Here is a 217292-nt window from a genome sequence, read left to right as displayed (position 1 = left end):
TTAAGCGTCAACTTTTTTACGACGTCTTTTAGGTTGGCTCTCTAGGATTTCTTCAATCTGAGAGTTCATTTCTTCGAAGGTGATTATTTGCTCAATAGCACCTCCTTCTGGTAGAGGTTCACCTACGTCATACCTAAACGTACTTAAACGAGAACAAATTTTACCGTTAGTGGAAGCTAAATACTGTCTGTTAGCATTTAATTCTGATTGATGATCAAACAACAACACATAGTTTTTCTGGTTAATAGTAATTTCCATAATGAGAGTTTTATTTAATATATGGGTGTGAAAAGATGATGTAAACTGTTTTTGAACGAAGTCATCTTAATACTTCAGAATTACAAATTAACGGTATTTTTCGCTCTATCATAACATTTGATGTTAATAAATTCATTGTAAACCAGTTAGTTAGGTGTTTTTGTTTGAATAAATTTAAAATGATTAAATAATTATATTTAATCATTAGAAAAAACTATTTTCGCACATTGCTTTCAATAAGCACTATTTTTTCGAATTCAAGTTAAAAATGAAATAAATGACAGAATTACCTTATCAATCTATACCACCTCTACCAGAAGAGATAAACAGTACCAATATCATTAGCAGAATGATCGATGGATTAGGCTTTAGATATTATTGGGCTACTGAAGGTTTAAGAACTGAAGATATTGATTTTCGTCCAGAAAAAGATAGTAGAAACACCTTAGAGTTATTAGGTCATATCTATGACTTGGCTTTTGCTGCCAATAAAGTATTAGGTGGAAACGCTACAAAAAAAGACCTTTCTTCTTATACCGAATTAAGAAAAGAGACCTTGATACTTTATAAAGACTTAAGCGATCGTTTAAGAGAAATGCCCGACGAAGATCTCGAAAATTATAATTATATGGGATCGGCGCAGAGCTTTCCTTTTTGGTACTTACTTAACGGACAAATTGCTGATGCATTGACGCATGTTGGTCAGATTGTAAGCTGGAGACGTATCTCAGGTAATCCTCAACCTAAAGGAGTGAATGTCTTTTTAGGAAGAAAAAGTTAATTGACTTGTAGGGACGTTGCACTACCTCGTCCGTGATATTCGGTGAGTGCAATGTCCCTATAAGTCAAAAATACTTACTCCTTATTTAGGTATCGACGGAGAAAATGAGACAATAGCGTGAGTCACCTTTCCCCATACTTTTACTGTTTCTTTGGAGAATTGCCTGGGCGTTACCCAGAAGCCTTCGTGCCCCATTCTTAGTACTCTAAATTCATTTTTATACCATCCAATAAAGAAGTCGTGAGGACTTAGGTGGGCTCCTTTAGATACCACAATAAAATCTCCCTGAAAAAAACGCCATTCCTGTATCGTTTTTTCCATTTTACAAAAGAATGTATTGTAACCTCTGTCTATAATATCGTCAGCAGAAATATCACTTTTAGCGTATTCTTGTGCAGGACTTGGAAAACCACTAGCATTAAAATACTCTTCTGTAAAACCTTTTTTTACTCCTCTGTCTACATCAAATTGTTCGAACCCCTCATCTGAGGAAATATCAAAGTTATTCATTTTTTAAGATCTAAATACTACATATTATGCCTTCAAGTAATATGGACCTTCGGGGAAAAGAATAGAAAATAATGCACTATACCTTATTGCATTATTTTTATATATGACAAATATATAAACAATTGATAAAATAATAAACAATTTAATGTTAATATTTAGATCGTGTAATTTTTTTCAGAAGATGAGGTAGAAGGAACGTTATCAGCTTCTACTACAGATGCTTGAGATTTATTTTTATGATTCTTGATATGCACCTTATATTCTTTTTTGAATGTTCGCCATTCTTTACCGTTCATCACATACTTTTTATCGACCCCTTTGTCCCTTTTTAAAGCCTGAACTGTAGGGAGAGGGGCAACAATCAAGAAATAAGGGTTTAATAAACAAAGTGACCAAGCCGAAGCAGCGAATAGACTAGACATACGTGCATTTCTATAGCGTTTTGTATGTGCATAATGAAGGGCGTCCTTCGGGATATCAGAAGTATATGTATCAACACCGTATACTTTTTGTACTCGTTCTAAAGCATAAACAGTCTGTACTTTTACACTATCAAAATCTTGAATTTCCAATTTCTTTTTTACCTCCCGAATAGGTAGCGTTGTCGTATCTCCATTTTTATGATAAAAGGTAACATTATCCAAAGAGTTAGGAGCTTTAATTGAAGATGCAACTGCTTGAACAACAATAACTAATTGTGCTTGAGAAGTAGAAGCATAAATAAATAGCAAGGAGAACAGTAAAAGTATTTTTTTCATAATTGATAAAAAGCAGATTGATTCATATTCTTATTTCAATTAGATGAAAACATCACTCTATTTATTCATAACGAATGTTACTGACTGTTTAACTATTCTCTTATTGTCTGTTTATGGTATATAATCGAGGAAATATATTAAATAATAAAGACGATAGGTGTTTATCATATGCAATTTTATGTGGGAGAAAGGAAGTTTTTGAAGTAAAAATGAAAAAACTCTTTCATTTAGAATACGAGGTAGAGAAGCCACTTTTTTATATTAAATAAAAAACCCCTTCATTTAATATAAATGAAGGGGAGTCAATGTTTTATAGATACTTAATATCTATGATTCTTTACCCAATACAAATATACACAAAAAGACTTTGTTAATATGTCAATAAAATTTAACAAAGTGATCTGTAATAATATAACAATGTGCGACTTAGAGATATTGATTGATATTTAACAGTTATTAATAATATGCAGATTTGAAGTCAAGCAAAAAGGTTGCTATTTGGATGAATAATTACGCTGTAACGATGAAAAAATTTCTTTACTTAATAACTCTATTAATGATCTTCAGCAGTTGTGGATACAAAACCACCTATGTAGATTATCATAAGCCCAAAACTGTAAAATGGTTGAAATCGGGTAAGATCAAATATGCTAATACAAAACAAACAAAAAAGGGCAGAGAAAGAGTAGCCTTAGAAAATCAGAAAAGAAAGGAGCAGGAAATATTGACTAAAATGAAGGAAAACAATATCCCTAGGCAACCTATCATTATTCAGATTAAAGGTACTGGTATGGTAGATTACTTTACGGGGAACAGTTTTCAGATTGCGGAATACAAAGGACGATTAAAGTTAGAAAATAGAAGGTATGTCATTTACCCTGAAATAGAAGTAGACTTTCAACCTTTAAAATCAGCTCATCCTGCAGTGTATGCAGATTTATCTACAGCAGATCAGGAAACTTGGACAAAACTTATAATTGATGCAGGCTTTAGATTAACTAAAATTTCTCATAAAGAGTTAGAATTCAAACTACCTAACACGGATATAAGTGGTAGTACGAAGTAGTGGTAGTGAAGGCTAAAAATAAGATGAAATTAACTAAGTGAAAAAGTATTGAACCAAGTAGATTATATATAGTTGACAATTGTAAATTTTTTAATCTTAGGATTTAACTTTTGATGTACTGTAAATCAGTGAAACAAACGAAATAGCTAAAAAATTAAATTAAATAAGAATCGATTGGCGATTTTAGGGAAAAGAAAACATCATCAAAAACTTTTGGTTATTTTATGTAGTGTGTCTGTCATCAAAAGGCAGCAAGACCTATAAAACCTGAAAACTACTTGTTATCTTTGATCAAAAGTAAATACTCTAATCTGTGGACTGCCGAACGTATGATGAAAGCCTCAGAAAATCTAAATCAAATAATGCAAAAGACATGGTATTGTGTGGGTAGTAGCGATAGAAAGCAAACTAATACAGAAGTGTTTTGGGAAAGTAACGATTGGGTAGAAGGTAAAAGCTATAAATTTAAGAATCATACAGTCACTAAAACCGTAGGAAAAGGAAAACCACAAATTACGAGTGCTTGGAAAGGGTATCATCATCAGGAAAAATATTTTGCGATACGTCCGGCAACAAAATTTTTAGATTTAGTTCAAGTCGATCTACCATTTAAAATAATCACCCAATGGATGAGTTTTCCTAATCAAGAAATGGATCAACTCTTTTGGACATATACTAGTAATTTATTGGGAAATGAGGTCGTTTTTGTTTTTGCCTTAACACCTCATGTGTCTGATAAAGAATTGAATAGGGAATTTAAGCGTCTTAGAGAAGAACATAATGTACAAGACACAATGTATAAGATACCTTGGGATAAAAAATATAAATTGGGGAGTACTGGAGAGATGTTTATTAATGCATATTAAAAATTCAGAGGAGTAAATCCTTCTTTTTATAAAAAAACGATGTATTATTGTAATACAATTAATAGATGCGATTTACACTATCATAACTTTAAGACTTTAAATGCTTTTACTCCAAGGTCTAAACCCAATACAAGAGAATAACCCTATGCATTGGGTAATCATTCTATTGTTAATCATCTTAATGGTGGTTTTTAAAGTTTGGATAAACAAACGCCGAAAACAAGAGGTGGAGATTGTTAAAGAAAGTACAAATAGTAACGATCTCATAGAGTTTCAAGCTCTATCAGAAATTGAAAAGGTATCTTTTATCATCAATAAAGATGTAGATTCTATTCCAAGTGATAAACTAGAACCTATAAAAAAAGAAATCAGCAAATATGCTATTTATTGGGATAATCTTAATCAGATGCAAGAAACCCAAGATAAATACGGTCGATTGGCTCCTGCATTGGTGAATGAACACAAAGAAAAAGCTAAATTACAGATGGAATCAATAAAATTGAATCTCCAAAACCTATTAAAAACTATAACATAACAAAACAACTATAACTATGAGACAAATTTCTTTTAAACGACTTCAATTAGAGGATCTTTCGGTAGTGAAAGACATCTATAATTATTATGTAAATCATTCAACAGCCACTTTTCATACTGAAGATTTAAAAGAAGAGGATTTACAGACTTTCTTACCCATCGATAATGATCGATACCCTTCTTATTTAATTTGGGAAAATGATGTAGTGGTCGGTTACATGTACCTCAACTTTTTTAAACCGAGGGCAGCCTATGATAGAACCTCTGAATTAACCGTGTATTTAAAAAAAGAGGCATGGGGAAAAGGAATTGGTCAGTATGCCCTAGAATTCTTAGAAAACAAGGCAAAAGAAGGTGGAATAATTAAAGTGTTGATGGCCGTAATTACCGGCAATAACATAGGAAGCATTCGATTATTTGAAAAGCAAGGCTACGAAAAATCAGCACACTTAAAACAAGTAGGAGAAAAGTTTGGGAAAATCCTTGATGTGGTGATCTATCAAAAAAACATCTAAAAAAATATACTTTTGGTAGAATTATATCTAAATTAAGGGACTGTTACTTAAAAGATTGATTCTTAAAATTGAATATTGACCCAAATATGTTAAATAATAAACTATTAGGCTTCTTATTCATCTGCTTGATGGTATTTGAGGTAAAAGCACAAACGGTTGAATATAGCGGGCAAATCATAGAAAAAGGGAAGAAAGTAAATGGACAACGCGATTTTTATTTTGCTATAGGTAGTATTTGGTCTGAGGAGCATAAAGATGTAAATATTGATGATGGAAAATTTCATATCAACTTAGGGGAAGAAAATCCACTTTATGAACATTTTTTTGATGCAAATAATGAAGCAAAACTTTATGTTTCTGTGAATGGTATTGCATTGGAGTTGATCACTATAAAACTACCAAAAGCAAAAAGTATAAAGAAGACCTACAAACGTCCTTTATTGGCCAATTCGACAGATAATCGCTTGCAGATGTTTTCAGAAGATGGTTTACAAAAAGTTGACTTAAAGGTGAATGCGAATAACCATGGTCAATTGTATTTGTACGATAGTTTAGGAAAAAGAAAAGCATGGTTAGCACCTTTTGGTGTGGAAGGAAAAACCGGTGGTCTATTATCTCTTTACGGCGATCATGGCGGATGGGTAGGTACCGGTTTTAAAGTTTGGGAAGAAAAAAGCTTACCCTTCTTTCATCTAGAAGGCTATAAAATGAAAAATACTCCACTTGTGGCTATGGAGACTTATGAATATCAGGAAGAGAGTAATCCAGTAGAGTTTGGTGTAGGTCATTTCTTAAACAGCGACAACATTCAAAATTCAAGAATTGAAGCTTATGGTTTCTGGCATACCTCAAAGAATGGTACTGTGGCAGGGATTAACACTAAAGATTGGGACAATAATTTTCCTCAAATCCATTTAAATGCTACAGACTACTTTGATAATAGTCAGTTATTTACAGCAGAGATTATTACGCACAAAGATGTAGAAATGGGAAATCTATACATGAAAAATGGTACAGAAGAAAAGACTGTAGTTATCAACCCTCAGAATTTCTACATTAACGATACAGAAAACGGATACAATACCTTTATTAATAGTTCATCGTTTAAAGTGGGTAAAAACGATTATGGTAAGTTGGGGGAATTAAATATTGTAAAAGGAAATAATGGAGGTGAGTTCGCACAATTGATATTAAGATCAGAAAGTGGGGGAGAACTAAAGCTAGACCATTATTCTGACTTTTCATTGATAGATTCAGATATTCGATACAAAAGAGATATTCAACCCTTGTCCTCATCATTAGAAAAAGTAATGCAGTTAAATGGGGTATCTTATCATTATAGAGTAAACGATTTTCCTAAAAAATCCTTTAGTTCAGAGAGACAAATAGGCGTCATTGCACAAGAGGTAGAAAAAGTATATCCCGAGCTAGTTGTGGAAGATAATAAAGGTATGAAGTCTGTGCATTATGCTCAAACTGTAGCTGTGCTGATTGAAGCAATCAAAGAGCTAAATCAAAAAGTAGAAGCATTAGAAAAACAAAATGAGACACTTAAAGCAGAACTGAAGCAAAGCATGGAAAATAAGGAAGAATTAGAAACACTGAAATTACAACTTCAGGTAATTCAGAAATTAATTACGGATACTAAATGATATTGATTTTGTAAAAAATCATAGGGTATAAATAATGAAAAGGCATAGGTAAATCAATTATCTATGCCTTTTTTGGCTTAACAATACCTAAACAATTAACAAATGACATCAATATAGGACTAGACATGGGGTGCCGATTTATAATTTTTGTAAAATAAATTTCTCGACATTTTAGTTTTTTTTGACAAAAATGAAAAGGACTGTTTGTTTTGTCTATTTTTAGACTAAACAAAAAATAAAGGTTCTCTATATAGTCTTAATGGTAGATTTTAAGCTTTGTTGTCTAGTGGTATACTATGTTTAAATTTCATTCTGTCAGACAAACAGCTTACTTATAAGTGTCTAAAATACGTACAATACAGTTTTTGTCTAGTTAACGACATTGATTACAATAAGGCTAGTACTCAAATTTACCCCTGTAGATAAGCCGCTTAGGGTGTGTACACTTTTTTGTAAGTGATTGCGAACCCCACATGCCCCAAGCGGTTATTTACAACACAAATAACTAAAATGTACTGCCGGCAATAGTTTAGTTATTTGAAAATATATTCTGATAAGGATGTATATCGTTTTTGTTCTGGCTTACGCATAGGTCAGATTTTTATTAACAAGCTGAGTGTATATAACTCAAGCTAACATATTAAGAGATAGTTACAGCTAGCTATCAGTGAACTATTATTTAAAAACAAGTTGTATTGGGCAATCGATACAAACGAATCATTGTCTATACTTAACATGAAATGAATTTTACAATGAACTATTTTACCAAGTGTAAGAAGCATCTCGCTGTGCTTGCCTTGCTTTCATGTACCTATGGAGTGCAAGCACAAGATGTAGATGTGGATGTAAACTTGAACATTGTTCACTCTGTGGATGGTGTTTCCGACTTCGGACGTGAACGTCACATGATTATTCACTCAACGCCAACAGATGCAGATTGGATTGGGGAAGAAGACAAAAGAGAGTATTTGATAAACGACTTAGATGTATACTTCGGCCGTGACAACGGTTCTGCAACATGGAAGTTTAACAATACGCCTCAAGATCCTAACAGACCAAACAAGCCAGATTTAGACTGGATGGTAGGCGAAGCAGATCGCTTAAAGAGATTATACGACAAAGAGTACCTTGCACATCAATGGGAATACAAAGGCCCAATGATTATGGGTACAAACCCTCACTCAACATATCCTACATTAAGCTGGCACGACGACGGTATTACGTGGACAGGTTGGCAACCAAAAGATGTGGAGACTTCTGCAGAGTGGGTAGTACAATACTTAGATAACTACTTTAAAGACAATCCTGGACAATCGGGTGAGCCAATGCCAACTTACTGGGAAGTAGTGAACGAAATTGATATGGTAATGATGACAGGTCATATGTGTTGGACCAACCTAGATGACGTGTGGAAGTACCATAACTTAGTGGCTCAAAAAGTAAAAGAAAAATTAGGAGCGAGAGCACCAAAAATCGGTGGTTTAACATGGGGTATGCACGATTTCCATATGTTGGACTGGACTAGCCGATACCCTGCATCGTTAGCTGAGTCTTGGGGAGTTCCTGCTGAAGCAGTTGCTGACCAATATGCTCAATACAGACAAAACGATTGGTATCAATGGGACGTAATGTGGCAAGGGTTTATTGACCACTGTGGTGATAACATGGACTACTATGCGGTACACATTTACGATTGGCCTTCGTGGGAGACTCCATCAAGCCATATCCGTAGAGGTGGTCACACAGAAGCCATGTTGGATATCTTAGAATGGTACGATTACCATAAATTTGGAGAAAGAAAAGACATCGTGATGTCCGAATATGGCGCCGTTTCTGGTCACTACATCCATAACATGCCAGATGCAGATCCACACAGAAGAGACTGGGAAAACTTAAAGCCGTTCAACTCTATGTTGATGCAATTCTTAGAACGTCCTTCTCACATTATTTTATCGATGCCGTTTACACCTACAAAAGCACACTGGGGTGACCACGTGAATGCTAATGGTGATATCACTTCGCGTTATCCATATAAAATGCTAGACGATATTGATGGTGATGGCGACTATGAGTGGACAGGTTTTGTTCGTTTCTTCGAATTATGGAGTGATGTAAAAGGTACTCGTGTAGATACAAAAACACACAACAAAGATGTACAGGTAGATGCTTATGTGGATGGTAATAAAGTATACTTGATTCTGAATAACTTGAATCAAACACAAACGGCAGTAAACCTTAACTTCTTCGAGGATTACGCTAACAGAGTAACTGCAGTTAACACTAAGCAATTATACCTTGATTTAGGCCAAGGAGCATTTGGAGTTCCTCATATCGCTAGAGAAACTTTAGGAACAGCACCAGGAAAAGTAGTGTTGGAAGCAGATGCGACAATGGTATTAGAATATGTATTCGAAAGTGCTTTGGTATTAGATCAGACCAACAAAGAATACAAGTTTATGGGTGAAAAGTTAGGTACAGGATCAACTCCAACGGGAGGTGATAAAATTCACACAACTGTAGGTGATGGTACTTTAACAGCCAATGTAAATAACGTAACAGTTCCATCAGGAGCATTTGAAGCACAAATCAGAATCTCGGGAGATTTCTTCTCTTCTCACGTAGGTGTACCTGTAATCACGATCAACGGAAATACGGTGGATTATGATGGTAACGTTAGAGGCGATACAGAAAACGAAGGCCATAACAAATGGTTCGGTGTTTTAGAAATTCCTTTCCCTGCAGAGTACTTACAAGCAAATAATGTCATTACTTGTAAAGCAGGTAATGTAGTAGAATATGCAACAGTTCAGATTCAAGTATGGGATTACTCAAAAGCGCCAGGTAGAGGTGCTGCTGATGCCATTGCTTTAGAAGGTGTATCTATTGAAGGTACTCAAGAATTGATGTATGGAAAGACGTTAGGTTTAACAGCTAACTTCTCTCCAGCAAATGCAACGAACAAAAACTTAACTTGGACATCAAGTGATAACGGAATAATTAAAGTAAACGAATTGGGTGTTGTTGAAGCAGTGGCAACGAATGGATCGGCAACGATTACTGCTACTTCAGAAGATGGTAGCCATGTAGCGACACACACTATTTCAGCCATTCCTTATGCAGATACACCAGTATCAAGTATTTCAATTGCAGAAGGCGGTACACTGGATGTGGATTTCTATGTTACTACTCCACTTACTTTAAATGTGCTACCTGCGGATGCAACAAACAGCCAAGCAGTTTGGTCAAGTTCTAACGAGGAAGCAGTTACTGTTGATCCTCAAACAGGTAAAGTCAACGGTATTGCGATCGGAGAGTCTGCAGTGATTACAGCAACAATTAATGATAATGGCACAGTTTATACTGCTTCGACTACTGTAAACGTAGGAATTGTCGGTGAGGAAACAATCTATTGCGAGTCACTTCCTCAAGAGGTAACGGGTAATACAAACTATACATTTGATGTAAACGTGAACCTATTAGGTGCAAGAGATGTAGTGGTTGAGCTATTGAACGGAAGTACTGTTTTAGGTACAGGAACGACATCTGCAGATGTAAAAGGTAAGGAAACAGTATCGGTAGATGTAAACCTAGCATCTGTTCCTGCTGTAGGTCAATATACTTTAAGAGCAACTGCTGTTTCAGGTGGTCAGGTGATTACTCAATGTACTTCTTCTTTAACTATGTTGGATCAAATCAGACCATCTAGTATCTCAATCATCGATTGGTTAAGAGAAGTAGAAATCGGTCAGACACTTCCAGTGACAGCAGAAGTTTTACCATCAAATGCTTATAACAAAAACGTATTATGGACTTCTTCTAATCAAGGAGTAGCAAGTGTAAACGGTGAGGGTACAGTAACAGGTCTTGGACTTGGTTCATCAGTAATTAGAGCGACTACTCAAGATGGAGGTTTAGCGGCAGAAGTAACTGTTCAAGTGAAATCACAAGTGGTTGTTCAACCTACTTCGATTACAATTCCTTCTGATGTAACAGTATTCCCTAACGGACAATTACAAATCAACCCAGTATTTGATCCAGTATGGACAACGGAGACAGATATCAATTGGTCATCAAGTAACTCTTTAGTTTCTGTAGATAACAATGGTTTAATAACTGCGGGTGGTACAGAAGGTACATTTACATTGACAGCAACATCAGCTTCTAACTCTAGCGTAGTCGCAACAAGTGCAGGTAATGTAGGAACAATATTGACAATTGAAGCAGAAGCCTTCTCAAACATGGGTGGACCAACTGGAGAAATTGCGATTTATGAATTAGCATCCGCTTCAAAAGGAAAAGCCATTAATAATGTACAAGCAGGTGATTATGTAGAGTACGAAGTATTTGTACCAAAAGCAGGAGAGTACAAAGCAACTTTCTTTGCAGGAACAGGATTAGAAGACGGAGTGATTGAGATGTACGTGAATGGTGAAAGCAAAGGGTCTAAACAAGTTCCTATGAATGATTGGGACTCATTTAGTGCAGTTCAGTTAACTCAAAATGTAGCATTACCGGCAGGGAATGTAACAATTGGTGTGGTGGCTGCAGGTAGCTCACAATGGAACTGGAATTTGGATTATTATCAGTTAGCTTTCCAAGGAGAGATTACTTGTGATGATTTGACAGGTGTTTCTATTTCAGCATCAAATACATCTATTGCTCAAGGAGAATCAACAACATTTGCAGGTCAATTGTTACCAGTATCTGCTTGTTCTACGCCAATTACTTGGTCATCGAGTAATACGAATGTGGCCACTGTAGATAACAATGGTAAGGTAACAGGTGTAGGTATTGGTAATGCAACAATCTATGCTTATGCAGGTAATTTTACCACTTCACAAGAAATTGAAGTAAGAGCAGTAAATGTAACTGGAATAACAGTAGATCCTACTTCAGTAACATTGACAGCAGGAGCAGAGGCACAATTAAACGCAACTGTTTTACCAGTAAATGCATCGAATAAATCGGTAGTTTGGTCTACATCAGATGCTTCGGTAGCAACGGTTTCAAGCAATGGTTTAGTAACAGCGGTTTCTGAAGGTACAGCTGTAGTTACAGCCACTACGGTAGAAGGAACATTCTTCGCTTCATCAACGATTACTGTAAACAGTCAAGTAGATGATTCAGTTCAAGGAGTTTCTTTATCTCCAGCAACGGTAACATTGGATAAGAATCAAACGGCACAATTAACGGCAGATGTTATCCCATCGAATGCAGCCAACAAGAATGTAACGTTTGCATCAAATAATCCGACGGTAGCTACTGTATCTACTAACGGTTTAGTGACAGCATTAACATCAGGTAATGCAATCATTACAGTAACTACTCAAGAAGGTGGATTTACAGCGACATCATCAATCACAGTTCGTGATAACGGAAACGGTGGTGGAGGAAATGGTGGTGACACTGATCCTTTAACAATAGAAGCTGAAGATTTCATCACCACAGGAGGTACTTATGATGATGGTAATGTTCCATTTGGTGTGAACAGAGTGGCTGGAATCGGTATTAACTGGGTGAACTCAGGCGATTTTGTAGAATACACTGTAACAGGTAACGGTACATTTGATGTTGATTACTACATCTCTACTCCAGAAAACAATGCGGCGATCGAAATTTTCGTAGATAACGTTTCTGCGGGAACAGACAATGTGCCAAATAATGGTCAGTGGGATGACTACCAAGTATTAAGATCGGCACATCAAGTAGTGCTAAGTGGAACACATACCATTAAATTACAAGCGGTTGGATCGAATACATGGCAATGGAACTTAGACAAAGTAGTCTTAACTCCTCAAGAAGTAGAGGTTCCAGTAGCTGTAACAGGTGTGACATTGAACACAAATGCGGTTACTTTAGATGAAGGATTGACGGATCAATTAACAGCTACTGTACTTCCGGTAGATGCTGCAGATAAATCTGTAGTTTGGACATCATTAGATGCATCAGTTGCGATGGTAGATAACGGTTTGATTACTGCGGTTTCAGAAGGTGTAACTACTGTTAGAGTCACTACAAATGATGGAGGTTTCCAAGCTGAAGCAACAGTAACAGTCACTAAAGAAGAAACAGGTGGTGGATTTGCTCAATTGATTATTGAAGCAGAAGATTTCACATCAACAACAGGTTCGTACAATGATGGTTTTGTTCCATTCGGTGTCAACAAAGTGGATGGCTTAGGTATCAACTGGGTCAACTCAGGTGATGAAGCTGAATACACTATTGATGTAGAGACTGCTGGTGAATATAGTATTGAATACTTGATCTCTACTCCAGAAAATAATGCCCAAATTCAGGTGCAAGTTGATGGCGTTGTAGTAACTACTGACAATGTACCAAATAACGGACAATGGGATGCATATACTTCATTAAATGCTTCAGGAACTGTTAGCTTAACAACAGGAACACATACAGTGAAGTTCGTAGCAACAGGTAGCAATACTTGGCAATGGAACTTGGATAAAGTGATCCTAACAACAGGTTCATCTCAAAGAACTATTGCTGCTGAAGTAGCAGGATCTCAGGCGAAAATGAATATCTATCCTAATCCTTCTTCGGAAGTAATTAACTTAGGTGGATTATCAAATGGTACTTACGTTGTGGGATTATACAATGTAAACGGCCAAGAGATTTATAACACGAAGATTGACTTCAGATACACACATCAATTTAATGTAAGTACATTACCAGCAGGTATCTACTTAATTAGAGTGGTTGGTGAAGGAGTTGATCTGAAACAAAGAATTTCAGTTCGTAAATAAGCTGCTCTCTTTTTATAAATTAGGACGGGTTCTCAGAAATGGGAACCCGTTTTTTTCTTTTTTGCTTACTTATTGAGTATGCCCCCCCATTGACGATCACAACTATATTCTAAAGTCATTGTTAATGAAATGATTTTATCTATTTATCAAAAAATGAATAGGGTATTTTAGATAAACGATTTTTTTAAATTCTTTAAGATCATACTATTCATTTCCCCAAAACAATAATTTAGTATCTTTACCACATGAAGAAATTTCCAATTGGCATATCAGATTTTAAGAGGGTTATTCAAGATGACTTCTATTATGTTGATAAATCACTGTTTATTGAAGATATTATTAATAGTAGTGCTACATCAATATTGGTTCCAAGGCCACGTAGGTTTGGAAAAACATTAAATATGTCAATGCTTCATACCTTTTTAGATATTAAGAATTCCGAAGAAAATGCTTTACTCTTTGATAATTTAAAAATCAAAAAATCAGAAGCATGGAAGGCACAAGGTCAATACCCTGTAATCTTTCTATCATTAAAAGATATAAAGGAAAACACTTTCGAAGGTGCTATCTATAAAATATATAAATTATGTATCTCTTGGTTAAGGGATAATGAAGAATTATTAACGTCAGAAAAGTTAAGTGCATTTGAAAAATCGGATTTGAATGACTTCGTGAAAAGTGACTGGAAGGTTGAAGATTTAGGTGATTTTCTTAAAAATATATCCCGATTATTATTCAAATTATATGATAAAAAAGTCGTCATCTTAATAGATGAATATGATTCATGCATAATTAAGTCATGGGAATCGGGTTATTATAATGATATGATTTCTTTTATGCGAGGATTTTTATCAGGTGGTTTTAAAGACAACAACTATCTATATAAAGGTGTAATCACTGGTATTTTGAGAGTGGCTAAGGAAAGTATATTCTCTGGCTTGAATAATTTAGTGGTGAGTACAGTCTTAGAAAACCAAAGTGCTGATAAATTTGGATTAACGGAAGAAGAAGTTCAAAAGTTATTAGAAGATTGTTCTATCAGTACATCATTTAATGAAGTAAAGAAATGGTATAATGGTTATAAAATTGGGAAATATTCCGAAATGTATAACCCTTGGTCTATTATCAATTTTGCTGATAAACATGATGAAGGTTTTAAACCTTATTGGGTAAATACCTCAGCCAATGAATTGATCGTAGAATTACTAACCAATGCTAATGCTGATTTAGAAAAGAAACTCACAGGCTTTATTGATGGTCAGGTAATGGATTGTGAAATTGAAGAAACTATTATCTTTCAAGACCTAGAAAAAGGGAAAGCTGAAACAGTTTTAGGATTACTACTTTTTAATGGATATCTAACATCTACCTATAAAAAAACGGATGGTAGAAAAGTTATTTATGGATTAAAAGTACCCAACGAAGAGGTGCAAACAGTTTATGAAAGATTACTAGAAAGATTATTGTCAAAATCAACTGTGGTCAGTGAAAGCACAATACTAACTGCTTTACTTGAACAGAACGCATTGGATTTTGAAACGGCATTATCAGAGTATTTCCTTTCCTCCTTTAGTTTCCATGATGTACAACACAGTGGGTCTCTTCCAGAAAAAGTATATCATGCATTTATTTTAGGCCTTATGGCTCATCTATCTTCAAAATTTATTGTAAAATCGAATCCTGAAACGGGTCTAGGTAGAGCAAATTTAATGATTTACCCAAAAGATCACAAAGACCAAAGAGGATGGATTCTTGAATTTAAGAAACTTAGACCAAGTTCTCCTTCCTTGCCGGAATTAGCAAAAGAGGCTCTAAAACAAATACACGATTCAAAATATATAACCACTTTAAAAGAAAACAACAAAACAGAAATTATGTTAGTAGGTGTTGCCTTTGACGGTAAAGAGGTGAGTTGTGTAACAGAGTTTTTATGATGTTTAAATTTCTAGAAAAAAAATTAAAATATACTTTCCATTGGTACATTCATTCCATCCTCAACAATATAAATACCTACCTCATATGATTTATAAAATCCATATGAGGTATTTTTTTTACCCAAAATCCCACTATTAATTTTTTCTCAAATTTGAATCATTATCTAGTTCCTTGTTTAGTGATTAACTCATTGACTTCTATCTATTTGATATCCATTCGGCTATAGTAGGCCACTTTTATCTTCCATTGTACAGATCAAATTAAATTAAAGATGAGTGCCACTTTATAAGATTTAGTTATAGTCTAGTCTAAAATCTTCATGCCTAGAGAAAACATTCGAAAATTGGGAATGTACAAGATACACTTATAAAGTCTTGTACACATTCCAATTATACTTAACTATGAAATGAATGTTTTACTAAATGATTTGAAATGCATGAATAACCAAGGATAGAACAGTGTTCTATCGCACCAGCTTAATTATCCAAGGGGGAATCATTCCCTTCCAAACTTTAGACGTCGCTCATAGCAACAAATCAAACTGAGCGATTTTTTGAAATGTTAATTTATTACTTTTAAAATGAACTATTTTACAATGTTCCGCAGAAGATTTTATCTCATTCTTCTGTTGGTTTCTTGTGTGTACGCAACCAATGCACAAGACGTCAATGTAGACGTAAACTTAAACATCAAACACTCCGTAAATGGAGCCTCTGAATTTAACAGAGAAAATTACATGACACTTCACGCGACCGCTTTCGAAACAGATTGGGACGGTGAAGAAGACAAGTTGGATTACCTGTTGAATGACCTTGATACCTATTTTGGTCGTGATAACGGCTCTGCTACTTGGAAGTTCTCAGCAACAGAAGAAGATCCTAATCGTCCAAATTGGCCCTCAGTGGATCATATGGTAGAATTGGGTACTTGGTTAAGAGGTGAGTACGATAAGGATTTCAACTCTCATCAATTCGAAGCAAGATCGAAAGAAATGATTATGGGTACGAACCCTCACCCAACTTATCCAACGCTAAGCTGGAACGGTGATGGTAATACTTGGACAGGTTGGCAACCTTATGATGTGGATGTATCAGCAGAGTGGGTAGTAAACTATTTAGATTACTTTTTCCGTAAAGCGGATGGTTCTCCAGGTGAGCCACTTCCTTACTATTGGGAGGTAATAAACGAGCCGGATATGCCGATGATGACAGGTCATATGACATGTACATCACAAGAAAAAATCTGGGAATACCATAACCTAGTCGCTTTAGGTATTAGAGAGCGTTTTGGGGTAAATAACCCTAACCGTCCTAAAGTAGGAGGTATGACGTGGGGACTTCATGATTTCCATTTAGCAGATGGTATTTCTCGTTATGACGAAAACTATTTGGATCAATACTTAGATGGAGAAGGTTTAATTACTTACCACAACATGATGGATTCAGAAGCCAACAATTACAGAACAACTCCTTGGTATCAATGGGATGTGATGTGGCAGGGTTTTATGGATACTTGTGGTGAGAACATGGACTTCTATTCTATTCACATTTACGACTGGCCAGGTTGGGATTTAAATGGTGATGATAAGCCTTCGGCAACTAGAGCAGGTGGACATACAGAAGCGATGTTGGATATCTTGGAATGGTATGATTTATACAAAACAGGTACAAGAAAAGAAATGATTGTATCTGAATTTGGTGCTGTAAACGGTGGTTATAACACTCAAAATACACCAGGTAGATTTGATTCGAAAAGAATTGACTGGGAGTGTTTAAAGCCTTTCAACTCTATGTTCATGCAATTCTTAGAGCGTCCGGATTACATTACGAAATCGATGCCATTTACACCTACGAAAGCCATTTGGGGTGATACACCAGATCAAAACTTACGTTATCCATATGCGATGATGCAGCCGGATGCAAATGGTGTTTGGCAATGGTCGGAGTACATCAAATTCTTTGAGCTGTGGAGTAATGTAAAGGGAACAAGAATCGAGACAAAAGCTTCGAACCCAGATGTTCAAGTAAATGCTTACGCTGATGGAAATAAGTTGTATCTAATTTTGAACAACTTAGAGGACAACGAAAAGACAATCAACTTAGCGATGTATGATGATTTCGCTAACCCAGTACAGAATGTCATGATCAAGAACTTATATCTTGATATGAACAAAGGGACAGCAGGTCAACCTGCATTGGATGTGATTAATGTGAAAACGGCTCCAGGTTCAGTTAAATTATTGAACGATGCAACAATGGTATTAGAATACACTTTTGCCAACCCAGTAAACTTGAGCGAGACATTAAACGAAACGAAGTTTATGGGTGATAAAATCGGCGACGGTTTCCATCCTTTCGGTAGCGAATTGATTCATAAAAACAGTACATCATTAACGACTCAAGTAAACAATGTAGTCGTTCCTAGTGGTGCTTACGAAGCAACATTAAGAGTTTCTGGAGCGTTCTTCAAGGCGCATTTAAGCTCTGTAAAAGTGACGATTAATGGTGTTGAAATTCAGCACGATGGCAACTGGAGAGGTGCAATGGAAGATTTAAGAAACCAATGGTTAGGTGTACTTGAATTGGATATCCCTGCAGGTCTTTTACAAGCAAATAATACAATTGAGTGTCAATCAAATGCTCCAGTGGATTGGGCAACTACTCAAATCCAAGTATTTGATTTCTCAAAAGAGCCAGGTCGTAGTGGTGTAAATACAGTAGCATTAACTTCAGTTTCATTAAGCGGTGACCAAGAATTAATGCAAGGTAAAGAAACATCTTTAGCTACTACTTTTGCTCCAGAGAATGCAACGAATAAAGCGTTAACGTGGTTATCAAGTAATCCTTCTGTAGCAACAGTAGATGAATTTGGTGTAATTACAGCAGTAGCAACATCAGGTTCAACAACAATTACAGCAACTAGTGCAGACGGTAGTGTATCAGCATCACATACAATCAATGCTATTCCATTCTCTGCTACTCCTGTAGCATCGGTAACTATTAACGAAGGAGCTTCTGTAGATGCAGAGTTTTATGTATATACTCCTTTAACAGTAACGATTACTCCTGAAGATGCAACAGATCAGGAAGTAGTTTGGTCAAGTTCAAATCCTGATGCCGTAGCAGTAAACGCTTCTACTGGTAAAATTCAAGGTTTAGTGATTGGTGAGTCTGCGGTGATTACAGCAACTGTAGGTGGAAAATCGACTTCGACGACTGTAAATGTAGGTATTGTTGGTGATGAAGAAATCTACTGTGATGCTTTACCTTCAGAGGTAACAGGAAATACAAACTATACTTTTGATGTATCTGTGAACTTATTAGGTTCTAGAGAAGTGAAAGTGGAATTATTATCAGGTGCTACGGTATTAGGTAGTGGTTCGACTGTAGCAGACGTGAAAGGTAAAGAGTTCATTTCTGTGGATTTAGCATTATCGAATGTACCATCAATTGGTAATTATACTTTAAGAGTAACAGCTTTAAACGGTGGTCAGACAGTCGCTCAATGTACGAGGACTTTATCTATTTTGGATAGAATCAGACCATCAAGCATCACTTTAGTGGATTGGTTAAGAGAAGTTGAAGTAGGACAAACATTACCTATCGCTGCTGAAGTATTACCTGCTGATGCATATGATAAAACAGTACTTTGGACTTCGTCTAATCCTGCAGTTGCCTCTGTTTCAGCGGATGGTACAATTACAGGTGCAGCTTTAGGTTCTACAGTTATTAGAGGTACTTTACAAGATGGCGGTTTGTATCAAGAAGTAACGGTACAAGTGAAAAACCAAGTGGTAGTTCAACCAACTTCTATCCAAATTCCTTCTGATATTACCGTTTTCCCTGGAGGGAACTTCCAAGTCACTCCTATTTTTGTTCCTGAATGGACAACAGAGAAAAATATCAATTGGTCTATTGATGGTTCAATTGCAAGTGTAGATGCTAATGGAGTGATTACAGCTACAACAACTCAAGGTACAGTAACTTTAACAGCGACTTCATCGACTAGTCCGGCTGTTTCTACGACAAGTGCTGTAACTATAGGTACAACTTTAACGGTTGAAGCAGAATCGTTCTCTGCAATGGGTGGTGCAGTTGGTGAAATCGGAATTTATGATTTAGCCTCAGCTTCTAAAGGTCAGGCCATCAATAATGTTCAAGCAGGTGATTTTGTAGAGTTCGAAGTATTTGTACCTCAAGCAGGACAGTATAGAGCTACTTTCTTTGCTGGTACAGGTTTGGAAGACGGTGTTATTGAGATGTATGTAAACGGATCAAGTCAAGGTTCGAAACAAGTACCAATGAACGATTGGGATGCGTTTGCGGCGGTAACACTTGATCAAGATGTTACACTTCCTCAAGGAACAGTAACTATTGGTTTAGTGGCATCGGGTACATCAGATTGGCAGTGGAACATGGATTACTTCCAATTGGCTTATCAAGGAGGTGATTGTGGTGCTGTTACTGGTATTACGATCAACGCTTCTTCTACAACTATTACTATTGGAAATACATCAACTTTAGGTGCTAATTTACAGACGGTAGGTGGGGCTATTCCATGTGACAATTCTGTAGTATGGACTTCTTCTAATACAAATGTTGCTACTGTAAATAATAGCGGACAAGTAACAGGTGTTGCTGCTGGGAATGTAACAATTACAGCAACTGCAAGTGGTTTTACAGCAACTCAAAACTTAACAGTTCAAGAAGTATTAGTAACGGGTGTGGTAGTTTCTCCATCAGATGTACAACTAAATGTAGGTGGTAGCCAACAGTTAACTGCTACGGTTGCTCCTGCGAATGCAACAAATAAATCTGTTGTTTGGAGTTCTTCTAATCCTTCAGTGGCTACTGTATCAAGTACAGGACTTGTTTCCGCTGTAACTAATGGTTCTGCGGTGATTTCTGCAACAACAGTTTCAGGTACTTTTGTTGCATCTTCGGATGTTACTGTAAGTACTGTCATTAATGATGTAACAGGTGTGTCGCTAAACACAACTTCTCTAAATCTAGTAGAAGGTAACTCAACTCAGTTAGTAGAAACTGTACTTCCTGCAAATGCATCGAATAAATCAGTGACATGGTCAACTTCAAATGCTTTAGTCGCAACAGTAGCAAACGGATTTGTTACAGGTGTATCTGAAGGTATGGCTACGATTACGGTTGCTACAGTAGATGGAAATTACCAAGCAACAGCAACAGTAAATGTTACTAAAGCAGGTGAGGGGAATCCATTGGTGATTGAAGCAGAAGACTTTGTAGCTACTGGAGGTAATTACAACGACGGTTTTGTTCCTTTTGGCGCAAATAAAGTAGATGGATTAGGCATTAACTATGTCAATTCAGGTGATTATGTTGAATATACAGTCACAGGAAATGGTGTTTATGGGGTAGATTATTATATCTCTACTCCAATGACAAATGCGGCTATCGAAATTCAATTAGATGGTCAGTCAATAGGATCTGATAATGTGCCTAACAATGGAGAATGGGATAACTATACTTTATTAACTTCTGCACATCAGTTGACATTATCGGGAACTCACACTATTCGTTTGGTGGCTTCAGGATCGAATGCTTGGCAATGGAACTTGGATAAGATTGTGCTGAATCCAGTTTCAGGTGGAGGAGATGTTAATGTAACAGGAGTTACGCTATCAGCTACTTCTTTAACATTAGATCCATCTCAAACAGCTTCTCTTGTGGCAAGTGTTCTTCCAGCAAATGCTACTAATCAGTCAGTAACTTGGTCTTCGGATAATACATCAGTGGCTACGGTAGATGATAACGGTTTAGTTTCAGCTGTAAGTGCAGGTACTGCTACAATTACAGTGTCTACTGTGGATGGAAATTATCAAGCATCAGCTTCTGTAACTGTAAATGGAGGAAGTGCCACTTTAGTGATCGAAGCAGAAGATTTTGTATCAACAGGTGGTACGTATAACGATGGTTTTGTTCCGTTCGGTGTAAATAAAGTAAATGATTTAGGAATTAACTGGGTGAACTCAGGTGATTATGCTGAATATACTGTAAATATAGCAACGGCAGGAGTGTATGATATTAATTATATGATCTCTACTCCAACAGATAACGCTCAAATTCAAGTACTTGTTGATGGTAATGTAGTCACTACTGATAATGTACCAAATAACGGTCAGTGGGATGCATATACTTCATTAATGGCATCAAATACTGTGAATCTATCTGTAGGAACGCATACCGTTCGTTTTGTTGCTTCAGGTTCGAATGCATGGCAATGGAACTTAGATAAAGTGATCTTATCAACAGGTTCTTCTTCTTCAAGACAAATTGGTCAAGAGTTAGTTGGTTCTAAGATGAATATCTATCCTAACCCATCTTCTGAGGTGATCAACCTAGGTGGTATTGCTAATGGAACGTATATGGTTGCATTGTATAATGTAAATGGTCAAGAAATCTATAATACGAAGATTGACTTTAGATATTCTCATCAATTCAATGTAAGTAAGTTGCCGGCAGGTATCTACTTAATTAGAATTGTGGGTGAAGGTGTTGATTTAAAACAAAGAATTTCGGTGAAAAAATAAGCTGATATTTTGTAACACTCTAGCGGGTCTTTGGAAACAGAGACCCGTTTTTTTATTGCCTCCAAACTACCCTAAACTATAGCCTTTTTCGGGTGTGAATTTTAATGTCTATTGTGGATAATCTGTAAAAAATGAGGATAAATTTCTAATAAGAACCCAACTTTTACTGTAAATATTTTAATTCCTAAGAACACCTTAAAGTACAGTAGCTGTTAGAAGAACCAATTTATGATGTTCAAATCATATAGTCTAAAATGACTCTAATAAGAGCTTTTTTAATAGGAAAGTCTAGTAGTTAAATATCAACTTGTCAGCTTGTTTAGATTTTTTGCCTAGTAAAAATCAGCTTAAAAATAGCTATACAGTTTTTGTCTAGTTGGATTTATTGAGTCGTTAAGTATTATTTAGAAAATTGAATACGTATTAAATACACTTGTAGTTTTCAAAAATGAAACGTTTTCGAAACCCCAAAACTACAAGTGTTATTTAATGACATAAAATAAGGCGACCGAAATAGATGTATAATACTTAAAACATTACTGAATGAATAGATAAACTAGAAACAGTTCGTAATAGAATTACAAACGAAAAAACAGTGATAGTAAGTACTATTGCTCCAACTATGAAACTTCTCGTCCAACTTTATTTTTCTACTTTATATCAGCAACTATTGGAGAGAACTTTTGAAATGTTAATTATTACTTTTTAATATAAGATGAACTATTTTACTAAGCTAAGCAGAAGGGTTTTTACACTTTTACTGCTTCTGACTTGTGGAGTAATAACTCAAGCACAAGACGTTAACGTGGATGTTAACGTAAACTTTAAACACTCAGTGAATGGCGCTTCCGAATTTAACAGAGAAGATTATATGACCATTCACGGCACTGCTTTCGAAACAGATTGGGATGGAGAGGAAGATAAGTTAGACTATTTATTAAACGACCTTGATACTTATTTTGGTCGCGATAATGGATCGGCTACTTGGAAATTCTCTGCCACAGAAGAAGACCCAAATCGACCTAATTGGCCTTCAATTGATCATATGAAATCATTGGGCGGTTGGTTAAAAGGTGAGTATGAAAAAGACTTTAATACACACCAATACGAAAAGAGATCAAAAGAAATGATCTTAGGTACCAACCCTCACCCTACCTATCCAACTTTAAGCTGGAATGGAGATGGTACTACTTGGACAGGTTGGCAACCTTATGATGTAGATGTTTCTGCAGAGTGGGTAGTGAATTACCTTGATTACTTCTTCCGTAAAGCAGATGGCGAGCCAGGTGAACCTCTTCCTTACTATTGGGAAGTGATTAACGAGCCGGACATGCCGATGATGACAGGTCATATGACTTGTACTTCTCAAGAAAAAATTTGGGAATACCATAATTTAGTTGCTTTAGGTATTAGAGAACGTTTTGGAGCGAATAATCCAAACCGTCCTAAAGTAGGTGGTATGACTTGGGGTCTTCATGACTTTCACTTAAGAGATGGTATTTCTCGTTATGACGAAAACTATCTTGATCAATGGTTAGAAGGAGACGGTTACGATATCTATCATAACATGATGGATTCTGAAGCGAATAATTATAGAGATGAACCATGGTACCAATGGGATATCATGTGGCAAGGATTTATCGATACTTGTGGTGAAAACATGGACTTTTATTCCATCCATATTTATGATTGGCCGGGTTGGGCAATCAATAATAATGATGCACCATCAGCAACAAGAGCAGGTGGCCATACTGAAGCTATGTTAGATATTTTAGAATGGTACGACCTTTACAAAACAGGTACTAGAAAAGAAATGATCGTTTCTGAATTTGGTGCTGTAAATGGTACCTATAACGATAACAACAGGCCAGGAGTGTATGATCAAAAGAGAATTGATTGGGAATGTTTAAAACCTTTCAACTCTATGTTTATGCAGTTCTTGGAGCGTCCAGATTACATTACGAAATCAATGCCTTTTACACCTGTAAAAGCAGTTTGGGGGGATATTCCAGATCAAAATTTACGTTATCCTTATGCCATGATGCACCCTGATGCGAATGGTAACTGGGAATGGTCAGAGTATATCAAATTCTTCGAATTATGGTCGAACGTTAAAGGGACAAGAGTGGAGACAAAAGCTTCGAACCCAGACGTTCAAGTAAATGCTTATGCCAACGGTAATACACTGTATGTGATCCTAAATAACCTTGAGGATAATGAGAAAAACATCAACCTTTCTATGTATGAAGAGTTTGGTAACCCTATCCAAAAAGTAATGATCAAGAACTTATATCTTGATATGAACAAAGGTACTGCAGGTCAGCCAGCATTAGATGAAATTGAATTGAATACAGCTCCAGGTTCAGTAAAATTATTGAACGATGCGACAATGATTCTGGAATATACTTTTGCTAATCCTGTCAATTTGAGCGAAACTCTTGAAGAGCGTAAGTTTATGGGCGAAAAAATTGGTTCTGGTACTCACCCATTTGGATCGGAATTAATTCACATGACAGGTACTACCATGTCTACGCAAGTAAACAATGTAGTTGTACCGTCTGAAAACTATGAAGCTACACTAAGAATTGCAGGTGCTTTCTTTAAAGTACATATGAGTTCTATTGAGGTGACACTAAATGGTACTGTATTACCATTTGATGGCAATTGGAGAGGTACTGATACCGACAATAGAAACCAAACTTTGGCAGTATTGGAACTGGAAATTCCTGCAGGAGTACTTCAAGCAAACAATACTATTGAATGTAGATCAAATGCACCTTCGGATTGGGCGACTGCTCAAATTCAAGTATTCGATTTCTCTAAAGCACCGGGTCGTAGTGCAGAAAGTACTGTTGCTCTTACTGGTTTATCAGTAGATGGATCTTCTGAATTAATGCAAGGTAGATCGGAATCTTTAGTAGCTTCTTTTGTTCCAGAAGACGCAACAAATAAAGCTTTAACATGGTCATCAAGTAATACTTCTGTAGCTACAGTAGACGAATTTGGTGTAGTTACTGCGGTAGCATCATCAGGTACTGCAATAATTACAGCAACTGCTGCAGATGGAGGAATTACAGCAACTCATTCAATTACAGCAATTGCATTTGCAAACACTCTTGTTGCTTCAGTAACGTTTGAAGAAGGGGCAACTTTAGATGTTGATTTTTATGTAACTACCCCTTTAAATGTAACTATCTTACCAGAAGATGCTACAGACCAAGAAATTGTATGGACAAGTTCTAATCCTGAGGTTGTTTCAGTAGATCCGAACACAGGTAAGATTCAAGGTTTAGTGATTGGAGGTGCCGCAACAATTACTGCAACAGTTGATGGTCAATCGGCTTCAATTGATGTAAACGTTGGTATTGTAGGTGATGAGGTGATCTACTGTGATGCCCTACCGCAAGAGGTGACAGGTAACACTACTTACAATTTTGATGTATTCGTCAACCTACTAGGTACAAGAGAAGTAAAAGTTGAAATCTTAGATGGATCGACTGTATTGGGTAGCGGTTCAACTGAAGCAGAAGTATTAGGTAAAGAGCAATTAATGGTGGAAGTGACCTTAGCTGAAGTTCCAGCCATTGGTGAATATACTATTAAAGTAACAGCTTTAGAGGGTGCGTCTGTAATTACAGAATGTTCTTCTACGATCTCCATTTTAGATAGAATTCGTCCTGAAAGTATCAGCATCTTAGATTGGTTGAGAGAAGTAGCTGTAGGTGAAACAGTTCCAGTAACTGCTGAAGTAATGCCTGCAGACGCATATGATACATCTGTAAACTGGACATCTTCAAACGAAGCGATAGCTACAGTAGATGCAAACGGTGTGGTAACGGGAGTGTCAGTGGGTTCTTCTGTAATTAGAGGTACTCTAAACGATGGCGGTTTATTCGAAGAGGTAACTATTGAAGTAAAAAGTGCTGTCGTTGTTGAGCCAACAGCGATCATCATTCCTGAAGAGATTACGATCTTCCCGAACGGATCATTCCAAGTAGAGCCTATCTTCGTTCCAGAATGGACAACAGAAAAATCATTACAATGGTCATTTGATGATAACATTGCATCGGTGGATCCAAATGGTAAGATTACAGCTACTGCCAATCAAGGTACTTTGAACTTAACAGTTACTTCAGCATCTAGCCCTCAAATTTCAGCAATGAGTGTGGTAACAGTTGGAACTACTTTAAGAATTGAAGCAGAAACATTTACTGCTATGGGTGGTGCTGTAGGCGATATCGGAATTTACGATAACGCAGGTGCTTCAAAAGGAAAAGCTATCAATAACGTTCAGCAAGGTGATTTTGTTGAATATGAAGTATATATTCCTCAAGGAGGTGATTATGAAATCACTTTTGCAGCTGGTACTGAAGTAGAAGATGGCGTTGTAGAAATGTTCGTTAATGCAGCAAGCGTAGGTAGCAAAAAAGTACCTACAGGTGCATGGGATAATTTTGTTCCTGTAAAGTTAGATCAAGCGGTTACTTTACCTCAGGGTGTAGTAAAAATTGGTTTAATGGGTAACGGTACATCTCCATGGCAATGGAACTTGGATTACTTCGACATGGCATTTACTGGTGAGATTCCTGATTGTAGTGGAACAATTACAGGTGTTGAAATTGTTGCTGCCGAATCGGAAGTAATGGAAGGTAGAACGATACAGCTATCTGATAATCAATTGCCAGCAACTGCTTGTAAGGAAGTGGCATCGTGGTCATCAAGTAATTCTAGTGTAGCCACTGTAGATTCTAATGGTAAAGTAACAGGTGTAAGTTTGGGTACGGCAACGATTACTGTTCAAACAGGATCTCAATCAGCAACTATCGAAATTACAGTGATCGAGAGAGTACCAATCTATGTAACAGGGGTTAATTTAACAACAACTGCTATTGCATTGGATATTCATCAGATGAAAGGATTGGAAGCGAATGTGGTTCCAGCAAATGCAGATAACTTAAATGTTACTTGGTCGTCTGATAATGAGGGTGTGGCTACAGTAGATGCAAACGGAGTAGTTACAGGTGTGGCAGAAGGTACTGCAACAATTACTGTTACTACTGTAGATCAAAGTAAGACGGCAACAGCTACAGTTACGGTATCAGGAAATGAATATGTGCCTGCTACTGAAATTGTCATCGAAGCAGAAACTATGGAAAATACAGGTGGAGAAGTTGATGATAGTGTATGGGGTGGACCTGGAAATGGTTTCGGAGTTAATAATGATGTTGGCATCAATTGGGGTAATAACGGAGACTGGGCAGAATATACTGTAGAAGGTAATGGTGAGTATGAAATCACGTATTACATCTCAACTCCAAACGATGCAGGAATTGCTATAGAATTTGTTCTTGATGGTAATTCCGTAGGTGAAGACGCTGTGCCAGTTACTGGCGGATGGGAAAATTACCAACCGTTAAAATCTGCTCATACTGTGACTTTATCAGGTACGCATACAGTAAGATTAGTAGCTTCAGGTACTGAAGCTTGGCAATGGAACTTGGATAAGTTTGTGCTTACTCCAATTGAAAACACTACTCCTGAAGTAATCAATGTAACAGGCGTATCGTTAAACTCGAATTCTGCAGATTTAACGGTGGGTGAAACATTACAACTACCTGCTGATGTTGCTCCAGCAAATGCATCAGATAAGACAGTGTCTTGGATGACGGATAATGCAAATGTCGCTACAGTAAATGCGAACGGTTTGGTGTCTGCTGTAGGAAGCGGTGTGGCTACAATTACGGTAACGACTAATGATGGATCGTTTACAGCAACTGCTCAAATCAATGTAGCAGATGATGTTACTTGTGTAGCACCATCAGCAATAACAATTGATACAAAACCAACAACAATGGATAAAGGAAACTGTGTGCAGTTAACGGCAACAGTTGGTCCTGAGAATCATTGTACAGTTGGTGTGGTTTGGAAAACTTCAGACGCATCTATTGTAACAGTAGATACTTATGGTAACCTTTGTGGTGTAGCAGAAGGTACTGTAACAATTACTGCAGAAACTGCTGAAGGTGGATTATCAGATAGCTTCGAGGTAATGGTGAATGTTCCAGCAACGGGAATTACTATCGAAAATGGTAACGTAACCTTAAAAGTAGGTGAAACGCTTCAATTATCAGCAGTAACAACTCCTGTTGACGCTTCAGTTCTAAACTTAGTTTGGACTTCATCAGACGAAAATGTAATCACTATTGATGCTGCAGGTGAACTAACTGCTGTAGCAGAAGGTGTAGCAACAATTACCGTAACATCTGAAGTAGGTAACTTAACCGCATCTGTTGAAGTAACCGTTGAAGCTGAAAACTCAGAAGAACCTACAAGTATCGATGAGGTGACAGTTGCTCCAACGGTATATCCAATGCCTGCATCAGATGTGGTGTATATCAAAGGTTTAGCAAATGGAAACTACAGCATCACTTTATATACTTTGGAAGGCAAGCAAATGCTTTCGTCTTCTGAAGCAGTTAATGGAGTATATGAATTAGGAGTATCGGGTGTTCCATCAGGTGTTTATTTCTTAAATATCAAAGGAAATTCGGTTGATCATAAAATCAAGATTGTTGTTAAATAATCCGCTGTGATATAACATCAATTAAAAGTTGATATTCTATAAGGCTGTCTCTGTACATGGAGGCAGCCTTCTTTTTTATACCACTCAAAATGAATGATTTATTATTGTATTGTAAATACTTGTTTAAACAATTTGATTATTTGGGAGTTTTCCAATGGTAAGCAAAACATAACACCATGAATATTAACTCTACAATAACTACTACCGAAAAGCAACAATTCCTAGATCAGATTAAAGTTCTTGAAGAACGGAATGCCGCCCAGCAACAAATGATGGAGATGACGGTGAACTATCTGAACGATGCCAATAAAGAACTTGAAAAGAAGAAGCAGGAAGTGGAACAAGTGAACGAGAAAATGTATCAAAGTATCCGCTATGCGAAAAGTATTCAATCAAAAATGCTTTTACCAGACCATCAAATAAAAGATATCTTTGATTCACACTTCATCTTTTATCAGCCAAAAGATATTGTAAGTGGTGATTTTTATTGGTTTTATGAGAGCACTACCTACAAATATTTTGCTGTAATTGATTGTACAGGACATGGTGTTCCGGGTGCATTTATGACAGTAATTATCAATTCGATATTAAATGATATTGTTAGAGAATTTACTGGCTTGTTGCCTAATCAAATACTTATAAATCTTGATGAACGATTATTTGATTATCTAAATAAAGACAGTTCTACAAAAAAGAATGCGGATGGATTGGATATATCCCTTTGCTCAATCAATATGAAGTCTGGTAAGCTGCATTATTGTTCTACTCATCAGAAAATCTATCATTATAAAAATGTAAAGCAGGAGGTGATAGAGTTAAGAGGGGAGAACTATTCTATTGGTCAAAAAACCACAAGGGTATTTAAACTGACCTCTTCGGAATTAGATTATAAACAGAATGATATGATTTACTTGAGTTCTGATGGGTATTTAGATCAGTTTGGAGGCAAGGAAAATCAGAAGTTCAAACGGAAAAACTTCAAAGCATTATTGAGCAAAATAGCTGCTTTCCCTATAGATAACCAATCAAAGGTACTGGAAAAAGTATTAGAAAAATGGAAAGGCGGACGACAACAAATAGATGATATCTTTGTGATGGGAATCCAACTTTAACATCAAACACTCAACCATATGTTACTTACAGAAACAACTACTGATAAGCACACAGAAGTGCTTTATAAAGATGATTATACCAAAGTGACTTACCTTCCTAAGAAGAAAGTCCTTATCTGCGAAGCATTAATTGATTATATCCCGATTGATGATTTCAAAAAGGTGTTTCAATTCATCACAAGGGCTTATCCTAAATTGAAAGTGAAGAAATTTATCTTCGATAAGCAATCATTACGAATTTTTCATCAGCCTTCTATGGAGTGGTACTTTGTGAATTGGAAAACTTATATGTACAAAAAATTTGATTTGAGACATCATGTGAAGATTCTTCCACAGAATCTACCATGGTTTGAAAATACGGTAAAGGCAGGGAGAAAAATGATTGAAGAAAAGTATCCCAACCTTCATTTTAATAAACTAAAAATTGAATATAAATCGAGCCTTGAGGAGGCGATTGAAGCTTAAAAGTAGGAAGACGAGGAGTTCTCTAAAGAAATTGAGAAAGTCTCGTCTTTTTTTCTGAAGTGTAAAAGAATAAGTGATGTATTATGACAAAAAAAGGTGGTAAATGTGCATTCAATTGATGATTTAACTATTAATCTTTAGATTGATATTACATCATTCAAATTAAGCAAACATATATTTCACAAAACACTTTTTTGATTACACTTTTAGCGAAATAAAATGAAATACATATTATTATTACTTTCCTTTTTATGCTTAATTGGAAACTTAAATGCACAAACAAATTCAACTAAACCCAATATCATTTTAATATTATCTGACGATGCAGGGTATGCTGATTTCGGATTTCAAGGCAGCAAAGTGATGAAAACACCAGCTTTGGATAAATTAGCTTCTCAGAGTATTGTTTGTCCACAAGCCTATGTGGCAGGGGCTGTTTGTGGTCCCTCTAGAGCCGCTTTACTGACAGGTAAATACCAACAAAGATTTGGTTTCGAAGAGAATAATGTACCGGGTTACATGCAAAATTATCAGTTAGCTGATGACGAAATGGGGTTGCCTTTGGATCAGAAAACGATAGGTAATTATATGCAGGAAATTGGATATAAAACTGGCATTATCGGGAAGTGGCATATGGGGAATACAGATCAATTCCATCCTTTTAAAAGAGGGTTCGATTTTTTCTATGGCTTTAGAGGAGGTGCTAGAAGTTACTGGCCTTTTGATGATAATCACCCAAATCATCGAAAGGAAGATCGAATGGAAAGAGGGTTTAAACATTTTGAAGAACCGGAAGGCTATCTTACAGATGTGTTTGCAGAGGAAACTATTCAGTTTATAAATGCACATCAAAAAGAACCTTTCTTCTTGTTCTTATCATTTAATGCAGTGCATACGCCAATGCATGCAAAAGAGGAAGATTTGAATGAATTTCCTGAATTGGAAGGTAAACGTAAACAATTAGCTGCCATGACATTCACCATGGATAAGGCTTGCCAAAGTATTTTTGATCATTTAAAAAAGAGTGGTTTAGATAAAAATACCATCATCATTTATACCAACGATAATGGAGGCCCCACCGATGCTAATGCTTCTGATAATTCACCTTTAAGCGGAACAAAAGCAAATCATTATGAAGGAGGGATTAGAGTACCTTTTGTTTTTCATATGCCTAACCATAAGAAATTTCCTAGGGAGTATCTTCCCTCAGTGAGTACTTTAGATCTTTTACCGACATGTTACGCTTTAGGAGGTGGGGAAGTCGAAAATTTAGAAGGGATAGATGGTGTGAATCTTTTGCCTTATTTCAAAGGAGATAAATCTGAGGTTCCACATCAAACACTCTATTGGAAAAAGGAAAATAGAGGAGCGATTAGAGATGGGAACTGGAAGTTTTTACGTTTTCCCGATCGTCCAGCTGAATTGTATGATTTATCATCTGACCTATCAGAAGTAAATAACTTAGCGGATAAATATCCTGAAAAAATTAAGGAGTACTATAAAATGCTTTTTGATTGGGAATTGACATTGGCTCGACCTCGCTGGCAATTACAAAGAAAGTACGAAGGGGCGGCGATGGAACGAATCGATAAATACAAAAGGCAAAATCAAAATAATAAGGAGAATTAAAAAACTAGCAAGATTAAAGAGCAAAGGTCTTGATAAATTAACTTATCAAGACCTTTGTTTATTGAATAAGCACTATCCTATTAAACAAATAAACTCTTCAAGGTTATCTTGTCTAGATAAACCAAGTTTCTTTCTTAATCTATATCGAGTAGTATGTACTGATTCTGTGGATATTCCCAATAATTTCGACATCCCTTTACTATCAAAGTTTAATTTGATTAAAGCACAAATTTTTTGATCACCCTGAGTAAGGTTAGGGAAACGTTGATTTAGTTCTTGATAGAAGTTCTTATTTACTTCTACAAAACGTGCTTCGAACTCCTTCCAGTTGTTATTGGTATTTAAGTTGATTTTCTTAGCCAATTTACCTAATTGATTGGCATCAGGCTTTTTCTTCTGTTCCATCAGTTCCTTTTTAATTTCAGCTAAAGTTTCCTCATGCTGAATAATCTGAAGAACCGAAGAAGTAAGTTCTTTATTTTTGATCTCTAAAACCTCTTGAATCTTTTCTTCTTCTAGCCTTTGCGTCTCAATAAAGATCATTTGTTTAGCTTTAAACTTATTCCTTAAATTTCGATAGACGAAAAACACGACTAATACCAATCCACCAATAGTTACGTAGAAAATAATATTTCTAAGGTAGTTGATCTTACTTTCTTGTTGTAAACGTTCTAATTCTTGTTTTTGAAGTAACTCCTTTTGTTGTTGTTGCTTCTTTCTAAATTGATCCTTAATCTCAAGGAATTTCTTGTTGCTTATTTGTCGGCTACCATATTGTTTCTCGTTTAAGTCTTTTGAGATTTTCAGCATTTTGTAGGCTTCCTTTAGCTTATTATTTTTTTGAAGTACATAGGAATAAGCTTCATAAATCAGAGGTATTCTATCAGAGTGAGATTTGTGTTTGATACCAGCAAAAATGGCACTCTCATAATATTTTTCGCTCTTTTTATAATCATTAAGTTGCTTGTATACATTACCCAAGAAATAATGATAAATCACTAGATAACTATGTTGTTTGGTAGTGAAAAAAGTATCTAAAGGTAATAATACCTTTAACGCTTCCTCATATTCTTCTTCACCATAAAGAATGTAACCATATTCTGCATTAATAAAGTTATTGTTATCATCTACTAACTCTGGAGTGGTTTGCTTAACATGTTTACAACTATCTAAATAGTTTCTAGCCATGTCGTATTCACCTTCTTTTCGAGCAGTTGTGGCTATGGCAAAGTAATTATCAATTAGAATAAATCGAGGTAAGTCTTTATTAGCTTTAAGAATAGTAACCGCTTTATTAAAGTAATCGTACGATAATTCGGTTCTTTCATAAAAACTATATAGCCAACCGAGACCATTATATATGTTTACTCGAGAGAGGTCATCATTGTATTCATCTGCAATACCTAAAGCTTCCCAATAACCATCGTAAGCATTTCCAAATTCTCCATTATGTGCATATAAATAAGCCAAACCTGTTAAAGATTTAATCCATTGAAGACTGTCTTTACTTTTAATGGCTTCGGAAATGGAATACTGATAAAGTGAAGTTGCACTATCTGGAAAAACAAACTTAATTTTTTCAGCTTCTTTATAGAGTTGCTGCGTACTTTTTACATTATTGTTTGATGATTTTTTTGAAATTAATTCACTTTTCTCAGAAGAAATTTGATTTTCATAGGGGGTATTTTTTGAAAAAAGTGGATTTTCTAAAAAAAATAAACAAGAAATAAAGAGAAAGATATGTCTAGTCATAATTCATTAAAATTCAATTTTTGTAAAAGTTAAGTCTCAGTAAAACAGACAGATAGGATTTCATTGTTCAGTATATATTAGTTGTCTTTTCTACACTTGATCGGTCTGTTCAGTAATAATCTAGTCAAATATATGTGATTTAAATTTAAATTTCACACATTTGTTAAGGGTTTCGCGAACACTTATTGTTCAAATTAAAGTTGTCCGCTGATTTAAAGAATTATACTTTGAAATGAAATGGTTAGCAGACTACTCTTTTTTAATCTAAACTTATTATGAGTATGAGTAAAGCTTATGATTTTTTTAAAATTATTCTGACTCTAGCTATGCTCTCAATCGTCCCGGTTGAATTGTATGCGCAGGATGTTTTATTAAAAGGGCGAGTGACAGACGCCGATTCGAATGAGCCATTACCTGGGGTAAACGTTATTATTCAAAATACGACCCAAGGTACCACAACTAACTTTGACGGGGAATTTACCCTTGCCGTAGCTAGTGGAGAATCTATTGTAGTTTCTTACATTGGTTACACAGAGCAAATTATCCCAATTACAACGCAAACGAAACTTGATATCAAATTAAACGTTGACGTTGAAGCTTTAGATGAAGTAGTTGTAATTGGTTACGGTACACAAAAGAAGAAAGAAATAACAGGTGCTGTTGGATCTGTAAAGTCTGAGGATATCTTGAAAGTACCTACTTCAGATCTTGGCGAATCGTTACAAGGTCAAATTGCTGGTGTAGATGTACAAGCAAGTTCTGGTCGTCCAGGTGATGAAGCAAATATCCAAATTCGTGGTATTGTTTCTGCAAAATCATCAGGAGCTCCACTTTACATTGTAGATGGTATTCCTTTCCAAGGAAATCCAAACATCGCTCCAGAACAAATTAAGAGTATTGATGTCCTAAAAGATGGTGCTGCCGCTTCTATTTATGGTACAAGAGCAGCAGGTGGTGTAATCTTAATCACTACAAAAAGAGGTGAAGAAGGTAAATTAGCAGTTGATTTCTCTGCATATGCAGGTATTCAAAACATTACTTCGAATACACCACTAAATAACCACCAAGAGCAATTATATGTTGATCACAACAGATTTGAAGCAGAAGGTGGTATGCAAAACCTATACTTATTCAATCCTAATGCGGGTTATATCAACTCAAATTATGTGAATGATGTACAAAACAACAATGCAGCAATGCAATCGTACAACTTGGGAGTATCAGGTGGTTCTAAGAATTTGAAATTCAACGTTAATACAAACTACTTTAACCAAGATGGTGTATTGATCAATTCTGGTTTTGAGCGTTTCACAACTCGTATGAATGGTGAATATACACAAGGTAAATTCAAAGCTTTCGCTTCTGTAGCGATTACGGATGAGAAAAAACAACAAGAACCATGGGGTCTATATGAACTAGCAATTGCTCAAAAACCATGGGTACCTAGTTTAGATCAGAACGTTCCAGTAGGAGGTAACGGTATTGTAGTTGAAACAGAACAAGTAGAACAGTTTGGTTATTTAGCTACTCAGTTAGCAAAAGAGAATGAAACAGAAGTAATGTCTACAAACTTGGCAATGGCTTTAGAATATGAAATCATTAAAGGATTAACATATAAAGCAAGCTTTGGTAGAAATACATACTCTTCAGAAAATAGATTCTTTGAACCTCAATTCTTAATTTATAGAGAAGATGGTTCTTTAGCTGCAGGTGCTTCTCAAATTAATTCTAGATTATCTTACAATTATTATGAGAGTAACTCAACAACTTTTGAGAACATCTTATCTTATAATAAAACGTTTGGTAAGCATACACTAGGTTTAACAGCTGTATACTCTTTTGAAGAATACAATACTGAAACAAAATCGGTACTAACAGAGAATCTTTTAGATAATCAAACTCAAGTATTGAGTGCTGGTTCAATTGCCTTCTTACCACAGCAGTACATTTCTAAAAACTCTTTAGTTGGTAAGATGTTTAGAGCTCAATACAACTACGATGATAGATATCTTGTATCGTTATCAGTAAGAAACGATGGATCGTCTAACTTCTCAAAAGATAATAGATACGGTACATTCTATGGAGCTTCAGTGGGTTGGAATGTTAGTGAAGAAGAATTCTATAAGAACTCAGTTTTAAATGATGTGATGACAGGTTTCAAACTACGTGGTAGTTTTGGTGAAGTAGGTAACCAAAATATTGAGCCTTACTCATTCATGCCAAGAATTGAAACAGGTGCTGATTATGTGTATGGAACAGGAAATGGCGAAAGCTTAGGTTCAGGTGCAATTTTTAGAAGATATGTAAACCCAGATTTAAAATGGGAAACAACAATCTCAAGAAACTTAGGTGTTGACTTAGCATTCTTTAATGATCGTTTAACAATCTCATATGATTATTATAACAACATCAAAAGAGATATGTTATTGGATCAGACGATTCCTCCATCATTCGGTACTTCAGTAACTGAGCCAGCAGGCGGAAGTGCTACTCCTTATACATCAATTTTGGTGAATGCGGGTAATATGGTGAACAAAGGACACGAAATCGCTTTAGCTTACAAACATATCCACGAGAATGGTTTACAGTGGGGTGTTAATTACACATTCTCTCGTAATGTAAACGAAGTAACTGATTTGAATGGTATTGAAGGTTTTGCCTTTAGAGGTGGTATTCCAGTTACTACTAGAGCTGGTTTCCAAGATCATACAACATTCTTGAAAGAAGGTTACCCAGCAGGATCATTCTTCTTGTTAGAAAGCCAAGGTGTAATCAAAACAGAAGAGCAACTAAAAGCTTACAACGAAAGTATGCCAGGTGTTGAAGCTGAAATGGGTGATATGATGTATCGTGATGTGAATGGAGATGGTGTGATTGATGACAACGATAGATTGTATGCTGGTTCAGGTCAAGCAAAATTCAACATGGGTATGGGTATCAATGCGAATTACAAAGGTTTCGATCTATTTGTTCAGTTGTACTACTCACATGGTGCTAAAGTATATAATGGAGCACGTTTATACTCTTATGGTATGGGTAGACATAAGGACATGCAATATGCTTGGACTCCAGCAAACCCAGATTCAGATATTGCAGCAGCAAGATCAAATTCTGAACATCAAAACACAAGATCAAGCTCAGACTTTTTCCTAGAAGATGGTAGTTATTTACGTATTCGTAACATCACTTTAGGTTATACTTTACCAAGAGAATGGTTTAACAATAAAGTCAATTCTTTAAGATTCTATGTAACAGCTCAAAACCCATTCACAATTACAGGTTATTCTGGTTATGACCCAGAAGTTGGTGGAGATGGTCTTTACATGAGAGGTGTAGATACGGGTAGTTACCCTATTACAAGAAGATTCTTAGGTGGAGTGAAATTTAACTTTTAGTTAAAAAATTAAATTAGGAAGAAATGAAATTATTAAAATATAGTTTGATCACGTTTTTAACTTCTTTATTACTCTTAGGTTGTAATGAAGATAAGTTTCTAACATTGACAAACCCGAATGCTTTGACTCCAGAAACATTCTGGAAGAATTCAAGTCACTTTGATTATGCTTTAAACACTGTTTATGCAGGTTTACAGTTTAATACAATATCTGGATATAAGATTTCTAGCGAAATGGCAATGTCAGACTTATCAAAAAGTGACACTTGGTATGGTAGTTATACAATCTATAAACTATTTAATTATACGAATAGTGATCCTTTAGTTCAAAATAGATGGGCTGAATTGTATATTGGTATCAATAGAGCGAATCAGGTAATTACATATATCGAGAATGATGATGTTGAAATGTCTGATGAAGAAAAGCTAGAAGTAGCTGCTCAAGCAAGAACTCTTAGAGCATTTTATTATTTTGATCTAGTAAATAACTACGATGGAGCAGTAATTAATACAAAGTATTATGCTAATTCTGATAGTTTAAATAGAAAATTAAATACTAGAGCAGAGGTAATTTCTGAAGTAGTTATTCCAGATTTGGAGTTTGCTGCTGAGCACCTTCCAACGGAATGGCCAGAAAACCAATTGGGTAAAGTGACTTGGGGTGCAGCTACATCATTATTAGGTAAAGTGTATTTATACGACCAAAAATGGGCAGAAGCTGCAGCAGAGTTTAAGAAAGTTATTGATAGTAACAAGTATAGCTTAAATCCTGATTTCGGAGCTAATTTTAATGAGTTAGATGAATTTAATTCTGAGTCTATTTTTGAAGTAAATTACTCAACTTCTGTAAAACCTCCTTCGAGTAATAGAGATTGGGTAGATAATATTGCAGGTGGTAATGTAACACCTTCTGAAGCAAGTAGCTTAGAGCATTCATTTACTCACATTCTTACTGCAGGTGGATATAATGTTGTAACCTCTTCACATTATTTACATGAATTGTTATTAAGTGATGAAGTTGACCCTACAAGTCCTGTTAATGCGGCTGGTCAATCTCATTCTCAACGTCTTCAAAATTCAGTTTTAGTACCTCATTTTTATGGTCTTTATTTCACAAGACCATGGATAGACTCTTCTGGCGAGCAATATAAGTGGGGTGGTGGACACTCTGGTTATATTAAGAAATTTACTAGATGGAATGGTACTTTAGAAAATATTGAGAATAACGGTCAAACTTCACCAATCAACTTTAGATTAATCCGTTATGCTGATGTTCTATTAATGTATGCTGAAGCAATTAACGAATTAGGTCAATTCAATAATGCTATCACATATATCGATATGGTTCGTGAGAGAGCCGGTGTGTATACATTATCTCATTATATCTCGAATGATGCAGAAGGCAAATTCCCTCAATTAAATATCAGTGAAGAAGTAACGGGACAACCACAACCACGTGTTACTCCATCTCAAGAAACTATCAGAGAGCACATCAGATATGTTGAAAGACCAACTGAGCTTTCTTTCGAAGGACATAGATGGAAAGATTTAAGAAGATGGGATATTATAGGAGAAGCTCTTAATAGAAGAGCCGTTGATGAACAATGGAGATTGGATAATGAACAAACTATTGTAGGTCAACCTCCATTATATATTAACGGTTATGTCATCCAAAACTTTGTAGAGCAGTCAGCGAAGTATAATAAGAGTGTTCACAAGTACTATCCATTACCTGCTAATGAAGTACAAACAAACCCAGATTTACTGTAATCTATCCTAACAAAAGAAGAAATGAAAAGATTTAATTATATAATTGGTTTACTAACTCTTCTTGCAATCTACGGATGTAAGAAAGATTGGGAAGCTCCGGGTGCTGAACCAAATCACCAAGTAATATATACTTCAGAATACCAATTTGGTAATCAGGTACAAGTTGGTGGTTCTATCACATTCACAGATGCTTCAAAAGGTATTGTGAATAGAACTTGGACCCTTCCAGAGGGTGCAGTAATAGAAGGTACAACAGATCAAACATCATCTTCGGCAGATTTGATTCATATTCAGTTTGATGAAGCTGGTGAGAAAGAGGTATTGTTATCTCAAGAATTTGCAGGAGCTGCTTACGTGAATTCTGTTCAGAAATCGGCTAACTTAGATACTGCAATTGTTATTACAGTATTGGATTCTGTAGCTTTATCATTAAAAGCACATTATTATTTTGCAGATGGTAGTACTGGAGATGAATTAGACTTGTCTCAAGTGAATGAAGTTCAGGCAGGTAGAATGGTGAAATATACAATCACTCCTATCGGATCGCCTACAAGACTGGCATTTACATTTGATGGAGGTGATCCTGAATCTGTTATCTACGATGAGCAACAAATAATTGCAGGTGAAGCGACTGAGACAATTGTTCAGTATAAAAAACTAGGTGATTATTCTGTTAGCGTAACAGGTAGTCGTTCAAGACCAGAAGGTAGTGATGCTTTGTTATTTGAAAATGCTATTCGAGTAATCACATCAAATGACCCTGTTGAGCTAACGAATGTTTACACTGAAGGAGATTTAATTGCTCTTGATTTTAGTAGAGAAATTGATGCTAAATCTTTAGATGTATCAACTTTTAATGTTCACATTAAAAACAATGCACTTGATAGCGATGTAGCTATAGCTAGAGCTTATTTAGATCCAAACTCTTTAAATAAAGTTTTATTGGAGCTAAGTAGCGAAAAAGTTTATTATAACGATACAGCTAAAGTTTCTTATACTCCAGGTGTTTTACAATCAACTGATGGTAAAGCGGTTGATCAATTCACTGACCAATTAATATCAATCGGTGGATTAGTAAATATCTTAGAAGCTTCAACTTTTGATCAAGGTATTGAAAATTCGTTTGACACTAACTTCATTCCAGCAGGATGGGGAGGAGCTTTTGATAATTATACATCAGAAGTTACATCTGAGAAAGCTTATTCAGGAGCCAATAGTTTAAAAATTCACATGGCAGATGAAAATGCTAGTATGGCTATGTTACATGTTGATGGTTCTGGAGCGGGACATGAAGTTCCAACAGTAGCAGGAAAAACTTACTTAATTACTGCAATGCTTTATTTAGATAATTATGCTGGATGGGCAGGTTTTGAGGTTGATTTTAATGGAACTTGGACCAATAGAGTTGAATTGGATGCTAATCCTGATAAACAAAATGTTTGGATGGAAGTTAGCTTCGGTTACTATACTTGTTCGGGTAACGACTCTAAAGTGCCAACGCTAAGAGCATTTAACTCTTACGGTGGAGGTGCTCCATTAACATACTATGTTGATGACTTTAGTGTAATAGAAGTTGAATTAAGACCATAAGCTGAATCTATATAAAAGACTATCGTAATCCTTCGGGGTTACGGTAGTCCCTTAAATATTACTCTCTGATTTAAACTAATCAGGTACAAACTTCAAAAGGCACGGTAGTGTGTGATATATACCTCAACAACTATCCATTTAAAGAAGGGAGAACTTTTTAAAAATCAAGAAAGACAAGTGAAAGAAGAAATGAGAAATTTTTGCTTTATATTATTATCAGTTGTACTCCTTTGGGGATGTCAGTCGACACCCTCTGATGTGGAACGTACATCCGATTTCAATTTTGATTGGCAGTTCGCTCTCCTAGACATCAATCAAAAAGAATCGAAATTAACAGATGTGACTAATGAGCAGTGGAAAAATGTAAGATTACCTCACGATTGGGTGATTGGAAATGATTACGACTCCGCTAATGCTGAATTTGCTCCTGCCACAGGATACATTTATGGTGGAGGTATCGGCTGGTACAAAAAGACATTTAAATTAGACCTTACAGAAAATCAAAATGCATTTATCTTATTCGATGGTGTATATAATAAATCTGAGGTCTACTTAAACGGAAATAAATTAGGGTTCCATCCTTATGGTTACTCACCGTTTTTCTACGACTTAACTCCTTATTTGAAAAAGAACAAAGAAAATACTCTTGCAGTTAAAGTGGACCATAGCAATTATGCTGATAGTAGATGGTACACTGGGGCAGGTATCTATAGAAATGTAGAGTTAGTAGTGACAGATAAACTTCATATACCAATTTGGGGATCATTTATTACTACTCCAGAAGTATCTGAAGAAAAGGCAACAGTTAGTATTGTAACAGATATTAATAATGGTTATTCAATAGATAAAAACGTAACAATTAAAACAGAACTTTACTCTAAAAATGGAAAATTAGTAGCGGAAGTTTCTGAAAAGAAATTGGTAAAAGCAGGTGAAACAACTTCAGTTTCTCAAGAAGCGATTATCGAAAGACCTGAGCTTTGGGGTGTGGACAACCCTAATCTCTATGTAGCTAAAACTAAACTTATAGTTGATAATGGACAGATCGATGAACTAACAAACAACTTTGGTGTAAGAAGCATTGAATTTAATGCAGACTCCGGATTTTTCTTGAACGGACAAAACATGAAAATTAAAGGAGTCTGCTTGCACCATGACGGTGGTCTTGTTGGTACGGCTGTTCCTAAAGATGTGTGGAGAAGAAGGTTACAAGTATTAAAAGATGGAGGTTGTAATGCGATTAGAATTGCACATAACCCTGGTTCAAACGAATTCCTAGATCTTTGTGATGAAATGGGTTTTCTTGTTCAAGATGAATTCTTTGATGAGTGGGATTACCCTAAGGACAAGAGATGGAATCAAAAAGAGCAATCTCAAAATCAAGAAACTGAAGGTTATGCTAATTACTTCCAAGAGTATGCTGAAAAAGATCTTAAAGCGGTGATGTTATCACATAGAAATCACCCTTCGATTTTCCAGTGGAGTATTGGTAACGAAATTGAGTGGACTTACCCTAGAATTTCACAAGCTACAGGCTTTTTTAATAACATGAATTGGAATGGTAATTATTTCTGGTCGAAGTCTCCTTATTCGAAAGAGAAAATCCAAAGCGAGTTACAACGTATTCCAACTCTAAAGTATGATATCGGTACCACAGCTGCGAAATTGGCTAAGTGGACGAAAGAAATGGATATTACCCGCCCTGTTACAGCAAACTGTATTTTACCCTCCGCCTCACATGAAACTGACTATGGTAAATCGTTAGACATTGTGGGATACAGCTACAGAAGAGTACTTTACGACTATGGTCACAAAAACTACCCTGATAAAGTAATTATGGGTACGGAAAACCTTGCTCAATATCATGAGTGGAAGGCAATTATGGATCGACCGTTTATTGCAGGTACTTTCTTCTGGACTGGTATTAACTATCTTGGAGAAATCAGAGCACCTTGGCCGAATAAAGGTAATGATGCCGGAATGGTTGATTTTGCAGGTTTCCCTAAACCGTCTTATCAAATGATTAAAACGTTATGGACGGATAAACCTCATACATATATAGCTACACAGACTTTGGCTAAATCAATTAATAAAATTGATAAAAAGACAGGGAAATTAGTAGCAAAAGATTCTAAAGCGTGGGAAACTGCTCTTTGGGAATGGCACGACGTAAACAATCACTGGAATTATACTGAAGGTGAAATGATTAGTGTTGAGCTTTACTCTAACTGTGATGAAATCGAACTTTTCTTAAACGAAAAAAGCTTAGGTAAGAGAACTTTAGCAGAATACCAAGACCACATTTATAAGTGGGCGGTACCATTCGAAAAAGGGGAATTATCTGCTATTGGTAAGAAAGATGGCATCACAACAGAAACAAAACTGATTACTGCAGGTAAACCTGTTGCAGTAAAATTAGAAATTGACAGAAACGAACTTTCAAACAATCAATACGACGTTGCTCATGTTGTTGCCCAGTTGGTCGACGCACAAGGTAACCCTGTCAGAAATGTTGAAAGAGTAATCAACTTCGAAATTCCAGAATATTTAAGAGACTTAGGGGTGGATAATGGTTCAAATACCAATATTCAAAATCATACGCTAAGAAAAATAGAAACGGATAAAGGTCGTGCATTACTTGTTTTACAATCTACTGAACAATCGGGTAAAGTAGAGGTAAAAGCAACAGTAGATGGGTTATCATCAGATAGAGTTTTACTATCTATCGGTGAAGACAAAAACAAAAAAGACGACATAGTAGCAGAATTGAACTAAACAATATAAATACAAAAGAGATGAAAGCAGCATTCTATGAATCAAAAGGAAAAATCAGTGTAGGAGAAGGTAAAATTATCGCTCCTGGAAAAGGTGAAGTACGTTTGGATGTAGCTTACTGTGGAGTGTGTGGTACAGATGTACACATTTTCCATGGTGTGATGGACCAAAGAGTTAGCCCTCCACAAACTGTAGGACATGAGGCTTCTGCTGTTGTTGCAGAAGTTGGTGAAGGTGTAACCAATGTAAAAGTAGGCGATAAGGTAGCTGTTCGTCCTTTACATTTTGGCGAGGAACACCCATTTGATAAAGGACATAAGCATGTTGGTAAGAACTTAAAATTTATTGGTATCGACTCTAGCGGAGCATTCCAAAATTCATGGACAGTTCCTGCGTATACATTGCATAAATTACCAGAGCAATTAAGCTTAATGCATGGTGCGTTTATCGAGCCATTAGCAGTAGCTTGTCACGATGTAAAAATTGGTCGTGTTCAAGAAGGCGAAAATTGTTTAGTTATCGGTGGTGGTCCAATCGGAACATTAATCGGTTATGTATTGAAAGAAAAAGGGGCAAATGTTTTCATTTCTGAAGTAAATGAAACGCGTTTGAAAATGTTGAATGAGCTGGGTTTTGCCACAATTAATCCTGCCAAAGAAAACTTAAACGAAAGAATCTCTGAGTTAACGAACGAAAAAATGATTGACTGTGCATTTGAGGTGTCAGGTTCTGCGCCAGGTGTACAAACAATGACAGAGGTAGTCAACGTTAGAGGTAGAATCGTGATGGTAGCCATTCACGGTGGAGAGCAAAAGAAAGTGGATTTATTCAAATTCTTCTGGTCAGAAATCGAACTTCTTGGCGCTCGTTTATACGAAGAGGATGATTACGAAGAAGCGATTAGAATTGCGGATTCTGGATTTGTTCCTTTCGAGCAATTAATCACTAAAGTGGATGATTTAGACAACATCCAAGCTGTATTTGATGAGATCGATCAAAATCCAGAAGGGATGAAGTATCTAATCAAATGTAACGACAACTAAAAAACTGTTTGATAGTCGATAGGCGATAATCGGATATACTATCAAATAACTGATATAAACATTAAAGATTATAGGTTGATAGGATTGATGGTAAGGGATATAGAAATCGCGAACCCCTCCTAAATCATCAATCCTTTTCAATCCAACAAACAACAGAACAAAATGAGTATCCTAAATAATTTCCAATTAGAAGGTAAAGTAGCTTTAGTTACTGGATGTAAAAGAGGTATTGGTAAAGCTATGGCGATCGGTCTAGCAGAAGCGGGAGCTGACGTGATTGGTGTTTCAGCTTCATTAGAGTTAGAAGGAAGTGAGGTGGAGAAAGAAGTGAAAGCAAGAGGTAAAAACTTCTCTGCTTACCAATGTGATTTTTCTGATCGTAAGTCGTTATATAACTTCATTATGACAGTAAAAGCAAACCATCCTCAAATTGATATTTTGGTGAACAATGCAGGTACAATTCTTCGTACTCCAGCAGCAGAACACCCAGATGAAATGTGGGATAAAGTAATTGAGGTGAACCAAAACGCTCAATTTATTTTGACTCGTGAGATTGGTAAAGAAATGGTAGCAAGAGGATCAGGTAAAGTGATTTTCACCGCTTCATTACTTACTTTCCAAGGTGGTATTACAGTTCCAGGTTATGCAGCATCTAAAGGTGCAGTTGGCCAATTAGTAATGGCATTTGCTAACGAGTGGGCAGGTAAAGGTGTAAACGTAAATGCAATTGCACCAGGTTATATCTCTACTGATAACACTGAGGCGTTAAGAAATGACCCTGAAAGATCACAATCTATTCTAGCAAGAATTCCTGCAGGAAGATGGGGTAACCCAGAAGATTTCGCAGGTCCAGTTGTGTTCTTAGCTTCTCCAGCTGCAGCTTATATGCACGGTAGCATCATGCTGGTAGACGGCGGATGGATGGGTAGATAATCTGAATATATATAATTTGAATGATGGAAAAGGGGGCTGTCCGATATCAATTTCATCAAATTACAGTCCTCCTTTTTTCAGTTAAATATGAACCATATTCTAGAGCATGTTTAAGACATTTTGATGTTTTAAACATGTTCTAACCTTAAAACGAAATAACTATGTCAGAAACATTAGCAGCAGCAGAAGTAAAAAACTATGATCTGTTTATCGATGGTAAGTGGATTAAAGCTACATCAGGAGAAACTGAAAACGTATTAAGTCCAATTAACGAGGACGTAGTAGGTGTTGTGCAGATGGGTGCAGAACACGAAGCAGAATTAGCATTACAAGCAGCAGAAAGAGCACAAAAAGAATGGAAGAAATTACCATCTATAGAACGTGCGAACTTAATGCGTAAGTTTGCAGCAGAAATTAGAGCAAACAAACCATATTTATCAAATTTATTATCACGTGAGCAAGGTAAACTGATTTCAGTGGCCGAAATGGAAGTAGAAGTAACCGCTACTTTTATCGAATATGCTTGCGATGGTGCAAGAAGTATAGAAGGTGATATTATGCCTTCAAGCAATCCAAAAGAACAAATTTGGATTCAAAAAATCCCAAGAGGAGTTATTGTTGCCATTACAGCATGGAACTTCCCATTGGCTTTAGCAGGTAGAAAGATTGGTCCAGCTTTAGTAGCAGGTAATGCTATTGTAGTAAAACCAACTCAAGAAACACCATTAGCTACTCTAGAACTTGGTTTTATTGCAGAGAAAGTAGGTATCCCTGCTGGTCTTATCAATATTGTAACAGGTAAAGGTAGAGTATTGGGTAACGCATTAGTGGCTAACCCGATTACTAAAATGGTAACGATGACAGGTTCAACTCCTGCGGGTCAGCAAATCTTTAAAACAGCTTCAGAACATTTGGCTCACGTTCAATTGGAATTGGGTGGTAAAGCACCAGCCATTGTCTTCCCTGATGCTGATATAGATTTAGCAGTAGATGCTTGTTTCAACTCACGTTTTGATAACTGTGGTCAGGTATGTACTTGTAACGAAAGAATGTATGTTCACGAAGCTATTTACGATGTATTCATGGAGCGTTTCATGGAAAAAGTAAAAGCAATAAAAGTAGGTAACCCATTAGACAGATCGGTCACTATGGGACCTAAAGTGAATGCTTCTGAAGTTAAAAATATGGAACACTTAGTAGCTAAATCTATCGAAGAAGGTGCTACAATTGCTACAGGTGGTAAAAAACCTGAAGGTGCTGAGTTCCAAAAAGGATTCTGGTTCGAGCCAACCATCATTACTGATGTAACTCAAGACATGACGATCGTTCATGAAGAGTCATTCGGACCAATTCTGCCAGTATTGAAATTCAAAGAATACGATGAAGTAGTTGAAAACGCAAACGATTGTGAGTTTGGTTTAGCTGCAATGGTATTCACAAGAGATATCAACACAATCATGAGCCTAAACGACGATCTTGAATTTGGAGAGATCTACGTAAACAGAGGTCATGGTGAGCAACACCAAGGTTTCCACAATGGTTACAAACTAAGTGGTACAGGTGGAGAAGACGGTAAATACGGCTTCGAGCAATACATGGAGAAGAAAACATTCTACGTGAAATACTAAAATTATGTAGCAGGTAGTAAGTAGTAGGTAGCAATTCAAACCTACTACCTGCTACCTGCTACCTACTACCTAAAAAAAGATGAGTACAGCAATTAAAGATATAAAAACAAGGTTATTCGAGGTGCCACTACCAGAGGTATTGTCAGATGCTAAGCATGGTGATCATTACCATTTTGAGTTAGTGACGACGACGATTACGTTGGAAAATGGCGTTGAAGGTACAGGTTATACTTACACAGGTGGTAAGGGCGGCAAGTCGATCAAAGCCATGTTGGATTATGATATTGCACCTGCAATTCTTGGTCAAGACGGAGCAGATATCGAAAAAGTATATGATTTTATGGAGTGGCATATCCACTACGTAGGTCGTGGAGGTATCTCTTCATTTGCAATGTCAGCAGTAGATATTGCCCTTTGGGATATCAAATGTAAAATGGCTGATCAACCACTATGGAAAATGGCAGGTGGACAAGGTAACACATGTAAGGCATATTGTGGAGGTATCGATTTGATGTTCCCAATTGAAAAGCTTCTAAACAATATGCAATCGTATATGGATAGAGGTTTCAATGCGGTGAAAATCAAAATTGGTCGTGAGAACCTTGATGAAGACATCCAAAGAATCAAAGCAGTAAGAGAATATATTGGAGACGATATCACATTTATGGTCGATGCCAATTATTCAATGTCTATCGAGAAAGCAATAGAATGTGCTGAAAGATTTAAACCTTATAATATTACTTGGTTTGAAGAACCAATCATTCCAGATAATTACAAAGGTTATGCGGAAATAACAGAGAAAACTGGGGTACCGTTGGCTATGGGTGAAAACCTACATACTATTCATGAATTTGAATATGCCATGGAGCAATCTAAATTATCATTTGTTCAGCCAGATGCATCAAATTGCGGGGGTGTAACAGGGTGGTTAAGAGCAGCGAAATTGGCAAAAGAAAATAATATACCTGTTTGTTCTCATGGTATGCAAGAACTTCATGTAAGTCTTGTATCATCACAGGAAAATTCAGGTTGGTTAGAAGTACATAGTTTCCCTATTGATGAGTATACGACTAGACCTCTAGTAGTAGAAAATTATAGAGCTGTAGCTTCTGATGAACCAGGTACAGGTGTAGTCTTTGATTGGGAAAAATTAGCTCCTTTTGAAGTGAAACCACAAGAATTTGCATAATAAAAAGTTCATTCAATGAGCTTTAAAAAATATAAAATGTGATATGCACATGTACGGACGTTGCACTGCAACGTCCCTACGCATATACATTATCTAAAAGAAATGAATTAAATACTACCAACATTACACATCATGATCAAACAACAATTATTTGGGGTACATGAGGGACACGAAGTACACCAATACGAATTATCAAATCGAAATGGAATGAGTGTCAAAATTATGACACTTGGTGCAACGATCACCTCATTAAAAGTTCCTAATAAACAGGATGGCTTAACCCAAGTAGCTTGTGGTTTTGATCAATTAGATGGATATTTTTCGGATGCCTATAAAGCGAATGCTCCCTATTTTGGATGTACTGTTGGTCGTTTTGCTTCAAGAATAAAAGATGGAAAATTTGCAGTAGATGGAGTAGAATACACGTTGGCAACCAATGATGGTCCAAATCATTTACATGGAGGCATTAAAGGTTTAGACAAGCAAATTTGGACTTGTGTCAACGAATTATCAAGTGAAGTTGCCGATAGTATTACTTTCCAAAAAACAAGTGAACATATGGAAGAAGGCTTCCCTGGAAATGTAACTATCGAAGTGACTTTTACTTTATCACAAAACAACAATTTAGAGATTTCTTATCATGCGACGACCGATAAGAAAACACCTATATCTTTAACCAACCACACCTATTTTAATCTATCAGGATTTAAAGAAACGGTGGGCGGACATACAGCTAAAATTTTAGCAGATAGCTTCTTAAAAGCAGATCCAACAAATGTTCCAGTGGGAGAGATTGAAAATGTAGGAGGAACAGTATTGGACTTAAAAGAAGGAAAGAAACTAGCAGAGGTTTTTGAGGAATTAGAAACAGGCTGTGAACACTATTTCTTATTTGACGAAAAAGATACTTTACGTAATGTGGCTTCATTTAATAATGACGACACAGGTATTACTTTAGAGATTTCAACTACCGAACCAGGTATGTTATTTTATACAGGGTATTTCACTTCTAACGAACTACAAAGAGAAAGCGGTGACCAATTTGGAAGATATAAAGCATTCTGTTGTGAGACACATAGATATCCAAATGGTCCTAACATCGATGGAGCTCCTAAACCTTTCACAACGCCAGAGGAGCCTTACACATCAACAACAGTCTATTCATTTAAATAACAAAACATTATAAGTCATGATTGAAGGAGTTTTATGGTCGATTTTTGCAGGACTGATGCTCGGTCTTTATGCATTACCAGAAAAGTTTACGAAAGAATTTGAATTCGAAAATACGTGGGGTTTATTCTTCGCCATCAACACATTTATTATTCCTAACATTGCCGTTTATTTCTTAGTAGATAACTTCGGCGATATTCTAGCTGCAGTACCTACCAATGTAATGATCGGTATGGCTGTTGCCTCTTTCCTATGGGGTATTGGTGTAATGATGTGGGGTAAAGCCATTAACTACATTGGTTTATCACTTGGTTTTTCTTTGTTTATTGGTACCATTATTTTAATTGGTTCTCTTATTCCATTTATGATTGATGGTATACCTGAATTTCAAGTATTCGCTACGATCATGTTAGGTATCCTGATTGTATTATTCGGGGTAATGAGTAACGGTAGAGCAGGTCTTTTAAAGCAAAAAGAAGATGATAAAGGCGAGGAAGTGAAAAGTGATAACATGATCACGGGTATTTCTATTGCTGTAGTGGGTGGATTATTAGCAACAGGTTTTAACTACGCGAACTCAGTAGGTGCAGGTGTGATTCACGAGGCAAGTGTTGCAGCAGGCAACCCTGAGTGGGTAAGTGCAATTATTGTAATGTATATCATTTATGTTTTTGGTGGTATTTCTATCGCTTCTTATTTCTCTTACCAATTAACAAAGAAGAAATTATGGGGCAATTTTGTCACTCCACAATTCCCAAGAAATACAGTTTTAGCTACTGTAATGGGTATTTTTAACTTCTCTGCTTCAGCATTATTTGGTTTTGCAGCCTTTACTTTAGGTTCAACAGGAGGTACTGTAGGATATGCTATTTTCAATACGGTATCTGTTGGGGTTGCCATTGTAGGAGGTATCATTACAAAAGAATGGATTACCGCTCCAAAGAAAGCGAAAACATCACTTTATTTGGGGTTAGCATGTATGATCGTAGGGATTACAGTGATTGCTTTTGGCAATAGCTTAGGTACAGTTTAGACAAATGGTTTGAAGGGACGTTACAATGGAACGTCCCTACTAATCATCAAAATAAATATCGGTTACACTTTTAAGTAAGTGTATCCAACATCAATCATTCAAATAAAGGTGATGCTTCACCACATTTTTTTATCATGAAAGCGATTAAATTTTTAGCAGGATCAGTATTGATCGGTGCAAGTATTCTTTCTTCTTGCACAAAGCCTACAGCACCACAAGCTGAGGTGAAAGACTACACACATGTATCACAGGAGAAATTAGATTTCTTAGGTATTACAGATGTAAATCATTTAAGTGCAGCTTCTAAAAGAGCATTGGATTGGCCTGATTCGTTAACGAACGAATGGTTCGGTGAATTTTCAGTACATGATTTAAAAGGAGACTTGGCATACGAAGAAGGCGTGGTAAGACGTGATCCTTCTGCTTTGCTTCATGTCGATGGAAAATATTATGTGTATTACTCTAAGTCTGTTGGTAAAACTGACGGTTTTGGTGGTGATATCGAAAATGATAAAGTATTCCCTTGGGACCGTTGTGATATATGGTACGCAACATCAGAAGATGGTTGGACTTGGAAAGAAGAAGGTCCAGCAGTACTAAGAGGAGAAAAAGGTAAGTTTGATGACCGTTCTGTTTTCACTCCAGAAATTATGGAGCACGAAGGAAAGTACTACTTATGTTATCAAACAATCAAATCGCCATATGATGTAAGAACAAAGAATCAAGTGGGTTTGGCATGGTCTGAATCTCCAAATGGTCCATTTAAAAAGTTAGAAGAGCCTATCTTAAGCCCTGCTAACAATGGTGTTTGGAAAGGGACAACTCAAGACCGTTTCTTAGTAGAGAAGAAAGGTGATTTCGATTCTCATAAAGTACACGATCCATGTATCATTCCTTTCAAAGGTAAATTCTATTTGTACTACAAAGGGGAGCAAATGGGTGAGGCAATTACATTTGGTGGACGTCAGATTCGTCATGGTGTTGCTATTGCAGACAATCCACTTGGACCTTATGTGAAGTCGCCTTACAACCCAATCTCAAACTCTGGTCACGAGATTTGTGTATGGAAACATAAAGATGGTATCATGTCTCTAATTACAACTGATGGTCCTGAAAAAGGTACTGTTCAGTTTGCTGCAGATGGTATTAACTTTAATATTATGGCGTCTATTCCTGGTGCACCTCATGCAATGGGTCTTAACAGAGAATTAAACAATAACGAAGGTTTTGGCATCTTTGGATGGGGTCTTACTCACAAGTATGTGAATTATGATTACCAACATATCCGTCGTTTTGCAGGAAAGCGTAAAACATCGCATAAAGCGAAAAACGAACAAACTGCTAAACAAGCAAAAGCAACGAGATAAGCAATTGTTCTAATTGATGTATATATGATGCACAGCTCGAGAAATTGAGCTGTGCATTTTTTTTAATAACTGAATTCTTCTTTTTCAATCCACTTTTTATATTCACTCGGAGTCATTTCTACGATGTCTTTAAATGCTCGATTAAAAGTAGTTTTGGAATTAAAACCAGAGGCTTTTGCTAATACTTCGAGTTTCATCGATCGGCCTTCTTCCGTGAGTAATATTCGTTTTGCCTCGACTATTCGATAATGACTAATCATCTCATTGAAGTTCATTTTTAAGCCTTCATTGATCACAAACGACACTCTTGAACGGTTCAACATCACTTCTTGAGCCAAGGAAGTGAGTGTGATTTCATTACTTAAAAACGGTTTTTCATTTTCAATATATCGAATAATTTTATCCAAATCCTCTTTTAGTTTTCCCTCAGTAACTCTCTCTTTTTCTTGTAGTATAATTTCTTCTTTATTGATAAATACTTCAATTTTATTGGAAATTACCCAATGGAAAATAAGGTAAATAGTAGCTGAAAAAGAAAGGTAATAGACAGGGAATCCAATATTTGATAGTGGTAAATCATACGATTTAGCCAAAACACCGTAGGCCCCAAAATTATGTACAAACAAATACAATAAGGCGATAGAAGTATATACCCCTGTTCTCGTTTTCCACCATTTTAAATGAAGTGCATTTTTGTTTAGATGTTTTGATGCAAAGTAAATGAGGTAAACGATCCCAATTGTGGCATTGAAATAGTCTTGAAACAGATTTACTTTCTTTATGTATGGAGTATTTTCGATTAATTCACCCGTGAACAATAAAGAAAAGTCCCAATAGATAATGGGAAGGGTAACAAGAAAGAAAACGCTCGGAACGATAAAATGTAAAAACACATTCTTCTTTAGTTTGAACATTTTATTGACTCCCGTTTCCAAGAATAAATAAAAGGTAGGGTATATAAATGTGGTTATGCTTGAACCTAAAGAAGCAAATATCAAATATTGTTCATCAGGCAGAATCTTGCGTAAAGCAAACATCAAGCTTACAAAACACCAAATAAGCAATGTTGTAATCAATAATTTTCCTTGAACTGATAGACCTTTTTGAAATGATAAATATACAGACAGAAATAATCCGTTGGTAGCTCCGATCAAGGTTAGTAGTGGTAGTATCTCTTTCATTAAATTTAGTAATGTAACGTTGTTGCAAAATTGAACAATCAGTTTGTACTTTCCAATAAATCACTTATTTAATTATGATTTTTTATGTGATACTACCCTTATGTGTGTAGCTAACTATTTGATATTCTTTTTGAGCTCTTTAATAAAGTTTTCCTGATCTTGAATTATATTTTCAATTGATTGACCGGATTCCATTTCATTATTTTGATAGTTTTCTATCATTTTTAAAGTCACTACAACTTGCAACACTTTATGTAAATCTTCTATCGTGTTACTATTTTTAATTACAGAGTTTTTGATTTTTTCTTGTTCAGAAACACTATGGGAGTACTTTTTTTTGGATTCCTCTACCAATTGCATTACTTCCATTCGTATAGTTGAATCTAAAATAGTATGTATAAAGTCATGAGCCTCAGCGTAATAATAATTATTACTATTATTAAATTTATTATATTTTTTTAGGTTATTTTCTTGAGCTTCCCTCATTAACAAATAATCATTTTCAATTTTCCGAAGGTTTTTATCTTTTTCAAGAGCTTCACTGTACAATTGGTAAAATAGATTTCCTCTGCCTCTAGCTCTTGCTTTATATTGTTCAATAATATTCTTTTCTTGAAATACTTCTGGTGTTTCTTGTGTTGTAGTTCCTTTCTTTGATGAATTATTATTTTTTGATTCTCTTGAATTACATCCTAAAATGAGCAGAAGAATGCTTATAACAATTAGTTTTTGCATGATATATAAATATTGAAGTGTTAGTAGAATAGTTATACTGAAATACAAATTACATATTTTTTATTATTCTATCAATGCCTCAATACTACGAGCTATTAAATAAAGTTTATCTTCAATGCTCACTCTAGAATTGTTTAGCTTTTCTATTATTGATTTGTCTTTGATATGCATAATGAATTCTCTTAAATCTGAAAGTGTATATGATCATCATGCCTCACTGCTCGACAACCGTGATATCTTATCTTCTTATTTGATAAACGAAGTCTATTTTTCAAATGTGGTTCTATGAATATCTTTTTGACTTCCTTTTGTTCAATTAAAGCTAAGAGTAATTTTCTAGTGCCTATTTCCGAAAATTTAAGATCAAGATTAATTTGACCTAAAGTTAAATATTTAGGATAGTCGTATTGAAAATAGGCTGCACTTAGACATTTCTGAGGTTGATTTATTTCTCCTTCAATAACATCTTCGAAAACACCATAACCACTTATGGATTTTGAACAATCAGTGATTTGTCCATCTAAAGTTTGATAAACAAGTGATATATCCAATTTATTTCCATCATTATGACTTAAATGAGGAAGCAAGGGAAAACCATTGATAAAAGGAAAATTTGCATCTAAATACTTTATTTTGATATCAGTTTGGGATAAATTATCCGATAAGCCTGCCAAGGTCTTATTCATTTCAGGTGTTACATAGTTTCTATTTAATAGCACCGTCATATAGTTTGTGGGTGATATTTTTTCAGTATTAATTATTCTTTCCCTTCCCAATAAATGAGCTAAAAAAGGAATAAAGCTGAATGATAAAATGAGATAAAGACCAAAAAATAACAGGTTCTTTTTTATGGTTGATTTTAATCGAAGTTTATCCGCTAATACTATTGATATCAAAAGTACAACACCCCCTACTTGAGTGAGTATAGTTAGAATTATTACGATAAATAAAATGAAGATGAAGTTTAGTTTTTTGTTCATGGAATAAAATAATTTCTTGCCAAAATGAATAGTTGCTTTTGATGTAGTTAATTCATGTAATTCAAACTCTATATAACTCTTATCAAATTATCTGTAAAGTAGATTTCCTTTTTTATCAATAACATCAAAAAAACGGTGTTCGCTCCGACAGATAAGATCATTAATTTTTACAAAAGTTGGTAATGAAATATTTTTTAAAACCAATTGAGAGTTATCGATTGGATTGACCACTTTAACGTCAAACCAGGTTCTTGTTAATTCAGAATAATTATCTTCTAATTTAGTTAATGATATTACTTTATAAGTTCTCATGATTTAAACATTACTTGTGAAAAGTTCCAAAAACCTTCAATGTTAACTGTACCTTTTTGTTCTTGTTTACTAGTTAATACTGTTCTGTTATTTGAATTTTCAATTCTATATTCAATGATTTCTATACTTTCAGATTTGTGTTCTAGGATAGAAATAGTTTTTTCATTTATTCGTTTCCAATTAAAACTTCCATCAAGATTATAAGATGATTCCTCGTCAACATTTGCCCAACTTTTAAAATGACCAGACCCATCTTTTCGAAACTTTATCCAAGAACCCATAATTATGCTAAATCCACTTCCATCTTCTGTATTCCATTCTCCAATAAGTTCATCTCTCTTGAATAGTTTATTTATCAATTGTAGCATAATTTTAAATTTAATCAAGAATTTTAATCTGAATGTCGGAATCAGGTTTATAAATTGAGTTTATGAAACATCCACTACTAAATTTTGTGTCACTTAAAATTACTTCTTCTAGTAAATTTAAATTATTATTTAGTTGTAAATCATTTGTTTGTAACTTTTGATAAGTTTCCCAAGTAGAAGAACGTTTTAAAATGATACCGAAATTTGGAACCCAAAAATAAGATATACAACCATCAATGATTAATGGATTTTTTGAGTATTTAAATACTTCATAATTATTACCATTAATAATATATTTTTTTGAGTCTTCAAAGACAAAATAATAGTTATCTTTCTCAAGTCCATTTGTAAAATATTTGGGTTGATAATCTTGTGATTGCTTCAAGTAAATTTTGACAGTGTCATTATTATTTTCTTGGTTATATATGTAAGTTAATGTTTCAATACTATCCTTTTTAGCATTAAAAAATTCGACTTTAGTTGTATCTGTATTTACTAAAAATGAATTTTCAATATCATAATTAACATAAAAATATTCAACAGAGAAATTTTGTTTAATATCTGTCCGTTGACAACCAAATATGAAAAGAATAAATATCAATGAGTTTCTCATGTTTTAATATTTGTGTTGGTCAGATTTTGCGTAAATGTTATTAATTATTTCAATTTCACCTCAACCACAATTTAAATTTTTCATTTCCTATTCCCGTCTCTTGATACCTTTTTAGCACATCAATTATTCTTTCTTTTACTTCTTTCACAGGTAAGTCTTTCATTTGATAAAAAATAATTATAGACTTAGAAGGGAATTCACAATACCTTTTATCGATAGCATTATTATAGAAATCCTTGATCAATAAGCTATTTAAACTATCCATCTTATATGTTCCAATTTTATACTTAGAAATAGAATCATTTTTGACAATAATAGCGTTTCTTGATTTCACATCAACATCATCCCAAGGACATGGATTGATCAGGTTTACTTCGTAGTTAATGCTATCAGAATGTAATAATAATTGTATCTCATAACTGTTGCCTTCACATAGGATTTTATTTATTGTTTCAATTAAAGTATAATAATTATTGGTCGAATCGATATCTATTACTTGAAGATTATTTGTGTAGTTTGTACCAAACTCAATAGTTGTATTTTGTGATTGTTGGTTGCAGGAGAGGAACATAAAAGCGAGTAGTATTATGTAGTTTTTCATTTCTAATTTCTTTAATCAGTTCAGTTATTATAAACTTACGAATATCTTTTGAGCTTTGTAAGCTAGTTTCTTATGCCATGTTTCCATATTCAACTCTATTCAAAATATTTCTTACTTCTTGAATACCCGTAACGGTATCAAATAAAGTTATAGGTTTCATCCCTCCTAAAGAATAATTTGCTTTTTTGAGCCATCTATTAAACTTTGCTTCTTCATTGTTGAAAACCTCTATTCCAAAATCCAGTAACTCGGTTAATAAAAGTACCACTTCACTGTCCCGACCATTTAATAATCCATTTTCTCTTTTCCTTTTATTATAAGTAATTTGAGATAGTTCGAAGATAGAAAGAACTTCTTTAATGGAAAGTTCAGTTCGGGTGCTTAATAATTCGATTGCTTCATAAGGCAGGCGATCTCTTATAAGTGCTACTCTCTCAATTTTATTTGACCAAGAATATTCCTTATCTCGAATTCGAATTGTCCATAAAACTTTTTTGTTTCTTATAGCCCTTGCACGTTTGATACTCTTTTTTATATCAAATTTTTCTTTTTTGATATCTATTCCCATAGAAGCAATTTTTCAACAATATAGTTTAATTTGAATTATCATCTGCTCAATTTATGTAATTGATATTATTCAACAAAACCAAAAAACAATCTCCCCAACTCACCTTCCACTTGACATCAAAAGTTAAAAACACCACACCCCCAACAATTTTTCACTTCTTAAATACCTCCTTAAAACGATTCATTACTATTTTATTATCAAATAGTTAGACGATTTGATACGCGGACCAAATAATCTGATACACGATTCATACGAAATAAGACAACAATGTTACCAATTGTTTAGTTAAAATTTTTCACAACCCATATCATTGCCGTATCAAAGGTGTGAAAACCTTGATGTTTACCAATTCAAAATCAAATATTAATCGATCTTTCTGACACATGAACAAATTCAATTTTTTCATTGTGTTCTTGTTGATTACTACTTTTTCTTATTCCACTACCTACGCACAAGAAGTAGTGGTAAAAGGTATAGTCAAAGATGCGACTTCTAACGAACTCCTTCCTGGTGTGAGTATTTGGATAGAAGGGACAACTACAGGAACAACTACCAACTTCGAAGGGCAGTTTACCATTATGGTAAATGGACCTGAAGATCAACTTCACTTTTCTTTCATTGGAATGGAAGACAAATTGGTTACAGTCGGTAATCAGACCAATATTGAAGTAGTACTGAATAGCGATTCTGAACAACTCGACGAAGTGCTTGTTGTGGCTTACGGAACTTCAGACAAAAAAGCATTTACAGGTGCTGCGGAAACAATTGCCGGAGAATCTCTAGCCACAAGACCTGTTTCTTCCGCTGCAAGTGCTTTACAAGGAGCAACATCAGGCGTGCAAGTAACTTCAAGTTCTGGACAGCCAGGATCGGGACCAACAGTGCGTATTCGTGGTGTCGGTTCGATGAGTGCAAGTTCTTCTCCCCTTTATGTTATTGATGGTGTACCCTACGATGGTATTGGAACGTTAAACCCCAACGATATCGAATCGATGACGGTTTTAAAAGATGCGGTTTCTGCCTCACTTTATGGTTCTAGAGCGGCCAACGGTGTAATTATCGTCACAACAAAAGGAGGAAAGCAAAAAGAACATTCTAGACTGACGGTTGATGCACAAGTTGGGGTGACCTCACTAATGAATAATGGAGTGAAACTGATGAACTCGGCCGATTATTACCAACAAACTTGGAATGGCTTATTCAATAATCAGTTTTACTTACACGGAAAAACACAAAACGAATCGGCAGCTTATGCACACGAAAATGTAGAAGCTATTTCTGGTTGGAACCCTTATAATATGGATCAACCATTTGATTATAATGGCAATGTTGCTGCAGGTGCTAAAATCATTCAAGATACCGATTGGAGAAATGCTTTGTACCAAACGGGAAGAGTAGAAAATTACAACATCGGTTTCTCTCATTCTACAGAGAAAACCAACTACTTCCTTTCTTTAGGGTATTTCGATCAGTTAGGTCATGTTAAAGGAACGGATTTCAACCGTATTTCTGGTCGTATCAATTTGGATCATCAAATTAACTCTTGGCTGAAAGTTGGAACAAACAACACACTAAGTTTCTATAATCAGAATGCACAACCAAATGGTACGGCAGGTGCCAACCCGGTACGTGCTGTAGAGATCATCAATCCAACAACTCCTATCTACACTGAAGATGGAGATTACAACTGGTACAATACAGCGGTTTTAGATTTCAATCCTATCGGATTAATCGAAAAAGACATTTACAATACAAAAGGAAATAATATCTCCTCAAGCCTATACTTATTGTTTGACTTTAACAAACACCTAAACTTCAAAACCACTGGTTCGATGAACTATAATTCGTCTAATTCGGTGGTTTATTACAACCCTGAGCATGGTAATGGTTCTGGAGTAAACGGCAGGGGATCAAAATCTCACGATCAAAGCATGGCCTTAAACTGGTCAAATGTTCTGACTTGGGATAATACGTATGGAAAGCATCATATTACGTTAATGGGTGGACAAGAAACCTACTACGTTAAAGCCGATGGTTTATATGCGGAGTCTACAGATTTTGGTATTGGAGGCAATCCTCATTTGGGTATTGGCGCCAAGCCAGAACAAGCTACTTCTTATACAAGCAACCGTAGTTTGTTATCGTTCTTCTCTCAATTCTCTTACGACTTTGCTTCTAAGTATTACTTAAACGCTTCAGTTCGTTCAGATGGAAGTTCTCGTTTTGGCGAAAACAATAAATTCGGTGTTTTCCCATCGTTGGGTGCTTCTTGGAGAGTCGGACAAGAAAATTTCTTGAGCAATGCATCTTGGATCAACGAGTTGAAACTAAGAGGTAGTTACGGTCTTACAGGTAATGATAAAATAGGTGATGGCAATTATCTAGCACTTTATTCATTAGGGAGCAACTACGGTGATCGCCCAGGTATGACGCCAGTTCAATTGGCAAATCCTAACTTACAATGGGAGAAAATGACGTTGGCAAATATTGGTGTAGACTTTTCGATATTCAATAGAATTCAACTTTCTGGGGAGTACTTCATCAAAGACTCTGATGGACTTCTATATGCCCAACCAATTTCTTACTCAAAAGGATTTGGATCTGTTTTGACAAACATCGGACATATGGTCAATAAAGGAGTTGAAATCACTCTTCATACTGAAAACATCGTGAAGAAGAACTTCTCTTGGACGACAGATTTCAACTTAACGAACATCGAATCGGAGATTAAAAACATTGGTGCAGACCAACTGATAAGTGGTAATTATTTATTGAAAGAAGGATTAAGCTGGTACAGTTTCTACTTGAGAGAATGGGCAGGGGTAAATCCGGATACAGGCGAACCAATGTGGTTTGTGAATGTGAACAACACCCACGATGAACAAGCAGAAATGCCAGAAACAGCATTTGATGATCCTCATGGATCGGGTCGTAAAGTAACAAGCGAATACGAAGATGCTTACAGAACAGTAAACGGTTCGGCACTACCAACTTTATACGGTGGTTTAAGCAACACTTTCAAGTATAAAAACTTCGATTTCTCTTTCCTATTGTACTACAGCTTAGGCGGTAAAATCTACAACTACGATTACGCAAAAAACATGCATGATGGTGCCAATCCTGGCTATAACCTAGCAGACGAAGCAAAGAATTCTTGGACTCCTGATAACAAATATACAGACATTCCAAGATACATTGTCAACAATGAAGACAACGGTCATTTGGCCTCCACTCGTTTCCTAGAGAAAGGCAATTACCTACGTCTTAAGAATGTGAATTTGGGGTACAATCTTCCTCAATCAGCTTGTCAGAAAATCCATATTTCTAGCTTAAGAGTGTACTTCTCTGGGGAGAACTTATGGACACTTTCTAACTACAAAGGATTCGATCCAGAACAAGCATTATCAGGTTCTACCAACGACAATATTCCAGGTGTAGCAACGTATTCAGTAGGCTTCAATTTTGGACTATAAAACAGCATCATTCATGAAAAAATATATTATAAATTCACTTGTCGGTATGATGTTGACAGTTACATCATGTTCCGATTTTCTAGAGTACCAACCTTCTACGCAAGTATCTCCTGATGTCGCTTTCGAATCGGTAGAAAATGCTCAAGCCACGTTGGTAGGTGCCTACGATCAGCTAAGTTCTCCTTACTTCGATGGTTTGTATGTACAGATCATGAGCGATGTGATGGGAGAAGACTTAATGATCAATTCTGATAACAACTGGGGATGGTTTGTTACTGTATATCAAATGAATGTTTTATCGACTTACCAATGGACATCGAATCCTTGGGCAGTGGGATATAAAGTGATCTACGATTGTAACATGATCATCGCTAATGCACCTAATATTAACGTTGGAGATACAGCAGCAATTGAGACTTTAGTAGCACAAGCCAAAGCCTTAAGAGCGTATTGTTACCTGAACCTGATTCAGATGTATGCTAAGAACTATACAACTGACCCCAACGGAATGGGCGTCATCTTAGCCACAGCCCCGGCAGAGGCAGAAGACGAAGATTTAGGTCGTGCTACTACTCAAGAAGTATACAATCAAATCGTCGAAGATTTATTGTATGCCGAATCAAACATGGGTGTGAGTGAGTACAAAGGAATGTTGGATCAAAAAGGTGCACAGGCATTATTGGCGAGAACTTACAGCATCCTTAATCAATGGGATAAAGCCAAAGAATATGCAGAAAAGGCAATGAAAGATATGCCTTTGATGACAGTGGAGGAAATGTGGGGTGGATTCATGTTATTCAGCAACAACCCGGAGGCGATCTTCTACTTGGATTATACCCGTACGGATAACAACATATACCTTTCATTGCCTTCGTTTTATTGGCCTCAATACGGTTATTCATCCATTAGAGCCGATGAAAACTTCATCAATAAGTTTGATGATGGTGATATCAGAAAGAGTTATTTCGATTTCTATGAGCCCATTGATGCAGACAATTACTTGGTCGTAAAATTTGGTCACAATGAAGCTTTAGGTAACGCACACATGATCAAAATCAGAGCTTCAGAAATGCATTTGATATTGGCAGAGGCAGAAGCAGAATTAGGCAACGACACCGCTGCACAAGATGCAGTGTATACAATTATGCAACGTGCCAACGGAGGTGCAGCTAAACCAACAGAAACTGGTGAAGAACTGATCAAAGTGATTTTAGAAGAACGCCGTAGAGAACTGTTTGGAGAAGGATTTAGATGGTTCGATATCAAAAGGCGACAAGAAACTTTTGTGAGAGAAGGACAGCATTGGTCGAAATGGAATATCAGTCCATCGGATGCAGATTACTACCGTTTCACTTTCCCAATTCCACAAGGAGAAATTGATGCCAACACCAAGATTTCTGACGAACATCAAAACAACGGATACTAATGGTAAAATTAATATATACGGTCATGTTTGCTATATGCTGCATGATTGCCTTTACACATTGCAGCAGAGACGAAAGCATCCCCTCACTTTCGCCTAATGCTGGGATAGATCAACTTGAATTGGTAACTGAGGGCTATCTGACCACTATTGCTGCGAATACATTAGAGGACGGTCAGACAGGGACTTGGAAGGTAGTAAGAGGAGAAGGTGGCATCATTGATGACATCCATCTTTCAGAGACTATCTTCCGAGGCGAACCTGGACAGTTGTACACTCTGGAATGGGAGGTACGAGAAGGTGATATGTATTCTACCGATTGGATGGACATCAGTTTCCAACCCATGGAGGTGAATATCTACAATGTATTGCCCGATACGGTGAAAGATAGTTTTACTATTCATTTCGAAGCCGATTCAGCTTTATACGGTGCACAAGGAACATGGTCTTTAGTGGGAGAAGATTCTACTTCGGGCAGTTTCTCTGATGTACATCATCATATAGCCTCTTTTACTGGATTGCCTGAACGTTCTTACACGGTACAGTGGACACATCAGTATGGAGGAACTCAAGTGAGTAAACAATTGGAAATCACTTTCGATACATTGTATGCTTCTGCTGGAGAGGATCAATTGGGTATCGTTACGAGAGAAGCCCCATACTTTTTTACTTTAGAAGGTCATCTTCAAGAAGGAGCCACAGGGGAGTGGACAATCTTGGAAGGAAATGGAGGAAACGTGGTGACGAATCACTTACCCAATTCTTTGTTCCAAGGAGAGAGAAACGAACTGTATACATTAGAATGGAAAGTGATGTATGATAATGAGGTGAAACGCGATACCGTCAAATTATCGTTTGGCGGCTTGCACCACACTTGGACAGATCCTCGTGATAACAAAGAATACAAAACGGTTCAAATAGGTGATGTTGAATGGATGGCTCAGAATTACGATTTGGATGAGTATGTGGGCATTGCTGCTTGGTATTATGGTCAGGCTGCCGAAGCAGAAAACCATACGGGTCATGTAGTATCTTCTGATGAAGACCGCAGAATTCATGGCAAATTATACTCTTACACAGCATCAGAATTACTAGCTCCAGAAGGCTGGCGTTTACCGACTTACGAAGAGTGGTGGGATTTAGTCGAGCAATTCGATGGACAAAACTTTGCGGGTGATCACCTAAGAGCGGGAGGAAAGAGTGGTATCGAATTAACGTATTCAGGTTACTTCGAAATGCCTAGCTACCGTAATCAACCTCAGTTTGGCGATATGGAAATGATGGGACGTTATTGGGTGAAGCTTCCAGAAGATCAGACGATTGAAAACAGCTTCCCTCAGGCCTTCCAAATTAATGAAGGGTCTCTAGTAGGTATTGGAATATTTATTCCGCATTACGCTTTATCTGTACGATACATTAGAGACGTTCAAAACTAATCGAAATCCCAATGAAAAAGATATATAATTTAATTATTCTTTCCCTTTTCCTATGTATAGGAAGTACTGCTTTTGGTCAGACGCCAGAAGTAGTACCGGGGAAGATTAGAGTAAAGTTCTCCCCAAGTATGGTGAGGAACTTTAGAACCATCGATACCCCCGATCAGGATACAAGAGTGGATCTTACGGGAGTTACTCAAATCGATGCATTCAATACCTCTCAGCAAATTGATGGGTTCAAAAGAGTTTTCCCTTTCTCTCTAAAAAATGAGGCGAAACATAGGGCACACGGATTACACCTTTGGTACGAAATCTCCTTCGACGAGGTCCGTTCTCCTGCGCATATGGTAGAAAGTTATCAAATTTTGGATGGGGTGGAGATTGCTAAGCCGGTGTACAAAAAATCGTATATCGAGCCAGCAGAATTCATACCTTATACCCCAAGTTCTAACCAAAGAGTTCAGAATTCATATCCATTTGATGATCCTTTCTTGAAAGATCAATGGCATTACGAGAACTACGGTGATATTATCGGAGAAGCTGATGCAGACATCGATTTATTTAAAGCTTGGGAAAAAACAACTGGATCAAGCGATGTGATTGTTGCCATTATTGATGGCGGTATGGACGTGGCTCACGACGATTTGAAAGATGCTATGTGGGTCAACGAAGCAGAGGCCAATGGCGAACCCGGAGTAGATGATGATCAAAACGGTTATGTAGACGATATTAACGGATACAACTTTGTGGCGGGTGGTAATGTATCGGCAACAGATCACGGTTCTCATGTTGGTGGAACAGTAGCAGCGACCAACAACAATGGTATTGGTGTTGGTGGTGTAGCTGGCGGAGATGGTACCGAAGGTTCTGGAGCGAGATTAATGTCTTGTCAGATTTTCTTGCAATCGGGTTCCTCAACAGGTGTAGCCAATGCATTTGTCTATGCAGCCGATAATGGAGCGGTCATCGCTCAAAACTCTTGGTCTTATACTTCTACTGGTTACTACGAGCAAGAAGTGTTGGATGCGATCGATTACTTTATCGAAGAAGCTGGTCAATACGAAGGCTCTCCAATGAAAGGAGGTATTGTATTTTTCTCTGCTGGTAACACGGGGTACAATCAAGAAATCTGGCCGGGCATGTACGAAAAAGTATATACAGTGGCCGCTTCAGATGCTTCCAACAACCCTACAGAATATACCACTCACGGTACACATGTTGACATTTTAGCACCGGGTGGATCACTTTTTAATGTGCAATATGAAGGTGTTTTAAGTACTGTACCAGGGAATCAATATGCATTTATGCAAGGTACTTCTATGGCTTGTCCTCACGTTTCTGGTGTGGCCGCCTTGGTACTTTCAGAATTCGGAGGTGAAGATTTTACTCCAGAAGATTTAAAGCAAAGAATCATCGATTTCTCTCAACCTTTTGATGATGACATGCACGAATATTGGAACGGTTTGGTAGGTCGAGGAATGTTGAATGCCGTAAATGCATTATCCGTTAACTCCGATCAGAAGCCGGAAACTCCGGTGATCAAAGCAGAGAACGTTTACCACGATTCTTTCGATGTTACATGGAAAGTTCCTTACGATGCCGACGATGAGCAACCGAATGCTTTTTACGTTTGGTTTAGTCAGCTAGAACTTACAGAAGACAACTACGAATCAATTTCTCCTTATGTTTTCGAAAGTAGTGTTAATGCCGGAGAGACGTTCCGTTTAACGATTGGCAATACAAGAGAGAAGCAAGATTTCTACTTCATAGTTAAAGCAGTCGATAAATGGGGAAATGAATCGGATAGATCAAATATCTTGAAGATTACTACAGGTGAAGCTCCTCGATTGGTCTTGGAACAAGATTCTATCATCTTAGAAATTGATGTTCAACAACAAGAGATGCTGACTGAAAATATCATCATTAAAAATACAAAAGGGGGTATTTTGAAATGGTCGGCTTATGCGAAGAACTTCGGATATATTCCAGAAGAATCGTTAGATGAATACTTGTTTTCGCAAAACTATGTCGAGGACTCAGGTGCTAAAATAGCATTTGATGCAGATGGCATGCCTACCATCACTTTACATCAACCCGATACCAATAAAGAACCTGCTTATGCTTCTCCAAACAACCAAGGCGTAATGGCCAATATCGGAGAAGTACCATTAGAAAGACATCCTTCTTTTGATACTTTAAAGCAAATTGGAGAGTACAGATCTGGACTTCAATACGATTGGGACGAGTGGCCTGGAAATGCATTAGGAGTAGATGCTCCAGAAATTATGGGCTTCTCTCACGCGACTGTATTCGAAATTAACAGAGGACTTACCTTTAACCTTACCCATGTCGCAGCATTTGTCAATACAGTAAACACAGAAGAGCCGATTGTGGTAGAAATCCGTAAAGGTGGTATTGAAGGTCCTACCTATGCGGAGACCATTCACACTCAAGATTTCTATGTACGCGACTCCACTTTAGGCTGGATCGAAATACCTTTAACAAGAAACTTCCGTTTCGAAAACGACGAGGTATTCTGGGTAGTCATGCACCACCCCACCAACGATCCTTTCCCTATTACTTGCAACCTATCGGGGACTTATCCAGGAGATGTGTATTGGGTATCTAGAAACTCAGGTAGAACATTCGAGAACGCACAATACAGAGCAGTTTGGCTGTATTACTACCTAAAAGTTAGAGCATTAAGCACGGGTAACGATGGTGCTTGGGTGTACATGGATCCTCACGAAGGAGAAGTTGGACCACACAAAGACGAAACACCTTCTTTAAAAATTGATCCATCGGGATTAATCAATGGTTTGCATAAAAGTGTGGTAGGTTTATACACCAACGATCCGAATTATCCTGCAGCCAGTGTATTTGTAGATGTAACAGTAAAAGGTCAGACACCTTACTTAGATGTTGAAGATATTTATCACTTAGACCAAAGCTTTGTTGGTGTTGAGCAGTACAACGAATTACACGTGGCAAACAATGGCTATGGTAACTTGGAAATCTACGATTACACATCAGACATTGATGGTTTAGAGCTGATTAAAAATGATGAGGATACCTTATTCATTTATGCTCGTGAGGAGGTCAATTTAGCTGTGAATTATACCCCACAATCTTTGGGAATGCATCAGGGCTACATCACTTTAAACACCAACATAGGTGATGTTAAATTGTTAGTGACTGCGCAAGCATCATCACCTGCGATTGCTACCGTAAAGAATGTCAATTTAAACACCACGGTGAATTATGAAGACGAGGATGAAGTAGAGTTAAGTTTCACTTTAGAAAACACTGGCGACTATCCTTTAACCTATCGTATTCCATCAGATTTATATGATAAATACGAAGGCAACCAAAACGATATCAGAGAGTTATTCTCTGAGGGACATTATCCAATAGACGAGATTGAGTCGCCAAGAAGAGTGACTTCCATTTATACAGAAATCACCTCCGACGACTTAAATGGACCTATGGCAGGGGCATTCGAAGATATCTCTACAACAGGTACACCGATCAGTCATATTACATTGGCTTACGCTACGGCTTATGGGATTGAAATGGGCTTTGATTTCCCTTACTTCGATGGCGTTTTCGATAAAATCAATATCAATGCAGAAGGGGTAATGAGTTTTGGTCAGTTATGGACGACTAACGCTGATTTTAGCTTCCCGATGGCGAATAAAGCCGAAGGAGGTATCGCCTTAATGTGGCATGGTTTCGATCCTATCAGAAACTTCCAAACGGGAGTGAAGCGTGGTGAGATTTACTACGAAAGTAAGGGCGATCGCTTTATCGTTCAATATCATAAAGTGATACAAAATAACCGAGAAGGTGAGATGACGATTCAAGCTGTACTTTTTGCAGATGGTACGATTGAGTTCCGATACAAAGACATCGAGACGTCGAATTTCTATGATAAAGGTCTAATCGGTATTCAAAATATCGAAGAGGACTACGGTATCACTTTCCAAGCAAGAGCACAAGACAATGTAGCCGACGGTTATGTTTCTCCACTAAAAGACGATTTCGTGATCCGTTACGAACGTCATGAGGACAAGCCGTTTGTAAAAATGGTCACTCCAAAAGAAGGTACTTTATTGAAAGGAGAATCGACAGACATTAAACTAACTGTCAATCATCTGGACTTTAATCTTACGGATGGAGATCACTTAAATAAGCTATTTATTTTCAACAATGGTACGGATCCGTATCAAGAAGTGGAGGTGAATTTAACGGTGATTGGTGAAGAAGACGTTACGCTAAATGTTGATGAATTGAACTTCGAAGCGGTGACTGTAAACGATACGTTATCACTGGAATTATCAGTTGATAATGCAGGTAGCAAAGGAGTTGAAATTACTCAAGTCGACCTTCCGGAATACATTCTTTCTGACATCGAATTGCCTTATTGGGTTGCTCCTCAATCGGAAAATAAGTTCTTCTTTAGCTTCGCTCCTTTGACGAAAGTAACTAAAGATGATGTGGCGACAATTACGTTATCCAATGGTGAAGAATTACAAGTTGACATCAAAGGGTTCTCTTTAGAAAGTCCTCGCTTAGCGTTTGATAATGCCCCGGTGCATATTGAACTAAATGCGGGCGAAATCAAAGAAATGGCTTTTGAGATCGAGAACAATTCCAACGATCAGAACTTGTGGTACTCTATCCTTCCAAAGAACATTTTGAGTGTTCTTGGTTTGGAAGATTACACAAGAGAATCTGCAGATACTTTATCGTTCGATTATGGTGTGACCGATACGCAAGACGATCCATCGGCTTACCTTGGTTATTCTTACGAAAGTATCGTGAAAGAAGAGAACAGAATTCATGTTTCTTCGGATGCTTACCAAGGCGTAAAGTTACCGTTTAAGTTCTGGTTCTATGGAGAGGAATACGATAGTGCGTGGATGAACGAGCACGGTTATATTTCTATTGTTCCTCCAGAATTAAGCACGAATAATACGCATCCGTTGTTTGTAAAAGACGATTTACAAAAAGGGCTAATCGCTCCTCATTGGGCATTGTTTACCCTAAATAAAGTGGTCGCAGAAAGCGGGTTGTATTATCAAGCATTCGATGACAAAGCGGTATTCGAATGGCACATGATGGTGCATCAGCAAGGTGAAGTAGTTGGAGGTGCAGCTACTTTCCAAGCCATCCTTCACAAGAATGGACAAATCGAATTCTTATACGATGATGTGGATACGTATAATGGTGAATTCAACTTTGGTATCGAATCTCCTGACGAGCGTTTTGTGATTGATTTAGGTAGAAACGAAGTGGATTGGGAAGCGGTTTACGGTCAAGAATTTGATGACCACAGAAGAATCTTAATTACCCCTCCTGCCAAAGGGTTTGTGAGACCAAATGCAAGAGAAGAATTCACTATTCAATTGGCTGGATCTATGGTTTTCGATGGTCATTATGAAGATACACTTTGGGTGGTATCAAATAGTATGTTCGAAGACTCGGTAAGCTTCCTGCCTCTAGAAATTGATGTCTACGGGGAAGCATCACCTGAGATTGCGGAGATGGTGAACTTTGATACTTTATTCTATATCGAAGAAGAAGTTTTCGTTCAACCCATCATCCTGAAAAATATAGGAACGAAATCCTATCAATTAGATAAAATTCTATATGATGATGATAACGGCCTAGAGGTGCAATATGCCGATGGAAAGAAAATATTTACGAGTGGAACTGGTCAGATATACGATGATATTATTGTTGCTCCACAAAGTGAGGATACGTTGTATGTTGCCTATGCGGCAGAAACACTAACTGATGTCAACGAGGTCATCAATTGGGAAGTAAATGGTAGAGAATATTCTACGATGGTGAAAGCGGTCATGATCGATCCTCCAGTATTACATATTCCTACTGAAGATGTGACAATTGAGGTGACTGATCAGGAAACAATGCAGCATCAGATTTCTGTGGTGAATAATGGGAATAGTCCTTTAAACTACCAAGCGGAAGTGATTTACAGACTTACTGAGGGGCAGAAAGTGGAACATAGTGAGGACATCACTTTTGCCGATTCCTTATTGTACGATTACTACAACAATACCAATAAAGCACAAGGGTACTGGGCTTCGCTAGGAGGTATGCCGACATCGGTAGCTTCGAAACATAAAGCACCTGAAGCAGGCTTCTTGATTACTCACGTTCGATCGAATGTCGACTATATCAATAATGGAGTGTTTACAGTGAGAATTGAGATTGTAAAAGGAGGAGCCGACCCTGTGGAAGGTGAGCGTGTTGCGATGGAAAACTTCACTCAGGAATTTACTTCGGGTGAAAAATGGATCTTGCTTCCTTTCGAAAACCCAGTATACATGGACCCGAACGAAGAGTATTGGATTGTGGTGCATCACCCTCCAGGATACTTTAAAGTTGGTTTCGATTTGGATTACTCTAAAGACTTTGATTTCGACAGTCAGCTAACAAGTTTTGACGGTGGCGACTTCTGGGGTTACGATCCTGATCAACCAAGAATCTGGAAAACGAGAGCTTTATCGGCAACTGCTTTAACGGGTTGGTTCACAATGGATACTTATTCAGGAACAGTTGCAGCTGGCGACAACGAAGTCATCAACACCAATATTGATTTCGATTCGCTGAGAACTGGAAATCACTTGGCTACGGTACGTTTCAGATCGAACGATCCAATGGTCAATTACGAGGATGTCAACTTCTTGATTAAAGGTAATGTGGCACCAGAATTCACCTATACTCCAGATCAATTCGGGAAGATATTTGTGGATGAAAACGATAGCAAAGTGTTCAACATCATGGCAAGTGATTTCGAAAAATCGGCCTTACGTTTCTCTGTGGATTCTGCCATCGATTTTATCGAAGTAAAGCATGTAAATGATAGCATCGCTCAGTTAATTATCGAACCGACTTTCGAGCATCAAGGAGATTACGAAGTCGAAGTCAATGTCGAGGACGAATGGGGCGGTAACTCGACTCATTCTCTGATTTTGGGTGTGAATAATGTCAATAGAGCACCAATTGTGACTCCTTTTAGCGAGTTGTATATGAACGCTTCGAGAGGTGATCTGAAAATGATCTCATTGCCAAATAACATTACCGATTTGGACGAGGATGTATTGGGTTATTTCGTTCAGAACTTCCATCCTGATATCGTAGAAGTAGCTTATGGTGATGATGAGGCGATCATCATTCCAAAAGAAGAAGGAGTCGCTGTATTGGCCTATGGAGCCGACGATTTCAATGGCGGTTTCAGTTACGAATTTATCTATGTGATTGTGGAAGGGTCGATCAACAGCATCGACGGCACAGAGCAATTGACGATGAAGGTATATCCTAACCCGACCACAAGCATGAGTCATCTGCAAATGAGATTACCACAAGCTTCTGAGGTAGAAATTCAGTTGTTCAATATCCAAGGACAGAAAGTCAAAGAAGTGTACAAAGATTACTTGCCTTCGGGTGAACATCAAATAAGCACAGACTTGAATGCACTGAGGAAAGGAATGTACATCTACAAGGTGTTTGTGGATAGTTATCCGACTGAGGCAATCAAGATTATAAAAGAATAAATATGTACTCTTGGGACGTTGTATTCCTATTCGTACGGACGTTGCACTGCAACGTCCCTACAGACCAAGCAACGTCCCAAAGAGGCATAATCACATCATTTTTTAATTCTATTCATTTTTAAACTTTACTTATTATGAAAAAGCAAATCTTAATGTCAGTATTGGCAGCTTCATTAATGACAGCTTGTACTGATACAGCAGATTTAGACCAACTAACGGAAAGAGTAGAAAACATCGAAAACCGTTTGGATGGTAATGGTTCAGAGCAAGCAGCTTCATTGGAAGAATCATTACAAGCTATTTTAGACCGAATTATCTCTTTAGAGGGGGCCAACGCATCTTTAGATGCAGTAGCAGCAGACTTAGAAGCGATGCAAGTACTCATTGATGCACTGAGTAAAACGGCGCCGGAGAACGAAGCTGAAATTGAAAGAATATTAGCTGAATTAGAAGCACTTCAGAACAAAGTATCTGGTAACAGTGATATGATTACAGCTATAGAAGATATGATGAAAGGTGAGGCTGAAGTATGGTGGGGTAATATCGCTACTTCAGAAGATCTTACTGCTTTTGGAGAAGGTAACTATGCAATTATCTCAGGTGATGTTTACTTGAATAGCGATGATGTGGTGGAAGCTTTACAAAACGTAGTTTTCGTTGGTGGAAATGTTCATGTAGGTGAGGTAACTGCTATCGACTGGGATGTAGAAAATATTGGTGCATCATTGATGGTGAAAGACCAAATGTCGATTACTTCATTGGTTATGGAGAACTTGAAATCGGTAGGTGGTGAATTGATGATCTCTGGAAATACATCATTGGAGACGGTTGAATTACCAAGCTTGGCTTATGTAAACGAGGAAGTACATGTTAACGGTTTACACGAAGGAATGGATGAGTTTGGGGGTTATTTCTCAAGATCAGTAATCACAACATTTGATTTGAGTGGTTTAGTTGTCGCTAATGATGACATGACTTTAGAGTCTATCGGACAAGATGCTGTTGTACTTACTTCATTAACTCAAGTAAACGGTGATTTTGTATTGAACGCCTTAAAAGAAACAGCCACTTTAGCGTTCCCTGCTTTAGATATGGTCGATGGTAGTTTAACGATCTCAGGTAATGCTAAATTATCTGTTTTAGAAATGGATGAGTTGACGTATGTGGCGAATGATCTACAAGTGGTTAATAACTCTGGTGGTGGCGGATTCGGTATCGGATTCGGTGGAGAAAGCACTGGTATCGAGCACTTGGTCACCTTCGGTAAATTAGAAACCGTAGGTGGAGGTATTTATATCTCAAGTAACTCAGAGATGAAAACGATTGATGCTTTTAATGCTCTAACTTCTGTTGGAGAGTACAGCAGCATTACGATTGAGAATATGAATTTCTTAAATCATTTCAATGCATTCAACGCTTTAGAGTCGGCCAACAATGTAACAATTTGGGGTATTTATAATTATGATGACCCAAGTGCAGAGATCGATATTACAGCATTCAATATGGCCACTTCAGTATCGACAGTAATTCTTACAGATGTGGGTGTGAAGTTGAATACATTCGAATTCTTCAAGAATGTTGAGCAAGTAACTTCTAGTGTTGAACTTGGCGGTCAGTGGAGTCCACTTCGTTTGATGAACACGATGGTTGGTTTTGAAAAAGTAGCTTACTTAGGATGGAGTGGTTTTACAGTGTATGTAGAAACGGTGGACAATCCTTATGGAAATTGGTGTGCATTTGCTGACATGATTACTAAGAAAAACGAAGGTCTTCAAATGTACGGTGACATTATATTCAACGAAAGGTTAGAAGGTGTAAGCGATTACACAGTCGTGGATAATAGTACTATTACTCCTTGTGTGGAGTAATCATATAGTAAATTAAAAAAAGAAAGTAATATGTTAGAAAGGAGCATCTATTTTAGGCGCTCCTTTTTTGTTGTCTTTAATCCTAATTCTATATCAAATTCTTTTTGGATTTCGAGTATCTCTGAATCATTTAATTCCGATGGTATCAAAATTAAATCCCTTGATATTAATAGCGTATTCAAATCGTCAGCTTTATCTTCAAGATCAACTTTTATTTTTTTTAAAACATCAAAAAGAGTGTTAGAAACATCATACCCTCTGATAAAATCTGGAGTATTTATTAAGTCAATTTTCTTTATTACTTTTCCTTGTTTATCAGCAACAAAATAGGTGATTTGATTTTTATGATCACCACAATCAATCATCATTTTAACCACATCAATATCATTTAATTTGTAAAGAAATGACTGAATATAACAATCGCCACCAAGTTGATCTCGGATAACCTTTGATGAACAATTATTAATTTTATTCTCTATGTCCGTCACTTCAGTTTGTAAACTATTTTGGGCTATTATTTGATGGGAAAAGAGGATTAGAAAAAGGATAATAGTTTTCATGATTATTTTAAAAAATGGCACAATAAAAAATGTAATACCCAAATATATTCATAAAATAAAAAAAGCCAACCTTAAAAGGCTGGCTTTAGAATTAGATTTATATTTTATTATTGATAATTTTTGATAGTTATAAATTAAGCGATGCAACAAGTCTGGGTTATTGATCTAGGGCTAATAATTAGATCTCTATTGCAACTATATAATCAAGTTAAATGAATGAACGAAGTATTAATATTTTTAATAATTGTTGCTTTAATAATGAATTGTACTATTAATACAATCAAGTAGATTGATACCCTACCTTGTTTTATAAAAAAAATGAAATTAATAAATATTTGTTATTACTAACAATGTAGTTGGTTCATTTTTAGTTAATTAAAAAGCCTGTGATTTTATAATTATATCACAGGCTTTGTTTGTTAATAGATGTACAAGTTATTTCTAAACCATCTTCTGCAAAACAGGTGCATAAACACTAGGGTTTTCCAACCCAAACACTTTTATTTTTTGATATTTTCCACGAGGTTGAACCTCACCTAATTCTATAAATTGATAATCTAGCTGATCAGCCAAATCTTTAGAGATAAGATAATTCACTCCTAGTTCTTTGCACATCTCTTGTAGGCGGGCAGTCGAATTAACTACATCTCCATGGTAGGCCATTTCTCTTTTGATCACTCCAATTTGAGTAGCGGCAACTTTACCAGAATGAACACCTGCTTTAAATTCAGGAAAAGAACCAAATTGCTTAGTAAAATATTCTCTTCTCTCTTCAAATGAATTTTGGATATCAAATAGTATTTGAATACACCTGTTCTTCTTAATTCCTTTCTTAATCGGCCAAGTAAGCACAATTTCATCACCTACATATTGATAAACTGAGGCTTTATTTTGATCTATCGCATCAGTCATTGTTGTATAACAATCGGATATAAAATGACTGTAATTTAAGTGCCCTAAACATTCTGCAATGGTAGTGGAATTATTTAAATCCAAGAACATAAATATCCTTTCCTCTTCCTTAGGCACATAGTAATTCCCCTGAATAACTGTACTGAATAGTTCTGGGCCAAGTATATCCTTTAATTGGAAAAGGGAATTGATTAGAACGGTACTCATTAAAACATAGAAAATATAAACAAGGAACCCTCCTTCTGTAAAATTATTGAAGTAGGGGATACCATCAGGGAAAACCATTGTACCTGCCATCCTTGTTAAGAATAAGAAAGATGGAGTAACAATACTGACCAAAAGGATTGCAATAATAATTCTTTTGGTAGTACCCATTCGGCCTCTTCTATCTAAGAAATAATAGAAGTTCCAAGAGAAAATACTTAGGAATATGGAGATAAAACCATTAGCGAAGAGTGCAAAGTTTAGCTCATAGTGAATCGATTCATAGTTTAATAATTCACTGTATTGAGAAAGGGCATCATGACGTATAAAAAGGTATAATGCATTAAGCGAATACCATGCTACATACGATATAGAAACGCCTGTAATATATTTATTTAAGAGATAATGGTTACGAATGAATTTCATTATTTATAGAGTCGCGAAAGTGATGATGAACGATAACACAGAAACTGTGATACCAAACATAAAGAAGTTAAATGCTAATCGAACTTTCCTGTATTTTTTATCCAATACATTGCCAAGATAATAAGAGTCTTTTGCCATCAAATCGTAAATCATTTGAGGGTCTTTGGTCTTATCTTTTAGCATCGACTGATAATCATTAAGATTAAGCTCTACAAAGTCGCCAAAGAAGAGCAGATTTAGGTCGCGTTTCTTTTTAGTGTTATTACTCACATTTGGTCTTGTGGCTAAAACAGCCAAAATTACCGATACTAAACCAGTAATCGCTAGAATAGTTGAAGGAATTAATAATTGAGGTAACTCTTCAATTTTTCTAAATAAATAACCGATAGTAAATGATGTAATAATGGAGTTGATAGAAAGAAGAATACTTGCTTTTCTATCGGCAATAGAACTTAAACCCAATTGGTTTCTGGCCAAAACTCTATGTAGAGTTTCTATATCTCGCCTGGGTTTAAATTCAGCAGGCTTCTTTGGTTCTTTCTTTTTCTTTTTATCCTTTTTCTTCTCTTTTTCCTGACTAGCATCGTCCATTAAGGCCGACATATTACTTTTTATTTTATTGATGTTTTCTACCTTTTTAGGTTGAAAATGCTCCCTAGCATAATTGGTAAAGTAACGATGCTCAGCTAGAAAATGAAGGTTCATTACGAGCCACTGAGACTCTGTAATTTGTCCTTGTTCAGCGACCTCAGAACGTTCTTTACGTAGGGCTTCGGAATACTCCTCAAAACTTGATGTCCCCAAATGAGATAAGTCGGCATCACACATAATTTGTTCTAATAAATTACGTGGAGTTTGAGGAATCCTCGTGGCCATAATACAGTTAGATATGGTATCTAATTCTTCCGGACTTACTTTATCTTTTAAATAATCTTTTGCGATATCCACCCCTTTAATTTCATGGTTACTGCAATCACTACATGTGTAACCCGTATCATGAAACCAAGCTGCTATCTCAAGTAGAATAATTTGATCTTCATCAACATTCTCTGCCATAGCAATTTCTCTTACAGCATTCACTACATTTTGTGTATGCTCTAAATTATGAAACTGTAGATCTGTTATATTTTCCTTTGCATACTTTTCAACATCAAGTAGCAAATCTGTATTTATAGTGTTCATTTTCTAAAAACTAAAACCGATGTTCAAGTAAATTTGTAAACCATCTTTGGATCCACCTGCAATTCCACTTAAAGCAACTTTATCAATAGGAACCAAGTAGACACCACCTCCATATCCTTCGTGCCAAGTATCCGAACTTTCTCCATCTAACCAAACTCGACCGATGTCGTAAAATCCAAGAATACCAACAGTCATAGGCAAAATACTATTTTTGAAGTTAAATATATCTAATCTTGCATCAAAACTATTTAATAATGAGCTTCTTCCGTAAAAACGATCCCTTCTGTAGCCTCTCAAGCTCTTATTTCCGCCCAATCTATTTGAGGTAAGAAAATGATATTCTCCAAAGAGGTGATTCGCTTCTAGTTTATACCCAATAGTAAAATCAGTTGGTAATTTGAAGGTCTTAAACAACTCAATTTCTCCACCTATATTAACATAGTTGAGGGCATCATTGTTCATATTTTTGGAAGCATTACCATTTAGTTCCACATAAACTCCATTTTTCGGCACCGCAGAATTATCTCGTTTGTCTACTGTAAAGGTAAATTGTCCACCCAAATAATTCTGATCTCCATAAGGATCTTCAAAAGTTAAAGGATCTCCGGATTGTAAAAAGTATCTATTTTCTAAATAATCTGTTCTACTTACTCGGTAATATCGGTAAGATGCACCATAATTTAATTTTACAGATTTAGAAAAATCTATCAAAAGTCCTGGCTCAATAATGTGTCTTGTATAGAAGAAACGGTAATAATTGTTCCCCACTTCTTTATTGAATTCAGATTCATTCCCTAATCCATAATAATTGGAGTTTCGAGGAGCTCTTAATTCTGCGTTTATCACTACATCCTGTCCACCGACAACATCCACAAATTGACCTTTATATTTTAATTTAAAGGCGGCTACATTGGTTGAGATTGCTCCGTATAATGTGTGTTTTTGTGAGTAAGGCGATTTTCTAAACCCATATTTCGTGAAGATAAATCCACCACCAAGCATTACACCATCATCAGGAATAAACCCACCATAAAGCATAGGCAAGAGAGAGTTGAATTTGAAGTCTTCTCTGTTGTATTCATTTACATTGACTTTATCAGAAAGCTTATTTTTAAAGCTGCCTTTTTTTGCAATTTCTGTTTCCGATTTTTTATCATAAACTTTTACCTTTCTAGAAGCACCTTTTTTCGCAATATCAGAATATTGATCTTTATCGTCCCCGCCAATAACACGTATTTTTATTTTACCATGATGATCGCCTTTGAAGGTAAACTGATCGTCCCCACTTAATCCATAAATACGAATTTCTTTGGTAATCTCATGATCAAAAGTTCTATCAAATAACGTCTGTTTGATGTTCCCTTTCTTACTGATCTTTTTTACGGTTACTCTAGTTTTTCCACCCTCTAAGTAGTTCACTTCGAATAACTCCGATTTATCGCTTCCTAGTACAGAAACTCTTTTTGATATATGTGCGTAATATTCTTTGGCAATGTCAGGAAGCTGTGCTCTACGTGCTTTAAGAATACTTATAATCTCTTCATTTTTACTATTTACCTCAGTTGGGATATGTTGTAAAGCTTGTTCAAAAACATCGTCAGTAAGGTGTTCTTGGATGTATTTTACATCCTCTTCCCAATCCGACCAATTGGCTTGTGCTAGAAAGTATCTATCAAAATAACGAGCATTGAAATTAAAGCCAGGAGCCCAGTTCAATTCTTCGTCGAAACCTTCGAATTTAGGCAAGACCCAACGATGGGAAGCAATGTTAGGGATCCTTCCTTCGTTCACAAAGAATACCTGATCTCTATCCCTTGGAATCGGACGAAACATCTTTTCTCCATATTCATTTTTAAATGAAGCCCATCTCCATTGATCATCATGACGGTCCCAATCGCCGATAAGCATATCGAACAAACGGTTTCTTAGTGTAAATTTATAATCGACATAGTTGTCGTTATCCTCTCTAAGTTTTTGTACCGTTTTTATAGTGCTATAAATCTTTTTGGAATTGCCGAAACTCTCAATTTTTCCTTCGTTTTTGGATGGACGTTCCTCAAACATAAATACTTTGTTAGCCGCTAATTCCTGGTAAATACCAAATTGAGGATCATCTTCCACATAAAAAACCTGAGGGTTACAATGGTATATATTGATCGCATCCGCCATGGTCGGAACCGTTAAAGGCGAGTAAGGGTGAGCCGCCGAAATTTGATCTTGAACCACCGTTTTAGCCACCGTTTCCTTCAATTCCTGTGGGATTGCTTTCTCCGGGTTTTTATCAATTGATCTTAGGGTATACTGATTTCCATTTTTATCTTCTAAACGGAAAGATAAGGTCGCCATACCACCTCCTTTCTGGACAATCTTCAGCCCACCCTTCATCTTTGATAGATCAAATACAGGCATCTTCACAGGAGTTTCCCATTCTGTCCTGTAATTTTCACCCATCCATTTTTTTAATGATGCACTTGCTTTGTAACGTTTACTGGCTGCCATCACCACTGTATCTGGAAGTGCTTTATCGTTCACTACAATTTCTTCGTCTTCAATCTTTTGATAAAAGCCATAATGAAACAGTTCTTGCTGATCACCATAAAATGAAATTTTAGTGGAATCGTCGTCGTATATTAAGGTCGCAAAACCTTTAGTAGATTGTGCAAACTTGGCATATTTACCTTGATAGACAGGTGAAGTTTTTGACCCTGAACCAGAAACGATATAATGTGTCCCTTCTTTTTCGATCAATTCTAAAGCGTGTTCATGTCCACTTACATAAACCACATTTTGATGCTTTTTAAAAATACTCTCCATGCCCACCACAATTTTCTGATAGTTCTTGTTGGGAATATCTTGTCGGCTTATCCCTCTTTTTCTTGCGAATGGATATATACTTCCAATCACAGGCAGGGGAACATAGGCCCAATGAGCAAATGAAGTTAGGGGGAAGATGTGATCTTTAGCAGTAAAATGACCACCATGTTCTCCATATGAATGTATTGGATGATGTCCTGCCACCACAAGTTTTTTATTCTTATTTCTTGATATGATATCCTCTAAACCTATCAAAAACTCGTCGGTATTCTTATAGTCACATCCAAAAATATCTTGGTTGTCTTGATACTCAAAAAGCAACCACTGCGTATCTAATAGTAATAAAGTGATATCATCAGCAAGTGGAATTTCTACAGGATCAGGGCAACCGTTAAATGGAACGAATGTAGAATCGCCCATCAGTTGTCTTACATATTTTTCTTGTTCGTGTAATCGTTGCAGACCATTTTTTCTTCCTCTATTGTAATCATGGTTACCTGGTATAATAAAGGTATTTCCTTTAAAGTTTTTTAGTGGAAGCAGTTGAGCATTTAAAATTTCTTCAGATTCGCTTCTAAGTTTATCACCCACGGGTACCAAACCATGTGGATAGATATTGTCCCCAAGATAGATAACAGTACTATTGCTATCGTTTAGATCGATTTGTTTTAAAAAATGGATTAACGTTGGGTCGTCTTTGTGGGTTACCCCAGCATCACCCATTAAGTAAATCTTATGTTGTTGTGAGAAACCTATAAGAGGTATGCACCAAAAAATAAAACTAGTAAATAGTTTATTCATGTTATTTACTTTTTTGAAAATTAGCGGTTGAATTGAAATTGATAGAGTTTTGCGTTGTATTGGCTTCCTCTTTCATTAGAGATGAAGATACGTCCATCATTAGAGAGACAAATTCCTTCAGGCTGTGCGTGTATTTTTTTAGGCAATGCAAAAGTCTCTTTGATATTGCCACTTTCACTATCTAATAAAAAGAGTTGTGAAGAACGATGAGAAAGTATATACACTTCTTTATGTTTTTTATCGAAATAAATGCCAGAAGGACTCACTCTTAGCCCTTTTGGTAAAGTATAAGCTAACTTGATATTATCAGGTTGAGCGATCTCAACTTTATAAATTCCTTTATAATCAGCTTTTTTGCCATTTAATCCTCCTTTACCTTTTAAAGCAACGAGTAGGTGCTTTTTATCAAACATACATAATCCTTCGACATCATTTTCTGAGGTAAAAGGGAGTTGAACTTTTTCTACCTCTTCTGTCTTTTCATTGATAATGTATAATTTTCCTTTACTATTGATGACATAGAAAAAAGGCTTCTCATAAGTGATTCCTTCATAGTCGCCATCTTTGCCAAAGTTTATTTTATTTGTGACTTCTTTTTCTTCTATGTTATAGAAATAAATATTTCCTTTCTCGTCATTCACACAGGCAATAGTATTTTTATCGTACCAAGTTAAACCCGAAATTTCATCTAATTTAGAGGGTAATATCCATTTTTTCTGAGGTGATGTAAAAAAGGATGTATCCGTATTTTGAGCACAAGAAATAAAACTTGCACAGATCGTCATTAGAAAGATGATAGACAAATGCTTAGCTATTTTCATATGATTAAAGCAACTTTAAAACAAATTAGAACAGTTTGAAGTAATCAATACTAAAAAGAGTTTTTGGTAACGATCTTTTAGTTAAGAGTAGGTTAAAAGTACAAAAAATTATTATTTTTAAGGTTAAATGACAAAACAGTAAGGAGTAAATTATTGTTATTTATCTATTTATCATTCAATCTCATCAAATAAACTATGCATAGAATACTGTTCATTCTATTATTTTCTACTTTATCCACATTATCAATCGCACAAGATAGTTTAAAGTGGTATCATTCAAAATCTGATATTTATTATGCTCCTCCTGTAACAACAGGAAGTATTGCGGCTGCAGGTTTAGTAGCCAATGTTTTAGGGATTCGAATGCTGAATGCAAGACCACCTATTGATGAAAGTACGGTACTTGGATTAGACAAAATGAGCGTCAATGCCTTTGACCGTCATGTGTTTGATCATGATGTAAACGACAGAGAGAATTCGCATAATTTTACCGATTGGGGTTTGTATGTATCAGTAGTGATGCCATTCGCTTTATTTATCGATAAGGATATTCGTAAAGATTGGTTTGAGGTTTCATTAATGTATCTCGAAACCCAAATGATTGCGGTAAATGTCTACAACTATTTAGGTCCGGGTGTATTTACCCGCTACAGACCAATTACTTATACTTTTGGAGAAGGTAATCCTCCTGTAGAAATGGGAGAATTGACAGATAATAATAACAAAAGATCGTTCTTTAGTGGTCATACATCAAATACAGCTGTAGGTACATTTTTTACAGCAAAAGTACTCTTAGATTACCATCCTGAGTGGTCGACTGGAGCCAAGATTGGTGTATACACTGCCGCTGCTATTCCACCAGCTTTGGTTGGTTATTATAGAACAAGAGCCTATAAACACTTTTATACCGATGTAATGGTAGGTTGTGCCGTGGGTGCAGCAACTGGTATTTTAATTCCAACGCTTCATAAAAAATTAAGAACAAAAAGAAATAAATATGGAGGGGCGACTTCTTTTATGCCCGTGATGCAACCTGCGATGATGGGATTGTATGTGAAGACGTCGTTGTAGTTATTTTTCCAACCATTCTTTAAACTCCTTCACCTTATCCCTCACCACTATTAATTCATGTGGAATTTCGAAAGAAGGGACGACTTGAAGGCGACTGTTGGTATATTTATCCACTTTCTGAATAAATTGTTTTTGCACAAAATAACTTCTCCCAATTCTAAAAAATAAAGAAGGATCTAGGAGGTCGTTGAGTTCTTCCATTTTGAAATCGACATAATATCTTCTTCCTTCTTTGTTGTACAATAGGGTGTGTTTTCCATCGGCCACAAAAGCCACAATATCTTGGGATAAAATGCTTTTTATGCTATCTCCAATACGAACTATGAAACGGTTCTTGTATTTCTGATTATAGTTCTCGATTAAGGCATCAATTTGACCTTTTTGAGTAGTATTGGATTGATTTTGCAGTAACTCTAATTTTTGTAAAGCTTTGGTGAGCGCTTCACTATCTACAGGCTTCAATAAATAATCAATACTGTTTACCTTGAAAGCTTCCAAAGCATACTCATCATAAGCTGTGGTAAAGATGATGGGTTTGATAATGTTGACCTCCTTTAGGATATCAAATGCTAAACCGTCGGTAAGGTGTATATCCATAAAGATGAGATCAATATCTTGTTGGTGCAACTTTAGCCAATCCACCGACTTTTTGATGGAGTCAGAAAACTTCACCACTTCAACCTCAAAAGGAGTTTTATTTATTTGTCTGACCAATTTGCCTTGTGCAGGCTTTTCGTCTTCTATAATTAATGCTTTCATGAGTTTCTAAATAAAGTTTGATCGTTGGGTTGGATATTTACTTCTGCTTTTGTTTGCCACGCATTGTCAGTTGATGTAAATGCAGGTAAAATAATATAGTATTCATTTTCCTTTTGAATTCTTTGAATTGGTACTTTAGTATAATGATCCAAAGTGTTTTTTACGGAGTCCATCACCTGACTTAAACTGTTCTGATGATCAATCTTTTCGTTACAACTGTGAGCTATCATCACCAACTGCTCGTCTTTGATAGAAAATTTAATTTCCAATGGCTGAAGAGGTGATGCAATATAATCGGCGGCAATACCCACTAATATTCTTGGTAACACCATTGGAGGAAATAACAAATGTACATGTTTATCACAGGCTTCGAAATGTGCATGTATACCTCCCGATCTAGATGTATTTAATAAGTCAGAAACATCTTTTGTTAATTGAAATGCTTGAGCAATAGGGATAAATTCTTCTTTTCTACTTTGAAGATTATTTCTATATACCTTTGCCAGTTTTTCGGCGTATTCTTCTGCTTCATCAGGGTTTTTATACGATAATCCGATAATGGTTTCTAAAGTTTCATATAAAAAGGGAAGGTGGGCATCCTCAGCGAATGCTTTCATTTCTTCGTTGATGAAATTGGTGCGTTTCTTTTCTTCCAATTGTGCCTCATCGTTACTCATTTTTATCAAATGATTACCCCAGAATGCACACTCATAAAGAAGCGTTTGAAAGATATATAAACCTTGGAAAACATACATTTCAGTGCTAAAACTACTAAATGATGAATACCCAATCAATCCATAAAAATAAGCTGAAATACTAATGCCAATAATGAGAATACTTCCGATAACAACACCGACAGCATGGAAGAAAATCTTTTCAGAAATCACATCAATTTCATCTAATTTATGTTTCGTCCATCTCGAAAGAAATATAATAGAAGTATTCCAAATGTAAGATACCACGATGCAGACGATCCATTCCGCTTTAAAGATCGTGTCAGAAAGTTCTGTTACTCTATTAAAAGCCAAAAGCAATAGTAAATAGGTAATGCTACCGGATAGAATCGGGTAACCCAATCCATACAATAAGGATGATTTTTTCCAGCGATTCATAAGCTTAATAGAGTAATGGTAAGTGTACTGTAAACGAAGAGTTATCTTGATCAATTCGAATTTCTTGATCGCTTAATAAGGCATAGCGTTCTCTCAGATTATTCAAGCCCACTTTAGTGGAAGTATACGATTTAGGTGATGTTGTTCGATTATTACTCACCTTCACTTCTTTTTCTTCTTTTAAATATTTGATGTCGATTTCAACAGGATCATCGTCAGATAAAACATTGTGTTTTACTGCATTTTCTACTAATAGCTGTACAGAAAGCGGAGGTAGTTTTCCCTCGATACTTTGCATATTCTGATCCATATTGATTTTTACACTTTTCCCGTGTCTTGTTTGTAACTGGAAAGCGAAAGCCCTCACAATTTGTAATTCATCTTCCAAAGAGATCAATCCTTTTTGAGCATATCTCATCACAAATTGATACGTCTCGGCAATACTTCTAATATAACGATCTGCCTTTTTTCGATTTTCCACCACTAAATAAGCCACAGTATTTAAGCTATTGAACAAGTAATGCGGGCTTAACTGACTCTTTAAAGCATCTAATCGAAGCTGTGCTGATTTCCTTTTATAAGTAAGGAAACTCAGATGTTGCTCGTTAAATCTCTGATAGGCAATCAAAAGATATTCGATCACCAATATAGCTGATGTATAAGCGAATAGTAGTATAAAGGTTTTGATTTTGATATCAAAAATGAAGATCGGATCGATAGAAGTATAAATCACTTTACCTATCAAATAAGCATGTAGAATTAAAAAAGCCCACATACCCAAACCTCTAATTGCTACTTGCTTAAATATACTTTTTGATGGTCGGTACTTGCTTAATAGCGTCCCTATACCAATCATCAGAAAGACATTAAACACAAAGAATAATATACTCGTTGGATGATAGATGGTTTCTGCAATTTCTTGCTGAGGTGCATATAAAAAGTAGCCATATAAACTGCTTCCTAAGATTGCATAGATAAAATCTCTAATGTATTTCATTCGTAAAGCGCCCCCAACACTTCATTTCTGTAATCAGAAGATGATATTCCTTTGGCTACTTTTACATATTGATTTTTGTATTCCTCATTTTTAGAAGCCACCACGTAAGGTGCAGCTTCTCTGAGTACCGTCGACAGTTCGAAACTTGAAGAAATAGTAGAGGCCGCTTTTAGATAGTGAGGTAAAAACTCGTATGTAAAGTTGTCCTGATCAATCATTTTTAAAAATACAGATTTCTTGTCAAATGCACTTGAGATTTTGGCAGTTTCCTCAAAGAATAAAGGAGCTGTTTCTAAATTTACAAAAGGAGCAATCGACATAAGCACCCCTTTTTTATCAAAAGAAGAAGAAATACTTTTTGATGCGTCTAAATAATAGGTAACGTCTTTCGCATTAAAACTAGGACTCTTCATGGCTTTTGATAAAGCTGATTTTAAATCAAAATCACTACTTATATTTTTCAAAGCTCCATAATAGAGTTTTTTAATACTTTCGTCTTCTTCATAGACAACGCTGTAGAAAGCCAATGCCTTTCTTAATTCAAAAGCAGAGGTGATATCTTTACTGCTTTCCAAGTAGGCTAATTTTGCACCTTTTGATAAAGTATCCCATTGTTCTGATATTTTCATTAAAGCTTGAGCATGATCAAAACTAGATGAAATACGTTGCGTTTGATTGATAATTGTAATGATTTGAGCGTCTGACCAGTTTTTGAAATAATCATCTATGAAAGACTTTTCAATAGACATTCTAAGGTCGAAATCACTTGAAATATTTTGTAAAATGCGTTCTAGATCAGTAGGATAGAACTGATGAATACCGTTTTTTAATGCTCTTGAATAGACTTTTCTTTTTCCAAATGAAGAAGTTAAACTCACATAAGCATCTACCCAAGCATTCATGTTTTCTTTAGAGAACCCATTTTGAAACTCTTTTCGGGATACTACATTAATTAGACAGTTCTCTTTACTAGTGCTACTTTTTATTTCTTTGATTCCATTAAAATATGCATTAAGCATTTTTTTATTGTAATACGTAGCAAAAGTAGATTTAAAGTACTTCTCAAGTTCAAAAGAAGTAGTAATGTTTTTAACTACTGCATCTGTTATTGATGTGATATCTGAGTTCTTTACTTTTTTATGATTTAATAGAATTCTATAGAAAGTTGTTTTAGCAGAATTACCGTCTAAAGAACTGATGTAATTTAATGTTCCAGAAACACCACCACTTTTTATTTGTCGATCAATACGATCTTCCGCAGCAATGGCATTCGATTTAATTACTTCAGGAAGTACATCATTTAGCCAATTTTCACCATCAGGTTTAAAGGGCATCAATTTGTTGCCTTCGTAATATTTATAGGTTAACTCTCCTGTAGATGAAGGTTGAATGACTAACTTTCTTAAGTTACCGAAAGTACGTTTCTCAACAACAAACTTACCGCCTTCAGAAATACTAATAATGTCATCTTCTTTGTCGTTTAGTTTGATATCGCCTTCATAATCGACTTTATAGGAGTAGAAAAAGTTTTTTTCATACTGAATATTGCTAGTATAGGCTTTTTCCATCGCCCTTTCCATCTCCTCTTGCTGTGCCTCTAATTGTATTTGAGCCACTCTTATACATTCTTCAATACGTTCCGCATCTACTTCTATATTTTCAGGAAATCCTTCAGGAAAGACAACTTCAAAATCTTTAAGTTCTTGAAACTTTTCGAATTTTTCTCTGAAATCCTTAAAATCAGAATCTTCGCCAAAGGCTTCGATAAAAACCTCCATTTGCATCTCTTGCTGTTCGGCAGCCATCATTCTAGCTTCTTCTGCCACTTTTTCGGCTTCCTCTCTAATTTTAGTAATGTCAATGACCATCACAGAATCAGTTCCTGGAATTTTAATTTCCCTAATTTCCTGTGCATTGCTCATCAATGGAAGTAACAATATGCTTAATAATAAAAATCTCATAAAAATTAATTTGACACTAGTTAATGTTGATGTTACAAGAATAGGGTAAATACATTTCATGTCAAATTCGAGGGGAGTGGATTGTAATTTTGGGGGAGTGAAGTGTGATTTCATTTATCTATCATTTATATTTACTCCCTCAGTAATATAAATTAAAATAACTATCAACTTCAAATGAGACGCATTACTCTATTTTTAGGGATAATGATGCTATTCTTATCGTTTGCATGCACTAAAAAACAAACGGACAAGAAAGTCAATATCATCCCAGCACCTCTATCTATCCAATATCAAGAGGACTTTTTTAAGCTAACACCTCAATCAGTCATTTCTGCTAGTCCAGATCTAAACAATGAGGCCATTTTATTACAAGGTTTTATTCAATCTACTTTAGGTTTTTCACCTCAACTTCAAACTGACAATGGAAATATTGAACTAAAGATTAATACAGATTTGAAGGAAGAAGAGTACCTTTTGTCTATATCAAATGATAAGGTTAGCATTGAAGGTAAAGACGGGCGATCAGTGCTTTGGGGAATTCAATCGCTCAGACAAATTATCTCTAAAAATGAGGATCGCTTACCTTGTGTGACCATTAAGGACCAACCTCGATTTAAGTATAGAGGAATGCATCTAGATGTAGGGCGACATATATTTCCGGTTGCCTTTATCAAAAAGTATATTGATATTTTATCACTTCATAAAATCAATACATTCCATTGGCATCTGACGGAAGATCAAGGTTGGAGAATTGAAATTAAGAAGTATCCGAAGCTGACAGAAATTGGTGGTTTTAGGAAGGGTACTGTGGTGGGACATCACGGTAGTAGCAAACAATTTGATGGACAACGATATGGCGGTTTTTATACCCAAGAAGAGGTAAAAGAGGTGGTGAAATATGCGCAAGAGAGAGGTATTGAAACGATACCAGAAATTGAATTGCCCGGTCATGCTTTAGCCGCTTTGGCTTCATATCCTCAATTTGGTTGTTCGGGTGGACCTTATGAGGTGGCTCAAACTTTTGGTGTTTTCGAAGAAGTGTATTGTGCAGGAAATGAAGATACATTTCATTTCTTAGAAGAGGTGTTGGATGAAGTGATGCCACTCTTTCCTTCCAATTATATTCACATTGGTGGCGATGAGTGTCCGAAAACACAATGGAAGAAATGTCCGAAATGCCAGAAGAGAATTCGTGATGAAAAACTGAAAGATGAACACGAACTACAAAGTTATTTTGTCCAAAGAATAGAGAAGTACCTGAACAGTAAAGGGAAGAGAATGATTGGTTGGGACGAAATTTTGGAAGGCGGTTTGGCTCCAAATGCCACCGTAATGTCGTGGAGAGGAACAGAGGGAGGAATTGCTGCAGCCAAGGCACATCATGAAGTAATCATGACACCTGGAGATCATGTGTATTTCGACCATTATCAAACAGAAGATATTTCTAATGAGCCATTGCAAGTTGGGGGATATACCTCAGTAAAAGAAGTATATGATTATGAACCACTCCCTTCCTCTTTATCAAAAGAAGAGCAAAAATACATTATCGGTGTACAAGGAAATGTTTGGACAGAGTATATGAAAACACCTGAAAAGGTAGAATACATGATGGTTCCGAGAGTGGCCGCTTTATCCGAGATTGCATGGACAGCCCCTGATCAAAAAGATTGGACGAATTTTAAATCCCGACTAAATGATATCCGCAAAGTGTATGATCAGATGCACATAAACTATGCGAAACATTTGTATAACGTTTTAGGTGAGGTGAAAGCTGATACTACATTAAAAGCTTTGGTGGCCACATTGGAAACTACTTCAGATCAACCTATATTGTACACTTTGGATGGCACAGTTCCTAATGAAAATAGTAAAGTGTACGCAAAGCCTATCGTGATTAATCAAACAACAACTTTGAATGCAACGGTAGTTCCTAACACTTCTTACTTGAAGAGGGAAATCAATTTTCATAAAGCAGCATTTAAACCTTTAAAATTACTTTCAACTACATCAAATTCCTATTTTAAATATGGGAGAACCCCTTTAAATGATGGATTGAGAGGTTCGTTGATTTATAATTCTGGTGCATGGGTTGGATTCAACCAAGGCGATTTTTCTTGTGTGATTGATTTAGAAAAAGAGACCGAAATCTCTAAGGTAGAAATTGGCACTTTGATAAAAATGAAGAAAGGAGTTTTCGGACCGAAATCAATAGAAATTTATATTTCTGATGATCAGAAGGACTATCAAAAAGTAGGGGAGAAAGCGTTGCCAATCACCACTAAAGAAACGGCAGATGGAATTTCAGATTATGAAGTAACGTTTGATAAAACTGCATCACGATATATAAAAGTTATTGTAAGGAATTATGGCAAATTGCCTCAGTGGCATAATGATTCAGGTAAACAAGCTTATGTTTTTATAGATGAGATTATTGTAGAATAATAAATGGTTGGTGTTTCGTAATTTCACTTTTCACACTCCATAAATATGCGAAATCAAATTTGACAAAAATAAAAAGGGAAGGTAATCGATTACCTTCCCTATGAGACAATATAAATGCAGCACAAAAGTACCTTTATTTCACTAAAATTCTAGAAGAATAACTTCCCTCTTTACCGGCCACTTTCAAGAAGTAAATACCACTTGATAGCGATTGGATATCAAATGTCTTTTTGATATTGAAAGAAGTAGTTTCTGCATATACCTCTACACCATTCATATTGTAAATTGTAAAAGTATATTCGCCAGCAGGAATACCAGAAATATTCACTTCACCATGTGCAGGGTTAGGGAATACATACATGTCTGCCGGTGCTTCTTCTAATGCAACTCTTGATGATGAACTCTGAGGAGTTAACGTTATTTTGTCTAAATTCCACTGCCAAGTCTGACTACCGATAGCATACACTCTTACGGTGTGTTCGCCTTCGCTTAAACTTACTGATGCTCCATTTAGAGGTTGGTAATCGTCCCACTGACCATTATTCCCCACATTATCTGTAGATACAGCCACACCGTCTACAAGCAATTGCACTCTCGTGTCACCGCTCATTGGAGTAGAAATCATATACTGAATATCGTAAGTGGCAGCCCCTACAACGTTGATGGTATAGTCTGCATAATCACCTGAATTGACATAGTTTACACCTAATCCATTGACTTTATTCATTCCGAAAGGAACAAAACCATCATTAAAAGTACCGCCAGTAGATTCAAAGTCTTCCGCTTCAATCACGATAGTTTCAGCAGGATTACCTGTAGAAGGAGCATTCACAGTTATACTTGATGTTGCAGTAAAACCTCCATCTGTAGTAGTAGCAGTAATGGTTGCCGAACCTGCAGCGACTGCAGTCACTACACCTGATTGATTAACACTCGCTACTGCAGTATTGCTCGAAGTAAACATCATTGTCTGATCATCTGCATTCGATGGAATGACTTGTCCTGTTAAATTACCTGTATCACCAATATCTAAAGTTAAATTGGAAGGACTCAAAGTTACTCCAGTTACAGCAACAGTTTGATCTCCCTCTACAGGAGTTAGGGTGATATTATCTAAATTCCATTGCCAATCGTGACTTCCTGATGCCGTCACTCTTAGTGTATTACTACCCTGAGTTAATTGAATTGAATACCCTGCTTCTAAAGTGTTGTAATTATCCCAACTACCATTATTTGGAACATTGGTTGAACCAGCATTCGTACCGTTAACAGCTAAAGAAATTGCAGCATTATTCGATGGCGTTGAAATACTGTAACTCACATCATAAGTTCCAGCCGTTGCATTGATATCAAATTCTACATAATCTCCTGAGTTCACCCAATTGATACCTACACCATTGACACGGTTGGCTCCAAAAGGAACATGACCATCGTTAAAAGTACCTCCCGTTCTATTAAAATCTTCTGCTTCAATAATTAACGCTTCTCCATTGGGAGGAGTGACTGTTGCATCCGTTACTGTTACCGTTGATGTAGCAGTGAATCCACCATCAGTTGATGTTGCAGTAATTACAGCAGTACCTTCGGCGATAGCAGTTACCACACCCGATTGGGAAACAGTAGCCACTGCAGTATTATTTGATGTAAATGTGATTGTTTGATCGTCGGCGTTAGATGGAATCACCTGACCAGTTACATTTCCAGTAGCACCTGTTTCTAGGTCCAAAGTGGCAGGAGTAATAGTTACTCCAGTAACAGCAACCGGAGGTGTAGGATTTCCTCCATCTACTGGTTTATATACACGTACCCAATCCACTTCCATTGCATTTCTAGCAGGATCTGCTAGTGCAGCATCAGTTGGAGTTTTACCATAAGAAACTAACCAACTTTGCGATTCTACATTAATAATGATATCCATTTCTTTAGTAAAACCATTACCCGATTGGTATTCACCTGGATCAATCACATTAATACCATTCGAAGCAGCACTTGCCGCTTGTAGCGTCCCAAATTCAAATTCACTCGAATAAGCATAAGTCGTTACTGCAGAATATCCATTTCCTTGGTTAACAGGTTGGCCACCCACATTATTACCATAGGCATCTTGCGTACCCATAGGGTGTTGTTGATTATAATACGTATACTCCCAAGTTCCATTCATTAACGTCGCCATGGCATTATGGTACATTACACGTACCAATGCCCCATCGATATAATATTCAAAGTGGAAAGGCGTTTTCCAGTAGACGCCTAAACGTAAATAACGTCTGTCGCCATTGTTCCAAGCCCAATCACCCCATCCGTAAGAAGTGTTCACACGGCTATCTGGCCACCAGCTATTCCAATCTCTTGGCTGATAATCGTGAAACGGCGAACGAATAAAAGAGTGATGTGAAATATGTGTAAGGTGCTTAAAACCATCTACACCACCATAATTCTCAATAATATCAATTTCTTCAGTATCGTCTGGACTTAATAACCAGAAACAAGAAGCCAAATCGATATTGGCCACACTAATAGCCGATTCCACATACACAGGGTATTGAACTTTAGCATGCGAGGTTACACAGCCTGAATTGACCCCATTATTGGGTAAACCCATTTTGGGAGCGTTGCCATTCCAAGGGTTAGCTTGGTTGTTTTGATCCCATCTAGATGTGCTAATGACTAAGCTACCCTCCTTTACCTCAACGTTTTGGTATTTCCAATAAGTAGTTCCTGGTCCATCCCAAGTATTGTGATAGAAGTTGTACCACTTGCCGTTACCAAAATCAGATTTTGTGTTAGCGGCATTAAAAGTGTAGTTAAAGTCGTCAGACACATTTTCTTGTAGTTCCCAAGATTTACCCGCACCTGCATCGGCAGGGACAGGAATGCTACTCCAATCTTGTGCTAGAACTGTAGAGCATAAGAAAGTGAGCAATAGTAGATAAAAATGCTTCATTTCATTAAAGTTTGTATATACCCTTTCGGATAAAAAAATTACTGGTTGTTCATTAGTGAGTACTAATGTTTTAATTCATTTCGAAAACCAAATAACTGATTAAGTGTAGGGATAACAACTAATTTAACTAGACAAAAACTGAATAAAATGAAGGAACATGGGCTGATAAATTTTTAATAATGAAGAGTTTTCATAAGATGATTTGATTAGTTATACACGTTGTTATAGGTGATTTAAAATAGAAATCACCCTTTTTTGTCAAGTTTTTAATTTTGAGAATTTATACTAGACATTCTTAGAGTTTTCTACTATTCTAGCTTAGCAAAAGAAAATAAAAAAGCCACCTCAACTAAATCGAGGTGGCCTTAAAATTTACTGTTACAAAAAACTATCGTTGATCAGCAAATTTAGAATCTAAGTATTTTTTCAACAATTTCTGATCGATCTCAGAACTGTCTTTATATTTTATTCTCAAGTCTTTAAGATCACTCTTAAGCTGAGTAACTATATCTTTATATTCAGGATCATCATATACGTTTTTCAATTCATGTGGATCATTTTTTCTATCGAATAATTCCCACTCATCCACATCATAGTAATAATGAATAAGCTTGTATTCTTTAGTGATGATCGCATAATGACGTTTCACCATATGAATTGATGGGTACTCGTAGTAGTGGTAGTACACCGCTTCTCTGTCCCATTCCGCATCATTACCCGTTAATAGTGGCATTAAACTTTCGCCTTGCATATCTTCAGGCTCTTTGATACCAGCAGCTTCAAGGAAAGTTTGAGCGAAATCTAGGTTTTGCACCATTTCGTCGTTTGTAATTCCCGGCTTAATTTTGTTAGGCCAACGAATTAATAGTGGCGTTTTAAACGATTCGTTATAGGCAAAACGTTTATCAAACCAACCATGTTCACCTAAGTAGAAACCTTGGTCCGAAGTGTACACAACCAATGTGTTATCAGCTAATTTGTTTTCGTCTAAATAATCTAATACTCTACCCACATTTTCATCCACAGAAGCAATCGTACCTAAGTAATCTTGCATATATCTTTGGTATCTCCATTTCATCAATTCTGTTGAATCCATGTTTGCGTAGTTCTTAATAAATTCATCATTAATTGGTCTATAAGAAGCATCCCAAGCTGCTTTTTGCTCATCCGTCATACGGTCTCTTTCTTTATGGAAAGCTTTTATATCCCAATCGGCCGTTTCTGCAATATTTAATTTCTCCATCACTTCAGGATACAATTTAGAATCGCCTGCCCAGTTCATATGCTCTAAAATATTCATTTCGGCAGTATGAGCGGCAGTACCTCTGTTGCTATAATCATCAAATAAAGTAGAAGGCTCCTGGAATGATTTCTTTGTATACTCTTTATGGTGACGGGCTGCTGGCAACCACTCTCTGTGAGGCGCTTTATGCAAGTACATCAACATAAATGGTTTGGACTCATCACGTTCCTTATCCAACCAATTTAAAGTCATGTCGGTAACAATATCTGTGACGTAGCCAGGATAGTCTTTTTTACCTTCCTTTTTAGTTATAAAAGTAGGATTGTAATAGTGTCCCTGACCAATTAAGATCTTAAACTCGTCAAATCCTTGAGGGTTATTTCCGAAGTGAAGTTTACCAAACATGGCCGTTTGATATCCTGCCTCTTGGAATATCTGAGGGAAAGTAACATTGTCTTTATTAAATGGAAAATGATTGTCTGTTTTGCCATTAATATGGGAATGCTTACCGGTTAATATCACTGCTCTCGATGGAGCACAGATAGAATTCGTCACACAAGCATTGGTAAACAACATACCTTCGTCGGCAAGTCGGTCGATATTTGGTGTATTGGTAAGTTTGTTATCATAGGCACTTATCGCTTGGTAAGCGTGATCATCAGACATGATAAATAAAATATTAGGTCTTTTTGATGATTCATTGTTTGTAGTTTTTTCCTTTGAACAGCTAAACAAAGCGACAAAGCATAAAGTAATAATTAAAAAATTGATTTTCATTTGATGTTAATTAATTGAAATTATTGTGGTGGATTTCACTTCTAAACTTTTATCAAAAGTAAAGGTGTGAAATTAATTTTTGATACTATATGGACTTAATAATCTATTAATCCATAAAAAATAAGAAAATTAATGATGATTAAGGGTTGGTTAATGACAAATTAATACAGTAAAGTAAATTTGTGTATCAATTTTTTGCTAAAGGTGAAAATGCCTCTACCAATAAAGTATAACAAACAAAAGAAATGAAAGTATATTATTTAATCCTATTTTGCTGTCTATCTCAATTTGTCATTAAAGCACAAGATAGACCTAATATTGTCTACATCGTGGTGGACGATATGAGTCCTTTCCCAATGGAGAAAGACGAAAAAAATGAAACTAGAGCCTTTGGTTTTTGTGGTGAACAATATGTAGAAACTCCTTTTATTGATCAATTGGCCTCAACAGGTATTATCTATAAGAATGCTTATGTATCATCATCGGTTTGTTCTCCTAGTAGATATTCTTCTTTAACAGGTCGTTATGCGGGTAGATGTGAAGGAGAGGTATTTATGAAATTACATCCACATGGCTATATGACAAGGATTGAAAACAATACCGAATTAGAGGCAGATAAACTAAATGTGGCTAAAATTTTAAAGCAAAACGGTTACACTACTGGATTTGTTGGGAAAAGTCATATTGTAGATCATGATATGCTGAAGAGAAAAAAATTCGCAGTCAACGGATTTAAGGAATACGATAAATTAGCTGATATTAAATCAGAAGAAGTGATAGAAGCCATGCAATTCAATCAACAAAAATGGCAGGGACTCATTAAGGAATATGGTTTCGATTATGCGAACGCTGTTTATGGTGGAAATCTATTAGAACTTTTTTCAAAGGAAGCGAATGTTCATAATATCGAATGGACAACAAGTGCGGCTTTGGATTTTATAGATCAGAATGCTAAAAACAAAAACGGCTTCTTTTTATATTATGCGACAACGGTTCCTCACGGTCCTGAACCTTGGAGAAAGGTAAACGGAGAATATAAATTCGGTTTAGATGCAGATCCTAATATCACAGGTGAAGGGTATGTGGAAAAGGATTACTCATTTATGCCTTCTCGTGATGAGATTAAAAACCAAGTTTTACAAAACGATGAGTTAAGAGAGGATCAAGCTTGGATTACTTGGTTTGATAAAAGTATTGAAGCAATGGTCAATAAGCTAAAGGAAAAAGGCTTGTATGAAAATACCTTGATCGTTATTTCTGCAGATCATGGAGCTTATAAACACGGTAAGACGACTTTATATGAAACTGGAGTGAAAATTCCTTTAATGATGCACTGGCCAAAAGGGATTCCATCTGGAGCAGCTTATGAAGGAATGGTACAGAACATCGATTTTGCTCCTACATTTTTAGACATTGCAGGTATAAAAGTTTCTGATAAGATGGAAATGGACGGGAAGAGTATCAAAGAGACGTTTACAAACCAAAATGTAAAAATTCATGAGTATCTATATTTCGAATTAGGCTTTGCAAGAGGGATTTTAAGTGATCAATGGAAATACATATCAGTAAGATATCCGAATAGTGTTAAAGCAAAAATCGAGAAAGGACAAATGTTTAATGGATTTCAAGGCGATAAAATTCCTGAACCTTATTATACAAGGAATCAACATTTGGGTAGACTTGCGAGTATGCACAATCCTTTGTATTTCGAGAAAGATCAATTATTTAACCTGACGGTTGACCCAACAGAAAAAAATAATGTGTTCGAAGAAAATAGAGAAAAAGCCAATCAGTTAAAACTTATCTTAAGAGAGCAACTGATGAGTTTTAAGAAGAGACCTTATGATGAATTCACTAAGAAAAAATATATTCCTTAGTCATTCTTTTTGATATTTATGTGTTGTGTTTAAAAAAAGTTACCTTTGTTATAAGGGTAACTTTTTTTGTTAGCTAAAAGACGATTTATAATAGATCAATTTTTCTGTAAATAAACTATTATATTTTATTGAAATACTATTCATAGGACTTACTTATAGCATTAAATACTAGATTAATTATCATACATCTTCCATTAATTCATAAAAATAGCAATAAGTAACATATTGAAAATCAATGAATAATAATATTATTAATGATTTTTTTATCTATTAATACCCTATTAAGATAAAAGTAAATATTAGTTAGTAACCACTTTTTAAAATTGTGTATCAAATACTAATTGGTAAAACTTTTTAATGAATGAAATGAAAATATTTAAACGCTTTGAAGATCTGAGATCTATGCTTTTACCATTTATCTCTATTCTTCTATTAACAACAAATCTATTCGCACAGACTGATAAGCACCTCATTACCGGTGAAGTAATTGGTGAAGAAGATGCGTCTCCATTGCCAGGGGTTAGTATTATAATTAAAGGTACTACGACAGGTACAGTTACAGATTTTGATGGTAATTATTCTATTGAAGCAAGTAACGATGATATCCTTATCTTCTCTTATATAGGCATGCTTCCTCAAGAGGTAAAAGTCGCCAACCAATCGGTAATTAATGTTACGCTTGAAGAGGATCAAGTACAACTGAAGGAAGTTGTTGTGACTGCCCTTGGCATTAGTCGTGAAAAAGAAAGCTTAAGTTATGCTACTCAAAAAGTAGATAGCGAAAGCCTTTTGCAAAACAAACAAGCGGATGTAATCACTAACTTATCTGGTAAAGTGGCAGGTGTTCAAATTACGAGTGCCGATTCTCCTACGGGAACAAGTAGAGTGGTGATCAGAGGGGCGACCTCTTTAACGAAAGACAATCAGCCATTATATGTAGTGGATGGTGTGCCTATCGAAAGTGGAGGTGGTGATGCTAATGTAGGAATTTCTACTGAAGGCGATAATTCTGCCAATAACATCGATTACGGTGGAGGGGCCAGCTTTATCAACCCAGAAGATATTGAAGATATTCAAGTCTTAAAAGGAGCGAACGCTGCTGCACTTTATGGTTCTAGAGCATCGAATGGTGTCATTATGATTACCACTAAAAAGAGTGCAAAACAACAAAAAGGTTGGGGTGTTTCTTATGGCATGAACTATCAACTAAGAACGATTAACCAATACCCTGAATACCAAAACGAATATGGTGCAGGTAACGGCTTTAGAATTGGTCAAAACCAACAATATCTAAACGAAGATGGTATTCCAGTGATGTCTCGCTACCCAAGAAGCTGGGGTGGGCCTATGTTAGGACAGAAAGTAATTGCTTATAATGGAGAAGAAGGTCAATATTTACCTCAACCCAATAATATGAAAGACTTCTTCCAAACAGGTAGAAACATGACCAACAGTATTACTTTGCAAAAATCCGATGCCAACGGTTCGTTTTACCTTTCGTATACAAACATGAATGCAAACGATATTATTGATGGTCAAAACGAGCAAATCAGAAATACCATTAACGTTAGAGGAACGAGAAAGCTGACTAAATTCTTAGATGTTGATGCTAAAATGACATTTGTGAATGAGCAAACTAAAAATAGAATGCAAAAGAATGGTAGCCCGAAAAACCCTTATTATGCATTTACCTACATGCACAGAAATGTAAATTTAGATGAATTAAAACCTTGGAAAGATGCCAACGGAAATGAGTTAGGTAGCTTTAATAACTTCTACAATCCGTATTGGGCCATGTATGAGAACACAAACAATGACCAAATGAATAGAGTGTTACCAACGGTAACGTTGAATGCTCAAATTGCGGATGGTTTATCGGTGAAAGGTCGTGTTGGTGGTGATGTTCAATTTAGGCAAGGAGGTATTTTCAATAACGTTGGGGCCTCTTACGATCAAGACGGTAGCTACACTCACTTTAATCGTGATATCCATATTTGGAACTACGAAGCTTTCTTAAACTACACAAAGAAATTAAAAAACTTCGATGTTTTAGTAACTGCAGGTACAAGTAGATTCGATAGAAAATCGAACGTTAGTACTACATCAATTGAATCATTGAGTGCAGATGGAGTAGCAAGTGGTGCCAACGCTGGTGGTTATCCGGTGTTTATTCAGAACGAAGATAATAAACGAATAAACTCTGTTTTTGCGACTTCTTCGCTTGGTTTTAAAGAAATGATCTATTTGGATTTTTCAGCAAGAAACGACTGGAGTTCAACCTTACCAGAAAATAATAATTCATACTTCTATCCTAGTGTTGGTTCTTCTTTTGTGTTTACGAATGCATTCAACATGTCGAGTAGAGTATTTACTTTTGGTAAAGTAAGAGCATCTTGGGCTAAAGTAGGTAACGATACAGGCTTTAACAGATTACATAACACATTCAGTTACGGAGGTATTTACAATGGTGATATGTGGGTGGATAATCAAACTCTCATGAGAAACCCTCAATTATTGCCAGAAACGACTTATTCATGGGAATTTGGTGCCGATCTGAAGTTTCTTGATAATAGAGTGAATTTAGACCTTACTTATTATGAAAATGTCACTACCGATCAGATTATTCAAATTGATGTACCTGCTGGATCAGGTTTCAAACAAAAAATGATCAACGCAGGTGAAATCGAAAACAAAGGTTTAGAAGTTGTTTTAGGTGTAAAAGTGATCGACAAAAAAGATTTTAGCTGGGACATCAATATGAACTGGGCGAAGAACAACAACCTTGTCACTAGGCTATACACAGATGAAGTGACCAATCAGGAAATTAAATCTATTCGATACAGAAGTTATGGTAACTTATCAGTAAATGCAGAAGTAGGTCAACCACTTGGTTTAATTCGTGGTAGTACTTGGAGAAGAGATAAAGATGGAAAACGTTTGGTAGATCAAGCAGGTATTCCAATTGAACATCCTGAGCAAGTACTAGGTAATGCTCAAGCGGATTGGATTGGTGGTATTGGGACCAATCTAAAGTTCAAAAACTTTGATTTAGGTATTCTTGTAGACATCAAAAAAGGTGGAGATGTGTATAGTTTAACGTATTCTAAAGCTGAAACGTGGGGTAATACAATGACTTCTTTAGAAGGTAGAGATGACTTCTGGTTTAGTAGTGTTGTACTTGGAGAAAACAACCAAGAAAGAGCAGGAAACGGTCTTTATGGTTCTGAGTATGGAGATAGCCAAAGAAACAAAGGTGTATTGGTACCGGGAACATATATTGGTCAAAGAAATCCTGATACAGGAGAATGGGAAGCCGTAGCACCAAACACTATCTATGCATCGCCTCAAGCATTCTATCAAATGGGTACAAACAATGCTCAAGAATATAATTTATTTGATGCTTCTTATGTGAAATTAAGAGAAGTATCTATTGGCTATACTATTCCTAGAAAGTTGTTGAAAAACCTTCATATCAAGAGAGCAAGAATTGCAGCAGTAGGTCGTAATTTATGGATCATCCATCAAAATACACCTAAAGGATTGGATCCTGAAGCAGCCTCTTATTCGGGTAACGGACAAGGTATTGAGATGGGATCTTTACCTCCAACAGCAACGTATGGTTTTGACTTTAGAGTAAACTTCTAATTAAAGGGATAATGAAAAATATTGTATATATATTAAAGTTAGCTTTCGTTTCGTTTTTGATTTCAGGTTGTACAGATCAGTTTGATGAAATCAACAGAAACGATCATGAGCATCAAACCGCAACACCAGAATTATTATTTCCAGGTGTAGTGAAAAAAACATTGGATTTTGTCAATGGTCAGATGGAGGACAGAATGTTTCTTCAGTACTCTCACTATGTATCAGTTAGTGGTGGTGATTTTGCCAATTACTTTTACACAGACGTGACTATTTCACAATGGTGGAACAATAGTTATGTGGACATTCTTAATAACAACCAATCGATTATTGATGCTTACAAAGAAGATTCGTTGTATACGAATAGAGTACAAATGGCAGAAATCTGGAAAGGATATGTGATGTCGGTTGTCGTTGGTACTTGGGGACCCGCTCCATATGATCAGGCTTTAAGACAAAGTTTATCGATTGATTATGAAAGCGAGCAAGATATTGTAGAAGGAGTATTGTCACATTTGAATGAGGCCTACATTAAAATGGGTGAAGGTGTGGATACGATGAATGATCCTATTTTCCAAGGTGATATTCAAAAGTGGAGAAAATTTGCCAATACTTTGATGTTGAAGCTGGCTTTAAGATATCAATACACCTCTGCTGAAATTGTTGATTTTGGTAAATTGGCCATGTCAAGAGAAGCCGATTTAATCGCAGATGAATCAGAAACAGTAAAAGCCGCTTGGGGTCCTGCAGAAGAAAACTGGAACCATTTTTACAGAGCGTACATTCATACGAATCCTATTCTATCATTACGTCTAAATCACTTCTTTTTGATGTACATGAGAGATTTGAAAGATCCTAGAATTTCTGCTTATGCTGATGCACCGGTTCAAGACTACATTGTTCAGGATACGGTATCTAGACAAGACGGAGCAGAGTTGGTGATTCAATATGCGGCTCCTTTTGTCGGAAGACCAAAAACACCAACAGCCGATAACAATTGGGCGGTGAACGATCAGTTTAACCCTTATTCAGGTTATGGTCAAGACAGCTACTCAAACATCTCTCAAGAGTATTATGCAAAGGATTTTGCTCCAACGATTATTAGCTATGCTGAAGCTTGTTTCTTAAAAGCAGAAGCGAAGTTATTACACTGGGGAGGTGGCAAAGATGCTAAACAATATTATGAGGAAGGTATTCAGGCTTCGTTAACATCAAAAGGTATGGGCGATAAGTATATGGAATACATCCAAAATGATGGTGTTGCTTGGGGATCAAGTTCAAATGGAGTAAACGATTTTAGAAATATCGTGAATTCAAAAATTGATAGAGGTCCTTTCCAACAAGTGATTACCCAACGTTGGATCGCTTCTTTCTTCCAAGGTTTTGATGCTTGGTGTCTTATCAGAAGAACCAATGTATTTGATGTACCACCTCACTTTAATGCGGTATCAAGAATTGGTTTACCTACTGAAATGCCAGAGAGAATGTTGTATCCAAGTATCGAATCTAGATTGAATAGTGTAGGCTATCAACAAGGATTAAGTTACTTAGGTGGAGTGGATTACTTAGATGTTCCATTGGAATTATCAACACCAAAGACACCAAAAGATTGGAGTAACATGATTCCAACAATGAATACAGAAGCCATTCAGTATTGGTATGGTAACACAATAGAAGAAGTCGATGCTTCTGGAGTAGAATATAGAATAGTTGAAGAACTTTAATATAAAAGAGAAATGAAATCAAAAATATATTTATTACTGATTAGCGTATTGTGCATTTTCTCTTCTTGTACGGAGGAGGAGGTGAATAAAGAGGGGCACCTTATAGATTATGAAATCGAGGAAGTACCTGTAGAACAAGATTATATGGTGGGCGCTTTTTATGCGATCAATACCTTACCTTGGAATGCCAACATTGAAGAAGTACCTGTACTAGGAGAATATGGTGTGGCCGACGAAACGGCCATGAAAGCACATATTGATTGGGCTTCTGATCTTGGCGGAATCGATTACTTCTTGTTCCGTTTTACGAATGCTTCGAATGCTGATGACAAGAATATGTTAAACGCATTTATGGCTCAGAATACGGAGAATAAAATGAAGTTTGCACTTCGTTACAACTTTGGAAACTTGGGTATTAACGAAAAAAATACATTAGAAGACAAAGGTCTTGTAGATGTTTTTATTAATGAGTTTAAGGAAATGATTCCTTATTTCAATGAAGAGAATTACCTAAAGGTAGATGATAAATATGTAGTAAATGTGATCAATGCACATCGTTTCTTTTGTAATGATATTCAAGCAGTATATCAACAATTAAGAGATGAAATGTCGGCTGAAGGTTACGAGTTATACATTATTGGCGAACAATCGGGTTGGGTACCTCCAGCAAGATTCGAAATGTTTTTTGAAGGTGTAATGGATGGTATAGCTCCCACAACCATGTTTAACAACTCCAACTACGATAGACACATTACCTTTCCCCAGATACTTGACCAACATTGGTTATATAGCAAAGATTATTATTTAAATAAATTCAATATCGAGTGGGTACCGACTATTGCACCAGCATTTAATCCTAAAATTCAGAACCCTACAAGTGCCGCTTTCAAACACGACAGAACAGAAACCTATTGGTGGTCTATGTTGAATGTGGCCAAAAAAAGTACAGGTGCACACCGCCTTATTATTATTAACTCTTTCAATGAATGGAAGCAGGATACGCAATTAGAACCTAGTGAAACTTATGGGACATCTTCCCTTGAATTATTAAAACAACAAACAAAACGATAGTAGATAATTATGCGATTTTTTCAATTTTTAATTCTCCCTTTTTTACTCCTCGTTGGGTGTAAAAAATATAACGACAATACGTCGGAGGAAACCACATCGGTATTGTCGTATGTTAACCCATTTATTGGAACAGGTTACCATGGACACACTTTTCCAGGTGCGACTACACCAAATGCATTAGTACAATTAAGCCCGGATACGCGTTTAAAAGGATGGGATGCCTGCGGTGGATATCATTATTCTGATTCTTCTATTATCGGTTTTTCTCATACGCATTTATCAGGTACAGGTATTGCCGACCTAGGAGATATTTTGATTATGCCTTTTACAGGTGAGGCTAAATTAAACATGGGTTCCGCAGAAAATCCAGACGAAGGTTACCGTTCTCGTTTTACTCATGAGAATGAAATGGCCACTCCGGGGTATTATCAAGTAGATTTGGAAGATTACGATATTAAAGCAGAGTTGACAGCTTCTTCTCGTGCCGGTTTCCATCAATATACTTTTCCAGAAGCTGAAAAAGCGGGAATTATACTTGATCTAACGCCTACTTTAGCCAATCACAATAATCCGAAGCATATCATTAATATTGTAAGTGATACGGAGATTTCAGGTTTAAAGTATACAAAAGGATGGGCTAGAGAACACTACGTATATTTCTATGCTAAATTTGAGAAACCATTTACTCATCAAATTTATTCTGGAAATAATAAGGTAGTATCCGATAATTTTGAAGGTAAAAATGCGAAAGCAGTATTAACTTTCTCAACAAAGAATAACGAAGCTGTGAAAGTAAAAGTGGGCATTAGTAGTGTGGATATCGCAGGTGCCAAGAAAAACCTTGAAGCAGAAATTAATCATTGGGAGTTTGATCAAACCAAATTGGAAGCTGAAAAAGCTTGGTTAGAAAAAATGGCTTTAATTGATATCAAAGGGAAAGATGAGAAGCAAAAAGAGATTTTCTATACGTCGATGTACCACGCCTTTATTGCTCCAATGACTTTTTCTGATGTTGACAAACGTCATAGAACAATCGATGGGAAAATTGCAGAGGGAGAATCGTATACTGTATTCTCACTTTGGGATACTTTCAGAGCTTTCCATCCTTTGATGACCATTATTGAGCCAACACAGAATCAAGCATACATCCGTTCGTTATTACAAAAATATGATGAAGGTGGAATTCTACCTAAATGGGAACTTTGGGGAAATTATACGGGAACAATGACGGGCTATCATTCTGTACCAGTGATTGTTGATGCTTATATGAAAGGTCAAAGAGACTTTGATGTTGAAAAAGCATTCGAAGCCATGTTGAAAGCTAGTCGTTTTGATTCAACTTACAACTTTGTGTATCATGATGAGATCATTAAGGAGAAAGTAATGCCAATGGCAAAATACTACAACGATCAACTAGGTTATATTCCTTCAGATTTGGAAAACGAATCGGTTTCTAAAGCTTTAGAGTTTGCTTATAACGATTTTTGTATTGCTCAAATGGCCAAAGAATTAGGGAAAGAAGATATTCATAAAGAATATCTAGAACGCTCTAAGAGATACACTCAATACTTTGATAAAAAGACAGGTTACATGAGAGGAAAATTAAGTACCGGAGGTTGGAGAGAGCCATTCGATCCAAGATATAGTCGTCATAGAAAAGACGATTATACAGAAGGGAATGCTTTCCAATGGAGCTGGTTTGTACCTCACGATGTAGAAGGTTTAACCGAGTTAGTGGGTGGTGAAAAACTGATGGAAGAGAAATTAGATACTCTTTTCTTAACAAGTTCTGAATTGGCTGGAGAACATGCAAGTGCCGATATTACAGGTATGGTAGGTCAGTATGCACATGGTAACGAACCAAGTCATCATATTTCTTATTTGTATAATTACATTGGTGCACAAAGTAAGACGCAGTATATGGTCGATTACTTGTTGCAAAACCACTACCAAGCTACTCCAGAAGGTATTATTGGAAATGAAGATTGTGGACAAATGTCGGCATGGTTCATTTTAAGTAGTATGGGATTCTATCAAGTAAGCCCGGGTACAACTACCTACGCTATTGGTCGACCGCTGTTTGATGAGGTCAATATCAACCTGGAAAATGGAAAAGTATTTACTGTTAGGGCACAAAACAACAGTAAAGAAAACAAATACATAGAAAAAATGATGTTGGACGGTAAGGAATTGACTACTCCTTTTATTCAACATCAAGATATAATGGATGGCAAAACGTTGGAATTTGTAATGACCAACGAACCTCAAGACGGTAAAAAGCTTATCTAATATATCCTTTTGCACAGACAAAAGCAGTACAAATGTACAACTGCTAAAATAAGGAGACACCATAAAACATATCTGTCTAAATTTAAGGCAGATATGTTTTTTGTAGATATACAATAATCAACACAGATATTGTATTTTTTAGACATCAATATAATGATTCTTTCTCAACTCCTGTTACATTAACAAGTGAATTTGTATATTTACATAATCTGAGGAGTGTCCAATTTTTTCTCCTATAAAATATATACTAAGCTTTTGAATTACACGATTTAATACTTTTAATATGAATAGATTTTTATACTATATTTTATTCATTTTACTAACAATATATACTCCACCAATTTTTTCGCAATCATCTGGTTTAAAGTTTGATAATCATAATGTTGAAGTAGATAAACGAAGTGGATTAAAGTTATTAGAAATCGAAAAGGTTGATGTTCAGCATCAAATGCACCTTAGTGCGGATATACTTTTCAATAAATCACCGAATCATTATTTTGGTTATTTACTAAGGATTATTGATGATTCTCATAGAAACATTGATATCGTCTACAATTATGGGTCGAATACATTTAAAGATTTTAGTGTAATTTATGATCATAACATTACCCCCATACAATTTGATTTTTCAACTGAGAATCCACTAAATAAATGGGTGAATTTTGATTTAAAAATCGATGTTTACAAAAAACAACTTCTAATTTCTATAGACGGAAAAGAATACAAGCACAAAGTAGATTTTATGAAGGATTTTAAAAGTCTAAAGTTTTATTTTGGTGCAAATAATAACCCTTACTTCAAAGTACACGACGTCCCTCCTTTTTCTATTCGAGATATTAAATTAAAAGCGGATGATTTACAATTGACTTGGCCTTTAGATGAAGAAAGCGATCAAGTTGCCCATTGTCTTGAAAACGAAAAATACAATGGTAAAGTCATTAATCCTGTTTGGTTAAAAGAGTTTCATTCGACTTGGCATCCTGAATTAAAGAAAGAAGTCTATGGATCATTGTATTATTATGATGATAAAGCAAACACACTATATTATGTGAATAATCAAATGCTTTTTGCCGTAGAAATGTCAACTTTAACAGAAAGCAAGGTAGGAAATATGCCTCTTCCGTTAAAGAGCGATTTGCGTCTTCGTCTATTAAAAATCAATGATCATCAGTTTATTTGTTATAACCTAAGAGACAATTTATTCTATGATTATAACGTCAACAATCAATCAATAAAAAAGATTGAATCTGACTTTCCGAACAATAATTCTACGACACATCATACGGTTTTACATAACGATGGAGATTCTTTGGTGTACTTTTTTGGTGGTTATGGGAACCATGCTTACTCCAATGACTTTGTGAAATATAATGTGAACAACAGTGTTTTTGAAGAAATAAAAATTGAAGGTGATTCTATTTCACCAAGATATTTTACAGCTGTTGGGCAAATTGCAAAGGATAAATTTATGTTATTCGGTGGTTATGGTAGCCGTTCAGGCGTTCAGATTATCAATCCAGAAAATTATTACGATTTATATCAATTTGATGTAAAAACCAAAGAGTTGAAAAATGTACAAGAATGGCCAGTTTCTCAAAAAACAACGGTTCCTTCTAGAACAATTTTATTTGAAAATGATCATCAGCATTTTTACGCTTTAACGTATGATAATCATCGATTTAATAATGAGTTGGAGTTAGTACAATTTGATATTCAATCAGGCACTTCCAAAACAACAGGAAACAAAATTCCTTTTGTATTTAACGATGTGAAAACTGTAGTTGACCTGAAGTATGATCAAAACTTTCAGAAATACTATGCCTTAATTATCGATAAAACGGGAAATAACTCTACACTAGAATTATATGGTTTAGATGCTTTTGGTGGATTAAGTTTTCATAAAGATGAAATCGTTAACGAAGCCACTACACATGGTATGAATTACTATTATCTTGTATTGGTAGCCACTGTTTTAGGCGTTGGAATATTCTTTATTAAGAGAAAGAAAAAAGCACATCTGATAAAAGAAGAAGTGGTAGATAAGGAAGATGATATACCACTTGTTAAAAAAGAAATTACAAAAGAAGAACCCGTTCAAGAAGAAATTGTAAGTCCTGAAGTAAACATCAAAAAAGTAGAAAAAGAAGAAGTAAAAATGCTTTCTACCATTAACTTTTTTGGTGGATTTAGAATTACAGACATTGAAGGAAATGATATATCCAATGAATTCACTCCGTTAATCAAACAGTTATTTATACTTATCAGTTTATCCCAATTCTCTAATGGAAGAGGGGTAACGGTAGAGAAGATGACTAATTTGTTTTGGTATGATATGCCTAAAAATAAGGCAAGAAATAACCGAAGTGTAAACATCACAAAACTGCGTCATCTGTGTAAAAAAATTGGAGATGTTCAGTTGGTGAAAAATGGAGACTTCTGGCAATTTGAGTATAGCGATAAGGTCAACTTTCCAATATTTGAGTTGAAAAATCTATTAGATGCTGAAATATCAAAAGACAATTTATTGCAAATTACTCAGATTATACAGAATGGTAAATTATTATTAGGGACAAACTACGAGTGGTTAGAGGAAATACTCTCCTCCATAGTGAATGATATTATTGAAACTTTGTATGAGTATCTTATTACTGATCAATTGGACTTGAGTCATCAGGAAAAGGTAAAAGTAAGTGATTTGATTTTAAAGTATGACCCTTTAAATGAGGAAGCCATACAGATAAAATGTAAGCTGTTGTTATCGCATGGTATGCACAGTACGGCAAAAGATATTTTCGAAAAATTTACTCAGGAATATGAATTGCTATACGATGAACCGTTTGAAAAATCGTATGCAGATTTCCTAAAGAATGTAGAGGATAAGTTTATCTAACAAGTCCCTCAAAAAATAATGATAAGAAGAACCCAAGTTTCTATTAAAAAACGATTAATGGGTTCTTTTTTTTATATGATTAACAACCTATTAAGTAAAAATTAGCATTGTCGGCCTTTGTTTGTACTCATTAATTAATGAAATGAAATACCGTAAGAAATGAAAAAACTAATTTTACTATGTACTTACATTTTTCTTCAGTTCACAGCTATGGCTGGAGAAATACAAACGCTAAATCACCCCAATAAAGTCTATTCGGGGACACCCTTCGGATTGGAAATCAAACTTTTTATTCCAAGCGGAGAGGCTTTCAACAACAACGACGCACTTCAAGTAAAATTTGCTTCTGGAGAAGCATTTACAACAGTAGCTTGGAAACAAGCAGCGGCAAAGAGTGTGAGTGGTGGAAAGGAGTATACACTGACTGCAACTCCTTTGGCTAGTGCTTCTACAGGCGACAAAACGATGTATGTTAAGTTTGGGTCTAATCCTCAAGCGACTTCATCTATTAAGGTAAATGCAAACGTATTACTTGGTGGAGCAAGAATAACAGTGGGTTACCAAGGTTGGTTTGGTACGCCTAATGATGGTTCATTAAATCGATGGAATCACTGGTTTGAGAATAATAACGATCAAAATCACCCTACACAAGACCTTTGGCCTTTAGTGAATGAGAGTGATTACCCTGACCGTGAGAAAACGGATATTACCATGAATAATGGATCGGCTGCCTATTTGTACTCTAATGCAGATCAATCGACTGCCAATACCCATGTTTCTTGGATGTCGGAATACGGTTTACAAGCTTTCTTTGTCGGACGTTTCTTGGAACCACTCGCCAACAATACCAACTTTAAGAATTTTAGAAATACAGTAATGCAAAAAATGTTGAATGCGACTAACAATGATCAGTATGCATCTCCAGATTTGAGAATTGCTATATTTTATAACCTAACGACCAATCCGAATGCCGATAACGCAGACACAAGAGATTATCTTGAAGAAATGTGGGAGGATTGGAAAGACGTGGTCGATAATAAAGATTGGGTATCAAATCCAAGATATTTGATGAAAAACAATAAGCCGGTGCTACGAATTTATGGTATTGGTTTTAAAAATAGACCTTCGGGGATTACCGCTGCAGAAGCAAAAAATACGATCAGAAGATTTACAGATCCTACCCACCCGGAGTACAAAGAAAAGTATGCAGCCTATATTATTGGAGGTGTACCAAGTAAGTGGCATGTGGGTGGTGGAGATTCATTCACTTCAAACGATTGGAAAGAAGTGTACGAGAGTTATGACATGATTCAGCCTTGGTTAGTGAATCGTTATCAATCGGATGGAGGAGTAGATAACTGGACCAAAACAGTTCTTATTCCGGATATGGTTCGTATTAATGAGCTGCATAGTGAAGGAAAATCGGTAGGTTATTTGCCATTAATTTTCCCTGGTTTCTCATGGTACAATATCAACGGTGCATATAATGTCACACCAAGAAATGGAGGAGAGTTTTTCTGGAGACAAGCCTATAAGTTCCTAGAAGCAGGTGCTCAGAACTTAATGATTGCCAATTTTGATGAAGTAGATGAAGGAACAGCAATCTATAAATGTGTGACAAGCGAAGCACAGACTCCAGATGTTGATCAATTTACTGCAGATAGAAAATTCTTGCACTTAAATTCTGATAATTGGAAAGGAAATACGTATCCTGCTGATTGGTATTTAAAGGTGACTAGAGAAATCAGAAAAATGGTATTGGGTACTATTCCAATTCAATCTACTTTACCTATTTCTCCGGATAATTCAACACCTACGCCTCCAAGTTCAGAATTACCTACTGACCTTGTTCTAGTAAAAAATAGAGCAGCAGGTTTAGGGTTCAGACCACAAGAAGTAGAAACAGATGCCAAAATATATTATGGAAATGCCGACTGGGTAGGTGATTTTATGAGATGGGAAGTAGAAGTAATCGAAGCCGACACTTTCTATCTTATCAACAAGGCGATGGATCAGAAATTATGGGCACCAAATGGAGCAGACGGAAATTTACTTCTTAAACCAAAATCGTGGACGGGAAATAAAACACGTTGGTTTATCGAGAAAACAGATGATGAACACTTTTATCTAAGAAATTATGCTTCAAGAAAATACGTTACTGCGGAAAGCAATTCAGAAGGAGCGTTTATCAAAGAAACAGATTTTATTGATAATAATACGATTGAATGGTATTGGAGAGATCCTGCATCAAACGGAAGGGATAGTGTGATTTCTGATGTAGAAAATAATCATCAAAATAAATTGAAAGTATATCCTAATCCAGTGAAGAATGTGCTTCATATTTCAGAAAAATCAAATTATAAGCTATTTAATTTAATTGGAATTGTCTTGGCTGAAGGAAATGGAGATCAGATTGATGTAAGTAACTTAAATAGTGGTGTTTATATACTTTATATAAACGAAACATCCTATAAAATTATCAAACAATAAGACCTATTAATAGCTAATTTTTCTTTATTTAAGCGTTCATTAAACTTTTATTAAAGAAAAATTAGCACTACTTAGATAGTTTTGACTATCAATTGAAACGAAATGAAATTAAAACTTTTTTATTTATAGACATGCACAAGCAAATACTATTTATTCTTTGTTTCTTGGTGTCTGCAAACTTTATTTCCGCCAAGGATATTTATGTTTCAAGCACGGGAGATGATAGTGATGGGACTACTCTAGAAACAGCATACAACTCCATAGAAAAAGCGGTGAATAATAGCGTGAATAATGATGTGATCATTATTGATGGTACTGTTGTTCATCTTAAAGCGATAGCTATTTCTAAAAGCTTAACTTTTAGAGGACAAAATGAGGCCACTTTAGATGCTCAAGGAGGTGTAAAATTCTTTAATGTAACAGCACCAAGCGAAACTTTAGTAATTACTGTAGAAGGTATCAGTTTTAAAAACGGTAATGGTAGCTTCAATGGAAATGAACAGATGGGAGGTGGTTTCTTAATCAATACTAAAGGAACACTTCATTTTGAAGCTTGTACTTTTGAAAATAATACAGCAGCAAAAAATGGTGGTGTTTTCGGTGTTCAAAAGGGTAACCTTAGTTTTGTGAAATGTACATTTAAAAATAATAATCTTCCTGGAAAATTCTCTGGAGGTGCTATATATGGTGACTTAATTGCCACAGAAAAATTTAACTTAACGATTTCAGAATCATTATTCGAAAATAATACGACAGATAATCATGGTGGTGCTATTGGTTTAGCTATTAAAGCAACTGATCCAAGTTTAGTGAATGTAAAAGTAAGGAATACTACTTTTTATAATAACGCGGTATCATTATCTGGGGGAGCATTTTTTATCGCCAACCAAGGGGTGGGTAATGTTACTTTCGAAAATGTAACCATGGCGAACAATTCATCAGCAAATAATGCAGATAATTGTGGTGGACTTCGTTCACTAAATACTGCTGTTAATATTGCTATTAATAATTCTATCTTATTTGATAATTATAGCACAGGAGATGTAGCAGCTGATTTATCAGTGGATGAAAGCACAAATGTGACGTTGAATAATAGTATAGTCGGTACTGTAGTGGAAGAAGACAAAGCGAATCTTACCATAAATAATTCTGCTATTGGTACTGTGAATGGATCAACAATAAAAGATATACCAGATTTTACTTTTAATGCTTACGCTGATGGAGTGATTGGTTTTGCTCCAACTGCCCTCGCGGTAAATTACGGTGATGCTTCATTATTAAGTGGTGTGACTGAAGAAAATATACTCATCGACCAAAGAGAGTATGTTCGTATTGCAGAAAACGGAAAAGTAGATTGTGGTGCTTATCAAATTAATGCGACTACTACTTTAGAAGATTATTTAAATGGGGGAGGAACAGATCCTGATCCGGACCCTGATCCAGATCCAGACCCTGATCCTAATCCAGATGACCAAATCGAAAAAGTATTTGTAAGTCACGATGGAGATAATGCAAATGATGGAGCTACTCAAGAAACAGCAGTAGCGACATTAAAAGCGGCTTATGATTTGGTACAAAATGATGGTGAAATCGTATTGAATGGTACGGTTAAACATCAAGAAGCTTTTGAGTGGACAAAGAGTGTAATGCTTGTTGGTGAAAACAATGCAGTGCTTGATGCTGAAGGAAATACTAAATTCTTCAACTTTACTTCAGATGATGAAAATGTTCATTTACATGTGAAAGATATTCAGTTTATCAATGGTAATGGATCTTTCAAAGGAGATGCGCAACAAGGTGGTGCTTTCTTAATTAGTGGTAAAGGTAAAGTAACCTTAGAGAATTGTGTGTTTGATGGTAACTCAGCCGTTGTAAATGGTGGAGCCATCTCTATCCAAGAAGGTGAAGTCATGATATTGAAATCCACTTTCATGAATAATGCTACAGTTGCATCTGGTAAAAGTGGTGGTGCTTTGTATATGAATCCAAGCGCAGGGAATGTTGATGTAAAAATCATTCAATCATTAGTGAAAGAGAATAGCTCATTACAACATGCTGGTGCAATGATGCTAGAAGCGAGTAATGATGTAAATGATTCAAAATTGTTTGTTCAGAATTCAACTTTCTATAAAAATAACGCAACAGCAGCAGGTGGAGGTATCTTTATCGGAGGTGCTAATACGACAGAGAACTCTATCGTTCGTTTTGAAAACGTGACGATTGTAGGGAATCATACTACAAATAATACAGGTAATAGTGGTGGACTTAGAATTGCGAATAAAGTACTTGATGTAGAAGTTGTAAACTCATTGATTTACAATAACATGTCTAACTCAGGCAAAGCGAATGAAGTAGAATCGAACCTAAGTGTTATCGCCAACGACAATGAAAAGGTAAAAGTAATGTCCAGCTTAATTGCCACTGTAGTGCTCACAAATGGAAAAGAATCTATTGTAGCAACCGACTCAAAATACGGTACGGTAGCAGGTACAATTACGAGCGATGTTCCAGTATTAAATCTGAATGAAATTAATGACAAAGGTGTGGTAGGATTTGGAGAAAACGCATTAGCTGTAAACTTTGCAGATGCTTCTCTATTCACTAAACAAAATGGTTTCATCATTGATCAATTAAATCATTTAAGATTACAAGAGGATGGTAAAATTGATGTGGGTGCTTTCCAAAGAAACGGTCGTGCTGATGCCGATGAAGTTGCCAACGATACTACACCTCCAGAGAATCCTACGAACCTGGAATTTACAGAAGTGATGATGGATGCGTTGACATTAAGCTGGGTACACTCAGTAGACGATGTAATGGTGAGTCATTATGAATTGACATTGAATGGAGGTGAAGTCGTAAAAACATCAAACAACTCCTATACATTTGAAAATTTAGAAGAAAGTACGGTCTATGAAATCACGCTTCAAGCATTTGATTTCGCTGGAAATTCTTCTGGAATTGAAACTATTTCGGGAAGAACAGATGGTATCGTAAGTGCTTTAAAACCAATGAATGTCAAAGTATCTGATATAAATAGTAACTCTGCAGTAGTTACTTGGGAAGTATCAGAAACTTGGGGGCTTACCTTTACTGTAGACGTGCATGGCAATTGGTTTAAGACAGAAGAAACAAGTTTGGTTATCGAAGATTTAAGACCAAACCAAGAATATACCATCTCAGTATTCTCAGAAAACCAAGTAGGTGATAAATCTGAAGTGAGTGATCTTATCACTTTCAGAACTACAGAAGATATACCAACATCTATTGAAGATTTGGATCGATTTGAAGTAAAAGCTTATCCGAATCCATCTAGTTCTTCAATGGAAGTAACTACTAATAATACCATTTCTAAGTATCAATTATTTGATATAAAAGGACAGTTAATAATAGAAGGTAAAGTACTTGCTAATGGCTTTACACTACCTAAACAGACAACAGGCTTTTATATTCTTAAATTAATGATGGATGATCATATTGTGACGAAGAAAATCATCTTTAATTAATTAGAATACTTTTTAAACTATCGCTATGATGTTTAAAAGTGACTACTTTTCAGTAATAGATTAACAAGTGTACACGGATTAAGGTAGATGATTTACCTTAATCCGTTTTTTATTAAAAATCAGATGAAAAAATACATTCTAATACTCTTTTATTTCATATCCATAAGTTTAGTTGATGCTCAAAATAGCACTACTGTAACTTCTTTTATCAGTTGTTCTGATCAGGAATTAGATCATATTCGACAAGATGTTTTTGATAGTAAAACCAAAAAAAATAACATTAATGAAAGGTTTGGGGCTCTTGTTCGTTTATGGAGGTTATATAGAAAACAAGGATTTGATATGCGACCTTTTGATGCTGTAGCCAATCAATTATTAATGGTGAAGAACGATCAAAAGAAGTATGCACTTATTGATGAAGGTTTCGCAGTTTTAGAACAAATTATAAAAAATGGAGAAAGGATTCCAGAGATAAGAGGTACAAAATCGTTGGCATGGAATACGAAGACAAATTGGCCTTACTATCATGGAATAGACGGTCATCAGGCAGGGAATACTACCGATATTGGACCTCAAACGGGTAAAGTGATTTGGAAGTTTCCTAAGCGAAATGGGTGGAAAGCGTCGGCCATTGTGAAGGATGGAAAAGTCTATTGTTCGGGTGCTGATTCTGAGATTATTGCCTATTGTCTGGATGAAAAAACAGGGGAAATTCTTTGGAAGGGCAAACGATTTTCTGATAGTTTTTATCATACAGCCGGCAGTAAATACAGTCCTTTATTATCAGGTAGTAGTTTGATTATCAAGACATCTGGTTGGATACATTCTTTTAATACTCAAACAGGAAAGCATCTATACTCTAAAAAAGCGTTAGGTCAGAAGAAAAACAATTCATCAAAAGAAATTATACTTCATCAATTATGGGATAGAGTAATAGTAGCAAATGAAGTAAGTACTGGGGATAAAGTTTGGAGTTTAAATGTTGAAGGGCGGTTGAATGCTGATCCTATTCAAGTAGATACCTTTGTCTATTTTACTACAGATAAAAATACCTTGTTCAAAGTAGATAAAAATACTGGTTCTGTACTTTTTAAAAAATCGTTTGATGAGACCTTAAGAGGTAAAATTTCCATTCAAAATCAATTAATAGTATTACAAAATAAAGAGCAAGAATTATTTGCTTTTGATGAACAACAACAAACTGTTCTTTGGAAAAACTCAGATCAGAAGGAAAAGAATTTGAGAAGTTACGAATTCTACTCTGAAGGTGTATTTCATCAATCTGATATGATTATTGGAGGTTCTGATCAAAAAATTTATTGTTTTGATGTTGTTTCAGGTCAGAAGAAATGGGATATATCAACAAATGATTGGGTAAGATCGAAGCCCAAAATTTTTGATAATCATGTCTACTTTGCAGACTTATCGGGCCATGTGTATAAGTATCGTTTAAGAAAAAAATCTCCTAAAAAAGTATGGACTAAGAAAATTAGTGACCATGGTTTTATGGCAGATCTACAAGTAAACAATCAAGGGGTAGTATGCAGCGATCGCAACATGATGTTATATTCTCTAAGCCTTAATGATGCACAAGTAAATTGGAAACATAGTCAGTTGGATGGCGTATGGAAAGAGGATCAATTTTATGCATCGGGTGAAGTATCTGGTCAACAAGCCTCTCCAACAATTGTCGATGGAAAATTGTACATAAGCAGTCCTGATGGTTTTGTAAATGCTATCGATGTGGAAACAGGAAAGGAATTATGGAAATTTGAATTGAAAAGCAGTAGTTCTACCACTCCAGCAGTAGCAGAAGGGAAGGTGTTTGTCGGACAAACCTATGGCAGTTTTGGTAAATATTATGCTTTAGACAAGGATACCGGACAGCCTGTTTGGGAAACAGAAGAACTAGATGATGTATGGATTGGAGCTGGTTATAAAAATGGGAGAATTTTCTTGGGAAATATGGATGGCTACTTTTTTAGTGTGGATGCTTCTACAGGAAAAATTTTATGGAAGTATTACACCTCAAAAGATACTCCGAATGAAGATAAACCCTTAACCCAAATGCGACATGGTTGGCCTGCAGGCGTATATTGTAATCCGATTATTCATGAGGATATTGTCATTACAGGCTCTTGGGCAGGATATTATTTTTGTTTCGATCAGAATACAGGAAAGCTAATTTGGAGAACAAAAACACAACCTGATCATGGAAAAGGAGGATTACCGGATTCTTCCGCTCCTGTGTTGTTTAAAAACAAAATATACGTGCAAGAAGCGGGAAATAGACTTACTGCATTGGATTTACTGACGGGCAAAAAATTGAAAAGCTGGAAAGTAACACCTGGTTTTTTACAAAACGGAACTGTAGCTGTTAATTCAAATATTATGGTAGGTTCTTGTATTAGAAGCGTGACCAAACTTCCTTATCAAGCAGATATTGTCGCTTTTGATCCCTTTTCTAAAAGCCTTGATCCGATATGGACCTACAATGGAGGTGGAGGTTTAACAGCAAGTGTTTTGACGGATCAACATATCATTTTTGGTTCTTCAGCAGATCCTTTTCTTACTTGTTTGGATTTTGAAGGAAAAGTGATTTGGAGAACATACGTAGGGGGAATCATGTTAGAAAGTGTGCCGAGTATTTATGGTAATAAAGTATTTGCTTTAATTAAAAATGGCTATTTGTATGCTATAGAATAAAGGCAACTTGTGATATATAAAAAGGAGGTAGTTTAATCAAAAAAATTAAACTACCTCCTTTTTTATTCTCTTGAACTTATCAAATTATTATTGACTATTTCTGAGGTTGACTTTCCATCAACTCACTTCGTTTCTCTAACATCTTTTTACCTTCTTTGGCTAACCACAGCATATGATCTGAAGGAAGGCCTTCATTATCAATCATACGAACACCTTGAGGTATCTTATTGCTAATTTTAAAGAAACAAGTGGCTTCATCTAGTTCATCAAACATACCAAGATACACCATCTTTACATTGGCTTTGGAAGCACTGTATATTTGTTGCCAAAAGTAATGACCTTTCTCTCTAGGAATATGATTAAACGGCTGATCAGGATATAAATTTGACCAACTGAAGCCTGGGCTAAGCACAGGCATAAAATCAATATTATTAGCGTCACACCACTCTTTGTCGGCTTTCATCAAAGGATATACTTTTTTGATACTTTTGTTATTAAATCGACCGGTGTACCAAGGTAAACAGATATCGCTTTCTTTAATTAATTCGTGTAATAGCGGATCACTTTTCGAATCTTTAATTCCTTCTCTCCAATAAGTAGGAACACCAATTAGAATAGAACAACCACCATAAACAGGGTCGTTTTTTAAGAAATCAATTATTTTCTGACAGTCTTTTAGATCGTATTTTCTTTTCGTTCCCGTTGGATCAAATCCTACGCCCCAAATCGCTACCAATGGTTTCTTATCATGACCCAAATAAACATCACCATTTTTAGAAGTTAATTTCAATTCATCTACAAGCGATTTCCAATCATTGATAAGGGTGTTGACACCATCTTCTCCAACAATGCCAGTCAAATCATACATCACCGAAATAGCTCTTCCGTGTTTTCTAGAAGCATCTACTGCATTCTTTAAAACTGTATTGTAGTTGTTTACTTTTTTAGGACTCTTTAATGCAGTCACAAATCGTTGCATAAAGGCCGCATCAATATCGTATTCTTTCATCCAACGGAAGTGAATATCAGAAGTAGCGGGGTGTACTGAAGAAAAAAGCTGAGCAGTCGATCCATCTTTAAATTTTAAAGGAGTATCATAGAGTGCTTCTTTAGGAAATTCTGATACATCCGGCCAAGCTTCAATTCCCATTTGCGTAGGAGAAATCTCACCGCCTTTATGGAAATGTCGCTTGTAATGTTTCCACCCTAGTTGACTACCATCAGTTGGTGTATTGAACCAGCCTTGGTACCCAGTGTACACCGACATATTTTCGGTAGTGTTTTTAAACACCTTATTGTGTTTGTTTTTTTTCTTGTATGCTTCACCCTCTTCATCTATTATCGAAAAAGAAGTCAAAGCTGTGATGATGCCTATCAGAAGGATTAGTTTTTTTAATAATTCATTCATCTTATTTCAAAAAGTTATTGTAAAACCTAAAAATAAATGGGAGGGCATAAAGGATGCTTAATATAGGATTAATGCTCATAATATTTATTTATGATATCAAAATAGGGTATTAATTAATGATTTATTAGGTAAAATTTAATTAGTGACACCTAGTTTTGAAGTGAACTTTAATTTTTGATGAAATGAAAGCACAAACGATTTTTAGTACACTAATTCTATTTTTCTCAACAACTTTTTTTGTTTTAGCACAAGAGAAAACATATCACGATAATATTGTGATCAATATCTCAAATGAGGTATCAAAAGACTTAAACGTTTCTAAAGATGTCATTAAGTTATGGAGTAAAATACAAGCGGATAACACCAAAAACAATAAAGATATTGCCGCACAAAATTTCCCTCCAAAGAAAGCACAATTGATGCGTTGGACCAACAACAGTCATAATAGTGCAAAAATTGATGAGTTGTTAACACCTGCTCAACAAGAAAAACTTATTATGTATAAATACACTGTGGTAAAGCAGAGGGAGAAAAAATTTATTGATAAAAAAGGATCAACGCTTAGTGGTGATCAAGTAGATTTTATTTTCTTAAACTTTCAAGAGATAAATCAAGCAGTGGCTTTGACCGACTCTAAGAAAGCCGATGTAAAATCTTTGGTGGAACAGTATAAGTCTATTCTACGAATTATTAACTCTGCAGATTTATCAAACCCTAAGAAAAGGGTGAAACGTGATGAGCAAATTCATATTTATAATGAAAGGTTAAGATCTTTAGTGACAAGTGAAGAATGGTTTAAAATAGAATTGGCAAAATTCAAAAAGAGTCAAAAAATTGATGAAATTAATTATAATAGCCTTAAAGGGCAAAAAGTATAATTCATGTAGTACTATCATAATGTAGATCATATAGTATAAAGAGAAACGGTGAATTGCTGTTTCTCTTTTTTATAAAGGGAAGATTTTAAAAGCGAAAAGGCTGTCTCAAAATAGATGAGACAACCTTTTACTATATTTATATAAGAATTAGTAATTCGATTTACTTAAATACTATTTATATAATTCTCCAACCGCTTTCAACATATTCGATTTATTGATATTGTGTTGTACTTTAGAATCAATAAAATCAGCATACGCTTGTTGCCAATTGATTTGTGCATTGATCACTTCGATAATTGGAGATAAACCATCCTCATAACGATCTGTAATCAAACGTAAGTTTTCATCGGCATTGGCCAAAGAGCTTCTCGTTAATTCTACTCTTTTTGAGGCCTCGTCTAATAAATATCGTGCTTGGTTAACGTCAAGAATCACCTGATCAGTCATTTTTTCTTTCTGAAGAATCGCTTGTTCCGTGGCGATTTGTCTAGCTGCCAACTCACGTTTCTTTTTGCCACCATGATAAATCGGCATGGCAAATCCAGCCCCTGCATAATAATTGGCTTCCATGTTTCTGCCAAACTGAGGCGATGGAGCTCCGTATAAACCTTTGGCATACACATGTACTCTACCCTTATATTTTGATGCCGTAATACTTTTTAAAGCATTTTTCGCTCTAATATCAGCTTCTGCTTGTTGTAATTCAGCTCTTTGAGAAAGACCTAATTCGACAATGCTATTTTCTTCAAAAATAAATTCGGTAAAGCTAATCGAGTCCATTACCTGAGTTGGTGTTTGCACTTCCACACCCATCATTCTGTTTAAGGACATGATAGAAACTTGTAATCTATTTTCGGCTTTTAATACCTCAAGGTCGGCATTGTTTAGCTTCACTTGTGCCATTAAAACATCGTTTTTACTTACCACCTGAGCATCGTACTTATTGGTCGCTACCGTCACTAATCTTTCCACTGATTCCTTGTATTGTCTCGTTAGAGCCAAATACTCTTTCTGTCCAACTGCTGCCCAATATTGCTGATCAGCATAGAACACCAACTCACTACCTGTTAAAGTCGTCATGGCTATTTGAGCATCTTTTTGCGACTCTGCATATTTGATTTGCGATTTCACACGACCACCATTAAAGATATCTTGGCGGATAGTCACGTTCGCATTGTAGTTATGCTGAATTGGCAACCACTCATCAGCGGGAGCACCCACAGGTTTTAAATTACTGGGATCGAAAGGACGACCCGTATAATTGTATTTTACCCCAGCATCGATTTTCGGACCTTTATCCGATTTAGCTGCTTTAATATTTTCTTCTGCAGCATCGATACCCATTTTCGCCGAACGAATGTCTTGGTTATAGTGCAAGACTTTCTCTCTATATTGATCTAAGTTCATCACCTCCTGAGCATTGGCCATACGACCAACACCCAAGATGATTAACATGGAAATAATTATTTTTTTCATGATAGTTGAGGCTTTTTTAAATTGAAGAAAATCGCATAAAGAATCGGTAAGACGATCAGCGTGGCAATGGTTGCGGCAAATAAACCACCCATAATTGCAGCCGCCATTCCTCCAAATAATGGATCTTTGATGATTGGGGCCATACCTAAAATGGTCGTGGCTGCCGCCATAGCTACCGGAATAGTTCTTGATAAAGCCGACATGATGAGGGCATCATATTCGCTCAGTCCATTATCAATTTCTATTTCGATTTGCTCGACCAGAACGATGGCATTTTTAATCACCATACCGACGAGTCCCAATAGACCAAGGATGGCCATAAATCCGATCGTTTGTCCGAAAACCTTCATTCCTAAGATGATGCCTACCCAAATCAGAGGTAAAATACCTAGGATAACCAAAGGTTTTCTGAAGCCTTTGAAAAGGATCAATAAGACAGCAACCATTAATACTGCTGCAATTGGAAGGGGAGCAGAAATGGCCTCATTGGATTGTGTTTGATAACGTTTTAAGCCATCCCACATCAAAGTATATCCTTCTGGAAGTTCCATCTCTTCGATAAGTGGAACAATCTCAGCTTCTACTTCTGGAGATTCAAAACCAAACTCTACATCACATTGTGCGGCAATCATTCTCTGACGGTTGAATCTCCACAACCAAGCCTCTTCGAAACCCACATCATAGCTGTCCACCAACTGATCCATTAGGATTGTTTTTCCGTCTTTGTTGATCACTGGGATGGTTCCCAAATTGTTGTTATCGTAGGATTCTCTGTTGGCATCTTTCACCAAAATCGGCATTCTTTTATCTCTTTGGCGGTATTCTCCAACATTTACACCTTCGCGCATCATACGAGTTGCTGTGGCAATATCGCTTTTAGAAACACCCGCTCTTCTTGCTTTTTCTTCAGAGTATACTGGACGTAGATAAGGCGTTTTTTCTCTCCAGTTATCACGAACATTTTGTGCCGTTGCTACTGTACGCATTCTACGTTTTGCCTCTTCTGCCAACTCTCTTAATACTTTAGGATCAGGTCCCATAAAGCAGGCTTCCAATTCAGCTCTTGGTGTAGGAGCTGCTTTAAAGAATTGGAAAATAGTCATGGCTTGAGGTAAGTTATTTGCCGTATATTCTCTAGCTCTTTTAAGTAATCCTTCTACTTGATCAGGAGAATGAGTTTCCACTAAGAAGGAAGCCAAGTTCTTTGTATTGGCCCAAGAAACAGAAGCTAAATAATATCTCGGAGGAGTACTACCAATGGTAATCGATACTGTTTTTACTTCCTCTTGTTCCAATAACCAATTTTCTAACTGTTTGGTATCTTCATACGTAAAGTTGATAGGGGCATCGTTCGATAACCAGTACTCGATTTTAAATAATGGTTTTTCTACAAATGGGAAAAACGATTGTTTTACGCTGTTTCCCCATAGGACGAACAACATAAAGATGCCCACTACACCAGATAAACTCCACCATCTTTTTTCAATCAATTTCTCGATTAACTTCTTATAGGCTTTAAAGAATTTACTGCTGTACGGATCAGAAGTTTCTTTCGGTTTTTTCAACATGAAATCACCATAAACTACCGTCTGTGTGAGTGCAAATACCCAGCTTAGTAAAAGTGAGATCGATAAAACATAGAATAAAGGTTGGATGGTTTCTGCCGTATCATCTGTGGCCATAGCCAATGGTAAGAAAGAGAAAATGGCAATAAATGTAGCACCAAATAGACCCCATTGTGGCACCGACGCGCCTTTGACTAAAGCCTCCTTTTTCTTCATCCCTTTTTTCATGGAATTGATGGCGTTATCGGCCACCACAATGGCGTTATCTACCAGCATACCCATTGCAATAATGATAGCAGCAAGTGTAGTACGGTTCAATGTTAATCCAATTTGCTCCATGAATACCAACGTGGTCACAATGGCAAATACTAAACTAGAACCAATCAATAAACTTGGGCGAAGCCCCATAGCGAACACTAGGATTAAGACCACAATGATCACAGACATGATCAAGTTATCGATGAAATCCATATTGGCATTTTGCGCCACTTCATTTTCATGATACAGTCCTACTAATTCTAAGCCTACAGGAATTGTTCCTTGAAGTTCATCTAACTTATCGTTCAAACTTTCTCCAGTGTAAACGATATTTTGTCCCGATTCATTGGCAATAGCAATACCGATTGCCGGCTTACCATTCACTCTCATCAAAACGTCTGCAGGATCTTGGAAACCTTTTGATACCTCTGCAATATCACTTAATCTAAACTGACGGTGATTCTCATCGATAATCAAGTTTTTGATATCCTCTAAAGATTGAAAAGCATTGGTAGCATCAATCTTTAATTTTGATCGACCAGTATTAAATGTACCACCATCCACAATTTTATTGTGCTTTCGGATCGTCTCAAATACTTGTTGAGGACTGATGCCCAAATTCGCCAATTTACTTTGATCAATCTCTACATTAATCACCGGTTGTTGCTCACCATATAATTCCACTTTCGATACCCCTTTGATGGGTTTGATCGACTTTTGGATATAGATGGCATAATCTCTTAAAGTAGTGGCATCAATTCCTTTTTCAGCAGTTAATGCGTAGTACATACCCAATACATCACCGAAATTATCGTTAATGTTTACCGGTCCTGCACCCTCTGGAAGGTTTATTTCGGCATCACGAACTCTTCTTCGAATTTCATCCCATTTCTGTTGAAGTTGAGATGGATCGTAGTTAGGAACAATCTCCACATCGATTTGAGAGATGCCTCTTCTAGATTCTGATTTTATTTGTTTTAAGTGACCTACTTTCTGAAGTTCTTTTTCGATCACTTCTGTAATCAATTCTTCTACTTCCCATTGAGAAGCCCCTGGATATTCCGTTGTAATAATCACTTGTTTGATAGTGAAGGGAGCATCCTCTTGTTTTCCTAAGCTGAAGAAAGAGCTAATTCCAGCTACAAGTAATACCACTAGAAAAAAGTGTATTACTTTTTTATTTTTGATAGCGTATTCTGATATACTCATCTTCTTATTGTTTAGCTATTTCTGATGTTGTCGGATTGAAATCAAGTACTCTCACTTTCTGACCTTCTGTCAATAAATGACCACCAACTTCTACAATTTGATCACCCGCCTGAATACCTGATACTACTTGTACTTGGTCATGACCTTTCAAATCACCCAATATCACTTTATGACTTTTTACCGTATGAGATGCGGCATCATATACCATCACAGAATTTCCATTATTTGATTGAACGATTGAATGAATTGGGATCAAATAAAAATCATCCTCATCAATGGTAGATTTTAATTTCATTTCTACGTTACAAGTCATTCCAGAACCAATTGGGAAAGTGTTTTTGTATTTCTTAGCATCGTCTATAAACAGATAAACAGGGAATCCTGATGCATCTTCAGAATGTGCACCTACCTCTTTTAAAGAAGCTTTGAATTGTTTACCAGGATAGGCATTAATGGTTACTTTATACTCATCTACCTTGTCGATGAAGCGAACAAAATTTTCAGGAATATTGAATTTCACTTCAGTATCTGAAAAGTCCAGAAGACTTACAATACCTTGTTTCGCACGTACTTCTTGATAATTCTCCACTAATTTTCCAGATACCACAGCATCAAAAGGAGCATACACTTTTGTATCCTTTAGTGCGTTTTGAGCATCATCGTAATTGGCTTTCGCTACTAAAAAAGCAGCCAATTTTTGATCATACTCATTTTGTGGAATGGATTCCTTTTTTAGAAGACCTTTAAAACGTTGTTCTTCCGCTCTAGCCTGAATAAACTTCGCTTTCTTTGCTTCTAAATCAACTAGAAAATCTCTATCGTCGATTTGAGCAATAAGTTGTCCTTTTTTAATACGTTGTCCCACTTCCGCGTTTAATTTCACTAAAGGACCACCAACTCTAAAAGCCAATGTTGACTCTTTTGTTTCTTTCGTCTTAGCAGGGAAAGTCTTTGAATTAAATAACCCTTCATTTGCAACGGTTAATAATTTTACGGGACGTATAATTTCCTTTTTTTCGGTTTCTTGTTCTGAACAGCCTGTAAATAAAGAGAGCATTACAGGAGCAAATAAGAATGTTAGAATGAATTTTTTCATGTTTCTATTCGTAATAATGAAGTTACGACTATTTGAACGATTGAATAGTATCTGTGTTTAGAGTTGTGAGTTAATAAGTTCGAACGAATGAACAATGATAGGTAGCAGGTAGTAGGTAGGAGGTGCTGAGTTAACGCTCGTTTTTTTAGGTAATAATTAATAACTAATAGGTTAGGGGGTAATGTATCAAAAGCTCAGGGATTTATTCCTGGGGGCAAGGAATTGAAGTAAGAAGGAAGAGGGAAGAGGTAAAATTTAAGCTCGATGGGTTCAATTTAAAATTGGCTATATCAAAAAGCATTTCATCAACTCATCCTCCCCAACGAGGCGGTGTAACCCCTCGTTCTACGAACCGGGTGTATTTATGATTTAAATATGAATTGTAAGTAGTTGATTAACTAATAGATATTATGCTTTCATAAAAGAATTTTAAAACAACAAGTACAAATGAAACCTTTATCCCTTTACTGAATCGAATGTTCACTTAAAAAATGTAAACTATGAAAAATATCATTCTATTCATTTGTGTATTATTTGCTACAAGTTTTTATGCGAATGCCTCTTCTATTGAAATTCTTGAGAGAGAAACTAAAATTGTAAAAGGTGAACCAACGACTACAGTAGTTGTTGTCAAGAAAAAGCGTAGAGTAAAAAGACGAGCAGTGAGGAAAAGAGTAAGAGCGCGTCAGATCAGAAGAAACAGATTGTAGTTTTACGAATACCTAATGATTGAAAACAGTTTGAGGGAAATAAAACATAAGGGTGATTAGTAATAATACCACCCTTATGTTTTAATGCAATATTTTCAGTATCAAAATAAAATACCCTCATTTAGTAAGTCCTAAGGAAAATAATATCTTTGTCAGATCAATAACAAACAAAAGATGATGAAGATTAAAGCAATAATTTTTGACTGCGACGGTGTGCTTGTCGATAGTGAATCGATTACAATGAAAGTGTTTATCGAACTCTTTGCCAAGTATGGAGCAACAATGACTTCTCAAGAAGCATTGGATAAATTCGTGGGTAAGGCATTTAATCAGATTCTAGATTGTATCGAAGAAGAATATGATGTAGAGTTACCATCAGATTTTGAAGATCAATTTAGGGCACAAACTTTCGCTGCATTTAAAACCGACATTCAACCAATAGAGGGCATCAAAGAGGTACTTTCTCAACTGAAGTTGCCTTATGCAGTGGCGTCAAACGGTCCAATGTCTAAAATGCAACTGAACTTAACTACTACAGGTTTAATTCAGTATTTTGATCACCATTTATACAGTGCTTATGATCTTAAAGCATGGAAACCTGATCCCAAATTGTTTATTCATGCGGCTACTCAATTAGGTTTTTCTCCAGAAGAATGCCTTGTAATAGAAGACAGTCTTTCTGGAGTAGAAGCGGCTTTAAATGGAGGTTTCCAAGTGATGGCCTATGTTGATGGAGCTGAAAAAGAAATTTTCAACAAAAAAGGCGTCAAGACATTTGATAAAATGATGGATTTATTAGACCTATAACCTTTCGAACATACCATTAATTTTCTCTAAAGATGCATCTTTAAAATAGATGCGTTTATCCTTATCCAATAGATAAATTGATGGTAAGGAAGGGGTATAATAGAGATCGTCTTTCTCTATTAATTGATCAATGTCGCTTCCCCAAATCCATTTTTCGTTTTTGTGTTCAGTGGATTTACCAGAATTTTCGATCATCAAAACTTTTAAATATCCTTTGTCAATCGCTCTTTAGATATCCTTACTGTTACTCATCGCTTTATAATTGTTGATGCAGTTATTACATTCACTATTCGTAAAGACCACTAGAGTAAAAGGACTTTTTAAGTCGAAAAGATGGTTTATTTTTCCATCATGCTCATACCTAAAATTACTGGCTATAGTTCCTTGCCAATTCTTATTGATATTCTCTAACTGATAGATTAATCGTTTTTTATATAGTTCGTTAATATCAGAATGCTTCAAATAGATATTCGCAATTAATTCATAAAAAGGGACGTAACGACTTTTTGATGTAGGTTGAAATAATAGATCATCAAAAGTGTTTAAATAGTAAACGAGGGTATGCTCATTCTGACTTTTATGCGATATGAAACGATAGATTTCCAGGTAAATCATATCATCACTAAATTCTCTCATTCCATATAGATACTCAAGAATTAATTAATGAGTCAATGTTTCATCATTTATCTTTTCAATGGAATTATTTGACCAAAAAGTTGCTGTATAATTACTTTCTACCTCCTGTGCTTTCATAGGGAAATAGGTAGTAATTAAGATGAGGGTGAAAATTAAATACTTCATTAGTAAAATTAGGTTCTAGCTTAGTTTACCCAAAAGTAAGGATATGATTGACCAATGAAGAAAGTGAACAGTAAACTCTGTGTTAATTTTATATTTGCTTATTGATTTTGGAGCTCATTACTAGCGAGCAGTTTCTTATAAGAAGTAAACTCTTGCAATAATTTAAACTTAGAATGTAGATCTAAATTGACTTCCTGATGATAATAAGCCTGATCTAAATACTTTTCCTGAAATTTATTATTTACATCAAAAGAACCACTTATTAATGACGGACTCGTATCAGAGGCAAATACCTGATAGGTCTCATAATAAAGAGAGGTGGAATGAAAAATAATAGTATTGGCTTCAGATGTAAATGTGCCAGAATATAATTGGTAGGTGGCTGATATTACCTGATCGTTTTTATCGATCTTATTGGTATAAAATTCTTTTGTGAAAGTGCTATCCTTGTATAAGTTGTATTGATAACTCATGGCGTTATCTTTTTTGGAGAAAACTTTAATTAGCTGTTGAGCACTTTTGGATCCTCTGTTTGATATATCTTTTTGATCACAATTTGAGAAGAAAAAGATTAGTAATAAATTTAGTAGTAATAATTTCATTTAATTGGCAATTTTATTGATTTGAGCTGTAAACTCAATGTGTAGTGTGGTTGTTTATCAAATCTATTAAATCAAATAGAATACCAATAATATAAGAACCTATCCAACCCTTCTATTTTGATATGTTTTCTTGAAATATTAAAAGGTATAGTCTAGAAATCAATTATTTATTTAAATTTGTAATAGATAATAAATTTATGTGTGACTAATTAAAATAGGGGGAACTCTAGAGATTAAATTAACAATGAAAAAAGCAACTACCTTCATCTTTCTATTGGTGGTTTCTATTTTTTTAATGAACTTTTCAGAACAAAGTCCAATTGAGAAATTAGTAGCTAAGATCAATCAGCAAAGAAAACTTTTAGCCAAAGAAGTTCTTTATATTCATACCGATAAGCCCTATTATATGGCTGGCGAAAGTATCTATTATAAGGTGTACCTCAGAGAAGCTTCACGTTTTCTTCCACAACAATTAAGTAAAACGGTGTATGTGGAATGGATCAACCCAAAGAGTGAGATTGTTTCTAAGCAAGTCATTCATTTGGATAAAGAACATAATCACGGAGACATAAAATTAAGTACCGAACTAACTCAAGGAGAGTATTTATTAAGAGCCTATACCAATTGGATGAGAAATTATGGAACAGACTATTTCTTCGAGCAAAAAGTAAATGTCTTTCAAATCGATATAGAACAAAGAAGAGTTGCTGAAGAAAAGAATGCAAACGACTCATCATCAGAAATCAACGGCAGTCAGCATTATAATCAAAAATTTGATTTGCAATTTTTTGCAGAGTCGGGAAAAATGATGGCCAACATCCCAAATAAGGTTGGATTTAAATTACTCAACGAATCCGGATATGGTCAAGACTTTACGGCAACGGTTTTTAATCAAAATGATGAAAAAGTTCAAGAAATAAAAAGTGATTATTTGGGAATGGGAAGCTTGTACCTTTCACCAAAAAATAACGAGACGTATTATGCTGTACTTAATAAAGACCTTCACAAACAACATCCTACAAAATATGATCTGCCAAAAGTGGAAACACAAGCAACGGTTTTAAAGATCAATAATATTAAGCCTGAGATATGGAGGGCACAAATTATTTCCAACGATAATCAATTGGCAGAAGGAGTGCATTTGATGATGTCCCAAAGAGGAGAAGTATTGAATACATGGAGCATTGCATCAAAAAATGTGACCGCCTTTATTAAAATACCCACAGACCGAATCAAAAATGGGGTAGTAAGATTCACTTTATTGAATAAAGATTTATTACCGATTGTCGAACGTAAATCGTTTAAATACATTCCTCAAAACTTATCCATCTCTATGGACAAGCCAATGTACAAAAAGAGAGATAAGGCCACCCTAACATTAGATTTAAAAGATAGCGACAGTACAGGCATGTCAGGTGTATCTTCTATCAGTATAGTTGATAAGAACTTGATTGACATGGATACGAAAACAAAAACATTAGAATCTAGCTGGTTGTTTCAAGAGGATATTAAAGGTAATATAGAGCAACCAAAATCCTATTTTGTCGATTACAGTTTAGAAAAATCTAATTGGTTAGATAACTTGATGTTGACCCAAGGTTATGAACAACCAGTATGGTTGGATCATTTGGACGATTCCCTAAAAATGGAATTCTTACCAGAGAGAGGAATTTCTATTATGGGTAGAACCACAAAAGTATTGAACAAGGAGAAGGTAAGAGTTTCAGAAATTACCATGACTTCTTTGAACGGGGAAAGGTCGTATGCAGAACAAGTAGTAACAGACGATCTCGGTAAGTTTATGTTTACAGGAATGGTCTTTTATGATACTACCGATTTCGTTTTTTCTGCCAAAAAATTTAATACCAAAAAGGGCAGGACTACAGAAAATAAAAACGTAGATATTTCTTTATACGGAGTGGATTCACCAATTATATATCCATTTTCATCAACTGTTAAGGAGGAAACCATAAATGCGTTATCAGCCTATGAGAAAGAAGTTTTAGATATTGAAAAGATAAATAGAGCTTTCGATTCTAAAACCATCATCCTTGATGAAGTAGAAATTTCTGATTTGGCTGAAAACGATCCTTTTGATCGACCAGGTAAACTTCATACAGATGTTCTAAGCAGAGTGATTATCGATTCTATGAATTATGAGGGCATGACGGTCTGGCAAATGCTTCAATACAATCCTAGAGCATCAATGATGTTAAGAAGATACGGTATCGGATCTAATGGTGGAGTAGTTGATATTGATGAGGCAGGGATCAGTACAGATTTTAACGACTTCCCAGTGATTCTAGATAACTTCACTGCAGATATCGTGATGTTAAAATCAATGATGGCATCTGAAATTGAATATTTTGAGGTATTGAGCCCTGCTGATGCAGCACTTTATGTGTATGGAGCAGAAAATGGAATAATTGCATTATGGTCTAAAACCGGAGGATCATCGCCTAATTATACCGTTTATGGAATCAATAGTATTAAACACCCAGGTTATTATGTTGGCAAGGAATACTATACACCTAAATATGATGTCCAAAGTGATGATCATAGAAAACCCGACCATAGAATTACTTTAGAGTGGTTCCCTAATGTAGAGATTGATAGTACAGGTACCGGAACAGTAGAATTTTTTACTGATGATAAAGCATCTGACTATCTGATAGAAGTGGAGGGGATAGATCAAAGAGGTGAACCTTATTATGAAGTAAAAACTTTTAAAAATAATTAAAATAGATAATCATCGACTAAAATACGTTAAGTGTTCAATGTTATTGGTGTTAAGTATCTATAAAACGATAGGGTATAGCTTTTTAATGTTGTTTACTTACAAAGTTGTTCAGTATTAATACCTTGATTTTACCGTAAAAAATATTAAATTCACAGTTCTCATTGACAAACTTTAATAATAAATTGTCTAAACAGAACAACTTGAAAAACAAATAGGGAACGATAACGACTTAATGAAGATGATTAACAAAGAAACGATGAAACTACGAGCAAAACTGTATTTAGAAACCTTGTATTTAGCAGGAATTATGAGCGTTGTAGTATTTGGTGTACTTTCACTTGTATATTAGTAGTTTTACTTTTATCACAAAAAACTGCTTCAATAATAAATTGGAGCAGTTTTTTTTAAGCTAAGCTGATTGTGTTGATTATGTATATTGGTTAAGGTTAAATAGGTATCAAGTTAATTAATGTATTTTTTACACTATAAATTTAAATTAATATTTCAACACTTTTCATGATCTTTTTTTAATTAAAACATGACTTATGTCATGTTTTGAAAAAATTTGATATAAAAAAGAGGTTGTCACAAATAACTGTGTGACAACCTCTTAGTTTTTTACATCTCAAGGATCTTAAATACTTGGTAGTTTTATTTCCTTATATGCGATTATTAGATAGCAGACTCAAGTAACTCTTGAGCTCTTTCTGTACCTGTAGATGTAATTGAACAAAAAACGCCTTTTGGACTTTTTTCAATATTTGAAATATACCCTTGGGCAAATAGTTGTTCAACCATTTCTTCAATTTCAAATGTGGACGCTTGAATTCCCATTTGACGGACAATTGTTTGTAGACTGATATTATTGCTCAGGCAGATACCAGCCAAAAGTTTGATTGTTTTGAGTTCTTTGGACATTGTAAAAAAATACAGTTAATAATAGATCATTTCGTAAGTGTGTGGTAAATCAAAGAAAAAGTCTTAAAACTTCAAAGAATATTCATTATAAATATTTACAAATTCATATTTACATAAGCATTTTTACTTTTTTTCAGTGTTTTCCTATATAAAAAATGTTGCAATCGGTTGTTTAGTTACGTAAATGAACTTTTTTTGACTTCTACTTTTTGAACGAGTGAGAATTCAATCTTGTTTTTTGAGTGAAGTAACTATTACCCACTGTATCATGGAACAAGAAAAACAAAGATTAATCGTCATACTGTGTAGCCTTGTCTTTTTACTAGTACAAGGAGCAAAACAATATTTTGTTCTCTTCTATTATATTATCAGTAACATTGAACATATGATAATTGATTTAAAGGCCACTGAACTTATAAGTTCTAATTTTTAATAAAGCATTACCTCTTTTTTTCATTTTGAAGCGTCTTATTTTGTATCTTGACATGTCAAATTAAAACGAAAAAAATGAAACTATTTTATCAATCTATCTTAATAACTTTACTATCAATAACTTCCCTTTATGGACAAGATGTAATCAAAGGTGTTATTGTTGATGCTGAAACCCAAGACCCATTACCTTATACTAATATCATATTAAATAATAGTAGAAAGGGTACCGTTTCCAATGCAGAGGGGAAATTTGCTTTCTCCATCAAAAACATTGATGAAAACGATTCTTTAACTTTTTATTTTGGAGGCTACTCTCCCGTTAAGGTTCGTATTAGAGAGTTACCAGAAAATTCTAAGATCTCACTTCATCCCAACGTAATGAATTTAGATGAGGTGGAGGTAACAGACAAAGACATCTCCCCAAAAGACATTGTGGCTTTGATAGAAGATAATTTCTCAAAGAATTATCAAGATCTTCCTTCTCACGAGGATTTTATGTTTGTACATCACTTTGGTAAGGTCGCACTAGACAAAGCGATTATGAACCCAATGACGATTAAGAAATCAAGCTTTGATGGTATCGATCAGGAAACATTAAACAATGTGATGAATATGATGCCAGATGAGTTTATAGATTACAGTGATGTTCAACTATATCTGCTTCATCATCAAGATAGCACTAAGTTAAAACCCTATAAAGCGATTTCTCTAGAGGAATCAACAGCTTCCAAAGCATATGATGAACTGTCTAAAAAGTTTGAATTTTTACTTGATGACATGGAGTCTACTTTTGCGGATGACGATGTGTATTATCGATTTAAAATGGGTATAATATCTACTAAAATAAGAGGAGACTCTTCTGATATCACCAAAGAAGATGAACCTAGAAGAGATAGCACGAGTTTTCAGATGGTGACTTCTTATGTAAAAGGAGGAATACGTTCAACAGCAAAAGATTATGCGGATATAGATAGTAAGAATTGGGAGTTTATTACTAAAAGAGGGAAATACAAATATGAGATCAAGGGTGTTTCGATGTACGACGACGATGTTGTTTACCTCATACATTTTACTCCAAAAAATGGAGGTCTATTTAAAGGCAGTATGTATGTATCCACAGAGACCTATGCGATATTATCTTTAGATTTTGAATATGCACCAGATAAAGAGGGGAGAGATATTCACCTATTCGGTTTTGGCTATACAGAATTATTTAAAAAAGGGAGAGTGATATTCCAAAAGGATAAAGACAAATACTATTTAAAGTATTTGAAGGCCGTAGAACATACGTCATTTTCCGTAGAAAGAAGTTTCTCGATTTTAAAGAAGAGGAAACGCTTTTTGGTTGATAAAACGCTGAACGAGGTAAAAGTGAGGTTTAACATTGTAGCGAATTCCGAAGACACTAGAGAAATATTAGTAATAGAAAGAAAAGATCTAACTGATAAAGATTACAAAGAGTTTACTCAACCAAAGAAAGTGAAATTCGAGAAGGTGGTCACCTCCAAAGGATATGATTGGGGGCAAGGTACTATTTTGGAACCTACTAAGGAACTACAGGAATATAAGCGAAAGCAAGTAAATTAAAATTGTTAATTTTTTTATTAAATAAATGTAAAAAAGGTAGACACTACCTTTCTCTAATACGTTTATAATAATGTAATTTAACTAAAATAATTACCAAAAATACCTTTAGCCTTAGTGTGAAAGTACAACCAATTGTAATATAAAAATGCTCCTTAAAAAAGGAGCATTTCTTATTTAAAGTTGTTTCTTAATTACTAAAATCAAAATTGCTTAGTGTAAATTCTTTACATACCCCATAGCAATCAATTCATTATGGAAAGTCTTTATATGCTGCTTGTTTTTATACAGAAAGAATTTCCCATTTTCATGCTTTATTTCATACAATTCATTTTTCTTTCTAGTAATCATCATTTAGTTTTTTTGATTGTAACTAGTTTAACAATGCCAATAACACAATTATCCTAGCAAAGATGAAATTTTCAATGTTAAACTAACTGAGTAGCTGTTAATGATATTAAAAGGCTTCGCTTTTATGGTTGTAAGTGTCTGAAATTCAGCTATATGTTATCTGATGTTAATGAAAATAGGGGGGTGAGGCTTTAGGTTGTATTAATTATGTAAACATTAAATGATGTAGAAACAAAACTATTCAAACAAACTTCATTTTATATAAAATTGATAAAAGAATAAAGATAAATAGACAAGTAAATAGCAATTGTAAGGAAAGACACCTTTTGTTTAAAGGGTGTTTTTTTTAAGTTTGAATATTATTTGATATTTCTAATCGATTTTTTGAGATGAAAGGAAAAAAAATACACGACTTCAATCAGCATAAACAGTGGTTACAAAACTATTTTCAAGGAGAGTTTATTCATCCTAACTATCTTAAAATTGATAATGAAATAGGTAAGGGATTCATCTATTTCTATAAAATACATCCCTCCAATTATTTTATGATGTATAGAATTGAAGTTTTTCAAGATCTAAGCATTCAAATTGATTATTCCGAATCCGAATATTTTAAATATGTTGCTTCATTTTTTAATACAGATATCTGGATTGAGTCTAACGAAGAGAATAACCAACATGAAATAAAATGGAAAGGTTTCCATACTTGTACTAAAGATTTGGCTATTGATGGTACTGTTAGAAAAGGACAGTTATTAAAACACATCCAATTATTCTTTTCTGAAGAAGCTTTAAATGAAATCGATAATTATCAAGCAAGTCATTATTTTCTTAATAAAAAACAGTTCTTTCACTTCTTCGAAGAACAACCCGATTTATACGCTTTCCGCTTGATGTTGATAGAGATATTGAACTATTCACCAACATTGCAGACAAAAGTGCTATCAGTAAAGATGCAAGAATTGTATTACATATTTATTAATAGCTTAAAGAAAGTCGATATCGAAGCAGGGAATAGTGCAAAACGAATTACTAATAAAGAATTTGCCGCTTTATTTAAAATTAGAGAAAGCATTTTAGAAAACCTCTCTCAGAAGCCAGATGTGGCTAAATTAGTGGAAGATTCTGGTGTGGAAAAACATTTAATCCAACAACTTTTCCATGAAGTTTTTGGGCACACTATCTATAACTATTTTACCATAAGAAGAATGGAAAAAGTGAGAGATGTTTTATTAGAAGATTCCCTATCGAATACAGAAATTGCCGAAAAGTTTGGATTTACACATACCCAACATTTTTCAAACAGTTTCAAAAAGCATTATGGTTTATCTCCGAAAAAATATTTAATTCTTAATAAAGTATAGAAATTCTATATTTTTAAATCATTTTATTCATTATTTTAGTTGTATTGTAAAGAACCCAATCGACATGCCTTTTAATAGGCTTTATTGCTTGTACTCAATTTATTATAACTAATATGAAACATCTCTTTTTATTTATTGTAAGTAGCTTCTTTTTATTTTCTTGTGCTAGTGACGAAACAGATAGTCTAACACCAAGCCTAACCTCTCTTTCAACATCTATCACACTTCATGATGATGGGGATGAGCCTGAAAGTGCTATACATGTGCTTATTGACGATACGAAATTTGCTGACAAAGATGAAATAACAGTTTTTGTCGATTCCTTAACGAATACAAGAGTGGAAATTTACTACGATGTAAATAACGATTCTACTGTGAATAGAAACTATAGAGTTTATTCAGATCCTGTAGAGAAAACAAAGAATGATTATTTCTTCGTAAAAGTGTTATTCTTTAAGGATAACAATTACCACGTCATCGAATCTTATGCAATAAAAGACCATAGCGTAAGCTACAGAGCGATAAGAAATGATAATAATTAAATATTTGTCTTTATTCTTTATTGACGTTGATGTATCATTAGCCTAGAGTGTAATTCCTGTGGGTAAATGATACAGCAACGTCTTTTTTATTTATCAGGTTAATCTAAACCTCCTACATTATAAAATACAAATTGACCTCCTTCATCACCTGTATTTTGTAAGACGGAATACTGAGGGATATTTTCACTATTCAAAGCAACAATTTCGCTGATGCCATTAAATAAAGAAGTAGTGGTAAGGTATTTCTTAGTGTTATTTTTTAAGTATTCGTAAAGGTAATTGGCAAAGACACTTTTATCGGGCACAGTATCAAGTGCTCCGCTTGTCATGCCTTTTCTACTTTTTTTCTCTATGTATTTTTTTACCGATTTTTCTATTGATGTCAGTTTTCCTCTGCTCAGTTTAAATATACTTCCGCCAAAACAAGAATCTGATATTAAGAAAACATGATTTGCAGATATAGACTTTATTTTCCTGGTTAATGAAGAATTGGCAATCCATTCGGTATCATCAACGCTACCTCCATTTGATGGTATCCAAAAGCCTTCTTCAGCCCTATAATCATAGATTCCATGACCTGAATAGTAAATCAAAACCTTATCGTGTTCATGCGTTCTTTTAATGATTTCATTAAAGCCCTTTAGAATATCTGTACGGGTCCCATTTTCTACATATACAATATTTTCCTCTTTGAATTGATATTTTCTAGTGAGAATAGATTTTAACTTTTTCGTATCGTTTATAGGGTGTTTTAAGTTCGCCCAGTCTTTATCTTCATATTTTTCATTGGCGATAAGGAGTGCATAATACTCTCCTTTGATTAACTCATTTTCAACAGAATCAATCTTTAATTTTAGAATACCAGCTGATTTATTCGTGACTACTACTTCATTGTTAGGAGTATCAAAAGCAGAGGTAGAATGTATGAGGCTTTCGGTGTATTCATCAATAGATGAATTGATACCTGTTACTATAAAATAGTCTATTGACATATCTGTACCCTTTCCTTCCCAACCTATAGCGTCTTCATAAGGGAGTAACTCTTTGTATGGAAATTTAAAAAAACAGAAGCCATTGATAAATAAGTAATACCAATTTTCCATTTTCAATACCTTCAGTTCATTGAAATCGTCTTGCTTAACTTTATCCGTAAAAGTCCAAGGCATAAGGAATTGTTCCTTTTTTCGTTTATCAGTATACCGCACACAGATCTCTCCTCTACCGTTAAAACCGAAGGAATATTCAGATCCTTTTTTATAATTATACCCCCAGACAAACATGTTTCCTCCTTTATCATTAAGTCCCTCATATTTCATAGAAGTGATAATCTCAAAATTGTCATATTTTGGGAAATCAAAATTTCTAAGAATAGCATAGGTTTCCGTAGTCTTGTCATGCGACTTCAAACGATATTGATTATTGGCAATCTTTTGTTCTGTAGCATCGTATTGTAAATATTCGTGTTCATCCCAATTAAAGTTATTTTGGTCAAAGTGATCTTCAAAAAGAACCACCTTTTGATGAGGATCTATTTTAGGATAATTTATTTCCTGGGCAAAAAGAATGGAAGGAAATATAGTTAGTAGGATAATTAATCTCATTCAGCGATGTTTTCATTTTGGGTTATACTATAGAAACAACAAAACCCCTAGGATATTGTTTCCTAAGGGTTTTTAAAGTGAAATGTTTTCTATAATTTATTTAATAACAATTTTGTTTACTTCCTTTTTTGATCCATTTGTAGCAACTAATAGGTATAAGCCGGAAGTCAAGGGGCTATCGATTTTAAAAGAACTAACAAGATTATTGTCGCCTAAAGAAACAGGTAGTTCTGTGTTCCACACAAGATTACCTTTATGATCAAATAAATTTAAGGAGAGTGGGAGTTCTGAATTTATACCTGACATTTCCAATTTAAATTGTGCATTGGCATGTGCTAAATTTGGAAAGACTCTAGATGTAAATTCGTTTGTATTTCCAATGCTTATACTTCCGAAAATACTATATTCTCCATTGTAATCGTATTGTACTAATCTGTAGAAAGCGAACTTTTCTCCTCTTTGTACAAACTCGTAATCAATGGTAAAGTTGGTATTGCCATTCGCTTGCACACTACCTAAAGTCGTCCATTTGTTTCTATCATAAGAACCTTGAATTTCAAAATGAGAAGCGTTTTGCTCAGTAGCTGTTTGCCAAATTAAAATATGATTGTTGTTGTCTTGAAAACCTTTAAAGTAGACTAATTCGACTGGAAGGTCACCGCAAAAACGACCTTCATTTTCAGTTCCTCCAGTACCAAATTCAAAGCAATTAGTTTGATTTACATTACCACAACCTTCTACTTTAAAAACATCCACATCATTATGTACATCTAGGATAATATCACCTAATACCGTCAGTTCTCCAACATCACAATCAAGTCCAAAGTCAATAACAGTATAAGCATAAACTCTTAAATCGTTTAATACTTCCATTACACCATAGATTGTGAGATTAGAATTTTGGCCGATATAGACAAAGCCATCGACATCTAAGAGGCCAGTTTCTGAAATAGTAATATCTATTTTATTGTTTGCTAAAGAAGTGAGGTTCCCATTATTTGTATAACTTCCTTCAATATTCAAGGTGGCATTAAATATTTCAGCAATACCTTTATTTACAAAGGTGGCATTTTCTGCAACATTCAATTTTAGATTAGATGAAAGCGATTTAAATTTCAAATTACTAGTTGATGCTTCGCCTAATACATTAAGAAAAAGATGAAAAGCTGCATCTGCAACACTTAATTTGTTTGCTTTTACATTAGGTCCAATAGTCACTTTTTGATTAGTGGTATCGCCTAAAACGGAACTATTAATTTTAAAGTCTTTCAGAAGTTCTCCTGAAAAATTAAGGTCTAAATGATAGCCATTTAAATCAACCTCACTATATGCTGTTAATTCAGATACATCGTTAATAACGGTATTTCCAGTTAGAGTGAGAACTTGCCCAGAAAGATGACTACAAACAAACAATAGAATTGTGATGATTGTAGTTGTAGATAGTTTAAAGTAATTAGTATTCATTTCACAGTAGTGTTATCAATTATACACGTAATTGTTACACCTAACTAACTCATTACTTTAATAATGTTCAATTGTATATACTAGAATCTAACTATACATAAGATCAATTTTTATAGACACTTTTTAATTAAAACTAGACAAAATTGTATTTTATGAGGTCTGAGGAAGGTTTTTTATGATGTATTACTTAACAAGTATTCTTAAACGTTTAAACGCTTTTTTTTATAATTATTCAGTAAAAAAGACCTAAAAGTCAGATCTTTTGATCTACTTTCAGGTCTAATAATATGGATAAAGAATAAATATTTTTTAGAATAAAGTGCTTATTTCATCACTTTCTTTTGCAATAACTTCTTGACCTAAAGTTGCAGGTTGTTCCATTCGAGGAGCAATCATTAATTGGGCATGCCATAGATGACCAATATTGTTTTTATGAATACCTTGACAAGAAATGGTCAATTCATTTTTATTGTCTACTACAGGTTTAATTTCTTTGTAAGCCAACCATTGTTCATCATTTTCTTTGATCATGGTCCAATCCGGATTTTGATAGAAGGATGCACCTATAATATTTAAGTTATTTTGGATGACTTCAATGTCTTCATTTTCAATAGTAATGACCAATTTTACAAGACTTTCTTTATGATCATAAACCGGTTTTATTGTAGCAGGTTTCTCTAAAAACTGAATCTCATAAAACCCATTATCAATAGGTTTTGCATCCATTTTTGATATTAATGTTTGATTTACTTCTTGAAAGGACATTCCCATTTCAAGACCATTAAATAAGTTGATTTTTTTAGTGCTCGAAGTACTTAAATTCGAATTGTCAGTTTGTGCACTTGCAAAATTGGCAACAAGAAAAAAAGCAATTAAATAAATTAGCTTTTTCATGATGAGATATTTTTTAATTTTTATTTTAGATTTTTTAACGTGATTTTATAGTCAAAAAGTTGAGATAATTAGGTTTTGTTAAATTTTTTAGATTTTAAAAAATGTATGGAATCGTATTACAAAATGATAATCAAAAATTCTTTTTAGTAATGATTCCTATCACTTTTATTAGTAAAGATAACTCTCACCTTTGCTGTGCATTGGTTCCGAAAGGAATAAAAGGGAATCTGGTGAAAGACCAGAACTGTACCCGCAACTGTAAATGCTCATAATGCTTGAATTAAAAAGCCATTGTTTTAATGAGAAGGCAATTCAAGAAAAGAGCAAAGTCAGGAGACCTACCAAGCAAATATATTTTGATGAAACTTCGGGAGTTAAGTATCATATGTTTTCCTATGCATGGGTAAAATATCTATTCATTCCTGAAAGTTCATCGCTTAGATTTTAAAACTAAATTAAAGATGAACAAACAACTCCTATTTAAAAAATCGATTTATTTCGTATTATCCTTACTCTTTTTGGTAGGCTGTAATTCTGCAGACGATACAACATTAGCCGTTCATACCGTATCTTTTGATACCGATGGAGGTAACAAAATTGAAAATCAAGAAGTATTTCATGGCGAAAAAGTGACACAACCTACACAGCCTGAGAAAGTAGGACACGAATTTTTATCATGGACTTTAAATGAAGAAGACTACGATTTTGAGCAAGCTGTAGAAAGTGATATCACATTAAAAGCCACTTGGGAAGAGTTAGAAGTAACTTACAAAGCAACATTTCAATTTGATAATGGAGCTGAGGACAGTGTGGTAACTGTTTTAGAAGACGGCACTTTAGAAGAACCTAAACACCCGATCAAAGAAGGATATCTTTTCCAGTTCTGGTCAGTAGATGGTGCAGCTTTTGATTTTAAAACTCCAATCACTTCAGACATCACTTTAGTCGCTGTTTACGAAGAAGTAATCAACCAATTTGTAGTTACTTTCGATGCCGATAATGGAGATCAATTGGTGCAAGTTACTGTTGATGAAAACGAATTAGTAGCAGAACCTACAGATACTCCAATAAAAGAAGGATACGAATTTTTAGGTTGGTATGTAGGTGATACAGCTTTTGATTTTAATACTCCAATTACTGCAGATATTACCATTGTAGCTAAATGGGAATTAGGAGCAGGAGAGACCACTGTTGATTATGCCACAATGTCTCAAGCAGATTTCCAAGCAATGAATAACGGTGACCACGCTACAGTAAAAGCTCAACTAAACCGCCTTGGTAGAGGTTGGGCATGGGGAACAGAAGTTTTTCTAATTGATGAAGAAGGTAATAGTACAAAAGATCTTTACAGTTCTTCTAACTATGGATGTTTTACTTTCCCATTAGTTTTTGCAGCAGGAGATCCAGAGTTTGATGGTAGAACATTTGTGTTTGATTTGGTAAAAGATATTTACATGTCGTCTCCTCAAGTTGGATTTGCCTACGAAAGAAACGAACAGGTAAACGGGCAACCAGCTTACAACGGATTAAAATGGTTAGCACCAATGCGTTACGGTATCGAATACTTCGACGAAGTAGTAAGAGGTAACGTCATCAAAGTATCTTTTGATGGAACAGTAAAAGCAAAAGTAGGTACCGAAGAAATTTCATTTAAAATATTAAATGATGAAGGTGGATATGATAATCTATCAGAAGATCAACTTTCATTAGTAGAAGGGTTCGTAGGGGAGAATAAGTATGTTAGAACGATCACAGTAAACGGAGAAATCATCTCAGTGTTACATGATGGTCAACCTCAAATCAGTGATTCAATTTAGATCATATTAAATATTAATCTGGGTAGGGTAAAGACTTTGTTTTTACCCTACATTTTCAATTTGTGTTATGAAAAAATACATTTTTGCAAGCCTAATTTTAGCGACAGGTATTTTCGCTTCATGCCAAAACTCGATCAACGATGAGTCGTCGGAAGAGAATACGTATGTGCCTATCGAAAATCCTGATGCCACTGCATACATCACAGAAGTACTGGATTTTTCTCCAGCGCCGGGTCAGTTTCTAAATAAAGTGGATAACGATTTAGATACTAAAGATAACATTGTAGGAGATACATACATGTTCATCTCCTTAGGCACTTTTGGGGGATCAGTAACATTTAAATTTGATCATTCCATTATGAATAAAGAAGGTGATGATTTGGCTATTTACGGAAACCCATTCGAAGGAAGTAGCGAACCAGGAATAGTAATGGTTTGTCAAGATCTTAATCATAACGGAGTACCTGATGAAAATGAGCCTTGGTATCAATTAAAGGGTAGTGAATATAATAAATCTGAAACACAACATGAGGTAAGAGTAACTTACTATAAACCTGAGGCGGAAGATGATACTCATATCATCAAATATAAAAAAGAATATGCCGGTCAGGTGGAAGAAGGTGAACTCGATTTTAGACCCGTGATACCTTGGCATCCTCAACCTATGTTTCCATCTTTTTATGAGGAAGATGAAATTTCTTTCACCGGAACATTACTTAAATCGAATGTGACTGAAGAAGATGGAATTATTTACAACAATGCCTACGATTGGGGTTATGCCGATAATAAAGGATATGAACAAACAGGCATACTTAAAGCAGCAGATTTATTTGATATCAGTAACGCTGTAGATAAAAACGGACAAAGCGTTGATCTAATCGCTGTTGATTTTGTAAAAGTCTATACAGCTACCATTGATATTAATGGTTGGATTGGCGAACGATCGACAGAAGTTTTTAAGGCAGCGGATATCTCATTATTACCACAAGAAGAAAATTAAACATCTCAATAAAAATCAATCTCTTAAAAAACTAATTAAAATGGCTAAACAACGAATTTTACAATTTTTGGTATCTCTTCTCATTTTATCTGGTTGTCAGGTAAACGATGAAGCACCGGCAATTCATAGTGTCAGCTTTGAAACAAATGGTGGTACACAAATACCTACTCAAGAAGTGACTCATGGTGAAGTGGTTACTAAGCCAGTAGATCCTGAAAGAGCAGGACACGAATTCTTAAACTGGACTAAAAACGACGATCCTTATAACTTTGAGGAAGAAGTATTGAATGATTTTACATTGGTAGCCGAATGGGAAGCGATTGCGGTTACTTATAATGTGACTTTTCAATTTGATAACGGTGCTGCTGATAGTGTGGTAACTGTAATTGAAAACGACTTCATCACGGAGCCTAATGATCCAACAAAAGATGACTATGTTTTTGTGGCTTGGATGAGTGGAGAAGAAGTATTTGATTTTGCCACGCCAATAACAAAGGAAACTATCCTAATAGCAAACTATAAAGAAGCTTATAAACCAAATGTAAATCCTGATGCCACTCCATTTATTACAGAAGTATTGGACTTTTCACCAGCTCCAGGTCAGTTTGTAAATTATGTAGATAAAGAGCCATCTATGGAAAACATTATTGGCAATTCACATCAATTTATCTCTTTGGGAACCTTTGGAGGATCAGTTACATTTAAGTTTGATCACTCTATCATGAACAATGATGGAAACGATTTAGCGATTTACGGTAATTCATTTACAGGACCTTACGGTGATAGCTGTGAGCCAGGAATCGTTATGGTTTGTCAAGATCTTAATGGAAATGGTATTGCCGATGAGGATGAGCCTTGGTACCAATTGAAAGGTAGTGAATACGATAAACCGGAAACAAAACACAATTTCAAAATCACCTATTATAAACCTGAAGAAGGTGAGAATGAATATGAAATTAAATATGTGAGCGAGTATGCTGGCAAAACAGAAGAAGGAGTACTTGACTTCAAACCCGTTGAGCCTTTCCATCAACATGCGATGTTCCCTAACTCAAGTTATTATACTGAAGGCCAAATTACATTTGAAGGTACTTGCTTGGCTTCCAATTTAACAGAAGAAGATGGCATCTACTCAAACAATGCTTATGATTGGGGTTATGCCGACAACAAAGGGTACGAGCAAGAAGGTGTCCTACAAGCGGCCGATGTATTTGATTTAGATAATGCTGTCGATATGGAAGGAAACAAAGTAAATCTAGTAGCTGTAGATTTCGTGAAAGTGTACACTGCCACAACTGATATGGCAGGTTGGTTAGGAGAAAGATCTACTGAAATTGTGAAAGCTGCGGATATTTCTTTGTTAGAAATTGAATAATAAAAGGCTTTGAGTACAAGTTGAAAATAGCAGATGACAGAGTCTCCCATGATTGAAATCATGGGTTGGTTAAGAGTGAATTGATGCAGACTTAAGTCTGCATCAATTACATCCAACCTAATTTTGGTAAACACTTTAGTGTTTGCCAAAATCAACTTTCACCAACCCACGATTGAAATCGTGGGTATAAACTTGATACGAGGATTTTAAATGATAGAGTAATCTAATTTCATAAATAATAAATAGAACGATCAATTAAATAATGAACAAACAAACAAAACTTTTCAATCTCATCGTTTTACTTTCATTCATCATTTTTGGTGGATGTAATAAAACAAACGACGAATCTCTGGAAGTATATCATGTTACTTTCGAAACGGATGGTGGAACAGACATCGAAGCACAAGAAATTATTAAAGGCGGAGTGGTAGCAAAGCCCGAAAACCCAGAGAAAGTAGGTTATGAATTTGTGGAATGGACAAAGGATGATGAAACGTATGATTTCAAAGCAAAAGTAGAAAACGATTTTACGTTGACGGCGAATTATAACGAAGTCATCCAACAGTTTACGGTCACTTTCGATCCAAACAACGAAGGTGAGTTGACAACTGTAACAGTAAACGAAGGTGAAAAAATTCCATTCCCTGAGGATCCAACAAAAGAAAAATTCTCTTTTAACGGATGGTACAATGGTGATCAACCTGTAGATACAACAGCAGTTGTAACATCAGATTTAACCTTAACAGCAAAATGGGTTAGCTTAATTGATTATGTAAATCTGAACGATGGAACGCTAACTGATATCAATACATATTGGTGGGGAAAAGGTGGCCATGGATACGATCCAGAAGATTGTTATGATGAGAAAATCATTGATGGGAAAATTAAGATTAGTAACCTGAATTTCATCGATATGATGACGAAAATGGGGACGGCCATTTCTAATTATGATGCATCATCGGTAGATCCAGATGGGTATCCAGCCAATCAATTAGATATCCAATACGCAGCTTACCCTGCAAAAGTTGAAGATGGAGAACAATATTTAGTGATGTATAAAGCACCAAAATCGATGGGACCAACTTGGAATCCAGATAGCTTGGTTTTCGTCAATCCTGTTCAATTAAATACAATATCATTCACCAACAATGCTTATGGTTACTTAAGTATGAAACAAGGAGATTGGTTAGCAAAGAAATTCGAAGCGGGAGATTGGTTCAAAGTAACAGTAAAAGGATGGGATAAAGATGGAAATCCGACCGGGACAATAGATGTTTCTCTAGCAGAAGGAGAAGACATATTGGATACTTGGAAAGCTGTTGATCTTTCATCATTAGGTGTGGTAAGTAAACTAACATTTGATATGTCATCCTCAGATCCTGCAGCAGCACCTCCGGGCGATTTCAATACTCCTATGTATTTCTGTATGAAAGACATTAGTTTCTTTAAAGATATAGATGAAGAATAGTATCTGGGTGACCCATGATTGAAATCATGGGTTGGTGAAGAGGGAATTGATAAAGACTGAAGTCTGCATCAATTTACGCTCAACCTAATTTTGGTAAACACTTTAGTGTTTGCCAAAATCAACCTTCAACAACCCACGATTTCAATCGTGGGTAAAAGATAAGTCAAAATCGAGATATGATTTTATTCGTGGGAGTAGGTAAGTAGTATATATGAATAATACGTGCATATAAAAAGCATATGAAACAAAAAAAATATAATAGTATAAAACTAAAGTCAGTCAGTTTGATTGCCTTATTGATGCTCACTTTCACGTTTACATCAAATGCTCAGTACGCAGACAGTACTCGATATTTACACGAAGTAGAAGTTCGAGCACAAAGAATTCCAGAACGATTAAGTTTTAAAACCACTCAAATCACCAAGGAAAAAATTGAGCAATATCTATCGGCTTCATTAGGAGAATTGTTGACGCTTCAGACACCTATTTTCATCAAAAGTTATGGGGCAGGAGGAACGGCAACACCTTCTTTTCGAGGAACAGGAGCCTCTCATACACAAGTGTATTGGAATGGTATCAATTTGAATTCACCCATGTTGGGGCAGGTCGATTTATCCTTGTTTCCTGTCGCTTTTACAGACGAAATAACGATCAATTATGGGGGGTCGAGTTTATTACAAGGTACAGGCGGTCTTGGTGGAGGAATACAGATGAACTCCAAAGTGGTCTATGAAGATCATACCAAAGTGATGGCATCACAAACGGTCAATTCTTTAAACAATAGCATCACTAACGCAAGTGTCACATTAGGAAATACAAAGCTACAATCTACAACAAAGTTATTTTACAAAAATGCTCAAAATCAATTTGAGTTTGTCAACCCATTACAACCCGGATCACCTACATGGGTGAACGATCATTCTGCCCAAATTCAATACGGAGCCATGCAAGAATTGGCTTGGAAAGTCAACGACCAACATCAAATACAACTTAACGCTTGGTACCAAAAAAGTGATAGAGAATTGACTCCGTCTATGGATAATAAAAATGGAGACAGTTGGCAGGGAGACGATTCTTTCAAACTTTTAGGAAACTGGAAATTCAATAACGACCGATTAAAAACGGAATATATCACTGCCTTATTAATTGATGATTTATGGTATAAACGTCAGTTAAATAACGATGAAAATCCGAAATATACCGAAAGCGATTCTCGTTCAACGCAGTGGCAAAATCATTTTAGAACGACTTATCAACTCACTCCTCGATTATTAATTAGAGGTGGAATTGATGATTATTACGATCAAATTCAAAGTAATGCGTATCACTCAGTAACTGATACTACAAATCAGAATGTCGACCAACATACTTTAGATTTATATGCAGGATTGGATTGGGTGGTGTTCGATCAAACAACCGTAAGTTTTCTAGCACGTCAAGAATGGATTGATGGCGATATAAAACCATTTTTGCCTTCTTTAGGTATAGATTCTGACTTTACACCCAACAGTAAAGTGGTAGTGGGCGTGAGAGGTAATGTTTCTAAAAACTTCCATGCCCCCTCGCTTAACGACCGCTATTGGTATCCTGTAGGGAATCCCGATTTGCTTCCCGAAGAAGGATGGACGTATGAAGGAACGTTTAAGTTGAGATCCAACACCAGATCTGCATGGCAATGGAAATACGAATTGACGGCCTTCAATAGCTTAATTGATAACTGGATTGTTTGGAAGCCTGCCGTAAGTAATTTGTGGCGCCCAGAGAATTTGAGAAGAGTACATTCAAGAGGATTGGAACAAATTGCAGAAGTGAGTTATAGACAAAACGATTGGCAACTGCATTTGTACACTTCAGTTTCTATGGTGAGGTCGGAAAATACAGAAGCATCCGACGAATTGGATCAATCGGTGGGTAAGCAATTGATCTATACTCCAGTTGGGTCTTTCCAAGGATATCTTCAGGTGAATTATAAAAAATGGTACAGCATTGTTGAGCAACAAGTCTATGGTGAACGGTTAACTCAAACGGATGGGAGCGAGTATTTACCCCCTTATTACCTCACTAATTTCACTATTGGTAAACAGTTGAAATGGAATAAATCGACTTGGGATATCAAAGCCAGAGTGGAAAACATTTTCGGTTATCATTATCAGTCGATTGCTAGGAAACCAATGCCTGGAAGAGTGTTTCAATTTACCATCACTTACAATTTATAAAAATGAAATACATAATATATATAGCATTTTTCAGTTTAATTGCTTGTAATTCTGTAGAGGACAGCATGCCAATATCAACTGAAAAAGAAGTGGAAGAAGACGTCACTTTCAAGGAGGGAGTGTATGTCGTCAACGAAGGGAATTTCGATTGGGGAGTGGCCACTTTATCTCACAAACGTTACGATTCTGATACCGTAAATAATGAGTTATATAAGAGTATCAATAACTTCGAGTTGGGCAATGTGGCACAATCCATGACTTTAATTGGAGACGAAGCCTACATCTGTGTCAATAACTCTGCCCGCATTGATATTATGGAGGAAACGACAGGGAAGTGGATCGATAGAATTGAGATTCCGAACAGTAGCCCACGATACCTACATCAGGTGGATGAAAAGAAAGCCTATGTGACCGACTTATATTCTGATAAAATCTATGTGGTGGATTTGAAAAAGAATGAAGTAATTAAAAATATAGCTTCTACTGGATGGACAGAAAAGATGTGTCAGTTAGATCAATTCGTGTATGTTACCGAGACCAAAACAGTATTTGATAGAAGAAAAGGCGGTCAGCTTCTCCTTAAATTAGATACCAACACCGATGAAATTGTAGATAGTTTAAAGCTGCCGATTGGACCAATTGATATTGTAAAGGACAAAGATAATATGTTGTGGGTGTTGTGTAATGGAGGTTTGGAAGAGCTTCAGCCGGCCTTAGTGCAAGTCGATCCTGCTACGTTTAGCATCACAAAATCATTCTCATTAAGTGCCGACGATTATTTGAGTATGCCCTCTCGATTAAGAATAAACAAGGAGGGAGATCAATTGTATTTTATTCAAAGGGACGTCATCCAACAAGATATTTATGCTGATCATTTTGATAGAAAAGTAATTGTTCCCAAAGGCAAAAGACTGTTTTATGGCTTAGGAGTCAATCCTCGAAATAACGAGATTTATGTGACCGATGCCATAGATTATGTCCAAAAAGGCTGGGTATTTAGGTACAGCGACATGGGAGTGAAATTGGATTCTTTTCAGGTAGGGGTGATACCGAATGAGATTGTGTTTCAGTAGGATTTTTTTTGACGTGTAATTTTTGATTTTTAGACCAATTGTTATTTGAATATATATTCTCTAAATTTAGAATTTTATCTTCTAAAGCGAATTATATGTCTTTAAATACTAAACTTTATTTCCTCTTATTTTTATTATCTGTCAATTATTTATTTGCACAAGAATATCCAATTTACACCTTACAAGACAAAGATGTTGAAGTAAAAGATGGAGTAATTGTTAGCACTTTAAATGAGGAAAACTTTTTCAGATATGAAAGTTATCATTTAGTAATACCTGAAATTCTTCACGGTCAGAAAATAGTTGGATTAGCCGATGTAAATAAACCTGGAGATGGTGGTAGTCTGTCCGGTCTTTTTAAGAATTGTCACAACATAGTAGAGTTAACCACACCATCCACATTAAAGTTCGTAGGTAGATCTGCCTTAGGTGGCCAACCAATTGAAATACTTCATTTAAACGAAGGTTTGGAAGAGATTAGAGGTTACGCATTCTTTACTTCTCGTATAATGGATAACTCATTTACATTACCAAATTCGATTAAAAATATTGAAGAATCTGCTTTTGGAGAAATCAATTTACAACGATTAATAGTACCTAAAGAGGTTACAAGACTTATTAATAATGCTTTGGGAAGAAATGATTTGTCTATTAAGTTATTGGCAAAAGATGGAATTTGGCAGGATGATGATGAAAAGATTTATCCATCAAATGAATGGATAGATTATAAGTATAAAAGAAATTTCTTTTTAATGAAAGAATCTCCTTATACTATTAAAGATGAAGATGTAAAAGTTGTCATTGGAGCAATTGTAGCTGTAAATAAAAATATTAATGCAAAGGAGATCATTATACCAAATAAGTTGCGAGGACAGAAAGTAATTTCACTTCAAGGTTATGGACTGTTTAAACAAAGAAATATTAAAAAAATTACGTTACCCAAACACCTGAAAACAATAGGAGACCATTGTTTTGCTTGGAATAAAATTGAAAATATTGTGTTTCCAAAGCAAATCTATGAAATAGGAGCCTATGCTTTTTTTAATAATAAAATTACGGAATTAGAATTACCTTCAGAAGTAATAACAATGGGGGAATATTGTTTTAGTTTCAACGAGATAGAAAGAATCAATATGCCTGATAATATTTTAAAATTATCAAATAATCTTTTTACAGTGAATAAATTGAAAGAAGTAACTATACCCAAAGGTGTTGAAATTATAGGCAATTCTGTTTTTTCTGATAATGATCTTACTAAGATTAATTTTAATACAAACCTAAAAGAAATAGGAGATAGAGCCTTTTTTAGAAATTTTATAAAAGAAGATATCAAAATTCCATCTTCAGTAACTAAAATAGGAGAATCTGCTTTTAAATGGAATTACGAAATGAATATCATTTTACCAAAAAAGAAAATATGCAGTGGGTAGATCAAGATGGTAATGTACTAATTGGTGAACTGAAGTTTGAGAACGCTTATGAGCTGAAAGAGATTGAACAATAGTTTTATTAATTCCAAACTATTATTCTGCCATGATTTTAATCAAACTTTATCGACTTAAAAATGAGCAAACACAAAATATACGGCTTCGGAGAAATACTATGGGATTTACTTCCTCAAGGCAAACAATTGGGAGGTGCACCAGCCAACTTTATTTATCATTGTGCTCAATTAGGAGCGGATGCAATTAGCATAAGTAGTATTGGAAATGATCCTCTTGGTAATGAAATCAAGGAGGTATTATCAAATAATAAGGTGGAAGCAGAGTTATCAATCTCAGATCTTCCAACAGGTACTGTGTCTGTGGAGTTAGATGATCAAGGTATTCCTTCCTACATCATTCATGAAAATGTAGCGTGGGACGATATTCAATTATCTAAACAAACTATCGATCAATTCAGACAAGCTGATGCCCTATGTTTCGGTACTTTAAGTCAGAGAAGTGCGAATAATAGAAAAGTCCTTTCCAAACTACTTTCAACAGTACCTTCCACCTGTCTAACAGTATTTGATATCAACATCAGACAATCTTATTATTCTAAAGATTTAATTGAAGAGTGTTTGACTTCGGCATCCATTTTTAAACTGAATGAAGATGAATTGGAGTTGATGAAATCACTATTTTCACTTCGAGGAACTACCGAAGAGATCCTATCACATCTTATTAAAAACTATCATCTAAAAGTCGTGGCCCTTACAATGGGAACAGAAGGCTCTTATCTATGTACCGAAAATGAAACCTCATTTTTACCCACTACAAAAGTAAATGTAGTGGATACAGTAGGTGCAGGAGATGCCTTTACAGCTGCATTGGTGGTTGGATGGCTTCAATCGAAATCATTAAAACAAATACATGAAGAGGCGGTGGAATTATCAGCTTTTGTTTGTATGAGGAGTGGGGCGATTGTGAGTAAGGGATAATATGAATTAAAGGAGTTAAGATCTTGATGGTTTAAAATAGCCGTGTATTACTCGTTTAAAACACGACTAGCTAAATCTAATTCCTTATTTTAAAAATAATACAAATAAAGAATAGTTAATTGATTATCAATAATTAGTTATTTGTATTCTATATTAGAATTATCATCAATCAACTTTGAATATTTAAAGTTGATTGGTAGATTGAGGGTGTAATTATTACTAATGGATAAACGCCATGGTGTTTAGCAAAATATAATGTGACATAGTGGTGTTTATTAAATGTTATGGTGTATAATTGCAAAGTCATTAATTATCTTTTAAAGTAATGGAAGTCTCACCACCTATTAAAGAAAGGTCTACAAATGAATTAATAAGTATTATCGAAAATCCAGAGAGATGGAGAAATGATGTAGTTAATTTAGCTGAAAAGACTTTATCTGAAAGAGGAATAACAATCGAGGAGCAACAAAAAAAAAGAAATAGGCATAAACAAAGAAGAAAATCTTATAAACAGCGAACTAAAAAAATTAAAAACAATGCATCATATTCTTTAACTGAAAAAATTTTAATTATTCTTTTTGGTCCACTATTAATTCTATTAACTGAAGATTTTTTAATTTTTAGTCAAGAAGTGGAATTTAAAAAGAAAAATAGACAAAGCTGGATTTGTTTAATTCTTGGTTGTCTTTTTTGGTTTACTTTGATATTATTGTTTTTTTCTACTGTTAATAAGTAAAAAACATACTTCTAAAGAGTAATTAAATTTAAACACACCATAACATCAACTAAACTCCATTCACGGTTGACGCAACCGCTCACGAGTTTAGTAATCACGTTATGGCCAATTACGCCAACGAACCGAACTGCAAAATAGAAACATGATATGAAATATTTTAAAATTATAACTGGATTATTTTTCATGGTTTTATTTTCTTGTCAAAACACAGATGAGAAATTAATTGCTGAATACTATGCTGGATTAAATCAGTCTGATTTTAATAAAGTAAAAAAAGTACTAGCGGATACATTAACAGTTATTGAAGGCGACTGGATAGTAAGATACTCAAATAATGAATATTATGATTGGTTCGCATGGGATTCAGTATTTAAACCAGACTATAAGATTAAGGATTTCGAGTTGACCGATTCTGGAATGATTTATACAGTATCGAAATTATGCAAAAGAATTAATTTCTTGCATGGAGATAAATTAGACTTTAAGGTTAGAGCGACAATTGAAAACAATAAGATAAGTTCAATATCTACAGAGAGATATCTGAATATGGATTTTGATAAATGGGGTAAAAATAGAGAATCATTGATAGCATGGGTGGATAAGGAGCAGCCTGATTTGTCAGGATTCATGAATAAACAAAACTCAGATTATGCAATGAAGTATTTAAAGGCAATAAAATTGTATTCTAACTCTGAAATTAAGAACGAGAATGGACAAAAGGAAATTGTTGATAATATTGAACTCTTATTTCCTTATGATACTTTAGATAATTGGTTAACCTTGAACATTAGTGAAAATGTAATATTGAGCGAATTGGGCAAACCAGATTCAGTTGGAAAAGACACTTATTGGGGTGCTCTAGGAACGTATGTGCAAGAATGGAAATATTTAGACCATGGAATTTCAGTAGAAATGGAATCTGATACTATCGGACAGGAAAAAAATGTATTGATGATATCTGTTTTTGAACCATGCAAGATGAAAACATCAAATAACATCGGGATTTCATCAAGTAGAGAAAAAATAGTACAAGCATATTCAGATTGTATAAACAAAGATTTTAGTGTTGACAATCAAATTGTTGTAGGTTCAATATATGGAGGGGTGATATTTAAACTAGACGAGGATAAAGTGACTGATATATTTATTGGTGCAGCAGCCGAATGACAAAATAACTGGCCATAACAATGTATATACAAAATAGGCGAAATAGTAGTAAATTAAACGGTTGTAGCCCGCTTCAAAATCATAACGGTTTGATAGGATTGAAGCCCGCAATCGCCTACTTTGCATATACTTACCGTTATGGCCAAGCCAACAAAATGAGAACATAGATAATGAAACCTAGAATTTGGATAAGTAAAATAGAGTTTAGTGATACAACAGAGTTGGAATTTGAAAAGAATCAGATTACTGTTTTTGTTGGCCCCAATAATGCAGGGAAGAGTGCTACACTGAAAGAATTAAATTTATTGACTCGTAGCACAAACAATAATTGTGTAGTGCTGAAAAATATGAATTTGGAAAAAGATGGAACAGAAGAGGAATTACTTGAGTTTCTAAAGTCCAATTCAATGGCACAAAAAGACAACTCAAACCCAGAGCCATTCTATTTGGGATTAAAGTATCGGATTTATGGCGGAAACCTAGACGCATATTGGAATAATCGACAAGGGTTAAATGATATGCAATCATTATTCGTAAGTTATCTATCAACAGAAGAGCGACTAACAATGTCGAATCCCCCTAGGAATATTTCTCTTACAAAAGATGCGGTTAAACACCCAATTCATTATATGCAGAAAGATGACTCGATTGAATTTCAATTTAGTTCTTATTTTAAACAAGCTTTCAATCAAGATTTAATTGTTCATCGAAACGCAGGAAATGATGTACCTCTTTATATCGGGGAAAGACCAGTGCCAAAGAATGGTGATGATAGAGTTTCCATAAATTACATCAAGGAAATTGAGAAATTACCCCTTCTTCATAAACAAGGAGATGGTATGAGAAGCTTTGTTGGTATTTTGTTGAGTGCTTTTGTGTCAGATTATAGCTTATTCCTCTTAGATGAACCCGAAGCTTTTTTGCACCCACCTCAAGCAAGATTGTTAGGTAAAATGTTAGCAAATGACCTACCTAAAGACAAACAATTATTTTTAGCAACACATAGTGGTGATTTTCTAAAAGGGCTTTTAGATGCTGATATAGAAAACCTGAAAATAGTTAGAATTAAACGAGAAGGTGATATAAACAAAATAAGCACTTTGAATAATTCTGAAATAAAAGAATTGTGGGGCGATTCTTTACTAAGGCACTCAAATATCTTAGATGGTCTATTTCATTCCAAAGTAGTAATATGTGAAAGTGATTCCGATTGCAGATTTTACTCTGCTGTATTACAGAGTCTATACGAAAATGACTCAAATATTAGTCCTGATGTCTTATTTATACATTGTGGTGGAAAACATCGAGTAAGCTCAATCGTTAAATCTCTTAAGAAATTAGACGTTGATATCATTTCAATTCTAGATTTTGATGTGTTAAATAGTCAAAATCCATTGAAAGATATTTTTACAGAATGTGGTGGTGATTGGAGTGTTATAGAGAATGATTGGAAACAAGTAAAAACTTCGATTGATGCCAAAAGACCTGAATTAGAAACTGAAGATTTGAAAAAGGAAATAATTCCTATTTTAGAATCAACTACTGAAAGATTATTCCCTAAGTCAAAGATTAAAGAGATAAATAGCCTACTAAAAAGAGTTTCAGCATGGAGTCATGCAAAGCAATCAGGAAAGTTTTTTATTCCTAGTGGCAATCCTATGCAAGCATATCAAAGACTAATCTTAGAACTAGAGAAAGTCGGATTATTAGTTGTAGAAGTTGGGGAATTAGAAAGTTTTGTTAAGTCAATTGGGAATCATGGACCTAAATGGGTAAATGAAGTTCTAAGTAAGGATTTATTGAATGACCCTGAATTACTTGAAGCTAGAGAGTTCGTGAAGAAAATAATAAAGGCCAGGCCATAACAATAAATATACGTAATGCGGGGCGATTTGGTAAATTTGAACATAAAAGCATTTAATAAACAAAGTAGCGGTTTGATAGTGAAGTGCCTTGAAATCCCGCACTACGCATATTCGAGCCGTTGTAGCCAATTAAAAAATAACGACCATCAAAAATCAAAGGAATAAAGAAGAAATTGATAGATTGAAATCAAATTTGCTTACAAATGATTTGAATCTTAAGCAAGAGTCCATAGAACAACTTTGTGAGTTAGGAGGTGAAGAAATAATAGATTTTTTAATAACACTATTAGATCAAAGTGACTCAAGCATAAGAGATATGTCCGCTCTTGCACTCGGAAAAATTATGGATATAAAAGCAGTAGAACCATTATTGGAAGCAATTTTCAAAAAAGAAAATGAAGGATATACAGGAACTATGGTTTTTGCATTAGAAACTCTTGATTGTTCAAAATACTTAAAAGAAATATTCAAGATTATGTTTTATCATGCATATGAAAGCAAAATGAGTGCAATTGCAATTCTGGATACTCAAGTTTTTGAATTTACAAAAGAGGATCTTATAGAAATTAAAAATATGTGGCAAAATTGTCTTCAAAACCCAGAATCTTGTCCTGAAATAATGAATGAAGAGGTAAAATCTGAAATGGAAAAATCCGTAAATAGTTATTTAGAATATTTAAAATAAAACTGGCTACAATAATTAGGGCTTAGTTAGGTCTGAAAGACCCAAAATTAAGCCCTAGTTGAACAAAGGCGGTTGGTTACACATCGAAATCTGTATGGAACTTAGGGTAGACTTTTCATTAATATGAAAGGTCTTTTTTGTGACTTATTTTTCAATCATTCTCAAAACCTTCTTCTTCTGAGTATTTCTATACCAAGATTTTCACTCTAAAGTACCTGATTTTGAAAAGTAAAGGGTGTAGAAACCTAGGCTTACTTTTATAAGCAAATAAAGGAGTAAGAAGGAGTTAATTTATTGGAGTCACATTAAGATTTTCCTTTTTTGGAGGAGCTCTTTGTGATGCAAAACGAGGCATGATCACCATACTTCTTTTTTTACAGCAAGGACAGACTTTCGGATCATACCCAAGTTTTTCTGCTGATATTTTAATCCAATCCCATTGCTTAATTTCAGGAGGTTTTTGACCAATAGATTCTCTAATTTGAGTAATTTTCTTTCTCTTTATAGCTCCATTGTAAAACCCAAAATGACGTATTCTTCTAAAACCTTTTGGTAGAAGATGCCTGACATATCTCTGTATAAACTCTACATCCGAGAGCGTCATTTCTTTTTTCTTACCTCCCTGTCTGTAATCTTTGTAAGAAAACGTGACTTTGCGATCTGAATAGTCCAATAATCTATGGTTTGAGATAGCCGTTTTATGTGTATATCGTCCCAGATATTGTATAATTTGTTTTGCTCCACCAAAAGGTCTTTTAGCATAGACCACCCATTCTTTTTGAAAACAGTTTCTAGCAACTTCTCCTTCAAAATAAGTTGTTAGAAGTTCATTTTTTCTTATCCCTTGAATCAATTTAGCTCTGAACATTTTTGCTAAGCCTTTAGCAGGAAATAAGTATTTACCCGTTTTATCAGCACATTTCCAATGTTTACCGTTGCAAAGGGCACCCCCAGGAATAATGCAATGCAGGTGAGGGTGCAAAGTAAGGTTTTGTCCCCAAGTATGAAGTACAGCTATCATTCCCATTTCACCATCAAGAGACACTTTTCCAAAATTTTTAATGGTTTCCCAAGCAGCTAGGAAAAGTAAATCATACATCTCCCTAGGATATCTTAGAAACAGGAAGTTCATGTGATTCGGAACTGTAAAAACAGTATGAAAATAAGGGACATCAAGTACTTCCTCTTCTCTTTTTAAGATCCATTTTTCTCTGTAGGTCGCCTGACATTTAGGACAGTTTCTATTTCTACAGCTGTTATAAGACACACGAACCTCTTTACATTTTTCACAATGATCGATATGTCTCCCAAGCTTTGCTGTTCTACATAAAGTCATGGCATGTAAATCATACTTTTGCCTTGCTAAAAATTGAGTGGATTCCCTCCAAAACTGCTGCTGATTTAGAATCTGAGCGATCTCAATTTTTGGTTGCATAGATCTTATCGAATGGAGAAAATGAATTGGATTTTTTAACAGTGGCGAGATTGAGGTAAAGCATAGTTGTTTGTAGAGCTTCGTGTCCCAACAGTTCTTTTAAAGTAAAAGGATCCATTCCCATTTCGATACAATGAGTGGCATAGGTATGTCTTAAAGTATGAATTGTAACTCTCTTCTTGATGTTCGTTTTCCTTAATGTTTCTCTGAATAATGACCCGATAGAATTAGTAGCCATGTGTTTACTGGTATCGTATCCTTCAAATAACCATAATTTCGGCTTCACATGTTTTAGATACTTTTTCAATCCAACTTTCATAGTTTTGGATAATGGTACAATTCTATTCTTACTGTATTTTGTGTCACGTATGTAAATTGTCATACGATCAAAATCAATATCAGATACTTTAAGTCGGGCGACTTCTCTTATTCTGAGTCCTGCTGAATAGGTTAAAGCAAATAACACACGGTGTTTTAAGTGTTTGGGTGTTTTAAAAATGATTTTACATTCTTCCACAGATAGAATATCTGGGATAGAGTCATTTCTTTTCAATGAAGGTAATTGTATGGCTCGATCGTCTCTATCACTTAATCTGAAGACATACCTCAAGGCATAAACATAATGCTTGAAGATAGTGTAAGAAGTGTTTTGTTTTTCTTTGAGAAGTAGCAGATAATCATTAATTTGATCGTCGGAAAGTTCAAGTGGAATCTTTTTAAAATACAATGAAATACTAGCGATAGTACGGATGTAGTTTTGAAAAGTAGAAGAAGACTTTCCACTGAGTGTCATGTTTTGATACACTTGATCAAACATGTTTTTAAAACCAGGAACAACACGTTTCGCTTTTTCGACTATTGTCTCTTTTTTTTCATCTTAGTAAACTATTAATTACAAAATCAATTAAGATATAAAGGTAAGAGATTGTGGGCTTTAGCTAGCGAAGCTTTTGTTCAACATTAGCTAATCTCCATCCATCGGGTGACGCACCCGCTGGTCGTAGTTTAGCATTCACGTTGCTGCCAATACAAGTAGAAGGTGCTGTATATCGCCCCTTTATCTGTTTTTTAGATAGCTAACAATAAATACATAAAAAAAGTGTACTTAAAAACACTTTTGTTTGATACAAATTACATTGCCTAGTGTTTTTACAGATAAAAGTGCTATATATTGCTCCTTTATCTATTTTTTAAAATAGCTATCAAGTAATTCATCTAAAAAGTGTACTTAAAAGCACCTTTGTTTGATACAAATTAAATTATTTAGTAATTTTACAGGTAAAAGAGCTTTATAATGCACTCAGAAAAGTTAATTAAAACAATAAAAGAACGTAGAGAAAACCTAAAAGTCAATCAAGAGAACTTGGCTAAACTTTCAGGAGTAGGGTTAAGGACGCTAAAACAATTTGAAAGTGGTAAAGGTAATCCAACGTTACAAACTATTCAGAAAATTGCTGATGTATTAGGATTGGAAATATGCCTAAAAGTTAAAACAACTATAACGGATGAGGAAAGCAAGAATATTGTATAAAAATCAAGAGGCAGGCATGTTGATTCAACATGACAATGGTTCTTTTACTTTTAAATATGATAATTCATGGATAAGCGATGACAGCAAGCCAGTTGTTAGTTTAACATTCCCAAAGTCACAACAAGAATATCATTCAGAGTTTTTGTTTCCATTTTTTTATAATATGTTGCCAGAGGGTTCAAACAAACAGATAGTTTGTAAGCTAAACAGGTTGGACAGAAATGATTATTTTGGTTTGCTAATAACAACGGCAAAGAACGATAACATAGGTGCAATAAAAGTTTTAAAAGTAGAATAGTACTATGAATTTGGATGAAATTAAATATTGCCCCGGAACATTATCTAAAGGACATACTACATATAGTAGAGCTTGCCTGTCTAAAGTGTTTAAAGGAAAAAAGGTGAATCATATATTACCTTATGATTCACCAACAACGAACTCAGAAACGGATGAATTATTTGATAATAATCGAAAACGAATGTCTATTTCTGGTGTACAGGAAAAGTTTTCTGTATTGCTTGACAAAAACAAACTGCGCCTGATTAGCGAAGGAGAACAAGGAGAATACATTCTAAAACCTATTCCAAGTGCTGGAAAAAGACAAGAAAGTATGCCAGCTAACGAGCATTTGACAATGCAAATTGCAAAACAAGTTTATGGAATAGAAACTGCTGAAAACGCATTAATATTTTTCAAAAATGGTTCTCCAGCATATATAACAAAGAGGTTTGACTTAAAAGAGGATGGTTCTAAACTAGCACAAGAAGACTTTGCTTCACTTTCGGGAAGAACACCGCAAACACATGGAGAACATTATAAGTATACTGGAAATTACTACGAATTATTTCAAATTCTAAAAAAATATGTTCCTGCATACCCTTTAGAGGCTCCAAAACTCTTGAAAATAATCATCTTCAATTATTTGTTCTCGAACGGGGATGCTCATTTTAAGAACTTTTCTTTAATAGAAACCCCAATGGGTGATTTTAAATTAAGTCCTGCTTACGACTTGGTAAATAGCAGGATACATATTGAAGATAAAGATTTTGCTTTAGAAGATGGACTTTTACCTAAAAGCTTAGCCCAAGGAAATGTTATTTCACAAATTAAAATATTATCAGAAAAAGCAGGAATTAGTGAATTGATTTACGATGACATAATAAATACAATGTTTAATCAGTCTGATTTGGTAGAACAACTGATCTTTTCTTCATTTTTAGATAAGAAAACACAGAGGAACTATTTTCAATCCTATCAAACTCGATTAAAAAAACTAATGAAATAGCGAAGTACTAGCGGCAATAATTTGTATAAGTAAGAAAAGAAAAATTAGGTGTTTAAATTAGCTACTTAAGCATCCATCTTATTGGGTAGATTCCTATGAATATCAAACGAAGAAATCCATCCATCGGTAAGCCGTATGAGGGAAAACTTCACGTACGGTTTGATGAAGGAGGGGGGCTTATAGTTTTCTCAAAATGATTACATTTATAATTATTTAAACTGAGAGAGTTATCAGGCTCTACTCTATTGAGAAAGGAAAAATCAATATATAGTATACGTATCTCAGACCTTACCATCTAAATTTATCTTAACTAATCTAATAATATAGTTATCGTAGAAATAGACAGAGTTAGGAGATTAAGTCATAGTTGAACAAAGGCGGTGGGTTACACATCGATGTCTGTATGGAACTTAGGGTAGATTTTTCATTTATTTGAAAGGTCTTTTTTGTAACTCATTTTTCAATCATTCTAAGACCATCTTCTTCTGAGTATTTTTAGACAAAGAATTTCACTTAAAAGTATCTGATTTTAACAAGTAGAGGGTGTAAAGATTATGCTTACTTTCATAAGCATAAAAACGAGTAAGAAGTGTTGTGTTTTTCTTTGAGAAGAAGCAGATAATTATTAATTTGTTCGTCGGAAAATTCAAATGGATCCTTTAAACTACAACGAAATACTAGCGATAGTACGGATGTAGTTTTGTAAACTATTAATCACAAAATCAATTAAGGTATAAAGGTAAGAGATTGTGGGCTTTAGCTAGCGAAGCTTTTGTTTAACACTATGTAAAAGCATTAAAACGCTTTTTGCATTTAACGTTGACTTAATAACAAACTATGAATAGAAAAAATTTTTTAATGTTATTTGGATTACTAAGTACTTCCTCCATATTCTTTCCATCAAATCTTATTGGTTCAATATCAGACAAGTGGAGTAACTTCAAGCATATCTATTCAAGTAATAAGCTTAAATTGGAGTTCTTTAAATTCTTAAAGAATGTCTTTAACTTATTTCCTGAAGACGAGTTGCATAAACTTATTTCAGAATCGACTAACAATAACTCCAGTGACAAAGAAATCTACTTAGATACTCAATCTAAACTAGGTGACATAAGCTCTTTCTTCTCTGTATTTGAATATGAATTACCTTCCCTGCTTAAACAAAAGGAAGAAATGGCAAAACAAAGTTTAATGCTATTAGAATCAGGTGCCACTTATAATGGCTATTTAGAAATCGGTTCCTCTGGTCGCTACCTTGATTACTTAGAAGAGAAAGTCAACATTGAAGGTAATAGGTATTACGCAGATGGTAAAAAACCAGGCTATTCGCTGACCGAAATGGTTGACAGAGGCCAAATATTTATTGGAGCAGAGTATATACCGCTAGCTGATTACAACACCAAATACTCGGAAATTATAGAGAATGAAAGTCTAGATTTAGTAACAGTTTACATTGGCTTTCACCATTGTCCTGTTGACCTAAGGGAAACATTTATTTCCTCTATTCGTGATACCATGAGAATGGGTGGAAAACTCATCTTAAGAGACCATGACTGCCATGATAAAGACCAAGAAACTATTGTAGCTCTTGCACATGATGTTTTTAATATGGGCACCCGAGAAACGTGGGAATACAATGAGAATGAAACCAGAAATTTCTATTCTTTAGACTTTATCATTCAGTTCATTGAGAAAATCGGTTTTCAATTTGAAAAACAAACACTTTTTCAAGATGGTGATCCTACTAAAAATGCATTAATGTTATTTACAAAAACTCAAACTTCATGAAACTAACCGTAAAGCTAATCCAATTTTTATTCAGACTTCCTGGTAAGTTTTTTAAATTCATCCACCGAAAGAAAAGATATACTATTCCTTTTTATGCTTTTGTGGTCTATATCATCTCTGTCATAATCATTATTAAAACTGCTGGTGACCCAACTTTTGACAAGATCTTGGAAAATAAATTGGTAAATGATATTACTCAACTTAATCCGATACAAGTAAGCACTGTTGTTCAACCATCTAATGTAGACGATATTATCAATGCTATTCAATCAACTACTGGCCCTATCTCTGTTGGCGGTGGTCGCTATAGTATGGGAGGGCAAGTGGCTTTTGACAACAGTCTCCATATTGACATGCGTCAATTCAACCAAGTACTTAACCTTGATACGGAAAAGAAACAAATCACAGTGCAGCCTGGTATCACATGGAGAGATCTTCAAAACTACATCGATCCATATGATCTCTCTGTAAAAATTATGCAGACTTACGCCAACTTTACTGTTGGTGGTTCTATATCGGTCAACTGTCATGGACGTTATATTGGGCATGGACCAATCATTTCATCTGTTCTAAATATTAAACTAGTCACTTCCGAAGGAAAACTAATTACTGCAAATAGAACCGAAAATTCAGACATTTTTAATGCTGCTATAGGTGGTTACGGAGGTATTGGAACCATTGTAGAAACTACCTTACAGCTGGAGAAAAACGTTAAAGTCGAAAGACAAACCAATTTGGTTGAAGTCAAAGACTACCTCTCCTTTTTCAACGAGAACATTAGAAATAATAAAAAAGTAATTTTCCAAAACGGAGACTTATATCCTCCTCATTTTAATGAAGTGAATAACGTAGCTTGGGTCGAAACGGATAAAGAGTTAACCGATACCATAAGAGTAACACCAACAGGGCTTGATTACAGCCTGGAACACCGATTATTAAAAGTTGTTTCGTGGGGGGATTTTGGTAAATGGATAAGACGAAAAATCATTGACCCATATCTTTATAGCAATGAAGTTGTAACATGGAGAAACAAAGAGGCTAGTTATGATGTCAATGAACTTGAACCTAAATCAAGGAAAGAATCGACTTATGTATTACAAGAATACTTTATTCCAATAAATAACATCGAGTCCTTCATTCCAAAAATGAAAGCCGTTTACGATCAGTTTGATGTAAATGTCATTAATGTTTCCTTACGTCATGCCTACCCCGATAAAGAATCACTACTTTCTTGGGCTCCTGAAGAAGTTATCGCTTTAGTTATCTACTACAAGCAAGGAACTAGCGATGAAGCAAAAGAAAATGTGAAACAATGGACACAGGCTATGACGGATGCTATCCTTAGCGAAGGAGGCACTTGGTATCTTCCTTATCAACCACATGCAACAGTTGACCAATTCAACAAAGGTTACCCAAATGCTGGTACATATTTTTCTTTAAAAGATAGTATTGATCCTCAACACCGGTTTAATAATAAGTTACTTGATAAATACAATCCCTACATTGCTAATAGAATCGAAAAAGAAGGCAATAATATTAAGGGCTACTATCGCAACGAAGAACAAACTATTTTAACAGTTCCAGAGTGGTATTTAGTTTTTAACCCTAAAGAATATGCTGACTATCTAGAATCAGGGGCTAATCCTTCTGACTTCCCTTTCTATGCATCTATTGATGAATATTGGTCACTTTATGATCGTTCCTTAAAGCTGGTTTCAGAGGCATATCCCACAAACGAAGAGTACATCACTATGCTGCAAGTTATTGGTGTATCTATAACGCTAGAGTACACCATTAAAATCATTTATGAGAATACAATCGGCAAAGTCTTTAGTTACCTTCATAACGGTATCAATTCGGATGAAGAAGAAATGATCAACCAAGCTCATCGTGCTTATAGCGACTTTATCTATCAAACGGCATGGTACGAATTTGATTTTCTTCCGTGGATAGGTAAAGTATGGAGTGTTTCAAATACCAAAGACAGCAACTGGTTGAGAAAGTTTGAACGCAAGACCCTCTTTACTTTCGAATTCTTGCTTAAGGCAGGTTATGGAAAACTCATAGAATGGGCAGCCACTTCAACCTATGAAGAGCCTGTGACTGACATCTATGTGCTAGCAACTTCCTCAGGTGAAATATCTACCAACGATGAAGTCAAAGTCTATACTAAAAAGGACAATATGTATCTTCTTGCTATTGAGCGTTGGGGAGCCTTCACAACCAATTTAATTCGACTAGTAGATGAAGATATTCAGATTCATAACATTGGTGGGAATGACGAAATTCTTGTGAGTATTATTGCACCAAAAGATATCTCACTACATGAAGATAAAATACAGGTACTCTACAAATCCAATATTGTTACAGATAATAACTCTAAAAGATTCGTGTACTTTATGCATGTCTCTGAATTAATTCCTTTTATAAAAAGAATGAAAACAAAAGGAATTGAAATAGAACATATTTTTGATTATTAATAACTAATAACCATCCACCAGATGACGGATATGCTGGTTGTAGTTTAGCCAGTATGTTAGCGGTAAAAATAAGAAACAGAGAAACTAACAGATAAACATATGAAGAAATACAATTGTCCTAGTTGCAGTAAAGAATTTGCAATTGGATCAAAATTTTGTCAACATTGTGGCCGTAATTTAGAACTTGAAATTATTGAAAACCCAATGTGTCCTAAATGCCACAAGACATTTCCTGAAGGTTCTAAATTTTGTGATATTGACGGTTCTAAATTGACTTCACCTGATAAGTTAATACCAAAATGTGTAAAGTGTGGAACAGAATATTCAATCGAAACAAAATTTTGCCCTAAAGATGGTGGAGCAGTAATACCAGAAGCACTTAGGTTTGACATTAATGAACAAAACATTTCAAAACAATTCAATTTTAATGGCACATATTCAAAAGCTTCTTTAGGGAATCGTTTTTTAGCTTCTTTATTAGATGGTCTAATTACCACTGGATTTGCTATACCATCTTTAATATTCTATATGATTGGTATGGTAAAACTTCAAGACTATTATAATAGTGATGAAGCCATTCCTTTATTTATCTTGGCAGGATTTCTATACTTAATTCCTTTGACATATAGCTTTATCAAAGATGGCATCGGTAAGGGACAGAGTTGGGGCAAAAAAGCTGTTGGACTAATGGTAGTCTATCTTCCCCAAAATGCACCTTGTTCGTTAGGACAATCATTTTTAAGAAATTTGATAATGGTGTTATTAGGTTTAATACCTTTTATTGGATGGTTAATTGAACCAATTATTGTTCTAGCATCTGAAAATGGCAGAAGATTAGGAGATAAAGTTGCAAATACACAGGTTATCGAATTAAAAATATTATAACTAAATAAAATTAAATTATGTATTGTCAAAAATGTCAAACACAAAATGAAGAGAGTGCTCAATTCTGTAGAAATTGTGGCACAAACTTGAATATATTATCGGAGTCAAAATCTGATAATGGGATAACAGATACTTTGCTTTTTATTTTCATAATAATTGCATTTATATCAGCTATTGCTCAATTTACAATACAAAAACTAGATACTAATTGGTATGAAGGAGCAACCAAATATATACAAGGTGGTTTTTGGATTTTGCAAAATTTCAGTTTTTTACTAATTGCAATTGCCATTAAGAATAAGCCACTTAAAATTACAGCAATCATTATAACAGTTTTATTAATAAGTTACTGGCTCTACACTAATGTTATATTCTTAATTGGGTAAGAATTAAAATCCCAACGTTCTGGCAGGTAAAGTGCTAAATATCAGGGCTTGTATTCTGTTCAAACTACTTAGAGGTTTGATAGGAAAGTGCCACATACTCTGCCACTACTCATACAATTTATCATTAGTGTGCCAGGATGTTGTTGACTAGATCTTTGATAATATATGCAATACTGTAAAAAAGGCTAACAACCAATCGGTATGTATTGTGGATAAGAGATAGAGGAGGTTCTTCTATTTTTAGAAACTCTTAGAATCTCTAATTCAACTCGTTATAAATCAAAAAATATTCCATCGCTTATTGAGAGCACACATTATTTTAAGGAGTTCCCAATTAGTAATGGAATATTTTTTATGAACGATATCAATAGAATTAATTCGGATTGAATGCCAATACAGTTATATCATCAAATTGCTCTTGAGAGAATTTTTCTTTGATATATTTCTGTATGCTATCATTCCAATCGCTTTCATATTTACCATAAAATTCTTTGCAGATATCAAAAAAGTCTTTCGATTCTTCCATTTCACCAACGTTCGTTAAACCGTCTGTATACATTACAATAACATCGTCTGGAGATATTGTGTATTCGATATCTTTATAATGTCTAAGCGAATTAAATTTGTTACCTATTGGATATTCTGTGAATGATAACTCATTCACTGATCGGTCCTGAATAATAATACCTCTTCCGTTTGCAGATGTATATATTAGATTATTACCCTCTATATAAGCTATAGATAAGTTGACTTCGTGTCTTAATTGATCTTTCTCCTCCATTTTTTGATTTAATTCATTGATCAAATAATCATGAAGGTTATGTAACAATAGACTAGGGTAGTAAGGTAACTCTTGAAGTGAATCAAAATATCCTGAAATCACCATAGTCAATAAAGTTGCACTTATAGCATGTCCTTTACAATCTCCAACAACGACCATTGTTGTTTTATTGTAATTATTCACATAATAAAAATCACCGCTGATATTCTCTTTAGGTTTGTAAAGAATGGTATGTTCAGTAAAGAAATCTTTAAGAACTTCCTTTCCAGGTAATGTGATTTTTTGAATTTCTGCCGTATACTTCAAAGCTTCCTGTATAACAAAAAGATCCTTCTCTGCTTTTATTCTTCTTTGTTCTTCTTCTAGAGCAGAAGTCTTCGTACGCTCAGCGACCAATTCATGCTCACGAGTCGAAATTAACTCTTCTTGTTGCTGACGTAATTCTTCTTCTTGCTGGATGATTTCATCATTGTAAGCTTGAATCTCTTGTTCTGCCTTGTTTCGTCCTTTTTCATATTCTAATAATGTCCAAGCCACATCTGCACTTACACCAATATACACCATTGAGAAGAATAGAAAACCTTGATTTGACATGATATCTAATGGTTCATATGGTGACCAACCATAAATTGAAGTACAAGTTAAACCAATAGCAAAAATGAAAATCATGAAAGAATAAAGGGCTCCTGTTTTAATATTAAAAAAGAGAAAACCCATACTCAGAGGTGGAATAAAAAAGAAAACTACGGGTGATACTATTCCTCCTTTCAAATAACAGAGAATAGTCACAATAACTGATAATAAAATGACTTGAAGATGGAGCATCCATGTTCGTTTCTTGGAAGGAAATAAAACCAAACCAAGCTGAATTAATCCTAAGGAAGCTAAGACAATTGCCTCTGGGACAAAATCAAAAAATACATGCACTGCGATGAAAATGATCATTAAGACTAAAAATACTCTACTTTTAATCTTAAAGAAATTATAAACATCAAATTTCATATTAAAGTTATTTATTAAGTGAAAGCTGATGTAACTTAAATTTAGAAAACAAAAATCAACCTCTAAATCTATACTTATAGATTAGAGTAATTTCGTTTATCTGTAAATAGGTGAGATGACGATTTGATTTATCAAATAAAAATTTGTCGTACTATTTAATAATTCAAGTTTTTACACTTATATCTAATAATTAAGTTACAGTTATAGTTTATCATATCTTGGTTGTAAATGTAATAATACTAAGTTAATATTGTACACATTTAAGTCTTAAAATACATCGTAATTTTTAGAAGTAGCTGATTATCTATTCTTTAAAAATTGTATTTCAAATAATAATAAAAATAAAATTAAACCGATTAAGGCTTAGAGTGTGATTTGTTAAGTGTAGCACTATAATTTTTTTATTCCCACTTCTTTGTAACTTTAATCAGATATTCAAATACTTTAAAGCACAGACTTCAAATGAAAACCTTATTAATTACAATTTCTCTCTTTTTTATATTCAATACATCATGGTCTCAAAATGGGAGATGGGATGTGTATATGGCTCAATATGAAAACGGACCTGGTTCTACCATTCTTAATATGGATTTAATAAATTCAGCTCCAAAAAAATCTCTTCCATATTTAGTGGTAACAGGTGTGACTACAGAAAATTGTAGAGAAGATGGCTTTCCTCAAAATGATGAATTTGAGAAACTACATGATGTATCGGATGCTGTCGAATACAAAATTCAAGAGGTAACTACATTCGAAATAGTTGGAACATTTACTTATCAGTGTGAACGTTTAGATTATGTTTATGTAAGCGACACAACTAAGATTCGTCAGAAACTTACCGAAATGTATAATTCTAACTTTCCTGAGTACGAATATTACATTAATATAAAAATTGATGAGGATTGGGAGGCGTACCTGAAATTTCTTTATCCAAATGAAGAAACTCAAGAACATATGTCAAATATTAAGGTAGTAGCCAAACTCGCAGAATCTGGTGACAATTTAGAAAAAGCAAGACAAGTGGATCATTGGCTCTATTTTAAGGATAAGAAAAGTAGAAAATTATTTACGGATGCAATCATAAAAGAAGGCTTTAAAATCGAAAGTCAGGAAAAGCGAATTGATTTAAGATTACCTTATCAACTACGAATTTCTAGAACAGATTATGTGTCACCAAATGAGATAAATACCCTCACTCTAAAACTTAGAAAACAAGCTAAAGAGTTCAATGGAGAATATGATGGATGGGAAACTTTTGTGTTAAAACCAGAGGGTGATTTATAGTTGTTCAAGACTTCTACAACTTGGATGCTTTCTAAAGATATCATACAAGTGGCTGTTGTCAAAAATAAGATAAAAAATGTCAGTAGTATCATTTAGTGGATTATCTCAAATTATTCTAGTTATAATTCTTGGACTTGTAATGTCTTTTGTTTTAGCTATTGTTTTGAGAAATAAGAGTAAGCTAGTATTTATACCCTTAGTAATATTTGTATCAATTAGTATTTACTTAGGATTTCTGATCAGTTCTATAAATGATTCAATTAATGAACTTTCATCTGAAAAGCGATTAAAGCAATTATATGAATATTCAAAATCACCTGAAGAATTAGTGAAGGTTGGACAAAATTATACTTTAACTGGTAGGCTGATGTTTAGAAGTTATAAAGGGAAAATAAATTTTGCTAAGCTTTCTGAATCATCAAACCGTAGAGATTCAATTTCAATAATGTACGATTATATCAATGTTGAAACAGATATTAGGGATAGAAGCAGTAAGGGTAATGTAATTTATATGAATAGTGATGATTTTATAAAAGTATCCGGTTATGAATATGAGGAACTTACTAAAAATGAACAAGTAGTTGAGATGATATTAAAATGTGAGAAATTGTCTGATTATGAATGGTTTTGTTTAAAGGTAATTGATTTAGAGATTAAAAAAGGGAGAACATCAATCACAGATTAAATTTACCACATCAATAGCTAATCATTTTTTAGAAAACGATTTTGATTGGGTAAACTATGATTTTGAAGATAACCCCTATTCACGTTTAGTTGAATATATAGATGAAAATTCCAATACTCTTAGCACATTTAAAAATAACAATGATTTTCAAAATTATTGGTTAAAACTAAATAGACCACAGAAAGTCGATTGGATTTTTGATATTATCAAATCCATTAAATGACTAGAGCTTAAAACATAAGAAAAATAGAGATAAGCTATTTATTTAAAATCTCAATAGATTTTTTATAGAAAAGGTGCTATTTGAAGACATAGGATTGGATTAATTATATATTGACAAAGCTAAAAATCATTTATCCAAGTTATATTAAAGACATCACAATATCATTTCTACAGCACCACCTTTTAAGAAATAGGTAATTTTGTACATTATCTACTTTCATTGTGTCAACATTTAAGATAGATGGACGAATTAAATAAGAATCATCTATTTTATTTCATTGTTAAGTTCAGCTACTTGATAAATCACTCTCTAACTGAACATCTTTAATTAATACACACTAAACTCATGAAATTCAAAATAAAATACTTTCTACTACTCCAATTATGTTTTATGCTTTCTTTCGCACAGGCACAATACGAAATAAAGCCAACAAAAGGATATTCACCTCAGATCGGAATAATGGTCGATATGTTGGAAGACTTGAAAGGTAGAATTACCGAAATGACCAAAGACCTCGATCAAAAAGAAACGGATTATATGTTTGACGATCAAGCTAACTCAATTGGTGCTTTAATTATGCATTTGGTGGCGACTGAAGCCTATTATCAAGTAGAGACTTTAGAAGGTAGAGCATGGGATAAACAAGAAGAAGAATTTTGGTCAATTGCCAGTAGCTTAGGAGACCATAGTCGAGATGATCTAAAAGGAAAACCCATTAAATATTATCTTGATTTATGGGATAAAATCAGACAAAAAACACTCGATGGTCTAAAGAAAAAAGATGACGCTTGGTTTGCGGAAAATATAGAGGAAGGAATCAATAATCATTGGGTATGGTTTCATGTGATGGAGCACTCTGCAAATCATATGGGTCAAATTGCTCTTGTGAAAAATAGGCTACCTAAGAAGTAGTGTATGAATGGTAAGGATTTAATGATGATATGTGATACTCTATTATTACTTAAATGTTGGTGAGTTTATTAAGAATGAATAAAATTTTAAAAGTAGGGAGGAATTTTGGGTGATAAAATTATAACATAAGGGGAAAAAGAGGATAAAGACAAAATTGATTTATAAATTATATTAGGAGTTTTGGAGAAGGTAAGACGAAGTAAAAGTTTCACCTTTTTCAAAGGACCTTATTATTAACTCATTGCTGTAATAACCCATATTGACTACTACCCTTTAATTAGGATTCAAATTAAAGGGGCATAATGAAGAAAAGAAAATTAAATGGATTTTTTAAAACCTAATAATCCCGTTATAAATAAATTCTCATTAAAAAATATAAGTATCACAACACAAGTTTTTATTGGATTTGTGATTGTTACCGTATGCGTATTACTCTCCATTTTCATTTCTTACTATAACTCGAATAGAATCATAAAAAGTGCCGATTGGGTGGTGCATACCCAGGAAGTGCTTACGCAACTAGGAAATATTGAAACTTTATTGGTCGATTTAGAAACGGGACAAAGAGGATTTCTTATTACTGGTAAAATCGAATATTTAGAACCGTTTATTGAAGGAAAAAAAAGGATTTATCAAGAAATTAGCTCTATAAGAAAGCTTACTTCCGACAACATAAATCAAACCCCAAGAATTGACTCTCTTAAATTGGTGGTGGATAAGAAAATCGAAGAATTAGATCTTACAATCTATCTAAGAAAAAACAAAGGTTTTGAAGCAGCAAAAGAAATTGTCAATAACGATTCGGGAAAGTTATTTATGGATGAAATTCGAATTCTGATTGCTAGAATTGAAACAGAAGAATTAAGGTTACTTAAAATTAGAAGTCCAGAACCAGAGCTTATTAAAGAAAGGACATTTTATTTACTCATTGGACTTTTTGGTTTTACATTGATCATTATCAGTATTGTTTTTATTTATATCTACCGTTCTATCCGTATTCCAATACAGAAATTACAATTGGGTCTTGAACACATTGGTAAAGGGAACTTAGATTATACATTCGATATTCAAAAAGCAAACGAGTTTGGTAACTTGGCTCGGTTTATAGAATCAGTATTACTGGAACTGAAAACAACAATTGTATCAAAAGAAGAACTAGAGACTGAGATCATTATTAGGAAAGAAGTAGAAAATGATCTTACCAACATCAAAAATAATCTTGAAAACAGGAATAAAGAACTTGAACAGTTTACCTATATCACCTCACACGATTTGCAGGAACCTTTAAACTCTATCATCTCCTTCTCTAATTTTTTGATCAAAGAAAAAGATAAAATGACTGAGATAGGGCAAAAGAGTATTGAGGTAATTACGGAAAGCTCTTTTAGAATGAGAGCACTTATTAAAGAGCTTTTAGAATACACTAAGATTGGGAAAAAATCTTATCAAAAAGAGATTGATGTCGAGAAAATTATTGTGGATTTAAAAACAGATCTACATAGCTTAATTCAAGAAAAACAGGCGTGTATCACTTATAAGGGAAAACCGTTAAAGGTAAATGGGTATAAGCTTGATTTGATAAATTTATTTCAAAATTTAATCGTGAACAGCCTGAAATTTTCTAAAGAAAAGACTCCCCCAATTATTACAATCAATGCCGAAGAACAAACGAACAAATACAAATTCTGGATTTCTGATAACGGAATTGGTATTGAAGAAAAATACTTTGATAAAATATTTATGATTTTTCAGAAATTACATAGACATGATGAATACTCAGGTACCGGAATAGGACTTGCTTATTGTCAAAAAGTAATTGATATGCATAAGGGGAAAATTTGGATGGAATCAAAAATTGGTGAGGGGACGACCGTGTATTTTACGATAGCCAAGTAAAGCTTAAAATAGGAGACAGCGTTTTTTACACTGCCTCACTCTTGTCATATTCTTAGTTGATGATCACTTTCTTTCCCATCAAACTTTTCCAGCTTCCTTGAATGGTTTCATATTCTATTCCTAAAATATAGTTTCCATTTTTGATCCTATCTAATGGAATTCTTGTGTCTTGCATTGGCTTTTTACCCCATTTTCCCACAATCTGTCCATTCATATTATACAAAGTGATAATGCTTCTGTTATAACTGATTTCTCCCATATCTACCATCAAATAATCGCTTGTTGGATTAGGATAAACGGTTACATGAGCGTTTAATAAATCATCTTCAATACTTGTGATGATAATCTGTTGACGAGCATAGCGTACTCTTGTTTCTATAAAATCAGAAATACCATAATCCACATGTCCACCAAGAGGAGCAGAGAAGGCTTTGTCATAATCCGTTACTGTCCAACCGTAGTTGGTCGTGTAATAGGTATCTCTATCAATATAATCTCTTAAAAGTGCTTTTTGTGCATTGAAGTAAGGGTCGAGATGTGTATTGTTAAAGGTCTTGTCGATAAATGATAATAGATATTCATTGTATTCGTTTCTATACGCTGGATGGTCTAATATCTTTTGTGCTAGAGGTCGAGCTTGGTCGGGGTGAATCCAATCATTAAGATCTCTGATCCCCCAATCTTCCCCCACCCAATCGATGCCATAGGTGTTATCCAAATCGTAAGGAAGGTAAGTCCAAAGATCTTTACTTTCATCCCAATAGATCAAGAAGTTATTTTTGTTGTATGAATAATTGTCCCAGTGTCCGGAGAGGTGTTCTATGGCCAACGTTTTGATGTACGTTTCTACATCAAAGTTTCTTTCTATGTATGCACTAAAAGCCTCTCCATTTAGAATATTGATACTGTCCAGAAAAGCGGCTAACTCATTTCTATCTGCTTCATCACCGTCTTCAATTTCATAAATATCATCATTCAAATAAAGGTTAGGATCGTTAGTGAGGTCGGCACCGTAGTTCCCTTTGTATAATTTTCCATCATCATCGCCAAAGCGAGAAATTAAAAAGAGATCGTCGATTTGTTCTGTGTTGAGATATACACCGTGGTAATTGCCGTTGATATATAAAGCAACATGACTACTTCTTGCGGATGGAATATCCTCTTCAATAAAAAACTTTAACAGTGATTTTTCTCGAGAATGTGTTGGATCGTTATGTTCAGCCCTCAGATTAAATTTCTTTTCGCCATGAAACTGACGTCCTTTAATAAATTTGTTGAAGGAGATTTTAAACGATTTTTTAGGAGCATAACGAGAAGTATTTCCTCTTAAACGAATGCCTACATTATGAAGTGAATCCGTAAGTTGAGAGTTCGAAAATTCGAAGATACAGTATTTGTATTCCCTATTTTCTTCATTTCCGGGAGCCAATAAAAACGCTAAGTCGGCAGGGTCCATGGTAATGTCTACACGGTTGACTTCATTTTCCGGGAATAGAGGACCATTTTCTGGGTTTACATTTTGACCAAAAGCCACAAAAAAATGCACACAGAAAGTGAGTGTTAGTAGAATGTTTTTCATTAGTTAATAATAAGTTTGTCGATTTACATTTTCATATTACAGTAGTTGATAGAACAGATATTGAAGTAGTTATCAACTTGTTGCGCAATTTAGTTGAAATGGAGAAATAAAAAAAACACATTAAATTTAAAAGGAGCTCCAAATCATTGAAGCTCCTCCTAAAAATGAAGATGAGAAAATTATTTAATGGACGATTAGCTTTTGAGCTTCACCGGCTACTTTAATTATATAAACTCCCGGAGAAAGGTCGGCAGTTGATAGTGTATTGGTTGCTCGACTAACCGTTTGAGTAGAAAGAATCTGACCTTGCATAGTCACAATCTCTGCTTGGTACGAACCTTCCCCAAGACCGCTGATCTTTACAAAACCTTTTGCAGGATTCGGAGATAAGGCGATTTGAGCTTCAGGAATGTCCTCAATGACTAATTCTGATACTCTTGATGAGCTGTTACAGTTGGCAATCCAATCCCATTGCCCATCGCTTCGTTTTCTATATAAAATTCCACCGTTAATTACATATTGACCAGCAGTGTAACTATTTGAGTTCCCATTATAATCAGGAGCATCAGCACATGTAGTACCATTTGATCCACCACCCGAAGAACTCTTAGGTTTGTAAACCCTCACCCAATCTACCTTCATTTGGTTTCTTGCTGAACTAGCCAAATCAGCATCAGAAGGGGTGTGATTTAACGCTAACCATTGTTGAGATTCCACATTTATAATAATATCCATCGCTTTAGTAAAGCCTGCTCCACCTTGGAAATTCCCAGGATCAATGACACTAATACCGTTCGAATTATTGCTTGCCGCTTGTATGGTCGAGAAATTATAGTTTGTACTTGTTGCATAAGTCGTAACAGCTGTATATCCACTCGCGTTGTTGGCAGGGAACTGTCCATTCATGGAATTGAAATACTGATATTCCCATGTTCCATTTACTTTTGTCGCAGTAGCATTATGATACATCACTCGAACAAGCTGACCATCGATATAATATTCAAAGTGTTTTGGACCAACCCAATAAACACCCATTCTCATGTATCTTCTATTGCCATTATTCCAGCACCAATCACCCCAGCCATAATTGGCTGTTACTCGATTATCGTTGTACCAACTGTTCCAATCTTTGGGTTGATAATCAGTAAATGGAGTACGAATAAAAGAGTGGTGACTGATGTGGGTAAATTGTTTGAACCAAGGCACATTACCATAGTTCTCGATGATATCAATTTCTTGAGTATCGTCTGGGCTCAACAGCCAAAAACATGAAGCTAAAGAAATGTTGGCGACACTAATAGCCGATTCCACATAAACAGGATAAACCACCCGATTATTTGATGTCACACAACCAGAAAATACTCCAGGAATGCCCATTTTAGAAGTGTTGTTGCTTTTAGCTACGGTGATGACCAAATTATCGCCATCCACTTTCACCTTGTTGTAGGTCCAGTAAGTAGTTCCCGGTCCGTCCCAACCATTATGGTAGAAGTTATACCACTTTCCATTACCAAAGTTCGATTTGTAGTTTACAGCATTGAAATTGTAGTTGAAATCATCAGAAAGATTGCTCTGAAGTTCCCAAGTATTACCCGGTCCAGCATAAGCAGGCACTGGAATGTTACTCCATTCTTGGGCGTTTACCAAATGTCCCAAATTAAATGAGAGTAATAAGATTAAATAAATGTTTTTCATTTCAAAAAAGTTAAGTAAAGCCTTGTCGTATTAGGCTCGATTTAAGTTTAGATATTTAGAAATAGCATCTTCATTTCATTCACCAATTACTTTGAATAGTACTCATTTCCAAAGGTTTTAGACTAGACAAAAACTGAATTTTTTGGTTTTATTTTAGTGGTACGCGGTGGGTAGGGGGGAGAAAATTTTTTTCTTGAATACAAAAAACTCCTGCCCAACCAAGGTCGAGCAGGAGTCTCTATTTAACAGAAATGAAATTTCTTTAGAACATCGGTCCATCCGATATCAGGATACCATCTACGTTAGTTTCGTAACGTTCTCCATCGATGTTACCCGTAGAGAAACCGAATTTGATATAGTCTAGAGAACCACCGAAGTCTGGCTTTTCTGCATCACCACCCCAGTTACTCCAAGCCATTGTACTTAGACGGAAAGTATATAACTGCCACTCTCCATTGGTTTGTACTGAGTAATTTTCGGTATCGATATTACCACCAAATTTAGTTTCGTTTTGGAAGATCTCGAACTGTAAGTTACCTTTTGCTGAGCCTGTATTTACCCAGAACGAAAGGTGAGGATCTGTTACAGCAGATAAGTCAATATTATTTGAGTTATCCATTTCTAAAGCACCTGTCCAAGTCCAAGAAGAAGCACCATCTAAATGAGCGTGGATGTAATGATCGCCAACATGAGCGTTCATGCTTCCGCCGTCAATACTGTGTGTCACGCCAGCTCCAGCATCATCCCATTTGTAAGTAGCCGTTTCGAAGTCTTCTAGTTCTTTTGCTACGATGATAGGACCATCAGTGATCATTACATTATCCAAGTTCAAGATATAAGGGTTGCCACCGTTACCTTGTTTGAAAGATAGTTTTACAAAATCTAAAGTTCCTTTGATATCGACAGCAGCTAATCCGCCACCCCAATCGGCTAACTCTAATTCTTTAAGACTAACAGTCACCCATTGCCATTCATTATTTGTCGCTCTGAACACATAGTTATCGCCATCGTTACCTGTATTACTTGCCTTAAAATCGGCACCATTGCTATTGCCATTCTGACCCAATTCCAATTGGAAGTAACCTTGAGACGACTCAGAGTTGATTTGGAATGTTAAGTGAGGATCAGTGAAAGTGACTAAGTCGATTGGATCGCCATAGTATAACTGACCCATCCAAGAGGTCCAACCATCACCATCTGCTTTTCTTACAGTTAAGTAATGCTCGCCTCTACCTTTTGATATTCCATTGCCACTATCTAAGCCGTTTTCTGGAGTCACATCACCCGGTTCGTATGGGTTCACACCATCTTCAAAATCAAATAGTACTACTGGCTCTACTGGATCGAAGAATTCACCCGCATCTTCCACAGAAATTGGATTTGAATCAGGAACATTCGAATCAGCATTCATTGTAAATACCTTGATCGTTACTTCATCAGGTAAGTTGGATGGAGCCAACACATTAATCTGAGATGGATTCCCTTTTGAACCATCCACTTCAATGGTTTGTCCATCAATCACTACTTGATAGATCAAATCGACATTCGTTCCTTTGATCGCAAATACCTGACCTCTGGTAATAAAAGTAGGGTATTCTACATTTTCAGTTAAAGGATACACAGGTTCGTATTCTGATTCAGACGCCGCCTCTTGTTTGTAAGCGTTGATGACTCTCAATTGAGAGGTATCAAAGATTCTTGGCAGGGTTGCTCTAATCGTATCTTCTGATGCACTCACAGTGATGTTCGCACAAGGAACCTCACCAAGGTATACTTTTGCATTCTTGAAGTTTTCACCAACAATCACAAAAGGTTCACCAATTACGGTTGGATTTTGAAGGTCGGTATCGTTTATTTTCGGTTGAGGATAGTCGATGTCGTTACTCTGACTATACTCTTTCTGAGTTGTACAAGATTCCATTCCGATAGTCATTCCCAAGAATGCTAATCCCAATGATATCTTATGTATTTTACTTACAATATTCATGATCTTTATTCTTTGTAATGAGGAATTAGTAACCAGGGTTTTGTGTTAACCCGAACGATGCTACTTCAGCAGCAGGGATTGGAAGAACTGGAATACCGTTTAACTTCTTACCGTCCATATTACCCACAACGATATCGCCAGTAATACCTTCTCTGTAACCGATATTGTCCTTTTTTAAGGCAGTTTCTAACTTACCTGTTCTCATTAGGTCCCATAAACGAAGACCTTCCAAAGCCAATTCCACTCTTCTTTCGTGGTAGATAGCCTCCAATAATTGCTCTCCTGTAGCTGTTACTTCTGGAAGTGCACCAGAGTTATCTCTTTCAGCGTACGTATTGTCTGCTTCGTTCCAACCTTTAGGGTAAGTCATCGATCTCGCTCTATCACGCACCTCATTTACTCTCTGACGAGCCGTTGCTTCGTTGCCGATATGATAAGCAGCCTCAGCATTCATCAACAAGATATCTGCATATCTAAACTTACGTTGGTTCTGAGGGTTGTCAGATTGTTCGTTCGGACGTAAAGCCTGATCCATCAATACTTTTCTTGGGAAGTAACCCGATAAGAATTGTGATTCAGCAACACCTTGAGCAACACCATGCGCAAATTGACCATCTTGACCTGCTGTCCAATCTAAACGAGGATCGTTGGCTTCGAATTCATCCACTAAATCTTGAGTTGGGTTTAAGAATCCCCATCCCCATCCTTTGATATCGGCTGTACCTCTAGGAGCCGTTAGAATTGGAGAAGTAGAACCTGTGTTTTGGTTCGCCCAACCCGTATTTGAAGTCTCATGTTGCACCTCGAAAATTGATCCTGTACCGTTCTCACCATCTTTTTCAAACACTGTGGCCAAGTTGAAAGCCAAAGAATATTGATTCGAAGTAATCACCTCATTGGTTAAATCAAATACTTCTTGCCAAGTGTGACCGTTAGCATTCCAAATACCGATATCGTACATCACCACTCTTGCTTGATATGCTTTTGCAGCACCAGAAGTAGCACGACCTACTTCCATTTCAGATTTCGTTCCTAATTTCTCAGCCGCTTCAGCAAAATCAGCTTCAATTTGAGTAAGCACTTCTTTCACAGGAGTTCTACCCGCAGCACCAATTTGATCTGGAGAAACAGGTTCGGTAAATAAAGGCACATCACCAAATAAACGCACCAAGTAGAAGTAGCTGTATGCTCTAATGAAAAGAGCTTCACCCACTAATTGATCTCGAATTTCAGCATCAAAACTTGTGGCAGGAGAAATACCTTTAATCGCTGTATTTGCTCTGTGGATTGCTTGATAATATGTTTTCCATGCCGAGTGAGAAGTAGCATTTACATTCACTGCCGTCCACTCTTTCAACATTTGAACATCCTGCATATCACCAAAGTCAGAACCACCTTTCCAAGAGTTATCCGACATTACTTCGCCGAACATCCATTCCTGCATATGTGCCACAACTCCTTGATCTTGAGCGATGGCTTGATAACAAGCATTTACCGCCATTTGAGCATTTTCCACATCGTCATAATACACGGGTGTATCTACTGCCTGACCTTGTGGTTCACGATCTAGAAAACTTGAACAACTTGATGTTGCGATTAGCATACTAGAACATGCCAATACTTTAATTAATATATTTCTTAGTTTCATTTCCTTTCTTCTTTTGGTTGTTGAAGATTAAAAAGTAACATTTAAGCCTACTGAAAATGTTCTTGATTTTGGATAGTTTCCAATATCGATACCTTGGGCAAGTGGATCACCGTAGTGGTCAGGCACCTCTGGGTCGTAACCGCTATAGTTTGTAAGGGTAAATAAGTTATCTACTGATGCGTATACTCTGAAGCGTTGCATATGCATTTTCTTACATACATTGTCGCTGAATGAGTAACCTAACTGAACGTTTTGTAATCTTAGGTAAGAAGCATCTTCCACATATCTATCTGAGAATCTGCGGTTGTTATTCGGATCACCAGAAACCACTCTTGGCATAGTGCCATCAGGATTGTTTACAGGGTGGAAACGATTATCGTAGTAGTTCTTTGTTTGGTTTTTCTGAACGTTAGAATCTTCGATCCAGAACTTTTGAATGTTCGCTACTTCGTTGCCATAAGAACCAGTAAAGAATAGATTTAAATCAAATCCTTTGTATTCCATACCGATGTTGAATGAACCCGTGAAAGTTGGGATTGCCGAACCTAAGTTCATTTTATCATCATCATCAATTACACCATCACCGTTGGCATCTACGAACTTCACATCACCAATACCCGCATTAGGTTGTAAAGGATTACCCTCTCCGTCTACATGGGCATCTAATTCTTCTTGAGATCTAAAGATGCCGTCTGTTTGATATCCGTAAAAGTAAGCAATTTCTTGACCTTCCTCTGTTCTAGTTGTAAAACCTAATTTATCGATGTAACCTCCATCAATGTGTCCTGTCTCTCCAAGGTTCGTCACCTGATTTTGAATCACAGCGATGTTAGCTCCAATATTCCACTTCACTTCGTGCTCTACATTTCTATAGTTGATGGCAAATTCAAAACCTTTGTTTTGCATTGTACCTACGTTCACATTTGGAGAGTTTGCACCCACATAATCAGGTACTGGCTGAGGCACTACCATGTCTTTCGTGTTCTTGATAAAGTACTCAGCACTGAATGTTAACTGATCGTTGAACAAGCCCATATCAACACCCACATTGGTCATTTCCGAAGATTCCCATCTTAAATCTGGGTTAGATAAAGTAGTTGGGATTCTACCCTCAATCACTTGTCCGTTGACTACATAACGAAGGTTGTTAGTTACAGTTGATAAGTAATCGTTGTTACCTGCAGACGATTGGTTACCTACTTCACCCCATCCAGCTCTTAATTTTAGCTGTGAAACAATATCAGACTCTTTGATGAAATCCTCTTCTTTAATGTTCCATCCTGCCGAGAATGAAGGGAAGAAGCCCCAACGATTACCATCAGCGAATTTCGAAGAACCATCTGCTCTAAATGTGGCAGTTAATAAGTACTTGTTATCAAAGCTGTAGTTCGCACGAGCGAAGTACGATTGCAATGCGTTAGCCCCTTGGTTAGAAGTAGAGAAGAAATCAGATCCTTTTGCAGAACCTAAGTAGCGCATGTTTTCGTTAAAAGGAACATCATAACCTGTCGCCATCATGTTATTGTAGCTAAAGTATTGCATCTCCATACCGACCATACCTCCAACAGTATGTTTTCCAAATGTTTTCGTATAGTTAGCGTAGTTAGACCAAACCCAGTCGAAGCGAATGTTTCTGTGCTCATCTAATTGTGAAATCATTCTTTGTTCCTCGTTAGAAACATAGTATTCTGGTAAATACATTTTTTGAGATTGGTTTCTGTAATCAACACCAAAGTTGGAAGTAAACGATAACTCTTTAGTTGCTTTAGCATTTAAAGAGAAGTTACCTACAATTCTGTTATCGAAAGAGCGTTTGTATTGCTCTTGTTCAGCCATTCTTGCTGGGTTGTTGTTGTACGACCAATTGGCTCTTGCATACGATCCATCAGGGTTATATACTGGCGTGATTGGGTCAACCCATAAGGCTTGTGTCAAAGGACTTGAATAGATATCATTCAAGTTCGTTAAAGAGTAATTTGCGTGCGTATAGGCAATATTTTGTCCAAAGTCTAACCAACGAGTTAGCTTGTGGTTGTTATTAAATTTCACGAAGAACTTCTCTAAATCTGTTCCTTTAAGAATACCTTCGTCTTTTACATAGGATGTAGAGAAATTAAACTGATTTTTTTCTGATCCACCGTTAATACCAAAGTTGTAGTTTTGGAAAGAACCTTGTCTTAAAAGTTCGTCTTGCCAATCCGTTCCTTGATAATTCCCGTTGGCTACATAACTTAATTGTTCGAATTCGTCAGTTCCTTCAGCAAAGCGATTTGCTTCTAAACCCAATTGAGCATATTCAGAAGCATTGGCCATTTCAATCACGTTCGATGCTTCTTTTACACCAGCTTGGGCATTAAAAGTATAAGTATACTTACTATTAGCTTTACCTCTTTTAGTTGTGATCAAGATCACACCGTTAGCACCTCTCGAACCATATACAGCCGTTGCCGATGCATCTTTCAATACTTCCATCGATTCTACATCCTGAGGAGCAATGTGAGAGATATCCTGCATTGGGAATCCATCCACAACATATAAAGGCTCTGAATTATTGATGGTACCAATACCTCTTACTCTTACTTTAGAACCACTTGCCGGATTACCAGAGTTGGTTACTTGCACGCCAGGTACACGACCTTGAAGTGCTTTGTTTACATCCTCTGTTGCAATAACCGTTAGTTCTTCTTGTTTTACTGTAGATACCGATCCTGTAACATCACTTTTCTTTGCAGTACCGTAACCAATAACAACAACTTCTTCTAACTCTTCTAAATCAACTTCCATTTGTAAGTTGATTTCTGTTTGTGCTCCTACTGGAAGTTCTACCGTTTTGTAACCAATAGATGAAAAGCTTAATATAGTATCATCTGTTGTAATCTTTAATCTAAACTTACCGTCAAAGTCTGTAATCGTTCCAATCGTTGTTCCCTGAATGCTAACATTCACCCCTGGAAGCGGACCACCTGTTTCATCTGTTATACTACCTTGTATAGTACGTTCTTGTGCGTAAGCACTAATTGATAGTGTAATAGCGACGAACAGCAGAAAAAAATTTTTTAAGATCTGCATGATTATCTTTTTTTATCGTTTTGTTTTAATTCAACCTAAATAGTTTAGTTGAAATTTATAAGTAATAATAACCGCGGCGTTATGTTTACAAATGTAGGGTGGACACTAATTAAACATAGGTTGTTTTTTTACAAAAAGGAGTTGAAAAAAATATATTTTTCTCAGAACGTAATTTTCATTTAGGGAATAATTTTTCAGAGTTGATGAAAAAATACCCTTTCTTCGTAGTCATTGTCATTGTAGTTTGTAATTCATCTTCATTGTTTAATCAATATGGAACAAAAAGTGGAAAAAATTAAAATATCCCTATAATTTAACAAATGATACATCAATTATTTATTGATGAAAATGACTTTTTTTTGAAACATATTTATACTCATTGAAATCAAATATTTGAAAAAATAATACACCCAAAATATGTCCTATTACATATTTAATCGCTGATTGTGTAAAAAAAGTACCACCTTGATAACGGATAATTTTATCTGTATATCAAATGGCTGTCATCATATAAAATAAAAAACTCCATATCCCTCTTTAGGTGTTTGATGTACATTTGAAACATGATATTAAAAATCAAGTAATACATCAGAGACTTATATGAAGAATATATACTACATAGTGCTGTTAATTTTATCCCTTTATGGAATGAGTAGTTGTTCCAAAGAGATACAACAGCATCATGCCTCTGGGTTAGAGAGATCCAGACTGATGATCATTACCGATATCAATACCACTCCATTTTTTGAGGCAGACGAACATGCTTTGATCTATTTATTATGGCATGCGAATATTGTTAGGATTGAATCAATAATTGCTGATAAAAACAGAGATGAGATGGATAATAGATTGAATAATATCCTAGATCAATATGCATCTGATTTTAGAAATAACAATTATGGTTTTCAAAACAATGCTTATCCATCGCCAAGAGAACTATCTAGTAAAGTGGTGAACGATCTTGATCAAGCAACGAATACAATTATTCAAACAGCTAGAAAAGAATCGGAACAGCCTTTATATATTTTAGTATTGGGCGACATGAAACTGATTAAGGAAGCTTTATTTCTCGCTCCAGATATCGAGCAAAAAATAAGATTAATTACGATCGGTTCGGGTATTAAATCTCCAGAAGATGATGTTTGTGGAAACCTCAATTGGAACGGATGGGGAAGAACGGAAGTTTTCGAAAGATTTAAAAATCTATGGTGGATCGAAAACGATTGGGCCTATAAAGGGATCTCGGAAGGGAACCTGCCCAAACAAATGTTTAGCGAAGTGCAGCAGTTTGGTGCTTTAGGAAATTATCTTTCGAAAAGCACTCAACAGAAATTAGTACTCGACGAAGCATTGCCCATTATGTACCTCTTAGATCCGAATATTCATCGAAATCACCCTGAGTTCGGAGGGTGGACAGGAAACTACATTAAACCTTTTCCTGTAGAAAGACCACAATATTGGATAGATAGAGCAGAAACAAAGAAATGGAATTACAAAAAGCCATGTCAATCATGGGAGTTGGCCGACCAAGTATTATTGGAAAGAAAATCGGTGATCGTTGCCAGAAGGGAAGAGATGTTTTCCTCCCTTCTAATGAATCTCGATCAGCTTTACAATAACACTTATGTGCCTTCAGAATAAATTTTTTAATAATTAAGACAATGAGAAAGAGATTAGTAGCAGCTTCTTTTCTTATAGGACTTCTCACACTAAACTTTGGAACAGCCGAAGATAAGGCAAAGACACCAAAGCTAAATGATAAGAAAGCAACGAAGGAGACGGTAGCATTATACGAGCAATTACATCAGGTGAGCGTAAGTGGAAAAACAATTTTTGGACATCAAGACGACTTGGCTTATGGATACCATTGGTGGGGCGATGGATCGGATGTAAAGAATGTGACAGGAGATTACCCTGGCCTTTATGGTTGGGATATGGGACATATTGGAGAGGAAAAAAACTTGGATGGTGTTCCTTTCGAGGACATCAAAAGATATATCAAAGAGTCGTATTCGAGAGGAGGCATTACCACTTTGAGTTGGCACATGATCAATTTAAAAGAAAAGAGCAGTTCTTGGGATACCACAAGAGTACTTCATGAAATGATGGAGGGAGGTAAGTATCACCAAGACTTTATTAAAAAGCTTGACTTGTTTGCCGAATTTGTGGATGACCTAGAATTAGAAGGTAAGAAAATTCCAGTATTATTTAGACCATGGCACGAACACAATGGTTCATGGTTTTGGTGGGGAGGAAAGAATGTGGAGATCAAAGATTATAAAACACTTTGGCAATTCACAGTGGAATATTTGAGAGATAAAAAGGGGATTCATAACATTATCTACGTTTATTCTACAGATGCCTTCGATTCGGAAGAAAGTTATTTAGAGCGTTATCCTGGCGACAAATATGTCGATGTTTTAGGATTTGATGATTACGGTGCCTACCGTGCTAACGCTACTCCAGAAAGAGAACAATGGATTATAAGAGAATTGGAAACGGTAGCCAAATTGGCCCAACAAAAAAATAAAATCTGTGCGTTTACAGAATCTGGTTTGGAAGCAGTGACTGACGATCAGTTTTTTACCACCAAGTTATTGGACAAGCTAAATCACAATGAATGGACAAAGAAAGCCGCTTATGTGATGCTTTGGAGAAACGCCAACTATCAAAAAGAACAGAGAGATCATTTTTATGTGCCTTACAAAGGTCACTCTTCTGCCAAAGACTTTATCAAATTCAAAGAAGATCCAAGCATTCTCTTTGAGTCTGATTTGATGAATATGAAAGTGAATTAATTAACGAACTCATTATGCAACTAGAATTATTAGATCTGATCATTATTGGGCTTTACTTACTGTCTACAGTAGTGATCGGTATATATCTTAAAAAACAAGCCTCCAAAAACATGGAATCTTATTTCCTTGGAGGAAATTCTTTACCGTGGTACATGCTCGGGTTATCCAATGCTTCCGGAATGTTTGATATCTCCGGCACCATGTGGATGGTATATTTATGCTTTGTTTATGGACTGAAAAGTGTATGGATACCCTGGTTATGGCCGGCTTTCAATCAAATATTCTTGATGATCTACTTGTCGATTTGGCTAAGAAGATCGAATGTTTTAACAGGAGCAGAGTGGATAAGAACACGTTTTGGTGATGGTACCGGCGGAAAGCTTTCGCATATGGTAGTGGTATTTTTTGCCTTGTTAAGTTGTCTTGGATTTTTATCGTATGGATTTATCGGCATCGGAAAATTTATCGAAATATTTATTCCTTGGTCATATGTGGGACAGTTCATGCCATTTGATTTAGCCCCAGAGCAGGTACCTTATGCCTACGGTATTGTTTTTACAACAATTGCTACTTTCTACGTAGTTATGGGTGGTATGCTATCGATTGTATGGACAGATGTTTTACAATTCGCCATCATGACGGTTTCGGCTTTAGTCATTGCAGGTATAGCCATGACACAAGTAGATTCCAACACCTTAATGGCCATGGTTCCTGAAGGATGGGATACACCATTCTTTGGATTTGATTTGGACATGGATTGGTCGGCCTACATACCTTCGGTAAACGATAAAATTGGAAACGACGGTTTTACTCCATTCTCTATCTTCTTTATGATGATGTTGTTTAAAGGGTTCTTCGCATCTATGGCAGGTCCAGCACCTAACTTTGATATGCAAAAAATCTTGTCGACAAAGTCACCAAAAGAAGCCGCAAAGATGAGTGGTTTTGTATCGGCAGTCATGTTCCTCCCAAGATATTTGATGATCGGTGGATTTACCATTCTTGCAGTGGTGTATTTCAGTGGAGACATCAACCAAGCGGGATCAGGATTTGATTTTGAAAATATTCTTCCCATGGCAATCAAAGAGTTTGTGCCGTCTGGTTTGATGGGATTGTTACTTGCAGGTTTATTAGCCGCTTTTATGTCGACATTCGCATCCACAGTAAATGCCGCTCCAGCCTACCTAGTAAATGATATTTATTTGAGATATATCAACCCTAAGGCAAGTGGAAAACTACAAATGAGAGCGAGTTATATTATCTCAGCAGCTGTAGTGGTCATCAGTACAATCATCGGTTTGTATGTAGAAAATATCAACTCCGTTTTACAGTGGATTGTATCGGCACTTTACGGTGGATACATCGCAGCCAACTTCCTAAAATGGCACTGGTGGAGATTCAATGGTCACGGCTTTTTCTGGGGAATGGCAGCAGGTATTGCAGCATCTATGATCTTCCCATTGGTATTTAAGCAGACCTTGGAATTGTACTACTTCCCGTTATTGTTCTTAGTATCCTTAATTGGTTGTGTAGCCGGAACATTATTAACGCCAGCAACAGAAGAGAAAACGTTGGTCAACTTCTATAAAACGGTAAAACCTTGGGGATTCTGGGGACCTATCAAGAAGAAAGTAATGGCTACTGATCCCACTTTTGAAGGGAACAAGGACTTTAAAAAGGATATGTTTAACGTGGTAACGGGTATCGTATGGCAAGCCACCCTAACATTACTTCCATTATACATCGTGATCAAAGAAGAAATGGGCATACTATCGACAGCCGCTGTTTTGATCATCACCACTTTAATCTTGAAGAAAAATTGGTACGATAAATTACCGGAAGATCCGAAGAAGGTTCCAGAAAAAGTACAAGAGCCAGCAATGGCAGAATAATTAAAAAAACGACAAATCGTGCTTCGGCACAGTAAATAATATGGCAATGAATTTCAAAGAGAAAGTAATCCAACTCATCGAAGAACAAGAGGTTTTATTATCGAAAAAGAATGAAGCTTCATCAAAATATAACGGCATTTTCACCAAGTATCAAAATCCTATTTTAACGGCAGAACATACGCCGATTTATTGGCGATTTGATTTAAATGAAGAGAGCAATCCTCATTTGCAAGAACGCATTGGAATGAATGCAACTTTCAATGCTGGAGCCATCAAGTTTAATGGCAAATATGTATTGATGGTGAGAGTGGAAGGAGTAGATAGAAAGTCATTCTTCGCTGTGGCAGAAAGTGATAACGGCATCGATAATTTCCGATTCTGGGACAAACCTGTTCTTATGCCAGAAACAGACGAGCCGGATACCAACGTGTACGATATGCGTTTAACTCAACACGAAGACGGTTGGATTTATGGTATTTTCTGTACAGAAAGAAAAGATCCCAATGTACCAGAAGGAGATACATCCTCGGCAGTAGCAGCGGCAGGTATTGTAAGAACAAAGGACCTCGTGAATTTCGAACGTTTACCCGATTTGATTTCTTACTCGGGACAACAAAGAAACGTAGTGCTTCATCCAGAGTTTGTCGACGGAAAATATGCACTATACACAAGACCACAAGACGGATTTATCGATACCGGTTCTGGTGGAGGTATCGCATGGGGCTTGACGGATTCAATGGAAAATGCGGAAGTGAAAAAAGAAGTGGTGATCGAGCCTAAAATTTACCATACCATAAAAGAGGTGAAGAACGGTCAGGGGCCAGCTCCAATTAAGACATCGAAGGGTTGGTTGCACTTGGCACATGGCGTAAGAAACACTGCAGCTGGCTTACGCTATGTTCTTTACATGTTCATGACTTCTTTGGAAGATCCAACAAAAGTAACGCATCGTCCGGCAGGTCATTTCATCGCCCCACTAGATGATGAAAGAGTAGGTGATGTTTCCAATGTAGCCTTCGCCAATGGATGGATTGCGGATGACAATGGTGAAGTGAAAATTTACTATGCATCATCAGATACTAGAATGCATGTAGCGACATCAACGATTGATCAGTTGGTAGATTACTGTAAGAACACTCCAGAAGATGGGTATCGTTCAGTAACATCCGTTCAAACTATCCATGATATGGTGGAAAAGAACGAGAAGATGATGGAAGAGTTGGGGATGATTGTACCGAACAGACAGACGGTGTAGAAGAGATGAAATCAAAATCTAAGCAGACGGAAGTCTGCTTAGATTCCTACTCCAACAACCCATGATTTCAATCATGGGATCACCGTATCAAGGGCAAAAAAAATACTACTCTATATGAACACAAAATCATTCGAAATATCACTAAAAAAAGAACTCCAAGAAGGCATCCTAGCGTATTGGATGGAGCATACTATCGATACCAAAAATGGGGGGTTCTTCGGTCAAATCACTTACGATAATCAGGTGATCGAAAACGCCGATAAAGGAGCGATTATGCATGCAAGAATCTTATGGACGTTTGCTGCCGCTTACAATCAATTGAAAGAGAAAAAGTACTTAGAGATATGTGACTACGCTTACGATTACATCGTAAATCATTTCTTGGATAAGGAGAAAGGGGGCGTATTTTGGATGGTGAATTATAGAGGAGAAGTGGTCGATAGTAAGAAGCAAGTCTACGCCAATGCATTCGTCATCTACGCTTTTGCTGAATATGCTATGGCAAAAAGAACCGATGCTCCACTTCAAGTGGCGATGGATATTTTTGATAAAATCGAAGAACATGCTTTTGATCAAAAACTGAATGGTTACTTCGAGGCGTATTCTAAAAATTGGGTGTTATTGGAGGATCTAAGATTAAGTGATAAAGACAAGAATGAAAAGAAAACAAATAATACTCACCTTCATATTTTAGAAGCCTATACAACACTTTACAAAGCGACGAAGAATGCAAGGGTCGGACATCAATTACATAATTTGATTACCCTTTTCTTGGATCAAATATTAGACACGGAGACCTATCATTTCAAACTGTTTTTTGATGAAAACTGGCAGTTGAAATCAGACGAAATAAGTTATGGTCATGATATCGAAGGAGCGTGGTTAATACAAGAAGCGGCAGAGGCTTTAGGTGATATCACTTTATTGGAAAGAGTGAAATTAGCGGCCAATAAAATTGCCGATGTGACAATAGCCGAAGGGATAGCAGAAGATGGAGCTATTGTGAACGAAGGAAACCCCGAAGGCATTACGGATACCGATAGACATTGGTGGCCACAGGTCGAAGCCATGGTTGGTTTCATCAATTCCTACGAAAATACGGGCGACGAAAAGTATTATGAAGTAGCTTTAAAGCTTTGGGAATATACTATGGAAAATATCGTCAATATCGCCCATGGAGAATGGTGGTGGAGAGTCGACGAAAACAATGTTCCTAATTTAGAAGAGGATAAAGTAGGTCCTTGGAAAGCCCCTTATCATAACGGGAGAGCCTGTTTAGAGGGGATCAGAAGATTTGAAAGATTAGCAAAAACAACAATATAGAAATGAATAGAATGAAATTACTTATAGGACTAGCGATACTCTTATTTACTACTTCCTGCGTGAAATCAACTCAGGAACAAGTATCAAAAACGAACTTTGTAACTGTCGAATCCGACCGCTTGATGTTGGACGGATCACCCTATTACTTTATGGGAGCAAACTATTGGTACGGAATGAACATCGGTATGGAAAATGACGACCGAGATCGTTTACTTAGAGAGTTGGATCAGATGAAAGCCATGGGAATTACCAACCTCAGAATTTTGGCCTCTTCTGAAGGAGACGAAAATCAGGAATTCCAAGTATATCCAACAATGCAAACAGCACCCGGTAAATACAACGAAGAGGTGTTTGTAGGTCTCGATTTCTTGTTGGACGAAATGAAGAAAAGAGACATGAAAGCCGTGATGGTTTTGAACAACTTCTGGACATGGTCGGGAGGCATGCCTCAGTATTTACAATGGGCAGGAAAAGGTGCAGTTCCATACCCTCAGATTTCTAAAGAGTGGAATAAATTTACCGATTACTCTAAGCAATTTTATGCAGATGAAAAAGCTTCTAAAATGTTCGAAGATCATTTAAAAGTAGTCGTTGGAAGAACAAACAGTATTTCGGGATTAAAATATACAGAAGACCCAACCATCATGTCTTGGCAATTGGCTAATGAGCCTAGGGGATATTCAGAAGTATCGGAGTATCATCAATGGATTAAAAAGACTGCAGGGTTGATTAAATCGATGGATCCTAATCACTTGGTTTCTTTGGGATCGGAAGGTGATTCTCCCGGGCCGGATGCGGGCATCAATTTATTAAAAGACAATGCTTTTGATGATATCGATTATGTAACGATTCACATTTGGGCGCAAAACTGGGGATGGTACAATCCTGCAAATGCAGCAGAAGAATTTGATAACACCGAGAAGGAAGTAGTAGAATACTTGACGAAACATGTAAACGATGCCAAAACGTTGGGTAAGCCAGCGGTATTGGAAGAGTTTGGTATAGCAAGAGATAACGACGATTACTCTCCAACAGCAACAACCCAATGGCGCGATAAATATTACGGCTTTGTGTTCGATCAAGTGTATCAATTGGCCAAAGAAGGAGCGCCCATTTATGGAATGAATTTCTGGGCTTATTCTGGTGAGGGAAGACCAAGAGCACCAAAAGAATTTTGGCAAAAAGGAGACGATTTCTTAGGAGATCCTCCTCACGAACCTCAGGGTTGGTATGGTGTCTACGATAAGGATAAAAGTACTCAAGAAGTGATTCTTCAATACGCTCAAAAAATGCAAGGAATTTCTACTGATGTGATGGCAGAAAATGTGGAAGAATAATGGAGAAATTCAATAAAATATACTCACTAAAAGGAAAAGCACTTATTTGTGTTGTGTGTAGTCTTCTGTTTGCTTCTTGTACCGCTAAAGTGGTGCAAGAGCAAACACAAAGACCTCCAAACGTGATTGTTATTCTTACGGATGATCAGGGTTGGGGAGACTTTTCGCACACCGGAAATGAGTACCTCAAAACACCTCATTTCGATAAGATGACAGAGGAAGGTGCGTTATTGGATCAATTTTATGTGAGTCCTGTTTGTGCACCTACTCGTGCAAGTGTATTAACGGGTCGCTATCACCTAAGAACAGGCGTTTCTTTTGTGACAAGAGGTAGAGAAAATATGCGATCGGAAGAGGTGACTATCGCAGAGGTTTTTAAGGAAGCGGGCTATGCCACGGGATGCTTTGGTAAATGGCACAATGGAGCACATTACCCCGAAAATCCTCAAGGACAAGGCTTCGATACATTCCTCGGTTTTACATCAGGACATTGGAGCAATTATTTTGATACTGAATTGGAATACAATGGAGAAATGAAGTCGACTAAAGGTTTTATCACCGATGTGTTGATGGATGAAACCATCCAATTTATTGATGCACATAAAGATGAACCTTTCCTTGCATTTGTTCCTTTAAATGCTCCTCATACTCCTTATCAAGTGCCTGATAAATATTTTGATAAGTACAAGGATATTGATTTTGGGTACGATAAAAAGCAAAACAAAAAGATTGCGACCATCTATGGTATGTGCGAGAACATCGACGACAACCTTGGTAAGTTGATGAAACACCTAAAAGATCAGGAGTTGGAAGAAAATACCATCGTGGTTTTCCTTTCGGATAATGGTCCTCAAGGGGCACGTTACAATGGTCCTTGGAGAGGTGGAAAAACATCGGTGCACGAAGGGGGAACTTTGGTGCCTTGTGCGATTCAGTGGAAGGGACATATTCCCAACTCGTCGAAAAGTAGTCTGACGGCCCATATCGATTTGATGCCAACTTTAATGGGATTGGCAGGGATCGAAAAACCAGAAAACATTCAGTTCGACGGTATTGATTTGAGTAACTACTTGATGGGTACATCAGATGATTTGGGCGAAAGGAATTTATATACACACATGACCAACTTCGAGATTACAGCCGATCGAGGGGCGGTACGACAAGGGGATTATCGTTTCACTACGGAATATGGCGATGTTGGATTGTATAATCTGAAAGAGGATCCATCAGAAGAAAATAATCTCAAAGATCAGTTACCAGAAAAGACGCAAGAACTCAAAACAGCTTTTGAGAATTGGTACAAAGATGTAACGTCTGCTGGGTTTTCTGATTTGAAGATTCCGATGGGTTATACAGAAAGTCCGAGAGTAGTTTTGGCGGCTCACGAAAGCAATGGAAAAGGTGATTTGGCTTTTAAGGCGAACGTGAATGGTTGGGCACACGATTGGTATCAAGTAAAAGGGGAAGCAGAAGTGCAATGGCCAGTGCAAGTGATACAACCTTCGACATTTGAGGTGAAGTTGAAATATGCTGGAATTAACATTATAGGTTCTGAAATGGAATTTAGAATAGGGAATAAAGTGGTGTCTGCTACCATTCATCAAGATTTTATTCCGAAGGCATTGCCCACTCCAGATAGGGTAATGAGGGAGCAAGAAGCCAAGGAACAAACTTGGGGAATATTGGATTTAGGAAGCATCACTTTGCCATCGATTGATCAAACCACAGCCAGCTTGATCATCAAAAAGAAAGGAATAGGGATTTTAGAAATAAAAGAAATAGAAACAAGAAAGGTGGCAGCGCAATAGTCACCTTCTAGTATTGGATTCACTACAATTATGACTATGAAATTAAACATGATTACTAACTTACTACTGTTACTTTTTTGTATAACAGGATGTTCATCGAACGATTCTCCATTAGTGGAAAAAGAGGGAGGAAAGGGAAAATTGTCTTTGACTGTCAACATCAATCAGTCGGTGGATGAAGTGGACAACGCCAGAAAATTATCGACAGATGATGTGAAAATTTCCATTGTAAACAGCGATGGTCAAACTGTAGAAGAATACGCTTCATCATCGAGTATTCCAGAGGAAATTGAATTGACATCTGGAGTGTATAAAGCGGTGGGTTCGAGTAATTCCACCAATCAATTTGGATTCGAAGACCCTCAATATGGAGGTACATCAGATGATTTTGCCATTGAGGCGACTCGTCTTACTTCGACCACTTTGGAATGTAAACTTCAGAATACAAAGGTGACGGTGGAGTATAGCGATTTAGTAAAAAATCAGTTTAACGATTACTCATCTATTGTAAAATCTTCTTTTGGAGAATTGAGTTTCGAGAAAGAAGAAACGAGAGCAGGCTACTTTAGATCGAGTGGGAATCTGACGGTGAAATCGATCGTTGGAACAGGTTCAGCATTGCAGAATGTAGAGTTTGTAATTGAAAATATCCAACCTCAAACCCACTACAAAGTTATAGTAGATGTAGAAAGCGGTTCTGGAAAAATTGTCGTAACTGTCGATACTTCTTTAGTGGATGGTGGGGAGCATTCGATTATCGTGACTCCAATTCAAGGAGAGGCTCGACCGGATTACAATACCTCTATTGGTTTCTTTATCAAGGAAGGCAAATTATATGATGCTAATGGTATGGAATTCATTCCAAAAGGAGTCAATAATGCACATTTTTGGTTTGATAGCGGCAACAGACATTATGCTTTCGATGCGCTTTCGCCAATCGCGGCTTATTATTCGAACTCTGTAAGAATGGTATGGCAAACCAACTATCAGTCAAATAGCTGGAGTGATATTGAGGAAGCAACTACCTTAAAACGTATGTTCGATGAGGCCCTACGTTTAGGCTTGGTACCAATGATTGAATTGCACGATGTAACAGGTGATGAAAGCAAAGAAAACCTTCTAAAAATGGCCGAATTCTATGTTCGTCCAGATATCCTTTCGGTCATGAAAGAATACGAAAGTGTACTGCTGATAAACATCGCCAACGAATGGAGTGGAAGAGATACGATTTATAGAGATGCTTACAAAGAGGCAATCACTATGATGCGAAATGCAGGTTTAAAACATACGATCGTTATCGACGGAAGTGGATGGGGACAAGACATGACACCTATCTTCGATTATGGTCAGGAAATCTTAAATCACGACCCTCAGAAAAACATCTTATTCTCGGTGCATATGTACGAGAATTATAGAAACGAATCGACGATTACGACCAACTTAGAAAAGGCAGTCGACATGAAGTTACCGCTAATTGTGGGTGAATTCGGTTTCCAACATGGCGGAACGGCAGACAACCCTATTCAGATTCCATATACACATATTTTATCGGAATGCGAACGCTTAGGATTAGGTTGGTACGCTTGGTCTTGGAAAGGAAATTCGGGAGGCGTAGAATACCTCGATCTATCGACCGATTGGGAAGGAACTACATTATCCGATTGGGGGAATGGTATCGTGAACGATGTGAATGGTCTAAAAAATACAGCGAAAAAAGTATCAGTAATTAACTAATCAAGAGAATGAAACATTGGAATAGAAATATCATTGCAGCGTTGATCGGTTTATTGATTTTTAGCTGTACGACATCAGAAGATGAGGCCGAAAAGATAGCCACAGGACAGTTGGTTTTACATACTTCTTCTGGCCAACGAACATCAGAAAGTGCGGACGATTATGGAGTGATGATAAAAAATACAGAAGGAGAAACAGTGCTTTCTTTTGAGAAATTATCTGATGCTCCAGAAAGTATATCATTAGCCGTAGGCGAATATCAAGTACAGATTTTCAACCAAGAGGAAATGCCGTACATCACTTTTGATGCTCCTTATTATTCTGGAGAAAATGATTTTACCATTGAAAGCGGAAAGACCACAGACGTCAGCGTTACCTGCACTTTAAAACACATGCTACTTACCATAGTATTTGATGATAAAGTGAAAAGTGATGCAAAGTCGTACGCTACAGAAATCCATACCGCCCACGATAAAGTAATGATCGATGCTTCTACAAGTAACAAAGTGTACGTAGAGCGATCGGCTATTGTCTTGGAAACGACCATCGAAGAAATGGATGGTACTCTCTTAAATAGTAAACAAGTAATTTCTGGCTTGGAAGAAAAGACAGAATATACCATAAATATCTCCTATTAGTTTGAAGAAACCCTGCTTGCCCTTCCTCCTTCACTCAGGAAGGGCATTACTAACATTTAAATAAAATTGATGTCTGTTTCAGATATCAAATTAGGTAAACTAAAAATCAAGAGTATGAAACGAAATCTACTAGCTATATCAAATCTACTATTTCGACCTACGACCTTATTTTTATTTTCCATCTTAGTACTATCGGTACTTTTTGGAATGATGGAACTAAAAGTGATAGAAACCAGCGAAATAAATATCTATCAGTTAATCATTCTCCTGCTGATATTATGCTTAGGGGTAGCATCAAGGTATAAGTTTGAAATACCTGATAGACATAATGAAAATGTAACTGCTTTTGTCAAGAAGGAAAAAGTGGAAAAGGAAGTCATCATCCTTAAAAAAGTAGAAGAATTAATACAAGGGAGGCTATTTGATGCCCACCTAAGCGTAAGTGATATCGAAAAAGAGATTGGGGTAAGTCGACCCGTTTTGCTGAATATCTTCAAAAACACAAAAGGAACAACGGTAGTCGATTACATCAAAAAGGAAAGAATTCGAAAGGCCAAAGAATTGTTGGAAACCACCACTTTAAACATCTCAGAAATAGCCTACAAAATAGGCTATTCTGATCCAAAATATTTTAGTAAATCCTTTCGGAAATCGAATAAAATGACCCCAACTCAATATCGGAAATTTCATAATAAACTAAACACAATTGGACAAGTATTGAACAGTTAGAGAATAACATTTCATTTCAGTTGATGATAGAGTCGCATAAATTATGTGGCTCTATTTTTTTAGGTGTACTTTTTTAAAAGTCTCCCATTTCATTAAAAAAATACACCTTTTGGGCGGTTGATCTGCAGAGTTTTGTTTCGAATTATTACTAATATTTTTTTACTATGAAGTATGAATCGAAAAGGATGTCCAACATCCTAAAGGTGTTAACATTAACTCTTTTTCTTTATGGGTTTAATCTCTCTTTGATACAAGCCCAAAATACTAATTCTGAAATTAGTTGCTCTTCTAATGATCACTGTCCTCAAGGTTATGTATGCGAAGGATGGCCCACCTATAAATGTGTTCCAGATGGATCGGGTGGTGGTGAAAATCCTACTCCGGGTAATCCCATTGCCAATGCAGGTGCTAACCAAACAGTAATTGATACAGATGGAGATGGTGTAGAAACGATTACTTTGGATGGGAGTGGCAGTACCGCAGAAGGTGCAATTGTATCGTTTGTGTGGTCTGAGGACGGTATAGAATTGGGTACAGGAGAAACGATTACAGAAAATTTTGCAGTAGGAACACATAGCATTGAACTTACTGTTACCGATGATCAAGGTGGAACAGGGAGTGCTACTATACTCGTGATTGTTCAACCTTTTAATACCACCCAGATGAATAGAATTGCGGTGGGTGATCAGTTGGTTTTCTTATCGGGAGGAAATTTAGCATGGTACAATTTCGCTAATGATTTCGGTGAAAAAACCACCAATTTGGATTACTTCGAGCAAGCCATTTCTGATTTTGCCTCTAGAGGTGGAAACTCGATGAGACTTTGGGTACATATCAATGGAGCCAACAATCCTGAGTTAGATGCCAACGGCTACACTTCAGGACTTGAACCATCTATGATTCAAGATTTGAGAGATGTATTGGATATTGCCTATGATCACAATGTGGTATTGAATCTATGTTTATGGTCGTTTGATATGTTGAATACTAGAGATTATCCCATCGAGGTATCTCAAAGAGCTAGAAAACTATTGGAAGAAGAAGAAAATATTGATGCTTACATCAACAATGCTTTGATACCAATGGTGAACGGTTTGAAAGACCACGAAGCATTATTATCGTGGGAGGTTTTCAATGAACCAGAAGGAATGAGTAACGAATTTGGTTGGGATTTTACGGACCATGTACCGATGTCTGTGATTCAGAGATTTGTCAATAGACTTTCGGGTGCTATCCATAGAGCAGATCCTGCTGCGTTAGTTACCAACGGTTCTTGGTCATTTAAAGCAAATTCCGATATTTTCTCTGGGGTAGAGAAAAACTATTATTCAGATGCAGAACTGATCGCGGCAGGTGGAGATGCAGAGGGTATTTTGGATTACTATCAGGTGCATTATTACAGTTGGGCTGGCACTACTTATTCTCCTTTTGTACATCCTGCTTCCCATTGGGAACTTGATAAACCTTTGATGATCGGTGAGTTTTATGTGGAAAACCAACCTGGATCCATTGCCAAAGAAGATTTGTTTCCCATTTTATATAACAATGGATATGCAGGTGCTTGGGGATGGCAGTACAGAACGTACGACGACGGAGACAATACAGATGAAATGCATAGAGATGATATGCTTGATGGCATCAAAACAATTGATGGTTATCCTGAAATAGCTATTGATCCAGATAGAAATCATAGACCAACGCTAATAGGTGAAATCAATAATTTCAGAATCGATAAAAACTCAAATCCTTTAGTTAATTACACCGATTTAAACACTGTATTTTCCGATCCAGAAGGCACCGCATTACAATTTTCTGTAGAAACCTCACCTCAAAACGTGGTGATTCCATCAGTGAATAACGGCTTTTTATCTTTAGCATTTGCCGAGGAAGCAACGGGAGATGTGATAGTCAGCATTACGGCAACAGATTCGGGAACACCTACGACTTTGAGATCGTATGATTTCATCGTCAGTGTCAAAGAACCGGGGACAGGAAATCTTGCTTTATATCAATCAACATCAGCCTCTTCTGTAGAAGAAGGTCCAAATACTGCTGCTAGTGTAAATGATGGAGATCAATTAACAAGGTGGTCGAGTTTGTATGTAGATCCAAGTTGGATTGCCATTGCCTTCGATCAGGAATATTCAGTGAATGAAGTGAGGTTGTATTGGGAAGGATCTTATAGTTCTCAGTACGAAATTCAGGTATCACAAGACGGTGAGTCTTGGAACACAGTATATACCAATAACGATGGAAGAGGTGGTGAAGATATTATCACTTTCCCTGCTGTAAACGCGAAACATATCAGAATGTATGGTAAACAAAGAGCCATTGAGTGGGGACATTCTATTTATGAGTTTGAGGTATATGGGGATGTACCAAAATCGATATCAGCCAATGCGGGAGAAGATCAATTTGTAAGCGATAGCGATGGAGATGGAGTAGAAACGATCACTTTAGATGGTACCGCTTCCACAGATTCTGAACAAACTATTACTTCTTACGAGTGGAGTGAAAATGGAGTGTCTCTTGCTTCTGGAGCAACTGCAAATGTTCCTTTAGGTGTGGGAATTCATACGATTACATTAACGGTCACCAACAACCTTGGGGTGAGCAGTACAGATAATGTAAGAATCATTGTTGATGATGGTAGTTTTGGACCTCAAATCTTTGAAGCCGAAAATGCTACTTTAAGTTCTGTTACAGTTGCTTCAGATGCTACAGCAAGTGAAGGTGCTTACGTGAATATGGAAGGAAATGGTACTATTTCTTGGACATTTAATGCGGTATCTGCTGGAACACAAACTATAAAAATTGGCTATTTATTACCTTATGGAAGTAAGGATCAGTATGTAAGTTTGAACGGAAATTCTCTTGGTAGTATTCCTTTTGATGGTCCAATAAATACATGGTTAGAAAAATCGCTGACCGTCGATCTTGTGGAGGGAAATAACACGCTAACGATCACAAAGCATTGGGGATATATGTACTTTGATTACTTAAGCACGGGTGGAGTATCAAATACTAGAGTAGTAGCAATTGAACCAAGTGAAACTCTTGCCGAAGTTGTTCTTTATCCCAACCCGGCAACCACAACATTTACAGTGAAAGCGGATCACTTCCAATCGCTAACAATCTATGATATGAAAGGTGTTGCTTTAATCAGTTCAAACCTAAAAAATGTAGATATATCGGAACTGGGTTCAGGTATTTATTTAGTGAAAGTATACACTCTTAATGGTGTGAAAAATTTACGACTAAGCGTGAGATAATTTTCTACTTCACTTTTGAATGCGAGGCAGAAGTCTCGCATTCTTTTTCTAATAATTGATGCCCCCTAAAAAGAAGTGGACTATAGTCTAGATTTTCTTGATTAGAAAATGGAGAAAATCATTGAAAACCTTTCATTTGCCCTAAATAAGTGATTTTTCGTCTTCTTATTGATAGGATAATTTTGTATTTTGCAAGTATTATTTTGTATGAAATAAATAAGACGAACACTACGATTTATGGCTAAATTTTTCAAGTATATACTAACTTATCTGTTCTTGTTATGTTCAATTTTAGCCTATTGTACTCCAAATAAATTACCTAATTTTTCGGGTTCTGTGACCAATATTCTTCAAGACAAAGAAGGATACATGTGGTTTGCAACTTGGGATGGTTTATACAAGTACGATGGGTATGAATTAACGGTATTTGGTGAAAGAAATTATCAACCATTATTGGACAAAAAGATCTCTGCTATTATGGAACATTCCAATGGCAAGATATGGATTGGTACTGATAATAATGGCATTTTTATTTACGATAAGAAGACAGATTCCTTTCAACATTTAACTCAAGATTCTGAATCTGCAAGAACGTTAAAAATCAAGCGTATTACTTCTTTTGATGAGGATAATTTAGGTAATATTTGGATTGGTACACAAGGGAATGGTTTAGCCTACTACAACATCAACGAGAAATTATTTAAAGCTTACACCCAAAGAGATTTTGGTGACTTATTCGATATTCAGGTTTTCCAAGACTTGGTTGTTTCTGTGCATTACGATAAAAATGGATTCGTTTGGTTTGGTACGATGCAAGGGTTGGCTTGTATGGATATTAAAACCGAAGAAATTTCATTGCTGGAAGGAACTGATTACAAGGGAGTTTATTCCATTTTTCAGACAGAAGAAAATGAAATTTGGTGCTCAAATAAACAAGGGATTTTCACCACTCGTTTTGAAAATACAGAATTGAAAGGAGAGTTCGTCACTCATCTAATCAACAATAAAAAATCATCTTTAACTCCATCCCCTTCGAAGAAAAATACCTTGTGGTTTATGACGTCGAATGATGTATTTACCATAGATTTGAAAGAGAAGAAATTAATGAAGTCCAAAGATTTTGATACCAAAAGTGGCTTCTCTACGATCTTCGAAGATAGAAGTGGTGTACTTTGGGTAGGAACTCACTTTGGAGTGTATACCTTAGATTTGTACAAAAAACCAATTCGACCTTTACTCAATAAAGAGATTGATCCAGTTGTCACCATTGAAGAACATAATGGTGTTGTTTGGGCAGGGACCATCAACGGAAAACTGTTTTATGAGGCATCAGAAAACGAAGATGGTACAGGTGTTTATGTTCAACACCCACACCGTTTCGAGCAAATCTCACAAATCAGATATTTCGATAATAACGTTTGGGTAAGTACTGTCGGAAAAGGCATTTATATTTTAGATGAAAAAACAGCACGCATAAAGAAGGAATACCAATTGTCAGATAAGATTATCAATCCTTATGTGATGTCGATGGTGAAGAGTAATTACGACGATACTTTTTGGATTGGTTGCTGGGATGCTGGTTTAGCCTATTTTGATGCGTCTAAAGATAAGTTTGTTTCTTTAAATTCTGGAAAAGTAAGGGAATTATTTAATGTACCTATTGTCAAGATATTTCCAGTGGCCAAAGGGGAAATTTGGTTAGGAACAAGAGGAGAAGGCTTGTGGAAAATAAATTATACTGAAGATTATAAAGTAACCAATGTATCACAATTTAATGTAAAAACACCTACTATGAATACTTCTCTTATAGCTGATATAGTAGAGAAGGATCATCAGACATTATTGGTGGCTACAGAAAATGGTTTATTTGAATTTCTGAGAGATCGAGATCATTTTTCTCAAAAGAATATACCGAATAGATTACTAAAAGCAACCATCAGTAGTTTAGAGAAATCTGCTGATAATACAATTTGGGGAACCACCTTAACCTATGCTTTTCAGTGGAATGATAAAGGCTTTTTTAGCTTCAGTACAGAAGATGGTTTAGCCAATGAACGCTTTTACAATAACTCCAAGAAAATCACCTCAAAAGGAAATATTCTCTTCGGAGGAGAAAAAGGGATCGATATTTTAAACATTGAGAATTTCAGTTTATCACCTTATGATGTTTCTCCAATAATCTCTATGTTCTATTTAAATGGAGAACACATTCATCCAGGAGAAAAAGTGGATACAAACATCTTATTAGATGATGTGATTCAAAATAAAGCAAAACTACAATTGAATCATGATCAAAACTCTTTCTCTTTTTATTTGGCTACTTTGAATTACACAAAGGGAGATAAGAAGAATTTTAAGTATAAACTTCAAGGAGTTGATCAGGATTGGAAGGAAACAATGGGTGAAAATCATATAGTAAGGTATAATGGTTTGATGCCTGGTAAATATACCTTCCAAGTGAAAGCGTCGAATGTAGACGGGAAATGGAGTGATCAAGTAAAATCTATCGATATCACGATTACTCCAATTTGGTATAAATCGATTTATGCCTATGTGGTTTATGCTATTCTTTTATTGGCTATTATACTCTTTGTAATGGTGTGGTGGAGACGTAGGGTACACAAAGCCAACGAAGAAAAATATGAGCACCTTAAAATGAGAGATGAAAGAATTGAGTATGAACGAAAAGTCAATTTCTTTACCAATTTATCTCATGAGTTACGTACTCCACTTACTCTAGTTTTAGGGCCAATCGAACAAATTGCGAAAAACAATAAAGTGCAAACGGAATTGCAAGAACCTTTAGGAATTGCCTTTAGAAATGCTCAACGTTTACTCCGTTTAACCGATCAGCTGATGTTTTTAACCAAGAGTCAGCACGGACAAATGCGTTTGAATATCAAGCAAGAAGAATCAAATTTACTGATTAAGGATGCTACTGATGCTTTTAAACATGTAGCGAAAAAGCGTAATGTAAATTATTCTATCAATTATTCAGAACAACTTCAACCTTCTGTATTTATTGATAAAGTGATGTTCGAAGCGGTCTTGTATAACATTCTATCCAATGCCTTTAAATACAATGTAGAGAATGGAGGTGTTTGGGTAACGACATCTACAGTTTCTTTTGAGGAAATTCAAGCCAAGTTTGTGGGGTACAAGGGCAATCAACCTGATAAATATGCGAGACAATATTTAAGAATCGAAGTGAAAGATTCAGGTATTGGTATCAAAAAGGAAGATTTGGAAAGTATTTTTGATCGTTTTTATCAAGTGAAAACGAAAAACGATGCTGGGTCTGGTATTGGTTTGGCTTTCGCTAAATCAATTATTGAGGTGATGAAAGGAATTATTTATGTAGAAAGTGAAGTATCACTTGGTTCTAAATTTACACTTTTGATTCCTTCGGATGAAGACTTTTACTCAGTAGAGGAAAAAGAGAACGAATCGGCTGAATTGGTATCAAAGTTATTGTATTCGAATACAGAAAAACTACAATTTGATTCTCCTGATGAGAAAAAGGTAGAGGCCGAAAAAGTCGAAAAAGAAGAATTGATTTTGATCGTTGAAAAATCAAAAGAAATACAAGAATATATAGGTAGTATTCTGGAGAAAGAGTACAAAATCATGTTTGCTGAAAACGGATTGGAAGCGTATGAGAAGGTCTTAAAATACTATCCGTCTTTGGTGATTTCTGAAATCTATTTAGAGGGAATGGATGGGCTTCAACTTACAGAGAAAATTAAGTTGGGAGAGAAGACCAAACATACACCTGTGATCTTACTTTCTTCTAATCCAGATACGCAAGAACGAATTAAAGCCTTAGAATCGGGATCAGATTCTTTCATTGCCAAACCGTTCTCGCCGAAACATATGGATGTAAGGGTGCATCAGTTGCTGAAGGCTAGATCAAATATTATGGTGCTGGATACGAAGGAAACCAAGAAGAAGAAAGCGGCTCCTAAGAAAGTGGAAATCTCTTTTGAAGATCAGGTGAGAATCATCATCGAGAAAAACCTATCAGAGGTGGAATTTTCGATACCAGAATTGGCAAAGGAGTTGGACATGAGTAACATTCAGCTTTATCGAAAAATGAAAACAGAGACCGGAATGCCTCCGGTGGAATTTGTGAGAAATATTCGTCTGCAGAAAGCGTTGGACCTTTTAAAAACTTCTGATCTGAACATCTCTGAAATTGCTTATGAGGTGGGATTTAACGATCCTCAGTATTTTAGGAAGTCGTTTAAGAAGCAGTTTGGGCAGACGCCGACGCAGTATAGGAAGCCGATTAAGAACTAATAATCTAGCCCAGGACTCAAGTCCTAGGCTGGTGATAATTATATTAGTCAACACTAAAGTGTTAACTAATTTGGTGCAAGACGGAATGAACGTATAGATTCCACGTCTAAATTCGTAAAGACTTTAGTCTTTGCGGATATAATTATCACTAGCCCAGGGTTTCAACCCTGGGTATTCGATCAATTCAAGATGGAATGGATATATAAATTTAATTATCACCACCCTGGGTACGCCCATACAAAAAAATCCCCAACCCAAAACACAAGTTTCAGATTGGGGACCATCCAACAATCAATCGGATTTACCAATCAATCGGCATATAATCTTTCAAGAATTTACCCGACCAATGCTTCCCAGTATTAATACCATCGATCAGCGGATCAAGCACTCTTGCCGCACCATCTACGATATCCAAAGGAGGTTGAAAATCGTGTAATTCTTCTTTTTGTTTCGATAAGTGTACCGGGTCTTCATCAGTTACCCAACCCGTATCCACGGCATTCATGAAAATACCTTTTTTAGCCAATGAACCTGCAGATGTATGCGTCATCATGTTCAAGGCTGCTTTCGCCATATTGGTGTGAGGGTGACGGTCTTCTTTATGGAAACGGTGGAATTTACCTTCCATCGCCGACACGTTGATGATATGTTTCTTACCAGTGTAATCCTTTTCCATCAATTTAGAAAGACGGTTACACAAGACGAAAGGAGCGATAGAGTTGACCAATTGCACCTCGACCATTTCTGGCGTTTCGATCTCACCCAAACGAAGTCTCCATGAGTTAGTTTTTCTTAGATCGACTTGTTGTAAATCGGCATCTAGTTTACCTACAGGGAATACCTCTTTAGTGGCGATACTGTTATCGAAGCTATAAGGAATTTGCGAAAGTTGAGCCGATGCTCTTAAGCCGATACCTGCTTCAGAAGTACTCCATTTTACAGGAAGACGACCATTTTTAGCACTTTCACTTGTCTGTGATAATTCCGAAAGTTCCGTTAGACAGTAGATATGATCTTTCAATACGCTTTGAGCAGAAGCGGATAATGCTTCGAACGGTTGCTCTTCTCCGGCCATCAAATGCTCGTAGAAACCTGCAGGTCTCCTTACCGTTTGAGCGGCATTGTTGATCAGAATATCCAAGCGATCGTATTGTTGCTCGATAAAGTTACAGAAGATTTCAACTGATGGGATATGACGTAAATCTAATCCATGAATCTTTAAGCGATGACCCCATTCTTTAAAATCAGGCTCCTTAGAGAAACGTTCTGCCGAATCCACAGGGAAACGAGTTGTTGCCACTACTGTAGCACCTGCTCTCAAAAGAATTAAAGTGATATGGTATCCGATTTTTAATCGAGAGCCTGTCACTACTGCCACCTGACCTGTAAGGTCGGCACTTTGGAAACGTTTTGCATAGTTGTAATCACCACACTTCGGACACATTTGATCGTAGAAATGATGCAGTTTTGTGTACTCAGTTTTACAAACGTAGCAGTTTCTCGGAGAAGTTAATTCAGGAGTATCTGGAATTTCCATGTTCTCCAAAATTCGAGGAGCCACAAAAACACTTGCTTCACGAGCACTACGAATACCAGTAGATTTTCTAGCGTGTTTGTTTCGCTCTTGCTCCTTTCTTTTGGCCGCTTTCTTTATATCTTTTTTACGCTTACCAAACTCCTCACGGTTAGGTCTACTTAATTGACCTGCCGCTTTAATTAGGGCAACACGTTTCTCTTCACTCAAGTCATACAGTTGTACTGCATCAGCGGATAGTGTCTGCAATATTTTGATGCATTCATCAATCTGTTGCTCACTTAACGGCTGTTTGTCCTCTTCTGTCATATCGTTCTACTAAAATTGAAGCCGCAAGATACTGTCTTATTTTTAAATATGAGTGGAAATTTTAGTTAATGTTTAAAAGTAGTCTTACAAAAAAATGAATCCTTTGATTTTTTTAAAATTCCTGAAATGATGTGATATTTTGTTTTTAACGTTCAGTAATACAGTGTTTTATGAATTTTATGATTCTTTTTGAAACCACAAAAAATGTGTGCATTGTTAAATTAATCAAAAGAAAATTTGCATACTTTTCTACTTAGTACTACTTTTGGTAGTAGTTATGGACGAATTACTAATCAACATAGGTTTCTCTCAACAAGAATTAAAGATCTATAAGCTCTTACTAGAAAAGGGAGAATTATCGGTAACCGATATATCGAGACTTACTTCAATACCAACTTCTAAGTTGTATGCATTTATGGATACACTTACCGATAAAGGCTTTTGTAGATTAGTAAAGGATCGTCCTAAAATTTACGCGCTCAACTCTCCGAATTCAGCGTTCAATAGAGTAAGAGACGAATACATTCAAAAAGAAAAAGCATTACAAAAATTAAGTAACGAACTAGAAGAAAAATTTTTACAAACTAAGTCCAATACTACTTCAGTCTTTCGAACTATTACCAATCCTAAAGAAATTCTGGAAGAGTATTACCGCTTATTCCGCATGGCAAAACAAATAGGTGTAGGCTTTTCAAAAGCCCCTTATACAGTCAACATCGAAGAGCTTGAAAATGTAAATCCATCCGAGGAGGAATCCATTAATAATGGAGTAGAATTTAAAGGGATTTATGAACTTCCGAAAGGAGAAAATGAAACCAATATTAAGCGATTGGCCAATTATTTTAAATCAAAAGGAGAAGATGTGAAAATGATCGAATCCTTGCCGTTTAAAATGCTTATGGTAGATTTTCAATATGTTCTAATTCTTTTACATGGAGGTAACGGATTATCATTAAACATGGCACTTACAGTAGACGATAAGGATTTTGCAACATCTATGTACGATTTGTTTCAGCTATATTGGGAGAAGGCAGACTACATTTAAACTATTCTCTAATGCTAATTGTGTGCTAGTATTACAGACATCATTTCTTCATCTCAACTAAGACTAATCTCTTAAACTACTTGACTCTATAATGCTTACTATTATATAAGGACTAGCTTATAATGGCGACTTATTGTCAAAATTATAACACGTTTTATTTGACTTTTTTGCAACCAATTCATCTTGATTATTAAAAATGAAACATCTTTTTACGCGAACTACACGCTGGTGGAGTTTGACGGCACTTTTGTGTTTTCTAACTTTCCAAACTTCACTTTATGCGCAAGACAAACAAGAATTTACCAAAGGGGTAATTCGTATTAAAATCAAACCAAGTGATGTTCAATTCTTAGAACAACAAGTCGCTAAGATCACCGAAAATGAACTTCCGTTAAATTCAACAGGTTTCAGAAACTTCGATCAGTTAAATGATAAGTTTCAGGCAAAAAGAATTAATAGAGTTTTCCGTGATGCGGGTAAATTCGAAGCAAGACACCGTGCCTATGGTTTCCATCAGTGGTACGAAATCGAGACTGATTCTTTAAACGAAGTACAAGAATTAGTCGCAGCATATTCAGCATTGGATATGGTGGAATTTGCTGAACCAAGAAGTACACATAACATCTTGGCTGAAGCGTTGAACCCACCAAACGATCCTTTTTTCAGAAACCAATGGCACTATGATAACTTCGGTCAAGATTACGGTACTCCGGGAGCAGATATTAATTTATTGAAAGCTTGGGAGATCGAAACAGGTAAGCCGGATGTTGTTGTTGGTGTAATTGACGGTGGTATCGATGTGAACCACCCCGATCTAAAAAATAGATTATGGATCAATACAGGAGAGATCCCTGGTAACGGTATAGACGACGATGGTAACGGTTATGTAGACGATTACTATGGATGGAACTATGCGGATAACATGCCAACAATCATTCCTCACGAACACGGTACACACGTTGCTGGTACAATTGCAGCAGAGAATAATAACGGTATTGGTGTTTCAGGTGTAGCCGGTGGATCCAAGCCAGAAGATGGCGTTAGAATGATGTCTCTTCAAGTATTTTCTGACTATTTAGGAGCACCTACTTATGGAGGTTTCGAAGAAGCATTTATCTATGCAGCCGATATGGGTGCGGTGATTACCAACAACTCTTGGGGTTCTGGTGGAGAATCGGAATTACAAAAAGCAACGATTCGTTACTTCGTAGAAAACGGTGGTAAAGACAAAGAAGGTAATTACACAGGTCCTGTACAAGGTGGTGTAGTCATTTTTGCAGCAGGTAACTATGGTGCAATTACGAATGTATATACTCGTCCTGCTACATCTTATCCATCGAATATGGAAGAAGTAGTTAGTGTTGCTAACACTGATAACAACGATAAAAAAGCGATCTCATCTTATTGGAATGAGACCATTGATATTGCAGCTCCAGGTTCGAACATTTACTCTACTTTTCCTGATGGTAGATACGAGGCGATTTCAGGTACTTCAATGGCGGCACCTCACGTAGCAGGTGTAGCAGCTTTGATTGCCTCTAACAATGCTTACAATATTACAGCAGATCAAGTAAAAGATCGTTTGATTAACCATTCGAAGAATATAGATCACCTTAACCCTACTTTTGTAGGTAAAATTGGTAAGGGTCGTTTAGATGCCTATGCATCGTTAGTTAAAGATCAGGGAGCATTACCTCCTGTAGTTTCTGATTGGGGTTTCCAATATGTTTATTCAACATCCACAAGAATAGGATGGAGTTTTGTAAAAGATGATTTTGGCTTAACTATTAAAAAGTATGAGATTTTATTAGCTCAAGGTACTTTTGAGGATAATGAAGCTTTTGAAAATGCAGCTGAAAAGATTTCTTACCATGCGATTACAGGTAACTCATTTGCTAATTATGAAATCGATCACCTTTCTCCGGTTAGCACTTATTCTATAGCCATAAAAGCAGTAGATAATTTTGGAAATAAATCACCTTTATCTGAAGTATTTGAAATTTCAACTCAAGCTACTCCATTACTATCTTGGGTTTCTGATGAAGAACCACATTTGACTTACGATGTGACATCAGCCGAACTTCCAAAAACTAATATAGCTATTGTAAATAATGGTTCCGTACCTAGTAGAATTGTCTTTACTATTAATGACTTTGAGCATAATACAGTAGAATCAAATCCAGTAGGTAGAACAGCAGCAGCAAGTGTAGATACTAATCTTCCGTTCTCTACTTCAGAAGAATATGCTAAAATTCCGTTTTCTGAAATTCCTGATGAAGGAACTACTCCAGATCTAGAAGAAGTAATTACAATTTTATCGGATTCAAAAAAAATAGATTCAGTCTATCACGATAAACAAGAAGTTCCTACGTTTATGGTAGGTCACTCTGGTGCAGCAATGGAATATGCTAATAAATTCGTAGCAGAAAGAGATATGGAAATTGGAATGGTAAGTGCTGTTCTTTCCAACGAGATGTACTTGAGTGTTCCATTTACGGTGGCAATGTATATTGGAGGAGAAGACCAACCATTTGGTCAACCTGTTGCAACAAGTAGCTTTTATGTATCAGATCAACAAAGAGGTGGTTGGGTAAGTACTTCTTTCTGGCCAAAGACAGTAAAGGCAGGTGAGACTTTTTGGATTGCAATTGGTGCACCTCAAGGTATTTTCTATCCATTAGGTGCAGATGAAGCATCATATAAGGATAGAGGAATATCATATGCAAGAAAAGGTACGCATGGTTATTATACAGATTATGCTGCTGCACATGGCTCTTTGTTTAAGATTAGAGCTTATGAGATCCAAAAGAAAAATGACTTAGTCTCATTCAGTGATAGATATGCTGATATCGAAAATGGTGAAGTAGCTTCAACAGATGTTACTCTTAAGAAAGGAGATTGGAAAAACGGTACATATAAGCTTCAAATTTTGGGGCAACATGAGAACCCAATGCAATATCCTTTAGCAAAAAATATTTATGTAACCGTAACAGGTAATACTGCTGAACTTACTTGTGATGTTGAAGAATTAGCATTCGGAACGTTATTCGAAAATCAATCGGAGAACACTAAATTCATAATTAAAAATGAAGGTAAAGCAGAATTAGAAAATATTCAGCTTTCAGTAACAGAAGATGACTTTTTCGAAGTTTCTCCTTCGGAAATTGCTGAATTAAAACCGGGTGCCCAAGTAGAAATAACTGTGAATGCTAAGGGTTCTGATCAAGTTATTGATGTTCAATCAGAATTATCAATTACAGGTTTAGCAGAAACAATTCCTTTATCAGTAAATCATATTATTGGACCAAAAGTGGAATCTGATCAGCCAACTGTTAGCTGGATAGATGATAATGCAGTTACAATTGGAGAAACGGCTACAGCAGAATTCACACTAACAAATAACGGTGATCAAGCAACAGAATTTGTTTTTGATGCTATTGAAAATGATGGTTACACAAGTTTTGTAAGCGACATTACTCCATCGAGAGCAACACTTGATATTGGAGAATCAGTAACATTACAAGTATCAATTGATACTGAAGGTGAGATTGCTTATTCAGATAAGAAATCGGTTACTCTATATGCTACTCACGATGGTGGTAAAACAGCTGTAAAATTCGAAGTAGAACTACATGGTGATGTAATCGCTGAGTATGATGCGGATGTAGATTTTGGAAGTGTTATTTATAAGGAAGGTATTACTTTATCAAAAACAGTTACAATTTCTAATAAAGGTAATGTTAAAGGAACATTTGCTTTAGGAGAACTTCCTGCAGGTTTCACAGTGAGTGGATATATTCCTTCAACAGTAAGCCCAAATGGGAAAGTAAATCTTAACATCAAAGCTGAATTTGCAGCAATTGGTGAATTAATGGGAGTATTGCCATTTACGATGAATGATGAAACATTCGAAATCAATTTATCTGCTACGGCACTTGCATCTCCAACTGTAGATGTAAATACAACAGAGTTCATTACATCGAATACAATTGCTTATGGAGAGGATGGAGAATCAACATCATTCACGATCAATAACGAATCGGAAGATCTTGATTTACATTATAGTTTAAGTACTCCGAAATGGATGACACAGGCAGGTGATGAGTTCTTTGATTACGATGGTACAGACAATGGTTTTGGTTATGAGTACAAAATGTATGATGAACTTATTTGGGAAGATATCTCTGAAGTAGGTAAAGACGTTTCGTACGAAATGTTCTATCCTGAGTTTGTGTATGCTTACGAATTCGAAAATTTCGAATTCCCATTCTATGGTCAGTATTACGATCGTTTCCAAATGTCGATTGCAGCCTTAATTAGCTTCAACCCTGAAACGGAGGCAAACGATTTTACTTACACTCCATATCCAGCTTATAACATTGCTACAGGTAGCATTTATAATGGTCTTGACCTAGGAATTATCTCGGCATTCTGGATGAAAATGGTTCCTTCAAGTTTAGAAGGTAGTGGTATTTTTATGTACGAAAAAGAGGATAGATTAATCATTCAGTTTGAGAAAAACGTAGCTGCAGGTGCAGGTTCGCTTGGTAATGAAACAATAACATCTATTCAAATTGTATTGCATAAAAATGGCGATATCGATATGGCTTACAAGACATTACCGAATGTGTTTGTTTATCAAAATATCGGTATGAAGAATATCGAAGGAGATTATGCTTTCCAATACATGGAAACAAATGCAGATTTTAGAAAAGAACTTTTAGGAAAGACTTTAAGAATTAAAGCACCTAAAATCATAACAGTTCCAGCAAAGTCTTCTGAAGTTGTCAATTTACAGTATGTAGGAAATAACACTCCTGTAGGTGAACATAACGGAGAAGTGATTGTTCATAATAACGATGCTTCTAACCCAAGAATCACTACGGATGTTACTTTAACCGTTACTGGTGAAGCTGATTTATCTATCGAAGAAAGCGATTTAGAATTCACTCAATTGGTTTATTTGGAAGATACAGCTTTTGAAGAAACAAAAACATTTGTAGTGAAAAACGAAGGTAGTTTACCTGTAAATGTGACTGCTTCTCTAATGAATGATGAATCTTTCCATTTTGATATTGATACGTTACTAGGAGCATTCGATGTCTTGACGCTAGAAGTATCTTATGCAGCCTTAACAAATGAAGAAATAAGCGATGTCTTGATACTAGATTTTGATAATGGAGATCAATTGGAACTTCCATTAAAAGGCAATGCTGTACTACCTGCTGTACTTGATTACGATTTAGGTACTTCAATGAGAGCAGACACCTTGGACCTTTTAGTAAATGAAGGACAAGAAACGGTTCACGAATTTGTAGTTTCTAATAACGGTGATGAGCAAGTATTGGATTATGCGTTAACATTAGGTATTGCTAAATACGGTTGGGGTGTAGAAAAATCAATGCGTACAAAAGCAACATTAGAAACTCAATTCCCAGAAGAAGCAACATTGATTGATCACAATACTGTTGAATCATTCAAAATGTTGAATACTTATGAGTTTGCTCCTTCTGTAGCATCGAACAGTATGCGTACTTCACATGTTGAAAAACATGCATTTACAGATTCAATATCATACGATTTCCCAACAGAATCGCCAATGAGTTATTTAGGATCTACAGATTTTGATGTTCACTATGCCGCTAAATTTGAAGTAAATAATACACAAGGATTTACTTTAACTCATATCAGTAATTACTTTGTGAAACAATCGAAATCGGCATGGACTTTTGAGATCTTAAAAGGAGATACGCCTACTTCTCAAGAAGTTATCGCAACTCAAATGTACTATCCTAGCTCTTTAACTGGTGAGATGGAAAACATCACTTTAGATGAACCAATTTTCTTCGAAGATGGAGAAACATTTGTTATTCGAGTAATGGCTCCGGAAGATGTAGAATTCCGTATTCCAGTTGACTACAATGTACCTTCAACTATCGGTAAATACTTTGTAACTCTAGATGGCGGTAAGAATTGGGAAGTGATGTCATCGAGCACATTCTTCTATTACACTTACGCGATTAAGCTAAGAGCAATGGATGCTTACGGACAAGAGTGGGTAGACATTTCGCCAAGAAACGGTGCCTTAGAAAGTGGTGCTTCTGCAGATGTAGAAATCACTACAGCAATGAACAGATTCGAGACTGGATCTTACGAAGGTTACTTATACATTGGTCATAATCAACCACTAGTAGAGACAGTGAAAGTACCAACATTTATTAAGTACAATGCTGCTCCAATGTTCGTTGGAAATACAGCTTTAGAAGTGAATGAAGGTGATAGCATCACTTGGAGCTTACCAATGTTTGATAAAGAAGCAGACTCATTATTCTTAGCATCATCAGAAAATGCAGATGATTTCGATTTCGAAATGAGTAATGATACTTTATATGTAACTATGGTACCTTCTTACACGATGAGTGGTGAGTACTTCCCATCATTCGAGATTGAAGATACTTTAGGAGCCAAAAGAGTAATTGATTTTGCTGTGGAAGTAAAAGACGTAAAAGTCGCTCCAATTGTTGTAAAAGATTTCGATGAGCTTCAGTTAAATCCTCATGCAGAAACTACGATCTCATTAGAAGACTATTTCGAAACATTGGATGATGAAGAAATGGTTTACTACGTGAAGAATAGTGATCAGTATGCTGCAGCTTGGGTAAATAGCACAGATCTTACTGTTCTAGCTTCTAGTGTAGGGGATACAGAATTAATTATTGTTGCCGAGAACGAATCAGGATTAACAGTAGAAAGTAATCTAAAAGTATCTGTTGTAGGTGCTCCACTTTCTATTGATATGAATGAGCTAGTTGGAAACATTTATCCTAACCCTACAAAAGGTAAAGTATTTGTACAGCTTCCAGCAACATTCAGTACAGAAGCAACAGTAGTTGAAGTTCATAACTTGATCGGACAATTAATGTTCTCTAAAGTGATTAGAGATGCAGGAAATGTAGTCGAGGTAGATCTATCTGATATGCCTAAAGGATTCTACATGATCAAGCTTAATAACGGAACTGCCCAAGTTTCTGGAAAAGTTTTAAAAGACTAATATAACTCTCCTCTAACTATTTGATATTCATCTTTAATGCATGGTTTAATGGAATATTTTCCATTAGGCCATGCCAATTGAAATAAGACCGACGAATTGAGTATCAAATAATTAGGTTGGAATGATGAATTGCTAAAAGTACTTCCGTTATGGGAGTGCTTTTTTTTTATGATTGAACCCTAATCATGGAATATTTCATTAATAACCTAATGAATATATTATGAACTACACTTTTTAATTTTAATCATTTCTTAATTGCTGGAATAGAGTTTTCAACTACTTTTTACGCTTTTTTGTATCGAACGAGTACATTATCAATGATCAGTATTTATGAAACCAACAACTTTATCAGAAAGAGGGTATTTAACAAATAATAGAGTAAGACAAAAAACAGAGATAAATTATAAGTTTGTATTAGCTAAAATAGTGCAGTTATTACTCATCATAGGGTTTATTATTGGTGCAGTGGGAATGCTATTGGCTTGTACCTATTTTATTGCTAATCTTTTTGATTTTCAGGAACTTTATTACCTCAAAGATATTTACATTTCATTATTAAAATATTATGCGATTGTTGGAGTTATATTACCCACAATGCTTATTGTGATTTCATTGATTACCATCCGAATAATTGATACTCAATAGAAAGATAAGCAATACACATCATAGGTCTAGTCGTTGAAAAGTAAGATTTTTAAGGAAATATGTAGGGAATTTATCACTGATTTTCCCTTATAAAAATGAATAAACAAGGTGTTTATTTATAAACTAATTCTCTTTAAAAATCAAACTGATGAAAAATCTATTGTTCTTCACTCTAATTTTGTTCGGCATTTTATCATCATGTAACAAAAAAGAAACATGCCAAGATCCCAATGCTTTAAACTCCGAAATAACAGGTGGAGATAATGGTACCTGCCGTTACACGAATGTGATCTTTTATGCTGGAAGTAATAGAGTAGGTGGAAATGGGGATATCCTAGAAAAAATAGAAGTATATAGAATTTTTATTGATCAAGAGGAGTTGGTCGGAACGATCTCCGATTTAAAAGAATCTACTGATGCACCTATTGGTTGTGCGAATTCTTTAAACTCTATTCGTTACGAGTTGAATACTTCAACAGATATTCGATTTACCACAAAATATTATTATAAAAATGGGATTTCAGAAAATGGTGATACACATATTTTCAAGGCAGCATCCGATCAAGAATGTATCGTTCAGAATCTTACTTTATAGTGGTAAAATGGAATACTTGTCCATAGTCGACCTTCACATCAAAGATGTTTTTTAGTGGTATATTTTGATAAATATGATGAAAAATTCGTACCACAGAAGCATGGGCGATGATGACTACAGTAGCATGGGGTAGCTTGATGAGTTCTTTGTGAACATCAAATACTCTTTGATATACCTGATGTAGGGATTCTCCGTTGGGAGGAGCCTGATAGACAAAATCGTTTCCCCATGTATCCATTGCATCACGAGGAATATCATCCCATGCCATCATTTCCCAATCTCCAAAATTACATTCCATTAAACGGGGATCTGTGGTAAAATCATCCGTTAGAAATGTAGAAAGTTGGGTACATCTTGATAAAGGAGAGGAAATCAAGAAATCGATAGTAGTAGGAAGTTGTGCTTTGATACGTTCAAAGGCAGCTTCCTGTTCTTGTTTTAATGCCACATCAGTCTGACCATAACAAATGCCTTTTGGGACATCGACGGCGGTATGTCGAACTATATAAACTTCCATAGGACAACTAAGCTAGCATAAATCACAATCTCCGTCATTTGCTGAGTAGCACCCAAGCAATCGCCAGTGTAACCTCCAATTTTTCTTCTGAAATACCAACCTAAATATAAAGCAAAGGCAATACTCGGGAAGAGAATTAGAAATACCAACTGATCTCTAAAGAAGACCAATGGCCATAAGCCGAAGATTAAACCAGGAATAAACTGACCAATCGCAAATTTTGTATTGGCAATCGGTTTGGATTTACTGATATCCAAATCTTGTACATAAGGAAGTAAATCCACCATTGTAGAAGCTAAAAATCGACTTAAACTGTGACCTAATATCAAGGAACAATAGAACTGATAATCTCCTTCTAGGTAAATGGATTTCAGGAAAAAGAATTTTAGTGCAAGCGAAAGAATGACTGCTACGGTGCCATAAGTACCAATTCTGCTATCCTTCATAATCGTCAGAATCTTTTCTGGCGTATAGCCTCCTCCAAAGGCATCGAAGGTATCGGCTAAACCATCCTCATGAAAAGCACCCGTAATAAATATGCTGGACAGCATAGAGATGAGTATAGCAATCTCTACAGAAAATACCTGTTTGCTTACATAGAAAAACAAACAAGTAACTGCTCCTAATAAAATACCGATAAACGGAAAATACTTCCTCGAATCCTGAAGGTATTCGGCTTTATAAGGTACCCATTTTGGAATAGGTACCCTAGTGAAAAACTGAAGCGCGGTGAAGAATAAATATATCTCTCTCATTATTCCTTATCACTTACATTTGCCGATTCGAAACTTGCCATTTCATTCATAAAGTTGACTGCACTTTGGATAATAGGGAAAGCCATTGCTGCTCCAGTTCCTTCGCCCAAACGCATTCCTAATTGTAAAAGAGGATGGGCTTCTAATTTTTGAAGCAATAATCTATGCCCTTTTTCATCAGAAACATGACTGAAAATAGCATTCTTCTGAATTTCAGGATTCATAGCTTTGGCAATAGCATAGGCAGCTGTTACAATAAAGCCATCCACAATAATCATCTTACCATTTGATGCCGCTTCTAGCATTGTTGCCGCAATCATGGCAATTTCAAAACCACCAAAGGCACTTAATATTTGCTCAGGGCTATTTGCTCCCTGATGTTTTTCCAATACTTTTTCCAACACATCGTACTTCCTTTTGAAGCCTTCAGCATCTACACCTGTCCCTTTACCAATACATTCGTCTAAGCGAAGCTGATACAGTGCACTCATAATTAATGTAGCTGATGATGTATTGCCGATACCCATCTCTCCAAAACCGATAATATCAGCATCTTTAAGATCGTCTCTTTTCAACAAAGCTTTGGCTTTATTAAAACAATCGGCTATTTGATCAGCGTTTAAAGCATTTCCTCTCAAACTACTTTCCGTCCCTTTACCAATTTTCATATCGATAAGATCCGGGTGAGGTTCGAAATCAAAATTCACACCTGCATCGACCACCTTTAAGTTGAGATTATGCTGTCTTGAGAAAACGTTAATCGCCGCTCCTCCATTTAAAAAATTATACACCATCTGAAACGTTACTTCCTGCGGATAGGCACTCACACCTTCCTTCGCTAATCCGTGGTCTCCTGCGAAGACGATAATTGTAGGATTTTTTAAACTCGGGGAAGTGGTTTCTTGTACCATACAGATTTGCTTGGCTAAATTCTCAAGTTCACCCAAAGCACCAATTGGCTTAGTCTTTTGATCGATTTTTAGTTGAATTTCTTGAAGTAAGTTCATTTTTAGTCGGATTATGATATAAAAAATGATGTATAAATAAGGAGAAGCAAATTAAGGTTTATTTTGAGGATATACATTATCAAGCATCAATTCTTCGAAAAGATTTTTGATGACAAGAATAGATTATTCTATGCTTTTTGAGATATTTTCCTTGTTTTTCTGTTCTTGTTATTATTGTGATCGTGATGTTTGCATTGATTTGCTAAATGACTGATAAAGAGTTGTTATTAATGTGATCATTGTGTGCGCTAATGTTGTTAAAATTGCCTTAAGGTTGCGTTTATTTGCAATTATTCTTCATTTTTTTTGTTGTTTTCTTTTTTTTAAAAATACTTTTGAAGTGTAGCAAAGACGCTACGGGATTAATGAACAAAAACTCTATAAATATTTTCGCATTTTTCTAACGATTAAATTGAAATGAGATTTTTTTTACAAATACTACTTATCAGCATAGCAGCAAACGTATTTGCTCAGAAATCAGATAGACCTAATATTATATATATCATGTCTGATGATCACGCATTGCAAGCCATTAGTGCTTACGGTCATCCAGTATCTGATATTGCACCTACACATAACATTGATCGCATCGCCAAAGAAGGAATCAAGTTTGATCAAAGTTTTGTGACCAACTCTTTATGTGGTCCATCTAGAGCAACAATGTTAACTGGTAAATATTCGCACAAGAATGGATTCAAAACCAATTCAGATCAATTTGATGCAGGACAACAAACTTGGATCAGCATTCTTCAAAAGCAAGGGTATACAACAGGTGTAATTGGTAAGTGGCACTTAAAAAGTACTCCACAAGGATTTGATCATTGGAATATCTTAAACGATCAAGGAGAGTATTTCAATCCTGACTTCATTTCTGGAGAAGATACTACTTATGTAGAAGGTTATACTACAGACCTTATTACAGATTACTCTTTAGAGTGGATGGAAGAACAAAAAAATGCAGACAAACCATTTGCATTATTGATTCACCACAAAGCACCTCATAGAAATTGGATGCCTCCAATTCGTTACGCTAACGAATTTGATAATGTCGAGTTCCCTGTTCCAGACAACTACTTTGATGATTACGAAGGTCGTCAGGCAGCAGCGGAGCAAGAAATGAACATCTATAAAGATGCACAAGAAGGTCACGATTTGAAAATGTCGGTAGCTGTTGGATCAGACGAATGGAGAAAAGATATATGGCCTCATCTATTTAATAGGTTAACTGATGTTCAGAAAGAGGCTTGGCACAACGCTTACCGTGAGAAAAATGATAAAATGAACGCAGCAAACATGGACGATAAGGAAATGGCGCTGTGGAAGTACCAAAGATATTTACAAGATTACTGTGCGACTGTAAAAGCGGTAGACGAAAACGTTGGCCGTGTGTTAGATTATTTAGAAGAGAACGGCTTAGCTGAAAACACCATTATTGTTTATACTTCAGACCAAGGTTTCTACTTAGGAGAACACGGTTGGTTCGACAAAAGATTCATGTACGAAGAGTCTTTCAAAACACCACTTGTAATGCGTTACCCTAAAGAAATCAAAGCAGGAAAGACGACTCAAGCCATGGTGCAAAACATCGATTATGGTCCAACATTCTTGGATTATGCAGGTGTAGAAGTACCAGAAGATATGCAAGGTACGTCGTTAAGAGAAGTAGCGAAGAAAGGA

Annotated in this window: 135 protein-coding genes and 1 riboswitch (1 of these 136 cut by a window edge); of the genes, 87 read left to right on the top strand and 48 right to left on the bottom strand. The window is 35.7% G+C overall.

The genetic code is table 11. From position 1 onward, the window contains the following. On the bottom strand, window positions 1-258 hold the full coding sequence (locus MY04_RS27705; protein WP_066216640.1) for a hypothetical protein: 258 nt from the start codon (window positions 256-258) through the stop codon (window positions 1-3). 277 nt (window positions 259-535) lie between these two features. Between MY04_RS27705 and MY04_RS27700 the strand changes: the two genes are divergently transcribed. Beyond that, complete coding sequence (locus MY04_RS27700) at window positions 536-1039, top strand: DinB family protein (protein WP_066216637.1); 504 nt, start codon at window positions 536-538, stop codon at window positions 1037-1039. Between the two features lie 81 nt (window positions 1040-1120). On the opposite strand, the gene MY04_RS27695 is transcribed toward MY04_RS27700, so the two are convergent. Together MY04_RS27695 and MY04_RS27690 are read right to left on the bottom strand one after the other, a co-directional pair. Continuing rightward, window positions 1121-1549 (bottom strand): LexA family protein, encoded by a 429-nt coding sequence (locus MY04_RS27695; RefSeq protein ID WP_066216632.1) that lies wholly within the window; start codon window positions 1547-1549, stop codon window positions 1121-1123. A 155-nt stretch (window positions 1550-1704) separates the two neighbouring features. After that, window positions 1705-2307: a hypothetical protein gene (locus tag MY04_RS27690; RefSeq protein ID WP_066216629.1), complete on the bottom strand. Its 603-nt coding sequence runs from the start codon at window positions 2305-2307 to the stop codon at window positions 1705-1707. 523 nt (window positions 2308-2830) lie between these two features. Between MY04_RS27690 and MY04_RS27685 the strand changes: the two genes are divergently transcribed. The 12 genes from MY04_RS27685 (at window position 2831) to MY04_RS27630 (ending at window position 31990) form a co-directional block, all read left to right on the top strand. Beyond that, window positions 2831-3373, top strand: a complete 543-nt coding sequence (locus tag MY04_RS27685) for a hypothetical protein (RefSeq protein WP_158297961.1) — start codon at window positions 2831-2833, stop codon at window positions 3371-3373. 287 nt (window positions 3374-3660) lie between these two features. Next, on the top strand, window positions 3661-4239 hold the full coding sequence (locus MY04_RS27680; protein ID WP_169055556.1) for a hypothetical protein: 579 nt from the start codon (window positions 3661-3663) through the stop codon (window positions 4237-4239). A gap of 100 nt (window positions 4240-4339) precedes the next feature. Next, window positions 4340-4774, top strand: a complete 435-nt coding sequence (locus MY04_RS27675) for a hypothetical protein (RefSeq protein WP_066216617.1) — start codon at window positions 4340-4342, stop codon at window positions 4772-4774. Between the two features lie 16 nt (window positions 4775-4790). After that, window positions 4791-5288 (top strand): GNAT family N-acetyltransferase, encoded by a 498-nt coding sequence (locus tag MY04_RS27670; RefSeq protein ID WP_066216613.1) that lies wholly within the window; start codon window positions 4791-4793, stop codon window positions 5286-5288. An 86-nt stretch (window positions 5289-5374) separates the two neighbouring features. Further along, complete coding sequence (locus tag MY04_RS27665) at window positions 5375-6940, top strand: tail fiber domain-containing protein (RefSeq protein ID WP_084006188.1); 1566 nt, start codon at window positions 5375-5377, stop codon at window positions 6938-6940. A gap of 752 nt (window positions 6941-7692) precedes the next feature. Next, window positions 7693-13701, top strand: coding sequence for an Ig-like domain-containing protein (locus MY04_RS27660; protein ID WP_066216605.1), 6009 nt, complete (start codon window positions 7693-7695; stop codon window positions 13699-13701). 245 nt (window positions 13702-13946) lie between these two features. Continuing rightward, window positions 13947-15635: an AAA family ATPase gene (locus MY04_RS27655; protein ID WP_066216599.1), complete on the top strand. Its 1689-nt coding sequence runs from the start codon at window positions 13947-13949 to the stop codon at window positions 15633-15635. Window positions 15636-16216: 581 nt separating this feature from the next. After that, the gene (locus MY04_RS27650) at window positions 16217-22201 is read left to right on the top strand and encodes an Ig-like domain-containing protein (RefSeq protein WP_084006186.1); all 5985 of its coding nucleotides are present in this window, start codon (window positions 16217-16219) and stop codon (window positions 22199-22201) included. A gap of 715 nt (window positions 22202-22916) precedes the next feature. Further along, entirely contained in the window at window positions 22917-28784 is a 5868-nt protein-coding gene (locus tag MY04_RS27645) for an Ig-like domain-containing protein (protein ID WP_066216593.1), read from the top strand. A 176-nt stretch (window positions 28785-28960) separates the two neighbouring features. Next, window positions 28961-29896: a PP2C family protein-serine/threonine phosphatase gene (locus tag MY04_RS27640; protein WP_066216590.1), complete on the top strand. Its 936-nt coding sequence runs from the start codon at window positions 28961-28963 to the stop codon at window positions 29894-29896. Window positions 29897-29914: 18 nt separating this feature from the next. Beyond that, complete coding sequence (locus MY04_RS27635; protein ID WP_066216584.1) at window positions 29915-30361, top strand: hypothetical protein; 447 nt, start codon at window positions 29915-29917, stop codon at window positions 30359-30361. 219 nt (window positions 30362-30580) lie between these two features. Continuing rightward, window positions 30581-31990: a sulfatase-like hydrolase/transferase gene (locus tag MY04_RS27630; RefSeq protein ID WP_066216582.1), complete on the top strand. Its 1410-nt coding sequence runs from the start codon at window positions 30581-30583 to the stop codon at window positions 31988-31990. Window positions 31991-32062: 72 nt separating this feature from the next. Here MY04_RS27630 and MY04_RS27625 read toward each other — a convergent pair whose 3' ends face one another. Beyond that, complete coding sequence (locus MY04_RS27625) at window positions 32063-33742, bottom strand: tetratricopeptide repeat protein (protein ID WP_066216579.1); 1680 nt, start codon at window positions 33740-33742, stop codon at window positions 32063-32065. Between the two features lie 326 nt (window positions 33743-34068). Here MY04_RS27625 and MY04_RS27620 point away from each other — a divergent pair, with 326 nt between their 5' ends. The 11 genes from MY04_RS27620 to MY04_RS27570 all read left to right on the top strand — a co-directional run bounded on the left by MY04_RS27620 (window position 34069) and on the right by MY04_RS27570 (window position 51634). Beyond that, on the top strand, window positions 34069-37137 hold the full coding sequence (locus tag MY04_RS27620) for a SusC/RagA family TonB-linked outer membrane protein (protein ID WP_205960542.1): 3069 nt from the start codon (window positions 34069-34071) through the stop codon (window positions 37135-37137). 23 nt (window positions 37138-37160) lie between these two features. Next, window positions 37161-38906, top strand: coding sequence for a RagB/SusD family nutrient uptake outer membrane protein (locus MY04_RS27615; RefSeq protein WP_066216573.1), 1746 nt, complete (start codon window positions 37161-37163; stop codon window positions 38904-38906). Window positions 38907-38927: 21 nt separating this feature from the next. Continuing rightward, window positions 38928-40496 carry a hypothetical protein gene (locus MY04_RS27610; RefSeq protein WP_066216570.1) on the top strand — a complete coding sequence of 523 codons (1569 nt, stop codon included), beginning with the start codon at window positions 38928-38930 and terminating at the stop codon, window positions 40494-40496. A 189-nt stretch (window positions 40497-40685) separates the two neighbouring features. Further along, complete coding sequence (locus tag MY04_RS27605; protein ID WP_066216864.1) at window positions 40686-43271, top strand: sugar-binding domain-containing protein; 2586 nt, start codon at window positions 40686-40688, stop codon at window positions 43269-43271. A 20-nt stretch (window positions 43272-43291) separates the two neighbouring features. Continuing rightward, window positions 43292-44314 carry a zinc-dependent alcohol dehydrogenase gene (locus tag MY04_RS27600; protein ID WP_066216566.1) on the top strand — a complete coding sequence of 341 codons (1023 nt, stop codon included), beginning with the start codon at window positions 43292-43294 and terminating at the stop codon, window positions 44312-44314. 168 nt (window positions 44315-44482) lie between these two features. Continuing rightward, complete coding sequence (locus tag MY04_RS27595; protein WP_183363900.1) at window positions 44483-45247, top strand: SDR family NAD(P)-dependent oxidoreductase; 765 nt, start codon at window positions 44483-44485, stop codon at window positions 45245-45247. 161 nt (window positions 45248-45408) lie between these two features. Further along, on the top strand, window positions 45409-46875 hold the full coding sequence (gene aldA, locus MY04_RS27590; RefSeq protein WP_066216560.1) for an aldehyde dehydrogenase: 1467 nt from the start codon (window positions 45409-45411) through the stop codon (window positions 46873-46875). A gap of 79 nt (window positions 46876-46954) precedes the next feature. Continuing rightward, entirely contained in the window at window positions 46955-48064 is a 1110-nt protein-coding gene (locus tag MY04_RS27585) for a mandelate racemase/muconate lactonizing enzyme family protein (protein ID WP_066216557.1), read from the top strand. A 132-nt stretch (window positions 48065-48196) separates the two neighbouring features. Then, window positions 48197-49237: an aldose epimerase family protein gene (locus MY04_RS27580; RefSeq protein WP_084006185.1), complete on the top strand. Its 1041-nt coding sequence runs from the start codon at window positions 48197-48199 to the stop codon at window positions 49235-49237. A 16-nt stretch (window positions 49238-49253) separates the two neighbouring features. Next, the gene (locus MY04_RS27575; protein WP_066216551.1) at window positions 49254-50267 is read left to right on the top strand and encodes an L-rhamnose/proton symporter RhaT; all 1014 of its coding nucleotides are present in this window, start codon (window positions 49254-49256) and stop codon (window positions 50265-50267) included. A 134-nt stretch (window positions 50268-50401) separates the two neighbouring features. Then, window positions 50402-51634, top strand: coding sequence for a glycoside hydrolase family 117 protein (locus MY04_RS27570; protein ID WP_066216548.1), 1233 nt, complete (start codon window positions 50402-50404; stop codon window positions 51632-51634). A gap of 62 nt (window positions 51635-51696) precedes the next feature. Here MY04_RS27570 and MY04_RS27565 read toward each other — a convergent pair whose 3' ends face one another. The 8 genes from MY04_RS27565 to parS form a co-directional block, all read right to left on the bottom strand. Continuing rightward, window positions 51697-52815, bottom strand: a complete 1119-nt coding sequence (locus MY04_RS27565) for a helix-turn-helix domain-containing protein (RefSeq protein WP_066216545.1) — start codon at window positions 52813-52815, stop codon at window positions 51697-51699. 114 nt (window positions 52816-52929) lie between these two features. Continuing rightward, entirely contained in the window at window positions 52930-53550 is a 621-nt protein-coding gene (locus MY04_RS27560) for a hypothetical protein (RefSeq protein WP_066216543.1), read from the bottom strand. A gap of 182 nt (window positions 53551-53732) precedes the next feature. Further along, on the bottom strand, window positions 53733-54530 hold the full coding sequence (locus tag MY04_RS27555) for a hypothetical protein (RefSeq protein ID WP_066216541.1): 798 nt from the start codon (window positions 54528-54530) through the stop codon (window positions 53733-53735). Between the two features lie 87 nt (window positions 54531-54617). Continuing rightward, window positions 54618-54842 carry a hypothetical protein gene (locus MY04_RS27550; protein WP_066216539.1) on the bottom strand — a complete coding sequence of 75 codons (225 nt, stop codon included), beginning with the start codon at window positions 54840-54842 and terminating at the stop codon, window positions 54618-54620. Further along, window positions 54839-55210, bottom strand: coding sequence for a hypothetical protein (locus MY04_RS27545; protein ID WP_066216536.1), 372 nt, complete (start codon window positions 55208-55210; stop codon window positions 54839-54841). The genes MY04_RS27550 and MY04_RS27545 overlap by 4 nt, the downstream gene beginning before the upstream one ends. Window positions 55211-55220: 10 nt before the next feature. Further along, window positions 55221-55823, bottom strand: a complete 603-nt coding sequence (locus tag MY04_RS27540; RefSeq protein ID WP_066216534.1) for a hypothetical protein — start codon at window positions 55821-55823, stop codon at window positions 55221-55223. 55 nt (window positions 55824-55878) lie between these two features. Then, window positions 55879-56424: a hypothetical protein gene (locus MY04_RS27535; protein ID WP_158297959.1), complete on the bottom strand. Its 546-nt coding sequence runs from the start codon at window positions 56422-56424 to the stop codon at window positions 55879-55881. A 70-nt stretch (window positions 56425-56494) separates the two neighbouring features. After that, a complete protein-coding gene (parS, locus tag MY04_RS27530; RefSeq protein ID WP_066216528.1) occupies window positions 56495-56992 on the bottom strand; it encodes a type II RES/Xre toxin-antitoxin system antitoxin in 498 nt (165 codons plus the stop codon). Between the two features lie 383 nt (window positions 56993-57375). Here parS and MY04_RS27525 point away from each other — a divergent pair, with 383 nt between their 5' ends. The 5 genes from MY04_RS27525 (at window position 57376) to MY04_RS27505 (ending at window position 72775) form a co-directional block, all read left to right on the top strand. Further along, window positions 57376-60465, top strand: coding sequence for a SusC/RagA family TonB-linked outer membrane protein (locus MY04_RS27525; RefSeq protein ID WP_066216525.1), 3090 nt, complete (start codon window positions 57376-57378; stop codon window positions 60463-60465). A 13-nt stretch (window positions 60466-60478) separates the two neighbouring features. Continuing rightward, the gene (locus MY04_RS27520) at window positions 60479-61891 is read left to right on the top strand and encodes a RagB/SusD family nutrient uptake outer membrane protein (protein WP_158297958.1); all 1413 of its coding nucleotides are present in this window, start codon (window positions 60479-60481) and stop codon (window positions 61889-61891) included. After that, complete coding sequence (locus MY04_RS27515) at window positions 61891-63324, top strand: FISUMP domain-containing protein (RefSeq protein WP_066216519.1); 1434 nt, start codon at window positions 61891-61893, stop codon at window positions 63322-63324. The genes MY04_RS27520 and MY04_RS27515 overlap by 1 nt, the downstream gene beginning before the upstream one ends. 11 nt (window positions 63325-63335) lie before the next feature. After that, entirely contained in the window at window positions 63336-70907 is a 7572-nt protein-coding gene (locus MY04_RS27510; RefSeq protein ID WP_066216516.1) for a S8 family serine peptidase, read from the top strand. Window positions 70908-71041: 134 nt separating this feature from the next. Next, window positions 71042-72775: a hypothetical protein gene (locus MY04_RS27505; protein ID WP_066216514.1), complete on the top strand. Its 1734-nt coding sequence runs from the start codon at window positions 71042-71044 to the stop codon at window positions 72773-72775. A 47-nt stretch (window positions 72776-72822) separates the two neighbouring features. Here MY04_RS27505 and MY04_RS27500 read toward each other — a convergent pair whose 3' ends face one another. The 5 genes from MY04_RS27500 to MY04_RS27480 all read right to left on the bottom strand — a co-directional run bounded on the left by MY04_RS27500 (window position 72823) and on the right by MY04_RS27480 (window position 80495). Beyond that, window positions 72823-73335 carry a hypothetical protein gene (locus MY04_RS27500; RefSeq protein ID WP_066216512.1) on the bottom strand — a complete coding sequence of 171 codons (513 nt, stop codon included), beginning with the start codon at window positions 73333-73335 and terminating at the stop codon, window positions 72823-72825. Window positions 73336-73776: 441 nt separating this feature from the next. Then, the gene (locus MY04_RS27495) at window positions 73777-74877 is read right to left on the bottom strand and encodes an adenylate/guanylate cyclase domain-containing protein (protein ID WP_066216509.1); all 1101 of its coding nucleotides are present in this window, start codon (window positions 74875-74877) and stop codon (window positions 73777-73779) included. A 3-nt stretch (window positions 74878-74880) separates the two neighbouring features. Beyond that, window positions 74881-76059, bottom strand: coding sequence for a Pycsar system effector family protein (locus MY04_RS27490; protein ID WP_066216506.1), 1179 nt, complete (start codon window positions 76057-76059; stop codon window positions 74881-74883). A gap of 3 nt (window positions 76060-76062) precedes the next feature. Then, the gene (locus MY04_RS27485) at window positions 76063-79674 is read right to left on the bottom strand and encodes a BamA/TamA family outer membrane protein (RefSeq protein WP_084006184.1); all 3612 of its coding nucleotides are present in this window, start codon (window positions 79672-79674) and stop codon (window positions 76063-76065) included. 20 nt (window positions 79675-79694) lie between these two features. After that, window positions 79695-80495 carry an SdiA-regulated domain-containing protein gene (locus MY04_RS27480; protein WP_084006183.1) on the bottom strand — a complete coding sequence of 267 codons (801 nt, stop codon included), beginning with the start codon at window positions 80493-80495 and terminating at the stop codon, window positions 79695-79697. A 195-nt stretch (window positions 80496-80690) separates the two neighbouring features. Between MY04_RS27480 and MY04_RS27475 the strand changes: the two genes are divergently transcribed. Next, complete coding sequence (locus MY04_RS27475) at window positions 80691-81566, top strand: phosphatase PAP2 family protein (protein WP_066216500.1); 876 nt, start codon at window positions 80691-80693, stop codon at window positions 81564-81566. Here MY04_RS27475 and MY04_RS27470 read toward each other — a convergent pair whose 3' ends face one another. The 4 genes from MY04_RS27470 to MY04_RS27455 are packed head-to-tail and all read right to left on the bottom strand — an operon-like array spanning window position 81567 to window position 86395. Then, complete coding sequence (locus MY04_RS27470; RefSeq protein WP_066216497.1) at window positions 81567-82325, bottom strand: LytR/AlgR family response regulator transcription factor; 759 nt, start codon at window positions 82323-82325, stop codon at window positions 81567-81569. It lies immediately after the preceding gene. Next, window positions 82322-83437 carry a sensor histidine kinase gene (locus MY04_RS27465; protein WP_084006182.1) on the bottom strand — a complete coding sequence of 372 codons (1116 nt, stop codon included), beginning with the start codon at window positions 83435-83437 and terminating at the stop codon, window positions 82322-82324. Before MY04_RS27465 ends, MY04_RS27470 begins: the two co-directional genes overlap by 4 nt. A gap of 4 nt (window positions 83438-83441) precedes the next feature. Then, window positions 83442-84434 carry a sensor histidine kinase gene (locus tag MY04_RS27460; protein WP_066216492.1) on the bottom strand — a complete coding sequence of 331 codons (993 nt, stop codon included), beginning with the start codon at window positions 84432-84434 and terminating at the stop codon, window positions 83442-83444. Then, window positions 84431-86395, bottom strand: a complete 1965-nt coding sequence (locus MY04_RS27455; RefSeq protein WP_066216490.1) for a hypothetical protein — start codon at window positions 86393-86395, stop codon at window positions 84431-84433. Before MY04_RS27455 ends, MY04_RS27460 begins: the two co-directional genes overlap by 4 nt. A gap of 174 nt (window positions 86396-86569) precedes the next feature. On the opposite strand from MY04_RS27455, the gene MY04_RS27450 reads away from it, so the two are divergent. Further along, window positions 86570-88837, top strand: coding sequence for a glycoside hydrolase family 20 protein (locus tag MY04_RS27450; RefSeq protein ID WP_066216489.1), 2268 nt, complete (start codon window positions 86570-86572; stop codon window positions 88835-88837). 133 nt (window positions 88838-88970) lie between these two features. Here the strand turns inward: MY04_RS27450 and MY04_RS27445 are convergent, their stop codons facing one another. Both MY04_RS27445 and MY04_RS27440 read right to left on the bottom strand, forming a co-directional pair. After that, window positions 88971-91781 carry an Ig-like domain-containing protein gene (locus MY04_RS27445; RefSeq protein WP_066216487.1) on the bottom strand — a complete coding sequence of 937 codons (2811 nt, stop codon included), beginning with the start codon at window positions 91779-91781 and terminating at the stop codon, window positions 88971-88973. Between the two features lie 388 nt (window positions 91782-92169). Further along, a complete protein-coding gene (locus tag MY04_RS27440) occupies window positions 92170-93801 on the bottom strand; it encodes a sulfatase family protein (protein ID WP_066216485.1) in 1632 nt (543 codons plus the stop codon). 245 nt (window positions 93802-94046) lie between these two features. On the opposite strand from MY04_RS27440, the gene MY04_RS27435 reads away from it, so the two are divergent. From MY04_RS27435 to MY04_RS27395, 9 genes are all read left to right on the top strand, one after another. Continuing rightward, window positions 94047-95678 (top strand): sulfatase family protein, encoded by a 1632-nt coding sequence (locus tag MY04_RS27435; protein WP_066216483.1) that lies wholly within the window; start codon window positions 94047-94049, stop codon window positions 95676-95678. A 366-nt stretch (window positions 95679-96044) separates the two neighbouring features. Next, complete coding sequence (locus tag MY04_RS27430; protein ID WP_158297957.1) at window positions 96045-99323, top strand: SusC/RagA family TonB-linked outer membrane protein; 3279 nt, start codon at window positions 96045-96047, stop codon at window positions 99321-99323. A gap of 11 nt (window positions 99324-99334) precedes the next feature. Next, window positions 99335-101044: a SusD/RagB family nutrient-binding outer membrane lipoprotein gene (locus MY04_RS27425; RefSeq protein ID WP_066216477.1), complete on the top strand. Its 1710-nt coding sequence runs from the start codon at window positions 99335-99337 to the stop codon at window positions 101042-101044. A gap of 12 nt (window positions 101045-101056) precedes the next feature. After that, the gene (locus MY04_RS27420; protein ID WP_084006180.1) at window positions 101057-102115 is read left to right on the top strand and encodes a glycoside hydrolase family 99-like domain-containing protein; all 1059 of its coding nucleotides are present in this window, start codon (window positions 101057-101059) and stop codon (window positions 102113-102115) included. Between the two features lie 9 nt (window positions 102116-102124). Next, the gene (locus MY04_RS27415; protein ID WP_066216470.1) at window positions 102125-104404 is read left to right on the top strand and encodes a GH92 family glycosyl hydrolase; all 2280 of its coding nucleotides are present in this window, start codon (window positions 102125-102127) and stop codon (window positions 104402-104404) included. A 283-nt stretch (window positions 104405-104687) separates the two neighbouring features. Further along, window positions 104688-107294, top strand: a complete 2607-nt coding sequence (locus MY04_RS27410; protein WP_066216467.1) for a Kelch repeat-containing protein — start codon at window positions 104688-104690, stop codon at window positions 107292-107294. A gap of 159 nt (window positions 107295-107453) precedes the next feature. Beyond that, window positions 107454-109784: a T9SS type A sorting domain-containing protein gene (locus tag MY04_RS27405; protein ID WP_066216464.1), complete on the top strand. Its 2331-nt coding sequence runs from the start codon at window positions 107454-107456 to the stop codon at window positions 109782-109784. A 131-nt stretch (window positions 109785-109915) separates the two neighbouring features. Further along, window positions 109916-113290 carry a fibronectin type III domain-containing protein gene (locus tag MY04_RS27400; protein ID WP_066216461.1) on the top strand — a complete coding sequence of 1125 codons (3375 nt, stop codon included), beginning with the start codon at window positions 109916-109918 and terminating at the stop codon, window positions 113288-113290. 123 nt (window positions 113291-113413) lie between these two features. Further along, window positions 113414-115996 (top strand): outer membrane protein assembly factor BamB family protein, encoded by a 2583-nt coding sequence (locus MY04_RS27395; RefSeq protein ID WP_158297956.1) that lies wholly within the window; start codon window positions 113414-113416, stop codon window positions 115994-115996. A 94-nt stretch (window positions 115997-116090) separates the two neighbouring features. Here MY04_RS27395 and MY04_RS27390 read toward each other — a convergent pair whose 3' ends face one another. Continuing rightward, on the bottom strand, window positions 116091-117404 hold the full coding sequence (locus MY04_RS27390; RefSeq protein WP_084006179.1) for a glycoside hydrolase family 71/99-like protein: 1314 nt from the start codon (window positions 117402-117404) through the stop codon (window positions 116091-116093). A 182-nt stretch (window positions 117405-117586) separates the two neighbouring features. On the opposite strand from MY04_RS27390, the gene MY04_RS27385 reads away from it, so the two are divergent. After that, the gene (locus MY04_RS27385) at window positions 117587-118282 is read left to right on the top strand and encodes a hypothetical protein (protein ID WP_066216455.1); all 696 of its coding nucleotides are present in this window, start codon (window positions 117587-117589) and stop codon (window positions 118280-118282) included. Window positions 118283-118453: 171 nt separating this feature from the next. On the opposite strand, the gene MY04_RS27380 is transcribed toward MY04_RS27385, so the two are convergent. The 3 genes from MY04_RS27380 to MY04_RS27370 are packed head-to-tail and all read right to left on the bottom strand — an operon-like array spanning window position 118454 to window position 123886. Further along, the gene (locus MY04_RS27380) at window positions 118454-119758 is read right to left on the bottom strand and encodes a TolC family protein (protein WP_066216453.1); all 1305 of its coding nucleotides are present in this window, start codon (window positions 119756-119758) and stop codon (window positions 118454-118456) included. Continuing rightward, entirely contained in the window at window positions 119755-122790 is a 3036-nt protein-coding gene (locus MY04_RS27375) for an efflux RND transporter permease subunit (protein ID WP_066216450.1), read from the bottom strand. Before MY04_RS27375 ends, MY04_RS27380 begins: the two co-directional genes overlap by 4 nt. Window positions 122791-122794: 4 nt before the next feature. Further along, complete coding sequence (locus MY04_RS27370; protein ID WP_066216448.1) at window positions 122795-123886, bottom strand: efflux RND transporter periplasmic adaptor subunit; 1092 nt, start codon at window positions 123884-123886, stop codon at window positions 122795-122797. A 500-nt stretch (window positions 123887-124386) separates the two neighbouring features. Between MY04_RS27370 and MY04_RS27365 the strand changes: the two genes are divergently transcribed. Then, window positions 124387-124596, top strand: coding sequence for a hypothetical protein (locus MY04_RS27365; protein ID WP_066216445.1), 210 nt, complete (start codon window positions 124387-124389; stop codon window positions 124594-124596). Between the two features lie 174 nt (window positions 124597-124770). Further along, window positions 124771-125403, top strand: coding sequence for an HAD-IA family hydrolase (locus MY04_RS27360; RefSeq protein WP_066216443.1), 633 nt, complete (start codon window positions 124771-124773; stop codon window positions 125401-125403). On the opposite strand, the gene MY04_RS27355 is transcribed toward MY04_RS27360, so the two are convergent. From MY04_RS27355 to MY04_RS27340, 4 genes are all read right to left on the bottom strand, one after another. After that, window positions 125398-125598 (bottom strand): hypothetical protein, encoded by a 201-nt coding sequence (locus MY04_RS27355; RefSeq protein WP_066216440.1) that lies wholly within the window; start codon window positions 125596-125598, stop codon window positions 125398-125400. The genes MY04_RS27360 and MY04_RS27355 overlap by 6 nt on opposite strands. A gap of 33 nt (window positions 125599-125631) precedes the next feature. Next, the gene (locus tag MY04_RS27350) at window positions 125632-126039 is read right to left on the bottom strand and encodes a hypothetical protein (RefSeq protein WP_066216437.1); all 408 of its coding nucleotides are present in this window, start codon (window positions 126037-126039) and stop codon (window positions 125632-125634) included. A gap of 24 nt (window positions 126040-126063) precedes the next feature. Beyond that, window positions 126064-126204 (bottom strand): hypothetical protein, encoded by a 141-nt coding sequence (locus MY04_RS27345; RefSeq protein WP_158297955.1) that lies wholly within the window; start codon window positions 126202-126204, stop codon window positions 126064-126066. A gap of 98 nt (window positions 126205-126302) precedes the next feature. After that, complete coding sequence (locus MY04_RS27340) at window positions 126303-126806, bottom strand: hypothetical protein (RefSeq protein ID WP_066216434.1); 504 nt, start codon at window positions 126804-126806, stop codon at window positions 126303-126305. A gap of 244 nt (window positions 126807-127050) precedes the next feature. On the opposite strand from MY04_RS27340, the gene MY04_RS27335 reads away from it, so the two are divergent. Further along, window positions 127051-129546, top strand: a complete 2496-nt coding sequence (locus MY04_RS27335; RefSeq protein ID WP_066216431.1) for a hypothetical protein — start codon at window positions 127051-127053, stop codon at window positions 129544-129546. A 672-nt stretch (window positions 129547-130218) separates the two neighbouring features. Here the strand turns inward: MY04_RS27335 and MY04_RS27330 are convergent. Then, entirely contained in the window at window positions 130219-130464 is a 246-nt protein-coding gene (locus MY04_RS27330; protein ID WP_066216428.1) for a hypothetical protein, read from the bottom strand. Window positions 130465-130971: 507 nt separating this feature from the next. Between MY04_RS27330 and MY04_RS27325 the strand changes: the two genes are divergently transcribed. Beyond that, window positions 130972-132483, top strand: coding sequence for a carboxypeptidase-like regulatory domain-containing protein (locus MY04_RS27325; protein ID WP_066216426.1), 1512 nt, complete (start codon window positions 130972-130974; stop codon window positions 132481-132483). Window positions 132484-132693: 210 nt separating this feature from the next. On the opposite strand, the gene MY04_RS27320 is transcribed toward MY04_RS27325, so the two are convergent. After that, window positions 132694-132834 carry a hypothetical protein gene (locus MY04_RS27320; RefSeq protein ID WP_158297954.1) on the bottom strand — a complete coding sequence of 47 codons (141 nt, stop codon included), beginning with the start codon at window positions 132832-132834 and terminating at the stop codon, window positions 132694-132696. A gap of 386 nt (window positions 132835-133220) precedes the next feature. On the opposite strand from MY04_RS27320, the gene MY04_RS27315 reads away from it, so the two are divergent. Both MY04_RS27315 and MY04_RS27310 read left to right on the top strand, forming a co-directional pair. Further along, the gene (locus tag MY04_RS27315; protein ID WP_066216423.1) at window positions 133221-134195 is read left to right on the top strand and encodes a helix-turn-helix transcriptional regulator; all 975 of its coding nucleotides are present in this window, start codon (window positions 133221-133223) and stop codon (window positions 134193-134195) included. Window positions 134196-134308: 113 nt separating this feature from the next. Beyond that, window positions 134309-134737, top strand: a complete 429-nt coding sequence (locus tag MY04_RS27310; RefSeq protein WP_066216419.1) for a hypothetical protein — start codon at window positions 134309-134311, stop codon at window positions 134735-134737. 98 nt (window positions 134738-134835) lie between these two features. On the opposite strand, the gene MY04_RS27305 is transcribed toward MY04_RS27310, so the two are convergent. The 3 genes from MY04_RS27305 to MY04_RS27295 all read right to left on the bottom strand — a co-directional run bounded on the left by MY04_RS27305 (window position 134836) and on the right by MY04_RS27295 (window position 138696). Continuing rightward, window positions 134836-136338 (bottom strand): caspase family protein, encoded by a 1503-nt coding sequence (locus tag MY04_RS27305; RefSeq protein ID WP_066216416.1) that lies wholly within the window; start codon window positions 136336-136338, stop codon window positions 134836-134838. Between the two features lie 96 nt (window positions 136339-136434). Next, on the bottom strand, window positions 136435-137802 hold the full coding sequence (locus MY04_RS27300; RefSeq protein WP_066216413.1) for a hypothetical protein: 1368 nt from the start codon (window positions 137800-137802) through the stop codon (window positions 136435-136437). A gap of 309 nt (window positions 137803-138111) precedes the next feature. Continuing rightward, window positions 138112-138696, bottom strand: a complete 585-nt coding sequence (locus MY04_RS27295; protein WP_066216410.1) for a hypothetical protein — start codon at window positions 138694-138696, stop codon at window positions 138112-138114. A 183-nt stretch (window positions 138697-138879) separates the two neighbouring features. Further along, window positions 138880-139056: riboswitch (cobalamin riboswitch) on the top strand. A gap of 101 nt (window positions 139057-139157) precedes the next feature. Here MY04_RS27295 and MY04_RS27290 point away from each other — a divergent pair. From MY04_RS27290 to MY04_RS27235, 12 genes are all read left to right on the top strand, one after another. Then, a complete protein-coding gene (locus MY04_RS27290) occupies window positions 139158-140513 on the top strand; it encodes an InlB B-repeat-containing protein (RefSeq protein WP_066216407.1) in 1356 nt (451 codons plus the stop codon). A gap of 67 nt (window positions 140514-140580) precedes the next feature. Continuing rightward, window positions 140581-141513 (top strand): hypothetical protein, encoded by a 933-nt coding sequence (locus tag MY04_RS27285; RefSeq protein WP_066216404.1) that lies wholly within the window; start codon window positions 140581-140583, stop codon window positions 141511-141513. Between the two features lie 40 nt (window positions 141514-141553). Next, window positions 141554-142888, top strand: a complete 1335-nt coding sequence (locus MY04_RS27280) for an InlB B-repeat-containing protein (protein ID WP_066216395.1) — start codon at window positions 141554-141556, stop codon at window positions 142886-142888. Between the two features lie 262 nt (window positions 142889-143150). Continuing rightward, window positions 143151-144356 (top strand): DUF4465 domain-containing protein, encoded by a 1206-nt coding sequence (locus MY04_RS27275; protein WP_066216392.1) that lies wholly within the window; start codon window positions 143151-143153, stop codon window positions 144354-144356. Window positions 144357-144595: 239 nt separating this feature from the next. Beyond that, complete coding sequence (locus MY04_RS27270) at window positions 144596-146572, top strand: TonB-dependent receptor (protein WP_066216389.1); 1977 nt, start codon at window positions 144596-144598, stop codon at window positions 146570-146572. 2 nt (window positions 146573-146574) lie between these two features. Then, window positions 146575-147645: a YncE family protein gene (locus tag MY04_RS27265; RefSeq protein ID WP_066216387.1), complete on the top strand. Its 1071-nt coding sequence runs from the start codon at window positions 146575-146577 to the stop codon at window positions 147643-147645. Window positions 147646-147740: 95 nt separating this feature from the next. Beyond that, window positions 147741-149075, top strand: coding sequence for a leucine-rich repeat domain-containing protein (locus tag MY04_RS27260; RefSeq protein ID WP_066216383.1), 1335 nt, complete (start codon window positions 147741-147743; stop codon window positions 149073-149075). A gap of 134 nt (window positions 149076-149209) precedes the next feature. Beyond that, window positions 149210-150067, top strand: a complete 858-nt coding sequence (locus MY04_RS27255) for a carbohydrate kinase family protein (RefSeq protein ID WP_066216380.1) — start codon at window positions 149210-149212, stop codon at window positions 150065-150067. A gap of 325 nt (window positions 150068-150392) precedes the next feature. Continuing rightward, window positions 150393-150803: a hypothetical protein gene (locus tag MY04_RS27250; RefSeq protein ID WP_066216378.1), complete on the top strand. Its 411-nt coding sequence runs from the start codon at window positions 150393-150395 to the stop codon at window positions 150801-150803. A gap of 147 nt (window positions 150804-150950) precedes the next feature. After that, window positions 150951-151970: a hypothetical protein gene (locus tag MY04_RS27245; RefSeq protein ID WP_158297953.1), complete on the top strand. Its 1020-nt coding sequence runs from the start codon at window positions 150951-150953 to the stop codon at window positions 151968-151970. A 170-nt stretch (window positions 151971-152140) separates the two neighbouring features. After that, the gene (locus MY04_RS27240; protein WP_066216370.1) at window positions 152141-153835 is read left to right on the top strand and encodes an ATP-dependent nuclease; all 1695 of its coding nucleotides are present in this window, start codon (window positions 152141-152143) and stop codon (window positions 153833-153835) included. A gap of 181 nt (window positions 153836-154016) precedes the next feature. Beyond that, window positions 154017-154520, top strand: a complete 504-nt coding sequence (locus tag MY04_RS27235) for a HEAT repeat domain-containing protein (protein ID WP_066216367.1) — start codon at window positions 154017-154019, stop codon at window positions 154518-154520. 286 nt (window positions 154521-154806) lie between these two features. On the opposite strand, the gene MY04_RS27230 is transcribed toward MY04_RS27235, so the two are convergent. Together MY04_RS27230 and MY04_RS27225 are read right to left on the bottom strand one after the other, a co-directional pair. Continuing rightward, window positions 154807-155955, bottom strand: coding sequence for an IS91 family transposase (locus tag MY04_RS27230; protein ID WP_066216364.1), 1149 nt, complete (start codon window positions 155953-155955; stop codon window positions 154807-154809). Further along, window positions 155939-156772: a tyrosine-type recombinase/integrase gene (locus MY04_RS27225; protein ID WP_066216361.1), complete on the bottom strand. Its 834-nt coding sequence runs from the start codon at window positions 156770-156772 to the stop codon at window positions 155939-155941. Before MY04_RS27225 ends, MY04_RS27230 begins: the two co-directional genes overlap by 17 nt. A 477-nt stretch (window positions 156773-157249) precedes the next feature. Between MY04_RS27225 and MY04_RS27220 the strand changes: the two genes are divergently transcribed. The 7 genes from MY04_RS27220 to MY04_RS27190 all read left to right on the top strand — a co-directional run bounded on the left by MY04_RS27220 (window position 157250) and on the right by MY04_RS27190 (window position 164311). Next, entirely contained in the window at window positions 157250-157486 is a 237-nt protein-coding gene (locus MY04_RS27220; protein WP_066216360.1) for a helix-turn-helix transcriptional regulator, read from the top strand. After that, the gene (locus tag MY04_RS27215) at window positions 157461-157784 is read left to right on the top strand and encodes a HipA N-terminal domain-containing protein (RefSeq protein ID WP_066216356.1); all 324 of its coding nucleotides are present in this window, start codon (window positions 157461-157463) and stop codon (window positions 157782-157784) included. The genes MY04_RS27220 and MY04_RS27215 overlap by 26 nt, the downstream gene beginning before the upstream one ends. 4 nt (window positions 157785-157788) lie before the next feature. Then, window positions 157789-158772: a HipA domain-containing protein gene (locus tag MY04_RS27210; RefSeq protein WP_066216354.1), complete on the top strand. Its 984-nt coding sequence runs from the start codon at window positions 157789-157791 to the stop codon at window positions 158770-158772. Between the two features lie 837 nt (window positions 158773-159609). Then, complete coding sequence (locus tag MY04_RS27205) at window positions 159610-160560, top strand: hypothetical protein (RefSeq protein ID WP_084006177.1); 951 nt, start codon at window positions 159610-159612, stop codon at window positions 160558-160560. Further along, window positions 160557-163040 (top strand): FAD-binding oxidoreductase, encoded by a 2484-nt coding sequence (locus MY04_RS27200; protein WP_205960541.1) that lies wholly within the window; start codon window positions 160557-160559, stop codon window positions 163038-163040. Before MY04_RS27205 ends, MY04_RS27200 begins: the two co-directional genes overlap by 4 nt. Before the next feature lie 99 nt (window positions 163041-163139). Continuing rightward, window positions 163140-163925: an RDD family protein gene (locus MY04_RS27195; RefSeq protein WP_066216351.1), complete on the top strand. Its 786-nt coding sequence runs from the start codon at window positions 163140-163142 to the stop codon at window positions 163923-163925. 17 nt (window positions 163926-163942) lie between these two features. Continuing rightward, the gene (locus MY04_RS27190; RefSeq protein WP_066216349.1) at window positions 163943-164311 is read left to right on the top strand and encodes a zinc ribbon domain-containing protein; all 369 of its coding nucleotides are present in this window, start codon (window positions 163943-163945) and stop codon (window positions 164309-164311) included. Window positions 164312-164684: 373 nt separating this feature from the next. On the opposite strand, the gene MY04_RS27185 is transcribed toward MY04_RS27190, so the two are convergent. After that, window positions 164685-166094, bottom strand: a complete 1410-nt coding sequence (locus MY04_RS27185; RefSeq protein ID WP_066216346.1) for a PP2C family protein-serine/threonine phosphatase — start codon at window positions 166092-166094, stop codon at window positions 164685-164687. 462 nt (window positions 166095-166556) lie between these two features. On the opposite strand from MY04_RS27185, the gene MY04_RS27180 reads away from it, so the two are divergent. From MY04_RS27180 to MY04_RS27165, 4 genes are all read left to right on the top strand, one after another. After that, a complete protein-coding gene (locus MY04_RS27180) occupies window positions 166557-167378 on the top strand; it encodes a DUF695 domain-containing protein (RefSeq protein WP_066216343.1) in 822 nt (273 codons plus the stop codon). Between the two features lie 76 nt (window positions 167379-167454). Further along, window positions 167455-168063, top strand: coding sequence for a hypothetical protein (locus MY04_RS27175; protein WP_066216341.1), 609 nt, complete (start codon window positions 167455-167457; stop codon window positions 168061-168063). A 568-nt stretch (window positions 168064-168631) separates the two neighbouring features. After that, window positions 168632-169198: a DinB family protein gene (locus tag MY04_RS27170; RefSeq protein WP_066216338.1), complete on the top strand. Its 567-nt coding sequence runs from the start codon at window positions 168632-168634 to the stop codon at window positions 169196-169198. 321 nt (window positions 169199-169519) lie between these two features. Then, window positions 169520-171094: a sensor histidine kinase gene (locus tag MY04_RS27165; RefSeq protein ID WP_066216335.1), complete on the top strand. Its 1575-nt coding sequence runs from the start codon at window positions 169520-169522 to the stop codon at window positions 171092-171094. 52 nt (window positions 171095-171146) lie between these two features. On the opposite strand, the gene MY04_RS27160 is transcribed toward MY04_RS27165, so the two are convergent. The 5 genes from MY04_RS27160 to MY04_RS27140 form a co-directional block, all read right to left on the bottom strand. After that, window positions 171147-172673: a CotH kinase family protein gene (locus MY04_RS27160; protein ID WP_066216333.1), complete on the bottom strand. Its 1527-nt coding sequence runs from the start codon at window positions 172671-172673 to the stop codon at window positions 171147-171149. Window positions 172674-172856: 183 nt separating this feature from the next. Continuing rightward, window positions 172857-174368, bottom strand: a complete 1512-nt coding sequence (locus MY04_RS27155) for a T9SS type A sorting domain-containing protein (protein WP_066216330.1) — start codon at window positions 174366-174368, stop codon at window positions 172857-172859. Between the two features lie 262 nt (window positions 174369-174630). Further along, window positions 174631-176355 (bottom strand): hypothetical protein, encoded by a 1725-nt coding sequence (locus MY04_RS27150; protein WP_066216327.1) that lies wholly within the window; start codon window positions 176353-176355, stop codon window positions 174631-174633. Window positions 176356-176380: 25 nt separating this feature from the next. Further along, window positions 176381-178003 carry a RagB/SusD family nutrient uptake outer membrane protein gene (locus MY04_RS27145; protein WP_084006176.1) on the bottom strand — a complete coding sequence of 541 codons (1623 nt, stop codon included), beginning with the start codon at window positions 178001-178003 and terminating at the stop codon, window positions 176381-176383. 27 nt (window positions 178004-178030) lie between these two features. After that, the gene (locus MY04_RS27140) at window positions 178031-181072 is read right to left on the bottom strand and encodes a SusC/RagA family TonB-linked outer membrane protein (protein WP_066216321.1); all 3042 of its coding nucleotides are present in this window, start codon (window positions 181070-181072) and stop codon (window positions 178031-178033) included. Window positions 181073-181672: 600 nt separating this feature from the next. Between MY04_RS27140 and MY04_RS27135 the strand changes: the two genes are divergently transcribed. The 12 genes from MY04_RS27135 (at window position 181673) to MY04_RS27080 (ending at window position 202157) form a co-directional block, all read left to right on the top strand. Then, window positions 181673-182713: a nucleoside hydrolase-like domain-containing protein gene (locus tag MY04_RS27135; protein ID WP_158297952.1), complete on the top strand. Its 1041-nt coding sequence runs from the start codon at window positions 181673-181675 to the stop codon at window positions 182711-182713. Window positions 182714-182733: 20 nt separating this feature from the next. Beyond that, window positions 182734-183870 (top strand): glycoside hydrolase family 26 protein, encoded by a 1137-nt coding sequence (locus MY04_RS27130; RefSeq protein ID WP_066216313.1) that lies wholly within the window; start codon window positions 182734-182736, stop codon window positions 183868-183870. Window positions 183871-183884: 14 nt separating this feature from the next. Continuing rightward, window positions 183885-185762 carry a sodium:solute symporter family protein gene (locus MY04_RS27125; protein WP_066216310.1) on the top strand — a complete coding sequence of 626 codons (1878 nt, stop codon included), beginning with the start codon at window positions 183885-183887 and terminating at the stop codon, window positions 185760-185762. A 46-nt stretch (window positions 185763-185808) separates the two neighbouring features. Further along, entirely contained in the window at window positions 185809-187017 is a 1209-nt protein-coding gene (locus tag MY04_RS27120; RefSeq protein ID WP_269467717.1) for a glycoside hydrolase family 130 protein, read from the top strand. 114 nt (window positions 187018-187131) lie between these two features. Continuing rightward, window positions 187132-188340 (top strand): AGE family epimerase/isomerase, encoded by a 1209-nt coding sequence (locus MY04_RS27115; RefSeq protein ID WP_066216303.1) that lies wholly within the window; start codon window positions 187132-187134, stop codon window positions 188338-188340. 11 nt (window positions 188341-188351) lie between these two features. Beyond that, on the top strand, window positions 188352-189677 hold the full coding sequence (locus MY04_RS27110; protein ID WP_158297951.1) for a glycoside hydrolase 5 family protein: 1326 nt from the start codon (window positions 188352-188354) through the stop codon (window positions 189675-189677). After that, a complete protein-coding gene (locus tag MY04_RS27105) occupies window positions 189677-191485 on the top strand; it encodes an arylsulfatase (protein WP_066216297.1) in 1809 nt (602 codons plus the stop codon). The genes MY04_RS27110 and MY04_RS27105 overlap by 1 nt, the downstream gene beginning before the upstream one ends. Before the next feature lie 30 nt (window positions 191486-191515). After that, window positions 191516-193219, top strand: coding sequence for a DUF4493 domain-containing protein (locus MY04_RS27100; protein ID WP_084006174.1), 1704 nt, complete (start codon window positions 191516-191518; stop codon window positions 193217-193219). 8 nt (window positions 193220-193227) lie between these two features. Next, window positions 193228-193857 carry a DUF4493 domain-containing protein gene (locus MY04_RS27095; RefSeq protein ID WP_066216291.1) on the top strand — a complete coding sequence of 210 codons (630 nt, stop codon included), beginning with the start codon at window positions 193228-193230 and terminating at the stop codon, window positions 193855-193857. 114 nt (window positions 193858-193971) lie between these two features. Continuing rightward, the gene (locus MY04_RS27090; RefSeq protein ID WP_158297950.1) at window positions 193972-194586 is read left to right on the top strand and encodes a helix-turn-helix domain-containing protein; all 615 of its coding nucleotides are present in this window, start codon (window positions 193972-193974) and stop codon (window positions 194584-194586) included. Between the two features lie 164 nt (window positions 194587-194750). Next, the gene (locus tag MY04_RS27085) at window positions 194751-197858 is read left to right on the top strand and encodes a discoidin domain-containing protein (protein ID WP_084006173.1); all 3108 of its coding nucleotides are present in this window, start codon (window positions 194751-194753) and stop codon (window positions 197856-197858) included. Between the two features lie 237 nt (window positions 197859-198095). Further along, window positions 198096-202157 carry a hybrid sensor histidine kinase/response regulator transcription factor gene (locus MY04_RS27080; protein ID WP_066216279.1) on the top strand — a complete coding sequence of 1354 codons (4062 nt, stop codon included), beginning with the start codon at window positions 198096-198098 and terminating at the stop codon, window positions 202155-202157. A gap of 301 nt (window positions 202158-202458) precedes the next feature. Here the strand turns inward: MY04_RS27080 and MY04_RS27075 are convergent, their stop codons facing one another. After that, window positions 202459-204000, bottom strand: a complete 1542-nt coding sequence (locus MY04_RS27075; RefSeq protein WP_066216277.1) for an SDR family NAD(P)-dependent oxidoreductase — start codon at window positions 203998-204000, stop codon at window positions 202459-202461. A 277-nt stretch (window positions 204001-204277) separates the two neighbouring features. Between MY04_RS27075 and MY04_RS27070 the strand changes: the two genes are divergently transcribed. From MY04_RS27070 to MY04_RS27055, 4 genes are all read left to right on the top strand, one after another. Next, window positions 204278-205045, top strand: coding sequence for a TrmB family transcriptional regulator (locus MY04_RS27070; protein ID WP_158297949.1), 768 nt, complete (start codon window positions 204278-204280; stop codon window positions 205043-205045). A gap of 196 nt (window positions 205046-205241) precedes the next feature. After that, the gene (locus tag MY04_RS27065; protein ID WP_084006172.1) at window positions 205242-212096 is read left to right on the top strand and encodes a S8 family serine peptidase; all 6855 of its coding nucleotides are present in this window, start codon (window positions 205242-205244) and stop codon (window positions 212094-212096) included. 330 nt (window positions 212097-212426) lie between these two features. After that, on the top strand, window positions 212427-212741 hold the full coding sequence (locus MY04_RS27060) for a hypothetical protein (RefSeq protein ID WP_066216271.1): 315 nt from the start codon (window positions 212427-212429) through the stop codon (window positions 212739-212741). 148 nt (window positions 212742-212889) lie between these two features. Further along, on the top strand, window positions 212890-213336 hold the full coding sequence (locus MY04_RS27055; RefSeq protein WP_066216270.1) for a hypothetical protein: 447 nt from the start codon (window positions 212890-212892) through the stop codon (window positions 213334-213336). Here the strand turns inward: MY04_RS27055 and cobC are convergent. From cobC to cobT, 3 genes are read right to left on the bottom strand one after another with little or no spacing between them, the layout of a single operon-like run. Then, window positions 213326-213853 carry an alpha-ribazole phosphatase gene (gene cobC / locus MY04_RS27050; protein WP_066216268.1) on the bottom strand — a complete coding sequence of 176 codons (528 nt, stop codon included), beginning with the start codon at window positions 213851-213853 and terminating at the stop codon, window positions 213326-213328. The genes MY04_RS27055 and cobC overlap by 11 nt on opposite strands. Then, window positions 213838-214608: an adenosylcobinamide-GDP ribazoletransferase gene (locus MY04_RS27045; protein ID WP_205960540.1), complete on the bottom strand. Its 771-nt coding sequence runs from the start codon at window positions 214606-214608 to the stop codon at window positions 213838-213840. The genes cobC and MY04_RS27045 overlap by 16 nt, the downstream gene beginning before the upstream one ends. After that, window positions 214608-215615 carry a nicotinate-nucleotide--dimethylbenzimidazole phosphoribosyltransferase gene (gene cobT, locus MY04_RS27040; RefSeq protein WP_066216264.1) on the bottom strand — a complete coding sequence of 336 codons (1008 nt, stop codon included), beginning with the start codon at window positions 215613-215615 and terminating at the stop codon, window positions 214608-214610. The genes MY04_RS27045 and cobT overlap by 1 nt, the downstream gene beginning before the upstream one ends. A 417-nt stretch (window positions 215616-216032) precedes the next feature. Here cobT and MY04_RS27035 point away from each other — a divergent pair, with 417 nt between their 5' ends. Then, on the top strand, window positions 216033-217292 hold the 5' portion of the coding sequence (locus tag MY04_RS27035; RefSeq protein WP_066216262.1) for a sulfatase family protein. It continues 378 nt past the right edge of the window; the window shows 1260 of its 1638 coding nt (coding positions 1-1260); it begins with the start codon at window positions 216033-216035; its stop codon lies off the right edge, out of view.

Source organism: Flammeovirga sp. MY04, assembly GCF_001682195.2.
GTDB lineage: Bacteria > Bacteroidota > Bacteroidia > Cytophagales > Flammeovirgaceae > Flammeovirga > Flammeovirga yaeyamensis.
This window is presented reverse-complemented; position numbering and strand designations above follow the sequence as displayed.

Coding starts and splice junctions, on each gene's coding strand:
- MY04_RS27060 (WP_066216271.1), top strand. CDS start 212,427: ATGAAACCAACAACTTTATCAGAAAGAGGGTATTTAACAAATAATAGA.
- MY04_RS27085 (WP_084006173.1), top strand. CDS start 194,751: ATGAAGTATGAATCGAAAAGGATGTCCAACATCCTAAAGGTGTTAACA.
- MY04_RS27455 (WP_066216490.1), bottom strand. CDS start 86,395: ATGAGATTTTTATTATTAAGCATATTGTTACTTCCATTGATGAGCAAT.
- MY04_RS27690 (WP_066216629.1), bottom strand. CDS start 2,307: ATGAAAAAAATACTTTTACTGTTCTCCTTGCTATTTATTTATGCTTCT.
- MY04_RS27290 (WP_066216407.1), top strand. CDS start 139,158: ATGAACAAACAACTCCTATTTAAAAAATCGATTTATTTCGTATTATCC.
- MY04_RS27670 (WP_066216613.1), top strand. CDS start 4,791: ATGAGACAAATTTCTTTTAAACGACTTCAATTAGAGGATCTTTCGGTA.
- MY04_RS27505 (WP_066216514.1), top strand. CDS start 71,042: ATGAAAAAGCAAATCTTAATGTCAGTATTGGCAGCTTCATTAATGACA.
- MY04_RS27425 (WP_066216477.1), top strand. CDS start 99,335: ATGAAAAATATTGTATATATATTAAAGTTAGCTTTCGTTTCGTTTTTG.
- MY04_RS27220 (WP_066216360.1), top strand. CDS start 157,250: ATGCACTCAGAAAAGTTAATTAAAACAATAAAAGAACGTAGAGAAAAC.
- MY04_RS27305 (WP_066216416.1), bottom strand. CDS start 136,338: ATGAGATTAATTATCCTACTAACTATATTTCCTTCCATTCTTTTTGCC.
- MY04_RS27245 (WP_158297953.1), top strand. CDS start 150,951: ATGAAATATTTTAAAATTATAACTGGATTATTTTTCATGGTTTTATTT.
- MY04_RS27260 (WP_066216383.1), top strand. CDS start 147,741: ATGTCTTTAAATACTAAACTTTATTTCCTCTTATTTTTATTATCTGTC.
- MY04_RS27135 (WP_158297952.1), top strand. CDS start 181,673: ATGAAGAATATATACTACATAGTGCTGTTAATTTTATCCCTTTATGGA.
- MY04_RS27550 (WP_066216539.1), bottom strand. CDS start 54,842: ATGAGAACTTATAAAGTAATATCATTAACTAAATTAGAAGATAATTAT.
- MY04_RS27130 (WP_066216313.1), top strand. CDS start 182,734: ATGAGAAAGAGATTAGTAGCAGCTTCTTTTCTTATAGGACTTCTCACA.
- MY04_RS27625 (WP_066216579.1), bottom strand. CDS start 33,742: ATGACTAGACATATCTTTCTCTTTATTTCTTGTTTATTTTTTTTAGAA.
- MY04_RS27190 (WP_066216349.1), top strand. CDS start 163,943: ATGTATTGTCAAAAATGTCAAACACAAAATGAAGAGAGTGCTCAATTC.
- MY04_RS27205 (WP_084006177.1), top strand. CDS start 159,610: ATGAATAGAAAAAATTTTTTAATGTTATTTGGATTACTAAGTACTTCC.
- MY04_RS27195 (WP_066216351.1), top strand. CDS start 163,140: ATGAAGAAATACAATTGTCCTAGTTGCAGTAAAGAATTTGCAATTGGA.
- MY04_RS27055 (WP_066216270.1), top strand. CDS start 212,890: ATGAAAAATCTATTGTTCTTCACTCTAATTTTGTTCGGCATTTTATCA.
- MY04_RS27620 (WP_205960542.1), top strand. CDS start 34,069: ATGCTCTCAATCGTCCCGGTTGAATTGTATGCGCAGGATGTTTTATTA.
- MY04_RS27355 (WP_066216440.1), bottom strand. CDS start 125,598: ATGATCGAAAATTCTGGTAAATCCACTGAACACAAAAACGAAAAATGG.
- MY04_RS27175 (WP_066216341.1), top strand. CDS start 167,455: ATGTCAGTAGTATCATTTAGTGGATTATCTCAAATTATTCTAGTTATA.
- MY04_RS27465 (WP_084006182.1), bottom strand. CDS start 83,437: ATGAATCGCTGGAAAAAATCATCCTTATTGTATGGATTGGGTTACCCG.
- MY04_RS27330 (WP_066216428.1), bottom strand. CDS start 130,464: ATGTCCAAAGAACTCAAAACAATCAAACTTTTGGCTGGTATCTGCCTG.
- MY04_RS27555 (WP_066216541.1), bottom strand. CDS start 54,530: ATGAACAAAAAACTAAACTTCATCTTCATTTTATTTATCGTAATAATT.
- MY04_RS27405 (WP_066216464.1), top strand. CDS start 107,454: ATGAAAAAACTAATTTTACTATGTACTTACATTTTTCTTCAGTTCACA.
- MY04_RS27255 (WP_066216380.1), top strand. CDS start 149,210: ATGAGCAAACACAAAATATACGGCTTCGGAGAAATACTATGGGATTTA.
- MY04_RS27700 (WP_066216637.1), top strand. CDS start 536: ATGACAGAATTACCTTATCAATCTATACCACCTCTACCAGAAGAGATA.
- MY04_RS27395 (WP_158297956.1), top strand. CDS start 113,414: ATGAAAAAATACATTCTAATACTCTTTTATTTCATATCCATAAGTTTA.
- parS (WP_066216528.1), bottom strand. CDS start 56,992: ATGGGAATAGATATCAAAAAAGAAAAATTTGATATAAAAAAGAGTATC.
- MY04_RS27495 (WP_066216509.1), bottom strand. CDS start 74,877: ATGAAATTCATTCGTAACCATTATCTCTTAAATAAATATATTACAGGC.
- MY04_RS27640 (WP_066216590.1), top strand. CDS start 28,961: ATGAATATTAACTCTACAATAACTACTACCGAAAAGCAACAATTCCTA.
- MY04_RS27610 (WP_066216570.1), top strand. CDS start 38,928: ATGAAAAGATTTAATTATATAATTGGTTTACTAACTCTTCTTGCAATC.
- MY04_RS27655 (WP_066216599.1), top strand. CDS start 13,947: ATGAAGAAATTTCCAATTGGCATATCAGATTTTAAGAGGGTTATTCAA.
- MY04_RS27145 (WP_084006176.1), bottom strand. CDS start 178,003: ATGAAACTAAGAAATATATTAATTAAAGTATTGGCATGTTCTAGTATG.
- MY04_RS27415 (WP_066216470.1), top strand. CDS start 102,125: ATGCGATTTTTTCAATTTTTAATTCTCCCTTTTTTACTCCTCGTTGGG.
- MY04_RS27315 (WP_066216423.1), top strand. CDS start 133,221: ATGAAAGGAAAAAAAATACACGACTTCAATCAGCATAAACAGTGGTTA.
- MY04_RS27310 (WP_066216419.1), top strand. CDS start 134,309: ATGAAACATCTCTTTTTATTTATTGTAAGTAGCTTCTTTTTATTTTCT.
- MY04_RS27325 (WP_066216426.1), top strand. CDS start 130,972: ATGAAACTATTTTATCAATCTATCTTAATAACTTTACTATCAATAACT.
- MY04_RS27510 (WP_066216516.1), top strand. CDS start 63,336: ATGAAAAAGATATATAATTTAATTATTCTTTCCCTTTTCCTATGTATA.
- MY04_RS27585 (WP_066216557.1), top strand. CDS start 46,955: ATGAGTACAGCAATTAAAGATATAAAAACAAGGTTATTCGAGGTGCCA.
- MY04_RS27375 (WP_066216450.1), bottom strand. CDS start 122,790: ATGAGTATATCAGAATACGCTATCAAAAATAAAAAAGTAATACACTTT.
- MY04_RS27575 (WP_066216551.1), top strand. CDS start 49,254: ATGATTGAAGGAGTTTTATGGTCGATTTTTGCAGGACTGATGCTCGGT.
- MY04_RS27285 (WP_066216404.1), top strand. CDS start 140,581: ATGAAAAAATACATTTTTGCAAGCCTAATTTTAGCGACAGGTATTTTC.
- MY04_RS27580 (WP_084006185.1), top strand. CDS start 48,197: ATGATCAAACAACAATTATTTGGGGTACATGAGGGACACGAAGTACAC.
- MY04_RS27180 (WP_066216343.1), top strand. CDS start 166,557: ATGAAAACCTTATTAATTACAATTTCTCTCTTTTTTATATTCAATACA.
- MY04_RS27350 (WP_066216437.1), bottom strand. CDS start 126,039: ATGAGAGAATTTAGTGATGATATGATTTACCTGGAAATCTATCGTTTC.
- MY04_RS27080 (WP_066216279.1), top strand. CDS start 198,096: ATGGCTAAATTTTTCAAGTATATACTAACTTATCTGTTCTTGTTATGT.
- MY04_RS27540 (WP_066216534.1), bottom strand. CDS start 55,823: ATGAGAAACTCATTGATATTTATTCTTTTCATATTTGGTTGTCAACGG.
- MY04_RS27645 (WP_066216593.1), top strand. CDS start 22,917: ATGAACTATTTTACTAAGCTAAGCAGAAGGGTTTTTACACTTTTACTG.
- MY04_RS27525 (WP_066216525.1), top strand. CDS start 57,376: ATGAACAAATTCAATTTTTTCATTGTGTTCTTGTTGATTACTACTTTT.
- MY04_RS27605 (WP_066216864.1), top strand. CDS start 40,686: ATGAGAAATTTTTGCTTTATATTATTATCAGTTGTACTCCTTTGGGGA.
- MY04_RS27090 (WP_158297950.1), top strand. CDS start 193,972: ATGAAACGAAATCTACTAGCTATATCAAATCTACTATTTCGACCTACG.
- MY04_RS27440 (WP_066216485.1), bottom strand. CDS start 93,801: ATGAAAATCAATTTTTTAATTATTACTTTATGCTTTGTCGCTTTGTTT.
- MY04_RS27300 (WP_066216413.1), bottom strand. CDS start 137,802: ATGAATACTAATTACTTTAAACTATCTACAACTACAATCATCACAATT.
- MY04_RS27565 (WP_066216545.1), bottom strand. CDS start 52,815: ATGAAAGAGATACTACCACTACTAACCTTGATCGGAGCTACCAACGGA.
- MY04_RS27615 (WP_066216573.1), top strand. CDS start 37,161: ATGAAATTATTAAAATATAGTTTGATCACGTTTTTAACTTCTTTATTA.
- MY04_RS27675 (WP_066216617.1), top strand. CDS start 4,340: ATGCTTTTACTCCAAGGTCTAAACCCAATACAAGAGAATAACCCTATG.
- MY04_RS27115 (WP_066216303.1), top strand. CDS start 187,132: ATGAACACAAAATCATTCGAAATATCACTAAAAAAAGAACTCCAAGAA.
- MY04_RS27155 (WP_066216330.1), bottom strand. CDS start 174,368: ATGAAAAACATTTATTTAATCTTATTACTCTCATTTAATTTGGGACAT.
- MY04_RS27225 (WP_066216361.1), bottom strand. CDS start 156,772: ATGTTTGATCAAGTGTATCAAAACATGACACTCAGTGGAAAGTCTTCT.
- MY04_RS27410 (WP_066216467.1), top strand. CDS start 104,688: ATGAATAGATTTTTATACTATATTTTATTCATTTTACTAACAATATAT.
- MY04_RS27215 (WP_066216356.1), top strand. CDS start 157,461: ATGAGGAAAGCAAGAATATTGTATAAAAATCAAGAGGCAGGCATGTTG.
- MY04_RS27460 (WP_066216492.1), bottom strand. CDS start 84,434: ATGAAATACATTAGAGATTTTATCTATGCAATCTTAGGAAGCAGTTTA.
- MY04_RS27230 (WP_066216364.1), bottom strand. CDS start 155,955: ATGCAACCAAAAATTGAGATCGCTCAGATTCTAAATCAGCAGCAGTTT.
- MY04_RS27065 (WP_084006172.1), top strand. CDS start 205,242: ATGAAACATCTTTTTACGCGAACTACACGCTGGTGGAGTTTGACGGCA.
- MY04_RS27570 (WP_066216548.1), top strand. CDS start 50,402: ATGAAAGCGATTAAATTTTTAGCAGGATCAGTATTGATCGGTGCAAGT.
- MY04_RS27480 (WP_084006183.1), bottom strand. CDS start 80,495: ATGAAAATAGCTAAGCATTTGTCTATCATCTTTCTAATGACGATCTGT.
- MY04_RS27380 (WP_066216453.1), bottom strand. CDS start 119,758: ATGAAAAAAATAATTATTTCCATGTTAATCATCTTGGGTGTTGGTCGT.
- MY04_RS27075 (WP_066216277.1), bottom strand. CDS start 204,000: ATGACAGAAGAGGACAAACAGCCGTTAAGTGAGCAACAGATTGATGAA.
- MY04_RS27340 (WP_066216434.1), bottom strand. CDS start 126,806: ATGAAATTATTACTACTAAATTTATTACTAATCTTTTTCTTCTCAAAT.
- MY04_RS27250 (WP_066216378.1), top strand. CDS start 150,393: ATGGAAGTCTCACCACCTATTAAAGAAAGGTCTACAAATGAATTAATA.
- MY04_RS27095 (WP_066216291.1), top strand. CDS start 193,228: ATGAAACATTGGAATAGAAATATCATTGCAGCGTTGATCGGTTTATTG.
- MY04_RS27635 (WP_066216584.1), top strand. CDS start 29,915: ATGTTACTTACAGAAACAACTACTGATAAGCACACAGAAGTGCTTTAT.
- MY04_RS27430 (WP_158297957.1), top strand. CDS start 96,045: ATGAAAATATTTAAACGCTTTGAAGATCTGAGATCTATGCTTTTACCA.
- cobC (WP_066216268.1), bottom strand. CDS start 213,853: ATGGAAGTTTATATAGTTCGACATACCGCCGTCGATGTCCCAAAAGGC.
- MY04_RS27360 (WP_066216443.1), top strand. CDS start 124,771: ATGATGAAGATTAAAGCAATAATTTTTGACTGCGACGGTGTGCTTGTC.
- MY04_RS27450 (WP_066216489.1), top strand. CDS start 86,570: ATGAGACGCATTACTCTATTTTTAGGGATAATGATGCTATTCTTATCG.
- MY04_RS27470 (WP_066216497.1), bottom strand. CDS start 82,325: ATGAAAGCATTAATTATAGAAGACGAAAAGCCTGCACAAGGCAAATTG.
- MY04_RS27335 (WP_066216431.1), top strand. CDS start 127,051: ATGAAAAAAGCAACTACCTTCATCTTTCTATTGGTGGTTTCTATTTTT.
- MY04_RS27650 (WP_084006186.1), top strand. CDS start 16,217: ATGAACTATTTTACAATGTTCCGCAGAAGATTTTATCTCATTCTTCTG.
- aldA (WP_066216560.1), top strand. CDS start 45,409: ATGTCAGAAACATTAGCAGCAGCAGAAGTAAAAAACTATGATCTGTTT.
- MY04_RS27560 (WP_066216543.1), bottom strand. CDS start 53,550: ATGCAAAAACTAATTGTTATAAGCATTCTTCTGCTCATTTTAGGATGT.
- MY04_RS27345 (WP_158297955.1), bottom strand. CDS start 126,204: ATGAAGTATTTAATTTTCACCCTCATCTTAATTACTACCTATTTCCCT.
- MY04_RS27445 (WP_066216487.1), bottom strand. CDS start 91,781: ATGAAGCATTTTTATCTACTATTGCTCACTTTCTTATGCTCTACAGTT.
- MY04_RS27265 (WP_066216387.1), top strand. CDS start 146,575: ATGAAATACATAATATATATAGCATTTTTCAGTTTAATTGCTTGTAAT.
- MY04_RS27045 (WP_205960540.1), bottom strand. CDS start 214,608: ATGAGAGAGATATATTTATTCTTCACCGCGCTTCAGTTTTTCACTAGG.
- MY04_RS27200 (WP_205960541.1), top strand. CDS start 160,557: ATGAAACTAACCGTAAAGCTAATCCAATTTTTATTCAGACTTCCTGGT.
- MY04_RS27140 (WP_066216321.1), bottom strand. CDS start 181,072: ATGCAGATCTTAAAAAATTTTTTTCTGCTGTTCGTCGCTATTACACTA.
- MY04_RS27210 (WP_066216354.1), top strand. CDS start 157,789: ATGAATTTGGATGAAATTAAATATTGCCCCGGAACATTATCTAAAGGA.
- MY04_RS27475 (WP_066216500.1), top strand. CDS start 80,691: ATGCATAGAATACTGTTCATTCTATTATTTTCTACTTTATCCACATTA.
- MY04_RS27165 (WP_066216335.1), top strand. CDS start 169,520: ATGGATTTTTTAAAACCTAATAATCCCGTTATAAATAAATTCTCATTA.
- MY04_RS27365 (WP_066216445.1), top strand. CDS start 124,387: ATGAAAAATATCATTCTATTCATTTGTGTATTATTTGCTACAAGTTTT.
- MY04_RS27420 (WP_084006180.1), top strand. CDS start 101,057: ATGAAATCAAAAATATATTTATTACTGATTAGCGTATTGTGCATTTTC.
- MY04_RS27400 (WP_066216461.1), top strand. CDS start 109,916: ATGCACAAGCAAATACTATTTATTCTTTGTTTCTTGGTGTCTGCAAAC.
- MY04_RS27520 (WP_158297958.1), top strand. CDS start 60,479: ATGAAAAAATATATTATAAATTCACTTGTCGGTATGATGTTGACAGTT.
- MY04_RS27600 (WP_066216566.1), top strand. CDS start 43,292: ATGAAAGCAGCATTCTATGAATCAAAAGGAAAAATCAGTGTAGGAGAA.
- MY04_RS27370 (WP_066216448.1), bottom strand. CDS start 123,886: ATGAAAAAATTCATTCTAACATTCTTATTTGCTCCTGTAATGCTCTCT.
- MY04_RS27295 (WP_066216410.1), bottom strand. CDS start 138,696: ATGAAAAAGCTAATTTATTTAATTGCTTTTTTTCTTGTTGCCAATTTT.
- MY04_RS27535 (WP_158297959.1), bottom strand. CDS start 56,424: ATGAAAAACTACATAATACTACTCGCTTTTATGTTCCTCTCCTGCAAC.
- MY04_RS27695 (WP_066216632.1), bottom strand. CDS start 1,549: ATGAATAACTTTGATATTTCCTCAGATGAGGGGTTCGAACAATTTGAT.
- MY04_RS27385 (WP_066216455.1), top strand. CDS start 117,587: ATGAAAGCACAAACGATTTTTAGTACACTAATTCTATTTTTCTCAACA.
- MY04_RS27490 (WP_066216506.1), bottom strand. CDS start 76,059: ATGAACACTATAAATACAGATTTGCTACTTGATGTTGAAAAGTATGCA.
- MY04_RS27160 (WP_066216333.1), bottom strand. CDS start 172,673: ATGAAAAACATTCTACTAACACTCACTTTCTGTGTGCATTTTTTTGTG.
- MY04_RS27280 (WP_066216395.1), top strand. CDS start 141,554: ATGGCTAAACAACGAATTTTACAATTTTTGGTATCTCTTCTCATTTTA.
- cobT (WP_066216264.1), bottom strand. CDS start 215,615: ATGAACTTACTTCAAGAAATTCAACTAAAAATCGATCAAAAGACTAAG.
- MY04_RS27185 (WP_066216346.1), bottom strand. CDS start 166,094: ATGAAATTTGATGTTTATAATTTCTTTAAGATTAAAAGTAGAGTATTT.
- MY04_RS27170 (WP_066216338.1), top strand. CDS start 168,632: ATGAAATTCAAAATAAAATACTTTCTACTACTCCAATTATGTTTTATG.
- MY04_RS27275 (WP_066216392.1), top strand. CDS start 143,151: ATGAACAAACAAACAAAACTTTTCAATCTCATCGTTTTACTTTCATTC.
- MY04_RS27110 (WP_158297951.1), top strand. CDS start 188,352: ATGAAATTACTTATAGGACTAGCGATACTCTTATTTACTACTTCCTGC.
- MY04_RS27435 (WP_066216483.1), top strand. CDS start 94,047: ATGAAAGTATATTATTTAATCCTATTTTGCTGTCTATCTCAATTTGTC.
- MY04_RS27390 (WP_084006179.1), bottom strand. CDS start 117,404: ATGAATGAATTATTAAAAAAACTAATCCTTCTGATAGGCATCATCACA.
- MY04_RS27100 (WP_084006174.1), top strand. CDS start 191,516: ATGACTATGAAATTAAACATGATTACTAACTTACTACTGTTACTTTTT.
- MY04_RS27120 (WP_269467717.1), top strand. CDS start 185,809: ATGAATTTCAAAGAGAAAGTAATCCAACTCATCGAAGAACAAGAGGTT.
- MY04_RS27515 (WP_066216519.1), top strand. CDS start 61,891: ATGGTAAAATTAATATATACGGTCATGTTTGCTATATGCTGCATGATT.
- MY04_RS27105 (WP_066216297.1), top strand. CDS start 189,677: ATGGAGAAATTCAATAAAATATACTCACTAAAAGGAAAAGCACTTATT.
- MY04_RS27545 (WP_066216536.1), bottom strand. CDS start 55,210: ATGCTACAATTGATAAATAAACTATTCAAGAGAGATGAACTTATTGGA.
- MY04_RS27665 (WP_084006188.1), top strand. CDS start 5,375: ATGTTAAATAATAAACTATTAGGCTTCTTATTCATCTGCTTGATGGTA.
- MY04_RS27500 (WP_066216512.1), bottom strand. CDS start 73,335: ATGAAAACTATTATCCTTTTTCTAATCCTCTTTTCCCATCAAATAATA.
- MY04_RS27685 (WP_158297961.1), top strand. CDS start 2,831: ATGAAAAAATTTCTTTACTTAATAACTCTATTAATGATCTTCAGCAGT.
- MY04_RS27270 (WP_066216389.1), top strand. CDS start 144,596: ATGAAACAAAAAAAATATAATAGTATAAAACTAAAGTCAGTCAGTTTG.
- MY04_RS27125 (WP_066216310.1), top strand. CDS start 183,885: ATGCAACTAGAATTATTAGATCTGATCATTATTGGGCTTTACTTACTG.
- MY04_RS27070 (WP_158297949.1), top strand. CDS start 204,278: ATGGACGAATTACTAATCAACATAGGTTTCTCTCAACAAGAATTAAAG.
- MY04_RS27320 (WP_158297954.1), bottom strand. CDS start 132,834: ATGATGATTACTAGAAAGAAAAATGAATTGTATGAAATAAAGCATGAA.
- MY04_RS27630 (WP_066216582.1), top strand. CDS start 30,581: ATGAAATACATATTATTATTACTTTCCTTTTTATGCTTAATTGGAAAC.
- MY04_RS27150 (WP_066216327.1), bottom strand. CDS start 176,355: ATGAATATTGTAAGTAAAATACATAAGATATCATTGGGATTAGCATTC.
- MY04_RS27485 (WP_084006184.1), bottom strand. CDS start 79,674: ATGAATAAACTATTTACTAGTTTTATTTTTTGGTGCATACCTCTTATA.
- MY04_RS27660 (WP_066216605.1), top strand. CDS start 7,693: ATGAACTATTTTACCAAGTGTAAGAAGCATCTCGCTGTGCTTGCCTTG.
- MY04_RS27705 (WP_066216640.1), bottom strand. CDS start 258: ATGGAAATTACTATTAACCAGAAAAACTATGTGTTGTTGTTTGATCAT.
- MY04_RS27240 (WP_066216370.1), top strand. CDS start 152,141: ATGAAACCTAGAATTTGGATAAGTAAAATAGAGTTTAGTGATACAACA.